The organism is Corynebacterium vitaeruminis DSM 20294 (genome assembly GCF_000550805.1).
Classification (GTDB): domain Bacteria; phylum Actinomycetota; class Actinomycetes; order Mycobacteriales; family Mycobacteriaceae; genus Corynebacterium; species Corynebacterium vitaeruminis.
Genome location: NZ_CP004353.1, coordinates 1823707 through 2054392 on the forward strand (window position 1 = coordinate 1823707; position 230686 = coordinate 2054392).

The following is a 230686-nucleotide window of genomic DNA, read 5'->3' on the forward strand; positions in this document are numbered from 1 at the left end:
AGGCTTGGGTGCAGCGGCCTTCGGCGCTGCGGGCTTCGCCTGAGCGGCCGGGGCCGCTGGCTTGGCGGGCGCGGCCGGCTTGGGGGACGCGGGCTTAGGTGCCGCAGCCTTGGGCGCTGCGGGCTTGGTCGGCGCCGCCTTGGACGGCGCATCCTTCTGCTCGGCCTTGTCCGCCGAGCCGTAGTGCTCCTTCATCTTCTTCACCACCGGGGGTTCGATGGTCGAAGATGCAGTCTTAACGAACTCGCCTTGTTCCTTCAACGTAGCGAGCAGTTCTTTGCTTGTTACACCGAGCTGCTTTGCCAGCTCATGTACACGTAGCTTTCCGGGCACTTCTCTCCTTGTGTTACGGAAGGAAGCAATCGAACCCGGCGAGCCGGGCCTAGAGTGTGCTTCCAACCTTGTTGATGTTGACGTTCATCGCTGATGCTTCATCGTGTGCTCATCAGTGTTCGGTCTTCCTTTATCTGTCGGGTCTTGGGGCGGTGATCGCCTCTAGGTACTTGCGTACATGACCTGCGTCTACCGGGGTAGACACCTTGAGCGCCCGCTGAAAGGCGTGGCGCTTCAATGCAAGCTCCAATGCATCCAGAGTGGGAGTAATCCACGCCCCGCGCCCCGCCGCGCGCCTGCGCGGGTCAGCCACGAGCGTCGACCGATCCGAGGGATCGAGGACGATTCTCAGCAGCTGGGACTGGGGTTTGCGGGTCTTGGTGGCGATGCAGGTGCGAATGGGTTCTTCAGAGGCTGGGGACTGATCAGCGGTGCTGACTGCAGAATCCGACATCTGATTCATCCGACTCCTTTTCCTGCTCGACGCTTTACTCTCCTCATTCCGCGCGCCGCGCCGCTTACGCGGCGAATTTAGGCAGCACGAAACATGCTCTTGGGCCGTGAAACAGTGTACGCCATTGCCCCCGACTGGGGCAATTAATTTTCGCCTCGCGCGCCTTGGCCGTCGACAAGCGAAAACGACCAGGTGAGGTTGCGCACAACGCAACGACACCTGTCCGCGAAGAGGAAACGAAACCGCTAGCTCGCGTCGGAGCGGATGTCGATCTTCCAGCCGGTCAGGCGCGCGGCGAGGCGGGCGTTCTGCCCCTCCTTGCCGATCGCGAGGGAGAGCTGGTAGTCCGGCACCGTGACGCGGGCGGCCTGCGCCTCCGGGTCGATGACCTCGACGTGGACGACCTTGGACGGCGCGAGCGCGTTGCCCACGTAGGTGGCCGGATCCTCGGAGAAGTCGATGATGTCGATCTTTTCCCCGCCGAGCTCGTTCATGATGTTGTTCACGCGCTGGCCGCGGGGGCCGATGCAGGCGCCCTTGGCGTTGAGCCCCTTCTTGTTGGCCTTGACCGCGACCTTCGAGCGGTGACCAGCCTCGCGGGCGATGGAGACGATCTCGACGGAGCCGTCGGCGACCTCGGGGACCTCCAGCTCGAAGAGCTTGCGGACGAGCTCCGGGTGGGTGCGCGAGAGGTTGATCTGCAGGTTGCGCGGGTTGTTGCGGGTAACCCCCACGACGAAGGTCTTCACGCGGTCGCCGTGCTTGAGCTTCTCGCCCGGGATCTGCTCGGCCGGGAGGATGATGCCGTCCTGGCCCTCGAGCTCGGTGCCGAGGTGGACCACGACGATCCCGCGCTCGTTGGCGAATGCGTCGGCCTGAACGATGCCGGAGACGATGGTGCCCTCGTAGCCGGAGTAGGCGCTGTAGGCCTGGGAGGTCTCGGCCTCGCGGAGGCGCTTGACGATGGCGTCGCGGACGGCCTGCGCACCCACGCGGCCGAAGTTGGCCGGGGTGTCATCGTACTCGGACTCGAGGTTGCCCTCCTCGTCGAACTCGGAGACGACCACGCTCACCTCGCCGGTGGCGGCATCAATATCGACTCGCGCCTTGGACTGATCGGTGGCCTTGGTTCCCTTGAACTCTCGGTAGGCGAAAAGCAGCGCCCCCGCGATGGTCTCAAGCAGATCGTCGACCTGAATCCCCGCCTGGGACTCGATGTTCTTCAGCGCTTGAATGTCGATATTCACTTGTTGTTGTCCTCTCGCCGCTCTACGGCTTCCTCGAATGAAAGCGCGACCAGCTCCATCTCGTCGGCCGCGGGTTGTGCAAACTCAATTTCTACCATCGAATCGCCGTGCTGCGCCAATTCCGCCGTCTCCACGACCAGCTTCTTGCCTTGGCGCGCGACGAGCACCACCTGCGCCTCGTCCGGGGCGAGCGCGCCGATGCGCCACACGGACTTCTTGCCGTCCTCGACGAGGGTGACCAGCCGTCCGCGGTTGCGGCGCCAGTGGCGCGGCAAGGTAAGCGCCATGTCGGTGCCCGGGGTGCCCACCTCGAGGGTGTAGCCCGGGCCGAAATTGAGCTCGCCGGAGTCCTCCTTGGCGTCGAAGAGGGCGGACAGCTCGTTGGACAAGACCTCCAAGGTGTCGGAGTTCACCCGCGAGTCGGAGTCGACGGCGACCGCCACGAGCGACTTCTTCCCCGCCCGGGAGACCTTGACCTTTTCCAGGTCCAGGCCGTGGGCCGCGGCCACGGGGGTGATGATCTCGGTCAGCTGTTCAACGCTTGGGAATGCCATGGGGGAAATCATATCGCGATGACGCGTTGCGGCTGCACCGCGGGCGCCGTGGGTGCCGTGGGCAAAGCCCTCGCACCGCGCCTGCCGCACCCCTCGCTTCCCCGCGCGGGAGCCGGGCACGCCTTCCCGGCAGTGCACCCTGGCGGATGGCGTCACCACTTGTCGGCGCCCAACCGCTATGCTTTTCACGTGATCATGCAGCGCCTCAGTCCAGCACCTTTTGTTCGGCCCCTCGCCCTTGCCCTCGTCGGCGCCCTGGGGCTCAGCGCCTGCAGCCTCGTCCCGAAGCCCGAGCCGGACCCCGCGCTCACCGCGCTCTACCAGCGCGCCGCGGCCGATGCCACCGCCGCGGCCGATGCCGCCGACCCGGACACCGAGGCGCTACGATCCGGCGACGCCCAAGAGCTCAAGGGCGAGATCGAGCGTCTCTGCGGCCACTACGACGACGGTTCCGTCCCCTCGTCTTGCGACGTCACCGCCACCGACGCTGGAAGCGTGGACACCTCCACGCCCGCCACCACACAGATCCTCGACACGATCGCGCAGGTTCCGCAGGAATCCCTGCCGGTGGTCGTGCCCGAGTTCGTCGACCTCGCCGCCAGGGGCGCGACGCTGCCCGCGCTGCACAGCGCCGACCTGAGCACCGCCACGAATTCCACCATGAAGAAGGAAGAGCTGAGCCAGGACGTCGAGGCGCTGACGGAGCAGCTCAAGCAGGAGTACGCGCTCATCTACGGGCTCGGGGTGGCGCTCGCATTCGCCGACTCCGACCTGCAACAGCGCGTGACCGACGCCATCGCGCAGCACCGGGAGATCGCCTCCGTTCTCGAGGCCTCCTTCCCCGCCGGGACCACGGCGCCGGCGCCCGAGGCGGGATACTCTCTCGACCAGTACACCGTGCCCGCGGACGCGGCCACCGCGGCCCAGTTCGTCGACGAGGCCCTCGCCGACCGGGCCGAGAGCTGGGCGGCGACCGCGAGCACCGCCCACGCCGAATCCTGGCGCTACCAGTCGCTCATCATCGCGGGCATCGTGGCCCAGGAGCAGGCAGGTTAGGGGCTCCGGGTGCCGCTTGGGTTCACGCGAGCGTAGGCGATCGAAGACATAGCGAAAGGCGGGGCGACCACCGATTTCCGGTTGGTCGCCCCGCCCTCTTTTTGTCGCGGAGCCTAGCCCTTCAGCAGCTCCTGGATCTTCGCCACGGCCTCCTCGGCCGGGACCTCGAAGGTCTCGCCGCCGCGGACGCGGATCTCGATCTTGCCCTCCTTGAAGGAGCGGCCGAGCACCACCACGTACGGCATGCCGAGCAGCTCGGAGTCCTTGAACTTCACGCCGGGGCTCATCTTCGGGCGGTCGTCGAAGAGCACCTCGACGCCGGCCTTGTCGAGCTCCTCGACCAGCTTGTCGCCAGCTTCGAGGGCGGCGGAGTCCTTGTTGGCCACGACCACGTGCACCTGGTACGGGGCGACCTCGAGCGGCCAGTTGAGGCCCTTCTCGTCGTGGCGCTGCTCGGCGAGCACCGCCATGAGGCGGGAAACGCCGATGCCGTAGGAGCCCTGGGTCGGGACGGCGCGCTTGCCGTTCTCATCGAGGATCTGCACGTCGAAAGCCTTGGTGTACTTCCTGCCCAGCTGGAAGATGTGGCCGATCTCGATGCCGCGGGCGAGCGTCAGCACGCCCTGCCCCTCGGGAGCCGGATCGCCTTCCTTGATCTCGGCTGCCTCGATGAAGCCGTCGACCTCGAAGTCGCGTCCCGCGACCAGGCCCACGACGTGGCGCTGCGGGGCGTCGGCACCCGTGATCCACGAGGTGCCCGTGGCCACGCGCGGGTCGGCCAGCACGGTCACGCCGTTGGCGCGCAGCGCCCGGGGGCCCACGTAACCCTTGACCAGGAACGGGTTCTTCTTGAAGTCCTCCTCCACGGCCATCTCGACCTCGGCGGGCTCGACGGCCGCCTCGAGGCGCTTCATGTCCACCTCGCGGTCACCCGGGAGGAGGATGCCGGTGATCTCGGCCTCCTCGGCACCGGGCTGGGTGATCTTGACGATGATGCACTTGAGCGTGTCGGAGGCCTCAACCTCGCGTCCGTCGACGGTGATGCCCTCGCCGCGGGCCCAGTCCACCAGCGCGTCGATGGTCTCGGACGCCGGGGTGTCGTGCTCGACGGCCTCGGGCTGGCCCTCGATCGGGCGCTCGGCACCCGGCTGGGTGACCACGGCCTCGACGTTGGCCGCGTACGAGCCCTCGGTGGCACGGACGAAGGTGTCCTCGCCGTTCTCGGAGACCGCGAGGAACTCCTCGGAGGCCGAGCCGCCCATCGCGCCGGAGGTGGCCGCGCAGATGGCGTACTCGACGCCGAGGCGGTCGAAGATGCGCTGGTAGGCGCCGCGGTGGCGTTGGTAGGACTCCGCCAGCCCCTCGTCGGTCATGTCGAAGGAGTAGGAGTCCTTCATGACGAACTCGCGGCCGCGCAGGATGCCCGCGCGGGGGCGCTCCTCGTCGCGGTACTTGGTCTGGATCTGGTACAGGGTGACCGGGAAGTCCTTGTAGGAGGAGTACATCTCCTTCACGGCCGAGGCGAACATCTCCTCGTGCGTGGGGCCGAGCAGGTAATCGGCGTCCTTGCGGTCCTTGAGGCGGAACAGGGAGTCGCCGTACTCGGTCCAGCGGTTGGTCAGCTCGTAGGGCTCGCGCGGGAGCAGCGCCGGGAACAGCAGCTCCTGCGCGCCGATGCCATCCATCTCCTGACGCACGACGGCCTCGATCTTGCGCAGGGTGCGCAGGCCCAGCGGCAGCCACGTGTAAACACCGGGTGCTACGCGTCGGATGTACCCGGCGCGAACCAGCAGCTTGTGGCTCGGGACTTCGGCGTCTGCGGGATCTTCGCGCAGCGTGCGAAGAAACAGGGTTGAAAGGCGTGTAATCATGTCTGAAGATGTTACCTGGTTACCCTAGAGGGATGCTTATTGTGTTGCCTCCTAGCGAGACCAAGGCTTTCGGCGGGGACGGCGGTCCCCTTGACCTCGAGTCCTTGAGCTTTTCCCCCCTCAACCAGGTGCGCGAAGACATCGCGCGCGACCTCGCGGCGCTCCCGCCCCAGGCGGCGCTCGCGGTCCTTGGCCTTTCGGAGAAGCTGCTCCCGGAGGCGGAGGCCAACACGCAGCTTTTCCGCTCCCCCACGCTTCCCGCTTATCGACGCTACGCCGGGGTCCTCTACGACGCGCTCGAGCCCGAGTCCTTGAGCAAACAGGCCCTCGAGCAGGTGGCCATCGGGTCCGCGCTGTTCGGCGTGGTCGGCGCGGGCAACCTCATCCCCCACTACCGGCTCTCGGGCGGGACGAAGCTCCCCCGGCGCGCGGGCGGCCCGGTGCCCACGATGAAGGCGCGCTGGGGAAAACTCATCACCGAGGAGCTTTCCCGGGTCGCGGATAAGGAGCTGCTCATCGACCTGCGCTCGGGCACCTACCAGCAGCTGGGGAAGGTAGCGGGCGCGCTCACGGTGCGCGTGGAGTCGCTACGCCCGGACGGGAGCCGCAAGGTGATCAGTCACTTCAACAAGCACTACAAGGGGCTGCTCGCCCGGCGGCTGCTCACTGCGGGCGGGGCGCCCGCCAGCTCGATCGACGACGTCGCCCAGGCGGCGGTGGCCGAAGGCTTTGACGTCGAAAAGCAAACGGGCGCGAAGGCCAACGAGCTCGTCGTGATCGTGAAAACGCCGAGCTAGGCCTCGAGCGCCGCGACGTCGCCGATGAGGTAGACCGCTGGCGGCTTGACCTCGTTGTCCGCCATGGTCTGCGCGAGCGTGCCCAGGGTGCAGCGGAACACCCGCTGGGCGTTAGTCGTGCCCTCCTGAATGATCGCGGCCGGGGTGTCCGCGGGCTTGCCGGCGTCCAGCAGCGCCCGGGCGATCTTCGGCGCGTTCTTCACGCCCATGATGACGGCCAAGGTGCCGCCGGTGTGCGCGAGCGCCTCGTAGTTGTTCAGCGAGGTCTCATGCCCCGGCGGGACGTGCCCGGAGATGACCGTAAACGAGTGCACCACCCCGCGCTGGGTGATCGGGATGCCCGCGATGGCGGGGACGGAGATCGCGCTGGTCACGCCGGGAACCACCTCGGCGGCAAAGCCGTGGGCGGCCAGCGCCTGCAGCTCCTCGAAGCCGCGGCCGAAGACGTACGGATCCCCGCCCTTAAGCCGCACCACGCGCTTGCCCTCGCTGGCGAAGGAGACGAGCATCTCGTTGATCTTCTCCTGGGCCACCTGCCTGCCGTAGGGCAGCTTGGAGACGTCGATGATCTCCTTACCCTCGGTGTCGCACAGCTTGTCCAGCTCGGGCGCGGGGCCCAGGTGATCGGCGAGGATGACGTCCGCCTCCTGGAGGCGATGCATGCCGCGGACCGTGATGAGGTCCCACGCGCCGGGGCCGCCGCCCACCAAAGAGACCAAAGGGGTGCTTTCACTCATGGAGAATAAGTCTAGCGGTCGATAGCATGGGTGAATGACTCTCACCCATCGCTTCGCCGAGGCCCTGCCCGAGATGTGCACCCCGTGGTCGCCCGAGTGCTTCCCCGACCTTCAGGTCGCGGTGTTCAACGACGCCCTCGGTCGCCGGCTCGGCATCGACGGCGAGCGGCTCCTGGCGGCGCTTGGCGACGAGGAGCGCAACGCCGGTCACGCGCAGGCCTACGCGGGCCACCAGTTCGGGCAGTTCGTGCCGCTGCTCGGCGACGGACGCGCGCTCCTTCTGGGCGAGGTCGAGGTTGATGGCCAGTCCTACGACATCCACCTCAAGGGCTCCGGCCCCACCCCCTTCGCCCGCGGCGGCGACGGGCAGGCGGCGATCGGCCCCATGCTGCGCGAGTACCTCGTCTCGGAGGCGATGGCGGGCCTTAATATCCCCACCACCCGCAGCCTCGCGGTATTGACCACGGGAAAGCGGATCCAGCGCGAGACCGTCACCGACGGCGCGCTGCTCGTCCGCGTCGCGCGCTCGCACCTGCGCGTGGGCAGCCTCCAGCACGCGGCGCTTCGCGGGGAGGAGACGCTGAGAAAGACCCTAGACTACGCGGTCGCCACGCTCTCCCCCGGCTCGAGCTACAAGGAATTCTACGCGGGCGTCGTCGAAAGCCAGGCGGCCCTCGTGGCCAAGTGGATGCGCGCGGGCTTCGTGCACGGCGTGATGAACACCGACAACACCGCGCTGTCGGGCGAGACCATCGACTACGGGCCGTGCGCCTTCATCGACGAGTTCGACCCCGACGCCTGCTTTAGCTCCATCGACCGGCAGGGCCGCTACGCCTTCCGCAACCAGCCCGCGATCCTAGGCTGGAACCTCGCGCGCCTTGCCGAGGCCATGATCCCACTGCTCTCCCTCGAGGACGCCCATGAGGTCCTCGGCGGCTACGCCAGCGCCTATCGCCGCCGCTGGCTAGAGGAGATGGCCGACGCGGCGGGGCTGGCGGTCACCCCGCCGGTCGAGGAGCTGCTCGACGACCTCGCGGAGCTCCTGCCCGGTACGGGCATCGACTACCACCGCTTCCTGCGCGGGCTGGCGGAAGCGGAAGGCGCGGGGGCCGAGGGTGCATACCCGCCCGAGGTACGCCTGTGGCTGGAGCGCTGGCGCGCGCTGGGCCCCGACACCGCGGCGCTGAGCGAGAAAAACCCGCTCATCGTCCCGCGCAACCACCTCCTGGAGGAGGCCTTGGCGCTCGCCGAGGGCGGGGACCTTTCCCGGGTTGACCTGCTCGCCCGCGCCTTCGCTAACCCCTACGCCTGGCCGTCCGATGCCAGCGAGGAGGAGATCGCGTGGCTGGATCGCCCCGTGCCGCCGCGCAGGGTGCCGTTCGTGACCTACTGCGGCACGTAGGCTACTGCGCGGCCTCCCGCTTGAGGAGCGATTCCTTGACGTCAGGTCCGTAGCGGAAGTTGCCCACCCCGCCCGCGGCCGGCAGCACGCGGTGGCAGGGCACGAACAGCGCCGCGGCGTTGCGGGAGCAGGCGTTGGCGGCGGCGCGGGTGGCCTTCTCGTTCCCGGCGCGCGCAGCGAACTCGGTGTAGCTGACCGGCGCGCCCGGGGTCACCTGGCGCAGCGCGTCCCAGGCCGCCTCGAGGAACTCGCCGGAGCGCTGCCTTACCGGCACCCGCGCAGGCGCGGCGAGGTCGCCCGCGTAGTAGTCGATGACTGCGGCCAGCGCGGCTGCCAGCACGCTTGTCGCATCGAGCGTCTCGACGCCTACGGTAGCTACCTCCTCGGGGCGCAGGTCCGGGTGGATGAGCCCGCGCAGTTCCTCGAGGTCGGCGGTCCAGCCGCTGGCCAGCACCGCCTCCTCGTCGGCGATGATGCTAAACGGCCCGTCGGGCGTGGTGACGGTGGCTGCCAGAGCGGTGCTCATTGGTTCTCCTTGCATGCGTGGACGAAGCGCTCCACGGACTTTGGCACCGACGCGGGGTGCACGTGAAGGTAGCTGGCGTGAATGTGGCCACCAGTGTAAGTGCCGATGAATCCTTCCGCCACCGGCCTGCCGTCCCACGCCTTCCACCCCCAGGCAGGCGCGAAGCCCGCCACCGACTGCTTAGCGAGTGCGGTGTGGTGGAACTCGTGGCCGGTGACCCGCTCGCCCGCGCGGTAGGGCACGGAATCTGCCAAGGCCACTGCCTCGCGGTATCCCAGGGTAAGGCGCCTGGCCATCGCGCCGGTGGTGGGGATGATGCCGAGCATCGGGTGCTCGTCGAGGGCGTCAAGCAGCCACAGCAGGCCCGCGCACTCGGCGTGGACGGGCAGGCCGCCTGAGATCGCGGCGCGGATCTGCTCGCGCAGGTCGGTGCGCCCGGACAGCGCCTCGACGTGCTCCTCTGGGAAGCCGCCGGGGATGATGAGGCCCTCGCAGTCAGGCAGGTCGTCGACCAGCGGGTCGAAGGAGACCACCTCCGCGCCCGCGGCCTCGAGAAGCTCGACGTGCTCGGCGTAGGTGAAGGAGAAGGCCGGGCCGCCGGTCATGGCGATCCGCACCGGCGCGCCCGCTACGGGGCCGACCGCCTTCGAGGGCTCCCACGGGGCCCCCCGCCAGCGGCACGAGGCCAGCGCCACCACGGCGTCGAGGTCGACGTGCTCGGCGACCATCTCCCCCATCCGCGCCACCGCGGCCTCTGCCTCCTCAAGCTCGCCCGCGGTGACCAGCCCCAAGTGGCGCGAGGGCACCTCGATGTGGTCGACGCGCGGGACGGCGCCGAGCACCGGCACTCCAAGCGCCTCGACGGCCGCGCGGCACACGGCGGCGTGGCGCGGGGTCCCGACCTTGTTGAGAATGACCCCGGCGATGTGCACGCTCGGGTCCTGGGTGAGGAAGCCGCGCACGACGGCCCCGACGGACTGGCTCATCCCGCGCACGTCTACCACGAGGATGACCGGCATGCCCAGCTCCGCCGCGACCGCGGCCGTCGAGCCCTCTGCCAGCCGGGCTCCGGCGGCCATGGTCTCCTCCTCGCTGCCGGCGATGCGCCCGTCGAAAAGCCCCATGACGCCCTCGACGACGCCGATGTCAGCGCCGCGCGAACCGTGCGCGTAGAGCGGGCCGATGAGCCCCGGGCACATGACGGCGTCGAGGTTGCGGCCGGGCGTGCCCGTGGCAAGGCCATGGTAGCCGGGGTCGATGTAGTCGGGGCCGACCTTGAACGGGGCGACCTGCATGCGGCGGGACAACGCGCGGAGCAGGCCCGTTGCGATGGTGGTCTTGCCCGAACCCGAACTCGTGGCGGCGATGACGACGCCGGGCGTGGGCGAAGTGGCGGCGGGAGTAGGAATCACCCCTTAAACGTACTTCATGGCGCCGACGCGGACTTGCCCGCAGTTACCACTCGATGCCCTTTTGCCCCTTGCGCCCGACGTCCATCGGGTGCTTGATCTTGGTCATTTCGGTGACGAGGTCGGCGACCTCGATGAGCTTGGGGTCGGCGTTACGACCGGTCATGACGATGTGCTGCTTTCCGGGGCGGTTCTTCAGGGTCTCCACGACGTCGTCGACGTCGATCCACCCCCATTTGATGGGGTAGGTGAACTCGTCGAGGACGTAGAAGTCGTGTGCCTCCGCGTTGATGCGGCGCTTGATCTCCTCCCAGCCCTCGGCGGCGTCGCGGGCGTGGTCCTCGTCGCTGCCCTGCTTCTTGGACCAGCTCCAGCCCTCGCCCATCTTATGCCACTCGACGGCGCCGCCCTCGCCGGTCTCCTCGTGCAGCTGGCCCAGGCGCTTGAAGACGGACTCCTCGCCCACCTTCCACTTCGCCGACTTCACGAACTGGAACACGCCGATGTTCATCCCCTGGTTCCACGCGCGCAGCGCCATGCCGAAAGCGGCGGTGGACTTTCCCTTGCCCTCGCCGGTATGCACGGCGGTGATCGGGAGCATGCGGCGCTGGCGGGTGGTCAGCCCGTCGTCGGGGATGTTGGCTGGGTCGACTTTTCCTTGGGGCACGGAGGCTTCTCCTTTGAATCGAGGCAATGGGCTGGGTGTGCGGGCGGTCACCCCGCCCTGAGTCTTCCACCACCCTACCGGATCGCGCCCGCGTGAACGCTCGGTCCGAACCGCGAGACACGTCCTCCCAGTAGAAGGTCGCACCTGAAGCGTCGTTGCAGCTCATGGGCGGGTCTCTCCTAGTCCTCCCACGGCGAGGGGATGCCGCAGCCTGTTGAAGTCTGGTTGACTGGGGGCAAGCAGTCCACAACTGAGAATGAAGGAGTCCCTTATGACTACATGGCCTGCAGAAACAATCGAAAAGATCGCCGCCAGCGACGACTTCCACATCGCGCCGTACCACGCCGACGGGAAGACGACCGGGACGCTGACGTGGATCTGGTCTGTCGTCGTCGACGGGCGGCTGTTCGTGCGCGCCTACAACGGGACGAGTGGCCGCTGGTACCGCTCCGCCATGGCGCAGCGGGCGGGCAAGATCACCTCCGCGGGCGAAGGGTTCGAGGTGGAGTTCACCCCGATCGACGATGCGGAGCTGTGCGATCGGATCGACGCGGCGTACGAGAAGAAGTACGCCGGCAGCCCCTACCTGCCGCCGATGATCGACTCCGCCCGCCGGGCGGCGACGGTCGAGGTCACCCCGCGCGAGAGCTGATCCACGCCGCACGAGAACTTCGGCGAGGGTCTCGTGCGGCGCTCCTAGATGGTCTCGATGACACCCGTGACCGCGCGGGCGTCGAGCTGGTCGACCTCCACACACACCGCGCCCAGGCCCTTGGCCAGCTCCTTGGCCAGCCCCAGGCGGATGCGCCCGCCGCGCTCGCAGTCGATGACCACGCTGGCGCACAGCTCGCGGGCGGCGATGTCGCTGGCCACCGCGCGCAGGCTGTCGAGCCCACCCCTGCCGGTGGCGCGCCCGTCGCTTAGGACCATGAGGATCGCGCGCCTGCCCGGCTCCTTGAGCGCCTCGCGCTTGATCAGGTCCTCTGCCATCGCCAGGCCCTCGGGAAGCGGGGTCTTCCCGCCGGTGGGCACGTCCTCCAAGCGGCGGTGGGCCACGTCGATGGATGAGGTCGGCGGCAGCACCAGTTCCGGCTTCAAGCCGCGGACGCTGATCACGGCAACCTTGTCGCGGCGCTGGTAGGCATCGGAAAGCATCGAGTGCACCGCGCCGGTCACCGCCGCGAGCCGGTCCTTGGCAGCCATCGAGCCCGAGGTGTCGACGACGAAGACGATGAGGTTGGACTCGCGCCCCTTGCGCAGGCTGCCGCGGAAGTCCTCCGGAGTGAAGGTGATCTTGCCGTTTCTCACCTGCGCGCCGCGGTCGCCCGCGGCGATGAGCGTGCCCATGATGTCGAGGCCGTGCCCGCCCTTGATCGCCCGGACGTGCCCGCCCTGCGGGGTGTAGGCGGGCGAGCGCCGACCTGGCGTGGACTCGAGTCCCGCCTTCTTAGGTGCGAGCCGTTGCAGCTTGCGCACCGCGAAAGGTGGCGCCCTGATCGGCGCGACCTCCTGGGTTTGCGGGCGCTTCGGTGTCCTGGTCTCCTTCAGATTCCGGCGCGGCCGGGGCTTCCGGCTGCTCTTCGGACTCCGGTGCCTGTGGCTCTTGCTCCGGCTCGTCGGGGAACTCCTCGCGGGCCTGATCCATGGCGTCGTCGAGCTGCTCCTCGTCGATGCCCGGCTCGTCGAAGGGGTTACGGCGCTTGCGGTGCGGGAGGGCGAGCTCGGCGGCGACGCGGATGTCCTCGTCCTCGACCTCCTCTCGGCCCTGCCAGGCGGCGTGGGCGCAGGCGGCGCGGGCGATGACGAGGTCGCCGCGCATGCCGTCGACGTCGAAGGCGGCGCACACGGCCGCGATGCGGGCGACGTTGGTGTCGGTGAGCTCCACCGAGGGCAAAAGCGCCGAGGCCGCGGCGAGGCGGCGGGAGACGTCCGCATCCGCCTCGGCCCACTCGGCGATGAAGGTCTGCGGGTCCTCGTCGAAGGCCAGGCGGCGCTTCATGATCTCCGCGCGGACCGGGATGTCGCGGGAGGCCGCCACGTCGAGCGAGAGGCCGAAGCGGTCGAGCAGCTGCGGGCGAAGCTCGCCCTCCTCCGGGTTCATGGTGCCCACCAGCACGAAGTTGGCCGGGGCTGAGTGCGAGATGCTATCACGCTCGATGGTGACCACGCCGGTGGCGGCGGCGTCGAGCAGCGCGTCGACCAAGTGGTCGGCCAGCAGGTTGACCTCGTCGACGTAGAGGATGCCGCCGTCGGCCTCCGCGAGAAGCCCCGGGCGGTAGGTCGCCTTGCCGGTGGTCAGCACCGTCTCCAAGTCCAGCGCGCCGACGACGCGGTCCTCGGTCGCGCCGATTGGCAGGTTGACCAGCGGCGCGCCTCCCATGAGCGAGGCGAAGGCGCGGACCGTGGTGGTCTTGGCGGTTCCCTTCTCCCCCCTGATGACCACGCCGCCGATCTTCGGCGAGATGGCACACAGGATCAGCGCCAGCTTGAGCTGCTCCTGGCCGACGATGGCGGAAAACGGATACTGGTAACGCTTCGGGGATGACACCTGCAACAACCAACCTCTTAATGACTCGTGTTTTCTTCTAACCTACACCGACGTAGCTATAGTAAATCCGCCCCGCGGAGCAACGCTTCGCGGGGCGGATTTCGTCGATAAGCGAAAGGCTTTTAATCCTCCAGCTGCAGGGTCTTCTGGGTGTAGCCCCAGATCTCCTCGAACAGCTTCTTATCGGTTGCCAACTTGATGCCGTAGGACGGGACCATCTCCTTGACCTTGTCGCCCCACTCGATCATCTTCTGGCCGAAGCAACGCTCGAGCAGCTCGAGCATCGCGGCAGGAGCGATGGAGGCTCCCGGGGAAGCGCCGAGGATACCGGCGATCGAGCCGTCGCTGGAGTTGATCAGCGAGGTACCAAACGCGAGGGTGGAGAAGCGCGGGCCGACGACCGGCTGGATGGCCTGGACGCGCTGACCGGCGGTGACCAGCTCCCAGTCCTCGTCCTTGGCGTTCGGCATGTATTCGCGCAGGGACTCCATGCGGGCCTTCTGATCCTTGATGACCTCGGTGATGAGGTACTTGGTCAGACCGAACTCCTGCAGGCCAACGCCCACGTAGGACATGAGGTTGGTCGGGCGGATGGACTTGAACAGGTCGAACCAGGTGCCCTGCTTGAGGAACTTCGGGGTCCAACCGGCGTACGGGCCGAACAGCAGGCCCTTCTCGCCGTCGATGACGCGGGTGTCGAGGTGCGGGACGGACATCGGCGGAGCACCGATGGAAGCCTTGCCGTAGACCTTGGCGGCGTGCTGCTCGATGATGTCGGGGTTGGTGCAGCGCAGCCACTGGCCGGACACCGGGAAGCCACCCCAGCCGCGGATCTCCGGGATGCCGGACTTCTGCAGCAGCGGCAGGGCCATTCCGCCAGCGCCGACGAAGACGAAGTTGGCGCGGATGACGGAGGTCTCGCCGGTGTGGCGGTTCTTGACGTTGATCTTCCACTTCTGGCCGTCGCGGGTCAGGTTGGTGACCTCGTGGCCGTAGCGGATCTCGGTGCCGTTCTCCTTGGCGGAGGCTAGGAACTGCTTGGCCAGGGCGCCGTAGTTGATGTCGGTGCCGGCCTTGGTCCAGGAGATGGCGACCTTGTCGGAGGCGCTGCGGCCGTCGGCCATCAGCGGGAGCATCTCGTCGAACTTCGCGCGGTCGTCGGTGTACTCCATGTTCGGGAACAGCGGGTGGCCGACGAGTGCCTCGTAGCGCTTCTTCAGGTACTCGACCTGCTCCTCGCCGCGGCCGAAGGAAACGTGCGGAACCGGGTTGATCCACTCGCGCGGATCGCCCAGGACGTTGCGGTCCATCTGGTGCGCCCAGAACTGGCGGGAGACCTGGAACTTCTCGTTCACGCCGATCGCCTTGGCGATCTCGATCTTGCCGTTGACCTCAGGGGTGTAGTTCAGCTCGCACAGCGCGGAGTGGCCGGTACCAGCGTTGTTCCAAGGAGAAGAAGACTCCTCGGCGGGGGCATCGAGTCGCTCGAAGAGGATCTGCGACCAGCCCGGCTCAAGCTCGCGAAGCATAGCACCGAGCGTTGCGCTCATGATGCCAGCGCCCACCAGTGCCACGTCCACCTCGTGGCTGATGGCTGCGTTGTTCTTGGAATCTGACATTTCAAACTTCCTTGCGTTCTACGCTTTGTGTTTCCCGTTTAGTTGTGAATCCGCCAAAGCCGCCGCGGCCGCACACGTGCCCCGGATCGGGGCGCCGTTGCGCGCTGGCGGCGGAGTGAGAAGGCGATTCTCGTCCCAATGAACAGCGGTTTTCCGAGCCATGCCGCGGCAACCACAGGCGACATGACCTGCAAAGAACCAGCAGTTCATCCTCGTAAGAGTCTACGCTCTCAACTATTGGGGGTGTTAAAAACAAGGGCTTTTCTCGCAAACGCAAGGTGGCAGGTTGGAGGCCTTACCCCCGATTGGTGCCCCCTCGCGCACGTCCGAATGGATACGTTTGCATAGGAGAAAGTTAAGAGCCTCCTTTTCCCCGCCGCGCTACCCGGGCCGGGGCGCCTTCGCCCTTCAAAGGGCGAGGTGTGTCGAGAATTCCAGCGTGCCGCCTTATCCTTGTCCCTATGAATCAGCACTCCCCCCTCGCCGGTCCCGGCGGCACCGAGCCGTACAACGTGTGGCTGCCCGATCGCCTCGGCGGGGACTACCGCCAGCGCTTTTTCGACGTGGGCCCCGATCCGCTCGGCGAGGGCGAGCTGCGCGCCGCGCTGATCCACTACGCGCCCGCGAGCGAGCCGGGGGCGCGTTCGCCCCAGGATCGCGTCGCCATCCTCCACATCCACGGGGTCACCGACTACTTCTTCCAGACTCACGTCGCCGAGCACTTCCACGACACCGGCCTCGACTTCTACGCCCTCGACCTGCACAAGTGCGGCCGCGCCCACCTTCCCGGGCAGACCTGGCACTTCGACACGGACCTGCGACATTACTTTCCCGAGCTTGTCGACGCTACGCGGCTCATCCTCGAGTCCAACACGGCCGTCGTCCTGCTCGCCCACTCGACCGGCGGCCTCATCGTCGCCAGCTGGCTCGACCACCTGCGGCGCGCGGAAGACCCGCTCTTGGGCAGGATCCGCGGGGCGATCTTCAACAGCCCCTGGCTCGACATGATCGTGCCCGCCCCGGTCGCGCGCGCGGCGGCGCCCGCGCTGAAGGTCATCGGGCGGCGCTGGCCGATGCTCGCCCTGCCGCGGAAGGAGATGACCGCCTACGGCGAGGCCCTGCACGTCTCCCGCCACGGGGTGTGGGACTACGACTTAGGCTTCAAGCCGCTCGGCGGGCACGCCAAGTACGTGGGCTGGCTGCGCACGGTGATCAAGACCCAGGAGCCGCTGCACGCGGGCCACTTCAACTGCGGGGTCCCGGTGCTCACGCTCTGCTCGGACCGCTCGACGGCCGGCAAGCCCTACTCCGAGGCCTCCCACGTCTCCGACTCCGTGCTCAACGTCCACCAGATCAGGCGCTGGGCGCCGTACCTGTCCGACTCGAGCGCGCTCGAGGTGCTCCATGGCGCAGTCCACGACGTGTTCCTGTCGAGCACCGAGGTCACCGATCGCGCGTTCAAGGCCTGCGACGGCTGGCTCGCCCAGCACGCCTTCGCCGAGTAGCGCGGCCTCACTGGTCCGCCCCGCGGCCCCCTTAGCGGGAATACGCGGGGCGGTTTCGCCGTTATGATGGGGGCCATCATTTTCGGCGCGCGGTCTGGGTCGCCCCGGCCGTCCGATCTGCATCGGTCTAGCTAACCCGAACGCACGCGCGCGGCCTTGCGCCCGCTATGCGCCTCACGATACGTCCACCAAGGAGATAACCGCTCTTGAACACCAAGCACTACGATCTGATCATCGTCGGTACCGGCTCCGGCAACTCGATCCCCGGCCCCGAGTTCGACGACAAGTCGATCGCCATCGTGGAAAAGGGCGTGTTCGGCGGCACCTGCCTCAACGTCGGCTGCATCCCCACCAAGATGTTCGTCTACGCTGCCGAGGTGGCGCAGACCATCCGCGACTCGGAGCGCTACGGCATCTCCTCCCACATCGACGGCGTGGACTGGCCGTCGATCGTCTCCCGCGTCTTCGACAAGCGCATCGACCCCATCGCCCAGGGCGGTGAGGAGTACCGCCGCGGGCCGCGCACCCCCAACATCGACGTCTACGACCAGCACGCCACCTTCACCGGCCCCAAGACCCTGAAGACCGGCCAGGGCGACGAGGAGTGGGAGATCACCGGCGACCAGATCGTCATCGCGGCGGGCGCTCGCCCGTTCATCCCGGAATACATCGAAACCTCCGGCGTGAGCTACTACACCAACGAGAACATCATGCGGCTGGAGAAGCTGCCGAAGTCCATGATCGTGCTCGGCGGCGGCTTCATCGCCCTCGAGTTCGCCCACATCTTCGCGGCCCTCGGCGTCGAGGTGTCCATCATCAATCGCTCCGAGCGCCTGCTGCGCGCGGTCGACGTGGACGTCTCCGATCGCATCACCGAGCTGACCGCCAGGAAGATGCACACCTACCTGGGCGTGAACTGCACCGGCGCCACCCAGGACGAGAACTCCACCACCATCGAGTTCGAGGACGGGCGCACCGTCACCGGCGAGATCCTCCTCGTCGCCCTCGGCCGCACCCCGAACGGCGACCTCATGAACCTGGAGGCGGCCGGCATCGAGATGGACGAGGATCGCATTGCCGTCGACGCCTACGGCCGCACCACCGCGGACGGGGTCTGGGCGCTCGGCGACGTCTCCTCCCCCTACCAGCTCAAGCACGTGGCCAACGCGGAGATGCGCGCCGTGCGCCACAACCTGCTCCACCCCGACGACCTGAAGGAGATGCCGCACAAGTTCGTCCCGGCGGGCATCTTCACCCACCCGCAGATCGCCACCGTCGGTATGACCGAGAAGGAGGCCATCGACGCGGGGTACAACGTGACCGTCAAGATCCAGAACTACGGCGACGTCGCCTACGGCTGGGCGATGGAGGACACCTCCGGGTTCGCCAAGATCATCGCCGACAAGGACACCGGCAAGCTGCTCGGCGCGCACATCATCGGCGAGCAGGCGCCGACGCTCATCCAGCAGCTCATCACCGTCATGGCCTTCGACCTCGACGTCCGCGCCGTCGCCACCGACGAATACTGGATCCACCCCGCGCTGCCCGAGGTCATCGAGAACGCGCTGCTCGGCCTCGAGTTCGACTAGGCAACGCCAGCCGCCGAAGTCGCCAAGTCGCCGCGCCGCCTTCCTTTCATGGGAGGCGGCGCGCTCTTGTTTCTGTCTTTCTATGCCCTGAGCTGCTCGAGGAGCGCATCGAGGTCCCAGCACCGCTCGATGGTGTCGGCGAGGACGTCGAGCTGTGCCTCGCGCTCGCTGGCGAAGCTCGTGTCCGGGGAGACGACGAAGCCCTCCTTGCCCACGGCCGCCGCGATCTCGGAGAGGAACCTACGGCGCGAGGGGTCGTCCTCGAGGTAGCCGTGGCGGTGGGTGCCATAAGCGGCGCCCCGGCGCGAGCCCTCGTCGCCGATCCAGGCGGGGTCGCCGGAGTAGTCGACGCGGCCGTGGTGGACCTCGTAGGCGCCGTTGTCGTGGCGGATGAGCGTCTTGTCCGGGTGGAAGACGATGCGGGCGTCGAAGACCCCGAGCCCCGCGACCGGCTCGGTGGAGCCGGACTCGACCGGGTCGTCGATGCTCGCGCACAGCATCTGGTAGCCGCCGCAGATGCCCAGCACCGGGCGGTCGTCAGCCCCCCGCCTCAGCAGGGCGTCGGCGATTCCGTTGGCCCGGATCCAGGCGAGGTCGCTGATCGTCGCCTTGGAGCCGGGCAGCACGGCGAGGTCGGCGTCGAGGACGTCGCGGGGGTCGTCGGTCCACACCACCGTCACGCCCGGCTCGCAGGCCAGGGCCTCGACGTCGGTGGCGTTGGACACCCGCGGGAGCCGCACCGCCGCGACCTTGAGCCGCTGCGTCCCCAGCGGCGGGTTGTTCGGGCCGATCGAGCGGCCGAGCGCCGATTGGAGGGAATCCTCGGCGTCGATCCACAGGCCATGGACGAAGGGCAGGACCGCGAGCGTGGGCACGCCTGTCAGCTCCTCGAGGCGGTCGAGTCCGGGGTCGAGGATCGACTGGTCGCCGCGGAACTTGTTCACGACGAAGCCCTTAATGCGGGCGCGATCGGCCTCGTCGACGATCTGGTGGGTGCCGTAGAAGTGCGCCAGCACTCCCCCGCGGTCGATGTCGCCCACGACGTAGACGGGCAGGTCCGCGGCCTCGGCCAGGCCGAAGTTGGCCACGTCGGTCTCGCGGAGGTTGATCTCCGCGGGCGAGCCCGCGCCCTCGCAGACGACCAACTCGAACTCCTCCTCCAGCTCCCTCAGGCACTGCGCGGCCACCTCCCGCAGGTAGGTGCGGTGCTCGATGTAGCTGCGCGCCGAGACGTTGCCCTGTGCCTTGCCGTGGACCACCAGCTGGGAGCTGCGGTCCGAGCCCGGCTTGAGCAGGATCGGATTGAACGTGGTCGAGGGGGTAAGCCCGCAGGCCGCCGCCTGGAGCGCCTGGGCGCGGCCGATCTCCCCGCCGTCGGGGGTCACCGCGGAGTTGTTGGACATGTTCTGCGCCTTGAACGGCGCCACACGGATGCCGCGGCGGGCAAAGGCTCGGCACAGGCCCGCGACCACGACGGACTTGCCCGCGTCCGAGGTGCAACCGGCGACCAAGAAAGCTGTCATGGTCGCTCATGTTACCGGCCGTTCGCCCGCCGAAGGCGAAGGCGGGGCCCGGCGCGATGCGCGCCGGGCCCCGCTCGTCGACAAGCGAAATGCGCTAAACGGTGGGAAGCGTGAGGATCTCGTTGCCGTCCTCGGTGATCACCAGCGTGTGCTCGAACTGGGCGGTGAAGCGGTGGTCGTTGTTCTGGACGGTCCAGCCGTTGTCCCAGATGGTGTAGTCGAGGGAGCCCAGGTTGATCATCGGCTCGATCGTCAGCGTCATGCCCGGCTCGAGGATGTTGCGGTAGGCGTTGGAGTCGTAGTGCAAGACGACGAGCCCGTTGTGGAAGGTGGGGCCGACGCCGTGGCCGGTGAAGTCGCGCACGACGTTGTAGCCGAAGCGCTTGGCGTAAGACTCGATGACGCGGCCGATGACGTTGATCTCGCGGCCCGGCTTGGCGGCGCGGATGCCGCGCATCATGGCCTCCTTGGTGCGCTCGACGAGCAGGCGGTGCTCCTCGGAGACGTTGCCGGCGAGGAAGGTGGCGTTGGTGTCGCCGTGGACGCCGTTCTTGAAGGCGGTGACGTCGATGTTGACGATGTCGCCATCCTCGATGACGGTGTCGTCCGGGATGCCGTGGCAGATGATCTCGTTGAGCGAGACGCAGCAGGACTTGGGGAAGTCGAGGTAGCCGAGGGTGGACGGGTAGGCGCCGTGGTCGCACATGTACTCGTGCGCGATGCGGTCGATCTCGTCGGTGGTGACCCCGGGTGCCACGGCGGCGCCGGCGACGGCGAGCGCGTTCGCTGCGATCTCCGAGGCCTCGCGCATGGCCTCGATCACCTCGGGCGTCTGGACGAAGGGCTCGCCGTTGTTCTCGTTGACGGTGGGCTTCCAGGCGTACTCCGGGCGGGGAATGGACGCGGGAACCTCACGGATCGGGGTGGGGTTGCCTGGTCGAAGCGGTGCGCGGGTGGAAGCCATGGAAAAAGTCCTAACTACTGACGAGAGATACGAAAAGCAAGGTGGGCGCGCCGAAAACTCTACCGGGAGCTGGCCACGAACGCAGCCCAAGGCTGTGCGGATCCGGCCGCGTCTGCGGCCCGTGGCCGGGCCGATCGGGGCCGAAGTCTGCTTCCAGCTGGGTTGGAGCGCCCGACTTTGTTCGGAACCTCAAAGTCTACTCGCGCGGGTTCGGGCGGCGGCGTCGGGGCGGGCTTGGCATGGACGGCCGAGCGCTGCTGGGCGCGCTTACTTCTTCGCGGCATTGCGCCGGGCGAGGCCCCACCTCGTTGTTGGCCAAGTCGACTACCCGATTTATTTGCCTATTCACTGGGGGCGAGCTGGCTCGCGTCTCCCGCCCCGGAGTTGAGCGCGTCGAGGCCGGTGAGGAACTTGTCCGTCACCGACACGGCCGTCTCCGACCCGCCGCCGAGGACGACGAGGGTGGCGAAGGCAAGGTCGTCGCGGTAGCCGGTGAACCACGCGTGCGAGCCGCCGGTAATCTCGGCCTCACCGGTCTTGCCGTAGATCTTCCCGCCCGCCTTCATGCCGGACGCCGTGCCGTTGGTGACCACCGCCCGCATGAGCGTGCGCAGCTGCTCGAGCGTGGCCGGTGCCGGGGCCGCCGGTTGCTGGTTCGCTGTGGTCTCGTGGCCGGTGATGAGCGTGGGCATCGGGGTCTTGCCCGCCGCCGCCGTTGCAGACACGAGCGCCATGCCGAAGGGGCTGACGAGGTCGTAGCCCTGGCCGTAGCCAGCCTCGGTGCGCTCCAGCTCGGTCTCGCCCTCGGGGATGGAACCGGTGATGGTGGTCAGCCCCGGGATCGTGTAGTCCACGCCGAGGCCGAAGGAGGCGCCCATGTCCTTGAGCTGCCCCTTCTGCAGCTGTTCGGAGATGTTGGCGAAGGTGGTGTTGCAGGACTTGGCGAACGCGGTGGTCATGGGCACGTCCCCGAGGGAGAACTGGTTGTAGTTGTTGACGATGCGGCCGTAAATGTTCATCGAGCCCGGGCAGGGCACGATGCTATCGGGGCTGAGCCCCTCGTCCTGGATGCCCGCCGAGGCGGTGATGATCTTGAAGGTCGATCCGGGCGGGAACTGGCCGTTGAGCGCGAGGTCGCCGTCCTGGTCGGCGAGGTCGGTCTGTGCGACGGCGAGGATCTCGCCCGTGGAGGGGCGGATGGCCACGAGCATGGTCTTCATGTCGGCGCGCAGGTTGACGGCCTCCTCGGCGGCCTTCTGCACGTTGTGGTCGAGGCTGATCTTCACCGCGGGCGCGACCTGCGGCGCGTGGTAGTCGAGCTCGCCGATGACGGCACCCTCGTTGGACACCGCGGCGACCTCCCAGCCGTTGGCGCCCTCGAGGTCGCTTTCCACGAGCGAGGCCACGCGGTTTACGATGTCCGGGGCGAAGGTGGGGTCGGTGGGAACCATCGCCGGTTCCTCGTTGAAGGTGATCTCCTGGTTCGCCGCGAGCGTCTTCTTCAGCGCCTCGCCCTGCTGCGTGCTCACGAGCGCCACGGAGTAGGTGCCGCTGGCGTCGGCCAGCTTCTTTGCTAGGTCCGCGGCGTCGGCCGTGGGCACGGTGTTGTCGGTGGCGTGCGCGGCGTTGAGCGCCGCCGCCAGGGTGCGCGCCGTCGCAGTCTTGTCGTTCGTCTTGTCGAGGTCGACGAGGATTCGGTACTCGGTGCCGGGCGTGAGCACGTCGGCGCCGTCGGAGGAGATCACGCTCGCGCGCTCGGCATTGACCGCGCGCAGCTCGAGGTGCTGGTTCGCGCCCAGCTGCGGGTGCAGCGCCGAGGGCATCCAGCGCACCTTCCACTCGTCGTTGATGCGGTTGAGCGTCATCGTGGCGTCGTAGCTGAGCTCGCGGTCCTTGGGCAGGTCCCACGTCACGTGGTAATTCGCCGTCGCGGTGGTGCCGTTGAGCTTCACATCGGTTACTTGCGTATCGACGCCTTCGGCCTGCAAGCCATCCCAGCTCGCCTGGAGCGTGTCCGAGGCGGAGCTCGGGTTGTCACTGAGATCGCCCGCGCCGTCAAAGTCCTGGGAGGCCCAGTCGCTCAAAAACTGCTTGACCACCGGCTCCGCCGAGGCCGGCTTGGGCGTGCAGGCGGCGAGGCTCGTCGCAGCGAGCGAGGACGCGACAAGTAGTGACAAAAATCTCCGCATGTGCCTTAACCTAGCACCGAAGCACGACACCGGCCGCCTGCCACTCCCCGCCGAATCCTGTGGATATGCGCCGACCCCCGGGGAAGAGTCTCCCGCGGGGGTCGTTGACGATTGGGTCGGTGCTACTTGGTGATGGACACCTTCGCCGCCGGGCCCTCCTTGATCTCCAGGCCCTGCTCCTCGGCCAGGCGCATGGCCTCCTCGATGAGGGTCTGAACGATCTGGGACTCGGGCACGGTCTTGATGACCTCGCCCTTGACGAAGATCTGCCCCTTGCCGTTGCCGGAGGCCACGCCCAGGTCGGCGTCGCGCGCCTCGCCGGGGCCGTTGACGACGCAGCCCATGACGGCCACGCGCAGCGGGATGTTCATGCCGTCGAGCGCGGCGGTGACCTCCTCGGCCAGCTTGTACACGTCGACCTGCGCGCGTCCGCAGGACGGGCAGGAGACGATCTCGAGGCCGCGCTCGCGCAGGTTGAGCGACTGCAGGATCTGGTCGCCGACCTTGATCTCCTGCACCGGGTCGGCGGACAGGGACACGCGGATGGTGTCGCCGATGCCCTGGCTCAGCAGCGCGCCGAAGGCCACGGCCGACTTGATGGTGCCTTGGAAGGCGGGACCCGCCTCGGTCACGCCGAGGTGGAGCGGGTAGTCGGTCTTGGCGGCGAGCTGGCGGTAGGCCTCCACCATGATGACCGGGTCGTTGTGCTTGACGGAGATGGCGATGTCGCCGAAGCCGTGCTCCTCGAACAGGCCGGCCTCCCAGATGGCGGACTCGACGAGCGCCTCCGGGGTGGCCTTGCCGTACTTCTCCATGAGGCGCTTGTCCAGCGAGCCGGCGTTGACGCCGATGCGGATCGGGATGCCCGCGTCGCCGGCGGCCTTGGCGACCTCCTTGACGCGGCCGTCAAACTCCTTGATGTTGCCCGGGTTCACGCGGACGGCGGCGCAGCCGGCGTCGATGGCGGCGAAGATGTACTTGGGCTGGAAGTGGATGTCGGCGATGACCGGGATGGGCGACTTCTTCGCGATCAGGGGCAGCGCCTCGGCGTCGACCGTCTTCGGGCAGGCCACGCGGACGATGTCACAGCCGGTGGCGGTGAGCTTGGCGATCTGCTGGAGGGTGGCGTTCACGTCGTGCGTCTTCGTGGTGGTCATCGACTGGACCGACACGGGGTAATCGGACCCGACGCCGACGTTGCCGACCATGATCTGGCGCGTTTTCCTGCGCGGTGCCAGCACCGGAAGCGGAGCGTCGGGAAGTCCTAGGCCAATGGGGGTAGACACGTGTTCTTGTTCTCCTCGAGCAGCACTCGCGCGTTGAGCGCGCGCGGGCGCGACCCTATTGAAAGTCGGTTGATACTTTTCGACAATTCTAACACCGTGAAGGCCTGCGGCATTCCGGGGCGCTGGGTGCCGACGGCACCTAGCCGAACAGGCGGATCGGGTTGACCACGTCGGCGAGGATCACCGCCGCGCCCACGCCCAGCAGTAGCGCCGCCACGGCAACCGTGACCGGCATGAGCTTCTGGTAGTCGGCCGGGCCCGCGGCGGGCAGCCCGCGCAGGCGGCGGAAGAAGTCGCGGATCTTCTCGTAGAGCACCACCGCGATGTGGCCGCCGTCGAGCGGCGGCAGCGGGATGATGTTGAACACCGCGAGGAAGAGGTTGAGGCTGGCCAGCAGGTTGAAGAAGCTCGCCCACATGGAGTGCTCGACCAGCTCGCCGCCCACGCGGGAGACACCGACCACGCTCATCGGGCTGTCCTCGGCGCGCTGGGCGCCGAAGATGGAGGCCACGACCCCCGGCAGCTTCGCCGGGAAGGACGCGAGCCCCTTGACGGAGGCGTCGAGCATCGCGTTCATGTAATTCCCGGCGACCACGAAGGCCTTGCCCGCGCCGACCGGCTTGATCTCCACCGGGGCGTTGCTCACGCCGATCGCGCCGACGGTGACCTCGTTGCCGTCCTGGTCGAGCCGTTTGGCGGACACCACCGGCACGTCGATCGTGAGGTGCTCGCCGTCGCGGACCACCTCGAGGGCGATCGTCTGGCCTGCGTGCTGCATGACGTAGTCGCGCAGGTCGGTAAAGCTTAGGACCTCCTGCCCGTCGACGGACACGATCTGGTCCCCGGTCTTGACCCCCGCCTCGCCAGCGGGCCCGGTGCCCTGGCAGTCGGCGAGCGTCTGCGCGTCGACCTGGTACGGGGCCACGCAGGTGACCTCGCCAACCGTGGGGACGGTGCTCGCCTTGGGGTCCGGCAGGCCCGAGCTCAGGGCGATGAAGTAGAAGATGAGGAAGGCAACGACGAGGTTGACGATGATGCCGCCCAAGAGCACGATGACGCGCTGCCACCACGGCTTGTTCATCATCGCGAAGGGCTTTTCCTCCTCGGTGACTTCGTCCTGGTTGGTCATGCCCGCGATGTCGCAGAAGCCGCCGACGGGCACCAGCTTGAAGCCGTAGTCGGTGTGCCCGCGCCTAAAGGAGACCAGCGTGGGGCCAAACCCGATGAAGAACCGGCGCACCCGCATCCCGAAAATCCGGGCCGCGGTGAAGTGGCCAGCCTCGTGGACGCCAATGGTGATGGCGATGCCCACGGCGAAGAGGAGAACCCCAAGAAGGTAGGAAAGCACTCAGTACAACCAATCGTAGGTGAATAATCCGCGCCGCGATCCCCGCTAGAGCAGGCTCGCCACCAGGGCGTCCGCGCGCGCACGCGCCTCCCGCTCGACAGCGAGGACGTCGTCGAAGGAAGAGGGTACACCAGCAAACTGAGAGGCCTCGCCCACGACCTTTTCCACGACGTCGACGATCTGCGGGAAGCGGATGCCGCCCTTCAGGAAGGAGGCCGCCGCCTGTTCGTTGGCCGCGTTGTACACGGCCGGGTGCGTGCCGCCGACGGTGGCGACCTCGCGCGCCAGCTCGACCGCGGGGAAGGCCTCGTTGTCGACGGGGAAGAACTCCCACGTCGACGCCGCGGAAAAGTCCAGACTCGGCTGGGCGAAGGGCACACGGTCCGGCCAGTTCATCGCCAGGGAGATCGGCAGCTTCATCGACGGCGGGGAGGCCTGCGCGATGGTGGCGCCGTCGACGAAGGTGATCATCGAGTGCACGATCGACTGCGGGTGCACGGTCACCTCGATGCGCTCGGCGGGGATGCCAAACAACAAGGTCGCCTCGATCAGCTCGAGGCCCTTATTAATGAGGGTGGCGGAGTTGAGCGTATTCATCTGCCCCATCGACCACGTCGGGTGCGCCGCGGCCTGCTCGGGGGTCACGTCCCACATCCGTTCGCGGGTCCAGCCGCGGAAGGGGCCGCCCGAGGCGGTGAGCACGAAGCGGTCCACCTCGAGGTCGGAGCCCGCGCGCAGCGCCTGCGCCATCGCGGAGTGCTCGCTGTCGACGGGGATGATCTGGCCCGGGCGCGCCTGGCCCACCACCCACTGCCCGCCCGCGACGAGCGACTCCTTGTTGGCCAGCGCCAGGTACGCGCCCGACCTAATCACCGCGAGCGTGGCGGCAAGCCCCAGGGAACCCACGAGGCCGTTGAGCACGAGCTCCGCGGGCTGCTCCTCCACCAGGCGGGTGGCGGAATCGGCGCCGGAAAGCACGGTTCCGCCGAGCGCCTCGCTAACGACGCGCGCGGCCTCCTCCCCCGCCACCGCGACCTGATCGGCGCGAAGCCCCAGCGCCTTCGCCTGCGCGATGACCAGCTCGGGCGAGCGCCCGCCGGCGGCGATGCCGACCACCTCGAACTTGTCGGGGTTGTCGGCGATCACCTCGAGCGCCTGGGTGCCGATGGAACCCGTCGACCCGAGGATCAGGACCTTGCGCGGCGCGCCCGGGCGCTCGTGCCGCGGCATGGTCGCCTGCGTCGTCGGCGAGATGATGGGAAAGTCTCCGAGGGGATTGCTCATGGAAGTCACCTTCTCATTATGTCCCACCGCCTCGTCGCGGCCCGCGCCGGTTGGGGTCGTTTTCGCTTTTCGACGGCTTGCCTTCGGCGCCACACCCCTCCCACCCCCTAACGTGTATGTACTTTAGGTTGATGATTGCGGCTTTTCGTGCACTTTGAGGGGGCCGCCGCCGATTTTTGCTCGTCCGCGCGGCGAAGAATGTCGCTTGGAACTGCCAAGTATGCGAAAATAGCCCATGAATCAATAGGAATCGTTGCACGTGTGCGGTCACGACGCTCCATCGCATCCGCAAGGCATACGCTGCATTTGAATAAGAGGAGAAGAACGTGGCTGGTTCCCACCACATCGCCCCTGAGGTCCACAACGGCGTGTCCACGCTGGATGAGCCTTCGGCCGCTTGGGGTTGGCACGACATCGGACGCAATGCAACCCAGATCGCCGGTTGGATTTCCGTGCTGTTCCTGTTGGCCTACAACTTCGGTAACCACAAGGGCCACGTCGAGACCATCTTCCTGTTCACCTTCGCCGCCCTCATCGCGGTCGGCCTCCTCATCCAGCTGTTCCAGCCGAAGGGCTCCCAGGTTCGCACCCTGACCGCCCACAACCAGCCGGTCGGTTACAAGGAGAAGGACTGGGACTATCTGCAGGCCACCTGCACTGGCCCGTACGCGGAGCTTTCCGACTCCCAGCTGCGCGCGCTCAACATCGAGCCGTCCCGCGTCGCTCACCTGCGCTCCCTGCCGCAGAAGTAAGAAACATTCTTGACCAAAAGGCGCCCTGCCTGTGCAGGGCGCCTTTTGCATACCCAGGACAGCGAACATGCGCCGATATCTGATTAGCTCTTCCGCCATGGATTGGCGGATTCGCCCGCTAGGCACGGCGATCCGCCTCGCGCACCCGGCGTTCACGCAGCGAAGCTTCCGCAGCGCGAACGCGCTGCTGGATCGCTTTCTCGCTGGCCGGTGGCTCGGGCGGTCCACCTCCGTCACGCAGGTCTTCGTCACCCGCCCCGACGGCACGCGCCTTCGCCTGCTCGTGTGCCGGAGCAGGCGTCGCCGCCCGGACGCACCCGTCACGGGGCTGCTGTGGCTGCACGGCGGCGGCTTCGCCCTGGGCATTCCCGAGCAGGATTTCATCTTCGGCGATCTCTTCTGCGGCGACGGCTCGTGTGTCGCGGTGTTGCCGGACTACCGCCGCTCCACCGAGGCGCCCTACCCCGCCGCGCTGGAGGACTGCTACCTCGCCCTGGTATGGATGCACGAGCGCGCGGAGGAGCTGGGCATCAGCAGGCGACAGCTGTTCGTCGGCGGCGACAGCGCGGGCGGCGGGCTCACCGCGGCCGTGTGCCTGAGGGCGCGCGACGAAGGCACCATCCCCGTCGCCTTCCAGTTGCCCCTCTACCCCATGCTCGACGACCGCGGGATCACCGCCTCCTCGCGGGGAAACGACGCACCGGTGTGGAACACCGCCTCCAACGAGACGGCGTGGCGGCTCTACCTCCGCGGCGTCGACGAGGTCCCGGCCTACGCCGCGCCCGCGCGCGCCGAGGACCTGCGCGGGCTTCCCCCGGCGTGCACGTTCGTGGGGTCGATCGATCCGTTTAGGGACGAGACCGCCGAGTACGTCCGGCGCCTACGTGCCGCGGGCGTCGAGGCGTGGCTGCGCGAGTTCCCCGGGTGCTTCCACGCCTTCGATCTGCTCGCCTACCCCGCCCAACCGGCGCGGCAGGCGCGACGCTTCCTGCGCGACGCGTTCCGCCACGCGCAGCAGCAGTACTTTTCCGGCTAGCGCTCCTCGGCGGCGAGCTGGCCGCAGGCCGCCGCGATCTCCTGCCCCTTGGTGTCGCGCACGGTGCAGGGCACGCCCTGGGCGATGACGCGGCGCTGGAACTCGTCCTGGCGATCCTTCGGGGAGGCGTCCCACTTCGAGCCCGGCGTGGGGTTGAGCGGGATGAGGTTGACGTGGACCTTGGAGCCCAGCGCCTTGTGCAGCTTCTTTCCCAGCATGTCCGCGCGCCAGCCTTGATCGTTGACGTCGCGGATGAGCGCGTACTCGATGGAGACGCGGCGTCCGGACTTGTCCGCGTAGTAGCGGGCCGCGTCCAGGACCTCCTGGACCGACCATCGGTTGTTGACCGGCACGAGCGTGTCGCGCAGCTCGTCGTCGGGCGTGTGCAGGGACACTGCGAGAGTCACCGAGAGGTCTTCGTCGGCAAGCTTGCGAATGAGCGGCGCGAGCCCCACGGTGGACACGGTGACGTTGCGCTGGGAGATGCCAAACCCCTCCGGGACCGGGCGGGTGATTTGGCGGACGGCCGAGACGACACGCTTGTAGTTGACCAGCGGCTCGCCCATGCCCATGAAGACGATGTTGGACAGGCGCCCACCCTCGGCCTCCATGGTGGCCGCGGCCGCGCGGACCTGGTCGACGATCTCGCCGGTGGAGAGGTTGCGGTCGAGCCCACCCTGGCCGGTGGCGCAGAAGGGGCAGGCCATGCCGCAGCCCGCCTGGGAGGAGATGCACAAGGTGGCGCGGTCCGGGTAGCGCATGAGCACCGACTCGAGCAGGGTGCCGTCGTGCAGGCGCCACAGGGTCTTCTGGGTCTCGCCGTCGTCGGCCTCGACCTTGCGCACCGGCGTCATGAGCGTGGGGAACAGCTTGTCCGCGACCTTCTCGCGCGCCGACTCGGGCAGGTCCGTCATCGTGCGCGGGTCCGCCTCCATGCGGCCGTAGTAGTGCTTGGCCAGCTGATTCGCGCGGAACTTGGGCAGGCCGAGCTCCTTGAGCGCGTCGATACGCTCCTCGGGGCTGAGGTCGGCGAAGTGGGTGGGCGGCATCTTGGCGCGACCGGCGCCGAAGTTCAGGGCAACGGGAGTAGGCATAGTGGTCCTTATTCTCGCACAATTGCCAGCTCAACCGCGAGTTCGTCCACCCAACGCCACGCCGGGTCGCCGGGTGAGAGCCGCGCCACCCCCGACCCACCAAGACACTTAACCCACATTTAGCATTTTCACAGGTAAGGGCGTTTCGGCGCCACAGCGACCCCGCCCGGATTGGTGACCACGAGAGAAAAGATTGGCGAAGTGGCTAACGATGCAGTTGAATGGGGACATGCCTAAGAACGATTCTCACGAGAACGAGGTTCAGCTCCCCGAGACCACCGTTTCCGCCGAGCCGACCCCGGAGACCGAGCTCGTCCCCGCTCCCCTGCCTAGCGAGGCGAGCAACGCTCCCGTGAGCGTACCGGCCACCACCGACGCGCCGACCACGCCTGAGAAGCCGAAGGTGAAGAGTACCTTCGCCGGCGGCGCGTGGCTCGCGCTCATCGTGGGTGCGCTCCTGCTCATCGTGCTTTTGGTGTTCATCCTCCAGAACCAGCAGGCCGTGGCGCTTTCGTTCTTCAACCTCCACATCAGCCTCCCGGCCGGCGTGGGCTTCCTGCTGGCCGCCATCATCGGCGCGCTCATCATGGCGCTGGTCGGCGGCGTGCGCATGTTCCAGCTGCGCCGCCAGATCAAGAAGCGCCGCTAGGCTAGACGCTTTCCCACCCCGCACCGCGCGTGCGGGGTTTTTCATGCCGTTTTTACTCGGGAAAGAGGGAATCCATCACCGCGCGGAGCAGGAAGCTGATCGTCGGCGGCTCAACCTCCGCCGAGCGATCGAGCACGTCGAACGCGCCGAGTAGGCCCGCCACGGTCTCGCCGCTCAGCTCCGCCGTCACTCGCCCCTCGGCGCGCCACGTCTCAAACTGGCGCGAGAGGAAGTCAACCTCCGGGGAGGCCACCTCAGCGCGCAGGCGCGGGCCGAGCGCCCCGTCGCGCCAGGCCGCAAGAATCGGATCGCTCGCTAGCGCCTCGATGTTGCCCTCGAGCCAGGCCACGAGGGCCCGCTTCGGGTCGGACCAGTCGATGCTATTTCTCAGCCGGGTTTTCTGCTCACGGTTGACCGCCGCGTACACCTCGCGGAAGAGCTCGTACTTGGAGGGATACCGCAGGTAGACCGTGCCCACGGCCATCCCGGCCCGCCGCGCGATGGCGGCTACGGACGTCGCCTTGTAGCCCTTGGCCTCGAACTCGCTTCGCGCCGCCTCTAACAATTCGTCTTTTCCCGCTGCCGACATGAAATGAATTCTAGCAAGTACTATTCATTTTTCGTTACGCCCTGTAGACTCATGAATGAACATATTTAATATTCATTCATTTTGGGAGTTCGAGATGCTCAAGACCATCATCATCGCGGTTGTCGTGCTCGTCGCCTGCGCCGCGGCGTTCCTCTTCTTGCAGACCCCGAAAAACGTCGGCGACCCCAGCAAGTTCAACCGCGCCTTCAGCACGTCGGAGCAGGAAACGCTGCGCACCACCCAGATCACCCCGCAGGAGCTTTCCGACGCCAATGGTGAAAACGGCCACTTGGCCTGGATCGCCATCAACGGCGTCGTCTACGACGTCACCGGGGCCAAGGATTGGCAGGCACCGAAGTGGCACCACGGGGTCACACCCGGCGGCGACGTCACCGAGGCCTTCCTCACGTCCGGCCACGGGGTCGAGCACATCGCCGGGCTCACGGTCATTGGCAGCTACGCCCCCTGATCCCGTGCCCGCACGGCGAAGCCCCCGCATCCTACTCGAGGATGACGGGGGCGAAGGTTTTTGCTAGGCCACGGACACGAGGCTGAGCAGCAGCCAGGTGACCATCGCCGAGGGCAGCATGCCGTCGAGGCGATCCATGAGGCCGCCGTGGCCGGGCAGGATGGCCGACATGTCCTTGATGCCCAGCTCGCGCTTGAACTGGGACTCGACCAAGTCGCCAAGGGTCGCGCAGATGACCAGCAGGAAGCCGAGCACCACGCCCCACCACCAGTGGTACTGCAAGAGCAGCGCGACCGTCAGCGCACCCACGAGCATCCCGCCGACGACCGAGCCAGCGAATCCCTCCCAGGACTTCTTCGGGCTCACCGCCGGCGCCATGGGGTGCGAGCCGAACATGACGCCCGCGATGTAGCCGCCGGTGTCGGAGGCGATGACGCAGAGCATGAACGTGACGATGAAGTAGGAGCCCGGCACCGTGTCCGTCTGGAAGAGCGAGAGCATCGCCGCGAAGCTGCCGAACAGCGGGATCCAGGTGAGCACGAAGATCGCCACCGACATGTCCCGCAGGTAGTTCTTCGGCGCGGAGTTTCGGCCGTGGTGGAACAGCCGCCCGAACATGATGAGCAGCACGGAGGCGACGTAGGCGCTCACCAACCCCTTGGGGCCGAACGGCCAGCTCATCCACACCATGAGCTGCCCGCCGATGAGCAGGAAGGAGCGGTGAATGAGGTAGCCGTGCTCGCTGAGCCGCGCGTGCACCTCCCACGTGGCCACCGCCACCGCGACCGCCACCAGCGGGTACCAGCCGTGCGGGATGACGAACACGCACAGCAGCACGAGCGCACCCAGCCCCAGCCCCACCGAGATGGCCGCCTTGAGGTTGCGGCCCGCCGAGTTCTTGGGCTTGGGCAGGTGTTCAAACCCCCGCGCTGACTGATTCATTCCTCACGCGCCTCCTTGCACATGTAAATGGGCAGAAAGGAGAATCTCGCTTTCCGCCCATCTGAATTTCGCATCGGTTAACGAAGGTTCTAGACCTCCATCAACTCGCCTTCCTTCTTGGAAACCAGGTCGTCGATCTGGGAGACGTAGTTGGAGGTGACCTTGTCCAGCTCCTTCTCGGCAGCCTGAACCTCGTCCTCGCCGGCGTCGCCGTCCTTCTGGATCTTCTTCAGGCCGTCCATGCCCTTGCGGCGGACGTTGCGGATGGCGATCTTGCCCTCCTCGCCCTTGGAGCGGGCGAGCTTAACCATGTCCTTGCGGCGCTCCTCGGTCAGCTGCGGGATGGTCACGCGGAGAACCTGGCCGTCGTTGGTGGGGTTCACGCCGAGGTCGGAGTTGCGGATGGCGTTCTCAATGTCGTGCATCGTGGACATCTCGTAGGGCTTGATGAGCAGCATGCGCGCCTCAGGGACCGAGATGGTGGACATCTGCGTGATGGGAGTGGGAACGCCGTAGTAATCGGCTATCACGCCGTTAAACATGGCAGGGTTGGCGCGGCCGGTACGGATGTTGGTGAGCTCATCGCGGGTGCGCTCCACCGTGGTGGCCATGTGCTCTTCCGACTCCAACAGGATGTCATCGATCATGTCTTAAAGGTTCCTTCTTGCGAAATGGTGCGTCGTGCCGCCCGCCTAGGCCTGTGAGCTGGCGGGCTTTTTCACTTTGTTGTTTCTTCTAACCTATCAGGACTTCACCAAAGTGCCGATACGCTCGCCCGCAACGGCGCGGGCAATGTTGCCCTCCTCGAGAAGGTTGAACACGAGGATGGGCATGTTGTTGTCCATGCACAGGCTGAACGCGGTGGCGTCGGCGACCTTGAGCCCCTGCTCGATGACCTCGCGCGGGGTGATCTCGCTGTAGAACTTCGCGTCGGGGTTGGTGCGGGGGTCGTCGGAGTAGACGCCGTCGACGGCCTTGGCCATGAGCAGCACCTCGCAGTCGATCTCGAGGGCGCGCTGGGCGGCGGTGGTGTCCGTGGAGAAGTACGGCATGCCCATGCCGGCGCCGAAGATGACCACGCGGCCCTTCTCGAGGTGGCGCTTGGCGCGCAGCGGCAGGTACGGCTCGGCGACCTGGGCCATGTTGATGGCCGTCTGGACGCGGGAGTCGATGCCCTCCTGCTCGAGGAAGTCCTGCAGGGCGAGGCAGTTCATGACCGTGCCCAGCATGCCCATGTAGTCCGAGCGGTTGCGGTCCAGGCCGCGCTGCTGCAGCTGGGCGCCGCGGAAGAAGTTGCCGCCGCCGATGACCACGGCGATCTCGTACCCCTGGCGGGCCACGCTGGCGATCTGGCGGGCGACGCCCTGCACCACGTCCGGATCGATGCCCACAGCGCCGCCGCCGAACATCTCACCTCCGAGCTTGAGCATCACGCGCTTGTATCCGGAACGTTGAGCAGCCTGCTCCATGGGTTGGTACCTTTCTTCCCGTTTCCAGGTGTGGAATATGCGGACCCTAGTGCGCGGCCAAGACGTGGCGGCCGCGCGGTGTGAAGTTTCGTCGAAGCACGAGCGGGGCGTGCGGGCGGGCGCCGAGCTGGGTTTGGGGCCAGGCTCGGGGTGCGCCGCCTTCCGACATCAAAAAGACAGTTTACCTTTTGATCACTTGCTTGTGCGAGTTCGCCCCGAAAAGGCAAAAGCCCAGCACGACACCGCCGTGAAGGGGTGTTGTGCTGGGCTTAGGGCGCCCCGGTGGGGGCGCGGAAACCACGAGATTAGTGCTGGCCAACCTCGAAGCGAGCGAAACCGGTCAGGGTGATGCCGGCGGCGTCCATGACCTGCTTGACGGACTTCTTGTTGTCGGCAACAGAAGCCTGCTCGAGCAGGACGACGTCCTTGTAGAAGCCGTTCAGGCGGCCCTCGACGATCTTCGGGATAGCCTTCTCCGGCTTGCCCTCCTCGCGGGTGATCTGCTCGGCGATGGAGCGCTCCTTCTCGACGACCTCGGCCGGAACGTCCTCGCGGGTCAGGTAGGCAGCCTTCAGAGCGGCAACCTGCATGGCGGCTGCGTGAGCGGCCTCCTTGGCGGCGTCGCCCTCGCCCTGGTAGGCCACGAGCACGCCCACTGCCGGCGGCAGGTCGGCGGAGCGGTGGTGCAGGTAGACGGAGACGTTCTCGCCCTCGAGGGTGACGGCGCGACGCAGCTCGAGCTTCTCACCGATCTTTGCGGACAGCTCCTGGATGGCCTCGGCGGCGGTCTTGCCGTCGACGTCAGCAGCGGCGAGCTCCTCGGCGGAGTTAGCCTTCACGGCAGCAGCGGCGTCGGCGACCTTCTGAGCGAAGTCCTTGAACTCGGCGTTCTTGGCAACGAAGTCGGTCTCGGAGTTGATCTCGACCATGGTGTTGCCGGACACGGCGATCAGGCCCTCGGTAGCGTTGCGCTCTGCGCGCTTTCCGACGTCCTTGGCGCCCTTGATGCGCAGGACCTCGACAGCCTTCTCGAAATCGCCAGCGGTCTCTTCCAGAGCCTTCTTGCAGTCCAGCATGCCGGAGCCGGTGATCTCGCGGAGCTTCTTAACGTCAGCAGCGGTGTAGTTCGCCATTGTGGGGGCGATCCTCCTCTTGGTAGGAATGATTCGTGAAAGTTTCCCATTCAGGGTAGCGGCCTAGCGCGCATCATGCAGGATGAATGCCCGTGTTTTAGAACCACTTTTCCGCTTCCCGCGAAACCCGCGGGTCAGCGAGGATGGGTTGCCGTCGATAAGCGTACACGGCGTGAGACTGCAACCGCGAGGAAAAAGGAAGGAGAAACTTCAAAAGGACAAAATGCCCTCCAGCTTCGGTTGAACTTGTCGTGCGTTCACCGGAAACCGAAGGGCATTAGTGAGCATCAGCGGATACTCGAAGTCAGGACTGAATTACTCAGCGGACTCGGCCGGAGCCTCAACCTTGGCGGCAACCTCTTCGGTGGCCTCGACCTTGGCTGCAGCCTCGGTCTTGTTGGCGTCACCAGCGGCCTCCTTGGCGGCGGCCAGGGCGCGCTCCTCGCGGGCCTTCTTGCCCTCGATGACGGCGTGGGAGACGACGCGGGTCAGGATCTCGATGGAGCGGATGGAGTCATCGTTGCCCGGGACCGGGTAGTTGACGAGATCGGGATCGCAGTTGGTGTCGAGGATAGCCACAACCGGGATGTTGAGCTTGTGAGCCTCGTTGACGGCGATGTGCTCCTTGTTGGTGTCGACGACCCAGAGAGCGGACGGAGCCTTCTGCATGTCGGCGATGCCGCCGAGGACGCGCTCGAGCTTGGTGCGCTCGCGGGTCAGCATGAGGACTTCCTTCTTGGTGCGGCCCTCGTAGCCGTTCTCGGCTGCGTCCATGGCCTGCAGTTCCTTCATGCGGTGCAGACGCTTGGAGACGGTCTGGAAGTTGGTGAGCATGCCGCCCAGCCAACGGTGGTTCACGTACGGCATGCCGACGCGCTCAGCCTCGGTAGCGACGGCCTCCTGGGCCTGCTTCTTGGTGCCGACGTAGAGGATGGTGCCGCCGTGAGCAACGGTCTCCTTCACGAACTCGTAGGCCTCGTTGATGTAGGTCAGAGTCTGCTGAAGGTCGATGATGTAGATGCCGTTACGATCGGTGAGGATGTAACGACGCATCTTCGGGTTCCAACGGCGGGTCTGGTGGCCGAAGTGGACACCGGAGTCAAGGAGCTCTCGCATGGTTACGACTGCCATGGTGCTTCCTTTCTAAAGTTCAAATCGGTTTCGGTTACTTGATGCTTGCGCGGGTTCTCCCCGCGCCCTGGCCGCCATCACCGCGCTCGCACCCTTACACAATGTGTGAGGGACCAGCGCTTACGCGGTTCGCGATGACTGCGCGAATTAAGCTAGTGCGAACATGGATAAGGCCACCTCCCGGCGTTGCGGGCGGCAGCCAAAGGTCATATTTACACTGCTAACCGAACAGCTTAGCTCACGAGGCAGGAATCACCAAAAAGCTTTTCACAGGCTTGTCGACGCTACGTGGCTGGTGCTGTGGCTGGTGCGACCTGCGAAGACTCAAGTTATGGGTGTTTCTGGTGTTTCTGGTGTTTCGATCCCCTTCGGGCGCATGCCCGCAGCTATCCACAGGGCGGGCCCGCTTCGGTTTACTGGGCTTGCGGTCCCGGCTAGACCTTGGGGCATGGCGACACTTTTTCGAGCTCTTGTCCTGTCAATCTGCACCGCTTCGTCCTTCCTCGTCGTGTCGTGCGTGGCCGTGGCAGGCCCGGCGCGCGCCTACGTCAATCCCGCCACGGGCGGGCCCTCCCCGCGCGGGGTGGTGCGCGGCTTCGACAACCCGCCGCAGAACTGGCTGCCGGGCCATCGCGGGGTGGACCTCGACGCCCGCGTGGGCCAGGCAATCCTGTCGGCCGGCTCGGGGCGCGTGGCCTTCGCCGGGACGGTGGCCGGGGTGCCAGCGGTCTCCGTCGACCACGCGGGCGGGATCCGCACCACCTACCAGCCGGTGGCTGCCCTCGTCCGCGAGGGCGAGGAGGTAGCCGAGGGGCAGCCGATCGGGACACTGCTTCCCACGACCGACGGCTCGCGCGGGCTGCACTGGGGCGCGCGCACGGGACCTAACGAGTACGTCAACCCGCTGGGGCTTCTCGCACCGCCCAAGATCAGGCTCAAGCCGCAGCCGGGCGGCTAGGCGCGGGGGTGAGCCTGGTCGAAGGCGTCTTTGAGCCGCTGCGTGCTCACGTGGGTGTAGATCTGCGTTGTCTGCAGCGAAGAGTGGCCGAGCAGCTCCTGGACGATGCGCAGGTCCGCTCCCCCGTCGAGGACGTGGGTGGCCGAGGAGTGCCTGAGCGCGTGGGGGCCGAGCCCGCTGACGTCGACCTGCCTGCCCGCGCGCTCGACGACGCGGCGCACCTGGCGCGGATCGATGCGCCCGCCGCGAACGCCCACGAAGAGCGCCTGCTGGCCGGGCGCGGCGAGCTGGGGGCGGGACTCGTCGAGCCAGGATCGAAGCGCCTCGTGCGCCTTCTTCCCGAACGGGACGAGCCGCTGCTTGTTTCCCTTGCCCGTCACCCGGATGAGCCGCTTGGGAAGGTCGAGATCCTCGACGTTCGCGCCCGCCAGCTCGGAGACGCGGATGCCGGTGGCGTAGAGGAGCTCCAGGATCGCCTCGTCGCGGCGCACCTCGTGCTCGCTGCCGTGGGTGGCGGCGTGCATGAGTTCCTCGGCCTGGTTCTTGGACAAGACCTTGGGCAGGGGCCGCTCGGCGGCGGGGGCGGCAAGGCGGGCGGCCTCGTCCTTGCCGAGGAGCCCGCGCTTGACCAGCCAGGTCGACAGCCCGCGCGCGGCGGCTGTGCGGCGGGCGATGGTCGCCCGCGACCTGCCCGCCTCGACGGCCTCGGCGAGCCAGAGCCTGAGGTTCCCGAGGGTGAAGTCGGCAAGATCCGGGCTGCCTTCGGCGAAGCTTTGCAGGTCGGAGACGTAGCCGCGCACGGTGGCGGGCGATCGGCCCTTGACGAACAGCAGGTGCTCGCCGTATTCCTCGATCAGCTCCCCCAACTGCGTGAGCGAGGGCGAAGCCGAAGAACCGGAGCTGTGGTCCCGGTCTTCGTGCTTCGCCCTCGCTACTGACTCACCCATAGTGCATAACCTTAGTGCGCGGTCGCGCCGAATTCACCCAGCCGCCTTGCGGCCCGGCGCACCCATCGCACGCGCCCGAGGACCAGCCCGAACCTCAAACGCTGCTAACTTAGGCTTGCCTCACCTACCCTACCGGGCGTTAGAAAGTTATGCAACCCTAACTTTGAATCCCCCTCCGCATCCACCCGCTGCCCTTTCGCTCCACGAGTCCTTGGGACTCCAGCGCCACCAAGAGGTGCAGGCACAGCGCGACCGTCACCCCGGCGTCCGCGGCCGCCTCGGTGGCCGACCGCGGCTTATCGCCCAGCGCGTCGAAGACCCGCAGCTCGTTCCGGCTCAGCGATTGGACGGGGCTCGCCGCAAAGTCCAGCTCGTATTGCTTGTCGACGTCTACCTCCCCCACCGCGGACAAAAGCGACCGAATCTCGTCGGCGCTGCACACGAGCTCCGCCTCGTGGTTGCGGATGCGCTCGTGGCACCCGAGCGAGCCCACCGTGGTGATCGGCCCCGGCACCGCCATCGCGACCCGCCCCAGCCCGCTTGCCCAGCTCAGCGTGTTGAGCGCGCCCGAGCGCCACGCAGCCTCCACCACGACGGTGCCTTGGGACAGCGCCGCCACCAACCGGTTCCGGGTGAGGAAGCGGTGCCGGTGCGGGGTGGCGCCCGGCGGGTATTCGCTCACGATGACGTTGCGGCGCGCGATCTCATCAAAGAGCCGCGAGTTGCGCGAGGGGTAGTCGCGGTCGATGCCGCAGGCCGCGACGCAGACCGTGGGCGTGCCGTTGGCCAGCGCTTCCGTGTGCGCCACCGTGTCCACGCCGAGCGCGCCGCCGGAAACGATGGTCCACTGGTGGGCCGCGAGCCCGCCAACCAGCAGCGAGGTGGCCTGCCTGCCGTAGGAGCTCACAGCCCGGGTGCCCACCATCGCCACCGCCTGGGTACTCAAGCGCGCGAGGTCTCCCTCGCCGCGGACCCACAACGCGTGGGGCGGGACCGCGTCGTCCTGGTAGGAGCGGATGTGGGGGCTCGCCCCGGAGGCGCAGAACCCGAAGGCCCGCTCGAGCTCCTCCCGCGGCCACTCGGGATGGCCGGGGTGGATGATCCGGCCGCCGAGGTCCGCGGCGATGGCTAGGTCGTCGGCCGAGCGATCCCACTCGTGGCGCGCCTGCGTCGCGGGAAGCAGCGGGCCCAGCCAGTCCTCGCGGTTCTTGATGGCAAACGCCAGCTCGTCGGCGGTCTTGCCCTGGCTGAGCAACCCCGTGAGGTGCGCGTTCGGGCCCTCCACCACGCGGGAGAGGTAGGCCCAGGATTCCGGCGCGCTCATGCCGCGCTCACCAGCTCGGTGTCGCTGCGCAGCTCGAGCGCGCGGGAGAGGTAGGCCCAGGATTCCGGCGCGCTCATGCCGCGCTCACCAGCTCGGTGTCGCTGCGCAGCTCGAGCGCGCGGGCGACGTGGCTCAGGTCGGGCCGGGCGGCCTCCTCGAGGTCGCACAGCGTCCAGGCGAGCCTCAGCGAGCGGTCGCAGCCGCGCTGGCTGATCGTGCCGTTGCCCAGATACGCGGCGAGCATGCCCATCCCCTCCTCGTCCGCGGGATAGCGCTTGCGCAGCACGTGGGGGTTCATGGCGGCATTCGGAATCCTGCCGAAGCCCGCCCTCTCCCACCGGTGCGCGGCGCGATCGCGGACCGCCTGCACGCGTTCGGCGATGGCGGCGCTCGACTCTACCTCGGGTTCGGCCAGCATCGCGCCGCGGGAGCGGGTCCGGACGATGATGTCGATGCGGTCTCGCAGCGGGCCCGAGATGTTGGACAGGTAGTTCGCCCGCTCCCGCGAGGTGCACGTGCACAGCGCAGGCTCCTCTGCCGCGCACCGACAGGGATTGGCCGCGAGCACCAGCTGGAAGCTCGCCGGAAAGGTCACGTCCTGGCGCGAACGCACGAGGCGGACGCTCCCCTCCTCGATCGGCGTGCGCAGACAGTCAAGGGTCTGGGCCGGAATCTCGCTCACCTCGTCGAGGAAGAGGACTCCCCGGTGCGCCTGGGTCACCGCCCCCGGCACGGGCGTCCCCGCGCCCCCTCCCAGGAGTGCTGCGCGCGTGATCGAGTGGTGCGGCGCCACGAAGGGCGGCCGCCCCGAAGGGTCCGCGCTCGCGTGCGGGGCGACGGAGCGGATGGTGGCCACCTCCAGCTGCTCGGAGTGGCTAAGCGGCGGCAGGATCGTGGGAAGCCGCTCCGCGATCATCGACTTGCCCGAGCCTGGCGGGCCGATGAGCATGCAGTGGTGCGCGCCGGCCGCGGCCACCTCGGCGGCAAACTTGGCCTCCTTCTCACCCACGACATCGGACATGTCGAGGTGGCGGGTGGCTGCGGCTGTCCTCCGGGCCGGCGCGAGCTTCTCTGCGACCTCCGAGGCCGTCTCGAGGATCGCCTCGTTCCGCGCCCACAACACGGCCTCGCGAAGGCTCGCGGCGGCGAGAACCTCGAGGCCGTCGATGATCTGCGCCTCCTGGGCGTTGGCCAACGGGAGGACCACCGTCGAAAGCCCCGCGGCCTTGGCCGCCAGCAGCGCGGGCAGCACCCCGCGCACCTCCCGCAGCCCGCCGTCGAGCCCGACCTCGCCGAGCAGCATCGTCGAGCGCAGCCGCGCCCGCATGGCGTAGTCCTCGGCCGCGGCCGAGAGGATGGCCAGGCACATGGCCAGATCCAGCTGCGAGCCAGACTTGCGCAGCGACGCCGGGGTGAGCGAGACGATGACCTTCGTCTTCGGCCAACTCAGCCCGGAGTTGAGCGCGGCCGTCTTCATCCGGTCCCGAGACTCGGCGATCGCCGTGTCAGCGAGCCCCACGATAAACGTGCCGGGCAGCCCGGCGCCGACGTTGGCCTCCACCTCGACCACCTGGGAGTCAACGCCCACGACCACCGCGGATAGGGCCTTAGCGAGCGCCACGATCGATCCCCTTCGTGTGGCGGACCTGCGGCGGCATGCCCTCCGCAACCAGCACCCCGATGACGTCGAAGCGGACATCTGCCCAGGGCCGCCCTTCGAGCCAGCGCGCGGCGGCGAGCCTCAGCCTGCGCAGCTTGCGCGGGCTCACGGACTCCTCCACGCCGAAGGCCTGGGTGCGCCGCGTCTTTACCTCAATGAAGCACAGCTCCCCGTCTTTCTCGGCGATGATGTCGATCTCGCCCTCCTTGAACGGGACGTTGCGCTCGACGATCTCGTAGCCGTGCTGCACAAGGAATTCCGCGGCGACGTTTTCCCCCTGTTTTCCTAGCTCTTTTCTCGATGTAACCGCTGCCTGGTGCATGGTTTCCCTCCCCTAGTGTGGTGTCGCGGCGACCCCCGCCGCCGTCACCACGCATTGTGTCGGGCCACGCTGGCTTCAACAACCCCCGTTGCGCAACGCCGCCGTTTTCTGTGGATAACTCCGACCACCGCCGAGTTGTCCACAGAAATCGGGCCCGCGCAAAGGCTCCGGTTGCGCGGGATCGAAAACCTGATATGCTGCTTGGCCCTCCTCGAAACGCAAGAAAGCCCTCCCCGAAAAAGAAGGAAGGGCCAGCGGAAGGGCAGCTAGTCCGGGATGATGAGCTCAGGCTTGTCGAGCTCCTCGATGTTGACGTCCTTGTAGGTGATCACGCGCACGTAGCGCACGAAACGCGCCGAGCGGTACATGTCCCACACCCAGGCGTCCGACATGCGCACCTCGTAGTAGACGTCGCTGCCCTGGGTGTGCGGGATGAGCTGGACCGCATTGGCCAGGTAGAAGCGGCGCTCGGTCTCCACGACGTAGGAGAATTGGCTGACCACGTCGCGGTACTCGCGATACAGCGACAGCTCGACTTCGGCCTCATAGTTGTCGAGTTCTTCTGCACTCATTTCTCCGCCTTCCGGACTTTAGGCTTCCTGTTGCGCGAGCCACTGCCTGTGCGCAGCGCCCACATTGGCATAACTATATCTATGCTCGGGGCATCCGCCGTGTTGACTCACCGCGAGCATGTGCGCCTTCGTGCCGTATCCCTTGTGCCCGGCCAACCCGTACCCCGGGTAGCGCCGGTCCAGCTCGGCCATGAGGGTGTCGCGGTGGTGCTTGGCCAGAACGCTCGCCGCGGCGATGCAGCGGGCGGAGGCGTCGCCGCCGATGACGGGCAGGGTGGGCATCGGGAAGCCCGGCACCCGCATGGCGTCAGTTAGCACGTAGCCGGGCTGGACCGCAAGCCGCGCGACCGCCCGCCGCATCCCGGAGATGTTGGCGTGCTGGATGCCCAGGCGATCGATCGCGGCGGCGGGGATGTCCACGATCGAAAAGGCCACCGCGTACTTCTGGATGAGCGGAAAGAGCTCCTCGCGGGAGCGCTCCGAGAGCTGCTTGGAATCGGTAAGCCCGTCGAGCTGCGGGATCGTGCGATCCGGCATGATGCAGGCCGCGATCGTGATCGGCCCGCAGCACGCGCCGCGGCCGGCCTCGTCCACGCCCGCGACGGGGCCGAGGCCGCACTTGCCCAGGGCGACCTCGTAGGTGCGCAGCTGCTTGAGCGTCCGGATGGTCACTGTCGTGGGATGGCTCCTAGCCCTGGATGTCGATGTGCGGGACGCCGCCGATGCGGTTGAGCGGGAACAGGATGAACTGGACCTTGCCCTTGATGTTCTCGCGCGGGATCGTGCCCTGGTACTGGTCGCCCAGGTGGTAGCGGGAGTCCGCGGAGTTGGTGCGGTTGTCGCCCATCATGAAGTAGTTGCCCTCCGGCACCGTGATCGGGCCGAAGTAGAAGCCGCCGCAGGCGTCGGAGCCGGTGGTCGGGTCCACCGGGTAGGCCGGCGGGTTGAGCGTGTACGAGCTGTCGATCTCCTTGCCGTCGACCATGATGCCTGGGTCGCCTTGGAGGCACTGGACGGTCTGCCCGCCCTTGGCCACGATGCGCTTGACTAGGTCGTTCTCGTCGGGGGCCACGAGACCCACCAGCGAACCCAGGTTCTGCAGGCCGCGGATGACGGTGTTGCTGCTGCGCTGGGAGGTGTAGCGCTCGTTCCAAGAGTCGGGCCCCTTGAACACCACGACGTCGCCCGGCTCCGGGTCGCCGAAGGTGTAGCTCAGCTTGTCCACGAAGATGCGGTCGCCGGTGCAGCCGGTGCAACCGTGCAGCGTCGGCTCCATCGACTGCGACGGGATCATGTAGACGCGGCCGACGAAGGTCTGCAGCACCATGATGATAACGAGCGTCAGCACGATCACCACGGGGATCTCCACGTACCAGGGCGCGGACTTCTCCTGGTTGTCGGTGCGCTTCTCCGGGTTTCCTAGCGGAGAGCCGTGCCGGGGCTGGTAGGGGCCCTGCGGCTGGGCGTCGTCATGGGGTTTCGCATTCACGTCGAACAACTCTAGCATTGAGCGTTCCCGGCGCCGGAAGGCCTGCGCCGAACCAGAAAAGAAAAAATCCCGGCCCGGCACCTCGCATAATGGAGGAAACCGGACCGGGACCTAGCTGGCGCCGTGGGCCAAGGCGAGCGCTTAGCGCTTCTCCTTGATCTTGGCGGCCTTACCACGCAGGTCGCGCAGGTAGTACAGCTTTGCACGACGGACATCGCCGCGGGTTGCAACCTCGATCTTCTCGATGTTCGGGGTGTGCACCGGGAAGGTACGCTCGACACCGATGCCGAAGGACACCTTGCGGACGGTGAAAGTCTCGCGGATGCCGTCGCCCTGGCGGCGAATGACAACGCCCTTGAACAGCTGGGTACGGGTCTTGTTACCCTCGATGACCTTGACGTACACGTTCAGGGTGTCGCCCGGGCGGAAATCAGGGATGTCGTTGCGCAGGGATGCTGCATCAACCTTGTCGAGAATGTTCATTAAGACAATCCTTACATTCAAAGGAAAGAGGACCCTGGCGGCACTTCCCACGACTGGGCGCTCGGCCGGTTCATATCCACTACAAATTCATCGCGACCACCCGGAGCCGCTGGCGGCCGGGTAGACAACCAGAGAATTATTACACGATCGGGGCATAAAAAACAAGTTGAGGTTTGCTTTTTCGCTTGTCGACGCCCACGGTACGCGTCGAAAAGCGAAAAACTGGGCGAAAGGCCTCCTTCGTGGCTACAATGCGAGACTGTCAATCCCCACGGGCACCCAAGGCATGGGCTGAGATCGCGCTGACGCCGCGCGAGCACCGTATGAACCTGTCTGGCTAGCACCAGCGAAGGAAGAGAGGATGCGTTAATGTCGCGTACCCCTGCCACGAATCTGTCCGTTTCCGAGATCCTCGCCCAGGAGGCTCGGGAAATCCACCCCAAGCACTCGTACGCGCCGATCGAGCGCGACGGCCTGGAGGTGCCGCAGACCCGCATCACCCTGGACGACTCCCCCACCGGCCCCAACGAGCCGGTGCACGTCTACCGCACCCGCGGGCCGGTGTGCGACCCGACCAAGGGCCTGCCGGGGCTGCGCTCAGAATGGATCGCCGAGCGCGGCGACGTCGAGTCCTACGCCGGGCGCGAGCGCAACCTGCTCGACGACGGCAAGCGCGCGATCAAGCGCGGCGAGGCCTCCCAGGAGTGGCAGGGCACCAAGCGCCCGGTGCTGCGCGCCAAGGACGGCGAGCGCGTGACCCAGCTGCACTACGCACGCAAGGGTGTGATCACCAAGGAGATGCAGTTCGTCGCGCTGCGCGAGAACATGGACCCGGAGTTCGTGCGCAGCGAGGTCGCCCGCGGCCGCGCCATCATCCCGAACAACATCAACCACCCCGAGTCCGAGCCGATGATCATCGGCCGGAAGTTCCTCACCAAGATCAACGCCAACATCGGCAACTCCGCGATCACCTCGTCCATCCAGGAGGAGGTGAGCAAGCTGCGCTGGGCCACCCGCTGGGGCGCGGACACCGTCATGGACCTGTCCACCGGCAACGACATCCACACCACCCGCGAGTGGATCATCCGCAACTCCCCCGTGCCGATCGGCACCGTTCCCATCTACCAGGCGCTCGAGAAGGTCGACGGCATCGCCGAGGATCTCACCTGGGAGATCTTCCGCGACACCGTCATCGAGCAGTGCGAGCAGGGCGTGGACTACATGACCATCCACGCGGGCGTGCGCCTGCCGTTTATCCCGCTGACCACCAAGCGCGTCACGGGCATCGTCTCCCGCGGCGGCTCGATCATGGCCGGCTGGTGCCTGGCGCACCACAAGGAGAGCTTCCTCTACGAGAACTTCGACGAGCTGTGCGAGATCTTCGCCAAGTACGACGTGGCCTTCTCGCTCGGCGACGGCCTGCGCCCCGGCTCGCTCGCCGACGCCAACGACGCCGCCCAGTTCGCCGAGCTGAAGACCATCGGCGAGCTGACCCGCCGAGCCTGGGAGTACGACGTCCAGGTCATGGTGGAGGGCCCCGGCCACGTGCCGCTGAACATGGTCCAGCACAACAACGAGCTGGAGCAGGACTGGTGCGGCGACGCGCCCTTCTACACGCTGGGGCCGCTGGTCACCGACATCGCGCCCGGCTACGACCACATCACCTCCGCCATCGGCGCAGCCCACATCGCGATGGGCGGCACGGCGATGCTCTGCTACGTCACCCCGAAGGAGCACCTGGGCCTGCCCAACCGCGACGACGTCAAGACCGGCGTGATCACCTACAAGCTCGCCGCCCACGCCGCCGACGTGGCCAAGGGCCACCCCGGCGCGCGCGCCTGGGACGACGCGATGAGCAAGGCGCGCTTCGAGTTCCGCTGGCACGACCAGTTCGCGCTCTCCCTCGACCCGGAGACCGCCGAGGAGTACCACGACGAGACCCTGCCCGCCGAGCCCGCCAAGACCGCGCACTTCTGCTCGATGTGCGGCCCGAAGTTCTGCTCCATGCGCATCAGCCAGGACATCCGCGACACCTTCTCCGACGAGGTCGTGAGCTCCCTAGGCATGCCCACCGTGGGGGTGGCGGACAACGGCGCCGCCGCCGTCGAGGCCGCCGAGGCGGCCATGGCGGTCAAGGCCGAGGAGTTCCGCGCCCAGGGCAGCGAGCTCTACCACTCGGTTCAGAGCTAGGACCGTGAGCCTCATGCCCGTCGATTACCGCTGCTACTTCGTCACCGGCGCGGGAGACCCCCGCGAGGTGGCAGACCGCGCGGCCCAGGCGGCCTCCGGCGGCGCCGGTGTCATCCAGGTCCGCTCGAAGCCGATCAGCGCGCGCTCGCTGCTCGCGCTCGCCCGCTCGGTGTCGGAGGCCGTCGCCGCCGCGAACCCGGCCACCCGGGTGCTCGTCGACGACCGCGTCGACGTGGCCCTGGCCCTGATGCGCGAGGGCGCGAACGTCCACGGCGTGCACGTGGGCCAGGACGACCTCCCGGTGCCGGCGGTGCGCTCGCTGCTCGGGCCACAGGCCATCATCGGGCTGACCACCGGCACCCTCGAGCTCGTGCGCGCGGCCAACAAGGTGGCGGGCGCCCTCGACTACGTCGGCTGCGGGCCCTTCCGCCCCACGCCCACGAAGGACTCCGGGCGCGTCCCGCTCGGTGTCGCTGGCTACGCCCCGATTGTGAAGGAGTCGCTGGTGCCGGTCGTGGCCATCGGCGACGTCACCGCGGATGACGTGGCGGAGCTTGCCGCCACCGGGATCGCGGGCACGGCCATCGTCCGCGGCATCATGAACGCCGACTCCCCCTCCGACTACTGCGCGACGGTCCTCGCCGAGTTCGAGCGCGGCCGCCGCTAACCACCCCATTAAAGAAAGGCACTCCCGTGGCACCTACAGCCACAACTCCCACCGTCTACGTCATCGGCGCGGGCATGGTGGGGCTGGTCACCGCCTTCGAGCTGGCGAACGCCGGCCACGCGGTCACCGTCATCGACCCAGAGCCCGCCTCGGGCGCCACCCACCACGCGGGCGGCATGCTCGCCCCTGCCGCCGAGGTGGTCTACCGCCAGGACCCGCTCTTCCCGCTCATGCTCGCCGCCGCGGGGTGGCACGAGGAGATCTTCCCCGCCGTCGCCGCGCACACCGGGCGCACGCTCGGGCACCGCACGGAGGGCACCCTCGTCGTGGCGGGCGACAAGGCGGACGCCGCCCACCTCGCCGAGCTCACCGACTACCAGGACGCCCACGGCATGAGCGTCGAGCGGCTCACCGTGCGCGAGGCCCGCAGGCTCGAGCCGGCGCTGTCACCGAGGATCGCGGGCGCGGTCTCGCTCCCGGGCGACACCCAGGTCTTCCCGCGCATGTACGCCGAGGCGCTCATCGACGCCTGCCGCGACCTCGGCGTGCGCTTTCACGCGGGGACGGTCGAATCCGTCACCGACGAGGCGATCGCGCTTCGCGGCGGTGAGGCCATCGACCTCGTCGATGGCGACCAGGTGGTCCTCGCCTGCGGGCTCGGCGCCGCGAGAATCGGCGGCTGGTTTACCGGCGCCAACCCGCTGCGGCTGCGCCCGGTCTACGGCGACATCCTGCGGGTCAAGGCCCCGGAGACCGGGGAGATCGTCACCCGCGTCGTGCGCGGCTTCGTCGAGGACCGCCCCGTCTACGTCATCCCGCGGGTCGACGGCACCATCGCCATCGGCGCCACCAGCCGCGAGGACGACCACCCCGGCCCCCTGGTCGGCGGCGTCCACCAGCTGCTTCGCGACGCCATCCGGCTCGTCCCCGCGCTCGAGGAGTGCGAGTTCTTAGAGGCCACCTGCGGCGCGCGCCCCGGCACCCCCGACGACCTGCCCTACCTCGGGCGGATCAGCCCCCGTATCATCGTCTCCACCGGCTACTTCCGGCACGGGATCCTGCTCAGCGCCTTCGGCGCCAGGGTCACCCGCGAGCTCGTGGAGGGCCGCGCCCCGGGCATTGATATCTCCGCCTGCGACCCGCTCCGGCACGGGGCGTAGGCCTGAAACTATAGACGTCGAAAAGCGAAGAAGAAGGACCGAATGAAACTCGTAGTCAACGGCCAGCCCCGCGACGTGTCCGCCACGACCGTCGCCGAGCTCGTGAAGGAAGTGACCGGCTCGGAGACGGGATCCGGCATCGCCGTCGCCATCGGCGAGGACGTGCTCACCCGCGCCGAGTGGGAAAACCCGCTGGTGGAAGGCGCGGTCGTGGAGATCCTCACCGCGGTGCAGGGAGGCTAGAAGTGCTCACCATCGCGGAGAAGACCTTCGACTCCCACCTCATCATGGGGACCGGCGGGGCGACCAGCCAGGACATGCTCGAGCGCGCGCTCGTCGCCTCGGGGACGCAGCTGACGACCGTGGCCATGCGCCGCCACGCCGCGACCGTCGGCTCCGGCGAGAGCGTCTTCGAGATGCTCACCCGGCTCGGCATCGCCCCGCTGCCGAATACCGCCGGGTGCCAGACCGCCCGCGACGCGGTGCTAACCGCCAAGCTCGCCCGCGAGGCGCTCGGCACGAACTGGGTGAAGGTCGAGGTCATCGCCGACGAGCACACCCTGCTGCCCGACACCACCGAGCTGCTGGACGCCTGCGAGCGGCTGGTCGCCGACGGGTTCACGGTGCTCGCCTACACCTCCGACGACCCCATCGTCGCCCGCCACCTGGAGAACGTGGGCGTAGCCGCGGTCATGCCGCTGGGCTCGCCGATCGGCACCGGGCTGGGCATCCTCAACCCGCACAACATCGAGCTCATCTGCGCGAACGCGGGCGTGCCGGTGATCCTCGACGCGGGCGTGGGCACCGCCAGCGACGCCGCGCTCGCCATGGAGCTGGGCTGCTCCGGCGTGCTGCTGGCCAGCGCCGTCAACCGTTGCCAGGATCCCGTGGCGATGGCGGAGGCGATGGCGCACGCGGTGGAGGCCGGCCGGTTGGCGGGCGCGGCGGGGCGGATCCCCAAGCGCGAGCACGCCGTGGCCTCCTCGCCGGTCGAGGGCACCGTGAGCTGGTCGGATCAGGTGCTATAAAGTGACTTCCTCCTTTGAAGAACAGCGCGTGGCGCGCCAGCTGCGGCTCAAGGGATTCGACCAGGAGGCCGTCGCGGCCTCGCACATGGTGGTCGTGGGCGCGGGCGGGCTCGGCTGCCCGGTGCTGCAGGCGCTGGCCGCCGCGGGCGTTTCCCACCTCACGATCGTCGACGACGACGTGGTCAGCGTGAGCAACCTCCAGCGCCAGGTGCTCTTCGGCGCCGCGGACGTGGGCCGGCCCAAGTTGGAGGTGGCCCGCGAGCGGCTGGAGGCGATGCAGCCGGGCATCGTCGTGGACGTGTTCGCCGAGCGCCTCGACGCCCGCAACGCGCTTACCGTCCTCGGCGGGCACGACGTCATCCTCGACTGCACCGACCTGTTTTCCTCCAAGTACCTCATCGCCGACGCCGCGGAGATCCTGGGCATCCCGCTCGTGTGGGGCACGGTGCTGGCCTACGAGGGCTCCGTGGCGGTCTTCCAGACCGAGGTCGCGGGCCTGCGCGACCTCTACCCCACCGCGCCCGACCACCTGCCCACCTGCGCGGAGGCGGGCGTGCTCGGCGCGACGACGGCCGTCATCGGCTCCATCATGGCCACCGAGGCGCTCAAGCTGCGGTCCGGCCTGCCCACGCTGCTCGGGCGCCTGCTCACCTACGACGCCTTGAGCTCGCGCGTTCGCACTTTTGCTTTACGACGCGACGCCTCACGGCTTGCTGCCTCCAGCCTCGAGGCGCACCTCATCCCCGACGTCCTGCTCGACGTGCGCGAGGCCCAAGAGCGCGAGGAGAACGTGAAGTACGCTGGCTCCCTGCACCTGCCGGCCGCCCAGCAGACCCCCGCCAGGGTGGCGGCGCTGTGCGAGGAGCACGCGGGCGAGACCATCGGCGTGTTCTGCGCCTCGGGCGCGCGGGCGGCGCGGTTCGTCTCCGCGTGGGGCGAGCTCGCCATCCAACACGGCGTGGTGCTCAAGGCCCTCTAACCGCAGGTCACCCCCGAATTCGATTCGCCGCCCGGGGCTGCTAGGATGTGCCCCACGCCACTTAGATTTGAAGGATTGATTCAGCTCATCATGTCTGCGCCGACCCCCGGTTACCTCACCCCCTCCCCCAAGAAGATCCGCGTCAGCGACCTAGTCAAGCTCAAGGGGCAGCGCCCGTGGGCGATGCTCACGGCCTACGACTTCGCCAGCGCCAAGGCCTTCGACGACGCGGGCGTGGAGTGCCTGCTGGTGGGCGACTCCGCGGCCAACGTGGTGCTCGGCTACGACTCCACCACCGCCATCACTATGGAGGAGATGTCGGTGCTGGGCGCCGCGGTGGTGCGCGGGGCGGAGCACGCGCTGGTGGTCATCGACATGCCGTTCGGCACCTACGAGGCCTCCGACGAGCAGGCCGTGAAGTCCGCGACGAAGCTGCTGCGGGCCACCGGCGCGCACGTGGTCAAGCTCGAGGGCGGGGTGCGCATGGCCTCCCGGATCGCGGCGCTCAAGCAGGCGGGGCTGGCGGTGTGCGCGCATATCGGGTTCACGCCGCAGTCGGTGAACAACCTGGGCGGGTTCAAGGTCCAGGGACGCGATGCGGGTGCCGACGCCCTGCGCGCCGACCTTGACGCCGTCGTCGCCGCGGGCGCCGACATGGTGGTCTTCGAGATGGTCCCGGCGGCGCTGGCCGCGGAGGTCACCGCGGGCTGCCCGATCCCGACGGTGGGCATCGGCGCGGGCCCTGACACCGACGCCCAGGTGCTGGTTTGGCACGACATGGCCGCGATGTACCCGCAGGGCCACCGCCCCAAGTTCGTGCGCACGTTCGGCGAGGTCGGCGTGGCGCTGCGCGAGGCGGCCCAAGGCTACCGCCTGGCCGTGGAGGCCGGGGAGTTCCCGACCGCGGAGCACTGCTTCTCCTAGCGCTCGATGTCGTCCTCGAGCTCGCGGATGACCTTCGCGGGCACGCCCGCGACGAGGCTGTTGTCGGGGACGTCCTTGGTCACCACCGCGCCCGCGGCCACGACCACGTTGTTGCCGATGGTCACCCCCGGCAGGACGGTGACGTTGCCGCCCATCCACACGTCGTCGCCGATGGTGACCGGCCTGCCCTGGCCCAAGAACTTGCGCCTGCCGGAGGGGACCATCGGGTGGTTGACGGTCGAAATCAGCGTGCCGGGGCCGATCATGACGTGGTCGCCGATTCTGACCGGCATGATGTCGAGGATCGTGACGTTGTAGTTGCACAAGAACCCCTCGCCCACGTGGATGTTCTTGCCGTTGTCGCAGTGGAAGCCCGGCTCGATGAACACCTCCTCGCCGGTGGAGCCGAAAAGCCCCTTGATGGCGGCGGTGCGGCCTTCCGCGTCGTCGGGGGCGAGGGCGTTAAGCGCCGCGCACTTGATCGACGCGGCGTTCTTCCTAGCCGCGACGGCCGGGTCCATGAAGTCGTACTCGAGGCCGGCATCGAGCTTTTCTAGTTCGTTCATGGGCCCAGCCCACCTAGGCGGAGAGCGTCACCGCGCAGTTGTCAATGAGCCGGGTCGCGCCCACCCGCGCCGCGACCAGCAGGCGGTTCTCGCCGACGACGCGCTCGCCCAGGTCCGCGCCGAGCAGCTCGAGGTACTCCAGCTCGATCGCGGGGGCGGCATCGAGGACGGCCCGCGCCGCGGCCAAGACCTCTTCGGCGGTGTGCTCGGCAGCGCCTGCGGCCAGCGCCTTCGACAGCGTGGTGGCCAGCTCCCGTTCCGCCTCGCTCAGGTAGGTGTTGCGCGAGGAGCGGGCGAGCCCGGAGTCCTCGCGCACAATCGGCGCGCCGATGATCTCGAGGTCCATGTTGTTGTCCTCCACCATCTGGCGGATGACCAGCAGCTGCTGGTAGTCCTTCTCCCCGAACACGGCGTGCGTGCACTTGGTGAGGTTGAACAGCTTGTTGACCACGGTGAGCACGCCCGCGAAGTGGGTGGGGCGGGTCTTGCCCTCGAGGATCGTGGCCACGGGACCGGGGTGGATGACCGTGCGCGGGCCCGCCGGGTACATGACCGTCGGCGTGGGCGCGAAGACGAAGTCCGCGCCGACACCCGCGAGCTTCTCCACGTCGGCGTCGAAGGTGCGCGGGTAGGCGTCCAAGTCCTCGCCCGCCGCGAACTGCAGCGGGTTGACGAAGATGCTCACCACGACCACGGCGCCCGGGACCTCCTGGGCGCGCTTGACCAGCGAGAGGTGGCCCTCGTGGAGCGCGCCCATCGTGGGCACGAGCACGACGGGGCGGGCTCCGTTGCCGGAGGCGTCGGCAAGCGCCGAGCGAACCTCGGCGACGGTGGTCAGTACCTGCGGGGAAGTTTCATTCATTCCAGAGATTCTAGGACCTACGCTGCCGAAACCTTCAACGGCGACCGCATGAGGGGGTGGCTAGCGGCGGCCGAAGCCGGCCTTCTTCAGCGCGTCCGCCATCGACCCGCCCGCCTGCGGCTTCGCCCCGCCGCGCTGCTGGCGCTTGCCGGAACGCGGCGCGCGCTGGGCGGGCTTGCCCGGCTCGTCCGAAAGCCGCATCGACAGCCCGATGCGCTGGCGCTCGACGTCGACCTCCATGACCTTGACCTTCACCACCTGGCCGGAGCGGACCACCGCGTGCGGGTCCTTGACGAACTGATCCGACAGCGCCGAGACGTGCACCAGCCCGTCCTGATGGACGCCCACGTCCACGAACGCGCCGAAGGCCGCCACGTTTGTGACCGTGCCCTCCAGGATCATGCCGGGCTTAAGGTCCGAGACCTTCTCCACGCCCTCCTTGAAGGTGGCCGTGGTGAACTCCGGGCGCGGGTCGCGGCCCGGCTTGTCCAGCTCGGCGATGATGTCGGTGACGGTGGGAACGCCGAAGGTGTCGTCGGCGAAGTCGGCCGGGCGCAACCGCGAGAGCACCGCCGTGTTGCCGATGAGCTCGCCCACCGAGCTGCCGGTGGCCGAGGCGATCCGGCGCGCAACGGAGTAGGCCTCCGGGTGCACCGCGGAGGCATCCAGCGGGTCCGAGCCGCCCGTGATGCGCAGGAAGCCCGCGCACTGCTCGAAGGCCTTCGGCCCCAGCCGCGGCACCTTGAGCAGCTCCTTGCGGGTGGTGAAGCTGCCGTGCTCGTCGCGGTAGTCGACGATGTTGGCGGCGATCGCCGGGGTCACGCCCGCCACTCGGGTAAGCAGCGGCACCGAGGCGGTGTTGAGGTCCACGCCCACGGCGTTGACCGCGTCCTCCACCACGGCGTCGAGGGTGCGCGCCAGGTTGGTCTGGTTGACGTCGTGCTGGTACTGGCCCACGCCGATCGACTTCGGATCGATCTTGACCAGCTCCGCCAGCGGGTCCTGGAGGCGGCGCGCGATGGAGACCGCGCCGCGCAGGGAGACGTCCATGTCCGGAAACTCGCGCGCGGCCAGCTCGCTGGCGGAGTAGACGGAGGCGCCGGACTCGGAGACCACCACCGGCGTCGGGCGCTTGCCGCCCGCCTTCACCAACAGGTCGGCGACCTCACGGGCCAGCTTCTCCGTCTCGCGGCTGGCGGTGCCGTTGCCGATCGCCATGAGGTCGACGCCGTGGGTGGCGCACGCCGTGGCGAGCGTCTGCACCGCCTGCGCCCACTGGTTCTGCGGCTGGTGCGGGTGCACGATCACGGTGTCCAGCACCTTGCCGGTGCCGTCGACCACCGCGCACTTGACGCCGTTGCGGTAGCCGGGGTCGAGCCCGATGGTGGCGCGCTGCCCGGCGGGCGCGGCCAGCAGCACGTCCTTGAGGTTGCGGGCGAAGACCTCGAGCGCCCCCTCCTCCGCCCGCTCCTTCAAGCGCATGCGCACGTCCAGGCCGGAGGAGATGGACAGCTTCGTGCGCCAGCCCCACCGGACGGCGTCGGCAAGCCAGGGCGAGGTGCCCACGTCGAGTAAGAAGCGCGAGGCGATCTCGCCGAGGTAGCGGTCCTCGTCGCCGGCGTCGAGGTCGAGGTGCAACACGCCCTCGGACTCGCCGCGCAGGAGCGCCAAGATGCGGTGGCTCGGAAGCTTCGTGAACGGCTCGCTGAACTCGAAGTAGTCCTTGTACTTCGCGCCCTCGCGCTCCTTGCCCGCCACGACGCTCGAGCCCATGGAGCCGGTCTCGAACATGGTCTCGCGCACGCTGCCCACGAGGTCGGCGTCGAGAGCGAAGCGGTCGACGAGGATGGCGCGCGCCCCGTCGAGCACCTTCTTCGCGTCCTCGAAGCCCTCCTTCTCGTACCCGGCCGCCAGCGTTGTGGGGTCGGCGGCGGGATCGCCGATGAGCGCGTCGAGGAGCGGCTCGAGGCCCGCCTCGCGCGCGATGTCGGCCTTCGTCTTGCGGCGCTTCTTGTACGGCAGGTAGAGGTCCTCCAGCCGCGCCTTCGTGTCGCACTCATTGATGAGCGCGCGGAGGGTGTCGGTGAGCTTGCCCTGCTCCTCGATGGCGGCGAGCACCGTCTCCTTGCGCTCGGCGAGCTCGGTGAGGTAGGTCGCGCGCTCCTCGATCGCGCGCAGCTGCGTGTCGTCGAGGCCGCCGGTCGCCTCCTTGCGGTAGCGGGCGATGAACGGCACGGTGTTGCCCTCGTCGAGCAGCTTCAGCGCCGCCGCGACCTGCGATTCCTTAACAGATATTTCCGATGCAATGGTGCGAGCGATCATTTGGAGCATTGTATCGCTTTTCGACGCTCACCTTCGGCGCCGCGCCTCTAGGGGTGTTGCCACGCGCAGGCGGCGGTCACGCCCGGGGTGGTGGGCCCCTCGATCGAGGTGCCGTACCAGTAGCTTCCCTCCGGCAGGGCGTCGACGACGGCCCGCGTAGCGTCGACAAGCGACAGCGAGGAGGAACCGTTGACGACGACGCGGGTGAGCTGCTCGGCCATGGGCGGGCGGCCTTCCGCCTGCTCGTACTGGTTGACCAGCATGTTGTCCGGCTCGCAGGTCAAGTCGATGACGTCGCCGTGGATGCTGGTGGCCTCGTAGCCGGCCGCCTTGAGCGCCTGCGGCAGCGCGGCGCTTGCGGCCTGCCACTCGGCGGGGGTGATGAGCACGTTAATGTCGGTGGAGATCTCACGCATCGCGGCGTCCTTCCAGTAGTTCTCGATCCTTCTTGTCCAGTTCTACCCCTTCGAGCAGCTCCGGGCGCACCTGCTGGGTCTTGAGCAGGGCCTGGTCGCGCCGCCAGCGGTCGACCTTGGCGTGGTTGCCGGAGAATAGCACCTCGGGCACGTCGAGCCCGCGCCAGCTGCGCGGCTTGGTGTAGCTGGGCCCCTCGAGCAGGCCGTCGGAGAAGCTGTCGTCCTCGTGGCTTCTGCGGTTGCCGAGCACGCCGGGGATGAGGCGGACGACGGCCTCCGCGATGACGAGGACGGCCACCTCCCCGCCGATGAGCACGTAGTCGCCGATGGAGACCTCGCGCACGCGGTAGCGGTTCTTGGCGTCCTGGGTGACGCGGTCGTCGATGCCCTCGTAGCGGCCGCAGGCAAACGCGATGTGTTCCTCGTTGGACCAGGCGCGGGCGTCTTCTTGATCGAAGGGCTTGCCCGCCGGGGTGGGCACGATGAGCAGCGGGAGCGCGGGGTCCTCGCCCTCGCGGACGTCGCGGCCTAGGTAGGCCTGCTCCTCGATGCCCTCCACCTCGTCGTGTCGGGGCACGTTGCGGTGGGCCTCGGCGGTTTCCAGCGCGGCGGCCGCGGCGACGGGGCCGGTGTGCGCCGCGACATCGTCGAGCGCCGGGCCCCACACCTCGGGCAGCATGACCATGCCCGGCCCGCCGCCGTAGGGCGAATCGTCGACGGCCTGGTGCACGCCGGTGGCCCACTGGCGCAGGTCGTGGACGCCGACCTCGAGGATGCCCTTCTCGATCGCCTTGCCCAAAAGGGCGTGGCGCAGGGGGTCGAGGTATTCGGGGAAGATGGTGACAACGTCGAGTCTCAGCATGGGGTTACAGCTCCAGCAGCCCGTCGGGCGGGGTGATCGTGCAGGTCCCGGCCTCGAGGTCGACCTCGGGGACGATGTCGTGGACAAACGGCACGAGGGCCTCCTTGCCGCCGTCGAGGGTGACCTCGAGGATCTCGCCGGCGGGGCCGTGCATGACGCCGGTGACCTCGCCGATCCTCGCCCCATCGAGGAGGACGCCCAAGCCCTCTAGCTCATAGTCGTAGAAGCCCTCCTCGTCCTCGTCGTTTTCGAGCGGCGGGGCGAAGAACCTGGTGCCGCGCAGCGAGTCGGCGGCGGTGCGGTCGGGGATCTCCTCGAACTTAACCAGCAGGCGGCCCTGGTGTGCGCGGACGGTGGCGATGGTGAGCTCGTGCTCCTTCTTGCCCTGGGTTCCGTGCAGCACCTCGCCCACCGCGAACCTGATCTCCGGCTCGTCGGTGGTGACCTCCACCGCGACCTCTCCCCTGATGCCGTGGGACTTGACCACGCGACCAATCATTAATTCCATGCCGACTAGCGTACCGTGGGGGTCATGACCGAGTTTCCAATCAACACGCCCGAGGTCTTTGGCAACGCCCACATCACCTCCGCCCCCGGCGTCATGACCGTCATCGACGCCGTCGCCGAGGCCCCCGCGGCCCAGCCCGAGCACGCCCGGCCCACCGCCAAGCGCCACCTGCAGGCCGACGGCGCAAACATCATCCTGTTCACCTTCACCAAGGGCCAGACCCTCAACGAGCACAAGGCCGCCCACCCCATCACCGTCGAGTGCGTCAAGGGCGAGCTGGAGTTCACCTGCCGCGACAACACGGTCACGCTGCGGCCGGGGACGGTCGTGCACCTGACCGACCACCTCGTCCACCGCGTGGACTGCAACGCCGAGGGCGAAAACGTCCTGCTCTTGACCATGCTCACCGGCGAGCGGCACCAGTCCTAGGACTCCCAGGCGGGGTTCGGGCCCGTAGCGGCGCCGGAGGCATCGTAAAGATAAAAGCCGGTGCCGTCGGCGGCGCCGCCGCGGCCTGCGTCCGCCTCCGCCTGCAGCCTGTCCGCGAGCTCCTTTGCGCCGCGCTGGGCGAGCACCCTGGCCGCCACGCGGAAGCCCACGACGTCGAGGATCCCGAAGGGGCCCAGCGGCGCGCCGGTGCCGATCGTCCAGACCGTGTCGATCCCCGCGGGGCTGGCGTGCCCGCCCGTCCACAGCGCAAGGCCCGCGTCGAGGAACGGGATGAGCAGGGCGTTGAGCAGGTAGCCGCGCACCGGCTTCGGGATCACCACCGGCGCCATCCCCATCGCGCGCCCGAGGTCCGCCACGCGCTCGAGGAGCTCGGACGGGGTGCCCTCCTGTCCCATCACCTCCACGACGTTGTGGCGCCAGATCATGTTGGCGAAGTGCATGGCGACCAGCCGGAGCGGCGCGGCCATGCCCTCCGAGATCTCTGCGGGCAGGAGGTTGGAGGAGTTGGTCAAAAGCAGCGCGTCGGGGCGGGCGAGCTTTTCGATCTCGCGAAAGAGCGTCTGCTTGATGCCCAGATCCTCGGCGGCGGCCTCGAGGACGATGTCCGCGTCGCCTATGGCGTCGACAAGCGAACCGGTGCGCGTCAGCGGCCGACCGCGAAGCGACCCCTCCTGCGAGCCGACCCACTCGACGAGCTGGTCGAAGCGGGTGAAATCGCCGCGGTGGTTGTAGACGGTGACGTCGAAGCCGCGGCTGGCCGCTTGGAGTGCGATCTGCGTGGCCAGCAGCCCCGAGCCGATGATCGCCATGCGCATGGGGTACCTCCTAGGTCTGCGGGAGCAGGCGGGGCACCACCTTTCCCGACTCGTTGCGCGGGAGCGCGCCTACCCTCACTATATGGTTGAGCCCGCTGAACTCGTTGACGTTTGTGAGGACCAGCTCATTGATCGCGTCATCCGAGATCTCCGCGTTGAGCACGACGTAGGCGTCGAGGGTGGCCACGATGTCCTCCTGGTGGCCGATGACGAAGGCGTCGCGCACCTCGGGCAGGGTGAGCAGGAACTCCTCGATCGTGCGGGGGTGGACGTTCTCGCCGCCGCGGATGACCATGTCGTCGGCGCGGCCGCAGACGTAGAGGCGCCCCGCTTCATCGATGACGTCCGCGCTGTCCTTGTCAGAGAGGAAGCCGAGCGAGGTCATGGAGTTCGACGAGTAGATGGTGCCGGTCCCGCCCTGGGGGACGGGCGCGCCGTCCTCGCCGATGATGGCCAGGCGCACGCCCATGACCGGGCGGCCAGCCGTAGTGGGATCGTCGAGGAGGTCCTCGATGCGGCCGATGGAGATCTGGCCGTGCTCGGTGGAGCCGTAGAAGTTGCACACCACGCCGCAGCCGTCGCCGAAGCGCTCGTTGAGCGCGTTGACCAGCGTCGGCGGGATCGTGCTGCCCGCGGTGACGACGTAGCGCACCTCGGAGGCGTCGAGGCCGCGCTCGTCGACGGTGGCGAGCAGGTCGCGGAGGAAGACGGCCGCGGAGATGATGCCGTTCACGCCGTAGCGCGCGAGGTCACTGGCCTCGGTGTCGGGGTCGAAGCAGCGGCGGGCGATGAGCGTGGAGCCGGTGGCCAGGGCTAGCTGCAGGTTGCACCAGCCCCAGGCGTGGAAGATGCTCACGTGCAGCTGGATGACGTCGCCCGAGCGCGCGGGCAAGGCGTCGAGGATGCCGCCGAGCGGCTTCGGCGTGCGCGGGACGGGCAGGACGACGGCCTTGGGCACACCGCGGGTGCCCGAGGACATGATGACGGTGGGCTGCTGCACCGGGCGCGCGGGAAGCTCGACGTGGCGGAATGTGGTGCGCCCCTCATCGATGAGGCTGGCGAGGGTTGCGCGGCCGGTCGTGTCTCCGGACCACTCGGCGGTGAGGAAGGTGTGGTCGGCCGGGGCGGCCCCTCCGCGTTCTGGAAGCTCGGCGAGCTCTGCAAGCTCGGCAAACTCGGCGTCCACGAAGAGCGCGTCGCTGGGGTACTCCCCCATCGTGTTGCGCAGCTGCGTGGCCGAGCACCCCGGGTTGAGCAGCTTGACCCCGATGCCGAGATAGGTTGCGGCGATCATGGGCAGGATCAAGCCGCGCCCGTTGCACGCGACGATGGTCAGGGACTCGAGGTCCCGGCCTTCGGCGGTGCGTCGGCCGCGCAGCGACTTCGCCAGTGCGATGGCCTGCTTGCGCAGCATGGCGTAGGACAGGGTGCCTGCGTCGTCGATGAGGGCGACGCGGCCTGGGAAGTCGGCCGCGCCCATCTCCACGAGGGCGGCCAGCGAGATGCCCCAGCGACGCACGGCGCCGAGCCGGTTCATGCTCTCTGTCCAGCCGCCGGTGCGCAGCACCCCGGCTGCCCGGAGCGGGCGCAGGGAGCGGACGAGCTGGTCGATCTGGGTGCGGGTAGAGACGTAGGTTCCGTGGTACTTCATGGTCCCCCTAGAAGGTCTGCGAGATGAGCGTGGCCACCTCGGTCACGCCCGCGTCGGTGAGGTGGACGGGCAGGTTGTAGCTGGTGGCGGAGGTGGTGTCGACGAGGCCCGCCACGAGCCGCTGGTCGCCGGAGGCGCACTGGCCGTTGTTCGTGGTGGCGTCGCGCAGGTCGGCGAAGACGACGTTCTGCCCGGAGCGCTCGGCCGCCAGCGACTGCGCCCAGTCGTGGATGTTGGTCTCCGCGTCGCTCAGCCACGGCATGGGGATGCCGAGGTTGTCGGGCAGCAGCGCCAGGTGGACGATGCACTCGTTGCCGGTGGCGGGGTCGGAGATCGTGGGATAGTCCGCGAGGGTGATCCGGGCGTTGGGCGCCGCGGCCTTGATGCGGTCGATGGCGTCGCCGACGGCCGCGTCCCAGCGGTTCTTCTCGTCGGCGTAGATGGCGGGCAGGTTGCTGCTGGTGGCGTCGAGGCCGTCGGCCTGGGCCTTGCCGAGCAGCCAGCCGTAGGCGTCGTTAAAGCCGATCTGGATGACGAGGTTGCTGGTGTCGCCGTTGAGGGCGCCGTCGCTGAGGGCGTTGTCGCCCTCCTGCGCCAGCGTCTCCGACATGCTGGCGCTGTAGGCGGTGGCCCCGGGGCAGGAGTAGTCGTGCACCTCGAGGCCCGCGATCTGGCCGATCTGGCGCGGGGCGTTGCTGGGCGACTGGCCGCAGCCGTGCGCGCCGGTGACGGTGTCGGCCGAGGAGCCGGAGGAGGTGGACGCGTTCGAAGAACCCGACGAGCCGGAAGAACCCGACGAACCCGAAGATCCAGATGATCCCGACGAGCCGGTCGAGCTCAGCGGGATACCCGCGTTCTGTGCGGCCGCGGCGACGGCGTCGGCGGGCGTGGGGTTGGCCAGCAGGGAGTCGCCGAACGTGACGAGGTTCTTGGTCGCGGCCGAGGCCGTGGCCGTCGTAGTCACCGTCGCCGCGCCGCACGCGAGAGCCGCGCACGCGATGGTCAGGCCCGCTCGCCGCACGACCGCCCTTCTAAAAAAACTCACCATTGGAAATCCTTTGAAGTCGGTTTCGCAGCCGGTGTGGGCCAGCTACATAACACCCGCCGGGTCGCGGGCAACGGGAGACAGTTTAGGAGGTCGGACCAAAGGAAGGCCAGCTAGTTTCGTTCCAGAAACCAGATTGACAGGGAGTTCGGAAGTTCTTGACAGGGGCCCAAAACGCAGAAAAACGGGCCCCGTTCCACGATGGAACGAGACCCGCTTTTGTCGCGAGTTGATTTTTACTCGGCGGCTTCCTCGGCCGGAGCCTCCTCGGACTCGGCGGACTCGGCAGCCTCAGCCTCAGCGGCGGCGGCAGCCTCGGCCTCAGCCTTGGCAGCGGCCTCCTCCTTGGCCTTGCGGCGCTTCTCGGTGATGGCCTCTGCGGTCGGGCCCTCGTTGGCCTCGGCCAGAGCCTGGTTGAACAGCTCGAGCTTGGACGGCTTCGGCTCGGCAACCTTCAGGGTGCCCTCGGCGCCGTCGAGGCCCTTGAACTTCTGCCAGTCGCCGGTCACCTTCAGCAGCGCGAGAACCGGCTCGGTCGGCTGTGCGCCGACGCCCAGCCAGTACTGAGCGCGCTCGGAGTCGATCTTGATGAGGGACGGCTCCTGCTTGGGCTCGTAGATGCCGATGTTCTCGATGACCTTGCCGTCGCGGCGGGTGCGGGAGTCGGCGATGACCACGCGGTAGTGCGGGGTGCGGATCTTGCCGAGGCGCTGGAGCTTGATCTTAACAGCCATGTTAAAAACCTTCTGTGGGTCACTGGGCAGTTCGGACGCCCCCGCAGGGCGCGGAGGCCGGTTCAACCCTTGGATTTCACTGCGTGTGACTCGACCGTTCGACCGTGGTCGATGAGCGGTATGACGCAGCTTGGACTTCGGTGGGCACAGGTGCCCAACCTCGCCAACTATACACACTGTTTCCGCGGGCTCCAAAAAATTTTCGCTTGTCGACGGCTAAAGCAGGCGGCCTGTGGATAACTCGTGGTGACGTGTCAACGAAAAGTGGGGTTATCCACAGGCACACTCGGCTACGGTCGCGCGCGCAGCGGAGTGTTTGTAGCGTGAGGCTCATGGATCCGATCGACGCTTTCGCCGCCGCCTTCACCTACCCCGTCGCCCTCCTGCGCGCCGTGACAGGTGCCAACGTCGCCAGCCTGACAGCCCGCGGAATACCAGCCACCTACGCCCGCGAACTCACAGACCTCGCCCCCATCTACACCCGCGGCCCCCTCGCGGCCGCCCTCGAAGAAAACGGGCACGGCCTAGCCACCATCCAGATCATCGAAAAACTCGCCCGCCGCCTCCCCACCGGCGCACGCCACACCTTCCGGCTCACCCTTGCCCGCATGGCAGGCGACGTCGACCACATTCACGCAGCAGGCCGCGCCCTACTACCAGCCACCCCACCACCGAAAACCGGGGCTAGAATCACCAGACGCAAAAACCAGGTCTGGTCCGTAACATTCACCGGGCCCGCAGCCACCATCGCCCAGTTGTACGACCCGTTCAAACACACGAGAGACCCCGCAACCGCCCTCCGCGACACCATCACCCGTGGTGGGGTGAGCACCGTGCTGCGCCCCATCGTCGTCATCCCCCTTCACCACACCACGAAAGTGCTAGACGGCACCAAGGACGAAACCACCTTCTGCTGCAGCGACGGGGTCATCCGCACCAGCACCCACATAGCCAACATGGAGTTGGACGAAACCTGGAGGTTTGCACTCACCCACCCCGTAGCTGGCCCCGTCGACCTCGTACGCACCCAGCGGTTTGCCAACACCAAGCAGCGCATCCTCGCCACCGTCGACAATCCCACCTGCGCCTGGGACGGATGCACCACCCCCGCCGACGAATGCCATATCCACCACCTCGTTGCCTGGCAGCACGGCGGACACACCACAAGCAGCAACCTAGCCACCTGCTGCAACTACCACAACGGTGTCAACGACGACCATCCCAACGCCCCACCACGCTACGGGCACCTGACCAGACACAACGGAAAAGTCACCCGCGTCTACCACTAAACCCGCAGGCGAATCACGCCCCGCGGGCTACAGGCGCGCGCCTACTTCTTGCCCTGGCCGAAGTCCAGGTTGTTGAGGTCGATGTTCTCAAGCCCCTTCGGCATCTTCATGCCCGGCATGCCGCCCATGCCCTGCATCTGCTCCTGCATCTTCTGCAGCTCGGCCATGTTGGGCATACCGCCCATCCCCGGCATGCCGCCGCGCGCCTGACGGTTCTTCACCGGCTTGCGCTTGCCGTTCTTGCCCTTGCGCCCCTTCGGCTTCTTCTTCGTCGCCGAGCGGCTCATACCACCCATGCCCATCTGGCCGGCCATCTTGCCCATCATCTTCTTCGCCTCGAAGAAGCGCTCGACGAGCTGGTTGACCTCGGCCACCGACACGCCGGAGCCGTTGGCGATGCGCTTGCGGCGCGAGGCGTTGAGGATCTTCGGGTCCTCGCGCTCGGCGGGGGTCATACCGCGGATGATGGCCTGGATGCGGTCGAGCTGCTTCTCGTCGACCATGTCGGCGACCTGGTTCATCTGCTTGCCGCCGGGCAGCATCTTCAAGATGTTGCCGATCGGGCCCATGCGTCGGATCATGAGCATCTGGTTGAGGAAGTCCTCCAAGGTCAGCTCGCCGGTGCCCAGCTTCTGGGCCGTCTCGAGTGCCTGCTCCTGGTCGAGGGTCTTCTCCGCCTGCTCGATGAGCGTGAGCATGTCGCCCATGCCGAGGATGCGGCTGGACATGCGCTCCGGGTGGAAGACGTCGAAGTCCTCCAGCTTCTCGCCCGTGGAGGCGAACATGATCGGCTTGCCGGTCACCTCGCGGATCGACAGCGAGGCACCGCCGCGGGCGTCGCCGTCGAGCTTGGTGAGCACCACGCCCGTGAAGTCCACGCCGTCGCGGAAGGCCTGCGCGGTGTTGACAGCGTCCTGGCCGATCATCGCGTCGATGACGAACAGCACCTCGTCCGGGTTGATGGCGTCGCGGATGTTGCGCGCCTGCGTCATGAGCACCTCGTCGATGCCCAAACGGCCGGCGGTATCCACGATCACCACGTCGCGCTGCTGGCGGCGCGCCTCCTCGATGCCCGCGCGCGCCACGGCCACCGGGTCGCCGTGGGAGCTGCCCATCTCGTGCTCGAGCGAGTCGATGGACGTGCCGGGGTCCGGCGCGAACGTCGGCACGCCCGCGCGCTCGCCGACGATCTGCAGCTGCTGCACCGCGCCCGGGCGCTGCAGGTCGCAGGCCACCAGCATCGGCGTGTGGCCCTGCCCGGCCAGGTGCTTGGCCAGCTTTCCGGCCAGTGTCGTCTTACCGGCGCCCTGGAGGCCGGCGAGCATGATCACGGTCGGCGGGGTCTTCGCCAGGTTGAGGCGGCGGGTCTCCCCGCCCAGGATCTCGGTCAGCTCCTGGTCGACGATCTTGATGATCTGCTCGGCCGGGTTGAGCGCCTTCGACACCTCCGCGCCGAGCGCGCGCTCCTTGATCCGCTTGATAAACCCACGCACCACCGGCAGGGACACGTCGGCCTCGAGCAGCGCCAGACGGATCTCGCGAGCGACCGCGTTGATATCAGCCTCTGTGACCTTGCCCTTGGAACGCAGGCCAGACAGGGCTTGGCCGAGACGATCAGACAATGACTCAAACACGGGTGACTACTCCTTTAAGCGGTACGCGTCGAAAAGCGAAAGAACACATACATGCTACCGGTTGGCTAGTGCTTTGGTCACTTCCCGCTCCACGACGGCCCGGTCGAAGCCCGGCTCGAGCGCGCACTGCACGATCATGGTGGCGCCGGGGTTGGACATCCGCAGCCACCTCAGCGGCGGCAGCGCGCCGATCAGCGTGCCCAGCGCGCCGCGGCGGTCGGTGGTGCGCACCTCGAGCACGTCGCCGTCCCAGAAGGTCGCGGTCAGCGCGCCGGCGATCTCCGGCAGCGCGGAGAACACGCCCGACTTGTAGGTCTGGACGAGCTCGTTTTCGTCGTAGCCGGTGCCGAGCGTGTTGTACACGCGCATCGACAGCTCCACGTTTGCCGTGCTTTCCGACGCCTTGCTGGCGGCCTCGTGGACGACGAGCTCCGCGGAGTCGATGTTCCAGCCCTTGGCGGCCACGAGCGCGAACACGCGCACGCTCTCGCGCAGGTAGTCGCCGCGCCAGCCGAGCGTGGCGGTGGTCTCCGCCTCGGAGGTCATGGCGCGGGACTGGTCGACGTCGAGGGTGAGCGCGCCGCGGGTTTTAACCGTGGGCGGTGCGGGCACGATGCGCGAAAGCCGCTCCCGGGCCCTAGTGCTGAGCGTGCGCAGGCCCGCGCGCAGGGCCGAACTGAACACGCCGGGGCCGGTGCCGGTGGAGTCGGCCTCGACGAGCGCCTCCATGAGGTCGACGGCGAGGTAGTCGTAGCCGAGCGCCTCGAGCACGGCGTGGAGCGCCTCGTCGGAGGTGGGGTCCATCGTGGTGGCGATCTGCGGGATGCGGGTGTGCTGGGCGACCAGCGTCTCCACGACGCGGGCGTCCTGGGGGCTTAACCCCAGCCGGTCTGCGGCGGCGCGGACGAACTCGGCGCCGACCTCCTCGTGGGGGCGGTCGTAGCCCTTGCCGATGTCGTGGTAGAGCGCGGCGAGGTAGAGCAGGTCGGGCCGGGGCACGCTCACGCCCTGGGCGGCGCAGTTGCCCACGACGACGAGCGAGTGGCGGTCGATGGTGTGGACATGGATGGGCTCGCGCGGCATGAGGCCGCGGATGTGCTCCCACTCGGGCACGAGCCCGGTCCACAGGCCGTACTCGTCGAGCTTTTCCACCACCCGGGAGGTGTTCTCCGGGGAGCTGAGCACGGTGAAGAAGTCGCTGGCCACGACCGGCGTGAACCGTTCCGGCAGCGGCGGCACGGTTTGCAGGCGCTGCCAGGTGGCCTCGGTGACGGGCAGGCCGGTGCGCGCGGCGGCGGCCGCGACGCGCAGGACGAGGCCGGGGTCGGTGAGGTCGGGCCTGCGGGAGAGGGTGATCTCGCCGTCGACGTCGACGACGTCGGCGTCGATCGGGCGGCGCACGGTGCGGCGAATGCCGGTGCGCCTGGGCAGCATGTTGCGGGCGAGGTTGAGCGACTCGGTCAGGGCGTCGTCGATCTTCTTCGAAGCCTGCGCCAGCGCGCGGGAGAGCTCGTAGCGGTCCTCGAAGCCGAGGTCGAGCGCGACGTCGACCGCGAACTCGGGGTCGAGCACGTCGCGGGCGCGGCCGGCGTGGACGTGCAGCAGGGTGCGCGCGTCCAGCAGGAGGCGGCGCTCCTCGTCGAGCTGGGCGCGGTTGCAGAGGTTCGCCAGGGCAAGGGCGTTGATGAGGTCGAGGTCGCGCAGGCCGCCGCGGCCGTGCTTCAGGTCGGGCCGGGTCATCGTGACCACGGAGCCGGAGCGGCGCCAGCGGGCGATGGCGGTGTCGACGACGTCGTTGAAGTTCTTCTTCACCTCGCGGCGCCAGGTGTCGAGCACCTTGCGTCGGGCCTCGGCGGTCAGCTCCTCGTTGCCCGCGATGTGGGTGAGGTCGAGGAGCGCCAGGGCCGCGGTGGAGTCGGCGGAGATCATGCCCGCGCATTCGTCGGGGGTGCGCACGGAATAGTCAAGCCGCATCTTGGCGTCCCAGATGGGGTACCAGACCTCGTCGACGTCGCTGGGGGTGTCGCCGGGGGTGTGGATGAGGACCAGGTCGAGGTCGGACTTCGGGGTCATCTCCCCGCGGGCGAGCGAACCGGTCGCGGCGAGCGCGGTGCCGGGCGGTAAGACGAGAGAACCCAGCAGGGACAGGGCCTTTTCGTTGGCTTCCGTCCGCAGCTGGGTGGGGTCGAACGTGGGGTTCACGACTAACTAACTGCCTTAGATGGCGTCTGTGCCGCGCTCGCCGGTGCGTACTCGGATGAGCTCCTCGACGGGGGTGACCCAGACCTTGCCGTCGCCGATCTTGCCGGTGTGGGCGGTGTCGACGATGGCGGTAATGACGTCCTCGACGGTCGCGTCGTCGATGACGATTTCGAGCTTCACCTTGGGCACGAAGTCGACGGCGTACTCGGCGCCGCGGTAGACCTCGGTGTGGCCCTTCTGCTGGCCGAATCCCTGGGTCTCCGTCACGGTCATGCCGTGAACGCCTACCTGCTCGAGTGCATCCTTAATGTCGGTGAGGGTGAAGGGCTTAACGATGGCTGTCACGAGCTTCATGAAAGTCTCCTTTGTTGAAAAAGTGTGCGGCTACGCCGGTGAAACTATTTCACGTTCTTTAGAAATCATACGCACGACTCGGATTTTTTTGAGTTTGGGCTGCTCCCCCCAAAGCGTTGGGATTGGATTGGAAGGGATTCTTCGGGGGGAGCAAGTCTGATTCTGCCTAACGGATTTCCGGTCCGGCGGTGTCGTAGGCGGACTCCCCGTGCTGGTGGAAGTCGATGCCGAAGGCCTCTTCCTCGTCCTCGACCCTCCAGCCGATGGTGGCCTTGATGGCGTAGGCGATGATCGCCGCGACGCATCCCGCGAAGACCATGGCCGCGACCGCGATGACCACCTGGACGATGAACAGCTTGAAGCCGTCCGCGCCGCCGCCGGTGAGCAGGCCGGAGCCGTCCGCTAGGAGGCCGACGCCGATGGTGCCCCACAGGCCCGCGACCAGGTGGACGCCGACCACGTCGAGGGAGTCGTCGAAGCCGAACTTGTACTTCAGGCCGACGCCGAAGGCCGCGAGCACGCCGCCGATGGCGCCCAGGATGATCGAGGTGACCGGGGTCAGGGCGCCCGCCGCGGGGGTGATGGCGACGAGTCCTGCGACGACGCCGGAGGCCGCACCAAGGGAGGTGGCGTGGCCGTCGCGGATGCGCTCCACCGCGAGCCAGCCGAGCATGGCGGCGGCGGTGGCGACGGTGGTGTTCAGCCACGCGACGCCTGCCAGGCCGTCGGCGGCGAAGGCGGAGCCGCCGTTGAACCCGAACCAACCGAACCACAGCAGGGCCGCGCCGAGCATGACGAACGGGAGGTTGTGCGGGCGCTGGGGCACGCGCGGGAAGTTGCGGCGCTTGCCGATGATCAGCGCGAGCACGAGACCGGTGATACCAGCGGAGATGTGGACCACGGTGCCGCCTGCGAAGTCAATCGGGGAAATGTTCGCCTCACCGTCGGTGGTGCCGAACATCCAGGCGGCGAAACCGGTCTCGCCGTGGGAGAGCAGGCCGCCGCCCCAGACCATGTGGGCCAGCGGGAAGTAGACGAAGGTCGCCCACAGACCCGCGAAGACCATCCAGGAGCCGAACTTCACGCGTTCTGCGATCGCGCCGGAGATGAGCGCGGTGGAGATTACCGCGAAGGTCAGCTGGAAGCCGACATCGATAATGTTTGCGTAGCCGTAGGCACCCGCGATGTAGTTGCCGTCCGCGTCGGTGATGGAATCCTTCAGGCCGAAGAACTCGAACGGGTTCGCGAAGATTCCTGCGATATCCTGGGTGCCGTAGGACATCGACCAGCCCCACAGGACGTAGATGATGGACACAAGCCCGAGCGCCCCGAAGGACATCATCATCATGTTCAGCACTGACTTCTGCCGGGACATACCGCCGTAGAAGAAAGCAAGCGCTGGGGTCATGAGCAAAACGAGGGACGCTGAGATCAGCATCCAGCTGGCGTTACCTGAAGCCATTGCGACATCGTCTGGAGTCACGTCGGGCCTCCCCTTCTCTTAACACTCTGTTTTAGGATTTGAGGTCTCGCGATGCGGCGGCCGACTCGGTCGTCCTCCCCAGGCTTGATAGCGGCTGAGCAGGGCCGAGGCGGAGGGTATGCGCCGCATCAGCGCGTCCTCACGGTTTTTAACTATAGACCAATAGGTTCGATTTCTATAACCCGACAGGCACCGTGTTTTCGCTCACCCCCTCCCCGCCCGGCAAACCCCCAGTTCAGAATACCTATCGAGCATTAGGTAAGTGCCACCCCCGGCGGGCACAAAACGCCGCCACCGAATCATTCGGTGGCGGCGCACGTCCGGCGAGGGCTAGTGACCGCCCAGCAAGGCGTCGACAAAGCCCTCGACCTCAAACGGCGCGAGATCGTCGGCACCCTCGCCGAGGCCAACGAGCTTGACCGGAACGCCGAGCTCGTTCTGGACGCGGAAGACGATGCCGCCCTTGGCGGTGCCGTCCAGCTTGGTCAGCGCGACGCCGGTGATCTGCACGACCTTGGAGAATTCCTGGGCCTGGATCATGCCGTTCTGGCCGGTGGTGGCGTCGAGAACGAGGAGAACCTCGTCGACCACTGCCTTCTTCTCCACGACGCGCTTGACCTTGCCCAGCTGGTCCATGAGGTTCGCAGAGTTGTGCAGGCGGCCAGCGGTGTCGATGAGCACGACGTCCGCGCCGCGGTTGACGCCCTCGCTGACGGCGTCGAACGCGACGGACGCGGGGTCCGCTCCCTCCTTGCCACGCACAGTGACGGCTCCGACGCGGCGTCCCCACGTCTCGAGCTGGTCGGCGGCGGCCGCGCGGAAGGTGTCGGCGGCGCCCAGGACCACGCTGTGGCCCATGGACACCAGCACGCGGGCGAGCTTGCCCGTGGTGGTGGTCTTGCCGGTGCCGTTGACACCGACAACCAGGATGACCGCTGGCTTGCCCTCGTAAGGCATCGCCTTGATCGAGCGGTCCATGTCGGGCTGGCCCGCCTTGATCAGCACCTCCCGCAGCATCGCGCGGGCCTCCTCCTCGCTGGACACGCCGCGGGAGGCGATCCTCTCGCGCAGCTCGTCGACGACCTCGGCGGTGGTGCCCGCACCCAGGTCGGCCTGGACGAGCTCGTCCTCGACCTCCTCCCAGGCGTCGTCGTCGAGGTCGCCGGCGGAGATCATGCCGAGGACGGACTTGCCGAACACGCTCTGCGAGCGCGCGAGCCGGCCGCGCAGGCGGCCGATGCGGCCGGTGGCGGGGTCGATCTGGTCGAGCTGCTGCTGGGGCTCAGCCTCAGCCTCCGGCTCCTCCGCAGGGACCGGGGTTTCCTCCTTCGCCTCAGCCGCGGCCTCGGCGACGGTGGCGGCGGCAGCGGCGGCCTCGGCGGCCTCCTCTGCGACCGCCTCTTCCGGCTCCTCGGCCTCTTCAGCCTCTTCAGGCTCTTTGGGCTCCTGCGCCTCCTCGAACTCGTCGAGCTCCTCGAAGCCCTCCGGCTCCTCGGCCTCGATCTTGTCCGCCTCTGCCTCGGCGACGGACTCCTCGGTGGCCTCCGCCTCCGGCGGCACGTCCGCGTCGGTCAGCGGCTCGCCCTCGGGGTGCTCGTTGAGCTTCTCCTCGACCGGCGCTGCCTGCGGGGCGGCCTCCTCCACCACGGGAACGACCGGCACCGGCTCAGCGACAGGCTCAGCCTCAGCCTTCGCCGGGGCGAAGCTGAACCCGCCCTGCGCCTGGTAGTTGCCGGACTTCTCCTCCTGGGTCAGCTCCTTCGGCGCCTCCTCCTTCGGGGCGAAGCTCACGGTCTTGGACTTCTTGCGATTGAGCCCCAGGACCAGCGCCACGATGGCGAGCACGACGATGACGGCGACAATACCGATAATCAGTGTGGTGTTCATGCCCTCCATACTTTCATTTCTTCGCAGTTTTTACACGTCGAGGTGGAAAACCTAGGCCCCGATCCCCTGGTGCTTGACCGCGAGCACCATCGCCTCGGCGGCGACGAGGTCGCTGGTGACAAGATCGGGCACGATGTCGGCGAGCTTCGCCCAGCCCGAGGTCACCGCGTCCAGCGTCTTGGTCGAGGTGATCAGCCCGTGCGCGTGCATGCGGGCGGCCAGCGCCAGCACGAGAGAGACCACCGGCGCCAGCGACCACACGTTCTCCCGGGCGTCGGTGTCCACACCGTCGAGCTTGTCGAAGCGCACGCGCGCCATCGCGTAGAGGGTCCGGTTGGCGCTGCGCAGCGTGCGCAGCAGCGTCACGGCCGGCTGGATGAGGCTCTCGCTCGACAGCAGCTCCCCGAGTTTCTCCCGGTGGTTAAAGGTCTCGAACACCGCCAGCAGGCGCGAGCCGTCGTCCATGATGGCCCCCGGCACGATGTTCGCCCCCGCAAAGAACATGTCGAGCAGGTTCTTCTGCTGGGCTGCGTCCATGCCCGCGATCGCCACGGTGGACTTGTCGATGCACGCCGAGTCCAGCGTCGTGTCCCGCCCGGTGCGCAGGGTGTCGATGAGGTTCTGGCCCGCCAGGTCGGACAGCTGCCCCATGAGCTCCTTGACCTGGGGGTTGAGCGCACGCGCGGCGAACGCCGCCACCACCGAATCCGCCAGCTTGCGCGCGCGACCGGCCTTCTCCGGCACCTCGAACGCGGCCTCCTCCGGCTCCGCCGACAGGATCCGGTCGATCTCGCCCATGAGCTCGAGCGCGCCGATCCACGTCGCGCGGTGGACATCCTCCTGCTCCTCGACCAGGTCGCGCGAGCCGAACACGCAGCGCGCCAGCGAGGTCTCCACGATCCGGCCCGGCTGCTTCTCCGACGGAACCAGGCTCGCGGACAGCCCGGCGAGCGCCTCGTAGGGCTTCGCGCGCAGCACCGCGTGGATCGCCTTCTGGGACGGGCCGGTGGCCTGCCCCATCGTCACCATGTCCCACAGAAGCGGCATGACGTCCGCCGAGGTGGGCACCTCCTCGCTCTCTCCCGACAGGAACGCCGCCAGCTGTGCCAGCGCCGGGTCCGGGTCGGCGAAGTAGCCCGGCTGCGCGATCACGTGCGCGCTCGCGCCCGGCGCGACCGGGGCGTGCAGCGTCATGAAGCGGTCGAGCGTGTGCAGCTGGACCGCCAGCGCGCCCGCGCCCACCAGAGACTCGGGCAGCGCGATCTTCCCGTCGGCGACCTCCAGCGTGCGGGCCGGGGCCCACGGCGCGGTCAGCGGCCACACCCAGGCGCCCACGTTCTCCCCCGCACCCTCCGCGAGCAGCACCGACGGATCCTCCGTAGACGGGGAGACGGTCACCTCGGCGGCGGACTGGATATCCGCCAGCGCCACCGACACGCGCCGGTCGGTGCGCGGGTCGGTCCACTCCAGGTCGATCCGACCCGACGGCATGACCGCCGCGGACGTCGCGATGCCCTTCAGCGGCGCGACGTAGGTGTAGCCCCCGTCGGGGCTGACGAGCTTGTTCGTCTTCACCGGCGCGCCGTGGTGGTTGCGCACGGCGACCTTCGGGTCGATGAGGCGCCCGGCGGCGCGGATGCGCAGCGTGCCCTCCGGGTCGAGCACTCGCGGGCGCAGCGAGAGGCGCGACGCCCGCCACATCAGCGGCTCGATCGTCAGCGGCAGCTCAAACGCCAGGCGCGGCGGGGTAAACCGCAGCGGCAGCTGGTCGCCCTCCTCGGTGGCAACGAGGAAGTCCGCGCCCGCGGACAGCGGCGCCACGTGGACGGTCTCCGGCTGGCACAGGAACTCCTTGTCCCCCGGCTTCACCGTCAGGGTCGCCTCCGACAGCCCGCCGCCCGAGGGGATCCGGAAGGAGCGCGAGCCGCCCGAGATGTCGATGACGGCGCGCGCGCCCTCCACGATCGCGAACTCGTGCCGGAAGGACTCGTTGCGCGGCCCGCGCACCCGCACGAGGTATTCGCCCACCCACGGAGCGTCGTAAAGCTCGGGGTCGAAGACCTGGAAGACGCCGCCCTCGGCGGGGACCTCCAGCGGCTCGGGCTGGGTGATCTCCTCGCCCGCGTTCGACACGCCCGCGTAGGAGGAGATGGCCAGGTACCACGTCTCGGCGTCGCCCGACAGGGTCGGCGGGAACTCCGCCAGCAGCGAGCGGTTGAACACCGGCAGGCCCGAGGAGCTGTTGAGGCAGTCGATCGGCTCGCCCGGGTTGCGGAAGATCACGCGCTGGCGCGGGTCGATGGAGCGCACGCGGTCCATGGAGGCGCTCTGCCCCGGGGCGACTGCCGCCAGCGACGCTGCCTTCTCCACGTTGACCTCCAGGCAGGCCCAGCCGGCCCAGCCCTCCACGCGGTGGATCTCGTCGGCCACGATCTCGGTGCCGGAGACGACGTCCTTGAGCCGGACCTCCTCGGGCACGATCACCTTGAGCGACTGGTGGTGCAGCGAGAGCTTGTCGGTGACGTTCGCGCCTCGGGAGGTGAAGATCAGCGCCGCGTCCTCGGTTCCCACCACCGGCACCGTCCACGTGATCCCGTGAGTCAAGTCCTGAACCGTGACCTCACGCACCGGGTGGTCGAGGGTGACGTCGATCGGCTCGGAGAAGCCCGAGGTGTCGCCCCACAGGCTGCCCGTGCGGTAGACCTTCGTCGTGCCCTCCACGGACACGCGCCAGCTCACCTCGGGGGTCAGCCCCTCCTCGGAGGCGGGGATTCGCTGCTCCGGCAGCCGCAGGCAGATCCGGTTGCGCGCGGAGTCGAAGAGGATGCGCGGGCGCATCTCGCGGCTGGCGACGCCGACCGCGGACTCGCGCCCCAGGGTTCCCACGGGGCGCTCGCGCAGCTCGCCCGCGACGACTTCCTCGATCTGCACCGGGAGCGCGGGCGATAGCTTCGAGCGGTTGCGGTCGAACCAGCTGTCCGGGTGCTCGATGGCGAACTCCCGCAGCGCCCGCACTCCCTCCAGGATGAGGGCAGCGCTCGGCAGCCCCAGCCGCAGCGAGTCGCCGAAGAACCCCTCCAGCGATTCCACGGGAAGGGACTGGTCGATCGCCTCCAACACGCCCGGCAGCTCGTTGCTGAGCAGCCCCGCGTGGATCGCGAGCAGCGTGAGCGCCGACTGCCCCTCCGGGCGCACCAGCCCCAGCTGCTCCAGCGCCTGCGGCACGAACTCCTCGATGAGCTCCGCGGCCTCGGGGAAGCCGGCCGGGTCGAGCCCCAGCCCGCCGAGGAACTCGGCCGCGAACCGCGAGGCGTCGACAAGTTCCTGCGCGCGAGAGACGAGCGCCGTGAGCGTGAGTGCGGGGCTGAGCCCGAAAAGACCCGCGAGCGTGGAGCCGGCCGCGATCTGGCGCGAAAGGAAGATGCCGTAGAGCCGTTCGATGCGTTCGAGCTCGTCGAGGCGCAGCCCCATCTGTGCCACCGTGTCCACCTGCACCAGGCGCTGCGCCAGATCCAGCTCACTGGTCGACGCCCAGCCCAACAGACTGTCCTGCATATCAGCGATCGGATGCACAGGCTCACTCATGAGTTACTACTCCCCTTTTAGTTGTCGCGCGCGTGGCACGCATCGTCGAATCCGGCCGCCAGCGACCTTAGATTCATTTAAAGCACAAAGGAACATTTCTAGCATGTTCGACAATCCGCGACGCCGCGACTCCCTAAAAACGGGTGGGAGCCGCCTCACACCCTGAGAGCAGGCTAAACGTCGCCGGTTTCCTTCGCTGCGGTTTCTTCGCTTTCCGACGCCTTCGGCGCGTGATCCTCCACCGCGCGCATGCGCTGCGAGAGCACGCGCGTGACGCCATCCCCGCGCATCGTCACGCCGTAGAGCACGTTGGCCACGTCCATCGTGGGCTTTTGGTGGGTGATGACGATGAGCTGGGAGTCGCGCCGCAGCTCCTCGAACAAGGCGATGAGCCGGCGCAGGTTGACGTCGTCGAGGGCCGCCTCGACCTCGTCCATGACGTAGAACGGCGAGGGCCGCGCGCGGAAGATGGCCACGAGCATCGCCAGCGCCGTGAGCGACTTCTCGCCGCCCGACAGCAGCGAGAGCCGCTTCACCTTCTTGCCCGGCGGGCGGGCCTCCACCTCGATGCCGGTGGCCAGCATGTCGGAGGGGTCGGTGAGCACGAGCCTGCCCTCGCCGCCCGGAAAGAGCGTGCTAAAGACCTTGGGAAACTCCGCCTCCACGTCCTTCCACGCGTCGGTGAAAAGCTGCAGGATGCGGGCGTCGACGTCGTCGATGACGCCGTTTAAGTCCTTGCGCGCCTGCTCGACGTCGGCCAGCTGCGTGGAGAGGAACTCGTAGCGCTCCTCGAGCGCCTTGAACTCCTCCAGCGCCAGCGGGTTCACCTTGCCGAGCGCGGCCAAGTCCTTCTCCGCCTGCTTGAGCCGCGCCTTCTCGGCGGCCAGATCAAACTCGGGCCCCGGGGTGTAGTCGCGCAGGATGTCGGCGACCGGCACGCCGAGCTGCTCGACCAGCTTTCCCTGGGCCTCCTCCATGCGCACCTGCGCCTGGCTGGTGGCGATCTCCATCGAGTGCGCGTTGTCCGTCAGCCGGGCGAGCTGCGTGCGCAGGGCGCCCACCGCGTCCTTGGCAGCGGCGACCTTCGTGGCGAATGAGCCGCGCTTGGCGATCGCCTGGTCCCGCGCCGAGGTGGCCCGCGCGAGGGCGTCGGCGACGAGCGTGGCCACCTCGGCGGCCTTCTGCGCGACGACCCCGGCCAGCTCGGCCTGCGCGCGGCGGCGCGCCATCGTCTGCTCGTGGCGGGCCTTGGCCTGGCGCTCGTGGCTGGCCTGGCGGCGCAGCCCGTCGCCGCGGCCGCGGACCTGGTCGGCCTTGTCGCGGGCCGACTGCAGCGACAGCCGCGCCTCCATCTCCATCGCGCGGATCTGCGCGAGCGCCGCAGCGGCCTCGTCGCGCTCGGCGGTGGACGGCTCGTAGTCGGGCTCGTCGTCGCTGACCCGCGAGAGCCGGTCACGGGTCTCCTCCAGCTGCTCGCGGGCCCGGGCGAGCCGCACGTCGGCGTCGGTGGCGCGGGCCGCGATGCGCTCGTGCTCGCGCATCTGCGACTCCAGCTGCTTGGCCAGCCGCTGCTGATCGCGCCGCAGGGCGCCCACCTGGGCCTCCTGGTCGCGCAGCGCGGCGGTCGTGCGGGCGGCTGCGACGCGTGCCTCGCGGGCCGCGTCCTGGGCTCCTTCGAAGGTTCCGGCGAGCTCCTCGAGCTGCGCGCGGGCCACCTCCAGCTGCCCGCGGGCGGCGTCGATGTCGGCGGTGATTTCCACCGAGGAGGACCCGCCCTGGCCGACCTGCGCCCAGCCCTGGCCGAGCAGCACCCCGTCGCGGGTCACGGCCCGCAGCCTAGGATCCGACTCCACCACCTCGCGGGCCGCCGCGGCGTCGGGCGCGACCACGACGTCGGCGAGCAGGCGCGTGAGCGCCACCTCGACCTGCGGCCCAAGCGTCAGCGCATCGAGGAGCCAGCTAGCCCCAGCCGGGAGCGTGACGTCCATGCGCCAGCCCTTGCCCGGTACCTCCTCGACGAAGGTCGTGCGCGCGATCCCCAGCGCGGCCACCTCGCCTAGGCGCCCCGACACGGGGCCCGTGAGCGCCTCGGCGAAGCCGCCGAGCGCCGTAGCGGCGGCCAGCTCCAGCCCGCGCTTGACCGTCACGTGTTCCGAGAGCCTGCCCCACGTGCCCAGCGCGCCGAGGCCGTCGCCGGACGGCGCGCGGGGCACCGTCGACTCCAGCGTCTCGATGCGCGACTCCAGGCGCGAGACCTCCCGCTCGCGTTCGCGCTGCTGGGCGCGCAGCTGCTCGAGGCGCTGCTCTGCGGCCTCGGCCTCGGCGGTGGCGCGCACGTGTTCCTCGCGCCGCTGCTCGGTGTCCCCCTCCAGCTCCCCCATGGTCTGCTCGACGCCGCGCAGCTCCTTCTCGATCGCCGCGGTCCGCGTGCGCGACTCCGCCACGACCTCCGACTGCCGCGCGATCTCCTCGGAGATGGCGGCCACCTGCGCGGACTGCGACTCCTCGGCCGCCACGAGGCGCACCACGCCCTCGCGGCGGTCGGCGATGGCGCGGACCTGGGCCAGGTGCTCACGGTCGGCCTCCTCGGCCGCGGCCTGCCGCTCCTCGACCTCCTCGCGGATGCCAGAGAGCCGCTCGCTGGCGATCTCCGCCTTCTCCTCGAGCTCGGCCAACTCGGCGTCGGCGCGGTCGGCGCGCGCCTGCAGCTCATCCGGGTCGGGCCCCTGGTAGGCGACGATGTGCAGCCCGTCGACGCGGTCCGAGGCAATGCGGCGGGTGGCCGACACGCGCTCGGCCAGCGCCGAGAGATCAAACCACAGCTGCTGCGCGGCCTCGGCGGCGGGGGTCGCCTGCGCAAGCGCGTCCTCGGCCTCCAGCTGGATGCCGGTAGCCTCCTCCAGCTGCTCGGTGACCTCCTCGACCTGCTCGGCGAGGATGCGGGCTCGCGACTGGGCGCTGCCCAGCTTCTCCTGCAGCTCCACCAGCTGGTGCCCCGCGAGCTTGAGCCGGGCGTCGCGCAGGTCCGCCTGCACGGTGGCGGCACGCTTGGCCGCCTCGGCCTGGCGTGCCAGCGGCTTGAGCTGGCGGCGCAGCTCCTCGGTGAGGTCGGTCAGGCGGTCGAGGTTGGCCTGCATGTTGACGAGCTTGCGCTGCGCCTTCTCCTTGCGGCGGCGGTGCTTGAGCACGCCCGCGGCCTCCTCAATGTAGGCGCGGCGGTCCTCCGGCCGCGACTCGAGGATCTGCGCGAGCCGCCCCTGGCCGACGATGACGTGCATCTCGCGGCCGATGCCGGAGTCGGACAGAAGCTCCTGGATGTCCATGAGCCGGGCGCGGGAGCCGTTGATCTCGTACTCGCTGGCGCCGTCGCGGAACATGCGGCGGGTGACCGAGACCTCGCGGTACTCGATCGGCAGCGCGCCGTCGGAGTTGTCGATGGTGAGCGTGACCTCCGCGCGCCCCAGCGGCTTGCGCTCGCCCGCGCCGGCGAAGATGACGTCCTCCATCTTGCCGCCGCGCAGCGTCTTCGCCCCTTGCTCGCCCATCACCCAGGCCAGCGCGTCGACGACGTTGGACTTGCCCGAGCCGTTCGGCCCCACGACCGCGCAGATGCCGGGCTCGAATTTCAGGGTCGTCGCAGACGCGAAGGACTTGAACCCCTTGAGCGTCAGCGACTTCAGATACACCCGTGTGAGTCTAGCGCATCCGGAAACCGGATTCGCCCTTCACATCGGACCAGCGCTCCACGACCGAGTCCACGGTTCCCGGGCGCCTCGGCACCTCTTTTTGCGGCGCGCTCAGCCTGCGCAGCAGCTCGCGGAGCGTGTGGTAGTCCCCCTCGGCCACCACGCACACGCGCCCGTCGGAGAGGTTCGTCGCCGAGCCCGAAAGCCCTAGCTCCATCGCCTGGCTGTACACCCACCAGCGAAAGCCCACGCCCTGCACCCATCCGTGCACCCAGGCCGTCAGCCGTTCGTTATCCATCGTTTTCCTCCCGCTTTACGACGCCTACGGTTCCTCCCCATTCTCCCACCAGAATCGCGAGGATTCCGGAAACGAAAACCGGGTCGAACTCAATCAGTCGAGCTCACGGAAAATCATGCCCCTAGGGGGTATACGAAATCCGTGGGCTCGACCGAGTCAGTTCGACCCAGGCTAGGTGCTACTCCTCGACCGCCGTGATGACGTGGCCGCCGCGGTGCGTGACCGGGTCGGAGCCGTCCCAACAGGTGATGTTCTTGACCTCCGGGAGCATGTCGCGGTGGAAGACCGGGTCGTAGCCCTGCGCCTTCTGGATAGAGAAGTTCTTCAGCAGCTTCACCGCCACCCCGCCGAGCGGGACGATGGCGATGAGGTTGATGATGACCATGATCGCGGCGAACGTGTCGCCGAGCGCCCACACGAGCGGAACCGAGCCGATTGCACCACCGAACACGCAGGCCATGACGATGACGCGGAAGATCGTCATCACCGTCTTGGACTGCGTGAAGTACTCGATGTTGGCCTGGGCAAGGTAGTAGTTGCCGATGACCGAGGAGAACGCCAGGAAGAACAGGATGAGCGTGATGAAGTGGATGCCCCAGTGGCCCACCTCGCCAGCGAGCGCCTGCTGGGTCAGCGACGCGCCCTGGACCTCCTTGCCGTACTCGGGCGCCCCGAGCAGGATAATGAAAGCGGTAATCGAGCAAACTAAGAGGGTATCGAAATATACGCCGAGCGTCTGGACCAGGCCCTGCTTGACCGGGTGCGACACCGTGGCGGTGGCCGCCGCGTTCGGCGCGGAGCCCTGACCAGCCTCGTTGGAGAACAGGCCGCGGCGCATGCCGTTCATGAAGGCCGCGCCCACGGTGGCGCCGGCCACCTCGCGGATGCCCACCGCCTGCTCGAAGATGAGCGCGAACATGCCGGGGATCTTCTCCACGTTAAGCGCGAGCACGATGATGCCGATGCCGATGTACAGCAGCGCCATGACCGGCACGATGACCTGCGTGAAGTTGGCGATGCGCTGCACTCCGCCGAAGATGATCGATCCCGTAATGACCGCGAGGATGATTCCCACGCCCGCCTTGAACACGATGGAGTCGGTGTCAAAGGACGTGCCCACTGACTCCGCGATGGAGTTCGCCTGGATGGCGTTGTACACGAAACCGTAGGTCAGCGTGATCGCGATGCCGAACACCACGGCCAGCCCCGGCGCCTTGAGCCCCTTGGTCATGTAGTAGGCCGGGCCGCCGCGGTAGGTTCCGTCGGGTTCCTTCTCCTTCCACAGCTGCGCGAGCGTCGACTCGACGAAGGAGGTCGCGCCGCCTAGGAGCGCGATCATCCACATCCAGAACACGGCACCCGGGCCACCCAAGGTGATCGCCACAGCCACGCCGGCGACGTTGCCGGTGCCCACGCGCGAGGCAGCGGAGATGGTGAACGCCTTGAACGCGGAGATTCCCGGCTCGTCCGTGTCCGGATCGACGACCTCGTTGCGTTCGGACACCGCCCTGAACATCTCCGGGATCATGCGGATCTGCACCACGATCGTGCGGATGGCGAAGTACACACCTGCGAGGATGAGCAGGTAGGGAATCACTTTCCAGAGGTTGTTGTTGATCACCTCTGTTATAAAGTTCTCGAAGCTTGTCATGTGCGGTATGCTACCGGCTCCCGCAATCATTCCCTAAATCACCCAAACGGGCGCTTTTTGCTTTCCGACGCTTCGCTGGTGGCGCGAATCCCCTAGTGAAGCCGCTGGCAATTGGGGCACAGGTGGCTCGAGCGGTTGGTGAACTGCTCGCGCACGATCGGCGTGCCGCACCGCGGGCACGGCAGCCCCTGCTGCCCGTAGGCGTTGAGTTCGACGTCAAAGTAGCCGGACTGGCCGTTGACGTTGACGTAGAGCTCGTCGAAGCTGGTCCCGCCCTTGGCCAGCGCCGCGGTCATGACCTCGATGCCGCCGAGCAACAGCGACTGCAGCGCGGGGATGGCCATGCGGTTGGCCTTCTGCCGCGGGTGGACCTGCGCCTTCCACAGCATCTCGTCGGCGTAGATGTTGCCGATGCCGGAGACCACCTGCTGGTCGAGTAGCAGCTTTTTGATCTCCGTCCTGCGCCGCTTCATCTTCCGGGCCAGCGCGGCGATGTCGAGGTTTCGGTCGAGCAGGTCGGGCGCGATGTGCTCGAGCGCCTCGGGCACCACGCCGTCGAAGGTCTCCACCAAGTCGCTGGGCTGCCAGAAGCCGAAGGTGCGCTGGTCGACGAACCACAGCTCCTGGCCGTCGTCGAGCCGGGCCCGGATGCGCAGGTGGCGGAGGTTCTTATCATCGAGGCCAGCCCCCTCGGGCGAAAGCGGCTCGTCGTATCGGGAAGCGATGTCCTCGGCGTCCTTGATGAGCATCTGGCCGCTCATCCCCAGGTGCACCACCATGGCGGCGCCGTCGTCGAGGACCAGCCACAGGAACTTGCCGCGGCGCCTGATCTCGTGGATCTCGTGGCCGGAAAGGAAGCCTGCCAGCTGGTCGGGGCCGCCCTCGAAGTTGCGGATCGCCCGCGGGTTGAACACCTCGACGGTGGAAAAGCGCGCGCCGCACACGTGGCCTTCCAGGCCACGGCGAACAACCTCAACCTCTGGCAGCTCCGGCATCGCGCTCGCCTCCTAGGAGTCCGTCGCCTGCGGCGTGTGGCCGAAGGTGAGGTCGTCGCGCAGGGCGTTGACGGCGACGTGCGCCGCCGCCTGCTCGGCGAGCTTCTTGTTGGTGCCCTGCCCCTCCCCCAGCTTCTGACCCTGAACGAAGACGACCGCGGTGAAGGTCTGGTCGTGCTCGGGGCCGGTGGAGCTGGCCTCGTAGATGGGCATCTCGAGCTTGCGCTCGGCCAGCCGCTCCTGGAGCGTGGTCTTCCAGTCCTGGTGACGGCCGGTAGCCGAGGCCACGTCGATCTTGTGCTTGAACAGCCGCAGCACCACGTCGCGCGCGACCTCGAAGCCGTGGGTGCGGTAGATCGCGCCCAAGATGGCCTCGGTAGTGTCGGCCAGGATGGAGTCCTTGTCGCGGCCGTCGGTGACGATCTCGCCCTTGCCCAGCAGGATGTACTGGCCGAGCTCGATCTCGCGGGCGATGTCCGCCAGCCCGTAGCGGCTGACGATGGAGGCGCGCATCTTCGAGATGTCGCTCTCCGGGCGGGTCGGGTACTGCTCGTAGAGCTGGCCCGCGACCGACAGCCCGAGCACGGCGTCGCCGAGGAACTCGAGACGCTCGTTGTTCGGCAGGTGACCGTTCTCGTTGGCAAAGGACCGGTGGGTCAGCGCGTGGATGAGCAGGTCGGAGGGGATCTCCACCCCGAGCGAGGCCATGAGCGGGCCGTAGTCGACCTTCTTCGTGGCAGCCTTGAGGGCATCCACCCCGGTCGGGCGCTTGCGCTTGCTCATAGAAACTTCTCCAGTCCGGCCCAGCGGGGGTCAGTTCGCTCTTCCTCGCCGGAGACACCGTCGGGCTCCGGCACGTCGCCGTCGCCCTCGCAGCCGCCCTCGCAGGTCGGGTTGAACGGCAGGGTCAGGCCCGCCTCGTCGATGACGGTCTGCAGCAGGTCGATGTGGTCGTCGACGACCATGGGCAGCTCATCCTCGTCCTCGCCCGCCTCGTCGCCGGTAATGAAGTCCTCGCTGGCGGCGAAGACGGCGTTGACGCTGATCTCCGTCGCGGGGTTGAGACGCTTGAGGCAGCGCACGCACTCGCCCTCGAGGGTGGCGGTGACCTGGGCGTCGACCATAACGGCGTCGCCGAGCGAGGTCAGGGTTGCGTGGACGGTCACGGGCGCGGACTCGGGGATGGCGATCATGGCCGGGCCGATCCGCACGGGGCTGGGCCCCTCCTGGGTCTTGACCTCCGGGATTCCGCTACGCAGGAGCGCGCCGACGTCGAAGACGAACGGCGAAGTTTCTTGAGACAACGCTTCCAGTGTCCTTTTACATCAAGTCGTTGATTAGTTTTCGTAGTCGCCGCGAGACGCCTGGCCGGAGCCGGAGACGCCCGCGCCGCGGCGCAGGGCCGCACGGTCGCGGGTGACCGTGCGCAGCGTGGCCGAGAGGGCCTCCTCGAACTCCGCGAGCTTGTCGTCCACGAACTGGTCACACTCCCCGCGCAGGCGGTTGGAGTCGGCGTGGGCGGCGTCGACCACGCGGTGGGCCTCCTCGTTGGCGCGCCGGACGACCTCGGCCTCGCTGACCAGGCGATGCTGCTCGGCCATGCCCTCGTCGATGCTGCGCTGGTACTGCTCGTTACCGCTGGCCACGAGGCGCTCAGCCTCGGAGCGGGCGCGGTCGACCATGTCGTCGGAGTCGCGGCGGGCGGTGGAGACCAGGCGGTCGGCCTCGTCCTCGGCCTTGGCCACGGTCACGTGCGCGCGGTTCTCGGCGTCGGAGAGCATGTGGTCCGCCTCCTCCTGGGCGCGGCCGACGATGTCGTTGGCCTCTGCCTGCGCGCTGGTGACGATCTCGTGCGCGCGATCCTCGGCGCCGCGGATGATGTCGTCGCGCTTGTCGAGGACGTCCTGGGCGTCATCGACCTCGACTGGCAGCGCGTTGCGCAGGTCGTCCAGCAGCGCGAGCATCTCGTTGCGGGGAACCATGCAGTTGGAGGTCATGGGGACGCCGTACGCCTGCTCCAAGTTCTGGACAAGTTCATCAAGGGCTTCGAAGACTCGGTACATAAACCTATAGCCTACTGGCTTTTCGTCGCGGCCGTTGCTTTGGGACCGACCAATCGTCTAAACGCGGGAAGGCCCCGCCACGGCTAAGCGCGACGGGGCCCACAACGCGTGAGGCGAAATTATTAGATGATGCCCTGAGCCAGCATGGCGTCGGCAACCTTCTTGAAGCCGGCGATGTTAGCGCCGACCACGTAGTCGCCCTCGTGGCCGTACTCGCGAGCGGTGGCCTCACAGGTCTTGAAGATGTTCTTCATGATCTCGTGCAGGCGCTTGTCGGTGTACTCGAAGGACCAGGAGTCGCGGGAGGCGTTCTGCTGCATCTCCAGCGCGGAGGTGGCCACGCCACCCGCGTTGGAGGCCTTGCCCGGCGCGAAGTGGATGCCCTTCTCGCGGAAGACCTCAATGGCCTCGGCGGTAGACGGCATGTTCGCGCCCTCGGCGACGAACTTGCAGCCGTTGTCGGCGAGCGCGCGGGCGTCGTCGCCGTCGAGCTCGTTCTGGGTCGCACACGGCAGGGCGACGTCACACGGCAGGGACCAGATGGAACCCTCGGTGTGCAGCTCGGCACCCTCGACCTCGGCGACGTAGTCGGCGACGCGGCCGCGGCGGACCTCCTTGATGTCCTTCAGCTTCTCCACGTCGACGCCGTTCGGGGTGGAGACCCATCCGGAGGAGTCGGAGAACGCGATGACGGTGGCGCCGAGCTCCTGGGCCTTCTCCATGGCGTAGATGGCCACGTTGCCGGAGCCGGAGACGATGACCTTCGCGCCGTCGAAGGATGCGCCGTGGTGGGCAAGCATCTCGTGGGCGAAGTAGACCAGGCCGTAGCCGGTGGCCTCGGTGCGCACCAGCGAGCCGCCCCAGGTCAGGCCCTTGCCGGTGAGGACGCCGGACTCGTGCTGGTTGGCCAGGCGGCGGTACTGGCCGAACAGGTAGCCGATCTCGCGGCCGCCGACTCCGATGTCACCGGCCGGGACGTCGCGGTACTCGCCGATGTGGCGGTGCAGCTCGGTCATGAAGGACTGGCAGAAGCGCATGATCTCGGCGTCGGACTTGCCCTTCGGGTCGAAGTCGGAGCCGCCCTTGCCGCCGCCGATGGGCAGGCCGGTCAGGGAGTTCTTAAAGATCTGCTCGAAGCCCAGGAACTTGATGATGCCCAGGTTGACAGACGGGTGGAAGCGCAGGCCGCCCTTGTAGGGGCCCAGTGCGGAGTTGAACTGGACGCGGAAACCGCGGTTGACCTGGACGACACCGTTGTCGTCGACCCACGGCACGCGGAAGATCAGCTGGCGCTCCGGCTCGCAGAGGCGCTGGATGAGCCCCTGGTCAGCGTAGTGGCTGTCCTTCTCGAGGACGATCTTCAGGGAATCGAGAACCTCGGCGACGGCCTGGTGGAACTCCGGCTCGCCAGCGTTGCGCTGGAGAACCATGTTGTAGTAGCCAGCGACCTTTTCCTCAATAGAAGACATGTGCACCCTTCCTTTTGCACTTGACGTATTCTGCCGATTTCGCGCGCGTGGGCGTCGATGTCCAATCCTCACCGACGCCGAGGCGAAAACAATTCCTAACTATTACTTAATAGATATGATCGGCAATAGGGAGGTTACTCGTTGGAGCCCCGATGGGAGAACTTCCTTTACGAAATTCACACCAAACCTTCTCAAATCATGAGAATATCCACCCCCGATCTCCCCACTTTGTGAGATTTCGCCGAGAAAGACGTGGCCCGGGCCACACAAAATCGTTCCCGGGCTTCGCTCCGCGGACGGCGAGCACCCGCCGCGAGGCGGGCGTCGATAAGCTCGAGGAAAAAGTTTCCCTTCAGGAAGGCCCCGCCATGCGCATCGTCATCGCCCCCGATTCCTTCAAGTCCACCGCGAGCAGCAGCACAGCGGGCGAGTACCTGCGCGAGGGCGCACGCCAGGCGCTCGCGGAGCTCGGGATCGAGGCCGAGGTCGAGGTGTTCCCCATGGCCGACGGCGGCGAGGGCACCTCGGAGATCTTCGGCGGGCAGCGCATCACCCTGCCCACCACCGACGCCGTCGGCAGGCTCACCGAGGCCACCTACACCTACGATCCCGCCACCACCACCGCTTACATCGACGTCGCCGCCGCCAGCGGACTGCCTCAGGTGGCAGACGCCCTGGCCCCGCTCACCGCCGACACCTACGGCACCGGCGTGCTCATCGCCGACGCCCAGACCCGCGGCGCCACCCGCATTGTGCTATGCCTCGGCGGCTCGGCGACCACCGACGGCGGCACCGGCATCCTCGTCGCCCTCGGCGCGCACGCCGTGGACAAGGCAGGACTCCCCCTGCGCCCGGGCGGCGCGGCACTGGCTAGCATCGACACCATCGACACCGCCCAGCTCAACATCCCGGCCGCCGCGCTCGAGTGGGTGCTGCTCACCGACGTCACCAACCCCGCGACCGGCGAGAACGGCTCGGCGGCCGTCTTCGGCCCTCAGAAGGGCGCCACGCCGGAACAGGTCGAGGCCCTCGACCGCGGCATCGCCGCCCTGTGTGAGGCGCTCGGCGTGGATCCCACCACGCCCGGCATGGGAGCGGCTGGCGCCATCCCCGTGGGCATCACCTGGCTGTCCACCGTCCTGCACGGCACCCCCGAGCACGTGCACATCCTGCCCGGCGCGCCCGTCGTCGCCGACTCCACCGGGCTTACCGAGGCCCTCGAGGGCGCGGACCTGCTCATCACGGGCGAGGGGGCCTTCGATTCCCAGTCGCTCCAGGGCAAGGTCGTGGGCACGCTCCTTGGCATGGCTGGCCAGACGCCCGTCACCATCGTCGCAGGCCGAAGCGACTCGCCCGCCCCCGAAGGCGCCGAGGTGCTCGTCTTAAAGGAATCTACAAGCGTTCGCGAGCAGCTTGTCGACGCCGGTCGGCGGGCAATCCTTCACCGTTACGGGAGCTAAGGCAGGCATCCCAATCCCCCATCAAGCCGTGGTTCTTCGGGCCACGGCTTTCTTGTTGCCCCGCCCTGACCTGGGACGATCCGCTGGAACAAAAGTACTTTTAATACTTACTTTCAGAGAGTCACTTTCTGCAATACAGTATTGGCAACAACGAAGAACAACCTACCGAAGGGATTCAAGAAAATGTCTAACGTCACCGTCATCGGATTCGGCTCCATCGGCTCCGCGGTCGCGGGTATCGCCGTCAAGGCAGGCTCCGCCACCCAGGTGCTGGTCCGCGATCCAGAAAAGGTTGAGGAGCTGGCGGGCGCCACCATCGAAAAGATCGGCGCACCTATTACCGGCGAGGTCGTCGTGCTGGCGCTCCCCTACCCTGCCATCGCGGGCGTCATCGAGGCGTACGGCCCAGCCGCCTTCGCGGGCAAGATCGTGGTCGATCCCTCCAACCCCGTCGACTTCGAGACGCTCGACTCGGTCGTGGCGCCGGGCAGCTCCACGGCAGCAGAGATCGCGGCACAGCTGCCGGGGGCGAAGGTCGTCAAGGCCTTTAACACCAACTTCGCGGCCACGCTGGCCAGCGGCACCGCGGCGGGCCAGACCACCGTCGTCTCCGCCGCCTCCGATTCCGCCGAGGCCAAGGACGCGCTACGCGGCATCGTCGAGGGCGCCGGCCTGAAGTTCTCCGACGCTGGCGAGCTCAAGCGCGCCGCCCGCCTCGAGGCCATCGGCATCCACGGCATCTACCTCGCCGTCACCGAGCAGATCAGCTGGACCGGCGGCCTGCTCATCACGAAGTAGTCTTAGCTCTTAGCGCCCGGCTTCGCCTCGTTGCGGATCCGGGCGCAAAACCGTGGAAGGAAAGGAAGGCAAAACCATGACCTTGGCCTACGACCCCTACCAGCGCGCCTGCCCCTCGCGGCAGTTCCTGAAGTCGCTCGGCGACCTGTGGACCGTGCTCATCCTGGGCGCGCTCCGCGACGCGGGCGAGCCGCTGCGCTTCAAGGACATCTCCCAGCGCGTCGACGGGATCTCCACGAAGATGCTCACCCAGACCCTCCGCGCTTTCGAGCGCGACGGGCTGGTCATCAGGGTGCAGTACGCTGAGGTCCCGCCGCGGGTGACCTATGAGCTCTCCGAGGTCGGGCACGACCTCGCGCTCGCGCTACAGCAGGTAGAGAAGTGGGCGACCTCGCACATGGACGAGGTCCTCGCCGCGCGCGTCGCCCACGAGCAGGGCTAGCGGTAGATCTCCACCGTCCACGGGAAGGTGGCGGGCTGCTCGAAGTCCTCCTCGCGGTGCAGCTGCACGCCGTCCGCCGGGAGGTCCGCCGCGGGGGTGAGCACCCGGGAGAGGATCATGGCGATCTGGTTCACCGATCCCTGCACGCCCTCCACCCCAATTCGGTAGCCGTGGGGCCGCATGCCGCCTGTGATCTCGGCTACCTCGTCCACGTCGTGGTCCCGGTCGGTGGTGTAGGTGAGCCGGAGCTGCGCGTCGACCTCCGGCGCCACCTGCGGGTTTTCGTCGTGGGTGACCGTGAACGAGCTCATCTTGCCGTCGCGGACGAGCAGCTGGGCGACCTGCTCGAAGCGCCCGGCGAGCGGGGCTGCGTGCTCGTCGTCGACGAGGCAGACGAAGTGAATGGTAGGCATAGTAGGCATGGTGCAAGAGTAGCTAATAACCTAAGAAACTATGAGCTCCCCTTTCTTCACCCGCCCCACCCCGATCCAGACCATGGCGGATGGAACCGTCAAGCAGGTCAATCCCTTCTCGGGAACGCAGGTGTGGACGGTCCCGGGCCGCGGCAATCGCCCTATCTCCCGGCCAGCTGTGAGCGTCGAAAAGCTTGAAAAAGGGGACGCCGCTTCTTACTGCGCGTTTTGCGCCGACCGGCACCTAGAAACCCCGCCGGAGAAGGCGCGCGTCATCGCCCGCGACGTCGCCGAGGCGGCAGGGATCGAGGGCGAGGTGCTTACCGACGGCTACGTGCTGGCCACAAAGCAGCTCATCGACCAACAGACCACCCCGGTCGCCTTCCGACGAGTCTCCAACCTCTTCGAGATCGTCACCTTCGACTACTGGGAGGCCAACTACGGCTTCACCCCGGACGCGTCGACCCAGGCGTGGATGGACGCCTACCTCGCCGATCCCGCAGGCCGCGAGCACGTGCTCACCACCGTGCGCACCAAGCGCAAGGCCGCGGGCCTTGAGCCCAACGCACCCGAGGACGAGCTCCTCCACCAGGCCCGCGCCTTCTTCGCGGGCGGCCACGACCTCATCATCGGCGGCAAGCACTTCGTCGACGGCGCCACCACCAACGACCAGCTCGCCTCCTCCGGCATGCTGTCGACCGACGAGCACGGCGCGCTCATGGCGTTCACCGTGGCCTCCATGCACGACCTCTACCAGCGCAATCGCTACGCGCCCTACGTGGCAGTGTTCCAGAACTGGCTCAAGCCCGCGGGCGCGTCCTTCGATCACCTCCACAAGCAGCTGGTCGCCATCGACGAGCGCGGCGTGCAGGCCGAGATGGAGATCGCGCGGCTGCGCAGCAACCCCAACATGTATAACGAGTGGGCCGTGGACTACGCGGCGACCCAAAACCTCATCATCGCCGAGAACGACCACGCCGTCATGTTCGCGGGCTTCGGGCACCGCTACCCCACCCTAGAGATCTTCTCCACGTCCTCCACCGCGGAGCCGTGGAAGCAGACCCCCGAGGAGGTCCGCGGCATGAGCGACATGGTGCACGCGGCCCACGCCGCCACCGGCCCCGACGTGCCCTGCAACGAGGAGTGGCACCACAAGCCCGCGGACCTCGACATGCCGATGCCGTGGCGCATCATGCTCAAATGGCGCGTGTCCAACCTCGCGGGCTTCGAGGGCGGGACCAAGATCTACCTCAACACGCTCTCGCCGTGGAACATCCGCGACCGCATCGTGAGCACCATGTACGCCCTGCGCGACGAGGGCCGGGTCTCCCCCGACCTGCGGATCGCCACCGAGTGCAAGGTTAAGCGCAACAGCCTGCGCTACAACCCGTTCCTGTAGCCTGGTTCGCGCCGACGCGGTCGCAAAAGGCCGCGTTGTTTCTTCATTCAGGTTTACCTAATGTTGAAGCCATGTCCATCGCGAGCTTCCTCAACTCCCTCACCCCTGCCACCTGCGACCTTAGCTGGCAGGAGGCGGCGTACCAGCACATGCACCGGTACCCGGAGCTCTCGGGGCGCGAGGAGAAGACCGCGGCGTTCATCCGCGCGCAGCTGGATCGTTTCGACTGCCGGGTGACCACGGACGTGGGCGGGCACGGCCTCGTCGCGGTCTTCGACAACGGCGAGGGGCCGGTCGCGCTCATGCGCGCCGACTTCGACGGACTACCGGTCAAGGAGGAGACGGGTGCTGAGTTCGCCTCCACCGAGCGGGTGGTCATCGACGACGTCCCCACTCCCGTCATGCACGCCTGCGGCCACGACATGCACACCACCGGCCTGCTCGGCGCCTGCCAGATCCTTGACGGCCACCGCGAGGCGTGGCGCGGCACCTTCGTCGCGGTCTTCCAGCCCAGCGAGGAAAACGGCGCGGGCGCCCAGGCCATGGTCGCGGACGGGCTCTCGGAGATGATCCCCCGCCCCGACGTCTGCTTTGGCCAGCACATCGTCGCGGGCCCCGCGGGCGCGGTCATGAGCATGCCCGGCGCGGCCCTAGCCACCTGCGACTCCATCGAGATCCGCCTGACCGGCAAATCCGCGCACGGTTCGATGCCCCACAACTCGATCGACCCCACCTACGTCGCGGCCATGATCGTGGTGCGCCTGCAGGGCATCGTCGGCCGCGAGATCGCCCCGCACGAGTTCGCCGTGGTCTCCGTCGGCACCCTGCAGTCGGGCCACTCGAACAACACCATCCCGGGCGAGGGGCGCATCGTCCTCAACTGCCGCTCCTACAGCGAGAAGATCCGCACCAAGCTGTACGCGGCCATCGAGCGCGTGGTCCGCGCCGAGTGCGCCGCCAGCGGAATGACGGTCTCGCCAACGATCTCCTACTTCGCCCACGGCCCGCTCACCTACAACAGCCCGCACGTGTTTACCCGCGTGCGCGAGCAGTTCGACGGCGTCTTCGGCCCCGACTCGTTTACCGCGAAGCCGTGGACCGCCTCGGAGGACTTCTCCAATCTTCCCGACGCCTTCGGCGCCCCCTACCTCTTTTGGACGGTGGGCGCCACCCCGCGCGAGCAGTGGGAGGCCGCCGTCGCCGCGGACGCCGTCGAGACCACCGTCCCCGTCAACCACATGAGCACCTTCCTCCCCGATTTCCACCCGACGGTCACCGCCTGCACGAAGGCGGCGGCCACCGCAGTGCTCACCTACCTAGGCAACCCGAACCTCTAGGCCCCGCGAAACGCCGCGCGCCTGTACTCTCGCCGGGGACAAAAGCCCAGGTGGCCAGATCTGCTACCCCGCAGATGCGCGGATTCTGGGCGCAAGCGGCCCTATATCCGGCAGGCACCAAACCCCAGCCGTGCCCCGATGGCGGCGCGATTGTCGGCGACCAGCCGGTAGACACGCGAAAACACCGGCCGTAGCGGTGGGAAGAGCAGCGCCGCACCCACGAGACGCACTGGGGCCCAGCGCCCTCCGAAGCGCAGCGCCGCCCCGATCGACTCGTGTCCGCGGTAGAACCTGCCGCCACGCAGGCAATACGCCTCGGTCCCGATGCCCGAGCGCACCGGCTCCGGCAATTCTTCCTGGCCCAGCGACGCGGGGACTGTGGACACTGCTGAGGCCCGTCGCAGCCAGCCCGCCGCGCGCTCGCACAGCCCGCAGTCGCGGTCGAAGTAGAAGATCACGGCGCTCCTTTCCGGGGTTTCCACGCTTTTGACGTCGACAAGCGAATGCAAAAACTCCTCCCCTCACTCGGAGGGCCCTAACTTGCTCACTTCGGGCTAATTTTTGGGAAAAACATCACAAATCAACGCAAAAATGTGGTTTTTCCTAGCCAGGGGAGGTGTCGCTTGTGGTTTGCCACTATATGCTGAGACGGTACTTATCAACCACACCCCGAGGAGAAAAATAAATATGAGCGAAAACGCACACTCTCCCGCGCTCAGCGAGACCTTGGGCGGACACGTCCGCGCCGTGTCGGGCTCGTCTCCAGAGACCGCAACTGACCGCAAGTTCTGGTTCGGACTGTCCCACAACGTGATGGAAAAGCTCGCCGACAACTGGGAGAAAACCACCGCCGCGTACGAAGCCACGCGCCAGCAGCACTACTTCTCCGCGGAGTTCCTCATGGGCCGCGCGCTGCTTAACAACCTGACCAACCTGGGGCTGGTCGAAGAGGCAGAAGAGGCCGTGCGAGCCAATGGCCACGAGCTCTCCGACATCCTCGAGGCTGAGAACGACGCAGCACTCGGCAACGGCGGCCTGGGCCGACTCGCCGCCTGCTTCCTCGACTCCGCCGTCACCCACGACTACCCCGTCACCGGCTACGGTCTTCTGTACCGATACGGCCTTTTCCGCCAGGAGTTCCGCGACGGCTTCCAGCACGAGTCCCCGGACGCGTGGAAGGAGGACGGCTACCCGTTTACCGTCCGCCGCGAGAACCAGCAGCGCATCGTGCGCTTCGACGACATGGTCGTCCGCGCAGTGCCCTACGACATGCCGATCTCAGGCTACGGCACCGACAACGTGGGCACCCTGCGCCTGTGGAAGGCCGAGCCGCTGGAGGAATTCGACTACGAGGCCTTCAACTCCCAGCGCTTCACCGACGCCATCGTCGAGCGCGAGCGCGTCATGGACCTGTGCCGCGTGCTCTACCCGAACGACACCACCTACGCCGGCAAGGTGCTGCGCGTCCGCCAGCAGTACTTCTTCGTCTCCGCGTCCCTGCAGGCGATGATCGACAACTACATCGCCCACCACGGCGAGGACCTCACCGACTTCGCCAAGTACAACTCGATCCAGCTCAACGACACCCACCCGGTGCTCGCCATCCCGGAGCTCATGCGCCTGCTGCTCGACGAGCACAAGATGGGTTGGGAGGACGCCTGGAAGATCGTCTCCGCGACCTTCGCCTACACCAACCACACGGTGTTGGCCGAGGCGCTCGAGCAGTGGAACTGCTCCATCTTCCAGCAGCTGTTCGGCCGCGTCTTCGAGATCACCGTGGAGATCGACCGCCGCTTCCGCGAGGAGATGCGCGCGCTCGGCCTCGACGAGGGCCGCATCAATTACATGTCCCCGGTCCACGACGGCAACGTCCACATGGCCTGGATCGCCTGCTACGCCGCGTACTCCATCAACGGTGTGGCCGCCCTGCACACCGAGATCATCAAGGCCGAGACCCTCAAGGAGTGGTACGGCGTCTGGCCGGAGAAGTTCAACAACAAGACCAACGGCGTCACCCCGCGCCGCTGGCTGAAGATGTGCAACCCGCGCCTGGCCGACCTGCTCACGAAGCTGTCGGAGTCCGACGCCTGGGTGACCGACCTCGACGAGCTCAAGCAGCTTCGCCCATTCTCTTCCGATGACGAGGTCATGCAGGCCCTGCTGGACATCAAGGAGGCCAACAAGGCCGACTTCGCCGCCTGGATCAAGAACCGCCAGGGCATCGAGGTCGACCCGCACTCCATCTTCGACGTGCAGATCAAGCGCCTCCACGAATACAAGCGCCAGCTGATGAACGCCCTCTACATCCTGGACCTCTACTTCCGCATGAAGGAGGAAGGCGCCGACAGCGTTCCGCCGCGCACCTTCATCTTCGGTGCCAAGGCCGCGCCGGGCTACGTCCGCGCGAAGGCCATCATCAAGCTCATCAACGCGATCGCCGACCTGGTCAACAACGACCCGGAGATCTCCAAGGTCCTGCACGTGGTATTCGTGGAGAACTACAACGTCTCCCCCGCCGAGCACATCATCCCGGCCGCCGACGTCTCGGAGCAGATCTCCACCGCCGGCAAGGAGGCGTCCGGCACCTCGAACATGAAGTTCATGATGAACGGCGCGCTGACCCTGGGCACGCTCGACGGCGCCAACGTCGAGATCCTCGACTCCGTCGGCGACGAGAACGCCTACATCTTCGGCGCGAAGAACGAGGAGCTGCCTGAGCTGCGCGCCCACTACAACCCGCAGCACGCCTACGAGACGGTCCCCGGCCTCAAGCGCGTCCTCGACGCCCTTGTCGACGGCACCCTCTCCGACGGCAACACCGGCATGTTCCACGACCTGCGTTCCTCCCTGCTTGACGGCGGCGGATGGGAGACCCCGGACGTCTACTACGTGCTCGGCGACTTCGCCGACTACCGCGCGACCCGCGACCGCATGGCCGCCGACTACTTCGCCGATCGCCTCGCCTGGGCGCGCATGTGCTGGGTGAACATCTGCGAGTCCGGGCGCTTCTCCTCCGACCGCACCATCGGCGATTACGCCCGTGAGGTGTGGAAGCTGGAGCAGACCCCGATCAAGTAGCTCCACCCCCTTCTAGCCTGAGGCCCAGCGGTTTTCCGCTGGGCTTTTGCTTTTGCTTGTCGACGCCTACGGCACCCAGCCACGATTTCTGGTACAAAATGAACAGATGTTTGCATAAGGACATGATTAATAATGCGGTGGTGAAACGATTCTCTACCCTCGGCGCCCTCCCGCTGGAAAGCGTCAGCATCCGCCGCGAGGAGCAAACCCCGATGACCTATTTCATGACGTTTTCGGAGTCGATGAAGGCAATCCGCCCCACCGACGGCTTCCGCCTGCGCATGCCCACCAAACAAGGAACCGACATCGAAGTACACCTCTACCAAACCAAGTTCCGCGATGGGCCCAGCTGCCTGGTCACAGTCCCCACAACACCAGCCAACCTCACAGCACTCGGACTCGACGCCGACCTCGAGTACCCACACTCCTGGATCATCCCACCCTTTGGCATGCTGAGCGGCGCCTTCAAAAAGGGAGGGCCTTTCATCCGCGACGGCAAACTCGACTCCATCCCCATCGACCTCAACAAAGTCGCGATATTTGACGAGCACGAGGTTTACAGGCCTGACCTAGGCTGCTTCGTCCCAGAACACCTGTCCAACACTCTCCCCTGGGGCACGACGCCAACTCCACTTGATCGAAGCGACTGGAAGATCAAAATGTGGGTAACAACCGTGGTGACCAGACCCGCCACAGAGGAAGAAAGAAACTACCTCCTCGTCCCCTGGACCGATTTCAGCATGGGTTTTCTAGACTTGTGGCTCGAACAATACCGCTGCTGGCACAAGGGTCTCCCCATCCCCACAGAGCTAAGTGATCCAGAAGAAGACCCCGACTACTCCGACAGCACTACACAAGAAACCCCAACCGGGCTCACAGTTGCCACCACCGTCCTTGATGAATCAGCAGGCGACGACGCAGGTAAACACCAGCTCACCCTCGAGTGTGCAGTCGGCAGCACCCTCGACGAGCACGTCAAAACCATCGGATACGAGGCCAACGGCTACTTCTTCGAAGCTCTCGCCACCTACTGGGCGAAACAAAACAACGTCGCCGGACTCTGGATGGACCCCACCGCCGACCGCATCACCATCCTCGGCGCACCAGGACAGATCACCCCGCTCAAAAGCCACATCCTCCGCCTCACCCGCCACCTCCCAAGGCTCGACGAAGCAGTCACGCAAGCAGCAGAAGCAGGCATCGAATTCGACTAGCCCCAAAGAAGGAAAAACTCGTGTCCCTAAGACTCGTCTTCGACAGCCCCAAAGGCTACCGCCCCAAAGCCGGGCAGCTCTACCTCATGAAAACCACCGCCGGATTCATCCCCGTTGGGATTACCTCTACCGAAGCCTTTTTCGGCAACTGCGTCATGATTCATCCCTACCGCGCACTCGTTCGCGACACTAATGACGCCAGCTACTACCCACTGGTGGAAAAGAACGAGCTGCTCATCCCACCGGTGATGATTGCCAAAAGAGACTTCAAGAAGGGCGGCGACTTCACCAAAGTCACCGACAAGAATGCCCCATCGCCTGTGCCCTTCGAGAAGTATTACTACTACCTACACGCGAACGTGTGGAACCCTGAGGAACTAGCCTTCGTACTTGCCTATCCACCCTACCCAGACGATCGGCTACCTAAGTTTCAACCAATGGATGAGCGCACGATCCACTACACCATTCACGACTCCAACCCACCACAGGGAGGCACGGTTGATCAGGCGCCCGAAGGCACTTATTTCATCGTTGGCCAAGGCGTGATGATGGATCTCCATCTCGAGTTCGCGCTTGAAGACGCCCTTTCCTATTACGGTCTCATCGACACCCCACGTCCTCCGCACGCCGACCTTTCCGACGACGAACCCGCCTACAAAGAGGCAACCACGACCCTCACCCCAGAAGAGTTCCTCCACCTCGCGGATCTCGAGAGCACCACCAGCGTCTTCGCCGCCATGGACCAAGTACCCGATGCAGTTGCTGCGGCCATCACCGAGACCGGGCACGAACCCAACGGCTACCTGTTCGACGGTCTCGCCACCTACCTCATCAACCAACAAGGCCTCGACCAAAAGGGCATCGAGTTCGACAGCGAGGCTGGCATGTTCAGCATCCTCGGCAACACAGAAACACTCACCACACTCCACCAACTCCTCACCGAACTCCTCCACAACCCCTCACTCCTCACGGCCACAATCCGAGAGGCAGAAGCCGCAGGCTTCGACTTCGACGACTAGGAGCCAGGTGCCGTAGGCGTCGACAAGCGAGTTCAGGCACGGCGGAAAGGCCCATGGCCTGTTGTTTTCTTACTACTGCGTGACGAGCGGAGAGGTGATCGGTTCCCCTATCGCATCGGATAGAGCACGCGCGAGAGGCTCAGACAAAGAGCGCGCGTAGGTTCGGGACAGGTGATGCTCGTCGAAGAAGACCGGGACCCCGCCGATCACGCCCGAACACTGCCCGGAGGGACAGATGAAAGCGTCCATGGTGACCACGCTCAGGCGGGAGTCGGCAAGTTGCTCCCCGCCCTCAGCGAGGTAATCGGTCTGCTGGATCTCGGAAAGCGGCACCACGCAACCAGCCTCTTGTCCGCCTAGCGCCAGCGTGCACGCGGGGCCGAGGCGCGGGCCATCGGAGGGGATGTCCTTGAGCACGACGAAGCGGGTCTGCGGGTTGGGGACCGTGGTCTCAAAGTCGCGCAGGGCCGAGGCGACCTTATCCTTCAACCCGCTAGCGTCATCGCCGGGAGTAACCGTGGAGGTCTGGCGGGAAGAGAAAAGAACCAGATCGGGGCCTTCCGTCGCCGTGCGTTCAGCTACCTGGCGTGCCCAGTCGATGCACATCTGCTTATGGGGGTCGGTGCCGGGCAATTGCGGGTGATCAATCGGCAGCGCCGAACAGGCGGACCGGATCTCAAAAGTGAACACCCACTTGTTCTCCCGGGCGATGTTGATGAAGGCATGCGCCCAGTGCTCCGCGTGTGAGTCACCGATCAGCTTGATCGACTTGTGCGGCTGCCCGCCGCCGAAGTCGCACCGGTAGATCCGCTCCGCGCCCTCGGCGATGCGGATGTCATTGACTACCGCGCACTCGGCCGGATATCCGTCCCACGGTGCCTCATCAGGAGTCGCGATCGGATACGCGGCCGCGGCGAAGGGGCTGTCTGGGCAGCTCGCGTTTTCCGGCAGCAAGATGGTCGCGCCGAAGCAGTTCGGTCCGCCAGCGTAGACATTAAGGCTATTACGGTTGCTGGTCCCCGCGGTGTGTACCCCAACAGAGGCCATCATCCCGCTGAGCACCGCCACCCCGACCACCGTCGCTAGCGCGATGCCCAGGGTCCTACGTGCTGAGGAGTTGAGGAAGGGCGATCGCTGACCGGGATCCTCAACGAGGATCTTCGTAACATGCGCCAGGCCGATGCCGACCAGGACGATGGCCAGCTTGTGAGCGGTTCCCAGCTGCGTCTTGAGCGCGAAGGGAGCCACGATGATGATGGGCCAATGCCATAGATAAAGAGAATAGGAAAGGTCGCCGATCCGCTGGATGATCCGTTGGTCCGTGATCGCTGACAATACTCTCGGGGATTGTGGACCAGCGGCGATGATCACTGCGGTCGCGAGCGTGGGGACGAGGGCAGACGTACCGGGGAAACTCACCGCCTGGTTGTATGTAAATCCACAGGCAAAGAGAGCCAACCAGCCGATCGCCTGCAACGGGACGCGGGCGCCGTGGCACCATCCCGGCAGACGCCAGGGCGCACGGTGAAAGAGCCCCACGAGGGCGCCCAACCCGAACTCCCACGCGCGGCCGAAAGTGTTGAAGTAGGCGCCGGTGGGATTGTAGGAGAGCTCGGCCTCGGAGTAGCAAAGGGAAGCGACCGCCACCACGAGGACCATGCCGGCCAGCGGTGCCGAGGACTGTTGGCGGTGCCGCCCACGGCCCGCCCGCCGGGGGGCACCGCTACCGCGGTAGGCGGCGACGAACATCCCTCCGAGCAGGACCGGCCACAGCAGATAGAACTGTTCTTCGACGGACAGCGACCAATAGTGCTGGAAGGGAGTGGTAAAAAGCCCCTGAGAGAAATAGTCCGTGGCCGAAGAGAAGGCCGCCCAGTTTTGGAAGTAGGCGGTGGCGGCGAAACCCTCAAAAGCAATCTTCTTCCACAGGGTGCCGGGGAGGAAGAGCACCGTCAAGAGCAGGGTGTTGAGGGTGACGAACAGCGCCGCCGGTAAAAGGCGCCGGGCCCGTCGCGCGTAGAACCGCGGGAGGTTGATTCCCTTTCCAACGCCTAGCTCCTTGTGCAGATGGCTGGTTATGAGAAACCCGGAAATCACAAAGAAGACGTCGACGCCAACGAAGCCGCCGGTGAATCCTTTGGGCCACAAGTGGTTGAACACCACGAACAAGACGGCTAGCGCCCGCAGGGCTTGGATGTCTGTGCGAAGGACGCGTCCTTGTATATTGGTTGTCCGGCGGGTTGACGTCGTCACCGCTGCCACAGCAAAGTCCCCCACTTCCCTCGTTATTTCCCAGCGAAGTATACAGCACCGAGCGAAGCAGATTAGGGGAAATGCTGAGCGCGCCTAGTCCCATACCGAGCGCCAAAGGGCCCTAGTGCGGGTGTGCGACCGGGCGACGCATGGAGGCTGGATATCGAACACGCTGTTTTCGATTTCCAGGCGCGCGCACGTGGTGGTGTTTGTGTTCTGGGAAACGCCCACCTCAACTCTGGATGACCAGACTCGCCGGGCCTTATTCTTGCTGGTCACTACGCCTATTCCCGCTGAGTGGGACGTCGAGGAACCGCGAACGCTCCGCGCCGATAGCGAAAGTCGGCTGCCCTTCTCCGCCAGCGAGGCTCTTCTCCTCTTTTCGCGCCCTCGCCATCACAATGGGCGCCTTCCGGTTAAGGCCATTCGCGGTCGACGTGCCCCTCAATTGAAGGTCACCCGGCCGATCTTTCTACCTCGGCGGCAAGGCGCCGGCATTCAAAAAGGACAAGGTTGCCTGGGGCCCGTGGAGGCAAGGCCGTAGGCGTCGGCAAGCGAATGTAAAACGAAACGCTAGGTCGTGGCCCAGTAGTAGGTGAATACGCCCTAGCCGGTCAAGTCCGAGTAAGTGGTGTATCTGTCCTTCCTGAATCAGTGGACTAGAGCTGTGCTGGTGTCGGGGGCCGGCACGGGCTTGGATTCGGGGCATTAGGCGGCCTCCTCGGCCGTGACGGTGTTCGCGTCGATGGTGTTGGCGGCGATAAGTGCTCGGGTTTGCTCCAGGCTTGCCAGCGACATGTAGCGTTTCTGCTGAATCCAATCATCGTGCTGTTCGGCTAGCACAGCCCCCACTAGGCGCACTACCGCAGCCCTGTTCGGGAGAATTCCGACAACGTCGGTACGCCGGCGGATTTCCCGATTAAGCCGTTCCGTCGGGTTATTCGACCACACCGTCGTCCACACAGCTTTCGGCGTGTTCGTAAACGCCAAAATCTCCTCCAACGACTCTTCCACATAGTCAGCGACCTCAGGGAAACGCTGGTTGCAGAACTCCACTACTTCCCGGGCCTGGTCCCATGTTGACCTAGCATCAGCTTGCTGAAAAATGGAATGAACCATCCCCGACAGTGTTGTCCACCCACGCTTAGAGACCTTTGAGGAAAGGTTCTTGGCAAAATGTGTTCGGCACTGCTGCCAACCAGAGGTAGGAAGAACCTGGCAGACCGCGGCCTGGATACCCAGGTGAGCATCACTGGTAACGAGGTAAACCTCGCCAAGCCCACGGGCTTTCAAATCCTGGAAGAACCCAGTCCAGGATTCCACGGACTCCGATGTTGCTACCTGCATGCATAGCAGTTCCCGGTAGCCGTCGTTGTTGACACCGGTGGCGAGAAGCACGCTGGTTTTCACCACCCGTCCGCCTTCACGAACTTTCATGGTCACCGCGTCACACGACAGGTAGTAGTACGGGCCCTGGTCTAGTGGGCGGGTTCGAAAATCGTCGACCATGGTGTCGAGTTCTTTGGCCATGTCCGAGACTTGGGACTTCGACAGGTTGGTGATCCCGAGGGTGGCGACCAGGTCGTTCATTCTGCAGGTGGAGACTCCTTTGAGGTAGCACGTTGCGATAACTGTGGTTAGGGCCCGTTCGGTGCGAGTGCGTCGCTCAAGAAACCACTCGGGGAAGAAGCAACCACGGCGCAGCTTCGGGACGGCTACATCGCTAGAGCCCACACGGGTATCCAGCTGCCGGTGGCGGTAACCGTTTCGGGAGTTGGTGCGACTATCGGAGACGGTGGCGTAATCAGCACCACAGACGCTATCGGCTTGGGCAAAGAGGATCTGATTGATGAAATCGCCAAGCATCTGGCGCATTAAGTCTGGGGAGGCTTGGGCCAGTAATTCTTCGAGATACTCGGTGGGATCGATATGATGAGGGGCAGCGGCCATCGCGGGTGCATTCCTTTCGAGGATAGGTAGAAGTTGATTCGAAAGGTACCCGCGATGGTCGCCGCATTCGTTCACAACACCTCCATCAGCGGGTCACAGATACACCACGCTAGCGGACGCAACCCTCGTGGGGACGATCGGCGCGGCCACCGTCATCGGGATGCTGCAGTCCAGGTAGCGCTTCGGTGCCGTAGGCGTCGTGAAGCGCAAAAAAGCCGATGCCAGACGGCATCGGCCCTTTGCTTTCCTACGTCCTAGACGTGGGTATCCTCGCCCAGCAGGTGGACGTGGATCATGTTGGTGTTACCTGCAACTCCCGGAGGGGTACCGGCCACGATGACCATCATGTCGTCGCGCGAGTACTGTTCCATGGCGAGCAGCTGCTTGTCGATCTGGGCAAGCATGTCGTCGGTGTCCTTGATCGGCGGGGTCAGGAAGGTCTCCGCGCCCCAGGTCAGAGCCAGCTGGCTGCGCACGGCCTGGGACGGCGTGAACACCAGCAGCGGCAGGTGGGAGTGGAGGCGAGCCACGCGCTTGGCGGTATCACCGGAGGAGGTGAAGGCCACGAGAGCCTTGGCGTTGAGGCGCTCGGCGATGTCGCGTGCGGAGTAGGAGATCACGCCGCGCTTGGTGCGCGGGATGTGAGCCAGATCCGGGACGTGGCCGTCGGTCTCGGCGTAGGCGACGATGCGCGCCATGGTGCGGACCACGTTGTGCGGGTCCACGCCGACGGAGGTCTCGCCGGAGAGCATGACTGCGTCGGCGCCATCGAGGACGGCGTTGGCGACGTCGGAGGCCTCCGCACGGGTCGGGCGGGAGTTCTCGATCATGGAGTCGAGCATCTGGGTGGCCACGATGACCGGCTTGGCGTTCTCGCGGGCGATCTGGATGGCGCGCTTCTGCATGAGCGGCACCTTCTCCAGCGCGACCTCGACGCCCAGGTCGCCGCGGGCAACCATGATGCCGTCGAAGGCGAGCACGATGGACTCGAGCGCGTCGATGGCCTCCGGCTTCTCCAGCTTCGCGATGACCGGGACGCGGCGGCCTTCCTCGTCCATGACGGCGTGGACCAGCTCGACGTCCTGCGGGGAGCGGACGAACGACAGGGCGATGAAGTCGACGCCCAGCTTCAGCGCGAAGCGCAGGTCGTCGATGTCCTTCTCGGACAGGGCGGGCACGGAGATGTCCATGCCCGGAAGGGAAACACCCTTGTTGTTGGAGACGGGGCCGCCCTCGACGACCTCGCAGACGACGTCGTTGCCGTCGACTTCCTTGCAGACGAGGGCAACCTTGCCGTCGTCGACGAGGAGGCGATCACCGGGCTTGGCGTCCTTTGCTAGGCCCTTGTAGGTGGTGGAGACGCGGTCGTGCGTGCCCTCGACATCGTCGATAGTGATGCGGACGATCTCTCCGTTGTTCCAGACGGTAGCACCGTCGGTGAAGCGGCCGAGGCGGATCTTCGGACCCTGCAGGTCAGCGAGGATGCCGACCGCCTTTCCGGTTTGGTCAGTGGCTTGACGTACCCACTTGTAGTTCTGCTCGTGATCGGCGTGCTCGCCGTGCGACATGTTCAGGCGAGCGACATTCATGCCGTCCTGCACGAGTCGCAGGATGGCGTCCTGGCTGGCGACAGCCGGACCGAGTGTACAAACAATCTTTGTGCGACGTTCCATGCGCTCAAGCCTAACCCCCTGCGGCCCGCGGTGCTAGGAGTATCGCTGTCTGTTCACACATTCTTTGCCCGAACGGCGGTTTGCGGACGAGTCCCCCGCCCCCAAAAACAGACATGAGCGGGCACAATCGAAAGCAAGTGGTCGGAATACCTTAGGGGGCGATCTTCGTCACAGTATCGGCGTTTGCGCACGGCAGCGGGCTTTTTGGCCGTCACTGACAGGCGCGGATTTGGCTACGTCTGTGGAAATGTCCGGTTGATGACCGTTTTGCGCAAACTGCGACCCGGATCGCATTTCGGGGCCGAGGTTAAGCTCGTCCCTTCTTTCCCGTTCCCGCCGCTTTCTTCCTCTCGCGGGGCCTGATGCGGCTCGAGGTGGGACGTGATTCTGGGGGTGAGCGATGCCTTCGCGCCGTTGCCTGGCCTCCCCTTGCGGCCCCGGCACCGGGCGCTAGCGGCCCTCCGCCGGGCCGTCCTCGTCGCCAGCACTGGAGGGCTGGGCGGAGGTCGCCGCCGGCGCGCCCTCGCCTGCCTCCCCCTCGACGGACTTCGAAGCCGTTCCGGCCGGGCTGGCCTCCGCCGGGGTCTCGCGGCCCTTCTTCAGGGTGAAGAACACGACCACCGCGATGAGGAACACGACCACGGAGACGATCTCGTTTATGCGGAAGCCGAACACCATCGTCGCCTCGTCCGAGCGCATGGTCTCCACCACGAAGCGCCCCAGCGTGTACCCGGCCACGTAGAGGGCGAACACCCGACCGTGCCCGAGCCGGAAGCGCTTGTCGGCCCAGAGCAGGAACGCGAACACGATGAGGTTCCAGACCAGCTCGTAGAGGAAGGTCGGGTGAACCGTGGCGATGATCTCGCCCGTCGAGTGGCCGGTCAGCGGCGCGTACTTGCCCGCGTCGTCGACACGGTAGAAGATCTCCAGCGCCCACGGCACGTTCGTCTCCGCGCCGTAGAGCTCCTGGTTAAAGTAGTTGCCCAGGCGCCCGATCGCCTGCGCCAGCACGATGCCGGGGGCGATGGCGTCCGCGAACGGCGCGAACGGGACGTTCTTGTGCTGCAGGTAGGCCCACACCGCGAGCGTTCCCAGGATGACCGCGCCCCAGATGCCCAGGCCACCGTTGGTGATGGCGAAGACGTTCAGCGGGTTGCAGTCGGAGCAGAAGTACTTCTGGTTGTCGGTAATAACGTGGTAGAGCCGACCGCCCACGATGCCGGCGGGGATGGCCACGATGGCGGCGTCCCACACCACGTCCGAATTACCGCCGCGGGCGCGGTAGCGGCGCACCCCCACCCACAGCGCGACGACGATGCCGGTGATGATGCACAGCGCGTAGGCGCGGATCGGGATGGGGCCCAGCTGCCACACGCCCTGTGGGGGCGAGGGGAAGGCGGCGAGTGTGCTCACGTTCATGACAAGGGGTCCTTTTGTAGCTTCTCGTGCGGTTTTCTAGGCCGAGGCGAGCCAAGCGCCCACGACGCGCGGCCGCGCTGGCCATGGTTGCCCGGCGCTGGGTGCCATTATTCCCTAGAAGGGCACGAGGGGTGCTGCCCGGCGGCGACCAGCGCCCTCGTGAACGCCCGCGGCGACGCCGCGCGGACCAGTTCCTCGCCGATGACCACGGCATCCGCGCCGGTGGCGGCATACGACAACAGCTCGCGGGCGTTGCGGACGCCGGAGAGCGCGACGCGGATGGTCTCGGTGGGAAGACCCGGCGCGATCTCGGCGAAGGCCTCGCGGTTGAGCGTCATGGTGGTGAAGTCGCGGGCGTTGACCCCCACGACGCGGGCACGCGCCTCAATGGCGCGGTTGGCCTCCTCGACGTTGCGCACCTCCACCAGCGCCGTCATGTCGAGCGACTCGACGCGGTCGATGAGCGACTCCAGCCGCGGCTGATCGAGGGCGGCCACTCGCAGCGGGATCATGTCCGCGCCGTAGCAGCGGGCCTCGTGGATCTGGTAGGGATCGACGATGAAGTCGCGGATCATGATCGGCACGCTCACCGCCCGGCGCACGCGCGCCATGTCCTCCAGCGAGCCGTGGAAGCGGCGGCGCTCGGTCTGGCAGGCGATGAGGTGCGCCCCGCCAGCCTCGAATTCGCGGGCGAGCTCCTCGGGCGAGGAGATGTCGGCGATCATGCGGCCGGGGGTGGCGCGCTTGATCTCGGCGATGATGCCGCAGCCGGGGGCAAGCAGCGCGGCCATGGCGTCGCGCGGCGGGTCGCACTCGCGGGAGCGGGCCTTGATCTCCTTGAAGGAGACCTTCGCCTCCCTCGCCGCGACGTCCTCGATGACGCCCGCAATGATTTGGTCGAAGACCGATTGCATGGCGGCACCTTTCGATCGTGGCGGCGGCGGTGTGCGTCGCGCGCGACCGCCTCGCTCGTGTTCTTGTGCTTCCGAGATTACTGTGTCGCCGCGCCCGAAAAGAAATCACCCTGTGGTTTAGGCCACCCTTGAGCTCGCCTCCTGCCCCACACGGAAGCAGGTGCGCTGGGCTTTTTCGCTTTTCGACGCTAAAGCCTACGGCCGCAGGTCCTCGTCGGTCGGGTCGATGTCGGCGTCGATGGCGTCCCAGAGCACGCGGCCGGAGTCGGGGTCGGTCTCAAGATCCTGGCGAACCCGGTCCTGGCGGGCCTGGGCGCGCTCGTACTGCGAGCGCTTGGCGCCGTCGACACCCGGGCGCAGCGCCAGCACGACGCCGCCGAACAGGGCTACGGCGCAGCCGATGAGCGCCAGCGACAGCGCCGGCACCTGGACCGCCATGTTGGAGATCTCCGCCCAGCCGGACAGGAGCGCGCCCTTGTCGGCGTGGCTAGAGGAGTTGTCGGAGCTCAGCAGCCCGAGCACGCGGGCGGAGTCGGGCTCGCCGAGCAGCAGTTGCATCGGCGCCCACGCGGCCCCCGCTGCGGCAAGGGCGGCGATGACCCCCACCGCGCGGCGGCCGAAGCGCCGCAGCGCAATGCCCGCGACGCAGGCGGCGGCCAGCAGCAGCGACACCGCGGTGGCCTCGGTGGACCACAAAGAGCCGATGAGGTCGACGGTCTTCTCGCCCGACTTGTCGTCGAAGGCCGTCACGGAGATCCACGACAGGCGCGAGGCCCACCACAGGGCGCCCGCCCCGACACCCACGAGGAGGCTCGCTACGACATTCGTTTTTGCCATGATGTTTCTTCTTGCCTTCCGGCGCCGTGCCCGGCGCCACGGGGTTCGTGATCGAGCTTAGGTTCTAGAGCAGCTTGTCGGCGTCGAAGCAGGTGCGGTCGCCGGTGTGGCAGGCCCCGCCGGTCTGGACCACCGTCACGAGCACGGTGTCGCCGTCGCAGTCGAGGCGCACCTCGGTCACGGCCTGCACGTGCCCCGAGGTCAGCCCCTTGATCCAGTACTCCTGGCGCGAGCGGGAGTAGTAGGTGCCGCGTTTCGACGCCAAGGTGTACGCCAAAGCGTGCGAGTCCATCCACGCCATCATGAGCACCTCGCCCTCGACGGACTGCACGATCGCGGGAACGAGCCCCTTCTCGTTGAACTGCACGCGCCGGGCGATCGCGGGGTCCAGGTCGTAGTCGGCCGGGTTTTCGGAAACGTTGGGGGTATCGATCATAGTTGTCCTCCTTTGCTTGGCCGAACTAGCGGCGGACCTCGAAGCCCGCGTCGGCGATGGCCTTTTTCACCTCGGGGATGGAAACCTCGCCGAAGTGGAAGATGGAGGCGGCGAGCACCGCATTGGCGCCCGCCTCGATGGCCGGCGGAAAGTGCTCTGCCTTGCCCGCGCCGCCGGAGGCGATGACGGGGATGCTCACGGCCTCGCGCACCTTCTCGATGAGCTCGAGGTCGAAGCCCTGCTTCGTGCCGTCTCCGTCCATGGAGTTAAGCAGGATCTCCCCCACCCCGAGCTCCTCGCCCTTCTTGGCCCACTCGACGGCGTCGATGCCCGCCGAGCGGCTGCCGCCGTGGGTGGTCACCTCGAAGCCGGACGGCTGCGGCGGGTTGCCCTCGGGAACGCGCCGGGCGTCGACGCTCAAGACGATGCACTGGGCGCCGAAGCGCCGCGACAGCTCGCTAAGCAGCTCGGGGCGGGCGATGGCCGAGGTGTTCACGCTGACCTTGTCCGCGCCCGCGCGCAGCAGCTGGTCGACGTCGTCCTCGCTGCGCACGCCGCCGCCAACGGTGAGCGGGATGAACACCTGCTCGGCCGTTCGGCGCACGACCTCCAGCATGGTGCCGCGGCCGTCCTTGGAGGCGGAGACGTCGAGGAAGGTGAGCTCGTCGGCGCCCTCGGCGTCGTACCTCGCGGCGAGCTCCACCGGGTCGCCCGCGTCCTTTAGGCCTTCGAAGTTCACTCCCTTGACCACGCGGCCCTGGTCCACGTCGAGGCAGGGGATCACTCGAATTGCTACAGCCATGTCTTTCCTTTAGTTGAATTTCTAAAAAGTCTAAAAATAGTCACCTGTGCGGCGGGGAGCTAGTCCTCGGCGCCGTCGTGCTCGTCGTCGTCCGGCTCGACGTGCTTATCCAGATGTACCGGGAAGCGGTACTTCTTGACCAACTCCAGGATCGTGGAGTGCCCCCGCTCCGAGCCGACGACCGCGCCGGTGGATCCCGGCACCCACGGGTCGCCGTTGATGTCGGTGACCACGCCGCCCGCGGCGCGAACGAGCGCCACACCCGCGGCGTTGTCCCAGAGGAAGGGGCTAAAGGACACCGCGCCCTCGAAGATCCCGGCGGCGGTGAACGCGAGGTCGATGCCCACCGACCCGGTGATCCGCGGGCGCAGGTGCGTGGTGGTTAACCCCGCGAGCACGCCCTGGCGCAGCATGGAGGAAAAGCCAGAGTTGGCGGGCGAGGACACGCTGGAAAAGCCCACGTGGGCGGCGACGGCCGGGCGCTCCTTGAGCGGCGGCTGTGCTACCCCATTGACGAACAGCGGAGAACCCTTGAACGCGCCGAAGCGCTGGCGGGTGACCGGGACGCTGGTCAGGCCGATGACCGGCTCGTCGTCGACGATGAGGCTGAGCAGCACCGCGCACATGGGATTGCCCGCGGCGAAGTTGGCGGTGCCGTCGACGGGGTCGACGACCCACTGCGGCGAGCCCTTGTCGCCGCCGAACTCCTCGCCCACGACGGGGATACCGGTCAGCTGCTGCAGGGTCGAGCGCAGATAGCGCTCGATGGAGAGGTCGATCTCTGTGGCGAAGTCTCCACGGTGCTTCATGTGGGCGGGGGCGGCGCCGAGACCCGCGAGGAACATGTCCTCCGCGGTGTCGAGGACCGCCTCGCCGATGTGGTAGAGCTCGCGCAGATCACTCATAGTGCAGCAAGCGCCTCGGTGAGAGTAAAGCGGCCCTCGTAGAGCGCCTTGCCGATGATCGCCGAGTCGATCCCCTCGTCGGCGTACTTCGCGATGGCCAGGATGTCCTCGATGGACGAGATGCCGCCGGAGGCCACGATCTTCGCGTCGGTGGCCGCGGAGACCTCGCGCAAAAGCTCCACGTTCGGGCCCTCCAGGGTGCCGTCCTTGGAGACGTCGGTGACCACGAAGCGGGAACAACCCTGGGAGTCGAGCCGCTCGAGCACCTCCCAGAGGTCGCCGCCGTCGGAGACCCAGCCGTTGCCGCGGGTGCGCCACTCGCCCTCGCTTTGCAGCACGGCGATGTCGACGGCGACCTTGTCGCCGTACTCCCCCAGCACCTTCTCGATCCACTCCGGCTTCTGCAGCGCGGCCGTGCCGATGTTGACGCGGGAGGCACCGGTGGCCAGCGCGCGCTCGAGGGACTCGTCGTCGCGGATGCCGCCAGTCAGCTCCACCTTGATGTCTAGGTTGCCGATCACCTCGGCCATCATCTCGTGGTTGGAGCCGCGCCCGAAGGCGGCATCCAGGTCCACGAAGTGCAGCCACTCAGCGCCCTGGCTCTGCCAGTTGAGCGCGGACTCGAGCGGGCTGCCGTAGGACTTCTCGGTGCCCGCCTCGCCCTTGTTGAGACGCACGGCCTGGCCGCCGACGACGTCGACCGCGGGAAGAAGAGTGAAGGTCATGTTTATCCAGTCTAGTGAAAAGTTACGCGGGTTCTCGTGCTCAAGCCTAGAGCTGGCCCAGCCAGTTCTCGAGGAGCTGGGCGCCGGCGTCGCCGGACTTCTCCGGGTGGAACTGGGTCGCCCACAGCGCGCCGTTTTCCACGGCCGCCACGAAGCGGTCGCTTTCGTGTTGCGCCCAGCTCAGCTTCGGCGCCTCGGTGAGCCCGTCGCCCTCGAACTCCCAGTTGCGCACGCCGTAGGAGTGGACGAAGTAGTAGCGGGTGTCGGCGGGCATGCCCGCGAACAGCTGGCTTCCCTCGGCGGCCTCGACGGTGTTCCACCCCATGTGCGGGAGCACCGAGGCCTGCAGCTTCTCCACCGTGCCCGGCCACTCTCCGCAGCCTGCGGCCTCGATGCCATGCTCGACGCCCTTCTCGAACAACACCTGCATGCCCACGCAGATGCCCATGACCGGTCGTCCCCCGGCCAGGCGCTCGCCGATCATGCGCTCGCCCTTGATGGCCTTGAGCCCCTTCATGCAGGCGGCGAAGGCGCCCACGCCGGGCACGAGGAGCCCGTCCGCGGCGAGCACCACCTTCGGGTCGGAGGTGACGGTGACGTCGGCGCCGACCCTCTCGAGGGCGCGGTGCGCCGAGCGAAGGTTTCCGGAGCCGTAATCGAGCAGAGCGACTGTCTTCATGGTGGCTCATTTTAGAGCAACCGCCCGGCCTTCCCGCACTTCCGGGTGGGCTTAGCCTCGCGGTTGGCTGCGGGGCTGCCCGCCTTGGCGTCGGAAAGCGGCGTGCTCGGCGGAAACGAGCGCGAAACCGGCGGCGACCAGCCCCGCGCCCACAAGGAACGCCCCGCCGAACCCGATGGCGCCTGCCACCGCGCCGAGCAGCAGCGAGCCAACGCCTGTGCCAGCGTCGAAGGCCACGTTCCACGCGGTCGAGGCGCGCGTGATGCCCGCCCGCGGCACCCGGGAAAACAGGACGAGCAGCGCCTCGTTCTGCACGACGCCGAAGCCCGCGCCGAAGGCCAGCATGAGCGGCACCAGCCACCACACGGGCTCGTGCCCCACCAGCACCCACCACGTGCCCGCGATGCCCACGCCCGCGACCACAAGCCCCGGCAGCAGGAGGAATCCCGCGCGCTGGGTGCGGTCGGCCGACACGCCCGCGCCGTAGCGCGACACCATCTGCGCGCCGCCGACCAGCGACAACAGCACGCCCGCGATCGCCGCACCCGCCGCCGGATCGAGGTCCCGCGCGGCCGCCGGCAGGAAGCTCGACACCGCGCCGTACCCCATCGACACGCTCGACAGCGCCAGCGCGGGCACGAGCAGCCTGCCCCATTTCGCGTTGCTTGTCGACGCCTTCGGCGCGGAATCCTCACCCGCGAGCGGGGGCTCCTTTTCTCCGAGCGAGGGCTTGTTTTCTGCGAGCGGGGACTCCTTGTCTGCGAGCGGGGACTCTTTTTCTCCGAGCGGGGGCTCCACGCCCCCGCTCGCGGGATTGGGGATGATCAAGCACAACGCCGCCCCCGCGAGGCCTACCGCCGCGGTGAGCACGTACACCCCGGCGAATCCCGCCCAGGACGAGGCGATGGCAAGGCCGAGCGGGAGCCCCACCATCTGCGCGGCGCCGCCCGCGACCCCGACAGCGCCGGAGACCCGGCCGAGCGCGCTGGCCGGGACGAGCCTGGCCGCCAGCGCGTACTGGGTGACCACCAGCGTGCCGAAGCCCACCCCGCGCACCGCGGAGATCCCTAGGATCACCCAGGGGTTTTCGCTGAGAAGCTGCGCCAACGCGGGCAGCCCCAGGAAGGCGGCGGAGACCATCATCACGACCCGATAGCCCACCGCGTCGATGGCCCGAGAGGTGGCAAGCTGCGTCAGGACGGTCACGCCCATGAACGCGGCCGTCGTCGCGCCAGCCAGCGAGGCGCCGCCGCCCGCGTCCAGCACCGCCAGCGGCGCCACCGGCAGCATGAGCGAGAACGCCGCAAAGCCCGCGGCGACCGCCACGAGCAGGGGGAACACGCCGGGTGTGCGGGTGCTGGTCATGTCCTGGCTCCTTAGGGGGTTTCGCGGTTGGGTGCCGTAGGCGTCGGAAAGCGTGAAAAAGCCGCGAGGAAGCGACTCCCCGCGGCAGAGGCTGCGCGCTCTAGGCGAAGATCCCGACGGCCCACAGGATACCCGCGGCCGCGGCCATCACGGCGCAGGCGCCGAGGACGATGCTCAGCACCTTGTTGTCGTGCTTGTAGGTGGTCCACGCCCCGCCCACGAGCAGGCCCGCGACCAGGAACATGATGTAGACCAGCAGGTAGCTGCCCGCGCTGGCGTTCTGCGCCAGGATTGCCTCGCTCATGGCTTAGAGCGCCCCCTTGGTGGACGGGATGCCCGTCAGGCTCTCGTCGGCGGAGACGGCCTCGCGGATCGCGCGCGCCACGGCCTTGAACTCGGCCTCGGTGATGTGGTGCGGGTCGCGGCCGTAATGGCAGCGCACGTGCAAGGTGGTGCGCGAGTTCATCGCGAGCGTCTCGAAAAAGTGCTCGTTGATGACGGTGGCGTAGTGCCCGCCGATGACCGAGTGGAGCATGTAGTCCGGCTCGCCGGTGATGACGAAGTACGGGCGACCGGAGAAGTCCACGATCGCCTCGGCGAGGGTTTCGTCCATGGGCACCTGGAAGGAGCCGAAGCGCTTGATGCCCTTCTTGTCGCCGACCGCCTGGTCGATGGCCTGGCCGAGCACGATGGCGGTGTCCTCGACCGTGTGGTGCGCGTCGATCGGGGTGTCGCCCTTGGCGTGCACGGTGAGGTCGAAGGCGCCGTGGACGCCGAAGGCGGTGAGCATGTGGTCGAAGAACGGCACACCGGTGTCGATGTCGACCTTGCCGCTGCCGTCCAGGTTGATCTCGACCAGGATGTCGGACTCGCTGGTGGCGCGGTGGATCTTGCCGATGCGATCAGTCACGGGATTCTCCTTGGGGCTTTGTGGAGCTGGCGGCTAGCGCTGGCCAGCGATCTTCTTGGCGGCGGCGAGGAAGGCGTCGTTCTCCTCCGGCAGGCCGATGGTCACGCGAAGGTGGCCCGCGACGCCGACGTCGCGGATGAGCACGCCCTCGTCGAGGAACTGCTGCCAGGTTGCGTGCTGGTCGGCGAAGTTGCCGAAGAAGAGGAAGTTGGACTCGCTGGGGACGACCTCGAAGCCGAGAGCCTTCAGCTCCGCCTGGACGCGCTTGCGCTCGGCGACGAGCGTTGCCACGGTGGCAAGGGTGTCGCCGGAGTGGCGCAGTGCGACCAGCGCCGCGGTCTGCGACAGCGCGGAGAGGTGGTACGGCAGGCGCACGAGCATGACCGCGTCGATAAACGCCGGGTCGGCCACGAAGTAGCCCAGGCGGCCGCCGGCGAAGTCGAAGGCCTTGCTCATGGTGCGGGAGACGACCAGCTTGGCTGGGTACTTCGCGATGAGCTCGACGGCCGAGGGCTCGTCGGAGAACTCCGCGTAGGCCTCGTCGACGATGACGATGCCCGGCGCGGCCTCGACGATGTCCTCGATCACGGCCAGGTCCGTGGTGTCGCCGGTCGGGTTGTTCGGGGTGGTGACGAAGATGATGTCCGGCTTCTCGCTCGCGATGGCCGCGAGCGCGGCGTCGCGGTCGATGCGGAAGTCCTTGCCGCGCGGGCAGGAGACGAACTCTGTCTGGGTGCCAGCGGCGAGGATCGGGTGCATGGAGTAGCTCGGCTGGAAGCCCATCGCCTTGCGGCCCGGGCCGCCGAAGGCCTGCAGCAGCTGCTGGAGAACCTCGTTGGAGCCGTTGGCAGCCCACAGGTTGGACTCCTCGACGGCGATGCCGGTCTTCTTGGTCACGTACTCGGCCAGCGCGGCGCGCAGCTCCACGGAGTCGCGCTCCGGGTAGCGGTTGAGCTCGTGGGCCTGCTCGGCGATGCAGTGGGCGAGCTCCTCGATGAGCGCGTCCGACGGCGGGTAGGGGTTCTCGTTGGTGTTCAGCCTCACGGCGACGTCCAGCTGCGGCGCGCCGTAGGGCTCCTCGCCGCGCAGCTCGTCGCGTAGCGGGAGGTCTGCCAGGGTGATGCGTTCCATGGTGGAAAATGTACCTTTATATCGGTTGTGGTGCGTAGTGTCGGGCGCGGTCGCTGCGCCCCGAGGCGGGGTCTACCCCGCCTCCGCTACTTAGCGGAGAGGTCCTCGAAGCGGGCCTTGATGGCCTCGCCGTGGGCGGGCAGCTGCTCGGCGTCGGCCAGCGCGATGACGGTGCCGGAGATCTCCTTCAGCGCCGCCTCGTCGTACTCGATGAGGTTGACCGCGCGCAGGAAGGTGTGCGTGGACAGCCCCGAGCTGTAGCGGGCCGAGCCCGAGGTGGGCAGCACGTGGTTGGAGCCCGCGGAGTAATCGCCCAGCGGGACCGGGGAGAACCCGCCGACGAAGATGGCTCCCGCGTGGCGGATGCGCTCGGCGACCTCGCGGGCGTTTTCCGTGTGGATCTCCAGGTGCTCGGCGGCATACGCGTCGGCCACGGCGATGCCCATCTCGAGGTCGTCGACCAACACGATGCCGGACTGCTGGCCCTTGAGCGCCTCGGCGACGCGCTCGGAGTTGAGGGTGACGCTGTAGCGCTCCTCAACCTCCTTCTTCACCGCCTCGGCGAGCTCGACGGAGTCGGTGATGAGCACCGAGGCGGCCATGACGTCGTGCTCGGCCTGGCTGATGAGGTCGTAGGCGACCCACACCGGGTTGGCGGTGGCGTCGGCCAGGATGGCGATCTCGGTGGGGCCCGCCTCGGAATCGATGCCGCACACCGAACGCACGAGCCGCTTGGCGGCGGTGACGTAGATGTTGCCGGGGCCGGTGATCATGTCGACCGGCTCGAGCTGGGCGGCGTCGTCGCCGTAGGCCAGAAGCGCGATCGCCTGGCCGCCGCCGACGGCCCACACCTCGTCCACGCCGAGCAGCGAGCAGGCCGCGAGGATGGTCGGGTGCGGCCAGCCGCCGAACTGCTCCTGCGGCGGGGAGGCCACGACCATGGTGGACGCGCCCGCCTCCTGCGCGGGGACGACGTTCATGATCACCGAGGACGGGTACACGGCGTTGCCGCCCGGCACGTAGAGGCCCACGCGGTCGACGGCCATGAACTTCTCGGTCACGGTGCCGCCGGCGGAAAGCTCGGTGGTGTGGCCTACGGGAACCTGCTCGGAGTGGACCTTGCGCACGCGCGAAATCGACTCCTCCAGCGCCTCGCGCACCTGGGGCTCGAGGTTCTCAAGGGCCGCCGCGATGACCTCGGCGGGAACCTTCACGCTGTCCGGGCGGACGCGGTCGAACTTCTCGCCGTACTCGAGCGCCGCCTGCTCGCCGCGGAGGCGGACGTCATCGACGAGCGGCTGCACCACGGGCAAGACCGATTGAATGTCGGTTCCTCCGCGAGGCAGTGCGCGACGCAGTTCGCTTGTCGACGGCCGATGGCCCCGCAGATCGATGACATTCAGCATGTTGTGTGCTTCCTCGTGTTCAAAGCCTTGTGCGTCGACGGTGGTCGACGGCGCGGACAATACAATTCTGCCTCTGCCCCGCCGAAGCCGACGAAGGCAGAGACCAGTACCCGTCCATTATATTTTGAGACGCCGCCCGCGGGTGATTCGACTCCCAAAAATAGGTGTAGAGTGCCTCGGCAGGCACTCGAGGCGGAACGACCAGCCTCGTTGCTCCCTCTTCCCAAAAACCGCCGCGCGGGTGCGTGCGCCCACCTACAATTGCTACGTACAGCGCTTCCTCCACCGAAGGACAGTTCCCATGGCCGACGACGCACATCAGCGAACGCACACGCCCGTCTTCGTTGATCAACGCCTCGTCCTGCGCGCGCTCGAGGACCTGGGGTTCCATTACGACGTCACCAAGGGCACCGTCGAGGATCGCATCGAGCTGCCCTGGCCGAACCACGACCTGCTCATCCGCTTCGAGGACGACTACGCCCGCGTGCTGTGCATCGACGCGACCATGGCCGGGCGCAGCGACCTCAGCTCTGTCAACGCCCTGGCGAAGAAGATCGCCGAGTGGAACGGCCAGCGCGTCAACCCCACCGCCGTGCTGCACATCGACGACGACGGCTCCATCCGGCTCAACTTCCGCTCCACGCTCGCCATCGACCGCGGAGCCACCTTCGAGCAGCTCAAGTCGTTCATCCACATCACCGCCGAGGCAAGCTCCTACGCCGCGGACGCCTTCAGCGAGGCCTTCCCCGAGCTCACGCAGCCGAGCACCGCCCGCGACAACGCCTTCGACGACGTGGATTCGCTCATCGACGCCCAGGAGCCCACGCCCGTCACTTTAGAGCGCACCCGCGCGGCGCTCGACGAGCTGGGGATCTCCAAGACCCAGGGCGACGACATCGCGCTTTTGGCCTGGGTGAACTCCATCCTCATGGGCTTTTTCATCGAGTCCGGGCCAAGCCTTTTGATCAAGGGGCACTGGGACCCCGACCTCAACCCGGAGCGCGACTTCATGCGGTGTTTCCTCGTGTGCAACGAATGGAACGAGAACCACGTGAGCACGAAGGCGTTTTGCACCTTCGACGAGGAGGGACTGCAGATCCGCGTGGAGTTCGTCTGCGACGCGGGCGCGGGGCTCAACGACGAGCAGCTGGTCCACAACCTCTCGCTGGCGGTGCACCACATCCTGAAGTGCATCGACACGCTGTCCATCGAGGTCTCGGGCGCCTCCGCGGTCGACTGGCCGGAGTAGGCCCCTAGGACTTGCCGCCTTGGGCAGCTGCGACCGCCGATGTTTGGGGATCCTGCGCGCCATCGTCGGCGGCCTCCGGCGCGTGCATGGTCGGGTCGCTGACCATGAGGCACCAGTAGATCAGCGCCGCCCAGAACCCGCCGACGACGTTGCCCGCCAGGCCCGCGCTGAAGTAGGGAACGTAGGTGACGGTGTCGCCGACGTTGAGGGACTCCGGCGAGTCCACCCCGTGCACGAGGTTGGTCACCCACTCCCCCACGAAGATGAAGCCCTGGGCGCCGACGAGCACCCACACCACGATCCACAGCAGCATGGCCACCCCGCGGGTGCGCGGCGAGCGCAGGTAGGTCACGAGCGCCACGGCGCCGCCGATCACCGCGCTCGCGAGCACGAACCAGAAAAACGCCGTGAACTCCACGTTCGCCTCGGTGCCCAGCTCCACCCGGCTCTCCTCGATGACCGTCGCCTGGTAGCCCGGGCGCAGCGCGCCCCAGAGGGCGCCGGTGATGAGGAACGACAGCATCGTCACGACAACGACGCCGGCATAACTACCGACGCGCCGGCTCACGGCTAGCTTGACCATGAAGGGAATCCAACTCCTTGGGGTGGGGCGAGCAATAGCTAAAGGCTACCGCGCTGGCGGTAGCCTTCGAAAAACGCGCGCATCGCGGTCGTGCAGGCAAGCACGATCACGACGCGCGGGACAACGCGACTAGCTGCAGAACTTCCAGGTGCCGCCCTCGTTGAGGAAGCGCTGGGTCTCGGTGGTGGTGTTTCCACCGGCGGTGCCGGTGACGCTAGCCGAGGCAGTGTTGCCGCTCACCATGATGTCGGAGACCGAATCGACATGCGCGCCGGACTCAAGACCCGGGATGGAGGTCAGCGGAACATCCTCGATCTGGCTCACGTCGAATGCCTGGCGGCCGCCGTTGGCCTCGATCTGGCTGTCACACAGGTGATCCGGCAGGTAGGACAGGTAGGAGCGCAGGGTGGTTGCCTGGTTGATGCCCATGACCAGGTCGGTGATCGCCTGGGCATCGGCGGCGGATGCCGGGGAGCCGTTGTCGACCGGGGCCTGCGGGGTCGCGTTGGCCAGCGCCTGCTGGGCTGCCGCTGCTGCCGCCGCGGCATCGTCCGCGGCCTGGGTGTCCTCGGCCGCGGATTCGGTGGTGCTCTCGGACGCTGCAGACGAGCTGGCGGCCGCTGAGGAGGTCGCCGCCGAGGTGGTGGCGCTCGCGCTGGTGGCGGCGGTGGAAGAGCTGGAGGAGGAGTCTCCCTCGTCACCGGAGCCGCACGCGCTCATCCCGAGGGCGGCGATCGCGGTCACCGCCACGAGGGAGGCTTTCATTGCGTTCTTGGGGGAACGGATAAGCAAGGGAGTTTCTCCTAACAGAATGTTTACGTCTCGGTGCCGGGGTGTCACCTTCAGTCCTTGGGAAACCGGCTTCCACACCCAGTTGTCTCATCTTCTCATGAGCCACAGTCGTTACAGGTGCACAACTATAGCAAGAACCCGCCCTACGCTTAAGAGCAGTTATCCGAATGCGCACCCGCCTTGGCGTCGACAAGCGAGAAAAGCACCCTGCGCGAGGGCAAACAATATACTGTGTAATTCGTGCAATTAAGTAAGGACATCATCATCGACGCCAGCATCGACATCCTGGATTCCTTCGGGCTTGCGGACATGACGATGCGGCGGCTGGCCACGCAACTCGGCGTCGCCCCGGGCGCGCTGTACTGGCATTTCAAAAACAAGCAGGCGCTTATTGACGCCATCGCGCGCGCGTTCCTCGACCCGTTCCTGAGCGGACCGGTCGAGGCCGACTTCGCCACAGCCTGCCTCGATCTGCGCGCGATCATGCTGCGCCACCGCGACGGAGCCGAGCTGCTGAGCGCCGCGCTGACCGAGGTGTCCCTGCGTGAGGCCGTCGAGGGGCGGCTCGTCGGCTGCCTGGCCGAGTCCGCCCCCGCCACCGCCGGCATCGCCGCCGCCACCGCGCTCCACTTCCTGCTCGGCGCGACCGTCTTGGAGCAGACCCAGCAGCAAAAGCTCATCGCTTCCTTCCCCACCGCCGACGACCCGGAGTGCACCGCGGAGCTTGACTCCTTGTCCTCGCTTTTCGACGATCAGTTCCGGGCCGGCGTCAATCTCATCGAGAAGGGCGCGGCCGCCTAGAGGCGCGGACCTGCCAATTGAATCCTGAGACGCGCTCTCAGTCTGGGGTGCATGTGGGGGCCACCTCACATCGGGGCGCGTGTCTCGGCTTCCTCACAACTTTGCACGCGCTGTGCGGGGAATCGACGCCGCCTGTGCGCGCCGACCACCGAAAACCACGCTCGTGCCCGATCGGGCAAACAGACATAAGCCTTACCTTGCTCACAACTTCGCACTTCTTCACGAATTAGCCGGGTCATGTAGGTAGAATCCCTACTTATGAGCGAAATCTCAGCACAAAAGCACAAAGTCTGGCCCGGTGCAGCCTATCCGCTTGGCTCCACCTACGACGGCGCCGGAACAAATTTTGCGATCTTTTCTGACGTGGCTGAGAAGGTCGAGTTGTGCCTGATCAATCGTGAGGGCGAAGAGGAGCGCATCCCGCTCGACGAGGTCGACCACCACATCTGGCACTGCTACCTCCCGGGGGTCTCCCCCGGCCAGCGCTACGGCTACCGCGTCCACGGCCCCTACGACCCGGCCAACGGCAAGCGGTGCGACCCGAACAAGCTGCTCGTGGACCCGTACGCCCGCGCCTTCGACGGCGACTTCGACGGGCACCCGTCGCTGTTTAGCTACGACATCACCAAGCCCGACGACCTCAACGGCCGCAACACCGAGGACAGCCTGGGCCACACCATGCTGTCCGTCGTGGTCAACCCGTTCTTCGACTGGGGCTCCGACCGCCCGCCGAAGACCCCGTACCACCAGACGGTCATCTACGAGGCCCACGTCAAGGGCATGACCATGACCCACCCGGAGGTCCCGGAGGAACTGCGCGGCACCTACGCGGGCCTCGCCCACCCCGCGATCATCGGCTACCTCAAGGACCTGGGCATCACCGCCATCGAGCTCATGCCGGTGCACCAGTTCCTGCAGGACGACCGCCTGCGCGACCTGGGCCTGCGCAACTACTGGGGCTACAACACCTTCGGGTTCTTCGCGCCTCAGGCCGACTACGCCTCCGCGCGCAAGCCGGGCGGCGCCGTCTCCGAGTTCAAGGGCATGGTCCGCAGCTTCCACGCCGCCGGCATCGAGGTCATCCTCGACGTGGTCTACAACCACACCGCCGAGGGCAACCACATGGGTCCCACCATCGCGTTCCGCGGCATCGACAACGAGGCCTACTACCGCCTCGTCGACGGCAACAAGTTCCACTACATGGACTACACCGGCACCGGCAACTCGCTCAACGTCCGCGACCCGCACCCGCTGCAGATGATCATGGACTCCCTGCGCTACTGGGTCACCGAGATGCACGTCGACGGCTTCCGCTTCGACCTGGCCTCGACGCTTGCCCGCGAGCTCCACGATGTGGACAAGCTGGCCACCTTCTTCGACCTCGTCATGCAGGACCCGGTGGTCTCCCAGGTCAAGCTCATCGCCGAGCCGTGGGACGTCGGCGAGGGCGGCTACCAGGTGGGCAACTTCCCGCCGCTGTGGACCGAGTGGAACGGAAAGTACCGCGACACCGTGCGCGACTTCTGGCGCGGCGAGCCCTCCACCCTGGGCGAGTTCGCCTCCCGCCTGACCGGCTCCTCCGACCTGTACGCGAACAATGGCCGCCGCCCCACCGCATCGATCAACTTCGTCACCGCGCACGACGGCTTCACGCTCAACGACCTGGTCAGCTACAACGAGAAGCACAACTCCGCCAACGGCGAGGACAACCGCGACGGCGAGAGCCACAACCGCTCCTGGAACTGCGGCGAGGAGGGCCCGACCACGGACCCGAAGATCCTCGACCTGCGCGCGCGCCAGCGCCGCAACTTCCTCACCACCCTGCTTCTGAGCCAGGGCACGCCGATGATCGCCCACGGCGACGAGATGGCGCGCACCCAGGGCGGCAACAACAACGTCTACTGCCAGGACAACGAGATCGCCTGGGTGGATTGGAAGCTCGCGGAGGAGCACTCCGAGCTGGTCGACTTCACACGCCGGCTTATCCGGATCCGCGCCAACCACCCGGTGTTCCGCCGGCGCCGATTCCTCGCGGGCGGCCCGCTGGGTAAGGACGCCATGGATCGCGACATCGCGTGGCTGGTGCCCTCCGGCAAGCTCATGACGCAGGACGACTGGGGCTTCGCCTTCGGCAAGTCGCTCATGGTCTACCTCAACGGCCGCGCCATTGCCGAGCCGGACGAGCGCGGTAACCCGATCGTCGACGATTCCTTCCTGCTCATGTTCAACGCCCACTTCGACGACATCGAGTTCACCCTGCCATCGGCGCAGTTCGGCCCGCAGTGGAAGCTCATCGTGGACACCACGGTGTCCACCGGCTACCCGAACGAGGCCAAGGTCATCGACGCCGACGGCACGCTCATCGTGCCCAGCCGCTCCATGATGCTGCTGCGCCAGATGGTCCCGGTCCCCTCGGAGAAGAAGGACGAGAAGGTACCCCCGGCGGCCGCCCCGAAGGTGACGCCGACGACGAGCGCGCTGGACGAGTACTCGACGCCGTCCATCGACTACGCCTAGATCGCCAGGCGCCGAGAAAGGCCCGGAGGCTCCCTGAGCTGGACCCCGGGCCTTTTCCGCGCGCAGCCCAGCCCCGCTTGTAGGGTGGAGGGCATAATAGTTGGAACACCGCCGCACTCCTACGCCTCACCGATGGCGGCACGCTCGCGATCGGGAAAGGACCACACTTCTTCATGACCACGCTTATCCGCGCCCATGGATTCGACGTCGAGCTCACCAGCACCGAGCTGAAGCTGCTCCCCCACCTGCTCGCGGGTGCCCTGGGTAGCGGCGCGACGGTGCTTGCGGTCGACGACATCACGGGCGTCGGCATCGCGCGCGCCGCCACCGACTTCGACCCCGGCGTCGTGGAGGTCGAGCGATCCGCGGGCGGGGCGCTCGCGATTAGCTTCCCGCCCCGCGGCACGGGCGAGCAGCGCAGCCTGGTCGACCAGATCGAGGCGCTCATCACCGGCGACCGCCCGCTGCCGCGGCTCGTGCCGGGGCTGAGCTTCGTGGCCGTGGACGTCGAAACGGCAAACGAGGACTGGGGCTCCATCTGCCAGATCGGCGTGGTGCGATTCAGCGACGGCGACCCGGTGGACAGCCGGGAGTGGCTGTGCAAGCCGCCCGCCGCCCTGAACCGCTTCGACCCGTTCAACATCTCCATCCACGGCATCACCGCCGAGAAGGTCGCGGACGCCCCCGACTACGCGGACGTCTTGCCCGAGATGCTCGCCTTCATCGGCGACCTGCCGGTGGTCGCACACAACGCGCAGTTCGACATGACGGCGTTCTCGCGCGCCTCCCACGCGGCGGGGGTCCAGGTGCCCGAGCTCACCTTCGGCTGCTCGCTCGCGGCCGCGCGCCACGCCGACCTCATGATCAAGAATCACAAGCTGCCCACCGTGGCCACCCACCTCGGCGTGGGAGAGTTCCAGCATCACGACGCGCTTGCCGACGCCAAGGCATGCGGCCGCATCATCGTCGAGCTCGCCCGCCTGGACCACAAGGAGCTCGGATTCGCGGACCTCTTCCAGGACTGGGGCTTTAGCCTCGGCACCCTCGACGGCCAGCGCGTCTTCCCGGTGCTCAAGAAGCCGATGACGCAGGGCCCGGTGCTCACCGGGGCGGCCACCGAGGCCGCGGCCGTCGGAAGCGCCTGGGACTCGCCCGCCGAGCAGCAGGAGGCGCCGAAGAAGTCCGCCCGCAAGCCCGCGCGCTGGGCGAGGGCCGCCGCCCCCGACGTCGTGCCCGAGGCCAACCTCGACGCCGACGCCTCCGGCCCGCTGTTCGGCCAGGTGGTCACGCTCACCGGCGACTTCGAGCCCTTTGACAAGGGCATGCTGTGGAAGATGATGGCCGAGCGCGGCGCGACGATCGGCAAGAACGTCACCAAGAAGACCACCCTGCTCGTCATCGGGCCGTGGGACAGCGTCACCAGCAAGCAAAAGCGCGCTGAGGAGCTCATCGCGAAAGGCCAGGAGATCGCGATGTGGGACGAGAAGCAGCTGTTTAAGGAGCTGGGCCTCGACGCGGACGAGCAACCACCGTTCTAGCCTGTTTTCGGTTCCGCGCAGCGCGGCCAAGCAACGCGGAAAAAGTTCGGAACCGATCGACGAGCTACTGCGTCCAAAGCCTGTGACCGACCCGCCAGCGCTTAAGCGCTGGCGCCGACACCGGACACACGCAAAGGACGCCCCCTCATGCACCTACCCTCCTCCGTCCCCGGTGCGCCCGAGCGCCTGCAGCTGAGCTTGCAGCACGCCCGCTGGCTCGAACGCCCGCGGCTCGGCGAGGAGGAATACACCCACGCCCCGGCCGGGATGGCCCTGTCCGCCGACTTCGTGTGCGGCTTCCTCCTAGACGGCCTGGTGCTCAGCAACGCGGCGCTGTCCTACCTACGGATCCAGCCGCACGCCGCCTGGGAGCTGGGCGTACGTAACCTGCTGGCCAAGGCGCAGGCGCCGCTTGGCTACGCATTTAGGCACCGCCCGCTCGCAGCGCTCACCGGCGCGCGCACCCCCGGCATGCAGGTGCAGGTGGCGGGATCGCTCGCCTCGAGCTGGCTCGCCCACCCGCGCTCGCTCGAGATCCTTGACGCCCACTTCACCGACCTCCTCGGCGAGCCCGTCATCTACTCCTGCCCGGATCCCAGCGTGCTGGCGGCCATCCCGGCCTCCGCACCCCTTGGGGAGTGGGAGGACTTCGTCTCGGCGAACTATGGAGTAGACGGGGGAACCTACATCGTCTGCCGGGAGGGCTTCCCGCGGTACTGGTCCTACGAGGAACGCCTGCCAGCGATGGCCGCGGCGTAGGGCGGCATCGCGGCGGTGGCCGTAGGCGTCGGAACGCTTGGCTAAGATGGACGTGGATCGTAGAAGGAGATAAAGGCGGGCAAGCGAGCGCGCAGAAAGGCTATTTCCTCACCGTGGCAACGAAGAACCTGGCAGTGCTCCACGACCGCTACGTCGCCTTCGAACGGGCGCACCCGAACGCGGCCGAGGACTTCATCGAAGCCATCGAGTCGGTGCTCTCCGATGCCGGTCTCACCTACGACCGCGTGAGCGCGCGCATGAAGCAGTGGCGCTCGCTGCGCACCAAGGCCAGCAAGCGCACCCCGTCGGGCGAGCTGGTCTACCCGCACCCGTGGGAGGACATCCACGACCTCATCGGCGTGCGAATCACCACCCTGCACTCCACCGAGATCCCGGAGATCATCGAGGCGCTGCGCGATCAGTTCATCGTTATCCGCTCGGTGGACAAAGCCGCGCAGACCCGCATCGCGGGCGACTTCGGCTACGGCTCGCACCACCTGATCCTCGAGGTCGACGACCGCGTCGAGGAGCTCGCCAGCTACCAGGGCTTCCAGTTCGAGGTGCAGATCCGCACGGTGCTGCAGCACGCCTGGGCCGAGTTCGAGCACGACATCCGCTACAAGCGCTCCGGCCAGAAGCTCGACCCGCGCGTGGATCGCGCCTTCACGCTGGCGGCCGGCCTCATCGAGCTCGCCGACCAGCAGTTCGACCAGATCGCGGCCATCCAGGAGCCGGACGGCAGCCCCAACCTCGACGTGGAGCTCACCGCCAAGACGTTGCCGGGCATCATCGCGATGATCGTGGGCACGCGCTTTCCGCAGTCGCGCACGGCGGACTACTCCTTCCTCGAGGAGCTTCTCGACGCCCATGGTGTGGAGACCGTCTCCCAGCTGCGCGAGCTCCTTCGTCCCTCGGCCATCGACGAGGTGACCGCGAAGATGAAGTACCGCTTCAAGCCCGGCCAGATCCGCATCATCGACGACCTCCTGCTCAACCGCTTCGGCGAGGAGCACATCGCGAAGACCGGCGAGCTCGGTTCCCGGGCAGCCCAGCGCGCGGGCAAGCTCCGGCACCGCCTGGAGGCGCTGCGCGAGGACAAAGAGTCCGGCGGCGCCGGGCGCGCCTAGGGAAATTGCCTCCCACGCTGCTACAGTTGGAGGCACACTTATTCATCCGCAGCTGTGATCGCCCGCTCGGCGGTCATCGCCCAACTCAGCTAGGAGAAAATCGTGCTTTCCTCCATGCCCTCCCTCGCAGACTACCCCGAGGTCGCCGACTTCCTCCACGTCTGGGCGCTGTCCATCGCCGACTTCTTCCGCCCGATGGGCATCAACTTCCCGCCCGCAGACTGGGGCCTGGGGCTGTAATTTCTTGACGCCTTAAAACGGCGGCGGCACGGTGTCGTGCCGCCGCCCTTTTTGCGTCTGCTCCGGCGAGCTGGCCTCGCCGCTGCGCGTTAGCGCCTCCCCTGGAGCCGGTCGATCTCGCGCCGCTCCTTCTTCGTCGGGCGCCCGGTTCCCCGGTCGCGCCGGGGCATGGAGAGGAGGATCTCCTTCGGGGGCGGCGGGGGCGAGTGGTCGATGTAGCAGGTGGCCGCCACGGCCGCGCCTACGCGCTTGCGGATGGTGCGCACCACCTCGACGTCGTGCTCGCGGTGCTCGACCCACACCCTCACGCGATCGCCCGGCACCACGGTCTGGGAGGGTTTGACCGCCTGGCCGTTGAGCTTGACGTGCCCCGCCTTGCAGGCCTCGCCGGCGAGCGTGCGGGTCTTGACAAGCCGCACCGCCCACACCCAGACGTCGATGCGCACAGGGGCTGAGTCGGCCTCGGCGGGTGCGGTCATGGGGAGCCTTCTTCGGTCTTTTAGTAGTTGTCCTTGTGGTTTACGATCTGCTGGACCTTGTTCCAGTTGTACCAGCCGCCGACCACGGCGATGATGAGGCCGATGATGAGGTAGCCCAAGCCGCCGGTGAGCCCCCAGAGGGCCACGCCGCCGATGACGCCGACGCCGACGGAGACCGCCGCGTTGCGGGAGTAGCGGCGAACATCCGCCTTGCGCTGGGCGATCGGGTTATTGGGACGCTGCTGCATAGTCATGCCGTAGATTCTATTCCACCCAGTCGATTCCGGCATCCACCACCCGGGCGCCGCCGGAGGTCAGCGCCGCGAGGGTGGCCTCCAGCTCCGGCTTGGCGCCGGGGGCGACGGCGATGGTGTAGGTCACCCGGGCGCCGTAGTCGGTGCCGACGATGAGGTAGCCGCGCCCGCGCAGCTCGGCCTCGATGCGGCCGGCGTCGGCGTGGCTGAAGGTGGCCCGGTAGAGCTCGCGCCTGCTGCGCACCACGCTCACGACCTGCTCGAGGCACCGGCTCACGGACTCGGAGTAGGCGTGCACGAGGCCGCCGGCCCCGAGCTTGATCCCGCCGAAGTAGCGGACGGTTACGGCGACGACGTCGAAAAGCCCGCTGCCACGCAGGACGTCGAGCATCGGCGTGCCGGCCGTTCCCGCGGGCTCGCCGTCGTCGGAGGAGCGCTCGATGGCGTTGGCGTCCTCCACCGCAACGATGAAGGCGCTGCAGTGGTGGCGGGCATCGGGATAGCGGTGCTTGAGCTCGCCGATGAACTCCCGGGCCTCCTGCTCGGTGGTGGCGCGGGCGATGAAGGTGAGGAACTTGGAGCGCTTGATCTCCAGCTCGGAGAAGAACTCCTCGTTGGCTGCGGGGCGGCGGTAGCTTAGCTCCACGCGGGCGTCCTCCTCGCAAGACGGTGCCGCCGCGTGGAGGTAGGAGACGCGCTCACGCGGCGGGATGGGGCACTGGGCAAGTGCGCTAGTTGCGCACCAGGTAGCTGTACTCGACGGAATCGGGCTCGAGGCGGCGGCAGTCAATGCGCGACTCCGCCATGCGCTCGAGCAGCCCGTCCAGGTCCTTGGCGTTGCCCAGCTGCAGGCCGACCAGCGCGGTGCCGGTCTCGCGGTTGTTGCGCTTCAGGTACTCGAACAGGGTGATGTCGTCGTCCGGCCCCAGGATCTCGTTGAGGAAGGTGCGCAGCTGGCCCGGCTCCTGCGGGAAGTTCACGAGGAAGTAGTGCTTGAGGCCGCGGTGGACGAGCGAGCGCTCCATCACCTCGGAGTAGCGCAGGACGTCGTTGTTGCCGCCGGAGATGATGCACACGACGACCTCGTCCTTGGCCAGCTTCAGCTCCTTGAGCCCCGCGACCGAGAGCGCACCCGCGGGCTCGGCGATGATGCCCTCGTTCTGGTACAGATCCAGCATCTCGGTGCACACCGCGCCCTCGCTGACGTTCATGGCGTGCAGCCGGCCCTTGTTGGCCTCGATGATCTCGAAGTTGAGGTCGCCTAGGCGCTTGACGGCCGCGCCGTCGACGAAGGAATCCACCGACTCCAGGGTGACCGGCTCGTTGGCCTCCAGCGCCGCCTTCATAGACGGCGCGCCGGTGGGCTCGACGCCGACCACGGCGGTGCGCGGGGACATGTCGGCCAGGTAGCTCAGGTTTCCGGCCAGCAGCCCGCCGCCGCCCACGGGGATGACGATGGTGTCCAGCGACTTGCCCAGGCTGGTCAGCTGGGAGAGGATCTCGGCGGCCACTGTGCCCTGACCGATGATGGTGTCGCGGTTGTCGAAGGGCTCGATCATGGTCGCCCCGGTGCTCGCCGCGTACTCGCGGGCAGCCTGGGCGGCCTCGTCGAAGTTGTCGCCGGTGACCACAAGCTCGACCCACTTGCCGCCGTGGACCATGATGCGGTCGCGCTTCTGCTTCGGGGTGGCGCTGGGCACGTAGATCCGGCCCTTGATGTTCATCGAACGGCAGGCGAACGCCACGCCCTGGGCGTGGTTTCCGGCGGAGGCGGCGACGATGCCGGCCTCGCACTGGGCCTCCGTGAGCTGTGAGATGGCGTTGACCGCGCCGCGGATCTTGTAGGAGCGCACCGACTGCAGGTCCTCGCGCTTGAGGTACACCTGCGCGCCGGTGATCTCCGACAGGCGGGGGCAGTACTGCAGCGGGGTGGGTGCAATGAACGCGGAAATTCGGGCCTGAGCGACCTGAATGTCAGAAGCATGGACTTCGCCTGCTCGAATCTTTTCTGACTGTGCGTTCTGTGCGGTACTCATGGAAGCAAATCTTAGTCACTTCGCCGCGCGTTCGTGCCCTAGGGGGCCGGTTTTCCTCCCTTTCGACCGGCCTTTTCGCTAGCCACCTCGCCACCCGCCGTGTCACCGTGTTCCGCGGTGAGCCCGACATGCCCCGCCCGCCCCAAGACCGCCGTCAGGTGCTCCACGAAGCGCTGCACGATGGGGGTGAACACCTGGTTCTTCTGCCACACGATGAACATCTTGTTACGCAGCGGGGGCGACAGCGGCCGGAAGTACAGGCCCGAGCCCGGGTGGCAGTCGATGAGGTGGCGGAAGGTGAGCAAGACGCCGAGGCCCTCGCGCACGAACACTGCACCGTTGTAGGCGAGGTTGTAGTGGCCGAGGAAACGCAGCTCGCCCAGCCGCGGGCCCGCCCAGCGCGGCAGGTCCTCGGTGAGCGATTGGCGGGAGATGTGCAGCTCGCGGCCGACCAGGTCGTCCACGGTGACCTCGCCGAGTTCCGCCAAGGGGTCGTCGGCGCGGACAACCGCGCCCCACTCGTCGGTACCCGGCACCTCGATGAAGTGGTAGCGGTCGAGGTGGGGCGGCTCGACGATGATCGCCAGGTCGATCTCGTCGCGAGCCAGAAGCCCCAGCACCTGGTCGGTGCCGCCGCTGGTGATGTCAATGCGAACGCGTGGATAATCCTCCCGGAAAGAGGCAAACGCCCGAGCGAAGCGGCCAATGAGGTGCGACTCGGCGCAGCCCGCGCGGATCTCGCCGCCGCCGAGCTCGTCGAGGGCGTGGAACTCCGCGACCGTCTTGTCCATGAGGCCGACGATGGTCTCCGCCCGCTGCTTGAGCAGCTGCCCCTCGTCCGTGAGCGCGAGGTGCCTGCTGTGGCGGACGAACAGCTGCTTCCCCAGCTCTCCCTCGAGGCGCTTGACCTGCATGGACAGCGCCGACTGGGAGATGTGCAGGGCCTCGGCGGCGTGCGTCATGTTGCCGTGCTCGGCGATCGCGAGGAAGTTCCTCAGCACGTAGACGTCCATTTCTGCTCCGTTCCCTTCATGCCCACGAAACTATCTGTTTTCCTTATACTAGACCATCAAAAATAACTGTTGGTAATTTCTTTCCGCGCTTTCTACCGTTGATGGTGAGGCACAAAGCCGCAGACGATTCACTCACAGAAAGTAGGCTCACCATGAGCACCACCGAACTCACCCTCGTTAGCGAGTGGGACAAGGTCTTCCCCCGCTCCGAGAAGGTCAACCACGAAAAGGTCACCTTCCGCACCACCTTCGGCTTCGAACTAGCCGCCGACCTCTACTCCCCCAAGGACGCCACCTCCCCGCTGCCGGCGCTCGCGGTCTCCGGCCCCTTCGGCGCCGTCAAGGAGCAAAGCTCCGGACTCTATGCGCAGACCATGGCCGAGCGAGGCTTCCTCGCCCTCGCTTTCGACCCGAGCTTCACCGGCGAGTCCAGCGGCTTCCCCCGGCGCGTGGCCTCCCCGGACATCAACACCGAGGACTTCCTCGCCGCGGTGGACTACCTCGGCGCCCGCGAGGACGTCGATGCCGAGCGCATCGGCATCATCGGCATCTGCGGCTGGGGTGGCATCGCGCTCAACGCCGCGGCCACCGATCCGCGTATCAAGGCCACCGTGGCCTCCACCATGTACGACATGACCCGGGTGGGCGGTAACGGCTACTTCGACCAGGCCGACAACCCGCAGGCCCGCAACGCCGCTCGCCGTGCGTTCGCCGCGCAGCGCACCGCCGACTACGCCGCCGGGACCTACGCCCGTGCGGGCGGGGTCATCGACCCGCTCCCCGACGACGCGCCGCAGTTCGTCAAGGACTACCACGCCTACTACAAGACCCCGCGCGGCTACCACGAGCGCTCCGGAAACTCCACGGATGGCTGGAACGGCACCGGCATCATGTCCTACGGCAACGCCCGGTTCCTGCACTACATCGGCGAGATCGAGAACGCGGCCATGATCTTGCACGGCGAGCTCGCGCACTCCCGCTACTTCGGGGAGACCGCCTACGAGGCGCTCGCCGCAGGCATCGCGCCCGGCAACAAGGAAAAGGTCATCGTCGACGGAGCCAGCCACTGCGACCTCTACGACGGCGGCGAAACCGGCGCCATCCCGTGGGAGACGATCGAGGAATTCTTCCGCAAGAACTTGAGCAACCGCCCCGCGAAGTAGGCGAAGGCATGAGCGAACACAGCCCCCAGCGCCTCGCCGAGCTGCTCCGGCACCTCAACCAGGGCCTCCCGCTCGCCGCGGAGCACCCGCTGCACGAGGTGATGTCCGCCGTCGCCGCCGACAACCGGATGCTCACCACTAGGCTCAACACCCTTCCGCTCGACGCCGCGGAGATCCGCCGCATCATGGAGCAGATCACCGGCACGCGGCTCGACGAAGGATTTCGCCTCTTGCCGCCGTTTACCACGGACTTCGGCCGCAACATCCGCTTCGGCCGGGGCGTGTTCGTCAACTCCGGCGCCCGCTTCCAGGACCAAGGAGGCATCGAGATCGGCGACGGCTGCTTCCTCGGCCACAACCTCGTCATCGCCACGCTCAATCACGACCTTCGTCCGTCAAAACGCGACGTGCTGCTTCCCGCACCGGTCCGGCTGGGCGAGGGCGTGTGGGTGGGCGCGAACACCACCATCCTGCCCGGGGTAAGCATCGGCGATTACGCCGCCATCGCCGCGGGCTCCGTGGTCACCCGCGACGTTCCCGCCATGACCGTCGCCGCGGGCGTGCCCGCGCGCGTGATCAAGGAGATCCAGCGGTGACGCGCCTCAAGTCGTTCCTCGCGACCGTCGCCCTCGCCGCTCCCCTCGCGGCCGCCTGCAGCGCCACCCCCACGACGGACAACCTCGAAACAGAAACTCCCACCACAGAAAGCACCACCATGATCACCCTTGAGGCCAACGGCCACATACTTACCGCCGCGCTCGAGGACAATTCCTCGGCCGACGCCCTGCGCGACCTGCTCGAGAAGGGCCCGGTCGTCGTCGACGCCCACGACTACGGCAACCAGGAAAAGGTCGGCTCGCTGCCCGCGCAGCTGCCCCGCAACGACGAGCCCACCGACGCCCAGCCCGGCGATCTCATCCTCTACCAGGGCAACCAGTTCGTCATCTACTACGCGCCGAACTCCTGGCCGTTTACCCGCCTCGGCCGCATCGAGGGCGTCGACGCCACCGAGCTCAAGGAGATCCTCGGCCCCGACGGCGTCAGCGTCACCCTGTCTCTTTAAGGCGCGGTGCTATAGGCGTCGACAAGCAAAAGCACGCTTATCGACGCCTACGGTGACCTAGCCGATGATGCCGGGGCCCATCGTCGCCTTGAGGTCGCCCATGAGCGAAGCGGTGCGGGCCACGCGCAGCCCCTCCCCCAGGATCATGACGGTCGACTCCTCCCCGTTGACGAGGTTGAGGTAGACATCCGACTCGCCCGCGTTGGCAAGCAGCACCTCCTTCAGGCGCGCGATGTTCGCCATGGTGCACTGCTCGGTGCGCATGGTCAGGCGCAGCGGCAGGCCGGAGCCGTTGCCCGGGCCCAGGTCGGGGATCTTCATGTCGTCGCAGAACAGCGAGGAGCGGTCGTCGCGGATGGACACATGCGCCTTGGCCAACACGATGTTGTCCTCTACGATCTGCGAGCCGACGATGGCGTAGACCTTGTTGAACACCAGCAGCTCCACGGACGCGCCGTGGTGATCCTCGATGGTGACGATCGCCCACGGCGAGCCGTCCTTCTTGGAGTAGCGGCGGTCGACGGCGGAGATGATGCCGCCGATCTGCACCTCGGTGCCGTGCTTGAGCTCGCCGGAGAGGTAGGTGGTCAGCGCGGTGTCCGTCTGCGCGTCGAGCGCCTCCTCGAAGCCGTCGAGCGGGTGGCCCGAGACGTAGAGGCCGAGCATCTCGCGCTCGAGGGCGAGCTGGTGCTTGCGGTCCCAGTTCTCGTCGGGGACGGAGACCGCGAAGACGTTCTCCGCCACCGATTCCTCGCCGCCGAAGCCCGCGAACAGGTCGAACTGGCCCTTGTCCGCGGCCTTCTTCGTGCTGATCACGGAGTCGACGGCGTCCTCGTGGATCATCATGAGGCCCTTGCGCGGGTGCCCCATCGAGTCGAAGGCGCCCGCCTTGATGAGCGACTCCGTCACGCGCTTGTTGCAGGCCACGGTGTCGATCTTGTCTAGGTAGTCCGAGAAGTCCTTGAATAGCCCCTTCTCCTCGCGGGCCTTGACGATCGAGGCCACGACGTCCTCGCCGACGTTGCGTACCGCGCCCAGGCCGAAGCGGATATCGGTGCCCACCGGGAGGAAGTTGAGGGCGGACTCGTTGACGTCCGGCGAGAGCACCGAGATGCCCAGGTGGCGGCAGTCGGAGAGATAGATGGCGGACTTGTCCTTCTTGTCCGCGACCGAGGTGAGCAGGGCCGCCATGTACTCGGCGGTGTAGTTCGCCTTGAGGTAAGCCGTCCAGTAGGACACCAGACCGTAGCCCGCGGCGTGGGACTTGTTGAACGCGTAGGAGGCGAACGGCTCGATGGTGCCCCACAGGGCGTCCATCGCGTCCTTGGAGAAGCCGTTTTCCTGCATGCCTGCCCAGAACTTGTCGTACTGCTTGGCCAGGACCTCGGGCTTCTTCTTACCCATCGCCTTGCGGAACCCGTCTGCCTCGCCGGCGGTGTAGTTGGCCACCTTCTGCGAGATGCGCATGATCTGCTCCTGGTAGACGATGAGACCGTAGGTCTCCTCCAGGATCTCCTTGAGCGGCTCCTCGAGCTCCGGGTGGATCGGCTCGATCGGCTTGCGGCCGTTCTTGCGGTCCGCGTAGTTCCAGTGCGCCTCAACACCCATCGGGCCCGGACGGTAGAGCGCGAGCGACGCCACGATGTCGTGGAAGCCGGTCGGCTGCATGCGCTTGAGCAGGTCCTGCATGCCGCCGGAGTCGAGCTGGAAGATGCCAAGAGTGTCGCCGCGGGAGAGCAGGTCGTAGACCTTGGGGTCGTCCGTGGTCAGCGACTCGAGGTGGAGCTCCTCGCCGCGGTTGATCTTGATGTTTTCCAGGGCGTCGCCGATGACGGTGAGGTTGCGCAGGCCCAGGAAGTCCATCTTCAGCAGGCCGATGGCCTCGCAGGCGGGGTACGGCCAGCCGGTGATGAGCGCACCGTCGGCGGCGCGCTTCCACATCGGGATGTGATCCATGAGCGGCACGGATGCCATGATCACCGCGCAGGCGTGGACGCCGGCCTGGCGGACCACGCCCTCGAGGCCGCGCGCGGTGTCGTAGATCTTCTTGACATCCGGGTCGGTCTCGATGAGGTTGCGCACCTCGGCGGCCTCGCCGTAGCGCGGGTGCTCCGGGTCCATGATGCCGGACAGCGGGATGTCCTTGGCCATGATGGCCGGCGGGAGCGCCTTCGTGATGCGGTCGGCGATCTGGTAGCCGGGCTGGCCGTACTGCACGCGGGCGGAGTCCTTGAGCGCCTGCTTGGTCTTGACCGTGCCGAAGGTGATCACCTGGGCGATCTTGTCCTCGCCCCAGCGCTCGGAGGCGTAACGGATCATCTCGGAGCGGCGGCGATCGTCGAAGTCAATATCGATATCGGGCGCGGACGGGCGCTCCGGGTTGAGGAATCGCTCGAACAGCAGGCCGTGCTCGATCGGGTCGATGTTGGTGATCGTCAGCGCGTAGGCGACCAGCGCGCCCGCGGCGGAGCCACGGCCAGGCCCGACGCGGATGCCGATGCTGCGGGCGTGTTTGATGAGCTCGGCGACGATGAGGAAGTAGGACGGGTAGCCCTTCATGTCGATGACCGAGATCTCGTACTCGGCGCGCTCGATGTACTCGCGCGGCACCTCCGCGCCCGGGAAGCGGTCCTGGAGCCCCTCCATGACCTGGTGGTGCAGCCAGGTGGTCGGGGTGTGTCCCTCGGGCACGTCCGCGATCGGCATGCGGTCGTGGGGGTGCTCCTCCCACAGGGAGCTGTAGTCCTGGACGCGCTCGGCGATCCACAGGGTGTTGTCGCAGGCGTCGGGGACGAGGTGGTCCCAGGTCTCGCGCATCTGCTCGGCGGTCTTGATGTAGTAGCCGGAGCCGTCGAACTTGAAGCGGTCCGGGTCGGAGAGGGTCTTGCCGGTCTGCACGCAGAGCATGGCCTCGTGCGCGGGCGCCTGGGATTCCAGCACGTAGTGGCAGTCGTTGGTCACCAGCGGCGGCAGGTCCAGCTTGCGGCCGATCTCGAGCAGCTCGGAACGCACGCGGGTCTCGATGTCGAGGCCGTGGTCCATGAGCTCGAGGAAGTAGTTCTCCTTGCCGTAGATGTCCTGCCACATCGCGGCGGCCTCGAGCGCCTCGTCGAACTGTCCGAGGCGAAGTCGGGTTTGCACGTCACCGGACGGGCAGCCGGTGGTGGCGATGATGCCGGTGGCGCGCTCGGCGATGAGCTCGGCGTCCATGCGCGGCCACTTGCCCAGCTGGCCCTCGTAGGAGGCCATCGAGGAAAGATAGAAGAGGTTGCGCAGGCCCTCCGGGGTCTCCGCCAGCATGGTCTGGTGCAGGTAGGCGCCGGACGCGGAGACGTCGTCGGCCTTCTGGTGCGGCTCGCCCCAGCGCACGCGCTGCTTGTTGAAGCGGCTCTCGGGCGCGAGGTAGGCCTCGATGCCGATGATCGGCTTGACGCCCGCGGCGGTCATCGCGCGGTAGAACGCATCGGAGCCGAACATGTTGCCGTGGTCGGTCATGCCGACGGCGGGCATCCCCTGCCTGGTGACTTCCTTCGCGAGCATGTCCACCTTCGCCATTCCGTCGAGCATCGAGTACTCGGTGTGGTTGTGGAGGTGCACAAAGGAAGATTTTTTCGCCATGCCTGAAGAGTTTAGAGGAAGCGTCAAACTCGCGGTTTTCCGTTTTCATTTCGGCCATTTGACGTGGGCTTTTGCTTTCCGACGCCCACCAAAGGCATGTGAACATCATTTTCTTTAGGGCCTTTTGTCCCCTCGGAGCGGTTCCCGGCAGCGGGTTCTTCCTAAGGTACGGCTAACATGTTGTGAATGATCTACGGACTGCTGGCCTACCTGCTCTGGGGACTGTTTCCCGCCTTCTTCCCGCTGCTGGAGCCAGCGGCCCCGGTGGAGATCATCGCCCACCGCATCGTGTGGACCGGCGTGTTCATGGCCATCGTCATCACCGTGACCAAGCAGTGGGGCGAGCTCCGAGCGGCCAGCCTCAAGACGTGGCTGCGGGTCACGGCAGCCTCCGTGCTCATCGCCGCGAACTGGCTTCTGTACGTCATCGCGGTCAATTCCGGGCACGTCGCCGACGCCGCCCTCGGCTACTTCATCAACCCGCTGGTCAGCGTCGTGCTCGGCGTTGTGTTCCTTTCCGAGCGCCTGCGCAAGCTCCAGACTGCATCGGTTCTGATCGCCACCTTCGCGGTGCTGGTGCTCACCGTCGTCGGCGGGCACCCGCCGATCATCGGGCTGGGGCTCGCGTTCAGCTTCGGCTTCTACGGCCTGGTCAAGAAGGGCCTCGATCTCTCCCCCACCGCCTCGCTGGCTGGCGAGACCCTCGTCATCGTCCCGGTGGCGCTGGCCTACCTCGGCTACCTGGAGGCAAAGGGAACCGGCACCTTTTTTGGAAACGGCACCGGTCACATGGCGCTGCTGGTCAGCGCGGGCTTGGTCACCGCCGTGCCGCTGCTGCTGTTCGGCATGGCCACCAAGCTCATCCCGCTATCGACGATCGGCATGATGCAGTACGTGACCCCCACCATCCAGATGCTGTGGGCGGTCTTCGTCAAGTCCGAGCACCTAGAGCCCATCCGCTGGGTCGGCTTCATCATCATCTGGATCTCGGTGGCGGTCTACTTGGCCGACATCGTGCTCAGCTCGCGCGGGCGCAAGAAGGTCATCGAGCAGGCGCCGGAGTAGCCCCCTCCCTATCGCCGCGCACCTGCGCGGTAGCAGATCTGACCACCTGGGGTTTTGGAAAGCGCGGGCGAACAAATGCGCGGATACGGGCGGATTGCACGCCCGCGCCGTCAAACATGCGCTTGTTTGCGCCCGCGAGGCAAGCGCCTACCCGAGCTCCACCGGACGCACCCCGATCCGGCCCCACGCGGCGTCCTCCGGCAAGGACTCGACGGCGAGCACGCCCTCGTGGGCGGCGAGGGACCGCAGCGAGTCCGCGTCCGAGTAGACCACGACGCCGCCCAGCAGGTCCTCGGCGTGGGCCAAGGCAAGCTGCTGCGCCAGCACCTCGGCGCGGCTCTTCCCCGCGGTCGGCTCGGGCAGGGCCACGGGCACGCTGGCCTCCGGGATGGCCGCGTTGACGCGCCGAAGGTTTTCGTCGTCAAGCAACGCGCCCGCCTCCTGCGAGCTCAACGGGCGAGAAAACGTCACCAGCGCGAACTCGGTGCCCGATGCGGCCTCGAGGCTAGTGCGTGCCCGCACAAGGTAATCGGGTAGCGACTCGCCGGACTGCTGGCCGAGCGTGTCACCGTTGAGGTTGGTTGGTTTGGAGACCCAGTCCTTGCCGCCGAGGGCGATGACCACAGCGACCAGCGCAATGACGCTCAGCGCGGCGATCGCCACGCGCACGCGGTCGATGGTGTCGAGGCCGCGCAGCCCCCGCGGGCTCATTCCGCGCGCAGCACGTCGAGCGCGTGCTGCAGGTCGGGCGGATAGGGCGAGGTGATCTCCATCCAGCGCCCGTCGGCCGGGTGATGAAACCCGAGCGAGACCGCGTGCAGCCACTGGCGGTTGAGACCGAGGCGCTCGGACAGGGTGGGGTCGGAGCCGTACATGGGGTCGCCGCAGCAGGGGTGGTGGACGGCCGACATGTGCACGCGAATCTGGTGGGTGCGGCCGGTCTCCAGGTGAACCTTGAGCAGCGAGGCCTCCGCGAAGGCCTCGAGGGTCTCGTAGTGGGTGACCGCGTGCTTGCCCTCGCTGGTCACCGCGAAGCGCCAGCCCGAGGACGGGTGGCGTCCGATCGGCGCCTCTATGGTGCCGGTCAGCGGGTCCATGTGGCCCTGGACCAGCGCGTGGTAGGTCTTGGACACCGTGCGCTCCTTGAAGGCGCGCTTGAGCACCGAGTAGCCGCGCTCGCTGGCGGCGACCACCATGACGCCCGAGGTGCCCACGTCGAGGCGCTGAACGATCCCCTTGCGCTCCGGCGGGCCCGAGGTGGAGATCCGAAAGCCCGCGGCGGCCAGCCCGCCGATGACGGTGGGGCCCTCCCAGCCGACCGTCGGGTGGGCGGCCACGCCCACGGGCTTGTCCACGGCGATGACGTCCTCGTCCGAATAGAGGATCTCCATCCCCTCCACCGGCTCTTCCTTGGGCAGAAGCGGGGCGTCGGGTTCGGGCAGGGTCACCTCCAGCCACGCAGACGGGGTGAGCCGGTCGGACTTGCCCACGACCTTGCCGTCGACCAGCACTTCGCCGGCCTTAGCCAGCTCGGCCGCGACGGTGCGGGAGATGCCGAGGAGCTTGGACAACGCAGCGTCGACCCGCATGCCCTCAAGGCCTTCGGGCACGACGAGGTTCTTGTGTTCACGCACGGGCGGCCTCCTTCCGCTCCTCTAAGAGCACCCCGACGATGAACACGAGGACGCCGCAGGTGATGGAGGCGTCGGCAATGTTGAACACCGCGAAGTTGCCCACGGAAATGAAGTCTACGACGTGACCGAGGAAAAAGCTCGGCGCGCGGAAGAGCCGGTCGATGAGGTTGCCCGCGGCGCCGCCGGCGACCATCGCCAGCCCCACCGCCGTCCAGGGGTCCTTGACCTTGCGGGCGTAGATCGCGATGCCCACCACGAAGGCCAGCTGGATGCAGGTGAACAGCCACGTGGAGCTCTCCCCCATGCTGAACGCCGCGCCCGAGTTGAACAGGAGGCGGAAGCGGAACCAGTCCCCCAAAACGTAGATGGGCCCGTCCGCCAAGAGGTTGATCATCAGCGCCTTGACCAGCTGATCGAGCGCAGCAACGACCACGACGATCACCGCCATGATGCCGACAAAACTCTTTGACTTTCTCCCATCAGATAGATTCACATCCCCCATCTTCCCAAATGGACGCTCCCAAGCCCAAAAACACACGCCGATTGGCGGCACTTAAGGGCCACACCCACGGGTGGTGCCGGTAGGGTGTTGAGGGTGACTAAGCCCGCAAAGATCCGAATCATCGCCCTCGCCGTGGCCTCCGCGCTGGCGCTCGGCGCGTGCACCAGCCAGAGCGGCACGAAGGTGGAAAAGCCTGTCGGCGCCGCCGTCGATGCCCCGCGCGTGGCGCTCGTCAGCGCGGGCGAGAACCCGCAGGTCCTCGAGTACAAGGACCTGGCCAGCGACGACCAGTCGAAGGACGATTCGCCGCAGCAGATCACCGTCGCCATCGCCGACGGCTTCGACCAGCAGATCGTCGCCGCCGACCAGGTCGATCCCACCGCCCCCGCGGGCGGCACCGTGACCACGTTCACTTCCCCGCTGTCGGTGGAGACCGTCGCCGCGGACAACACCGACGACCAGGGCGCCAACCGCTCGGTGAACATCACGCTGGGTGACTCGAGCATCGACAACCTCGACCAGGCCCAGGACGTCAAATCCGACACCGGCTTCGTCGTCGGCTGGTTCGCCAAGAAGTCCGGCCAGATCACCTCCGCCAACTTCCAAGCCCCCACCGAGGCCACCGACACCGGCCGCGCGCTCGTCGAACGCTACTTCACCCGGCTCGTGCCCGAGACCGTGGTCTTCCCCGGCGACGCAGTCGGCGTGGGCGGCTCGTGGACGGTCGACGCGCGCGTCACCGACGACTCCACCATGCTGCAGACCACCACGTACACGATCACCGGCATCGACGGCGACAAGGTCTCGCTCGACGTGAAGGTCGCCCAGCGCCCGGCCGTCGGCGCGATCACGACGGATCTCACCGACGGCACGCACACCCTCAACGTGCTCAACTCCAACACCACCACCGACGGTCACATCGTCGTCGACCTCAACCAGCCGCTGCCGGTCAGCGGACAGATCGCATTCACCACGCGCGTCGTCTACGGCGAGGACTCCGGCCAGACCCGCGTCGTGCAAGACACCACCACGTCCGTCAAGTACGGTGTCTAGCGTTTGCTTGTCGACGCCTAGCGGCCGCGGGCCTTCGGCCGTCGACAAGCAAAGACCCCGGCCACGTGACGTGACCGGGGTTGACCTCTGTGCGCGACTACTGCGCGGGGGTCTCCGCGGGTGCCTGCTCGACTGGGGCGTCGGCGGCCGGGGACTCGGCCGGGGCGACGGCGCTATCGCTCACCGACGGCGCGGTGGGGATGTCGGAGCACATCGCCGGGACCTGCTCGGGCGCCACGGTGTTGGTGATCAGGGTGCACGCCCAGGACTGGGAAAGCTTCCAGGTGCCGTTCTCGTAGATGAACTCGACGTTCTCGGCCGGCTGCGGGTCCTTGCCCGGTAGGGTGAAGTTCACGGTGGCCAGCACGGAGTTCGGGGTGTAGCCCGGCAGGATCGGCTGGACGACCTGGAAGTCGGCGCCGGACTCCTGCTTGGACAGGGTCATGGTCTCGAACAGCTCGGGCGCGGTCTCGCCGCCCTGAACGGTGGCGATCTTCTGATCGATGGTCGCGTTCGGGTCGGTCGCGACGGCCAAGATCGCGTTGAGCTCCTCAACAGTAGGGGTCGGCGCCGGAGCCTCCTGCTGGGAAGCGGACGAGGACGCGGCGGACGAGGAAGCGGACGATGCCGACGAGGATCCATTGTCGCTGGAGCAGGCCGCGAGGGACACGGCGGCTGCGGCGGCCAGGCCGGCGACGGCGATCTTGGAAAGCTTCACAGGGGTACTCCTTGTTTCGTTTTAGCGACAGGCCTTCGAGAGGACCCCAAGCAACTTACCGGCCGCCCGCACAAAAGTGAAACGGCGCGACCCGCCCGGTGGGCCCGAGGCCTTTGACCAAAGGTGTAGCGTTCTTCCACGCATACTAGCGCGTTTTTTCAGCTAGGCGTACCTAAGACACCCCGTATTTCGACCAATTTCACAAGGTCACGACCGTGGCACGCGGCGCGCTCATCCCCGGGCGCGGGGGCTCGGCCGCGCAAGAACACCTTTGTGGGGCTTGTCGGCCCGCAGCTGGTTGTGGTGTGGCACTCTTATACGCATGACTTCACCTACTGAGACCGGCAAGAAAGTCGTCGTGTTGACCACCGGCGGCACCATCTCGTGCACCGCCGACGACAATGGCGCCCTCATCCCCACCGTCTCCGGCGAGGAACTCATCGCGCCCATCGCCGAGCGCTTCGCGGGCAACCTCGACATCGAGGTCCGCGAGCTGCACCGGCTCGATTCCTCCTCGATGACCTTCGCCGACGTCGACGTCGTCACCGAGGCCGCCTTCGCCGCGCTCGAGGATCCCGAGGTCGTGGGGGTCGTGGTCACCCACGGCACCGACTCCATGGAGGAGACCGCCATCGCGGTGGACACCTTCCACACCGACGAGCGCCCGATCGTGTTCACCGGCGCCCAAAAGCCCCACGGCCACTCGGAGTCCGACGGCCCCACCAACCTCTTCGAGGCAGTCATGATCGCCTCCGACACCTCCGCCCGCGGCATCGGCGTGCTCGTCGTCTTCGGCCACGCCGTCATCCCGGCGCGCGGCTGCGTCAAGTGGCACACCAGCGACGACCTCGCGTTCGCCACCAACGGTCCCGAGGAGCCGCTGCGCGCCGACCCGGTGAAGTATCACCCGCTGGCAGGTACCCGCGTGGACATCATCCCCGGCTACCCCGGAGCCCCGCGCACCTTCGTCGACGCCGCCATCGCGGCGGGAACCCAGGGAATCGTGGTCGAGGGCATGGGCTCCGGCAACGTCGGCACCGAGCTGGGCGCGGCGCTCGGCGAGGCGATCGAGAAGGGCATCCCGGTGGTCATGAGCACCCGCGTACCCCGCGGCGAGGTCGCGGGCGTCTACGGCGGCGCGGGCGGGGGCGCGACGCTGGCCTCCAAGGGGGTCATCGGATCGACCTACTTCCGCTCAGGTCAGGCCCGCGTGCTGCTGGCCATCGCCGTGTCCACGGGTGTGCACCCGGCGACACTGTTCTAGAGGCCGCACGAAACTAGCGCTCCTTCGGGGGCGCTTTTCGCTTTTCGACGCCTACGGCGTGGTCACCTCGCCCGTTTCACGCTGTTCGTCGCCACCCTCCGGATCCCTCTCAAGCGCCCAGTCAAGGCTCACGAGCGGATTCGCGGGCACAAGCTCGGGGTCGTCGGCGGCGAAGGTGCGCACCTTCGAGGCGGCAGGGTCGGTGGTGCGGGTCTCGAAGCGCACGGTCACCTTCCCATGCCCGATCCCCTGGATCCAGCCGTGGCCAAACTCGGGGTGGAAGACGTCTTGGGTCTGCCAGAACGCCGAGGTGGCGTCGCCGGGCGGCTCCTCCTCGGCGGCCCCGGTTTCCTCAATGATCGAGGAGCGCACACCCGACTCGTAGTCGCTGTCGGCGACCTGGCGGCGGACCTGCTTGTCCAGCTCCGGGAACAGCACGTCCTGGCGGGCGTCGTCGAGGCCGGAGTAGCCCACGCCCACCAGCCGGATGGGCCCGACCTCGTCCGGGTAGCGCGCGAGCGATAAGGCGGTGGCCGCCAGCGTCTCGGCGTCGTTGGTCGCGTACGGCAGGGTCATCGAGCGGGTCTCGCTGTGTAAGTCCTTCAGCCGCAGCTTGAGGGTGACGGTGCGCACCCCTCGGCCGTCGTGAAGCAACCGCTTCATGGCGCCTTCCGCCGCGCGCCTGATCGCTTGGTCCACCTCGGCGACGGTGCGCAGGTCCTCGGGGTAGGTGTGCTCGGCGCTGATCTGCTTGGCAATCGCGCGCGGCGCCACCGGCTTGGTGTCGATGCCCTGGGCGATGAGCCACAACGAGCGGCCGACGGCGTTGCCGAGCGAGATGGACATCTCCTTCTCCGAAAGCCTGGCGAGGTCGCCGATCGTCTCCACGCCGAGCTGCTTGAGCTTCGCGTGCGTGACCGGCCCCACGCCCCACAACTTGTTCACGCCCAGAGGGTGGAGGAGCTCCTCGTGTTTGCCGGCGGGGATCACGTAGGTCCCGTCGGGCTTGGCCAGCCCCGAGCCGATCTTGGCGAACTGCCTTCCCGACCCCGCCCCTACCGAGCTGGGCAAGCCGGTCTCCTTGAGGATCCGCGCTCGCAGAGCATCGGCGAAGGCGCGCACCTCCTCCGCGCCCGCGCCGACGAGCTCGGGCGGCTCGAGGAAGCCCTCGTCGACGGAGATCTTCTCCACCACGGGGCTTGCGTCTTCCAGGATCGAAAACACCCGCCGCGAAGCCGCCTGGTACACCGCGAAGCGCGGCTGGACCACCACTCCTCTAAACCCGATGAGGTTTTTCGCCTGATACATCGGCATCGCCGAGTGCGCACCGAGCGCACGCGCCTCGTAGCTGGCGCCGGCCACCACAGACCGCCCGCCGAGCCCGCCCACCACGACGGGCCGCCCGCGCAGCGTCGGGCGCGTGAGCTGCTCGCAGGACGCAAAAAACGCGTCCATGTCGATGTGTAAGACCCAGCGCTGCATGTATTCAAGGTTAAGGCATGCGCGCTTCTTGCTTGTCGACGGCTACGCCTCGGCGGCCTGCAGTTCGCTCGCGGCGCGACGCCGCGAGCTGGTGGTCGCAAACCAGCCGATGACGAAGGCCGGGACGAACACGCACACGGCGGTGATCGTGGTGTAGGTGCCGTTGGGATAGTCCATGGTCATGAGCACGAGGACGCCGAGCATGAAGGCCAGCACGATGAGGTCCGCCACCGCCCCGCCCGGCGCGCGGTAGGCGTGGCGCCGAACCGAGCCGCGCCGGGCTGCGCGCAGGTAGCCCAGGTGTGAGAGGGAGATCATGGCCCACATGCACAGGATGCCGATGGCGCCCAGGTTGAGCACGATCTCGAAGGCGTGGCCGGGGACGATGTAGTTGAGCACCACGCCGAGCACGAAGCAGGCGGTGGTCAGCCAGATCCCGCCGGTGGGCACGCCCTGGGCGGACATGCGGCCCAAGAACTTCGGAGCGGAACCGCCCACCGCGAGCGGCTTGAGGATGCGGGCGGTGGCGTACAGGCCCGCGTTGACGGAGGACAGCGCGGCGGTGAGCACCACGAGGTTCATGATGTCGGCGGCGCCGGGGACACCCAGGGCGTTGAGGAAGGTGACGAACGGGCTCTCGTCGCCGGAGTACGCCGAGGCGGGCAGCACGAGGGCGAGCAGGAACACTGAGCCGACGTAGAAGAAGATGATGAGCCACACGGTGGTGTTGATCGCCTTGGGGATCTCCTTTTCCGGATCGGCGGTCTCGCCCGCGGTCACGCCGATCATGTCGATGCCGGCGTAGGCGAACACCACACCCTGGGTCATGACGATGAGCGGCAAGACCCCGTTGGGGAACCAGCCGCCACCCTCGGACAGGGTGGAAAGTCCCGGCACGTGGCCCTGAATCGGGTCGCCCTTGACGATGACGATCACCGCGATGACCATGAACACGATGATCGCGGCGACCTTGATGAAGGCGAACCAGAACTCGGCCTCGCCGAACAGCCGCACGCCGAAGAGGTTGACGCCGACGACCACCACGAGGGCGGCGGCGACCAGCACCCACTGCGGCACCGACTGGAACACGTGCCAGAACCGCAGGTACACGGCGATGGCGGTGAGCTCGGCGATGCCGACGGTCACCCACGCGACGAAGTAGATCCACCCCGCGAAGAACGCCGCCTTCTCGCCCAGGAACTCCCGGCTATACGACGTAAAGGATCCCGACGTCGGGCGATGGACCACCATCTCCCCCAGCGCGCGCAGCATCATGTAGCCGATGAGACCGCACACTGCGTACACGATCGCAAGCCCCGGACCGCCCGCGTGCAGGCGCCCGCCCGCCCCGAGGAACAGGCCGGTGCCGAGCGCCCCGCCGAGGGCGATCATCTGGATGTGGCGGTGCTTGAGGTCTTTGCGGTAGCCCGCGACCTCCTGCTCGTGGAGGGCGCCTTGCGTGTCGGGGGTTGCGGTCTTGCTCATGAGGCTCAGCTTAGACAGCTTGGTCTAGCAACTTGAAATCCGTGATCGGTTTTATTCATCGGAAGGGACGAGATTGCCGATGCGGTTTTCTTTGCCAGAACGGACAGAAGAACGGATCAGTACCTTGGCGATCCTTGCGGTGGGCAATTGATCGACTTCACCCGATAAGTTGGCGGTTATCGGCGCGATAAATCGGCGGTTAACTGCCCGATAAATCGGCGGTTAGTGGGGCGATAAATAGACGGTTAGGATGCTAAAGTCTAAGTCATGACCCTAAAATATCCTGCTTCCAACGAACACTACCTTCCTCGATACATCGACTTTGAATTAGATGAACTCACTTCCGCGCCCGCCATCGCCATCGACGGCCCCAAAGCCGTGGGAAAGTCAGAGACCGCTACTAGGCGGGCCGACCGCACATATTTCCTCGACCGCGATAATGAGCGGGAACTGCTACAAGCTGACATGGATGCGCTGCTGTTAAGTGAGGAAATCCTCTGCATCGATGAATGGCAGCACCTGCCGTCTGTATGGGATGCGATTAGAAGGAATGTGGATAAGCACGTCAATTCCCGCTATTTACTAACCGGAAGCGCTACCCCACTTGAAGGAGTGGACACCCATTCTGGTGCCGGACGGGTGATTAGCCTGAGGATGCGACCGCTGGCGCTTTCGGAGCGCGCAGGTATCGAACCCACTGTAAGGATCGAGGATCTTTTCACCGGCAAAGCCACCATCACAGGAGCTACCAGCTACTCTTTATCCGATTACTCTCACGCACTATGCGCAACCGGCCTGCCCGGTGTGTACGAGCAGCCCGCGCGACTACGTCGCCAACTTATCGATGCCTATATCCAAAGGGTCATTGATCGTGACGTACCAGATCAAGGCCTCATGGTCCGCAAGCCCGAGTCTCTTCGGGCGTGGTGGGCTGCGTATGCAGCCGCATCATCGACGACAACGTCATACATAAAAATCTTGAATGCTGCTTCACCCGGAGACTCAGCCAAAATTTCAAAGGATGCGGCCCTAGGCTACAGAGATATTCTCACCAAACTGTGGTTGCTAGAACCTGTCCCGGCATGGTTTCCGAACCGCACCCCTTTCAAGAGACTCACCGCGGCGCCGAAGCACCAGATTTTTGACCCAGGCATCGCCGCGGCACTTCTCGGACTAACACCGGAAATGCTCGTTTCCCAAGAATCGGGTTCATGGGAGCTATTTGGACAGCTCTTTGAATCATTGGTCACGCTGACCGTCCGCGCCGCCGGGCAGGCTGCCGAGGCTAAGGTTTCCCATTTGCGCACGCAAGGCGGGGCTCAAGAAGTCGACCTGATCCTTGAGCGTTACGACGGAAAAGTCGTGGCCTTTGAGGTGAAATTGAAGCCCACCCCCACAGACAAAGACGTCCGCCACCTCCATTGGTTAGCCGATCAAATAGGCCCACGCCTCGTAGACAAGGTCGTGGTCACCACAGGCACCCACGCTTATCGACGCCCTGACGGCGTCGCCGTCGTTCCCTTAGCGTTGCTGGGATAGCAAGCCAATCATCAAACGAGCACGGCCGACCACTTCTGCGAACGGGAACCAAGGGTTCCGGTGTACACCGATCTACTCTGTTGGAGAAAGCGAGAGCGACGGTCTTGTTCTTGCGCCGATAAGACTGCGTGCGTAGCCCGCGTTTTTCTCGGGTGTTGGCCACTTGTCAAGAGAGGAACGGCCAGATTGGACCTTGCTAGCGTCTTGGTTGACAACATGATTCCAAGAATGCACCAGCTAAATGAAAGGATCAGTCGAAGTGAATCCGATGTGAGAAGACCCCCGAGTTTCGATAACCTGCGGAGATACCATGGCGTGGAGGTTGTGGGTGGATCTATTCGTCCTCAGGTCGAGCTGCCTCGTTCTTCCGACCGGTGAAGTCGTCCATCGTGGAATTGATCCCGAAGAAATCGGCGACTGCATCAATAATCGGGACCGGCATGGGCCTCATGATCTGCGCGAGGCGAACAAAGCCCGGCATGACCCTCATCTGCGTGCCCTTCTCGATGGCGTCGATGACGCTGAGCGCAGCAGATTGTGGCTCCAGGATCGGGAGAAGGAAGGGAAAGCGGGTCTTTACCCCCTCGAACAGCCCGGTGGAGATGTAATACGGGCAAAAGACCAGCGTGTGAACCTTCGAACCGCGGTGGCGCAATTCTGCGCGCAAGGACTCCGCGAACCCGACGGAGGCAAACTTCGACGCCGAGTAGTCGGTCTGGCGGGCCACACCGATCAGGCCCGCCGCCGAAGCAACGGTGACCACCGAGCCGTAGTCGCGCTCCAGCATCTGGGGCAAGAATTGACGGGTCACCCGATAGTGAGCGATGGTGTTCACCTCAAATGTCCGGCTCACATCCTCATCGGAGAGATCGAGGAAGTCCTTGCCGGTCACGATTCCAGCGTTGTTGATGAGGATGTCCACTCGCCCGAATTCCTTAAGCACATCTGCGGCGCTGGTCTCTACCTCATCGGACTTGGTCACGTCCACGCCGTATCCGTGCGAAGATGCTCCGAGGGCTTCAACCTCACTCGCTGTAACCTTGGCGGCCTTTTCGTTGAGGTCCCAGATTAGGACTGCGGTGGCGCCGCGGCGCGCAGCCTCGAGTGCCATGAGTCGGCCAATTCCAGAGCCCGCGCCGGTGATAAGGACCACCGAGTCTCGCGTCGTCACTGTGTTGGGCCGCTTGAGTACTTTGTTAAGAAGGTTCACGATTTTCACTCTGTTTCTTGTTTGAATGACGGAGGAGGTCCTGCCCGGGATTGCTCGTTCGATCCCTACTTCTCACCGAAGAGGATGCCGGGGAGAGCCCGTTGCACTCGGACGAAGCCCGTGAGAAGGCGGCTCCAGGCCTTCTCGCTCATGAACCTTGGTGCCATCACCGGCATGATCCGCTGGGTGGCCGTCACCTGGATATCGGTGTACTTCCTAATACCTTCTATTCCATGGCGGTGCGACAAGCCCGATTGCTTCACCCCACCCGACGGGGCCTTGATCGAGCCCCAGAGGGCGGCGTAGCCGTCGTTGACATTGACCATGCCGGATCGGATCTGCTTGGCAACGCGCTCCCCCTCCCGCAGATCGGAGGTCCACACCGATGCGTTGAGACCATAGGGCGTGGCGTTAGCCGCGGCGATGGCTTCTGCATCGGATTCCACGCGGTAAAGGCTGACCACTGGGCCGAAGGTTTCGTTCCCGAATACTTCCATTTCCTCGGTGACATCCGTGAGCAGGGTGGGGCTAAATCCAAACGGCCCAGCCTCCGGGACTGGTTTCCCACCGGCGAGGATGCGCGCGCCCTTGGACACGGCTTCATCGACGTGCTCGGACACCTTCTTGAACTGGCTCTCACCGATGAGCGGTCCCATGTCCGCTTCCCAGTCCATTGACGCCCGAACCTTCAGCTTTTCTACCCTTCGAACGAGTTCTGGCACGAAGGCATCCCAGATGTCGGTGTGAACGTAGATCCGCTCAATGGAAATACACAGTTGCCCGCTATTGGAGAAGCACGCCTTCACGGCCCCTGCCGCAGTCTTGGCAATCGGGGCGTCGGCACGGACAATCATGGGGTTCTTTCCGCCGAGTTCTGCCGAGACGCCGATGAGATTTCGTCCCGCTCGTTCGGCGATCGCGGCGCCGGTGGCCGAGGACCCGGTGAACATCACGTAGTCGGATGCATCGATCATGGGATTTCCCAGGGTGGATCCGGCCCCAAGGACGATCTGGAACAGGTCACGTGGGAAGCCAGCGCGCTCAAGAAGAACCTTCACCGCCAGCGCGGTGTAGGGAGTAAGGGAATCCGGCTTGATCACTATGGCGTTTCCGGCCATGATCGCTGCCAGCGCGTCCGAGGCGGTGAGCGTGAGCGGATAGTTCCACGGAGAGATCACGGCTATCACCCCCTTGGGGTGATAGCTCACCGTCGCGGTGGTCAGCAACGGGACGGCACCGGGTACCCTGCGATCGCCTAGCGCAGAGCGTGCGGTGCGGGCATAGAAGCGGGCGTTGATGGCCACATCCGCTACTTCCTCGAAGGCGCTCGCTCGAGACTTGGCCGTCTCCCACTGAATGAGGTCCAGCATGGCCTCGCGCTCTTCCAAGAGCAGATCGTGAAACCTCAGCATGAGGTCACGGCGGGTGGCAAAAGACGTCTCCTCCCAACGGCGTTGGATGTCTCGTGCGTGATCGAAGACCTCAGCGATCTGTTCCGCCGGCGTTAGCGGAAGGGTTCCCATCTCCGTGCCGGTGAGCGCCGCGGCGTGCGACCGTCGTTCCCGTGAATCCGCCTTCGCCACGAGCTCCTCAGGACGCGGTACCAAATGGGCGAGTGCGGCTCGTCCTCGATCATTCAGCGCGGATGCATTGTCTACTCGTGCCATGGGAGCTCCTTTTGCCAATTGCCCTTCGTTTATTCGAGGGTACCCGTGACTCGTAATCTCTTATTGGCAAACGAGCAATGCGCGTCCGACGTTCGCCGAGTGGTTCCGTGCGGGTTCTCCCATGAGGAAAGCCCGTTCCCCGCAGCGCTGCGGGGAACGGGCTCAAGGTCAGCCACCATTGGCCGTCGACAAGCGGCGAAAGCCTAGGCCTTCTTCACGTCGGCGGTAACGTCGTCGACGATCTTGTGCGCGCCCTCGCCCTCGGTGAGGATCTCGAAGCTGGTGGCGAGCACCTCGCCAGCAATGAAGTCCTTGTGGCGGGTGGCCCACTCGAGCTTGTCGGCCGGCACGTAGAGCGTGGCCTCGATGCGGTCGGAGACCTCGAAGTCGGAGGCCTTGCGGGCGTCCTGCAGGCCGCGGACCACGTCGGCGGCCCAGCCCTCTGCCTCGAGCTCCTCGGTGAGCGTCATGTCGAGGACGACGAGGCCGTCCACGCCGTCGATCTGCGCGGTGGACTCGGGGTTGGCGGCAACGAGGCGCTCGGTGAACTCGCCCGGCTGCAACTCCACGCCGTCGGCGACCACGCCGTCGCCCACGCGCTCGTAGTTGCCGGACTTGACGGCCTTGATCACCTTCTGGACGTCACGGCCCAGGCGCGGGCCCGCGACCTTGGCGTTGACGACCACCTCAAAGCGGCCGACGGAGTCGACGTCATCGGTGAGGGTGACCTCCTTGACGTTGACCTCGTCCTTGATGATGGCGGCGAAGTCGGCAAGGCGCGCGGACTCCGGCAGGGCGATCGTGAGCCCCGGCAGCGGCAGGCGGTTGCGCAGCTTGTGGGACTTGCGGATCGAGCTGGTCGCCGAGCACACGCCGCGAATCTCGTCCATGGTGCGCACGAGCTCCGGGTCGGCCGGGAAGTCCTCTGCCTTCGGGAAGTCGGTCAGGTGCACCGAGCGCTCGCCGGTCAGCCCGCGCCAGATCACCTCGGAGGCCATCGGCAGCAGCGGCGCGGTGACGCGGGTGAGGGTCTCCAGGACGGTGTAGAGGGTGTTGAAGGCCTCCGGGAACTGCTCGTCGCCCGCCCAGAAGCGGTCGCGGGAGCGGCGCACGTACCAGTTGGTCAGCGCGTCGCAGAACCAGCGCACCTCGTCGCAGGCGGCGGCGATGTCGGTGGCCTCGAGCGAGGCGTTCACGCCAGCGACCAGGTCGTGCAGCTTGGCCAGGATGTAGCGGTCGAGCACATCCGTGGAGTCTACGGACCACTCGGCCGGCTTAGAGGAGTACAGCTGCAGGAAGCTGTAGGCGTTCCACATCGGCAGCAGCGCCTGGCGCACGCCCTCGCGGATGCCCTGCTCGGTGACGATGAGGTTGCCGCCGCGCAGGATCGGGCTGGACATGAGGAACCAGCGCATAGCGTCCGAGCCGTCGCGGTCGAAGACCTCGTTGACGTTCGGGTAGTTGCCCTTGGACTTACTCATCTTCAGCCCGTCGTCGCCCAGCACGATGCCGTGGGCGACGACCTTCTTGAAGGCCGGGCGGTCGAACAGAGCAACCGAGAGCACGTGGAGCAGGTAGAACCAGCCGCGAGTCTGGCCGATGTACTCGACGATGAAGTCGGCCGGGTTGTGGTTCTCGAAGAACTCCTTGTTCTCGAACGGGTAGTGGAACTGCGCGAACGGCATGGAGCCGGAGTCGAACCAGACGTCGAGGACGTCCGGCACGCGGCGCATGGTGGACTTGCCCGTCGGGTCGTCCGGGTTCGGGCGAGTCAGCTCGTCGATGTCCGGGCGGTGCAGGCTCTTCGGCTTGCGGCCGAAGTCGCGCTCGAGCTCCTCGAGCGAGCCGTAGACGTCCACGCGCGGGTAGTTCTCGTCGTCGGACATCCACACCGGGATCGGGGAACCCCAGTAGCGGGAGCGGGAGATGTTCCAGTCGCGGGCGTTTTCCAGCCACTTGCCGAACTGGCCGTCGCGGATGTGCGAGGGCATCCACTCGATCTCCTGGTTGACCTCGACCATGCGGTCGCGGAACTTGGTCACCGAGACGAACCACGAGGGCAGCGCCATGTAGATGAGCGGCTCGCCCGAACGCCAGGAGTGCGGGTAGGAGTGCTCGATGGTTTGGTGGCGCACGACGCGGCCGGCGGCCTTCAGGTCACGGATGATGTCCTTGTTGGCGTCGAAGACCAGCTGGCCCTGGTACTCCGGGACGAGCGAGGTGAACTTGCCGTCCATGTCGACCGGGACGACGGTCGGGATGTCGTACTCCTTGCAGGTGTTCATATCGTCCTCACCGAATGCCGGGGCCTGGTGGACGATGCCGGTGCCGTCCTCGGTGGTGACGTACTCGGCGGATAGGATCTTGAAGGCGTTCTCGTGGCCGAGGAAGTAGTCGAAGATCGGCTGGTAGTTAAGCCCCACGAGCTTCGCACCCGGCAGGGTCTTCTCCACCTCGTAGTCGCCCAGCTCCTTGGCGTAGGCGCCGACGAGCGGCTCGGCCATGATGACGCGCTGGCCCGCGACGGCCGCGGTGGCGTTCTCGCCAGCCTTGACCACGGCGTAAGTCACGCCCGGGTTGACGGCGAGAGCGAGGTTGGACGGCAGGGTCCACGGCGTGGTGGTCCAGGCGATGGCCACAGCGCCCACGAGCGAGGCGTCCGCGTCGAAGCCCTCCTCCACGCCGGTGATCGGGAAGGTCACCGTGAGCGTCGGGTCCTGGCGCATCTTGTAGGAGTCGTCCAGGCGGGTCTCCTGGTTGGACAGCGGGGTGTGCTCGGCCCAGGAGTACGGCAGGACGCGGAAACCCTGGTAGATGAGGCCCTTGTCGTAGAGCTGCTTGAACGCCCAGATGACGGACTCCATGTAGCCGGGGTCCATCGTCTTGTAGCCGTTGTCGAAGTCGACCCAGCGTGCCTGGCGGGTGACGTATTCCTTCCACTCCTGCGTGTAGCGCAGGACGCTGGAGGCGCAGTACTCGTTGAACTTGGCCAGGCCCATGGCCTCGATCTCGCCCTTGTCCTTGATGCCCAGCTGCTTCTCCGCCTCGAGCTCGGCGGGCAGGCCGTGGGTGTCCCAGCCGAACACGCGCGGGACGTGGTGGCCGGTCATCGTCTGGAAGCGCGGGATGATGTCCTTGACGTAGCCGGTGAGCAGGTGGCCGTAGTGCGGCAGGCCGTTGGCGAAGGGCGGGCCGTCGTAGAAGACGTACTCCGGGGAACCCTCTCGGTTCTTCAGCGAGGCCTGGAAGGTGTCGTCGTCCTTCCAGTACTTGAGCACCTGCTGCTCCATATCGGGGAACCGGCTCGATCCGCCCGTCATATCAACGCGGGGGTAGACGCCACCGACGTTAGCCATAAAAATAGCTCCTTCACTCGAAACTGCCATAAGGTGCAGGGACGCTCGCGCGCGGTACCACCCTGCTTGGGCCCGCTTGTGGCGAACCCCACTTCGTTAGTGAAGGAGATGACGGTCTTACCCGTCCGGTTCTACTGACACGCGTTGGCGTGCGTTCTTCCGGAGGCTCCCCGGTGATGGCCGGATCGGTGCCTTTGGTGTGTCTGGTTTATCTCGGATGACGCAGCCCCGGCGCAACCCGCCGTGCAACGCAACCCGCAACGGTTAAAAAGTATAGCCCATCTCCCCCGCGCTTTCCCAACGAGTTCGGGGTCGACGAGCCGAAGGCGTCGAAAAGCACGAACCCCGCCGCGGGAAGCGACGGGGAACTATGCGGAAAGGCTACTTAGTTGTTGCCCTCGTTGTTGGTCGACGGTGCAGAGGTACCGCGGGACTCCAGTTCCTCGAGCTGGGACTGCAGCAGGGACTTCAGGCGGGTACGGTACTCGCGCTCGAAGCTGCGCAGCTCGGAGATGCGGTTCTCCAGAACCTTCTGCTGCTGGGTGACCGAAGCCATGATCTGGGTGTGCTTGCGCTCTGCGTCCTCCTGCAGGGCGTTGGCCTTGTCGGTGGCCTGCTTGATCTGGGCCTCGGCGCGGGAGTTGGCGTCGGAGATGGTCAGCTGGGACTTCTTGGTGGCCTCGTCGACCATGGTCTTGGAGCGGTTCTCCGCGTCGGCGACCAGGGACTTGGAACGTGCGTCTGCCTCGGCCAGCTGCTTCTCGGCGCGCTGGCGGGCGTCCTCGAGGGTTGCCTTGGAGCGGGAATCTGCCTCGTTGATCTGCTTCTCGGCGGCGGCGCGGGCCTCGTCCAGCATGGACTGGGACTCGTTGCGGGCCTCGGCGGTGAGGCGGTCGGCCATCTCCTGGGCCATGCCCAGGACCTTCGCTGCCTGCATGTGGGTCTCGGCGGTGGCGATGCCAGCGCCCGCGGCGGCTGCCGGTGCGGCGACGGCCGCGGCCTTCTGGGTGGCTGCGGGAGCAGCCGCAGCGGCCTTCTTCGCATCCGCCTTCGCTGCCTCCGCCTCGGCCTTGGCGGCCTTGGCCTCGGACTCCGCCTTCTCCTGTGCCTTCTTCGCGTCCGCGAGCTTGGACTCGTACTCAGCCTTGACCTTGGCCTCGACCTCCGCGCGCAGGGCCTTCTCGTCCACCTTCGGGGCGGCGGCCGCGGTGGCGGTGGTGCCGGCACCCTTGGCCTTCGCCTGCTCGAGCTCAGCCTTCAGCTCCTCGACCTGCTGGCGCAGGTTGTCGTTGTCATCCTGGAGCTCTTCGAGGCTCTCCTCGATCAGGTCAAGGAACTGGTCAACCTCGTCCTCGGCATAGCCGCGCTTGCCGATTGGTGGCTTGTTGAAAGCGATGTTGCGCACATCGGCCTGAGTCAAAGGCATGGAGCTATATCCCTTCAAGATTCATCGACTCGCAGACGGGGTGCCTACGAACGCTTTTATCTGAACACATTAACTCACAGTATGGCACGTTTGCCACACGTGGACAGTGACAAACGCTGCATTCGGGCGACAAAATCCCCGTATTTTGCGTTCAAAGGGGAGATTAAGCCTCCGAATTTTACTGAGAGCACGATGAGCATTTTACCCCCTGCACCTGCCCCCTTTCCGGGTTTCCGGCAGCATTTTCGGGCGGCGCCAGACCGTTTCTGAGAAAAGAACATCAACCCGATAGCCCCTTGACGGGGAGGGGAATCGGGGTTGTTATTTTTCCGTTATTGCGGTTTATTTCGGATTCGAAATTAATCTGCAAAGTTCGGTTAAGCCAGCGCCACCCGCAGGCCAATCTGCAGCACCTGGAGCAGGAAGAAGAGCACGAGCACGGACACGTCGAGTGCGACGTTGCCCATCTTCAGCGGCGGGATGATCTTGCGCAGCGCCTTCACCGGCGGGTCGGTGATGACGAAGAGGAACTCGGCGATGACGACGAACCAGCGCGGCGCGCGGAAGTTGCGGGAAAAGGAGTGGATCATTTCCACGAGGATCCTGCCGATGAGGGCGAGTACGTAGAGCTCAACCACCCAAAACAGGATCTCATAAATGGCGGACATGTTTTCCTTTCGCTTGTCGACGCCTATCGGCCCCCACGTTAATACTGCGGGGCGCCGAGCGGTTCATTCTCCTACCCCAACGCGGGCACCGTTTCCAAAGTTCCCTGCCCGCCTCCCCGACTTCACCCGCACGACCTCACCCGGTTTCGATGCCGGGCTAGGGCATTTCTTGGCGCGAGGTGAGCAACCTTGGCCGTCGGAAAGCGAAAAAGCCGCGCCGAGGACAACCCGGCGCGGCCTTGACAAGCAGTGAACTAGCGAACGCCCGCGGTGCGCTCCAGCTCGGCGGTGGTGACGTCGGCGTCCTTGGGCACGATCGCGAACACGCCGGTGTCGATCTTCTTCATTTGGCCGTACACGGCGAAGCAGAGGCCGGCGGCGAAGTCGACGATGCGCTTGGCCTCGACGGCGCCGAGGTTGCGGATGTCGAAGACCACGGCGTCGCCATCACGGAAGGGCTTGCCGATGGCGGCGGCGTCGGAGTAGGAGTTGATGGTCACCGGCACGATGGTGGCCGGGAAGCTGCGGTCGAGGTGCGTCTCGCGCGGCTCGCGGACCTCGCGCTCGTAGGAGGGGCGCTCGTCGTAGCGCGGCTGGTAGGCCACGGATCCCTCGTAGCGCGGCTCCTCGTAGTAAGCGTCGTCGCCCTCGAGCTCGTACGGAGTGAGGCCGAAGAACTCCTTGGTCTTCTTCACAAATGACATGGTGTGTCCTCCCAATTTTTGTGTTCGCCTCTAGACCGTTTTCGCCTAAAGCGCGAGGTTGTCGGTGTGTGCTTCCCCGTGTTTCAACGTTGGTTTCAACTTAACTGCCAGCGCATGATGCCGTTTGTTTCGACACGGGCTTTTTGTTTTTTAGTTAATTCTTAAAACACTTCGGGTCCGCTTAAGGCGGACCGCCGAGATCCAGGGGCTATTGCAGCCAGACCAGACCGGCCTGTCGCCCCGTGACCCCCTCGCGACGATAAGAGAACAGATCCTTGTCCTCGATCGTGCAGCGCGGATCGGCGTCGATGGATCGCACCCCGAGCGAGAGCAGCTGGCGGACCAGCCCCACCCGGATGTCCACCCCGGTGGTGCCCTTGGCCGTCGTGGTGGTCGAACCCGGCAGGTGACGCTCGACATCGGCGGCCATCTCCGCTGGAACCTCGTAGTTCTTCCCCGAGGCGGCGGGCCCGAGCAGCGCGTGGATGTTGGCCGGGGTGGCGCCGAGGCCCACCATGGTCTCCACGGTCTTGGCCACGATGCCGTTGCGCGCGCCCAGGCGGCCCGCGTGCACGGCCGCGACCACGCCCGCCTCCGTGTCGGAGAGGAGCACCGGCACGCAGTCGGCGACGAGCACCGCCAAAGCCAGACCCTTCTCGGTGGTCACGAGGGCGTCGGTGACCTCCACCGGCGACTGCTGCGGGCCGTCGACGACGGTCACGGTGTTGGAGTGCACCTGCTCCATCCAGACGATGCGATCCGGGTCGAGCCCCACCGCCTTGGCCAGGCGGAGCCGGTTGGCGTTCACGGCCGCGGGCTCGTCGCCCACGTGATCGCCCAGGTTGAAGGAGCCGTAGGGCTCCTTGGAGACCCCGCCCTTGCGGGTGGTGAATACCTTGCGCACCGGGCGGGTGCCGAGGTCGATCTCTGCCACTGCGTTTCCTCTCAACCTAGTGGGCGATGCTTGGGGTGGGCGTGCCTAGCGCAGGAAGTCCGGGACGTCGATGTCGTCGACGCCCGCGTCGCGATCCTCGCGCGGCTGGAACTGCTGGCTGTCCTCGCGGTTGGTGAACAGGCCGTTGCGCGACTGGTGACCCGGCTGCGCCGGGGCCTGGCGCTGCTCCTGCTCGCGGCGGTGGCGGGCGTTGTCCTCGCCGAACAGGGAGGCACCCTCCTGCGCCGGTGCCGGGGTCGGGTTCGGCACGGCCGCCGGGGCCTGCTGCTCGGGGGCGGCCGCAGGTGCGACGTTGTTGCGGGCGCCGTCGAAGCCGGTGGCGATGACCGTGACGCGGACCTCATCGCCCAGGTTGTCGTCGAAGATGGTACCGAAGATGAGGTTGACGTCCTCGTCGGACTTCTCCTGAACCATGGAGGCCGCGTCGTTGACCTCCTGGATGCCCAGGTCGGAGCCGCCAGCGATGGACAGCAGCACGCCGGTGGCGCCCTCCATGGTGGACTCCAAAAGCGGGGAGTTGATGGCCTCGGTGGCGGCCACCATCACGCGGTTGTCGCCACGGGCGGAGCCCACGCCCATGAGGGCGGAGCCAGCGTCGGCCATGACGGAGCGGACGTCCGCGAAGTCGACGTTGATGAGGCCCGGGATGGTGATGAGGTCGGTGATGCCCTGGACACCGTTGTGGAGCACCTGGTCCGCGGCGCGGAAGGCGTTCATCATGGTGAGGCTGGCGTCGCCGAGCTGCAGGAGGCGATCGTTAGGAATGACGATGAGGGTGTCACAGACCTCTTTCAGCGCCGCGATGCCGTCCATGGCCTGGCGGGTGCGGCGCTGGCCCTCGAACTTGAACGGGCGGGTGACCACGCCGACGGTCAGCGCGCCCATCTTCTTCGCGATGGAGGCGACCACGGGCGCAGCACCGGTGCCGGTTCCGCCGCCCTCGCCAGCGGTGACGAAGACCATGTCGGCGCCCTTGAGGGCCTCCTCGATCTCCGACTTGTGGTCCTCAGCGGACTGGCGGCCGACCTCCGGGTTGGCACCGGCGCCGAGGCCGCGGGTGGCCTCGCGTCCGATGTCGAGCTTGACGTCGGCCTCGGAGAAGATGAGCGCCTGGGAATCGGTGTTCACCGCGATGAACTCGACGCCCTTGAGGCCCTCCTCGATCATGCGGTTGACGGCGTTGACGCCGCCGCCGCCGACGCCGACCACCTTGATGACGGCGAGGTAGTTATCTGGGGAAGTCATGTAAGAGACTCGCCTTTCCTTTTAAGAATTAACTGCTTGTCGCTGGGCACCGCGGAAACGACGAAAACCGCGGAACCGCACTTCATCCATCATGGGTGAAACTTCCCCAAAATGCTGGCACATTTTCGGCGGCGTGTCGGTACCCTCAACCATTACTTTAGGGTTTTGACGTGCGCTTTTGAGCTGCCTCTCAGGTGACCCGCGGCGGTCACCGCCGCGTTTGCGCAGGTGCGGCGGCGTCGTGGAAAAGGCTTCCCGCGAGGGCGGGGCCGGTGCCTTCGCGACCGCGCCCCGCGGAAGAATTGCAAAAATTTTCTCCCGAAATATTCGTGCCTTGATCCGCCCCAACGAAAGTTCTCCCCCGCTTCCCCACTTGGGCACGCCGCGATAAACCCCCGCGATACGTGCGGTATCCGCGGGGGTTCTCGTTTCCTAGCGCTTGATCGCGATGGTGGGCGCGCCGGAGACGTCTAGGGAGGCCTCGGGGCGCGTGAGCGCGACCTTCGTGGCCACCGCTTTATCGGCCGCGTTGTCTACCGAGCCCCAGTAGACCTTCTTGTCTGGGCCGATCTGGAGGGTGATCTCGTATTGGCTGGGCGCCTGCACCGCGGTGACCTGCGCGCGGGTGGCGTCGTCCAGGGCGCCGAGCGCGCTGGCCACGGCCGCGAAGACCTCCTGGTTGTCGTCGTTTTGGCCGGTCACCTCGGGCGTTCCCGCGGGCGGATCGGCGATGAGGAACGCCTGCCCGGTCGAGTCGATGAGGTGGGAGCCGTCCGAGCGCTTGGCGTACATGGCCGCCGTGCGCTCGTGGACCTCCACATGCAGCGTGGAGGGATAGGACTTGGACACGGAGACGGACTCGACCCAGGGCAGCGCGCTCACGCCGCGGGCGGCCGACTGGGCGTTGACGCGCAGCAGGTTGTCCCCCACCGCCACGCCGGTCGCGGCCTCGATGTCCTCGACCGCGGTGTTGACCTGGCCCTCCACCTTGAAGCCGCCCACCTTGAACACCGGCACGAACCACGCCGCCGCGGCGAGCGCCACGAGCAGGATGACGATGGCCGCCGCGATGAGCGGCTTCTTCCGTGCGCGCATGGGGTGATGCGTCCTTTCCCTGATAGTGGTGGCGGTGGCTTTAGTCGTCGGCACGCTCGGGGTCGAGCGCGCGGAGGATTTCGTCGGCGAGCATGGTCACCGAGCCCGCGCCCATGGTGAGCACGAGGTCGCCCGGCTTGGCCACCTCGGCAATGCGCGCGGGCACGGCGGAGAAGTTGGGCTCGAAGATGACCGGCTTGGTCACGTGCTCGGTGATGATGCGGGAGTCGACGCCCTCGACGGGGTTCTCGCGCGCGCCGTAGATGTCGAGGACGATGACCTCGTCGGCGAGCGAGAGGGCCTCGGCAAATTCCGTGGCGAACTCCATCGTGCGCGAGTACAGGTGCGGCTGGAAGGCGACGACGATGCGCCCGAAGCCGCGCGCGGCGAGCTTCTCGCGCGCCGCCTTCATCACCGCGGTGACCTCGGTCGGGTGGTGGGCGTAGTCGTCGTAGACCTCCACGCCGCGGTAGTCGCCGGTATCCACCCGGCCGTGGAACTCGAAGCGGCGGCGCACGCCGCTGAACCCGCTGATGCCCTCGGCGAGCTTGACCAGGTCGCCGCCCGCGAGCACGCCCGCGGTAAGAGCCGCGGCCGCGTTCTTGACCATGTGCTCGCCGGGGATCTTCAGGTCCACGGCGATGGCGGTGCCGAGCACGGTGATCACGGCATGGGTGCCGCCCTGCGGGGTGACCTCGATGCTCTCGATGACGGTGCCCACGATGTCGGGGTGAGCCTCGGCCGCGGCGCGCGTTCCGTAGCCGGAGACGGTGACGCGGTCTTTCACCCGCTCCCCCAGCGCCGCCGCGTGCGGGTCGTCGAGGCAGACGACGAGGCGGCCGGTCTCGGTGAGCCGGTCGGCGAAGTCCTCGAACACCTGGAAGTAGGCCTCCGGGGTCTTGAAAAAGTCGAGGTGATCCGGCTCGATGTTGGTGACCACGGCGATGTCCGGCTTGTAGCGCAAGAGCGAGGCGTCGGACTCGTCGGCCTCGGCGACGAAGCACGCGCCGGTGCCCTGGTGGGCATTGGTGCCCGCCTTGTTGAGCTGGCCGCCGATGGCGAAGCTCGGGTCCATGCCCGCGGCCTGCATCGCCACCACCGTCATGGAGGTGGTCGAGGTCTTGCCGTGGGTGCCCGCGATGAGCACCTGCGTGGAGCCCTCGAGCAGCTCGCCCAGCAGGTCGGAGCGGCGGATGACCGGGATGCCCTCCTCGCGGGCGCGCACCAGCTCCGGGTTGTCCTGCGGGATGGCGGCGAACGAGGTGACCACCACGGTGGGCAGCTGGCCTGAGATCTCGAGGTTCTCCGCGGCGTGCCCCACGGCAACCTTTGCCCCCATCGCACGCAGCGCCATGACCGGGCGGGAGTCCTTGACGTCGGAACCGGACACGGTCGAGCCGCGGGAGAGGAGGATGCGCGCGACGCCGGACATGCCCGCGCCGCCGATGCCGATCATGTGCACCCGGGAGAGGTCGATTGCTTCTGGTGCGGTCACTGGTTGTACTTCCTTCTTAAGAATGAAACAGGTCTCGTTCTTTTTGCGCTTGTCGACGCTACGCTGGCTATCCCTGGTGTTCCGCCGCCGCGAGGATCTTCCCTGCGATGACGGCGGAGGCGTTGCCCAGCCCGGAGCCGCGCACGACCGCGCGCATCTTCTCCAACGTCTCCTGGTTCCCGAGGATCTCGGTGACCTGGGTGGCAAAGGCGTCGCCGTCGAAGTCGGCGTCCTGGATGATCCGGGCGCCGCCCGCCTCGACGATGGCGGTGGCGTTGCGGCCCTGCTCGCCGTTGCCGTGCGGCAGCGGGATGTACACCGCCGGCACGCCCGCCTGGGTGTTCTCGGCGACGGTCATAGCGCCCGCGCGGCAGACGATGAGGTCGGCCACCGCGTAGGCCGCGGCCATGTCGTTGATGTAGGAAAGCGGGACATAGCCCGCCTTGGCGTCGGGAAGCGAATTCTTTTTGCCGACCGAATGCAGCACCTGGATGCCCGCGGCGAGCACGCGATCGATGCCGCCGGCCACCGCCCTGTTGAGCGACGCCGCGCCCTGCGAGCCGCCGGTGACTAGGACCGTGGGCTTGTTCGCGTCGAGCCCCCAGGTGTTGAGGGCGCGCTGACGGGCGATGACCGGGTCCTCCTTGAGCGACTGGCGCAGCGGGATGCCGACGACCTCGCCGGGAATGCCGGAGTCCGCCACCGCGTTGAGCCCGGTGCCGCCGAGGCGAATGCCCAGCTTGTTGGCCATGCCCGCGCTGGCGTTGGCCTCGTGAACGAAGAAGGGGATCTTCAGCGAGCGGGCCGCGATGTAGGCAGGGGCGGAGACGTAGCCGCCGAAGCCGATGACGGCGTCGGCATGGTACGCCTTGAGGATGTTGCGCGTCTGCCGGATCGTCTTAATGAGCCGCCCCGGAAGCTTGAACAGGTCCACGCTTGGCTTGCGCGGTACGGGGACCGGGTCGATGAGCTCGAGCTGGAAGCCGCGCTGCGGGACCAGGGTGGTCTCCAGCCCGCGGGTGGTGCCCAACGCCGCCACTGTTGCGCCGCGCTCCTTCAACGCCTCCGCCACGGCCAGGGCCGGCTCGATGTGGCCAGCCGTGCCGCCGCCAGCGACGATGATGTGTGGGCTCATATTATCTTCTTCCTTCGTAGCGTCCCCGACCGAAGTCATCGGGATGATTCCTGTCTCTACTGTAGCGATCGTCCGCGACACCGCGGCGCCCGCCCTGGGGGCCGCGCTGCGGGGTGGTGCCTCGCGAGTCGCCGCCCCGAGGATAGGCTCCGCGGGGGTTACCTGCGCGCTGATTCTCTGCACGCTGGCCGCGCTGGCTTCCTTGCGCGGTCCCCTGCCCACCGCGCTGGTTCCGGCCGCGCGGGTCGGCGGCACGGTGGCGCTGGTCCACGGCGCGCTCGTCGCGGAGGGCCGGGCGCGAGGCGCCGGCGTTCGGGCGCGGCGCCGGGCGCGGCGAGCGGTCGGGGACGGCCAGGCGCCAGGCGGGCACGTCGCGGTCGAGGTCGCGGTTATCCGGCTCGCGCAGGAGGAGGATCTGGTCGATCGCCGGGCGCCCGTAGGAGGCCATCGCGGAGATGGCCTCCGGCTCATGGCGGGCGCAGTTGGCGAGGATGCCCATCGCGCCCAGGGTGATCACGGCCGAGGTACCACCCGCGGAGATGAGCGGCAGCTGGATGCCGGTGACCGGCAGCACGCCGATGACATAGCCGATGTTGATGAACGCCTGGATGACCACGCCGAGCGTCAGCGTCGCCGACAGCAGCGAGAGGAACTGGTTGTTGGACCGGCGGGCGGTGCGCAGGCCGATCACCCCGAGCAGGCCGAACAGGAAGATGATGATGCCAGCGCCGAGGAGCCCGAGCTCCTCACCGACGATGGCGAAGATGAAGTCGTTCTTCGCCTCGGGAAGGTAGAACCACTTCGCCCGCGACTGGCCGAGCCCGACGCCTAGGAGCGAGCCGTCGGCGAGCGAGAGGAAGCCCTGGTAGCTCTGAAATGCGATGCCCTTGGTGTCCTCGAAGTGCCCGATGAGCGCGTCGAAGAAGACGGTGAAGCGGTCTGAGCGGTAGCCGCCGCTGAACAGCAGGTACAGCACGGCGAGCAGGCCCATCACCGCGATGATCGCGAGGAAGCGCAGCTCGAGCCCCGCGAAGACGAGGAGCACTGCGACCACGAGTAGGAAGGACATCGACATGCCGGTGTCGCCCTCGGCGAAGATCAGCGCCGTGATGAGCATGGACACCAAACCGAAGTGGACCAGCTTGTTCTCCCGCCACGGGGCGTGCGGGTCGCTGTCTGCCAGATAGTGCGCGCCCCACAGCGCGATGACCACGCGGGCGAGCTCCGAGGGCTGCAGGCGAAGCGGTCCGATCACGATCCACGACTGCGATCCCCACTCGAGGCGGCCGGTGCCCACGCCTGGGATGAGCACGGCCACCAGCAGAAGGATCGAGACGATCAGCGCGGCGGTGGCGAACTTCCGCAGAGTGCCGGGTCTCGTGCGCAGGGCGAGCCACATGACCACGAGGCCGAGCACCACCATGAACGACTGCTTCAGCGCCGTGGAGAAGACGTTCTGGTTGTCGATGACCGACCAGGTCATCGAGCTCGACAGCACCATGATGACGCCGACCACCGTCAGCGCCCCCACGATCGTGAGGATGAGGTAATAGTCGGTCAGCGGGCGCGTGCGCCACTCGGCGAGCTGTTCGCCCAGTATCTGCAGGAAGCTGCGCTTGGGTTTCGCCGCCTTGCCCTGGCGCGCCGACGCCTGCCGGGGCGCAGGAGAACCGGATGAGGGAGACCGCAGTGGTTCGCGTGGGGTGGTCAAGTTCTCTCCCAAGGTGGTCGGAGTCGGTGAGCTGCTTCAAGCATAGGGGTCTAGGCTGCCACAGTGGTTTTCAAACGCCACAGTACCAACGTCTGAAACGGGTTCTAGGTGTTGTCCACCATCGAGGCGATCGCCTCGGCGAACATGGTGCCGCGCTGCCCCATGCCGGAGAACATGTCCAGGCTCGCCGCCGCCGGGGCGAGGATGACGGCGTCGCCGCCGCTGGCCTGGGCCACCGACCACGCCACGACCTCGTCGATCGCCGACTGCGGGTCGGTGGACTCGGTGGACATGATGACGGCGTCGGGGGCGAACCGGCGGACCGAGCTAGCGATGAGCTCGCGGTCGACGCCGAGGAGCGCCACGGCCTTGAGCCGGTGGGCGTGCGCCTGGATGAGCGGGTCGATCTCGGCCCCCTTGAGCTGGCCTCCGGCCACCCAGACCACGCTGTCGTAGCCCGCGAGCGCGCTGTCGGCCGCGTGGGGGTTGGTGGCCTTCGAGTTATCGATGGCCACGATCTCCTCGCCCGAGGCGTCGCGCCAGCGGCCCACGATCTGCCCGCGGTGGCCCGCCACGTGAAAGTCCTGCAGCGCCTGGGCGATCGATTCCGGGCTCGCGCCCTCCGCGCGGGCCGCCGCCGCGGCGGCCAGGGCGTCGTACACTCCCGCCGGGCCGGGAGGCTCGATGCCCTCGACCGGGGCGATGACCACCGAGTCGCCGTCGCCGGCCACGCCGCTGCGGTCCACCAGCTGGCCGTCCTTCACGCCGACCTGCCCCGGCTCGGGCTCGCCGAGAGTGAAGCCGACCGGCGTGATGCCCAGCCGGGCCACCTGCTCGCGGACGTGCTCGTCGTCGATGCCCGCGATGGCCACCTTACCGCGCAGGACCTTGGCCTTGGCCTCGGCGTAGGCGGCGAAGCTGCCGTGCCAGTCGATGTGATCGTCGGCCAGGTTGAGAAGGACGCCGACGTCCGGGGTGAGCTCGCTCGACCAGTGCAGCTGGAAGCTGGACAGCTCGGCGACGAGCACGTCGACGCGCTCAGGGGCAAGCAGCGCCTCGGAGATGGACACGCCGATGTTGCCTACGGCGAGCGCCGAGAACCCGGCCTGCTTCATCATCGCGGCGAGCATGCTCGTGGTGGTGGTCTTTCCGTTGGTGCCGGTCACCACCATCCAGGTGCGCGGCGCGCCGAACACGCCCGCCCGATCGAGGCGGTAGAACAGCTCCACGTCGCCCACGACCTCGAGCCCGGCCTCCGCGGCCTGGACCAGCAGCGGCGAGTCCGGGCGCCAGCCCGGGGAGGTGACCACGCCGGAAAACTCGCCCATCGCACCGGCGGCCTCCTCGACGCTCATCGTGCGGGCACCGGTGGCCTCGCTGGCGCGGTTGAGCGCCGTGGGATCGGAGTCGACGAGGACAGCGTCCACGCCCAGGTCGATGAGCAGGCGCGCCGCCCCCACCCCGGAGACGCCAGCGCCGGTGACCATTACCGGCCCGCGGAGAAGAGCGATGTCGGATAGTCCTGCGGTGTTGATGCTGTGGCTCATGGGAAGTCCTCGGTCGAAGTAGAAGTGGTGGGTAGGAACGGGAATGAAGTTGTAGGAAGTGAGCGAAAAGGCGGGGCCGCAAGGCCCCGCCAGTACGGGAGTGGTCGGCGGCTAGAAGCCCGCCAGCCCCAGCCACTCGCTGTAGAAGATGGAGGCGCCGATGAGCGCGGCGACCGCCGTGACCAGCCAGAAGCGGATCACCACGGTGGTCTCGGCCCAGCCGCCGTTCTCGAAGTGGTGGTGGAAGGGCGCCATGCGGAAGATGCGGATGCCGCGGGTCTTGAACCCGAAGACCTGGATCACCACGGAGGCGGCCTCCATGACGAACAGCGCGCCGATGATGATCATGAGCAGCTCGGTGCGCGAGGTCACGGACAGGCCTGCGACGAGGCCGCCGAGGGCGAGCGAGCCGGTGTCCCCCATGAAGATCTTCGCCGGGGCGGCGTTCCACCAGAGGAAGCCGAGGCAGGCGCCGAGGCCCGCGGCGGCGAGCACCGCGAGGTCGAGCGGGTCGCGGACGTCGTAGCAGCCGGGCGCCGCACCCTCCGCGCAGCCGTTGCGGAACTGCCAGAAGGTGATCAGCGTATACGCGCCCATGACGATCGCGGTGCTGCCCGCGGCCAGGCCGTCGAGGCCGTCGGTGAGGTTGACCGCGTTCGACCACGCCGAGATGAGGATGTACATGAAGATGAGGAAGATGATCGTGCCCACGATCGTGCCGCCGACGGCGAGGTCGATGGTGTCTAGATCGCGCAGGTAGGACAGGTGGGTCGAGCCCGGGGTAAGCCCGTCCTCGTCGGGGAACTGCAGCACGAGGAGGCCGAAGATGAGCGCGATGGCCAGCTGGCCGATGAGCTTGGCCTTTTTGTTCAGTCCCAGGTTGCGGCCCATGTAGAGCTTGATGAAGTCGTCGGCGAAGCCGAGCCCGCCCAGCGCCAGCGTCAGCCCCAGCACAAGCACGCCGGAGACGGTAAAGCCCTGGGTGCCGTTGAGCTCGCCGTAGATGCCCGCGACGATGTATGCGACCGTGATGCCGATGAGGATGGCGATGCCGCCCATCGTGGGCGTGCCCCTCTTGCGCAGGTGCGACTTCGGACCTTCCTCGCGGATCTCCTGGCCGAGCCCCTCCGCACTGAAGCGACGAATGAGGATTGGCGTGACGAAGATCGACACCAAAAGTCCAATCGCTCCCGCCAGAATAATCTGGGTCACTGTCTGCTCACCTACTGTTTCTCGTGTTCACTAATGATTCGTTGCCGCGCCGAGGCCTTTTATTCAACCTTATTAGAGCACCCGGCCGTTTTCCCGATAGCCGTCGCAGTTGGGAATTCCCAACCCGCGTTCGGCTCCTTCCCGGGAATTAGTTTAACTTCTGCTCATGAGTTTCTTAACTTGAGGCGCCCGGGGCCTCGGCGAGGGCCTCGGCGACCTGCCAGAGCTTGAACGCATTCGACGCCTTGACCAGGACCACGTCGCCGGGCCGCAGGCGTTCGCGCAGCTCAGCGGCGGCGGCATCGTTGTCCGCGACCAGCCGCGCCTCAACGCCCGCTCGTTGCGCGGCGTCCTTCATCGCGGCGCTCAGCGGGTTGTCGCCTACCGCGACAAGCTTGTCGACGCCAAGGCTTGCGAGCTCCCGACCCAGGTCGGCGTGCGAGCCGACCTCGTCCTCGCCCAGCTCGCCCATCGGCCCGAGCACCGCCCAGCTGGCAGCACCCTTTCGGCCAGCGGCCATGGAGACCAGCGCCTTGAGCCCCGCCCGCATGCTCTCCGGGTTGGCATTGTAGGAGTCGTTGATGACGGTCACCCCGTCGGCGCGGGTGCGCACGTCCATGCGGTGCGCGGAGGCGTTGTGGTGAGAGGCCACGGCGCCCAGGATGAGCGCGGAGTCGAGGCCCGCCGCCACGGCCGCGCCGATGGCGGCCAGGCAATTGGCCACCTGGTGCTCGCCGAACACGCCTAGCTGCACGCGGCCCTGTTCCTCGCCACGGATGGTGAGGTCGAAGCTCGGGCGCGCAAGCTCGTCGAGGCTGACGTTGGTGGCGACGATGTCCACCGAAGTGTTCACGCGCTCCCCGGTGGCATCGGCGTAGGACGCCTCCTTCTTTCCCAGCGCCGAGTACAGGAGGATTCCTGCCTTCGTGCGCGGGCTCATGGACATGACGAAGTCGTCGTTGGCGTTGAGCACCGCGACGCCGCCCTCGGCGGCGTCGGGCAGGGCTTCCACGAGCTCGCCCTTGGCCTGCGCGATCGTCTCGCGGCTGCCGAACTCGCCCAGGTGCGCGGAGCCGACGTTGAGCTCCACGCCGATCTTCGGCGGCGCGATCCGCGCGAGGTTGGCCACGTGCCCGAGGCCGCGCGCCGACATCTCGGCGACGAGGTAGCGGGTGACCGGCTCACACTTGAGCGCGGTGTAGGGGTGCCCGATCTCGTTATTGAAGGAGCCGGGCGGGGCCACCGTGGCGCCCGCGGCGCGGAAGATGGTGGCCATGAAGTCTTTGGTGGAGGTCTTACCGGCCGAGCCGGTCACTCCGATGACGGTGAGGGCGACGGTCTCCTCCCCCGCCTGGTGCGGGGTGGCGAGCGTGTCCACCACGTGGCGGGCGAGCTTCCCCAGCGCCGCCAGCACCGCCGCCACCGAGCCGTCGGCGTCGTTTTCGAGGGCGTAGCTGTCGTGCTTACGCTCCTCCTCCGGCACTGGCGGGACGATCACCGCGGGCACGCCGACCTCGCGGAAGGCGAGCGTTCCCACCGCGCCCTGCTCGGTGGCCTTGACGGCGAAGTCGTGCCCGTCGACGCGGGCGCCCGCCAGCGCGAGGAAGAGGTCGCCGGGGCCGATCTTGCGGGAGTCGAACTCGACGTTTCCGGTCACTAGCGCGTTCTCGTCGGGCGCGTCGGCGACGCGGCCGCCCACGATGCGGGCGATGTCTGCGAGGCTTAGGTTAATCATCTTTTCTTCGATTCGGGGTGGTTGCCAGAGGGTGAGAGGGTGGGATCGGTCAGCGCGGCGCGGACCTCCTCGCGGTCGTCGAAGTGGTGGTTGACGCCGGCGATGAGCTGGCCGACCTCGTGGCCCTTGCCCGCGACGACGACGCCGTCGCCGGTCCCCGCGCTGCGGATCGCCTCACGGATGGCCTCCCGGCGGTCGCCGATCTCCATGACGCGGGTGCCGCGGGCTGCGGGGGCTTCCTCCTTCAGCGCCGAGTTCGCGCCCTCGAGCACGGCCGCGCGGATGGTGGCCGGGTCCTCGGAGCGCGGGTTGTCGTCGGTGATGATGACGAGGTCCGCGCGGCGCACCGCCTCGGCCCCCATGATGGGGCGCTTGCCCGCGTCGCGGTCGCCACCCGCGCCCACCACGACGATGAGCTTGCCGTCGACCTGCGCGCGAACGGTGTCGAGCACGGCGGCGACGGCCGCAGGCTTGTGGGCGTAGTCGACCACCGCGAGGAAGTCCTGCCCCTCGTCGATCTTCTCCATGCGGCCGGGCACGCCCACCCCGGCGATTCCCTTCGCGGCGGCCGCGGTGTCCCCGCCAACGGCGTCGATAAGCGAGAGCGCGAGCGTGGCGTTGGCGACGTTAAAGCGGCCCGGCAGCGGGAGCTCGACGTCGAGGGAGCGATCGGCGAAGGTGAGCGTGAAGCGCTGGGCGCCGCTGGGCTCGGCTTTGATGTCTACCGCGGCGATGTCCGCCTGCTTACCCACCGTGGTGCAGGTCGTGGGGTCTTGCGCGCGGGCGGCCATCTTCTCGCCCCATTCGTCGTCGATACAGATGACGGCCTTCTTGGCGCACATCGGGGAGGCGGGGTCGAAGAACAGCGCCTTGGCCTCGAAGTACTCCTCCATCGTGGCGTGGAAGTCGAGGTGGTCCTGGGAGAGGTTGGTAAAGCCCGCAACGTCGAAGTCTGTGCCGCGCACGCGGCCGAGCGAGAGCGCGTGGGAGGAAACCTCCATGACCACGTGCGTGACGCCGCGGTCGCGCATGCGGCTAAACAGCGCCTGCAGCGTCGTCGCCTCCGGCGTGGTGAGCTTGGTGGGGACCGGCTCGCCGTTGATGCGGGTGCCCGTGGTGCCGATGAGCCCCACGTTCGCGCCCGCGGCGATGAGCCCTGACTCAATGAGGTAGCTGGTGGTGGTCTTGCCGGAGGTGCCGGTCACGCCGATGATGGTCATGTCCCTCGACGGGTGCCCGTAGATCTCGGCGGCGACGAAGCCCAGAACGTCGCGGACGTTGTCCACCACGATGACCGGCTTAGCGTAGCCCTCGCCCTGAAGGATGGACAGGCCCGCCTCGTCGGTGAGCACGGCCGCCGCCGGGGTGCTCGCCGCGAAGCTCGCGCCGTGGCTGCGGGTGCCGGGCAGCGCCGCGAAGAGCCCGCCGGAAGGAAGCTGCGTGGAGTCGAGCCCGATCTCGGCGATCGCGAGGTCCTCGTGGGATGCTCCCTCCGGGGCTTCCAAGCGGCCTCCTGCGACCTCCACCAGCGACGATAGTGTTGCTGTCACGGCGTGTTCCTTTCTCGAGCGTTGCGCTCCTCGGTTTTCGCTTGTCGACGCCTATCGGCTGGCAGCCCGGTGGTGGCCAGCGGCGCGAGAAGAATGAGGTCCCGCCGGCAAAGCTTAGGGGTGCAAGCTCCACCGGCGGCACAGTGTCCTTTTTAGGGTATTCAATTGTTCGGGTGGGTGTCTGCGCGGCCCGCCGTTACTGGGCCTGCAGGATGAGCTGTCCCTCCATCGGCTTCGACAGGGGCACGTTGTCCCGGTTCAGCAGCCAGGTCGCGATGTCGCGGAACAGCGGGGCCGCGGACTGCCCGCCCTCGCCGTGGACGCCGCGCTGCGGCCGGTCCAGCTGGATCGCCACCACGAAGCGGGGGTCGTCCGCGGGCGCCATGCCCGCGAAGGTGATCCAGTAGGCGGAGTTCGAGTAGGCACCCGTGTTGGGATCGACCTGCTGGGCGGTGCCGGTCTTGCCCGAGGTCTGGTATCCCTCGACGGCGCCGCTCGCGCCGGTGCCCTGCTGGACGCCGGTCGGGTCGGACTGCATGACCGCGCGGAACATGTCGATGACGGTGCGCGCCGTCTGCGCCGAGACCACCTGGGTCTGCTTCGGGGCCGGCTGCTCGATGACGTTGCCCTCGGCGTCCTTCATCTCCGCAATGATGCGCGGCTCGACCCGGACACCGCCGTTGGCGATGGTCTGGTAGACGCTGGCCATCTGCAGCAGGGTCCAGCTCATGCCCTGGCCGATCGGGAGGTTAGCAAAGGTACCGCCCGACCACTGCGAGCGGTCCGCCAGGATGCCGGAGGACTCCGAGGGCAGCTCGATGCCCGTGGACTGGCCGATGCCGAACTTCTGCAGCAGGTCGGCGTACTTGTCCTCGCCGAGGCGCTTGGCCAGGATCAGGGTGCCCACGTTGGAGGACTTACCGAAGATGCCGGTCGTGGTATACCCCACGGTCCCGTGCTCCCACGCGTCCTTGACGGTGACGCCGGACATGTCGATGCTGCCCGGCACCTGGATGACCTCGTCGGGCGTGCTCAGCCCGTTCTCGATCACTCCCGCGGCGGTGATGATCTTGGCCACCGAACCGGGCTCGAACGGGTTGGAGATGGTCTCGTTGCCGAAATTCTTGCCCTTGTCCAGCTGCGCCTGGATGTCACCGATCGGGTCGATGGTGCCGGAGTTGGCCATGGCGAGCACCTGCCCGGTCTTGGAGTCGAGGACGACGGCCTCGCCACCTTGGGCGCCGGAGTTGGCCACGGCTTGCTCGATCTGCTGCTGGACGTAGGTCTGAAGATCCAGGTCGATGGTGAGCGTGGCGGTTGCGCCGTCGGTCGCGGGAATCTCGTCGCGGGTCGTGCCGGGGATGACCTGGCCGTTGGCGGAGACGTCCACGGTGGAACGTCCGTCCACACCGGCCAGCAGTGCATCGCTCGAGGCCTCGAACCCGAACTGCCCCTGGCCGTCCTGGGAGATCTTGCCCACGATGTTCTCGCCGATCGCTCCGTTCGGGTACTGGCGGATGCTCTGCAGATCCGCGGCGACCCCGTGGAAGGAATCGGCGATCTGCTGGGCGACGTCGGGGTCGACGTTGCGCACGAGCACCTCGTAGCTGCTGTCGGACTTGAGCTTGTTGAGGATGTCCTCGCTCTTGAGGTCGTCGGTGGAGGCTCCCGCGTCCTTGATGGTCTGTGGGATCTCCTCCGAGTAGCGCTTGAGCTCGTCGTCGACCTTCTGGTTGAGAAGCTCGGCGCGGGCGTCGCCCTGGTACTGCGAGTTCTGGTCGGACTGCTGGAGATCGAGCTCCGCCTGCTGCTTGAGCTCGGAGCGCAGCGTGTTCGGCGACACCGTCAGCGAGCGGGCCTGCATGGTGTAGGCGATCTCCTTGCCGGAGCGATCAAGGATCTCGCCGCGGCGCGCGGACTCGACGTAGACGCGGGTGCGCTGCTCCTGCGCGAGGCTGGACAGCCCCGGGCCCCACACGAGCTGGACCACCGCGAGCCGCAGGATCAAGACCGCGGCCACGGCGACGGCGATCCACGTCGCCCACCTGATCCGCTGGAACATAGAGTTCTGCTGGGCGGCAGGGGACGCGGAGTTCACCTTGCGCTTGAGCCCGAGCTCACGCTCGCGCTCGTACTTTCGGCTGCTCTCCCGCCCGTGGCCGCGCGGGTCGAAGCCCTGCGGATCGCGGTCACGCGGCGGGAGTCCACGCCCTTCGTGTGAACCAGTCACTTAATGAGTCCGCCTTAATGCGCTGCATAGGGCGCAATCGTCGTGCCGTTGTGGGCAGGGGCGCTATTCGTCTGAGGAAGCGCGTTGAGGTTGTTGGTCACCTCGTTGGTCTTCGCCGGGTCGCTCGACGCCGTCGTAGCCTTCACCTGCTGTCCGTTCACATCAACTATAGGGCGGGTGAGGTCGGAAGCCGGACGCTGCTCGCTCGTGTCTCCGTTTTCGTTCACCGCGAGCACGCCGGGCTGGTCGGGCACGACCATGCCCATCTCGTTGGCCTTGCGCGCGAGCTCGGCGGACGAAGAGGCGTTCTGGAGGTCGCGGTTGAGCGTCTCGATCTGGTTGTTGAGCGTGGACTCCTGCGACTTCAGGTTCTGGATCTGGAAGGTCTGGGAGGTGGTCCAGCCGGACACCGTCATGGCCATGAACACGCCCAGCGCGATGAACACCAACAGCCCGGCGAGCATCTTGACCAGCCGCGGCTCGACGGCCTTCTTGTTGTCAGCGATCCGGCGCCCGCGCTGCGAAAAGCGCTGCTGGGAGCCCGGGGTGTGCTGGAAGGCGCGGCGGCGCCCCGGCGGCACGAGAGCGCGCTCGGGGGCGGCGGGGTTCGTGCGCGGGATGCGGCGCGCGCCGTCAAGGGTCGCGGTCGACTGGCGAGAATAGTCCCTCGATACATGCGAGCGACGCAGTGAATCGCGGCCAGATCCTTGCGTCATGGTCATTGTGTGTGCTCCAACCTGTGTCGTTTGCGTGTCGAAAGTGGGGTCTCGGGTAGGGGGTTTAAGTTAAGGCCTCGATGGCCCTGACTCGGACGGGCGCCGATCTCGGGTTGTCCGCGATCTCCTGCTCGTTGGCCTTCTCCGCACCGCGGGTCACCAGCCGGTACTTGGCGGCGAACTCGGGCAGGTCCATCGGCAGCCCCGGCGGGGTCTTGCTCGTCGTGTACTCCTTGAACAGGCGCTTGACGATCTTGTCCTCCAGCGACTGGTACGACATGAACACCGCCCTTCCGCCGGGCGCTAGCTTGTCGACGACCACGGGGATCACGTTCTCGATCGCCTCGAGCTCACGGTTGACCTCCACGCGCAGTGCCTGGAAGGTGCGTTTAGCGGGATGCCCGCCGGTGCGGCGGCTGGCTGCGGGGATGGTGGCGTAGAGGAGCTCGACAAGCCGCCCGGAGGTGCTAAACGGCTCCTTCTCCCGCTCGCGGAGGATCGCCGAGGCGATCTTGCCCGCGAACCGCTCGTCGCCGTAGTTCTTGAGGATCCGGGCGAGGTCGCCGTGCGAATAGGTGTTGAGCACGTCCGCGGCGGTGATCCCGGTGCTGTCGTCCATGCGCATGTCGAGCGGAGCGTCCACTCGGTAGGCGAAGCCGCGCTCGACCTGGTCGAGCTGCATCGAGGAGACGCCGAGATCGAACAACGCCCCGGCGAAGCCCGCTTCCTGCACCACCTGCGCCGGGCGGGCACCCGCGGCCGCCGCCTCGGCTAGCGGCTCCTCGAACTGGTCGAAGCGGCAGTGCAGGCCCAGAAACCTCTCGCCGAAGGGCTCGAGACGCTTGCGCGCGTCGGCAAGCGAATGCTCATCACGGTCGAGCCCGATGACCATGGCCTGCGGAAACTGCGAAAGGAAGTACTCGGTGTGACCGCCTGCGCCGAGGGTGCCGTCGAGGATGACCGCGCGATCGCCCAGCGCTGCGACGGGCGACTCGATGAGGGCGGCCATGCGCTCGCGCATGACGGGGACGTGCCCGTGGTTGTCCGTGATGTCGTAGGAAAGTTCCTCGGAACCTAGCGCCTTTTCCACTAGCCACCCCCTCGTTCGTGTTCTCGGCAGTTGCGCTGCGGGGCAAACACAGAGCCCCGTCCGGGGAGGAGGGATCTGATATCGGGGAAGTACACCAGATCCCACTCACTCCGAACGGAGTTCTTACGCCAACCTCCGCTGTGCTTTACAGAAGGTCTCCCAGCACGTCGCCGTCAGCCGCGGAGAAGGCGGCCTCGGTCTCCTGCTGGTATGCGTTCCAGGACTCTGCGTCCCAGATCTCGAGGAAATCCACCGAGCCGATCACGACGCACTCCTTGGTCAGGCCCGCGTAGGCGCGGTGCGCGGCCGACAGAGTGATACGACCCTGCCCGTCCGGGCGCTGCTCATCGGCGCTGGCCGCCAAGTTACGAATGAACGCGCGGGCCTCCGGGTTCGTCCGGGACACCGCCGCCGCCTTGCGTGCCCTCGCTGCGAATTCCTCGCGCGGGTACACGGCCAGGGAGTGGTCCTGCCCCTTGGTCACCATCAGCCCACCGGCGAGATCCTCGCGGAACTTCGCCGGCAGCGTCAGCCGCCCTTTGTCGTCCAGCTTGGGGGTATAGGTACCGAGGAACATCGGGGCCTTACCTCCACACGCCGTATCGATCGGATGTTTTTCCTCATGGTGCGAGTTGAGAATTTCTTAGGTTCTCCGCTCTACCATCGCCCACCACACTACCCCACTTTCCCCCACTTAAGGAAGCAATGACGCCGAAACCCGACCCAGACGACGCGATTTCTAGCCTTTGAACAGCAGGTATAAAAGTGGGGAGGTTTTTCCTGCCCACCCGCGCCCCAATTCACTCCAGTAACATCAGTAACTTTCGCATCATTTACGCCTTTTTATTCACTTTTCCATCACTACACGACACAAGTGATCTGACACATCGACAAGCTGGTAATTTCTCTCAGGTGGTGCAGGGTACCCCAAGGGGCCCCTGCACCAGCAAGGAGAAAGGTGGGGGAAAGTGGGGGGGCAGTGTGGGGGCCTCAATAGAAGGGAAAACTCTCCCCGCCGGGCGACTTATAGTAATCTCCACCATAATTCGACCGGTTTTATAACTCAGATCACATAGAAGGAGAGCGCATGAGCAACTCCCGCCCCCTCAAAGGAATCAACGTGCTCACCCTCGGCGGCATCGGGCCCGTCCCGTTCGCCGGGATGGTGCTCGCCGACCTCGGCGCCACGGTCACCCGGGTTGAGCGACCGGGCGCGGGAGCCGGACCCGGCAGCGTCCCCCACGACGTTCTCTTCCGCGACCAGATCCTCTGGGAGCGAAACCTCAAGGACCCCGCGCACGTGAGCGAGATCCTCGACCGGCTTCCCTCCACCCACATCCTGCTCGAGGGGTTTCGGCCCGGCGTGGCCGAGCGGCTCGGGCTCGGCCCAGAGGAAGCCATGCGGGCGAACCCGGCCCTCGTCTACGGCCGGATGACCGGCTGGGGTCAGAGCGGACCGCTCGCCCAGCGCGCGGGGCACGACATTAATTACGTGGCCATCTCCGGTGCGCTCGAGCCCATCGCGGGCGCGGACGGCACCCCGGTCCCGCCCATGAACCTGCTCGGCGACTTCGGCGGCGGCTCCATGTACCTCATCGCCGGGGCGCTGGCGGCGCTCATACGCGCGAACCTCACCGGCCAAGGCAGCGTCATCGATGCCGCGATCGTCGACGGCTGCGCCTCCATGACGGCCATGCTCCACTCCCTACGCGCGGCCGGGCAGTGGTCCGGCGGCCGCGCCGGAAACCTGCTCGACGGCGGCGCGCCCTTCTATAGCGTCTACCGCACGGCCGACGACCGCTACATGACAGTCGGCGCCATCGAGCCCCAGTTCTACGCCGAGCTCGTGGAGAAGCTTGGCCTTGAAGGCGAGCTCGATCCCGCGAAGCAATACGACGAGTCGACCTGGCCCGCCATGCGCGAGGCCTTCGCACGAACGTTCGCCGCCAAGACGCAGCGGGAGTGGACCCAGGTCTTCGAGGGCTCGGACGCCTGCGCCTTCGAGGTCGTCGCGCCCGACGAGGTTCTTTCCCACCCGCACCTAGCCGCCAGGCAGTCGTACGTGGAACGCGACGGCGTCACCCACCCCTCCCCCGCGCCGCGGTTCTTGGCCTAGATCACGAGCAAAGGCGGGCGCCCCGGTCCCATGACCGAGGCGCCCGCCTATGACTTATCTATTAGCTTTCGAAGCGACGACGGAAGTTATCCTCCATCCGGCCGCCGAACCCACCGCTGGGCTTCGGCGCCGACTTCTTCTTGGGCGAGCCGAACCCGCCGCCCGGGCCGCGCTTGCCCTTCAGCATCCACACCCCGCCGGCGAGCATGACGATGAACCCAAGGATGCTCAAGGTCACAAACCACAGCGAGTGCTGGCTGAGTGCCACACCACCCACGAGCATGACGAGGCCGATGACGATCACCGCGATGCCGCGGATGCTCAAGGAGCCGCCCTGGCCAAACCCCGCATCAGTAACTGACGCTCCAAACGTGGGATCATCAGCCATCAGTGACTGCTCAATCTCACGCAACGCACGTTGCTCTTGTTCTGAGAGAGCCACCCTTACCTCCTTGGGGTTAACAATGGGTTTTATTCGAGTTCATTTGTAACAACTACAAGGATAGTAAGAAAGTTCCCGCCCTCCAGAATTAGTGCCCAAACAGGCAAACCCGCCACTTTTGGGGTAATCCGAACACCCCAACGGCGGGAGCCTATTTCCCCCTCAGGGGTAGGCGTTAGGCGGCGGCGGGCAGCTGGCCGTCTACCGACTCAACGTCAAAGATGAAGCCCTCCACCTGCTCGACGAGGCGACGCACCACGCCCTCGTCCACGTTGAACTCGAGCCCGCTGGCCACGCGCGAGCGCAGCCTAGAGTAGGCGGAGAACTGCGCGGCCTGAGCCGCACCCTCCTCGTCCACAAGGCGCAGCTGCTCCCACGCGCTCTGGGGCTTGCGTGCGCGGGTGGCAACCTTGGAGTCCGCGACGCGCGCGCCAGCGGTGCGCAGCGCCGCCTGGTAGGCGAACTCCAGCGCCGACTCCTTGTCCCCCGCCGCCAGCGAACGCTTGGCATCTGCGAGGAGGTAGCGCGCCTTCCCCAGAAACTCCTCCCGCTTGAACGAGGACCGCCTGAACTTTGCCGTTGCGGAGATAACCTGTGACATGGTGACCAACACTCCTTTCAGTGAATGCTGTTGCGTTGTGTTCTGTTGCGAAGCGAATTTAGGGAGGCTCGCCCGACCGGCTTCCCGGCCCCTCGGCGGTACGTGACTGAATGTATGCTCCAGCCACGACCTTCACCCACGATTTTAGTACACGTGTTCGAATTTGGGAAGAGGGTGTTCGAACATTTCGCCGCCGCACAATTAACCCAATCCCATGACGGGAACGGGGAACTACCGTAAGTTTGAGGGCGTGACCGTGACGTATATGCCCATCAGTCGGCTGGAGTTTGCCCAGTTAGCACCGCAGTTGGTGGACATCTATCTGCAGGCCATGAACTACTCCCGTGACATGCGCGACCAACGCATCACGGTGTGGCAGCGCGACAGCACCGAGCCCGGCTTCCAGGCCGTCATCGCTCATGACGGGACGCACGTCTTGGGCGTCACCTACGGGCACCCCGGGAGCCACTCGCACTGGTGGACGCAGCAGATCATGCGCGGGGTGTTCGAGACCGGCGGTCCGAGCGCGGCTCAGCGCGAGGTTCTCGCCTCCTTCTTCGAGCTCACCGAGATCCACGTCGCCCCGCAGTGCCAGGGCATGGGCATCGGCACGCGGCTGATCCAGGAGCTGCTTTCGCTTGCCGGGCAGCGCTTCGTCGTGCTGTCCACGCCCGAGGTTCCGGGAGAGGAGAACTCCGCGTTCCGGCTCTACCGCGCCTTCGGGTTTGAGGATCTCCTGCGCAACTTCGTCTTCCGCGGGGATCCCCGCCCGTTCGCCATTCTCTATGCGGCCCTGCCCCTGTCGGCGCGGCTGCCAGCGGCGGAGCGATAGGCGTCGACAAGCAAGAAGCGACTAACGCACGGCGTCGTGGCCGAGCTCCGGACCCCACGCGGGCGCCATGCCCAAGTTGTGGAGGACCTCCTGAGTGGCGCGCGCAAAGTTCATGGTCATGAAGTGCAGGTCCGGCACGCCCTCGGCGATGAGGCGCTCGGCCATCGCCGTGGACACCTCGATGCCCACCTTGCGAATGTCGTCGCGGTGCGCCTCCTCATCCCCACGCGCGGCGGCGACGAGCCGCTCCTCAAGCTGCGCGGGCAGGTGCGCGCCGGACAGCTCGATCTGTCGGCGCACGCTGCGCAGCGAGGTGATCGGCATGATGCCCGGGATGATCGGCTTCGCGCCCTGCTCGGAGTCGGCCTTCACCAGGCGGTCGCGCAGGCGCAGGTAGTAGTCGACGTCGAAGAACATCTGGGTGATGGAAAACTCCGCCCCGGCGCGCAGCTTGGCCAGGGTGAACTCGGTGTCCGCCTCCAGCGAGGGCGCGCGGAAGTGCCCCTCGGGGAAGGTGGCGATGCCCACCTGGAAGTGCGAGGTCTCCGGCAGGCGCTTGGTCAGCTCGATGAGCTCGCTGGCGAAGTGGTAGCCGCCCGGCGTCGGGGTCCACTCCCCCAGCGGGTCGCCCCCCGGCGGATCGCCGCGCAGCGCGAGCAGGTTGGACAGACCCGCGCCAGCGTAGTCCTTGAGGATGCTGATGAGCTCCTCCTCGGTGTGGTTGACCAAGGTCAGGTGCACGAGCGTGGTCAAGGGATGGCGGGCCAGCTGGCGGGCAACCCTGGTGGTGCGCTCGCGCGAGGACCCGCCCGCGCCGTAGGTCACAGACACAAACGCCGCGCCGAGGTCGTGGAAGGTCTCCGCGGCCTTCCACAGGCGCGCCTCAGCCGCGTCGTCGCGCGGGGGCATGAACTCAACCGAAAAGGGGATCCGCCCGGGGCTCGGCATGCTGATGACGTCAGTGATGGAGCGTTGGTACGAGGCGGGAATCGGTTGCTGGGCCATGCCGGGTATCTTATTGAAGTAAGACGAGGAATGAAAAAGGAAGACGGGGCTATCCCCCGCCGTCCTCGCAGCTTCATTCCACCACCCGGGAGCACCCGGGATCGTTTGTTGTCCGCCCCGAGGAACACCCTCGTCGTCAAAGAAAGCTGAACATAGAAGGATCATGCCCACCGCCGCCCCAGATTTCAGCTCCGCCCCCATCGGGCTTTCGGACATCCCCGGCCACGTCGAGGCCTGCTTGGAGGGCTTCTTCGACGAGCAGGCCGCCGCGGTCGCGGAGATCGGCGCTCCCGTCGCCGAGTCTGTCGATCTCCTGCGTGCCTACGTCCTAGGCGGCGGCAAGCGCATCCGCCCCACCTACGCGTGGGCGGGCTTCGGGGCCGTGGGCGGATGGAAAGACGGTGAATATAATCCCGATGCCGTGCTGCGGGCCGTCAGCAGCCTCGAGTTCATCCAGGCCTGCGCGCTCATCCACGACGACTACATCGACTCCTCCGACACCCGCCGCGGCAACCCCACGATCCACCGCATCGCCGAGGGCCAGCACCGTGCCGACGGCTGGGCGGGCTCCTCCGAGCACTTCGGCGCCTCCCTGTCCATCCTCATCGGCGACCTCGCCATGGTCTGGGCCGATGACATGTTCCACGGCTCAGGCGTCCCCGAAGAGGCCCGCGCCCGCGCGTTTTCTCCGTGGCGAGGCATGCGCACCGAGGTGATCGGCGGGCAGATCCTCGACATCACCAACGAGGCCTCCGGCAGCGAGTCGCTGGAGCGCGCGCAGAAGGTCAACCGTTTCAAGACCGCCGCCTACACCATCGAGCGCCCCTTGCACATCGGCGCCGCCCTCGCTGGCGGTAGCGAGGAGCAGATCGACGCCCTGCGCGCCTATGGTCACGACATCGGCATCGCCTTCCAGCTGCGCGACGACCTGCTCGGCGTCTTCGGCGACCCGGCGGTCACGGGCAAACCCGCTGGCGACGACCTCCGCGAGGGCAAACGAACGGTGCTCGTGGCCAAGGCGCTCGAGCGCGCCGACGCCGCGGGAGACACCGCGACCGCGCTGTTCATCCGCCAGGGCGTGGGTACAGTGACCGCCCCCGACGACATCGCCCGGCTCGCCGAGGCAATCCGCTCCACCGGCGCCGAGGACGACGTGGAGGCGCTCATCGGGGAGCTGACGAAGCAGGGCCTCGACCGCCTAGGCCAGGCCTCCTTCGTCCCCGGCGCGGTCGAGGCGCTCGAAGCCCTCGCGCTCAAGGCCACCGCCCGCCGCGTCTAGCGCCGAAGGCGGCCCCGCTGCCGACCCCGACTAGCGCAGTTACCAACAAGCAAGGAGAACCGCCATGACCACGCACCCAGCGGGCACGCTGCCAGCGGCGAGCGCGGGCGCCGACGCTGCCTCCCCCGCGCGCAGCTGGATCGACGACTTCTGGTTCGCCCGCCCGCTGCGGAGGGTCGCAGCCATCCCGCTGGGCACCTTCGGCATGCTCGCCAGCATCATCATGACGCTGGCCTCCTTCGGCGGCGGCGCCACCCGCAGCCACGGCGGCGTGCTCGTGGCCCTGCGCCTGGCCTTCTTCCAGTACGGGCACGGCGCGGCGATCGCGAACGTCAGCCTGCTCATCGGCACCATCTTGTTCGTCCTCGCCTGGGTCCGCCTCGGGCAGAGGGTGATCAGGGGCGGCATCGGCGACGACGCCGCCAGCATGTCCGCGCTCAACCGAATCTGCCTGAAGTGGGTGGGCCCGCTGCTTTTCGCTGGGCCGTTCATGAGCCGGGACATCTACTCCTACCTCATGCAGGGCGCGCTGCTCGGCAAGGGCTTCGACCCCTACACCCAGGGCGCGGCGTTCAACCCCGGCCCCTACCTGGTGGAGGTCTCCCCGGACTGGCGCAACACCACCACCCCCTACGGCCCGCTGCACCTGTGGATCGGGAAGATCATCACCTCCATCGTCGGCGACAACATCACCGCCGGGCTGTTCCTTTATAAGCTGGTCTCCCTGGCCGGATTCGCGGTGCTCGTCTACGCGGTGCCGAGGATCGCCTCCCACCTCGGCGCGAGCCCCAGCTTCGCGCTGTGGATCGGCGTGCTCAACCCGCTCATGGTCTTCCACCTGGTCGGCGGCATGCACAACGAGGCGGTCATGGTGAGCCTCACCTGCCTGGGAATCCTCTTGGCGCTGCGCGGCCGGATCCTGGGCGGCATCGCGGTCATCGCGGTGGCCATGTCGCTCAAAGCCACCGCCGCCTTCGTGCTCCCCTTCGTGGTCTGGTACGCCGTCGCCCGGCGCGAGGGCTCCAAGAACAAGGCGCTCGCCTTCCTCGGCTACGGCGCGGCGGGGGCCGTGATCACCGTGGCCATCCTGTGGGCGATCACGTGGGCGTCCGGGTCGAACTTCGGCTGGATCGCGGCGCTGACCGGCAACACCAAGGTCATCAACCCGCTCGCCTTCCCGTCTTTCGTCACCAGCTCCATCGGGCTCGTGGCCAGCGTGTGGACCGACACCTTCCCGTACAACTCGCTGCTCGGCGTCGTCCGCGAGGCCTCCATGGTGATCATGGGGCTGGGCATGATCGGCTGCTGGTGGTACTTCCGCAAGAGCGAGCTGGCCGCCACCCGCGGCATGATCGGCGCCTACATCTTCGCCTTCGTGTTCAACTCCGTGACCCTGCCGTGGTACTACGCGAGCATCATCTCGCTCATCGGCACCGTGCGCCCGCGCCCGTGGATGCAGAAGCTGGCCACCGGGTTCTCCATCATCGTGGCCATGGCGTTTACCGGCGGAGGCAACCACCAGCTCTACAACATCGTGTGGATGACCATCGCGATCCTCGGGGCGTGGTGGGCCGTCCAGTGGATCTTCCACGGTAGCGTCGACAAGCGAAAGCAGGCGGAAGCAGAAACCGCAACGGGCGTTGAATAAGTAGAACGGACCGCCTCGGCGTCGATCGGGGCGGTCCGTTTTTCTAGAAGGCCGAGGCCTGGGCGCGGCGCATGACCTCGCGCGCGAGGTGCCCGTGGAGGGCGTCGATGGGGCGGCCGGGCAGGCTATCATCCTCGGTGAACAAGTAGTGCAGGATCTCCTCGTCGGAGTAGCCGCCGTCCGAGAGCAGCGCGATGACGCCGGGCACGAACTTGTTGGTCGTGTTCTTCGCGGACAGGAACGCCTCGGGAATCTTCTTCACCCCGTCCTCGACCACGGCGATGAGCTTGTGGTCGCCGAGCGCGTCGAACACGCGGGTGACGGGCACTCCCAGGCGATCGGCGTAATCGGGGACGCTCAGCAGCGGCTCGCCGGAGGGAAGAACGGTATGCGGAACTGGTTGATTACTCACAGTAGTTAATGTAGCGGTTTCCCAAAGCTTGCGCCCGTTGCCCCTGCATTCGCTTTCCGACGCCTACGGCACGGCGGCCATCCGGGCCTTTTGCACCCGGATTTTGCTCTCAGCGAACCTTCATAACGATACGAGCACGGGTTAGCGAAAAGCGCAACGGTTCGTCCATACTATTAGCCATGACGATGTTGACGGTCGGAGACGTACTAGAGGGACGCTACAAAATCGAGGCACCCATTGCCCGTGGCGGAATGTCCACCGTCTACCGCTGCATCGATCTGCGCCTGGGGCGCAACGTCGCCGCCAAGGTGATGGACGACCGCTACGTCGACGACCCCATCTTCCGCCAGCGCTTCAAGCGCGAGGCGCGCTCCATGGCCCAGCTCAGCCACCCGCAGCTGGTCGGCGTCTACGACTTCTCCTCCACCGGCGAGCACATCTTCCTCATCATGGAGCTGATCACCGGCGGCACCCTGCGCGAGCTGCTCGCCGAGCGCGGCCCCATGCCCCCGCATGCCGCCGCGGCCGTCTTGTCGTCTGTGCTCACCGGCCTCGACGTGGCCCACCGCGCGGGCATGGTCCACCGCGACATCAAGCCGGACAACGTGCTCATCAACGGCGACCACCAGGTCAAGCTCGCCGACTTCGGCCTCGTGCGCGCCGCCTCGGCGTCGCCCGCTACGAGCAACCAGATCGTGGGCACCGTCTCCTACCTGTCGCCGGAGCAGGTCTCGGGCGCCGACATCACCCCGGCTTCCGACGTCTACTCCGCGGGCATCCTCCTGTTCGAGCTGCTCACGGGCACGACCCCGTTTAGCGGCGACTCCCAGCTGGCGCACGCCTACGCCCGCCTCGACAGCACGGTGCCCGCGCCGTCGAGCCGCATCGACGGGGTGCCCAAGCTCTTCGACGAGCTGGTCGCCACCGCCACCGCGCTCGACCCCGCCGAGCGCTTCGCGGACGCTGGCGAGTTCCTCAGCGCGCTCACGGACGTCTCCCGAGAGCTTCAGCTGCCGCCGTTCCAGGTGCCGGTGCCGATGAACTCCGCCGCGCATCGCGCCTCGGAGGGGCTAAGCCCCGCGACCTCGCAGACGGATCTGCTCACCACCGACATCCCGCGCTCGCCCGAGGAGGGGGTCTCCCCCACCGCCCGCACGGAGCTCTTCCAGGAGACCCCGCCCGCGAGCGAGACCCGCCAGTTCACGCCGCCGACCTCGCTCTTCCCCGAGGCCGCGGCGCCGCTCCCGCAGCCGCCGGTGACACAGCCGCCGGAGGCCCGGGTCCCGGAGCCGGTCGAGCCCGAGCGCGGCGCGCCGAAGGTGAGCAACCGCGGCAAGGCGGGGTTTGCCGTCTGGCTAGTCACCGTGCTCGTCTTCACGGTCGCCGTCGCGATCGGCGCCTGGTGGTTCGGCTCCGGTCGCTACGGCGAGATCCCGCAGGTACTCGGCATGGACCAGATCCAGGCCGTCGCCGCCGTCGAGGAGGCGGGATTTAGCACGCAGACCTCGAGCGTCTACAGCGACGACGTCAAGGAGAACCTCACCGTCGGCACCGACCCCGCCTACGGCGACCGTGCTGTGAAGGGCGACCCGGTCACCGTCCTCGTGTCGCTGGGCAAGCCCACCGTCCCGGATGTCCCCTCCGACCGCTCGCTCGACACCTATCAGCAGCTGCTAGACGAGCGCACCCTGACGCTCAGCACAGGCGAGCAGCAATACTCCGACACCGTCCCCACCGGCGGCATTGTCAGCGTCAGCCCGTCCGCGGGGCAGACCGTCTCGACGGGCTCGGCCGTCACCGTGCACACCTCCAAGGGCGCGGCACCGGTCACCGTCCCCGACGTCGAGGGGCTGTCGCAGGCGCAGGCCACCTCGCAGCTGGAGAAGCTGGGGCTGAAGGTCACCACCTCCGAGCAGTTCTCGAACAAGGCGGCCAAGGGCGACGCGTTTGGCACCGACCCGGTCGCGGGCACGAGCCTGCCCAAGGGGTCCTCGGTGACGCTCAACATCTCCACCGCCGTGGAGATCCCCGATCTCACCGGCAAGACCCAGAAGGAGGCGACGGCCGCGCTGGCCGCGGCGGGGCTAAAGGTCGGCGACGTGAGCACCTCCACCACCGCCACCGGTTCGAAGGCCGACCAGGTCGCCTCCACCTCCCCGGAAGCGGGCTCGCTGGTCGATTCGGCGCAGACCTCGGTCAACCTGGTGCTGGTGGGCAAGGTGGAGGTCCCCAACGTCATCGGCAAGACCGTCAAGGACGCCAAGGCGGCGCTGACCGCGGCCGGGTTCACCGTCAAGGTCTCCGGTTCTGCCAGCGCGAACGCCCGAGTATACTGGCAAAGCCCTATGAGCATCGGGGCGACCAACGCGAACGAAGGAACTGAGGTAACCATCCGTGCCCGCTCTTAAGACCCCACCGGCCAGCGCCAAGCCCTCCGGGCTCGGCACGATCGGGGCCATCATCGGCGGCGTCGCCTCCGTGCTCTTCATCCTCTGGCTGCTGCGCGGCGACAACTCCTTCCTCACCTACCTCCTCGACGTCGACGTCTACCGCCTCGGCGCCAAGGAGTTCCTGGGTGGCGGAAACCTCTACGATCAGTCCTTCCACACCCGGCTGATCGACCTGCCGTTCACCTATCCGCCGTTCGGCGCGCTGTTCTTCGCCCCGCTGGCGTTGCTGCCCCAGACGGCGGTGCAGGTGATCATCATCGCCTTGTCCGCGCTGTGCCTGTGGGCCTCGGTCGCCGCGGTGCTCTCCCACTACGGCCAGGCCCGCCCCTGGGTGGAGGCGCTGTGGGTGGTCCCCTTCGCCCTGGTCAGCGAGCCGGTGCGCGCCACCTTCGAGTTCGGACAGATCAACCTGGTGCTCATGGCGCTGGTCATCGCCGACGTCACGGGCGTCTTCCGCCGGCTTCCCCGCGGCGTGCTGGTCGGCATCGCCGCAGCCATCAAGCTCACCCCCGCCTACTACGGCCTCTACTACCTCGCACGCCGGGATTGGAAGGGCGTGGCCGGCGTGATCGGCGGCTTCCTCGGCGCCACCTTCTTGGCCTTCCTCATCCACCCGCACACGACGATCCAGTACTTCACCGCGGTGCTCTTCGACAACGGGCGCATCGGCAACCTCGAGTACGCCATGAACGTCTCGCTCTCCGGCCTCAACGCCCGCATCAGCGCCGACACCCGGCTCATCTGGCTGGTGGCCACGGTCATCGTCACCGTGCTCGTGTACTTCTCGGCGCGCTCCGCGCACAAGGCCGGGCAGGACTTCCTCGCCTTCATCGTCGTGGCGCTGGGCTGCCTGTGCGTCTCCCCGGTGAGCTGGTCCCACCACTGGGTGTGGCTGGTTCCCGCCGCGATCGCGCTCTACTTCACCCGCCACTACGTGCTCGCCGCGTGGGCGATACTCATGACCTACTTCCTTGACTTCCACGCGCTGCTGCCGCGCGACCACCAGGTCGAGATGAGCTGGAACTGGTTCGAGCAGCTGCTCGGCCTGCACTACGTGCTCTACGCGCTTGTGGTCATCGTCGTGGTCATGGTCCGTCCCGTGGGCGCTGGCCGTAGGCGTCGATAAGCACAAAGCAAACGAGCCTCCGTTCCTGTGAAAGGATGGAGGCTCGTTTTTTATGCGTCTAGTTGCGCAGCATCTCCGCGACGAGGAAGGCCAGCTCCAACGACTGCTGGGTGTTCAGGCGCGGGTCGCAGGCGGACTCGTAGCGGCCCGGCAGGTCGACGTCGGTGATGTCCTCGGCGCCGCCCAGGCACTCGGTGACGTTCTCGCCGGTCAGCTCGATGTGGATGCCGCCCGGGTGGGTGCCCAGCGCGCGGTGGACTTCGAAGAAGCCCTGCACCTCGTCGATGACCTTGTCGAAGTGGCGGGTCTTGTAGCCGTTCGACGCGGTGAAGGTGTTGCCGTGCATCGGGTCGGACTGCCAGATGACCTTGTGGCCGGACGCCTCGACGGCCTGGACGATGCCCGGCAGCACGGTGCGGATCTTATCGTGGCCCATGCGTGCGACCAAGGTCAGGCGGCCCGGCTCGAAGTTGGGGTCGAGCTTCTCGGCGTAGGCGACGGCCTCCTCCGGGGTGACCGTCGGGCCGATCTTGAGGCCGATCGGGTTGGCGATCATCGCCGCGAAGCTGACGTGGAAGTCGTCGATGCCGCGGGTGCGCTCGCCGATCCACAGCTGGTGCGCGGACAGGTCGTAGAGCTCGGTGTTGCCCTCCTCGTCCTGGGCGAGGCGCAGCATGGCGCGCTCGTAGTCGACCAGCAGCGCCTCGTGGGAGGCGAAGATGTCGGCGGAGCGCAGGGTCTCGTCGGAGACGCCGCAGGCGTTCATGAACTGCAGGCCGCGCTCGATCTCCTTGGCCAGCGCCTCGTAGCGCGCGCCCGCCGGGGAGTTGGAGACGAACTCGCGGTTCCACTCGTTGAGCCGGCTGAGGTCGGCGGTGCCCGAGGTGGTCAGCGCGCGGACCAGGTTCATGGCGGCGGACGCGTTGGCGTAGGCGCGGATCATGCGGGCTGGGTCGTGCTTGCGGGCCTCCGGGGTGGCCTCGACGCCGTTGACGATGTCGCCGCGGTAGTTCGGCAGGCCGTTGGCATCCAGATCCTGGGAGCGCGGCTTGGCGTACTGGCCGGCGATGCGAGCCATCTTAACCACCGGGGTGGACGCGCCGTAGGTGAGCACGACGGCCATCTGCAGCAGCGTCTTGATGTTGGCGCGGATGTGCGGCTCGGTGTTGGACTCGAAGGTCTCGGCGCAGTCGCCGCCCTGCAGCAGGAACGCCTTGCCGTTGGCCACGTCCGCCAGCTGCTTCTTCAGCACGCGGATCTCGGGCGCGACCACGATCGGCGGGACCGACTCGAGGATCTTGCGGACGTTTTCTGCCGCCGCAGTATCCCAAGAAGGCTGCTGCTTTGCGTCGCGCGAAATGACATCTTCAAACTGCTTCTGCAGATCACCTGGCAGCGGTGGAAGATCTGGAAGTGCTTCTTTAGGGATATCTACTGTCCAACTCACACCCTTATATTTAGCATGAGTTATTGACCCCGCAATAATTTATAAGGGGAAAATACCGCTAGCGGCGCGCCCGATTGTTCCTATCCAGGGGCAGGTGTTGCATGCAGACGCGGAATTTCTGCAGGTTGTGCCGGGCGTCCACGAGCGCGTCGTGGTTGCCGTCGGGCACCTCCGGAAGGGAGGGGCGCCCGGCCATCTCCCAGTATTGCTTGAGCTCGCGGGTGTAGCGGGGAAGCTTTTTCGGTAGCCCCGCCATGTCTCCCCACAGCTGCGCGAGCACCACGTGGTCGTAGGCGCCGACCCAGGCCCACAGCTCGGGGCGGGCGTGCCCGTGGCTGACGAACTCGAGCACCTCCCCGCGGATGGCGTCGAGCGACTTCCACGCGCGGTCGGAGGGGTTGGGCAGCTTGCTCAGCACGTTCTCGCGCACCCAGCGGCTGGCGCGCGCATGGTCGGCGTCGGTGGACACTGCGTAGTACTCGCGCCCGTCCTCGGCGACGATGCCGATGGATACGAGCTCGATGGTCTCGCCATCTTCTATGAACTCGGTGTCATAGAAATACCGCATGCGTCCCGTCTTTCTTGCTTTTGCTTGTCGACGCCCACCGCCATCTCGCGTGATCGCGCCGAGGGGAGGGAACGCGGGCTGCGGCTTCGGCCGCCCGCCTGTCGACCCCCCATGTTACGCAGCGGGCCTATGGGCTGGCCCCATGAGGTCACTCTAAGTCGGTCTCGCGCGAGGGGATGCGGGCCGGGCGCATGGCGGCGCGAAGGTTGTATTGCGCGGACTCGACGAGCGGAGCGATCGCCGGCGGCTTCATGGTCCAGCCCAGCACCGGGGTCTTCTGGACCGCGTGCATGACCAGTCCCCCGGCGAAGGCGATGGGGATGCACACCATGACCCAGTAGCCGGTGGTGTCCACGAGCCGGTCGGCGGTCAGCGCAAAGCCCTCGTCGCGGTAGCGGAAGAAGAACCCGAACACGGCGGTCAGCGCGAGCTGGTGGCCGATGTAGATCTGCAGGGTGTGGCGGCCGATGAACCCGATGCCCTTACCCAGCAGCGGGACGTAACCGAGGAACACGGCAACCGAGACCGCCAGCGGCAGGAACAGCAGCGAGGAGACGATGTTGGTCGTGTCCTTCCACGGGCCCTCGGGCGCGTGCAGCAGCGAGTAGCCCATCCACAGCCCAGCGGCGGCGATGAACATGGCGAAGGGGTGAAACGCGTTCTGGGCGAAGTTCGCGATGTGCGGGCGCAGGAGCGCGCCGAGCAGGAACGGCGGCAGGTAGCAGAGGTACTTGATGAGGAAGGGCAGGTAGGGGTGCCCCACGAGCCCCGCGAGCGCCGGCAGGTGCTCCTGCGTCCACGGCGAGAGCAGCAGGCCGGGGCCGAGAACGGAGACGGCGACGATAACGTAGCTCACCCACACCGGCGCGAACTTGGTCGCCCACAGGATCACGGTGAACGCGATGAGCGCGTGGAGGAACCAGTAGATGCCCTGGCCGGTGAGGACGGCCTCGACGTAGTCCTTGCGGATCGGGAAGGCCTTCTCGTAGGCGTAGTGCAGCTCTGCGGCCTTCAGCCAGCGCTCGATGGGGGTCCAGAAGACGAAGGGCACGGCGAGAAGCCACAGCCGCTTGGTGCACAGCTCCACGAAGCTCATGCGCAGCACCTTCACCGCGAAGAACCCGGAGACGAGGAAGAACAGCGGCATGCGCAGCGGGGCGAACTCGTCGTTCATCTTGTGCAGGGCGGTCTCGGTGCCGTAGGGCACGGCCATTCCCACGTGGAGGATGAGGACACCGATGATGGAAAGCCCCCGGGAGACGTCGGGCCACGACAGCCTTTCCTTCACCGCGACCCCTCTCCTGCGCCATCAATCGAACCAACTTAGCGTATACAAACTTAAGGGTTCTTAAAAGTAAGGCAACGCTAAATAGTACCCCTGCGCTGGTGTTTTCCGGTAGGGAAAGTGAATCCCTCTACAGACTCTTCCTTTTCTCTCAGAAAGCGCCGGGCCTAGGCCTCCGGCAGCCCCTCGCCGGCCTCCAGCGCCTTCTTCACATCGGAGGCGTAGAGGTCGACGTAGTCCTGTCCGGTGAGCCGGGCCAGCTCGTGCATGACGTAATCGGTCAGCGCGCGCGGCGCCTCGCGCCCCTCGGGGTCGAGCCCCTTCTCCTTCACGAAGGCGAGCGGATCAATCGCTTCCCCGATGCGGATGCGCACCTTGGCCGGGCGCGGCACGACGGTCCCGATGGGGTTGGCGTCGCGGGAGCCGATCATCGCGACCGGCACGACCGGGACGCCCGTCTTCAGCGCGAGGCGAGCCATGCCGGTGCGACCGCGGTAGATGCGGCCGTCCGGCGAGCGGGTTCCCTCCGGGTAGATGCCGAACAGGTCCCCCTTGTCGAGCACGCCCGTGCCGGCGTTCATGAGGACCTGGCCCGCGTCCCCGGAGGTGCGGTCGAGCGGGATCTGGCCCACGGAGGTGACAAAGAACCTCTGGATAGCGCCCGTGAGGCCGGTCCCCGTGAAGTACTCCTGCTTGGCGGGGAAGGTGATCTGGCGCGGGCACAGCAGCGGCAGGTAGAAGGAGTCCATGACCGCCTGGTGATTGGAGGCGAGGATCGCTGGCCCCTGGGTAGGTATGTTCTCCAGCCCCTCGATCTCCGGCCGGTTGTACACGCGAAGCGCCGGGCCGATCAGGATGGACTTGAAGAACCAATACCATTTGTTATTCATCAGAAGCGATCCACTTTCGGCTGTGTCCGGGTGAGGGGTGGGGATTTAGCACACTGCCACGCGCTGGCGGGCCAAATCGGCTACGCCAATCATACCCGCATCGGCCCCCAGTTCCGCGCAGGCGACGCGAGGAAGCGGGCGATAACCAGACCCCACGATGTTTTCCGCCATGTGGGCTACGGCGGCGTCGAGGTAGAGGTCTGCCGACTTGGACACTCCCCCACCTAGGAGGATGAGCCCGGGGTCTAGCACGTCGGCGACGATGGCGAGCCCACGGCCCAGCCACATGGCGAAGTCGTCGACGACCTTGAGCGCCAGCTCGTCGCCGCAGCGCGCGGCCTCCATGATGTTCTTGCCCGTAAGTTCCCCGCGCTTTTCGAGCTCGCGCAGGGCGCTCGGTCCGGCCCACTCCGCGAGCATCTCGCGGCCGGTTTCCTCGACCGCCGTGCCGGAGCAGTAGCGCTCGAGGCAGCCGCGCTTGCCGCAGGCACACTCCCGCCCGCCGGGGACCATGGTGAGATGCCCGAACTCCGGGGCGGTGCCGAACGCGCCGCGGTAGATGGCCCCCTCGTTCATCAGGGTGGCTCCGATGCCCGTGCCGAGCGCGAAGAGCACCCAGTTGTCGTTGCCGCGGGCGGCGCCAAAGCGGTACTCGCCCCACGCCGCGGCGTTGGCGTCGTGCTCCACCTTCACCGGCAGCCCGAGCGCCTGCTCGAGCTCCGCGCGCACCCGCCGGTCGCGCCACGGCAGGTGCGGGGCGAAGCGGACGATTTCACACTCGGGATCGAGAAAGCCAGCGACGGCGAGTCCCACCGCCTCCACGCGGTGCTTGGCCGCGAGGGCGTCGACAAGCGATGCAATGCCAGACTCGAGCGCCTCGGCCGTGCGCGGGGTGGGAACCGACTGGGAATCGACGATGTCGCCCGTGCTGGTCACCGCGGCAGCGCGCATGTTGGTACCGCCGATATCGAAACCGACGGTCACCGACTTGGGGCCTTCCAGCATGCGAGTCCTGCCTTTTCTACCGATTTTCACGCCGTGCACTTCAACGCGGCAGGCGCTGAGAAATTCCCAGCATTAACCCATAAAGTCTAGCAAGGCAATGACCGAATACTTACTTTCGGGTTAATTCACGGATAACACATCGCGCAGACGCTTGCCCATGATCTCCCACGTCCAGCGCTTTTCGACGTTCCTACGGCCGGCCATGCCCATCTGCCGCGCGGCGGCTGGGTCCGACAGTATCCTCTTGAGCGCGTCTGCGATGGCCTCGACGTCGTTGCCGCGAACGACGACGCCGCTTTCCGGCGTGACCGTCTCCGGCGCCCCGCCCGAGTCACCCGCGAGCACGGGGATGCCGCACGCCTGCGCCTCGAGGTAGACGATGCCGAGCCCCTCGACGTCGAGCCCCTTCCCGCGGGTGCGCGCGGGCATGGCGAAGACGGTGGCGGCTTGCATGGCCTTCTTCATGACGTCGTCGTCGACGCGCCCGAGGAAGCTCACAGGATCCTCTAGCCCTTGGGCCAGCTCCCTCAGACGCTTCTCGTAGCTTCCGCCGCCGACGAGGACCAGCTGGGCGTTGGGGAAGGCCCGGAGGACCTCCGGGAGGGCCTCTATGAGCCGATCCTGGCCCTTGCGGGGCACCAGCCGGGAGATGCAGACGATGAAGGGCCCCTCCCCTTCCCAGCCGAGCTCCGAGCGCAGCCGCTCCCGCTCTTCCTCGGCGACGGGCACGAAGTCGGTGACGGAGACGCCAGACGGCAGGTGCACGAATTTGCGGCGCCCGCCGAATGCCCTGGCGAAGCGTCCGAGCGTGTACTCGGCGATGTAGGTGATGGCGTCGCAGTCGCGGCCGATGATCTTCAGGGCCTGACGGGCGCCGGGGAGCATCGACCATCCCACCTCGTGCCCGTGGGTGGAGGCCACCACGCGCTTGGCGCCGGCCTTCTTGGCCCAGGACGCCATGAGGGCGAGCGGCGCCGAGGCGCCGAACCAGACGGTGTCGATCTTTTCCTCGCGGATAATCTCCTGCATCCGCCGCGCGGTGGCGAGGGTGGGAAGCATCATCTTTACCGGCCAACGGATCACCTTGTAGGGCTGGCGGGCGTCCCACGCCCTGGCTGCCTCCGCGTCTTGCACCGAGGCGAAGACCACGAGGTCCTCGGCGGGCAGGGTGTCGACGAAGTCGCGCAGATACGACTGAATTCCACCCAGTGTGGGCGGAAAGTCATTGGTTACGAGCAGAACGCGGGTCATACGAAGAATGTACCAAGGAAAAACCCGCCACCTGAGGACAGGCGACGGGTTGAGCGCGTTGCGTTCTTAAAAGCGAACCGCGTTGTAGATGGGCATGCTGCTCATCGGGGCCTCAGACAGCGGGGTGCCCTCGGTGACGGCGTGGATGACGTTGCCGTTGCCAGCGTAGATGCCCACGTGGGACGCGCCGGAGTAGAAGGAGACGATGTCACCCGGCTGGAGCTGATCCAGCGGAACCGGGGTGCCCTGCGCGGCCTGCGCGTAGGAGGTGCGCGGGATGGCCTTGCCAACCTGCGCGTAGGCCCAAGAGGTCAGGCCGGAGCAGTCGAAGGCGTTGGGGCCGGTAGCGCCCCACACGTACGGGGAGCCGATCTTCGAGCGTGCTGCATCCACGATGGCCTGGCCGGTGGAGTTGTTGGAGGACGGGTTGACGACTGCATTAAAGTTGTCAACGATGCCCTGCCCGGAGAGGGAAGGAATGAACTGCGAAGCATTGGGGACGTTCTCGATGCCTGGAACGTCAACGCTGACGTTGGTGCCCGGAACTACAACCTCTGCAGCCTGAGCCGGGGTAGCCAGGGCGGCCGCGGAACCAACCAGGACTGCGGAAGCAGCGGCGGTCTTGCGGGCGGTGAACTGACTACGGCGACGGTGCTTAGCCACGAATGAATCTCCAAACTGTGTTGCGCCTCCGCCCCGGCGATCCGGAGCGTCCAAGGTCAGTATCTGGAAACTGCACCAGACTTGGCCTCGACTAGGCTTTTCGATTTTCTTCTTGACGTAACGACTGCGGTTGGTCGCTTTTGAATGTCTCGATTAGGTTACGAAACAATCCCCCGGGCTGTCCACTTTTCGGTTCCGTAATCATGTCGTTATGAAGTCGTTACTTAAAGAAGATGAACTTTCCTGAGAAGTTCTCATTTTGTGACCAAACCGCAATCATTCGCAGCCATTTCCCATAATTCCCCAAGCTACCTGCGGAAATAATTGAACTCTAATGTCGATATTTTCGCGCCTGAGGTTTATCTTTGACGTCACCAAACACGTTATCTGAGTACCGTGTGATTCGTGTTACTTTTTAGAATTGGTGGGATTCACACAGCGAACGGCGGCCCGCGAACATCATGAAACGTGAAAGGTGTTAATTCCTGTGGTTTCCTGCTTTCGGTTGTCTCGCGGAGCTTAAGAATGGAACTTGGGACGTTCCGAATACTTGAGTAGGCCCGTCGGGTGCGCGGCTATTCCTATATATAAGGGTGTCTCGCCTTTGGCGTCGACAAGCAGAAAACCCGCTACGGTCCCTTGCGGGCGTAGCGGGCTTCGCGAGCGCTAATTGGGGTCTTTACAGACCGTTCTCCTCGTCCTTGGCGCGGTTAGCGCGGTTGAGGTTGTCGAGCATCTCCGCTTCCTCGCGGTGATTCTCGTGCTCGATCTCTGCAGCCTTGGCTGCGATCTCCGGGGAATCCGGCGTGAAGGCGGATCCACGACCCGGGGAACCGGAGAAGCCGAGCTGGTTCATCTGCTTCGGGACAGCGGCGCCAGCGTACGGCAGCGGCACTGCGTGTCCGTGCTCGTCAACCGGGCCGAGCGGCTGGTGAACCTCGATGAAGGCACCGTTCGGCATGATCTTGATGATACCGGTCTCGATACCGTGCTCGAGGACCTCGCGGTCGGAGCGCTGGAGGCCGATGCAGATGCGGTAGGTGATGAAGTAGGCCAGCGGCGGCAGGATGATGAGTCCGATGCGGCCGACCCAGGTCATGGCGTTCAGGGAGACCTGGAAGTGGTAGGCGAACAGGTCGTTACCACCGGAGAGGGTCAGCAGGTTGAAGAACACCAGACCCATGACACCCAGCGAGGTACGAACCGGCACGTCGCGCGGGCGCTGCAGAATGTTGTGGTGAGCATCGTCGCCGGTGATCTTCTTCTCGATGAACGGGTAGGAGATCAGCAGGACGACCATGACGATGGCCAGCAGGGCAACCCAGAACACGCCCGGGATGGTGTAGTGGCCGAGGTAGAGCTCCCACGCCGGCATGACACGGGCGGCACCGTCAGTCCACAGCATGTAGATATCCGGCTGGGAACCAGCGGAGACCTGAGCCGGGTTGTACGGGCCAAGCATCCAGATGGCGTTGATGGTGGTGAGACCAGCCATGAGCGCCAAGACACCAGCGGTGACCAGACCGAAGGCGGCGGCCTTCAGACCGAACAGCGGCAGAATGCGAACGCCGATGACGTTGTTCTCGGTGCGGCCCGGTCCAGGCAGCTGGGTGTGCTTCTGGTACCAGACCAGAGCGAGGTGAGCTGCGATGAGGCCCAGGATGATGCCCGGGATGATCAGCACGTGCGCGATGTAGAAGCGGTCCAGCATGAGGTCGGACGGAAAGTCGCCGCCGAACATCAGCCAGTGCAGCCAGGTGCCGATGATCGGCAGGCCGACCACGATGGCGGACATGATGCGGAGGCCGACGCCGGAGAGCAGGTCGTCCGGCAGCGAGTAACCCATGAAGCCCTCGGCCATGCCCAGGAACAGCAGCACGCAGCCGATGATCCAGTTGGCCTCACGCGGGCGGCGGAACGCGCCGGTGAAGAAGATGCGCAGCATGTGCACGGTCATGGAGACCATGAACATCAGCGCTGCCCAGTGGTGCATCTGGCGGATGAACAGTCCGCCGCGAACCTCGAAGGAGAGGTTCAGCGCGGTCTCGTAGGCGCGAGACATCTCCATGCCGTTGAGCGGCAGGTAGGCGCCATCGTAGATGACCTTGGTGATGGACGGGTCGAAGAACAGGGTCAGGTAGACACCGGTCAGCAGCAGGATGATGAAGCTGTACAGTGCGATCTCACCGAGCATGAAGGACCAGTGAGTCGGGAAGACCTTGTTGATCTGGCGGCGAATACCCGCGGCGGCGGTGTATCGCGAATCAATGTTGTTGCCGATTTCGGCGAGTTTAGTGCTCATTAGGACTTACGCTCCCAGAATGCCGGGCCGACAGGCTCAATGAAGTCGCCTGCAGCAACGAGGTAACCCTCTTCGTCAACGGTGATCGGCAGCTGTGGCAGAGCACGGGCAGCCGGACCGAAGACTGGCTTGCCCCAACGCAGAGCATCGAACTGCGACTGGTGGCACGGGCACAGGATGCGGTTGGTCTGGGCCTCGTAGAGGGAGGTCGGGCAACCGATGTGCGTGCAGATCTTTGAGTAGGCGTAGTAGTCGCCGTAGTGGAAGTCCTCCTGGCCCTCGCGCGCGACGGCCTTGGCGGCGTCCTCGGAGCGCAGGCGGATCAGCATGACAGCATTACGAGGTCCGTGGATGGAGTGCATGTGCTCCTCGTAGACGTCTGCTTCCTTGTTGTACTTGTCTCCGTCGTTGACCAGATCCTCGGGCAGCGGGAAGACCGTCTCCATGGCGGCGGCGGACAGATCCTCGGGGCGCATGCGCACGAGGCGGGTCACGCCCTGGGTGGTGTAGTGCTCGCCGGTGGAGTTCTCTTCCTTCTCAGCAAGCGTGCCGGTGTCGCGACCGAGGTAGAGCTTCACACCCTTGCGGGAGCTCAGCGCCCAGCCGGAGGTCCACAGGGTGCCGTCACCCTGGATGCCCAGAGCGCCAGCCTTCCACGGGTTCTTGATCATGCCGCCGAGCGGGGCGATGACCACGAGGCCCGCGAGGACACCACCGACGCCGAGCAGGGACTTCAGGACCTTACGGCGGCCGAGGGTGGAGGTCTCCCAGGAGTCGTTCAGCAGGGCGACGATGGTGCGGCGGTCGACCTCGTCGGACGGGCCGTCGTGGCGGCGCTGAACCGCGATCTCCTCGGGCATGATCGTCTTGATGTAGATGATCACGGCGAAGGCGAGGCTCAGAATGGCCAGGCCGGCGGTGATGCCGAGGAACGGGGTGTACAGGGTGTAGGTCCACAGGCCTTCGTCGCCGAGGCCCTTGTACTTCCACGGCCAGAACAGGTAGATGGCCAGGAAGGCGACCGCGGCGACAATGCCGATGGCCAGCCAGACGCCAACCTTGCGGGCGGCGCGCTTCTCAGCCGGATCGTTGTCGATCGGGAAGCGCTCCTTGCGGTAGGCAACCGTCACGTCGTCGAGCTCGGTGCCCAGGCGGGCCAGCTCGTCGTTGCTCATCGCAGCAAGCTGCTTATCGGTGTACTTCATTTCGTTTGAATTGCTCATGAACGGGATCCAATCCAGAGTGCAGCGGCCACGAGGACCACGATGCCGACCAACCAAGCGAACATACCCTCAGCCACGGGGCCGAGGCCGCCGAGGCTCCAACCGCTCGGGCTGGGGGTTTCCTTTGCCGACTTGATGTAGGCGATGATGTCCTTCTTCTCGTCAGCGGACAGCTGGCGATCGGAGAACTTCGGCATGTTCTGCGGGCCGGTGAGCATGGCCTGGTAGATCTCCTGTTCGTTGGCAGGATCCAGGACAGGGGCGTACTTACCACTGGAAAGCGCGCCGCCACGACCGGTGAAGTTGTGGCAGGAAGCGCAGTTCAGGCGGAAGAGGTCGGAACCACGGGCAACGTCGGCCGGGTCGATGTTGCCGTCGTAGTTGGCGCCGCGGAGGGAGTCCATCGCGACCGTGCCGTCGGCGTTGGTGACGATCTCTGGTCCGCCACCGTTTGCCTGGACGTACGCTGCCAGAGCGAGGGTCTGAGCCTCGGAGTAGCGCGCAGTCTTACGCTTTGCCTGTGCCTCGTTGCGCAGCATCGGCATGCGGCCGGAGTGAACCTGGAAGTACACTGCGCCCGAGCCCACGCCAATCAGGGAAGGACCACGGTCCTGCACGCCCTGCAGGTTTGCACCGTGGCAGGTGATACAAGCGACGTCGTAGAGATCCTTACCTTCTTGGACAAGAGCCTGCTCGTCTTTCTGAGCGGTTGCGACCTGTGCGTCAGGGGTAACCGCATTGACGATGATGCCCGCGCCGGTCAAGCCGAACGCGAGGGCCATGGCGCCGGCGACGGTACGACGCACCTTGCGGCGGTTTCGCACCTTCTTCGCCTGCTTGGCCGACACGGTCTCCTCGACCATTGCGGGGGTTTGAGGGTTGTTATCCATCATTTTCCTTATGTCTCGTTGCGGAAAGTGAAGGGCTGTAGGCCGGAGCATGTGCCCAGGCCGCTACGGCCTACTGAATGAAGTAAATGGTGATGAAGAGTCCGATCCAGACAACGTCAACGAAGTGCCAGTAGTAGGACACAACCATTGCCGCGGTCGCCTGTGCCGGGGTGAACTTCGATTTGCTGATTCGCAGGATGACCACCACGAAGGCCAGAACGCCGGCAAGAACGTGTGCCGCGTGGAAGCCGGTGGTGATGAAGAACGTCGAGCCGTACACGCTGCTCGGGATGGTCATTCCCTCGCGGATCAGGTTTGCATACTCGTATGCCTGACCGACAAGGAAGGTCGCACCCAAGAGAACGGTGAGGCTGAACCAGCGACGCAGTCCGAATACGTCGCCGCGCTCTGCTGCGAAAACGCCAAGCTGTGCGGTAAAGGAAGAGGACACCAGGATGATGGTGACCACGAGGGCGTATGGAACGTTGAGGTGCTCAGCACCTTCCTTCCACGAGCCGTTTCCAATGCCATTCGCACGCGAAGTGAAGTACATCGCGAACAAGCCGGCGAAGAACATCAATTCCTGAGACAGGAACACAATCGTGCCGACACTGACCATATTCGGACGGTTCAGTGCCGCAACACGTTGTGGTGCTGCCATATCTTTGTTTCCAATTGCGCTCGTCACGCTATCTAGTATGACGGTTCGACCTGCGTAAGTCACCTCATGCCCCCCTTGCTATCAAAGGTTGGATTTGCCAATTTCACAACGTTGACCTTCGGAAATTCGCCCCAGATTCCTTCGCCACCCTAGGGAACTAATGGCCTCGTTCATCCGACGAGGCGTTTACGCAGGTCATTCCACCCCCATGGCAACCCCATTTCAAAAAACGGGTCACGGCCCCTAAATCGCTCGATTCAATAGGTCAGCCCACGCCGAAAATTGCACGCTGTTTGATGAGAGTTATCTCACAATCGCGCATCCGCAATTTTCGCCCTATCAAACTTTAGTTTGACCTAGCCTTACCTGCGGTTTTGGCCTTTCACAGCCACTTCCACCCCCAAGGAAAAGTTTTCGGCATTTTCCGCATCGGCGGGAACTTTTTTATAGCCCCCTCCGACGCACAGCCTTGGCCGTCGAAAAGCAACCGTCACAGTGACGCCAGCGCCACCCCTATTAGGGGACGCGAAAAACCCAGGCGCAACACCGCTGGGGTGCCGCACCTGGGTTATCAGACGCGCTGTGAAGCCTAGGGAATGTCTCCCCGACTATGAAACTAGTGCTTTTCCTTCGGGAGGCCGTACTGCAGGTTCAGCATGGTGGTCGACCAGATGAGCAGGATTGCGCCCATGGCGATCAGCCAGTAGTGCAGGTAGATGATGCCCAGCCCCAGAACGAGGACGGACATGCTCATCGCGAACGGCCAGATGGAGCTCGGGCTGAAGAAGCCCAGGGTGCCCGCGCCGTCCTGAATCTCCGCCTCTTCCCAGTCCTCGGGAAGAACGTCGATGCGCTTGTCGGTGAAGTGCAGGTAGCCGCCGAGCATCAGAGCCAGCAGGGTGGCCAGGATCATCGAGACGCCGCCGGCCCACTCGAAGTTGTAGGAACCGCCGCCCGCGCGGTGCAGGTTTCCGGAGTCCTGGACGTACATGGTGCCGAAGAAGTAGATCGCAGTCACGATAGCCAGGAACACGGCCATCGAGTACATGATCTTGGAAGTTGCTCTCATTGTATGTAAACCTCTTCCCTTATCTCTTAAGCGGCTGCGCCGTTGTTGTCGACCGAGTTAGCACCATCGCGGGTGTTGGTACGGTCGGAGTTGAATGGGCTGGTGGAGGTCGCGTACGGAGCCTCGCCGATCTGCTTCAGTGCGTCGGAGTTCGGAAGCTCCGGGTTGGCGTTGCGGATCTCCATGTACTGCTTGAACTTCTCCGGGCTCACGACGCGGATCTCGAAGTTCATCATCGCGTGGTAGGTACCACACATCTCAGCACAGCGGCCGACGAAGGCGCCTTCCTTTTCGATCTTCTCGATCTGGAAGCTGCGCTGCTGCTTGTTGGCCTCCGGGTGGTTGTAAGCGTCGCGCTTGAACAGGAACTCCGGGACCCAGAAGGCGTGGGAGACGTCAGCGGAAGCGAGGTCGAACTGGATCGGGGTGTTCGACGGGAGGACGAGGACCGGAACCTCCTCGGTGGTGCCGAGGGTCTCGATCTTGTCGAAGCGAAGGTAGGAGACATCCGACTTGGAGTAGCCGTTGATCGGGTTCTCGCCGTTCGGATCCTCCTTGGTGGCCTCTGCGTCCGCCTGGCGCTCCTCGTCGATGCCCTTGTACTCCGAGCCGGTGGGGCTCAGATCGGCGGCGACGTTCTGGTAACCGAACTTCCAGTTCCACTGGTAGGCGGTCACGTCGACGGTCACCTTCGGGTTCTTGTCCATCGCGGTGACCTTGTCCTGGGTCTGAACCGTGAAGAAGAACAGGGTCATGACGATGATGATCGGGACGATGGTCAGGACCAGCTCGAGCGGAATGTTGTACTGGGTCTGGCGCGGGAACTCGCCCTTGCCGGCCTTCTCGGCGCGCTTGGCGCTCCAAGCAAACATGCCGTAGATGAACAGGCCCCACATGATGAAGCCGATGATCCAGGCGGTAACCCAGACCCACACCCAGAAGTTGTACATGGCGGTCGCCTCGGGCGTAATGCCCTCCGGCCAACCAAATGCCAAGGCCTTGCCCAGCACGCCACCCGGTGCTTCGACGTCACATCCTGCAAGGGCGAGGCCACCGAAACCAAGGACACTGCCGAGCAGTGCCTTACGGCCCAAGCCACGCTTCTGCTGCTGTTTCACGCGCGTCTGCCTTCCTTTAAACACTAGATTCTTCAAGACTTTCTGAAATATCCATGGCGTCGCATGAGACATTCTCAAATAGCCACGTCTAAATAGGGAGAATAGCGCATGAACGGCCCGTTTCCTTAACTATTTCTCCCCCTCCATCCACCCATTAACGCCCCTAGAACTGCTAAAACATGACCGTTTGGGGCACTACTAGGGTGTTTAGCCCACATCGCTGCGCGGCCGTGTAACCCATCTCACAGTAGAATCGTCCTGTATCAACCTTATGGATACCCACAGCACCAACCAAGGTCACCCCCTTACCTAAAAGGGCAGCTCACGGTGGTTTTTTTCGCTTTTCGACGCTCCGAAGGCGGGCTGCCCCTTCCCCGAGGGGCTAAGCGCCGGGCTTGCGTCTCATCGCACATATGCGTCGGGCGTGGCCGTTTCCTGCACCCACGTGTCGGGCGAGTAGCCTAGTAGCAATGCGCCACCGCGCACCCTTATTAGTATTCACTCGCCAGTATGAAAGAGAGAAGGCCTCACCACATGTGCGGACTCCTTGGATTCCTTAGCGCTGACGGCAACGCCTCGCAGTTCACCGCTTCCATCGAAAAGGCTTTGCCATGCATGCGCCACCGCGGACCGGACGAGGCCGGAACCTGGCACGACGACGACGCCGTTTTCGGCTTCAATCGACTCTCCATCATTGACCTGGAGCATTCGCACCAGCCGTTGCGCTGGGGTCCCGAGGGCGAGCCCGACCGCTACGCCATGACCTTCAACGGCGAGATCTACAACTACGTCGAGCTGCGCAAGGAGCTGCAGGAGGCTGGGTACACCTTCAACACCTCCGGCGACGGCGAGACCATCGTCGTGGGCTACCACCACTGGGGTGCCGACGTCGTGCGCCACCTGCGCGGCATGTTCGGCTTCGCCATCTGGGACACCACGGAGCGCCAGCTCTTCCTGGCCCGCGACCCCTTCGGCATCAAGCCGCTCTTCTTCGCCACCACCGAGGCCGGCACCGCGTTTGCCTCCGAGAAGAAGTGCATCCTCGAGATGGCCGAGGACATGGGTATCGACCTCAGCCTTGACCGCCGCGCCATCGAGCACTACGTCGACCTCCAGTACGTGCCCGAGCCGGAAAGCCTCCACGCCGGCATCCGCCGCCTCGAGTCCGGCTGCACCGCCACCGTCACCCCCGGCGGCGAGCTCAAGCAGACCCGCTACTTCCGCCCCCAGTTCCCCGCGCAGAAGGTGGCCAAGGGCACCGAGCAGGAGCTGTTCGACCGCATCGCCCGCGCGCTCGAGGACTCCGTCGAGAAGCACATGCGCGCCGACGTCACCGTCGGTTCATTCCTCTCCGGCGGCATCGACTCGACCGCGATCGCCACCCTGGCCAAGCGCCACAACCCGAACCTGCTCACATTCACCACCGGCTTCGAGCGCGAGGGCTACTCCGAGGTCGACGTCGCCGCCGAGTCGGCCGCCGCGATCGGGGTCGAGCACATCGTCAAGATTGTCTCCCCCGAGGAGTACGCCGACGCCATCCCGAAGATCATGTGGTACCTGGACGACCCGGTGGCCGACCCCTCGCTGGTCCCGCTGTTCTTCGTTGCCCAGGAGGCGCGCAAGCACGTCAAGGTGGTGCTCTCCGGCGAGGGCGCCGACGAGCTGTTCGGCGGCTACACCATCTATAAGGAGCCGCTGTCACTGGCGCCGTTCGAGAAGATCCCGACCCCGCTGCGCCGCGGGCTAGGCCAGCTGTCCAAGGTGCTCCCCGAAGGCATGAAGGGCAAGTCGCTGCTCAACCGCGGCTCGATGACCATGGAGGAGCGCTACTACGGCAACGCCCGTTCCTTCAACTTCGACCAGATGAAGCGGGTCATCCCGTGGGCCAAGCAGGAGTGGGATCACCGCGACGTGACCGCCCCCATCTACGCGCAGTCGAAGAACATGGACCCGGTCGCGCGCATGCAGCACCTAGACCTGTTCACCTGGATGCGCGGCGACATCCTGGTCAAGGCCGACAAGATCAACATGGCGCACTCGCTCGAGCTGCGCGTGCCCTTCCTCGACCGCGAGGTGTTCAAGGTCGCCGAGACGATCCCGCATGATCTCAAGATCAGCCACGGCACCACCAAGTACGCCCTGCGCAAGGCCATGGAACAGATCGTCCCCGCCCACGTCCTCCACCGCAAGAAGCTGGGCTTCCCGGTGCCGATGCGCCACTGGCTCGCTGGCGACGAGCTCTTCGGCTGGGCCCAGGATCAGATCAACGCCTCCCAGACCGACGACATCTTCAAAAAGACCGCCGTCATGGAGATGCTCAACGAGCACCGCAACGGTGTCAGCGACCACTCCCGCCGCCTGTGGACCGTGCTCGCCTTCATGGTCTGGCACGGCATCTTCGTGGAAAAGCGCATCGATCCGGGCATCGAGCAGCGCGACTACCCGGTCTACCTCTAAGGCCATGCCCGCCGCACGATCGGCGCGCGGGGACGCCCTCTTCCACGCCACCGCGGCGGTTGTGGTCGCGGTGGCCGTGGGTATCGCGACCTGCCTGGTCAAGAAGTGGCTGGTCGCGCCCGCGGTCGGTTATTCGGCCGGCGCGCTCGTCTATCTGATCGCCGTGTGGCGGTCGGTCGACGGCATGGACGCCGACACCACCCGCGAGCATGCCGGCGGCGAGGTCCCCTCGACCGCGTTCCGGCAGGCGGTGGTCATCGTCTCCACGGTTTTGGCCATCGCCTCGGTGGTCCTGCTCATCATCGACAGCCACGGCGGGGACCTCTACCGCACCGCCACCCGCGCGCTGCTGGGGCTGGCCGTGGTCGCCATCGCTTGGGCGCTCGTGCACACCATCTTCATGCTGCGCTACGCGTGGTGCTACTACGACGAAAACCCTGGGCTCGACTTTAACCAGAAGGATCCCCCGAGCTACCGCGACTTCGCCTACGTCTCCTTCTCCATCGGCACCACGGCGGGCATTACCGACGTCGTGGTCACCGACCCCGAGATGCGGCGCATCGTCTTCGTCCACAGCCTCTACAGTTTCCTGTACAACACCGTCATCACGGCCAGCCTCATCAACGTGTTGGTCTCCCTGTTCTAGGCACGCGCAAAGCCCCAGTGAAAACACTGGGGCTTTTAGGCCTTGGTCGTCGAAAAGCGGCAGCGACCTAGTTGAAGGAATCGCCGCAGGCGCACGACGAGCTGGCGTTCGGGTTATCGATGGTAAAGCCCTGCGACTCGATGGTGTCCGCGAAGTCGATGCGGGCGCCTGCCAGGTAGGGCACGCTCATCTTGTCGACGACCAGGCGCACGCCGCCGACCTCATCGACCTTGTCGCCGTCCAGGTCGCGATCGTCGAAGTAAAGCTGGTAGCGCAGGCCAGCGCAGCCACCCGGCTGAACGGCGATGCGCAGGGACAGGTCATCGCGGCCTTCCTGCTCCAGCAGAGCCTTCGCCTTGGCTGCAGCGGCCTCGCTCAGGATCACGCCGGTGTTGGTTGAAGGTGCGGTCATTATCGCTTCTCCTCAGGAAAATAAGGGTGTATCGAACTCAATTTGTGCCACCACTCTAGCAGCATCCGGGCAGCTGGCCCATTTACCGATTCAACTATGCCTGCCCTAAATCTATTCCCACCCGATTCCGGTCACGCCATTGTCCCCGCCCACCTTACGCCTTGGTAGCCTTGAGGGCGTGAATGATGCCAATCAGAAAGACAACGTAGACAACGCTTCTGCCTCGGAGAAGCACTCGAAGGCCTACACCCCGAAGAAGGGCCACGCGACCCCCAGCCGCAAGCAGGCGCAGGCCGCCAGCGGTGCGTTCGAGGCACGCTTCTCCACCGCCGAGTCCTACGGCGAGAGCCGCAAGAAGCGCAAGGAGCTCAAGGCCTCCATGAGCGACGAGGAGTGGAAGCAGTACAAGGCGGACCAGAAGGAGGCCCGCCGCAAGCAGCAGCAGGCCGCGCAGGCCGCGATGGACCGCGGCGAGGAGAAGTACCTGCTACCGCGCGACAAGGGGCAGGAGAAGCGCTTCATCCGCGACTTCGTCGACGCGCGCCGCTACCTCAACAACCTGGTGATGCCGTTCGCGATCATCCTGCTGGTGCTGCTGTTTATCGGGCAGAAGCAGCAGACGCTGGGTGCTGCGGTCTCCATGGTCGCGATGGTCATCATGATCGTGCTGTTCATCGAGGGCGTCTACCTCGGCCGCAAGGCGTCTCGCGCCGCGAAGGCGAAGTACCCCCACACCACCGAGTCCGGCTTCAGCCTGGGCTTCTACGCCTACGGGCGCGCGACCCAGCCGCGCCGCTGGCGCACGCCGAAGCCGCGCGTGGAAATCGGCGACAAGGTCGAATAAGGTGCGCACGCTCGTCCTCGGCGGGGCTAGGTCCGGCAAGTCCTGCTTCGCCGAGGAACTCGTGGGAGATGCCTCGTGCGTGTACGTGGCGACGGCCAGGCCGTATTCCGGCGAGTTCGACGCGGACTTCGCCGAGCGCATCCGCCACCACGTGCAGCGCCGCCCCGCGCGCTGGGTAACCGAGGACGCCCGCGACGTCACCGAGGTGCTTTCCTCGCTGCGCGGGCGCACGGAGCCGCTCACGGTCTTGGTCGACGACCTGGGCACGTGGGTGACCCACCTGATCGACCGCCGCGGCGGCTGGGCAGGTCCCCGGGGGCAGCTCGCGGGCGCGTTCGACGCCCTGCTCGAGGCCATCGCCGCGCTGCCCTCCTGCGTTGACCTCATCGTGGTCTCCCCCGAGGTGGGGATGGGCATCATCCCCGAGCACCACGCGGGCAGGCTGTTTCGCGACGAGATCGGCACCCTCAACCAGCAGGTTGCGGGGGTGTGCGAGCGCGTCGAGCTCGTCGTCGCGGGGCAGGCACTATCGTTGAAGCGTTGAGGCGTACCCGCCCCGTTAATTGAATCACTAGTCGTAAATAAGGAAGCCCGTTCATCGCCATGCAGCCATCTGATTTCTTCCCCAAGGTCGACGCACCCAGCGCCGAGTACGCCGACAAGGCCCGAGAGTTCCAGCTCACGCTGACCAAGCCGACCGGCTCGCTGGCACGGCTGGAGAACCTGGGCGTGTGGCTGTCCTCGTGCCAGTCGTGCGTGCCGCCGAAGAAGATCGAGCGGCCGCGGCTGGTGGTGTTCGCGGGCGACCACGGCATCGCCACCAAGGGGGTCTCCCCCTACCCCATCGAGGTCTCCATCCAGATGGCGGAGAACATCCGCCTGGGCGGCGCGGGCGTGAACGCGATCGCGAGCCAGTCGGGCACCGGCGTGCGCGTAGCCGACATCTCGCTCTTCCACGACGCCTGGGGCGAGGAGCGCGTGAGCAAGTCCTGCGGCTCTATCGACTACGAGGACGCCATGACGGGCGAGCAGCTGGAGCGGGCGATCGAGATCGGCAAGCGCATCGCCGACCAGGAGGTCGACGCTGGCGCGGACCTGCTCATGGCCGGCGACCTGGGCATCGGCAACACGACCCCGTCCGCGGTCATCATCGGGCTGCTCACCAACAATGAGCCGGTCGTGGTCACCGGCCGCGGCTCCGGCGTCGACGACGAGGGATGGAAGCGCAAGGTCGCCGCCGTGCGCGACGCGATGTTCCGCGCCCGCAAGGACCGCAACGACATCCTCACCATGATGCGCAAGGTCACCTCGCCCGAGCTGGCCGCCATGGCCGCGTTCATCGCCCAGGCCGCCGTGCGCCGCACCCCGGTGCTGCTCGACGGCGTCGTGGTCACCGCCGCCGCGATGCTCGCCGACAAGATGGCCCCCGGCGCTCGCTTCTGGATGCAGGCCGGGCACCAGTCCGCCGAGCCCGCGCACATGTTCGCCCTGCGCTACCTGGGGCTTGATCCGCTGCTCAAGCTGGGCATGCGGCTCGGCGAAGGCTCTGGCGCCGCTGCCGCCGTCCCGCTGGTCATGATGGCCTGCAACATCATGAACGACATGGCCACCTTCGAGTCCGCGGGTGTCTCCGGCAAGGGGACCGTGCCCACCAACCGCTTCGACGACAAGATCCAGGAGTAGGGGCCCTGTCCGGAAAAGTTGACTTCGTCGACGGCGAACACGGCCCAGCTATCCTCGAGGGCCCGGCCACGGCGCTGAGCTGGCTGACCATCCTGCCGATCAAGGGCACAAGCGCCTTCGACCGCACCACCGGCGCGCGCGTGATGGCCTCGCTACCGGTGGTCGGGATCGTGCTCGGGGCGCTGGGGGCTGGCATCGTCGCTGTACTCTCGGCGCTGGGCGCCTACCCCCTGCTCATCGGCGCGCTGGTTGTTACCGCCTGGGCGCTGTTTACCCGCTTCATGCACCTCGACGGGCTCGCGGACGTCGCGGACGCGCTGGGTTCCTACGCCCCGCCCGAGCGCGCCCGCGAGATCCTCGCCGACCCCCACGCGGGGCTCATCGGGATGGGCTCGGCGCTTCTAGTCATGCTCGTCGAGGTCGCGTCCATTGCCGCGCTTGTCGACGCCTCGCGGCTGGCGTGGGCGATCGTCTTTCTGATACCGCTTTTTGCTCGCACCACCGGCCCCGTCGGCGCGAACGAGCACTTCCGCCCCATGAAGCCCACGGGCTTCGGCGCGATGATGATCGGCACCGCGAAGACCTGGTGGACGGTCCTGTGGGCGGTGGCCTGCGTGGCCGCGTCGGCTGGCGTGGGCGCAATGATGGGCGCACCGGTCGCCTTCACGCTGCTGGCCGCGGCGACACTCGCCGCGGCCCTAGGGCTCGCGTTCTTCCTCGCCGCCCACTGCACGAAGCGCTTCGGCGGGCTCAACGGGGATACCACCGGGTTCATCATGGAGACCAACGCCGCCGCGGTTGCGGCGGTGCTGGCCGTAGGCGTCGTAACGCTCTAAAAACCCTTAGACGAGGGTGTACATCCAGCCGTGGGTGTCCTCCTCGGTGCCGCGCTGGATGCCGGTGAGCTTCTCGCGCAGCTGCATGGTGATCGGGCCAGCCTGGTTGCCGTTGACCTCGTAGTCGCCGTGCTTGGACTTCACGGAGCCGACCGGGGTGATCACGGCGGCGGTGCCGCAGGCAAAGGCCTCGCTCATCTCGCCCGACAGCGCCGCGTCGTGCCACTCCTGGGTGGACACGAGGCGCTCCTCGGTGGTGTAGCCCAGGTCGGCCGCGACCTGGAGCAGGGAGTCACGGGTGACACCCGGCAGCAGGGAGCCGGACAGCTGCGGGGTGACCACGTGCGCGTCCTTGCCCTCGCCGAAGACGAACATGAGGTTCATACCGCCCATCTCCTCGATGTAGGTGCGCTTGATAGCGTCCAGCCACACGACCTGATCGCAGCCCTTCTCGGAGGCCTGCGCCTGAGCGAGCAGCGAGGCCGCGTAGTTGCCCGCGAACTTCGCCGCACCGGTTCCTCCCGGGCAGGCGCGGACGTAGTCCTCGCTCAGCCAGACGGAGACCGGCTTGACGCCGCCGGAGAAGTACGCGCCCGCCGGGGAGGCGATGACGATGAACTTGTAAGAGGTGGACGGGTGAACGCCCAGAGTGGCCTCGGTGGAGATCATGAACGGGCGAAGGTAGAGGGACTCCTCGCCGCCGGCGGCCGGAACCCAGTCCTGATCGATGGCGACCAGCTGCTGGAGCGCCTCGATGAAGACCTCCTGGGGCAGCTCGGGCATGGCCATGCGGTGCGCGGAGCGCTGGAAGCGGGCGGCGTTGGCCTGAGGGCGGAAGGTCTTGATGGTGCCGTCGGCGTGGCGGTAGGCCTTGATTCCCTCGAAGATGGCCTGGCCGTAATGGAAGACGCTGGTCGCGGGGTCGAGGGTGAGCGGCGCGTAGGCGGTGACCTTCGCGTCGTGCCAGCCCTTATCCTCGCTCCAGTCGATGGTGACCATGTGGTCGGTCCGGTACTTACCGAACCCCGGGTTCGCCAAAATCTCCTTGAGCTTTTCCGGCGAGGTGGGGTGATCGGTCTTTTCTACTGCAAACTTAAGGTCCGTCATGCCTTTTAAAGGTACACCTCCCACCTGCGCCGTCCTAGATTCGGGCATTCGTTTACTCTGGATCTGTCGGTCACACATGACCACCTCAGCGTTGCAGAAGGCAGGAGAATTCACCGTGGGCAACAAGACTTCCACTCGCAAGGCAATTGGGCTTCCCGATAAGGGGCTTCGCACGAAGCTGAGCCTGTCAAACAAGCTGCCGGAGGAATACGACGCGCTCGTCGTGCCCGTGTTCAAGGGCGAGTCGGGCCTCGAGCTCGCGGCGACGGGGCTGTTCGACGAGAGCGTCGACACCGCCATCTGGGAACTGCTCGCCGCCGTGGGGGCCACAGGCAAGGCCGAGGAGCTCACCCGCGTCCCCGCCATCGAGGGGATGGAAGCCGACTTCGTCCTCGCCGTGGGGCTGGGCAACCCCGATGCGCTCGACGAGGAGAAGCTGCGCCGCGCCGCCGGCGTCGCCGCCCGCAGCCTCAAGGGGGTGGGCACCGTCGCGACCACCCTGGGCTCGTTCGGCCTAGGCCCTGCGGTGGAGGGCTTCGCGCTCGGCGCCTACGACTACCCCGGCCTGCGCTCGAAGCCGAGCTCAAGCGAGCCGCTCGGACGCGCGGTGTTCGTCGACTCCCGCGAAAACGCCAAGAAGGAGATGCGCCGGGCCAAGATCATCGCAGGCTCGGTCTGCGTGGCCCGCGACCTAGTCAACGCCCCCTCCTCGCACCTCTACCCCGCCACCTATGCCTCTATCATCGAGGAGCTGGCCACCGAGCAGGGCATCGCGGTGGAGATCCTCGACGAGAAGCGCCTGGCCAAGGAGGGCTTCGGCGGCATCCTCGCCGTAGGCATGGGCTCGTCGCGCCCGCCGCGGCTGGTGAGGCTGACGTGGGAGCCGAAGGACTGCTACCACCACGTGGCGCTGGTGGGCAAGGGCATCACCTTCGACACCGGCGGCATCTCGCTCAAGCCCCCGGCATCCATGGACAACATGATCTCCGACATGGGCGGCTCCGCGGCCGTGGTCGCCACCGTCCTCGCGGCCGCGCGACTTGATCTGAATATCAAGGTCACCGCGACGATCCCGCTCGCGGAGAACATGCCGGGCGGCAACTCCTACCGCCCGGGCGACGTCATCACCCACTACGGCGGAACGACATCCGAGATCCTCAACACCGACGCCGAGGGCAGATTGGTGCTTGCCGACGCCATGGCGCGCGCCTGCGAGGACGAGCCGGATTATCTCATCGACACGGCGACCTTGACCGGCGCGCAGCTGGTGGCCCTCGGGGAGCGCACCTCCGGCGTCATGGGCAACGGTCCCCTGCGCGACCAGATCGCCGCCGCTGGCGTGGCGATGGGCGAGAACGCCTGGGCGATGCCGCTGCCGGAGGAGATCGCCGAGGCCGTCAAGTCGCCCGTGGCCGACATCCGAAACGTCACCGGCAACCGCAACGGCGGCATGCTCGCGGCGGCCTGCTACCTGCGGCACTTTGTTACCGAAGGGATCGAGTGGGCGCACGTGGACATCGCGGGTCCCGCGTACAACACGAGCAGCGCGTACGGCTACACCCCCAAGCGCGCGACCGGCGTGCCGGTGCGCACCTTCATCGAGGTGCTGAGCGAGATCGAGCATATGTAGCTGTGGGCAAGGGGCGAATTCTTTCGTAGGTTCCCCCTGAAAGCCACATTCACAGCGACAAACCGGTAATCTTTTAAGGTACTAACATTTCAACGGCACTACTTTCGAGGAGTCAATAAACAATGGCGCACTCCGTTGTCATGCCCGAGCTGGGCGAATCCGTAACCGAGGGCACAATTACCCAGTGGCTGAAGTCCGTCGGCGACACCGTTGCCGTCGACGAGCCGCTGCTCGAGGTCTCCACCGACAAGGTCGACACCGAGGTGCCCTCTCCTGTTGCTGGCGTTCTGCTCGAGATCCGCGCTAACGAGGACGACACCGTCGACGTCGGCGAGGTTATCGCCGTCATCGGCGAGGCAGGCGAGGCGCCGGCCGAGGAGGCCGCACCGCAAGCTCCCGCTGCACCGGCCGAGGAGCCGGCGGCCAAGGTGGAAGCACCCGCCGCAGCGGCACCGGCCGCCTCCGGTGAGTCCACCGACGTCGTCATGCCCGAACTCGGCGAGTCCGTCACCGAGGGCACCATTACCCAGTGGCTGAAGTCCGTCGGCGACACCGTTGCCGTCGATGAGCCGCTGCTCGAGGTCTCCACCGACAAGGTCGACACCGAGGTCCCGTCCCCCGTCGCAGGCGTCATCCTCGAGATCCTCGCCAACGAAGACGACACCGTCGACGTCGGCGACGTCATCGTCCGCATCGGCCAGCCCGGCGCAGCACCCGCAGCCCCGGCTGAGCCAGCCGCACCGGCTGAGGAGCCGGTGGCCAAGGTGGAAGCACCTGCCGCGGCGGCACCGGCCGCCTCCGGTGAGTCCACCGACGTCGTCATGCCCGAGCTCGGCGAATCCGTCACCGAGGGCACCATTACCCAGTGGCTGAAGTCCGTCGGCGACACCGTCGCCGTCGACGAGCCGCTGCTCGAGGTCTCCACCGACAAGGTCGACACCGAGGTCCCCTCCCCCGTCGCAGGCGTCATCCTCGAGATCCTCGCCAACGAAGACGACACCGTCGACGTCGGCGACGTCATCGTCCGCATCGGCCAGCCCGGCGCAGCCCCGGCTGAGCCAGCTGCACCGGCGGTTCCGGCCGAGCCGGCGGCCAAGGTTGAGACCCCAGCCGAAAAGCCTGCTCCCGCAGCCGAGCCGGCCGCAAAGGTCGAGGCTCCGGCCGCGAAGGTGAACAACGACAAGGTCCCGTACGTCACCCCGCTGGTGCGCAAGCTGGCCGACAAGCACGGCATTGACCTCAACACCGTGACCGGCACCGGCGTCGGCGGCCGCATCCGCAAGCAGGACGTGCTCGCAGCCGCTGGTCAGGGCGAAGCCCCGGCCGCCCCGGCGGCGGCACCTGCCGCAGCCGACCCGCGCGCCAACTGGTCCACCAAGTCGGTCGACCCGGCGAAGGCCGAGCTCATCGGCACCACCCAGAAGGTCAACCGCATCCGCGAGATCACCGCCGCAAAGATGGTCGAGGCGCTGCAGATCTCCGCCCAGCTGACCCATCTGCAGGAGGTCGACGTCACCACGATCGCCGACCTGCGCAAGGCGAACAAGCCCGCCTTCCAGGCAAAGCACGGCATCAACCTCACCTACCTGCCGTTCTTCGTCAAGGCCACAGTCGAGGCGCTCGTCTCCCACCCGAACGTCAACGCCTCCTACAACGCCGAGACCAAGGAGATGACCTACCACGCGGACGTCAACGTGGCCATCGCCGTGGACACCCCACGCGGCCTTCTGACCCCGGTCATCCACAAGGCCCAGGAGCTAAGCTTCGTGGAGATCGCGAAGGCCATCGTCGACCTGGCCGACAAGGCTCGCAACAACAAGCTGAAGCCGAACGACCTGACCGGCGCCACCTTCACCATCACCAACATTGGTTCGGAGGGCGCCCTGTCCGACACCCCGATTCTGGTTCCGCCGCAGGCTGGCATCCTCGGCACCGCAGCGATCCAGAAGCGTCCGGTCGTCGTGACCGAGAACGGTGCTGACGCGATCGCCATCCGCCAGATGTGCTACATCCCGTTCACCTACGACCACCAGGTCGTCGACGGCGCCGACGCTGGCCGCTTCACCGCGACCATCAAGGACCGCCTCGAGACCGGCAACTTCGAGTCCGAGCTCGAGCTCTAGCCGGAAAGCACGAAGGCACGCCTTCTAGGCCGCAGGGAGACCCTCCCTGCGGCTTTTTGCGTGCGCTAGGCGCGCTAGCTACGGAATACCCGGCGTACCTTCCCGTCGACGCGTTCCAGCCGCCCGCGCACCGACGGACCCGCCGGATCATCGTCGTTGACACCGTTGTGATACGCGCAGCACGTGGCCAGGTTCGAACTTCTCGTGTGCCCACCGAACTGCCACGGAACCAAGTGATGCACCTGGCACTCATCGGCTGGCTTATGGCACCCATCCCACGCACAGGTGGGATTCTCCACCGCCGCCAACACCCGCTGCTTGCCGTTGGCAAACCGCTCCGAGCGAACCAAGTCCACCGGCCCTTCAACCGGATGAATCAGCGCAAACCCCCACTTCTCATCCAGCTTCATGCGGGCGACCTGCGTGCTGGTGCGCTCCACCCCATCCGAGCACCGCAACACCGTCTCATCCCCGGTGCCATCCAGCACCGCATCGAGAGCGTCCAGCGGGATCGTCACGATCGGCCGCAGCACCGTTGCTACGGCCCCGCCACCGGTGATCGCCTCCTGCAACGCCGCCACCGGGTCATCGGCGTCCTTGACCGGGTCGTAAAGCGTAGCGATCACCTCCGCTGGGGCGTTGACCCGCATCGACCACGTATTGTCCGCATACCTGCGCACCGACACCCCCAACGTCAACGCGCGGGGTGCAACGAGCTTCTTTAGCAAAGCCAGTCCGCGGCGTTTAAGCTCCGCAGGCGCCGCCTTCATCCGGCACAGCTCGCGGCGCAGGCGCCACTTCTTACGCTTGTCCGCCACCCGGCGGGCAACCGCCTCGATCGCCACAAGCGCATCCAGGCAGTGCCCGTTGGCGCGGATCGCGGACACGCACTCTGCCTGCACCCGCGACATCGGCGAGGGCGCGGCATAGATCGCCGCAAGCCCTGCGACGGTAGCCGCCGTGGACTCCGGCAACAACCGCTCCAGCTCACCCTCACCCAGCCCACTGGCTTCCTCGATGAGCGTCATCGGGTCGTGCAGCAGCGCGCCCAAGGTCTCCAACACGTTCATGCCCCGCACGCTAAACGCCCTCGCAACCCCGCGCAAGAGCACATGAAAAAAGGACCCAAAATCTGTGGATAACTTCCCACCCCACCCGATCTATCCACAGTTTTCCGGGCCTGCGCGGACCCCGCCCTGCGAATCCCTCCGACCTCGGCTAAAATGCGCGATTTCGTGTCCTCCACCTCCCCTGCCGCTATATAATGACTTCGTTCACACCCCCGTGCAGCAAGGAGAAGAACCGCCACCATGACCTTCGCACGCCGTCACGTCGGCCCCGACAGCCACGAGCAACAGCTCATGCTCGAGGCCGTGGGCTACGCCAGCATCGACGACCTCCTCGACGCCGCCATCCCCTCCGGCATCCGCACCACCGACGACCTCGGCCTCGGCCCCGGCCTCAGCGAGGCGCAGGCGGCCGAAAGGCTCCGCGCCTACGCCAAGCAGAACACCGTCCTCAAGGCCTTCTACGGCCAGGGCTTCTACGACACCATCACCCCGCCCGTCATCCGGCGCAACGTCGTCGAGGACCCGGGCTGGTATACCGCCTACACCCCCTACCAGCCGGAGATCTCGCAGGGCAGGCTCGAGGCGCTGCTCAACTTCCAAACCATGGTCGAGGAGCTCACCGGCCTGCCCGTGGCCAACGCGTCGCTTCTCGACGAGGCCTCCGCTGTCGCGGAGGCCGTGGGGCTGATGGGCCGCGTCCATCGCAAGGGCAACCGCGTGGTCCTAGACGAGGCGCTGCACCCGCAGGTACTCGCCGTGGCCACGGCCCGCGCCCGCACGATCGGCATCGAGGTCGAGGTCGCAGACCTAGCCCAGGGGCTGGTCGGCGAGGGCGTCATCGGCATCGTCGCCGCCTACCCGGGCACCGAGGGCGAGGTCACCGACATCCGCCAGGCTATCAATGACGTCCACTCCCGCGGCGGGCTCGCGGCCGTCGCCTGCGACCTGCTGGCCCTCCAGCTTTTGGAAAGCCCCGGCGCGCTCGGCGCCGACATCGCCGTGGGCAGCTCCCAGCGCTTCGGCGTCCCGCTGTTCTACGGTGGCCCGCACGCGGCGTTCATGGCGGTCACCGACGCCATCAAGCGCCAGATGCCCGGCCGCATCGTCGGCGTGTCCGTCGACGCCGACGAGCGACCCGCCTACCGGCTCGCGCTGCAGACCCGCGAGCAGCACATCCGCCGCGAGAAAGCCACGAGCAACATCTGCACCGCCCAGGCGCTCCTCGCCGTGTGCGCCTCCATGTACGCCGTCTGGCACGGGCCGGAGGGCCTGAAGGCCATCGCCGAGCGCGTCCACGGGCTCGCCTGCGCGTTCGCGGAGGCGCTCGAGGACGGCGGGGTGGACCTCGCCCACCAGCGCTTCTTCGACACCGTCACCGTGGTCGTCCCAGGCCGCGCCGAGGAGATCGTCGCGGGTCTGGCAGCAAAGGGCTACCTCGTGCGCGCCATCGGCGCCGACAAGGTCTCCGTCGCCTTTGGCGAGTCCGCGAACGAGGCCGACGTTCGGATGCTGGCGGACGCCTTTGGCGTAGTCGTCGACAAGCACGATGCAGCCCCGCGCCTCCCGAAAGCGCTCGCGCGAACGACGCCGACGTTAACGCACCCCGTGTTCAGCTCGATCCACTCGGAGACGCAGATGCTGCGCTACCTGCGCGGGCTCAAGGACAAGGACCTGGCGCTGGATCGCACGATGATCCCGCTGGGCTCGTGCACGATGAAGCTCAACCCGACCACCGGCATGGAGCCGATCACCTGGCCGGAGTTCGCGAACATGCACCCGTACGCGCCGAAGGAGCAGGCCGCCGGCTGGCTCGGGCTCATCGCCGACCTCGAGGGATGGCTGGCCGAGATCACCGGCTACGCCAAGGTCTCCCTACAGCCCAACGCAGGCTCCCAGGGCGAGCTCGCGGGCCTCAACGCCATCCGCCGCTACCACCTCTCGCGCGGCGACGACCAGCGCGACATCATCCTGATCCCGCAGTCCGCCCACGGCACGAACGCGGCCTCGGCGACGCTGGCGAACCTGCGCGTGGCGGTCGTGGCCACGGCCGCGGACGGCTCGATCGACTTGGGCGACCTCGATGAGAAGCTGGCCAAGCACGAGCACCACGTGGCGGGCATCATGATCACCTACCCCTCCACGCACGGCGTGTTCGAGGAGTCGGTACGCAAGGTGTGCGCGAAGGTGCACGCCGCGGGTGGGCAGGTCTACATCGACGGCGCGAACCTCAACGCGCTGGCGGGCTACGCGCGCCCCGGCGAGTTCGGCGGCGACGTCTCCCACCTGAACTTGCACAAGACCTTTACCATCCCGCACGGCGGCGGCGGTCCGGGCGTGGGGCCTGTGGCCGTGGCCGAGCATCTCGTGCCGTTCCTGCCTACCGACCCCACCTTGCCGCAGCGCGGCCCCGGGGTGCCGGTCGCCTCCACGTTCTACGGCTCGGCGGGCGTGCTGCCGATCTCGTGGGCGTACATCGCGATGATGGGCGACGAGGGGCTGCGCCAGGCCACCGCGAACGCGATCCTCAACGCCAACTACGTCGCGGCCAGCCTGCGCGAATCCTTCCCTGTGCTCTACACCGGCGAGTCGGGGCTCGTCGCGCACGAGTGCATCTTCGATTTGCGTTCGCTTACCGACGCCACAGGTGCGACCGCCACGGACGTCGCGAAGCGGCTGGTCGACTACGGCTTCCACGCCCCGACGCTGTCCTTCCCCGTCGCGGGAACGCTCATGGTGGAGCCTACCGAGAGCGAGGACAAGGGCGAGCTCGACCGGTTCATCGCGGCCATGCGCTCGATCCGGGCGGAGATCGAGGAGGTCGCCCGCGGCGACTACGCCTACGAGGACTCCGTGCTCCACCACGCCCCGTTCACGGCTGAGTCGGTGATCGCCGACTCCTGGACGCACCCGTTTAGCCGCGAGAAGGCGGCCTATCCGCTGCGCTCGCTGCGCGGCGGGGACAAGTACTTCCCGCCGGTGCGCCGCCTCAACGAGGCCTACGGCGACCGCAACTTCGCCTGCTCCTGCCCGCCGCCGTCCGCCTTCGACTTCGGCAACTGACCCGGAAGGATCCTTACATGACTGAACTGCTCCAGTCCCCGCTGCACGCGGAGCACGTGGCGCTCGGCGCGAGCTTCACCGCGTTCGGCCCGTGGGAGATGCCGCTGAAGTACGGCTCCGAGCTCGCCGAGCACCGCGCCGTGCGCGAGGCCGCGGGGCTCTTCGACCTCTCCCACATGGGCGAGGTGCGCGTGCGCGGCGCCCAGGCCGGGGAATTCCTCGACTACGCGCTCATCTCGACGCTGTCGCAGGTAAAGGTGGGCAAGGCGAAGTACTCGATGATTGTCAACAAGTCAGGCGGCATCATCGACGACCTCATCACCTACCGGCTTGCCGAGGACGAGTACCTCGTGGTACCGAACGCGGGCAACGCGAAGGTCGTCGCCGCCGAGCTCGCCTCCCGGGCGGAGGGCTTCGACGTGACCGTCACCGACGAATCGCTAGATACCGCGCTCGTCGCGGTCCAGGGCCCTCGCGCCCAGGAGCTGTTGCTCTCGCTGGTCCCCGACGACCTCGCCGCGCGGGTGACCGGGATGCCCTACTACGCGGCGGCACCTGTCACCGTGGCGGGCGTCGACGCGCTCGTCGCCCGCACCGGCTACACCGGCGAGGACGGCTTCGAGGTGTTCGTGCCGGGCGGCAAGGCTGCCGCGGTATGGGGCGCGCTGCTTCACGCCGGCGCCGTGCCGGCGGGGCTGGCCGCCCGCGACTCCCTTCGGTTGGAGGCGGGCATGCCGCTCTACGGCAACGAGCTCACGCTCGAGCTCACCCCGGTCGCCGCCGGGATGCCCGTCGCGGCCAAGGACTGCGAGTTTGTGGGCAAGGAGGCGCTGGCCAGCGCTCCCGCGCCGGAGCGGGTGCTGGTGGGGCTTTCGAGCTCCCAGCGCCGCGCCGCCCGCGCCCACGACCTGCTCTTCGACGGCGAGACCCTAGTCGGCGAGGTGACCTCGGGTCAGCACTCGCCGACGCTTTCGCGGCCAGTCGCCTTGGCTTACGTCGACAAGCGAAAAGCAACGCCGGGAACGGCTCTTGAGGCCGAGATTCGCGGCAAGCGCTACCCCTTCGAGGTAGTCTCCCTCCCGTTCTACACCCGCCAGAAAGGATAAAACCATGTCCCTGCCAGCTGATTTCTCCTACTCCGAGGAGCACGAGTGGATCAACGCGCCCGCCGATAAGGCCGCGGGTGAGACAGTCAAGGTGGGCATCACCTCGGTTGCCGCCGACCGCCTGGGCGAGGTCGTCTTCGCCGAGCTGCCGCAGGTGGGCGACGCCGTCACCGCGGGCGACCCGTGCGGCGAGGTCGAGTCGACCAAGTCCGTCTCCGACATCTACTCGCCCGTCACCGGCACCGTCACCGCGGTCAACGACGCGGTCCACGACGACTACTCGGTGGTCAACTCCGACCCGTTCGGTGCGGGCTGGCTGTTCGAGGTCGCGGTCGACGAGGTCGGCCCGCTCATGACCGCCTCCGAGTACGCGGCGGCCAACGGAGTATCCTAAGGCCTCATGACTGCTCCGCGTAAGCCCTTCTTCCCCGCCGACCAATCCATCCGCGACTCCGACGCACCCGTGACGGTGCGCGAGCTGGGGCTGGTGGACTACCAGGAGGCCTGGGACCTGCAGGCGGACCTAGCGGCGAGGCGGGCGGCAGACGAGATCGAGGACACGATCCTCGTGCTCGAGCACCCGAGCATCTACACCGCGGGCAAGCGCACGCAGCCGGAGGACCGGCCCACCAACGGGCTGCCGGTCATCGACGTCGACCGCGGCGGGCGGATCACGTGGCACGGTCCCGGCCAGCTGGTGATGTATCCCATCATCAAGCTGGCCGACCCGATCGACGTGGTCGACTACGTCCGCCGGCTCGAGGAGGCGCTCATCCAGGTGGTGCGCCAGGCGGGAGTGACCACCGCCGGGCGCATCGACGGCCGCTCGGGCGTGTGGGTGCCGGGTGCTTCGCCCGCCGAGCACGCGAAGGTCGCGGCGCTGGGCATCCGGATCACCCGCGGGGTGACCATGCACGGGCTGGCCCTCAACTGCGACAACACCCTCGAGTTCTACGACTACGTCGTCCCCTGCGGGATCGCCGACGCCGGGGTGACCACCATGAGCGCGCAGCTTCGCCGCGACGTGACGGTCGCGGAGATGACCGCGCCGCTGCTTGGGGCGCTCGACGACGCGCTGGCCGGGCGCCTTGTTGTCGCGGATCACACCTTCGCCTCCGCCCCCGACCCCACCAAGGGGCTTCCTCGCAGGTCGTAGGCGCTTTTCGACGCTACGCGTGGGGGCGGAGTACTGTCTAGTGATGTGACTCAAGCAGAAGGACGAAAGCTACTCCGCGTCGAGGTACGCAACTCCGAGACGCCCATCGAAGCCAAGCCACGCTGGATCCGCACCGCCGTGAAAACCGGCCCGGAATACCAGGACATGAAAAAGAAGGTCTCGGGTGCCAGCCTGCACACCGTGTGCCAGGAGGCGGGCTGCCCGAACATCCACGAGTGCTGGGAGTCCCGCGAGGCCACCTTCCTTATCGGCGGGGCCAATTGCTCGCGCCGCTGCGACTTCTGCCAGATCAACTCCGCCAAGCCGGACCCTCTCGACCGAGACGAGCCGCGGCGTGTGGCCGAGTCCGTGCGCGAGATGCAGCTGAACTACTCCACCATCACCGGCGTGACCCGCGACGACCTAGACGACGAGGGCGCGTGGCTGTACGCCGAGGTGGTCCGCCAGATCCACGCGCTCAACCCGCACACGGGCGTGGAGAACCTCACGCCGGACTTCTCCGGCAAGCCGGACCTGCTCCAGGAGGTCTTCGAGGCCCGCCCGGAGGTGTTCGCGCACAACCTGGAGACGGTGCCGCGCATCTTCCGCCGCATCCGCCCCGCCTTCCGCTACGAGCGCTCGCTCGACGTGATCCGCCAGGCGCGCGACTTCGGGCTGGTGACCAAGTCCAACCTCATCCTGGGCATGGGCGAGACCGTCGACGAGATCCGCGAGGCGCTGACCGACCTGCACTCCGCCGGTTGCGACATCGTGACCATTACCCAGTACCTTCGCCCCGGCCCCAAGTACCACCCGATCGACCGCTGGGTGAAGCCGGAGGAGTTCCTCGAGCACGCGGACTTCGCCAAGGAGCTGGGCTTCGGGGCCGTCATGAGCGGACCCCTGGTGCGCTCCTCCTACCGGGCCGGCCGCCTCTACGCGCAGGCTCTGGCCGCGCGCGGCGAGCAGCTACCCGCAAACCTCTCGCACCTCGCGGAGACCGCGGGCGCCTCGACCGCCCAGGAGGCCTCGACGCTTTTGCAGAAGTACGGCCCCTCGGAGGACACCCCGGTGGTGTCGGGTTTGTTGCCCCGAAAGTAGCCCGTCGTTTCTTCCAGCGCGGCCGCGGGCGCTAATGTAGGTGCCATGGCAGACGCGAACAAGAAGGAAGAGCGCGCGGCGAAGCGCGCACAGCGCCGCCAGACCTGGTCGCAGGTCTGGCAGGCTTTCAACATACAGCGCAAGCAGGACAAGGCGCTCATCCCGATCATGCTGGGCTCCTTCCTGGGCCTGGGACTGCTCTTTTTCCTCCTTGGCCTGCTGTGGGGCAACGAGTGGTTCATGCTCATCGTGGGCCTGCTGCTCGGCGCGACGCTCGCCATGTGGCTGTTTAGCCGCCGCCTGCAAAACTCCGTCTACGACCGCGCCTCCGGTCAGGCCGGCGCCGCCGGCTGGGCGCTGGAGAACATGCGCTCGAACTTCGCCGTGGTCTGGCGCACCAAGACCGCGGTGGCCATGAACACTCACATGGACGTCGTCCACCGCGTCGCCGGCGTGTGTGGGTTCGTGCTGGTCGGCGAGGGCGAGCCGCACCGCCTCAAGCCGATGATGGACCAGCAGAAGAAGCGCCTCAACCGGCTCGCCCCGGGCGTGCCGGTCAACGAGATCATCGTCGGCGAGGGCGAGGGCCAGGTGCCGCTGAAGAAGCTGCAGTCGACGCTCATGAAGCTGCCGCGCCACTACAAGAAGGACGAGGTCTACCAGATCGCCTCCCGCGTCGAGGCCATGGACGCCGTCGCCGAGCGCCAAGCCAGCGGACTGCCCAAGGGTCCGCTTCCGAAGGGCGGCAAGGTCTCCGGCATGAACCGCCGCGCCCGCCGCAACGCGGAGCGCAACAACAAGGGATAACCGTCAACCGGCTCGCACCCGCGAGCCGGTTCTTTTTTATCCCAGGATGACCGCGGTGCCCGTGGCACGGTCGTGCATCCCGCGGCCATCGGCGTCGACAAGCGCCGCCGGAAGGATGAAAACCGTAAACAGCGTGCGGGCGATGGCGCGAACGACGCCGACGCGGGCGGTGGGGTCGTCGATGCGGGCTACTCCCATGCCGAGAACGGCCTGGCCCGGCGTGCGTGCGAAGAAAATCACACTCACAATGCCCAGGATCACGAACAGGATGAGCGTCAGCGTGGAAGTCCCGCCCAGCTGGGTGGTGAACATGTGGATGAACGCCGCCACGATCCAGCAGATGATCCAATCGATGAAAACCCCGCCTGACCTGCGGGCAACCGAGGCCAGCGCGCCCGGGCCCTCCTTGGGGAGGCCCAGCTTCTCGCCTGGCCATTTCTGTGGGGTGTCGGCGCCTGCCTCGGATGGAATCTGCGGGCCGTCGAGCCAGCTTCGTTTGCGTTCAGACATGGCTTCTAATCTAGCGAACCCGCCCGAAAACGACATGTTCGCACCCCGCCCGACCTTATTTTTTGGTCAGCCTATAGAAAATGATGTAAGGTTCTTCCCAGAGGAATTTCTATCACCGTATAGTGTAGAATCGCCCTAGTTGGTTTCGGTAGGAATTCCGGTCGAGATTTCCTATCTCCGTCAAACTACAACACCCATGTTCACTCGCACGAGGAGTCACTGTGGCACTTAAGACCGCTGAAGACGTACTGAAGTACATCAAGGACGAAGAAGTCCAGTTCGTTGACATTCGCTTCACGGACGTTCCAGGTATCGAGCAGCACTTCACCATCCCGGCCAGCGTCCTAGACGAGGACGCGATCAAGGAAGGCCTCGCGTTCGACGGCTCCTCCGTCCGCGGCTTCACCACCATCGACGAGTCCGACATGAACCTCATCCCGGACCTGGCCACTGCGAAGCTCGACCCGTTCCGCGCCGCCAAGACCCTGAACATCAAGTTCTTCGTCTCCGACCCGTTCACCCACGAGCCGTTCTCCCGCGACCCGCGCACCGTGGCGCTCAAGGCCGAGGAGTACCTGGCCTCCACCGGCATCGCCGACACCTGTAACTTCGGCGCCGAGGCCGAGTTCTTCGTCTTCGACAAGGTCCGCTACTCCGCCGAGATGAACTCTGCCTTCTACGAGGTCGACTCCGACGAGGGTTGGTGGAACCGCGGCAAGGAGTACAACCTCGACGGCACCTACAACCTGGGCTCCAAGACCCGCGTCAAGGGCGGCTACTTCCCGGTTACCCCGTACGACGGCACCCAGGACGTCCGCGACGACATGACCAAGTACCTGCTCGACGCCGGCTTCGACATCGAGCGCTACCACCACGAGGTCGGCGGCGGCCAGCAGGAGATCAACTACAAGTTCAACACCCTGCTGCACGCGGCTGACGACCTGCAGACCTTCAAGTACATCATCAAGAACGTCGCCCGCATGCACGGCAAGGCCGCGACCTTCATGCCGAAGCCGCTCGCAGGCGACAACGGCTCCGGCATGCACGCCCACCAGTCCCTGTGGAAGGACGGCAAGCCGCTGTTCCACGACGAGTCCGGCTACGCTGGCCTGTCCGACATCGCCCGTTACTACATCGGCGGCATCCTCCACCACGCAGGCGCCGTGCTGGCCTTCACCAACGCGACCCTGAACTCCTACCACCGCCTGGTGCCGGGCTTCGAGGCCCCGATCAACTTGGTGTACTCGCAGCGTAACCGTTCCGCCGCGATCCGCATCCCGATCACCGGCTCCAACCCGAAGGCAAAGCGCATCGAGTTCCGCGCTCCGGACCCGTCGGGCAACCCGTACTTCGGCTTCGCCGCGATGATGCTTGCTGGCCTCGACGGCATCAAGAACCGCATCGAGCCGCACGCACCGGTGGACAAGGACCTCTACGAGCTCCCGCCGGAGGAGGCAGCCGCGATCCCGCAGGCTCCGACCTCGCTCGAGGCTTCCCTGAAGGCCCTAGAGGAGGACCACGAGTTCCTCTCCGACGGTGGCGTGTTCACCGAGGACCTGCTGGATACCTACATCAAGCTCAAGTACGACAACGAGATCGCTCCGGTTCGCCTGCGCCCGACCCCGCAGGAGTTCGAGATGTACTTCGACTGCTAAGTCGTTGATCTCACTTTGGCCCACCGTTTTCGGTGGGCCATTTTCTTTACCCGAGTAACGTGGGCGTTATGCCAAGCGTTCTCGATCGCGCCCGCGGCGCCCTGTACGGCCAGCTCATCGGCGACAACCTAGGCCAGCTGGTCGAGGGGTTGCCCGAGCACGAGATCGACCGCGCAGGCCTTTGCGACATGCGCGACGGCGGCGTGCACGGGCTCATCGCAGGCCAGCCCACCGACGACTCCGAGATGGCGCTCGCGCTTGCCCGCAGCCTGGTCGCCCGCGGCGGCTTCGACCGCGCAGACGTGCTTTCCGCCTACCGTTCCTGGGCGCGCAGCGAGCCATTTTCGCTCGGGGCCACCTGCCGCAAGGCGTTGCTTTCCGACGTCTATAGCCCCGAAAGCCAGGCCAATGGGGCGCTCATGAGGGTCTCCCCCATCGGCATCGCCTACGCCTTCGACCCAAGTCTCGCCGGCTCGTTCGCCGAGGACGACGCGCGCCTGACGCACATCCACCCGCGCTGCGTGCTGCTGAACGGGGTCTACGCCCGGGCGCTGGCCACCCAAATCCGCGACGGAATCGGCCGGGACGGGCTCGTGCGCCTCCTTGCTGGCGAGCCCGACCCAGTGCTCCCCTCCGACTTCTCCACCCACATGGGCTGGGTGGAGATCGCCTTCGCCGTCTCCGCCTGGGAGGTTGGCAACGCGGAGAGCTTCGAGTCTGGGCTCATCGACGTCATCGCCCGCGGCGGCGATACCGACACCAACGCGGCGATCGCGGGGGCGATGCTCGGCGCATTGTTCGGGGAGGCCGCCATCCCCGCCCGCTGGCGCGCGGCGATCGACGCCTGCCGCCCGAGCCCCGGGACGCTGCGGCCTCGACCCGAGCGTTACTGGCCGTGCGACGCCCGGTCGCTGGCGGCTGAGCTGCTCAATTGCGCGCAATGATTCCCACACGATCCCACACGTCACCTTTCCGGCCGTGTCCGCTTGAATCGATGTTGCGGTAATGAAACCCACTAATCGCCGAAATTGGAGTGGAATTTGTCACACAGTACCTGTTGAGCACTAGATTTTAGGCTGCCCTAACTTTACATATGAATATTAAAACTGTTGATTAATAGATAGATTCATAGCACTAGTGAAAGCGTGAGGGGATTTATGAAAAGACAGGGATTGTACAACCCCAGTTTCGAACACGACGCCTGCGGCGTCGCTTTCGTCGCTGATATGTACGGCCGCGCCACGCGCGGCATGGTAGACAAGGCCCTCCAAGCGCTGGTCAACCTGGACCACCGCGGCGCCGCGGGTGCGGAGAAGAACACCGGCGACGGCGCCGGCATCCTCATCCAGATCCCGGACAAGTTCTACCGCGAGGTTGTCGACTTCGACCTGCCCGAGGCTGGCTCCTACGCCACCGGCATCGCGTTCCTGCCGCGCGCCCGCATGTCCATGCTCGACGCCAAGCGCGAGATCCAAGCCATCGCCGCAGAAGAGGGCGCTACCGTCCTCGGCTGGCGCAAGGTCCCGTGCCACGCCTCCATGCTCGGCGAGATGGCCAAGGAGGCCATGCCGCACTTCGAGCAGATTTTCCTGTCCGTCGAGCGCGACGGCAAGGCACTGACGGGTATCGACCTTGACCGCGTCATGTTCTTCATCCGCAAGCGCTGCGAGCGCGAGCTGGGCACCAAGAACGGCGAAGACACCGTCTACTTCCCGTCTCTGTCCGCCCGGACGATCGTCTACAAGGGCATGCTCACCACCCCTCAGCTGCCCCAGTTCTACGACGACCTCAACGATCCGCGCATGGAAACCGCCATCGCGCTGGTGCACTCCCGGTTCTCCACCAACACCTTCCCGTCCTGGCCGCTGGCACACCCCTACCGCCTCGTGGCCCACAACGGCGAGATCAACACCGTCCGCGGTAACGAGAACTGGATGCACGCCCGCGAGGCGCTCATCCAGTCCGAGAAGCTGGGCCCGCTCGACCGCGTCCTGCCGATCTGCACGCCGACCGGCTCCGACACCGCCCGCTTCGACGAGGCGCTCGAGCTGCTCCACCTCGGCGGCCGCAGCCTGCCGCATGCCGTCATGATGACGATCCCGCAGGCCTGGGAGCACGCCGACAACGTCGACCCCGAGCTGCGCGACTTCTACGAGTACCACTCCTGCCTCATGGAGCCCTGGGACGGCCCGGCGGCCGTCGCCTTCACCGACGGCAGCGTAGTCGGCGCCACCCTCGACCGCAACGGCCTGCGCCCGGGGCGCATCTGGATCACCGACGACGGCCTCGTCGTCATGGCTTCCGAAGCCGGCGTGCTCGACATCGACCCCGCCCACGTGGTCAAGCGCACCCGCGTCCAGCCGGGCCGGATGTTCCTGGTGGACACCAAGGCCGGCCGGATCATCGAGGACGAGGAGATCAAGAAGGAGCTGGCCACCGCCGAGCCGTACGGCGAGTGGATCAAGGACAACTTCGTCCACATCTCGGACCTGCCGCAGACCAAGTACGACTACATGCCGCACAATCGCGCCGTGCTTCGCCAGCGCGTGTTCGGCATCACCGAGGAAGACGTCGACCTCATCATTCAGCCGATGGCGCTCAACGCTGCCGAGGCGATCGGCTCCATGGGCTCCGACACCCCGATCGCGGCGCTGTCCTCGCGCTCGCGCATGCTGTTCGACTTCTTCGCCCAGCGCTTCGCCCAGGTGACCAACCCGCCGCTGGACTCCATCCGCGAGAAGCCGGTGACCTCCATGTTCACCCTGCTGGGTGCGCAGTCCGACGTCCTCAACCCCGACGCCGAGGCGGCCCGTCGCATCCACCTGGACGGCCCGGTCATCGACAACCACGAGCTGGCCACCCTCATCCACGCCAACGACGACAAGGACTGGGAGGCCTTTGGCGCCACCGTCATCTACGGCCTGTACCCGGTTGCCCACCACGGCAAGGGCATGCGCGAGGCCATCGCGCGCGTTCGCCGCGAGGTCTCCGACGCCATCCGCGCGGGCAAGACGCTCATCGTCTTGTCCGACCGCGAGTCCGACGAGCGCTACGCGCCGATCCCGTCGCTGCTTTTGACCTCCGCCATCCACCAGCACCTGGTGGAGGAGCGGACCCGCACCCGCGCCTCGCTCGTCATCGAGTCCGGCGACGCCCGCGAGGTCCACCACCTCGCCATGCTCGTCGCCTTCGGCGCCGACGCGATCAACCCATACATGGCGTTCGAGACGATCGACGAGCTGCGCATGAAGGGCCAGCTGGGCGACCTCACCCTCGACGAGGCCTGCTCCAACTACATCAAGGCCGCCACCTCGGGCATTCTTAAGGTCATGGCCAAGATGGGCATCGCCACCGTCGCCTCCTACCGCGGCGCGCAGCTTGCCGACGTCACCGGCCTGCACCAGGACCTGCTCGACGAGTACTTCGGCGAGATCCCGTCCCCGATCTCCGGCATCGGACTCGAGGACATCGCGGCCGACGTCGAGGCCCGCCACCGCGAGGCCTTCCTGCCCCGCCCGGAGGAGAACGCCCACCGCGAGCTCGATCTCGGCGGCGAGTACAAGTGGCGCCGCGAGGGCGAATACCACCTGTTCAACCCGGAGACCATCTTCAAGCTCCAGCACGCCACCCGCACCGGCCAGTACGCGATCTTCAAGGACTACACCCGCAAGGTCGACGACCAGTCCAAGCGCCTGGCCACCATTCGCGGCCTGTTCGAGTTCGAATCCGACCGCGCCCCGATCTCCATCGACGAGGTCGAGTCCGTGGCGGACATCGTCCAGCGCTTTAGCACCGGCGCCATGTCCTACGGTTCCATCTCCGCCGAGGCCCACGAGACCCTCGCGATTGCTATGAACCGTCTGCACGGCATGTCCAACTCCGGCGAGGGCGGCGAGGACGAGAAGCGTTTCGACGTCGACGCCAACGGTGACTGGCGCAGGTCTGCCATCAAGCAGGTGGCCTCGGGACGTTTCGGCGTGACCAGCAACTACCTCACCAACTGCACCGACATCCAGATCAAGATGGCCCAGGGTGCCAAGCCCGGCGAGGGCGGACAGCTCCCGCCGAACAAGGTCTACCCGTGGATCGCCGAGGTGCGCATCACCACCCCGGGCGTGGGGCTCATCTCCCCGCCGCCGCACCACGACATCTACTCGATCGAGGACCTGGCCCAGCTCATCCACGATCTAAAGAACGCGAACCCGGATGCCCGCATCCACGTCAAGCTCGTCGCCGAGCAGGGCGTGGGCACGGTCGCTGCCGGTGTGTCCAAGGCCCACGCCGACGTCGTGCTCATCTCCGGCCACGACGGCGGCACCGGCGCCTCGCCGCTGACCTCGCTCAAGCACGCCGGTGGCCCGTGGGAGCTCGGCCTGGCCGAGACCCAGCAGACGCTCATCCTCAACGGCCTGCGCGACCGCATCCGCGTCCAGTGCGACGGCCAGCTCAAGACCGGCCGCGACGTGGTCATCGCCGCCCTCTTGGGCGCCGAGGAGTTCGGCTTCGCCACCGCGCCGCTGGTGGTCGAGGGCTGCATCATGATGCGCGTGTGCCACCTGGACACCTGCCCGGTGGGTGTCGCTACCCAGAACCCGGAGCTGCGCAAGAAGTTCACCGGACGCGCCGAGCACGTCGTCAACTTCTTCACGTTCATCGCCCAGGAGGTGCGCGAGTACCTGGCCGAGCTCGGCTTCCGCTCCATCGACGAGGCCGTCGGCCAGTCCCAGGTGCTGAAGATGACCGACGCCGCCGCCACCGAGCGCGCGGGCAAGCTCGACCTCTCCCCGATCTTCGAGCGCGTCGAGTCGAAGTTCTTCCGTAACCAGAATCTGCGCTGCACGAAGAAGCAGGAGCACGGCCTGGAGGGCGCGCTCGACAACCAGATCATCCGCGACACCCAGCTGACCATCGACGCCGCCGCGGCGAAGAACTCCGCGAACGCGCCGAGTTGGATGGCGCAGGGCGAGAACCCGTCCGTCAAGCTCAGCTACCCGATCACCAACGTCAACCGCTCCGTGGGCACCATGACCGGCTCCCGGGTCACCCGCGCCGCGGGCGGCCAGGGCCTGCCGAGCGACACCCTGCACCTGACGTTTACCGGTTCGGCAGGCAACTCGTTTGGTGCCTTCGTCCCGGCGGGTATGACCCTCGATCTTGTGGGCGACGCCAACGACTTCGTCGGCAAGGGCCTGTCCGGCGGCCGCATCGTGGTCCGCCCGTCCGAAAAGACCCCGGCGCAGCTCAAGACCAACCCGGACATCATCGCCGGCAACGTCGTCGCGTTCGGCGCGACCAGCGGCGAGATGTTCATCCGCGGCTCCGTGGGAGAGCGCTTCTGCGTGCGTAACTCCGGCGCCACCGTGGTCGTCGAGGGCATCGGCAACCACGGCTGCGAGTACATGACCGGCGGCACCGTCGTCATCCTCGGCGAGATCGGCGACAACTTCGGCGCCGGCATGTCCGGCGGCGTGGCCTACATCGCGCCGCAGGAGGGCTTGGAAAGCAAGCTCAACCACGACGTGTCCAATGGCATTGAGGAACTCACACCGGAGGACGTCGATAAGCTGAAAAAGCTCATTGGCGACTACGAGGAGCGCACTGGTGCCACCGTCACCATCGACCCGACCACAATGGTCAAGATCCTTCCGGCCCCGTACCGCAAGGTGCTCGACGTCATCGAGGTCGCTACCCGCGAGGGCCGCGACGTCAACGAAGCAATCATGGAGGCAGTGAACTAATGGCAGATCCACACGGTTTTCAGAAGTTCAACCGCGCAGAGCCTGCGCACCGCCCGGTGCCGCTGCGCCTGCTGGACTGGCACGAGGTCTACGAGAAGGCCCCGGAGGGACAGATCCAGCAGCAGGCGACCCGCTGCATGGACTGCGGCGTCCCCTTCTGCCACGAGGGATGCCCGCTGGGCAACATCATCCCCGAGTGGAACGACCTGGTTCGCCAGGATCGCTGGCGCGAGGCGTTCGACCGCCTGCACGCGACCAACAACTTCCCCGAGTTCACCGGCCGGTTGTGCCCGGCCCCGTGCGAGGGCGCGTGCGTGCTCGGCATCTCCGATGACGCGGTGACGATCAAGAACGTCGAGCTGGCGATCGCCGAGCGCGGCTTCGCCGAGGGGTGGGTCACCCCGATCAAGCCGAGCTTCGACACCGGAATGAAAGTCGCCGTGGTCGGCTCCGGCCCGGCGGGCATGGCCGCTGCCCAGCAGCTGACGCGCGCTGGCCACAAGGTGACGGTCTTCGAGCGCGACGACCGCGTGGGAGGGCTCATGCGCTACGGCGTGCCGGAGTACAAGATGGAGAACAAGTGGATTGACCGCCGCCTGGAGCAGATGAAGGCCGAGGGTACGGAGTTCCGCGTGGGCGTATCGCCGACGGCTGCGGACCTGAACAACTTCGACGCGGTCGTTCTCGCCACCGGTACCCCGGTCCCGCGCGAGCTGCCCGTGGAGGGCCGCGAGCTCGAGGGCATCTACCCGGCGATGGAGTACCTCAACCTCCAAAACCGCGTGTGCGAGGGTGACACCGACGAGGCAGCCATCAACGCGAAGGGCAAGAACGTCATCATCATCGGCGGCGGCGACACGGGCACCGACTGCTTCGGCACGGCCCTTCGCCAGGGCGCGGCAAAGGTGACGCAGTTCGATATTCGTGCGCGAGCGCCGAAGAACCGCGCCGCGTCGACCCCGTGGCCGATGTACCCGCTCATCTACCGCACCGCAACCGCCCACGAAGAGGGCGAGTACGTGGTCACCGGTGACGAGTCGGCCGCGGAGATCGAGGCGCTGGGCCTGGCCAAGCGCGCCAAGGGCGAGGAGCTGGGCAGCCGCACCTACTCCGTCAACACCGTTTCCTTCCACGGCGAGAACGGGCACGTTTCGACCCTGCGTGGCAACGAGGTCAAGGTCGTCGACGGCCGCCGCGTTCCGATCGAAGACACCGACTTCGAGATGGACGCCGACCTGGTGCTCCTGGCGCTCGGTTTCGCCGGCGCCGAGCGCGGTGGTGTGATCCGCGAGCTGGGCGTCGCGTTTGACGAGCGCGGCCGCATGGTCCGTGATGAGAACTACCGCGCGGAGACCAAGCCGCTGTTCCCGAACTTCCGCCCGAAGGTCTACGTCGCGGGCGATAACGGCCGCGGCCAGTCGCTCATCGTGTGGGCCATCGCCGAAGGCCGCGCCTGCGCGGCGGCGGTGGACGCCGACCTCATGGGCGAGACCTCCCTGCCGGTGGCGGTCTCGCCGGCGACGAAGCCGCTCAGCGTCTAGCAGGCGTTTTTGGGCGTGCGTGTGGGGCGCGTTGGCGTGTGCCAGCGCGCCTTTTCGGCGTTGTTGGGGGTGTTAGTGATACACGCGGCGGACTGTGCCGTCGACGCGTTCTAACCGGCCGCGGGTGCCAGGTGCTGCCGGGTCATCGTCGTTGACCGCGTTGTGGTACGCGCAGCAGGTTGTCAGGTTCGAGCTGGTGGTGTGCCCACCGTACTGCCACGGCAGGAGGTGATGAACCTGGCACTCATCAGCAGGCTTGTTGCACCCTTCCCACGCACAGGTCGGGTTTTCCACCGCCGCCAACACCCGCTGCTTGGTGTTGGCAAACCGCTTCGACCGCACCAAGTCCACTGGTCCTTCGACCGGGTGGATCAGCGCGAACCCCCAGTTGTCATCCAGCCTGGCGCCGACGATCTCACAACTAGTACGTGTCACCCCGTCGGAGCAGGAAAACACGGTCTCGTCCCCGGTACCGTCTAACACCGTGTCGGCCTTGTCTAGGGGGATGGTGACAATCGGACGCAGGATCGTCTCCACCGATCTTCCACCGGTGACTGCTTGATGCAATGCATCGACGGGGTCGTCGGCGTTTTTGACCGGGTCGTACAAGCTGGCGATGATGGCGGCGGGTCCGGTGATCCGCATGGACCAGAGTTGGTCACTGTACCGGCTCACCGACACCCCTAGTTTCCTGGTGCGGGGTGTGGCAAGTTCTACGAGCAGGGTAAGGCCGCGTTTTTTGATCTGCTTCGGATTACCCTTTGTGTGGCATAGAAGGCGGCGCAGCTGCCATTTCTTGCGGCTGCTTTTGACCCTTTTGGCTAGTTTCTCGATGACGATAAGCGTGTCGAGGCTGTGGTGGTTGTCCTCGATGGCCTTCGCGCAGATGACTGCCGCTGGGTCGGTGGTGGACCCGTAGACCGCGGTGAGGGCATACAAGGTGGCGGCGGTGTCGTGGGGGAGGAGGTGAAAAAGTTCTGCGCGGCTTTTCCCGGTGGCTGCGCGGATGGAGAGTGTCTGATGGTTTGTGTGTGGGTGCCCGACCCGCATAAGGAGATAGACCAGAATGATGACTGTGGCACGACGAGACCCAGCCGATAAGGCCAAGATTGACGCAATCGAGCAGAAGCTGCTTGCTAACCCAGAAATCGCGAAGTTGATTGATGAGCTCGGTACCTCTACCACTGATGCGAACGACCTAGTTCGAGGCATGTTACAGGCCTCGATTACAAGGGGTTTGAACGCTGAAATGGATGCCCACCTGGGGTATCAGGCTGGTGATCGAGACGGTAAAGCCGCTGTCGGTACGGATAATCACCGAAACGGCAGCTACCCGAAGACCATTGACTCGAACTACGGGCCGGTCACCGTGGACGTCCCAAGAGACAGAGCTGGCACGTTTGTCCCCACGATGGTGCCGAAAGGCTCGAGGCGTTTAACCGATATCGATGATCTGATCATCAGCTTGTACGCAGGTGGCATGACAATCCGTGATATCCAGCATCATCTCGCCACCACGATGGGTGTGGATATCTCCCACGAGACAATCTCGGCGATTACCGACGCCGTACTTGATGAAGTCATGGTGTGGCAAAACCGCCAGCTGGATGAGTTCTACCCAGTCATCTTCCTTGACGCGTTGCGAATCAAGGTCCGTGATGGGGGCCGTGTGATCAACAAGTCTGCGTACATGGCCATCGGAGTGGATCTCGAAGGAATCAAGCACATCCTGGGCTTGTGGATCGCCAAAGAGGAAGGAGCATCGTTGTGGGCCCAGGTGTGTTCCAACCTCGCTAACCGCGGTGTCAAAGATGTCTTCATCGTCTGCTGCGACGGGCTCAAAGGCCTACCAGAAGCCGTGGAATCCACCTGGCCTGGGTCCATGGTCCAAACCTGTATCGTGCACCTGATCAGGGCGGCAAATAGGTGGGTTTCCTACGGGGATCGTAGGGCCGTATCTGCAGCGTTGAAAAAGGTCTACACCGCACCGGATGAGCCAACCGCTGCCGCAGCCTTGGATGAGTTCGAGGCGTCTGAACTAGGTGAGAAGTACCCGAGGTCGGTGAAGGTGTGGCGGGATGCGTGGGAGAGGTTTACCCCGTTTCTGCAGTTCCCACCGGCTGCGAGGAAGGTGATCTATACGACGAACTCGATTGAATCTTTCAATAATGAGCTGCGGAAGGCCACCCGGAACAGGGTGCAGTTCACTAATGATGAGTCAGCGATGAAGACGCTGTGGCTGATGATCTGCCATATCGAAGACAAACGAGCAGTCAAGCGGGCTAGGGAAGGCAAACGCGTCTCCGCCTCTGCTGGCCGGCTCGTGGAAGGTGGACGGGTTGCCGGATGGAAACACGCCATCAACCAGATGGCTGTGGCCTACCCCGACCGATTCGACAAGTACATGTAAAAATCAGCCCCACACACAAACAACTTGACACCCTCCGCGGATGAGCCCCATGGGGGCTTTCAAAAGCGCGGCGAGGGTGTCAAGCGGATTCATGCCCCGAAACCTAACAACCCACCGAACACCCGGCAACCCCCAAGACCCAAACACCCCGATTCCTGTGGATAAACCCACCCCATGAAACGTTATCCACAGAAATCGGCGCCTTTCTAGCGCCCGCCGTGCACACCGTCCACCGATGTGCTAGAGCACCATCGCCGCGATCCAGCCCGATACCAGAAGCGGCAGGTTGTAGTGGAGGAAGGTCGGGATCACCGAGTCGCGGATGTGGTCGTGTTGGCCGTCGGCGTTGAGGCCCGAGGTGGGGCCCAGCGTGGAGTCGGAGGCGGGCGAGCCCGCGTCGCCGAGCGCGCCCGCGGCGCCGATGATGGCCACCGTGGCCGCCGGGCTAAAGCCCAGGGCTAGGCAAAGGGGCACGTAGATGGTGGTGATGATCGGGAGCGTCGAGAAGCTCGAGCCGATGCCCATGGTCACCACGAGGCCCACGATGAGCATCGCGGCGGCACCGGCGGCCTTGTTGGATCCGAACATCTGGGCGCTAGCGTCGACAAGCGTTTCAACCTCGCCGGTTGCGGTCATGACGGACGCGAAACCCTGCGCTGTGATCATGATGAAGCCGATCAGCGCCATCATCCGCATACCGGAGCTGAACACGTCGTCGGCCTCGTGCCAGTTGACGGCGCCGGTGAGGATGAACACGGCAAGTCCTGCGAGCGCGCCGATGAGCAGCGGGTCGGCGTCGGTCTCCTTCGCCTGCATGAACACCTGGACGACGAAGGTCACCACGATCGCGACCACGGCCACCCAGATCTTGTACTTGGAGATGACCTCGTTGTTGTGGTCGGAGATGACGATGTCGTCGTAGTCGCGACGCTTGCGGTAGGAGAAGAACACCGCGATGAGCAGGCCCGCGACCATGCCGAGCGCCGGGATGGCCATAACCTTCATGATGTTGATGCCCGCGGTATCCAGGCCCGCCTTGTTGATGTTCCCCAGCAGGATCTCGTTCAGGAAGATCGAACCGAAGCCGACCGGCACCCACATGTACGTGGTGACCAGACCGAAGGTGAGCACGCAGGCCACGAGCCGGCGGTCGAGGCGCAGCTTGTTCATGATCGTCAGAAGCGGCGGGATGATGAGCGGAATGAACGCGATGTGCACGGGGATCAGGTTCTGCGACATGATCGCCATGGCGAGCAGGCCGGCGATCATGAGCCACTTCGTCGCGTACTCGGCGCGGCGGTTGGCGGATTCGGACTCCTGCCCGATGCGTTTCATGATCGATCGCGCGAGCAGCGTCGGCAGGCCGGAACTAGCGACGGCCATGGCGAAGGCGCCCAAGAGCGCATAGCTGAGCGCGATCTTGGCGCCGCCGGATAGCCCCTCCTGGAAGGCCACCATGGTGGCATCGAGGCCGATGCCCGACAGCAGTCCGCCCACGAGCGCACCGATGAACAACGAGAGCACCACGTGCACCCTCAGGACGGAGAGCACGAGCATGACGAGCACGGCTATCAACACAGCATTCATGCTGCATAATTTACGGGAATGTGAATCGACAAAGTCCCATCGCCCCCGGCCAAATCCGCCGCTGTTGACGCCGCGACCAGCGCTTTTGCCGATCCTCGCGGCGATGCGACCCAAACCCGCCGTGAACGGAGATGAACTTCACACATCAAACTCACAGGAAACTCCCTTGCCGCTCCCAGCAAGTCCCGGTAGTTTTGCGGACATGAACGCAGACTTGACCCCTACCGCCACTTCCGCGGCCAGACCCGCGAGGCGCTCGAGGCCTACGCAAAGATCTTAGACGCCGAGGTGCAGACCATGACCTTCGGCCAGATGCCGGGCATGCCCGCCGAGATGGCGGACAACGTCATGCACGCCGAGCTTCGCAAGGACGGCAAGAAGCTGCTCTTCGCCTCTGACGTCTCCGACGAGTACCCCATCGACGGCAACGGCGGCACTCCCCTATCGCTGACCGGCGACATGTCCACCGAGGAGGAGATCCGCGGGTACTGGGACGCCCTCGCCGAGGGAGCGACCATCACCCAGCAGCTCGAGGCTGCTCCGTGGGGCGCCGTGTTTGGCGCGCTCATCGACCGCTTCGGCACCCACTGGATGTTCAACATCGGCGGATAGCCCCCGCTACGTCACAATCACGGCAGCTCCGAGCTTGGGGCTGCCGTTTCTTTTTCGCCCGTCACAGTTGACGCCCCGCTCAATTGTCGCCTAGCTCACCCGAACCAAACACACCCCAATTATTCACATTCCGGCCTTTCCGTTTCGCAGGCCCCCGACTTAGATGCATGATAGATACATGTTGCATGCATTGCCCGCCGCCGAACGCGCCTACGAACACGTCAAGGCACGCATCATCTCCGGGCAGCTGCCCGGCGGGGAGATGATCTCCGAGGGCGAGATCGCCGCCGCGCTCGAGATGAGCCGCACCCCCGTCCGCGAGGCCTTCCTGCGCCTCGAGGTCGAGGGCTTTCTCACGCTCTACCCCAAGCGCGGCGCCGTGGTCACCCCCATCAGCGCCGACGAGGTGCGCGAGGTCTACGAGGCACGCCTTGTCATCGACCGCCACGCCGCCGCCTTCCTCTGCGAGCAGCCTAAGGCCACGCGCAGGAACGTGACCAACCAGCTTCAGCACATCGTCGACAAGCAAAATGCAGCATTAGACGCAGGCGACCTCGCAGGCTATGCGGGCCTCGACGCCGAGTTCCATCAAACGATCATGGACCACGGCGGCAACTCGATCCTCGCGCAGCTCGGCCACAGCCTCCGCGAGCGCCAGCAGCGCTTCACCGCGACCGCGCTGCGCCGCAACATCGCCACCGCGCGCGAGTTCGTCTCAAGCCACGCCCGGCTCATCGACGCGCTCGCCAGGGGCGACAGATCCGCCTACGACCGCGAAATCACCACCCACCTCAACCTTTCAAGGAACCAGCTGTGAGCATCCAGACCGCTCAAAAACCATCAGCTCCCACCACCTACACCACCCGCTCCTGGCTCGCCGTGGCCGCGACCATGGTCGCCGTCGCGTGGGGCGGCAACGAGTTCACCCCGTTGCTGGTCATGTACCGCGAGACCAGCCACTTCTCGCAGGTGACCGTCAACGGCCTGCTCGGCGCCTACGTGCTCGGCATCATCCCCGCGCTGCTCATCGGCGGGCCGCTGTCCGACCGCATCGGCCGCAAGCCCACCCTTATTCCCGCGGCACCCCTCTCGCTCATCGGTTCCTTCCTGCTGTCCATCGCCCCGAACGAGCCGCTGGTTATCGCCTGGGGGCGCGTGTTCTGCGGCATGGCGCTGGGCTTGGTCATGGCCGTCGGCTCGACGTGGGTCGCGGAGCTGACCGCGCGCGCCGGCGGCGATCCCGCCAAGGGCGCCCGCCGCGCCGCCCTGTGCCTCACGGCCGGATTCTTGATCGGCGCAGGGCTTGCCTCCGTGCTCGCGCAGT

201 protein-coding genes and 1 pseudogene (2 of these 202 running past the window's edge) are annotated in these 230686 nt (G+C 66.6%); 70 read left to right on the plus strand and 132 right to left on the minus strand.

The annotated features are described in order from the left end of the window. The 4 genes from infB to rimP all read right to left on the minus strand — a co-directional run. On the minus strand, positions 1-333 hold the 5' end (the start) of the coding sequence (infB, locus tag B843_RS08340; RefSeq protein WP_025253053.1) for a translation initiation factor IF-2. The gene continues 2469 nt to the left of window position 1, outside the view; the window shows 333 of its 2802 coding nt (coding positions 1-333); it begins with the start codon at positions 331-333; its stop codon lies beyond the left edge, outside the window. 130 nt (positions 334-463) lie between these two features. Next, positions 464-796, minus strand: coding sequence for a YlxR family protein (locus B843_RS08345; protein ID WP_081751537.1), 333 nt, complete (start codon positions 794-796; stop codon positions 464-466). Positions 797-1032: 236 nt separating this feature from the next. Continuing rightward, positions 1033-2034: a transcription termination factor NusA gene (nusA, locus tag B843_RS08350; RefSeq protein ID WP_025253054.1), complete on the minus strand. Its 1002-nt coding sequence runs from the start codon at positions 2032-2034 to the stop codon at positions 1033-1035. Further along, entirely contained in the window at positions 2031-2588 is a 558-nt protein-coding gene (gene rimP, locus B843_RS08355; protein ID WP_025253055.1) for a ribosome maturation factor RimP, read from the minus strand. Before rimP ends, nusA begins: the two co-directional genes overlap by 4 nt. A gap of 195 nt (positions 2589-2783) precedes the next feature. On the opposite strand from rimP, the gene B843_RS08360 reads away from it, so the two are divergent. Next, complete coding sequence (locus tag B843_RS08360; protein ID WP_244877369.1) at positions 2784-3644, plus strand: DUF4439 domain-containing protein; 861 nt, start codon at positions 2784-2786, stop codon at positions 3642-3644. A gap of 113 nt (positions 3645-3757) precedes the next feature. Here the strand turns inward: B843_RS08360 and B843_RS08365 are convergent, their stop codons facing one another. After that, a complete protein-coding gene (locus B843_RS08365; protein WP_025253057.1) occupies positions 3758-5515 on the minus strand; it encodes a proline--tRNA ligase in 1758 nt (585 codons plus the stop codon). A 32-nt stretch (positions 5516-5547) separates the two neighbouring features. Here B843_RS08365 and yaaA point away from each other — a divergent pair, with 32 nt between their 5' ends. Further along, a complete protein-coding gene (gene yaaA / locus B843_RS08370) occupies positions 5548-6312 on the plus strand; it encodes a peroxide stress protein YaaA (protein ID WP_025253058.1) in 765 nt (254 codons plus the stop codon). Here yaaA and cobA read toward each other — a convergent pair. Next, a complete protein-coding gene (cobA, locus tag B843_RS08375) occupies positions 6309-7049 on the minus strand; it encodes a uroporphyrinogen-III C-methyltransferase (protein ID WP_081751539.1) in 741 nt (246 codons plus the stop codon). The genes yaaA and cobA overlap by 4 nt on opposite strands. Before the next feature lie 34 nt (positions 7050-7083). Here cobA and B843_RS08380 point away from each other — a divergent pair, with 34 nt between their 5' ends. Beyond that, entirely contained in the window at positions 7084-8451 is a 1368-nt protein-coding gene (locus B843_RS08380; RefSeq protein ID WP_025253060.1) for a protein adenylyltransferase SelO family protein, read from the plus strand. A gap of 1 nt (position 8452) precedes the next feature. Here B843_RS08380 and B843_RS08385 read toward each other — a convergent pair whose 3' ends face one another. The 3 genes from B843_RS08385 to cobO are packed head-to-tail and all read right to left on the minus strand — an operon-like array spanning position 8453 to position 11053. Then, on the minus strand, positions 8453-8977 hold the full coding sequence (locus B843_RS08385; RefSeq protein ID WP_197020772.1) for a methylated-DNA--[protein]-cysteine S-methyltransferase: 525 nt from the start codon (positions 8975-8977) through the stop codon (positions 8453-8455). After that, on the minus strand, positions 8974-10386 hold the full coding sequence (locus tag B843_RS08390) for a cobyrinate a,c-diamide synthase (protein WP_038596069.1): 1413 nt from the start codon (positions 10384-10386) through the stop codon (positions 8974-8976). The genes B843_RS08385 and B843_RS08390 overlap by 4 nt, the downstream gene beginning before the upstream one ends. A gap of 46 nt (positions 10387-10432) precedes the next feature. After that, positions 10433-11053: a cob(I)yrinic acid a,c-diamide adenosyltransferase gene (cobO, locus tag B843_RS08395; RefSeq protein ID WP_025253063.1), complete on the minus strand. Its 621-nt coding sequence runs from the start codon at positions 11051-11053 to the stop codon at positions 10433-10435. A 271-nt stretch (positions 11054-11324) separates the two neighbouring features. Here cobO and B843_RS08400 point away from each other — a divergent pair, with 271 nt between their 5' ends. Continuing rightward, positions 11325-11705: a DUF2255 family protein gene (locus B843_RS08400; protein WP_025253064.1), complete on the plus strand. Its 381-nt coding sequence runs from the start codon at positions 11325-11327 to the stop codon at positions 11703-11705. Between the two features lie 44 nt (positions 11706-11749). Here the strand turns inward: B843_RS08400 and B843_RS13935 are convergent, their stop codons facing one another. From B843_RS13935 to mqo, 3 genes are all read right to left on the minus strand, one after another. Next, positions 11750-12529 carry a vWA domain-containing protein gene (locus B843_RS13935; RefSeq protein WP_025253065.1) on the minus strand — a complete coding sequence of 260 codons (780 nt, stop codon included), beginning with the start codon at positions 12527-12529 and terminating at the stop codon, positions 11750-11752. Further along, the gene (locus B843_RS08410) at positions 12501-13601 is read right to left on the minus strand and encodes an ATP-binding protein (protein WP_025253066.1); all 1101 of its coding nucleotides are present in this window, start codon (positions 13599-13601) and stop codon (positions 12501-12503) included. The genes B843_RS13935 and B843_RS08410 overlap by 29 nt, the downstream gene beginning before the upstream one ends. A 122-nt stretch (positions 13602-13723) precedes the next feature. Continuing rightward, entirely contained in the window at positions 13724-15220 is a 1497-nt protein-coding gene (gene mqo / locus B843_RS08415) for a malate dehydrogenase (quinone) (protein ID WP_025253067.1), read from the minus strand. A 461-nt stretch (positions 15221-15681) separates the two neighbouring features. Here mqo and B843_RS08420 point away from each other — a divergent pair, with 461 nt between their 5' ends. Both B843_RS08420 and mtr read left to right on the plus strand, forming a co-directional pair. After that, a complete protein-coding gene (locus B843_RS08420) occupies positions 15682-16725 on the plus strand; it encodes an alpha/beta hydrolase (RefSeq protein WP_025253068.1) in 1044 nt (347 codons plus the stop codon). 206 nt (positions 16726-16931) lie between these two features. Next, positions 16932-18314: a mycothione reductase gene (mtr, locus tag B843_RS08425; RefSeq protein ID WP_025253069.1), complete on the plus strand. Its 1383-nt coding sequence runs from the start codon at positions 16932-16934 to the stop codon at positions 18312-18314. 80 nt (positions 18315-18394) lie between these two features. Here the strand turns inward: mtr and B843_RS08430 are convergent, their stop codons facing one another. The 6 genes from B843_RS08430 to dxr form a co-directional block, all read right to left on the minus strand. Continuing rightward, the gene (locus B843_RS08430; protein WP_025253070.1) at positions 18395-19837 is read right to left on the minus strand and encodes a cobyric acid synthase; all 1443 of its coding nucleotides are present in this window, start codon (positions 19835-19837) and stop codon (positions 18395-18397) included. A gap of 94 nt (positions 19838-19931) precedes the next feature. After that, complete coding sequence (gene map, locus B843_RS08435) at positions 19932-20801, minus strand: type I methionyl aminopeptidase (protein WP_025253071.1); 870 nt, start codon at positions 20799-20801, stop codon at positions 19932-19934. 341 nt (positions 20802-21142) lie between these two features. Beyond that, positions 21143-22990, minus strand: a complete 1848-nt coding sequence (locus B843_RS08440) for a penicillin-binding transpeptidase domain-containing protein (protein WP_034648351.1) — start codon at positions 22988-22990, stop codon at positions 21143-21145. 122 nt (positions 22991-23112) lie between these two features. Next, entirely contained in the window at positions 23113-24276 is a 1164-nt protein-coding gene (gene ispG, locus B843_RS08445) for a flavodoxin-dependent (E)-4-hydroxy-3-methylbut-2-enyl-diphosphate synthase (RefSeq protein WP_025253073.1), read from the minus strand. A gap of 139 nt (positions 24277-24415) precedes the next feature. Next, positions 24416-25624: a M50 family metallopeptidase gene (locus B843_RS08450; protein WP_025253074.1), complete on the minus strand. Its 1209-nt coding sequence runs from the start codon at positions 25622-25624 to the stop codon at positions 24416-24418. Positions 25625-25669: 45 nt separating this feature from the next. Continuing rightward, positions 25670-26854 (minus strand): 1-deoxy-D-xylulose-5-phosphate reductoisomerase, encoded by a 1185-nt coding sequence (dxr, locus tag B843_RS08455; protein ID WP_034648548.1) that lies wholly within the window; start codon positions 26852-26854, stop codon positions 25670-25672. Between the two features lie 380 nt (positions 26855-27234). On the opposite strand from dxr, the gene B843_RS08460 reads away from it, so the two are divergent. Both B843_RS08460 and B843_RS08465 read left to right on the plus strand, forming a co-directional pair. Further along, positions 27235-27660: a DUF2631 domain-containing protein gene (locus B843_RS08460; protein ID WP_025253076.1), complete on the plus strand. Its 426-nt coding sequence runs from the start codon at positions 27235-27237 to the stop codon at positions 27658-27660. A gap of 97 nt (positions 27661-27757) precedes the next feature. Beyond that, entirely contained in the window at positions 27758-28696 is a 939-nt protein-coding gene (locus B843_RS08465) for an alpha/beta hydrolase (protein WP_025253077.1), read from the plus strand. Here B843_RS08465 and rlmN read toward each other — a convergent pair. Continuing rightward, on the minus strand, positions 28693-29790 hold the full coding sequence (gene rlmN, locus B843_RS08470) for a 23S rRNA (adenine(2503)-C(2))-methyltransferase RlmN (RefSeq protein ID WP_025253078.1): 1098 nt from the start codon (positions 29788-29790) through the stop codon (positions 28693-28695). The two genes, B843_RS08465 and rlmN, sit on opposite strands and share 4 nt — an antisense overlap. A 229-nt stretch (positions 29791-30019) precedes the next feature. On the opposite strand from rlmN, the gene B843_RS08475 reads away from it, so the two are divergent. Continuing rightward, positions 30020-30439: a LapA family protein gene (locus B843_RS08475; protein ID WP_025253079.1), complete on the plus strand. Its 420-nt coding sequence runs from the start codon at positions 30020-30022 to the stop codon at positions 30437-30439. A 52-nt stretch (positions 30440-30491) separates the two neighbouring features. Here B843_RS08475 and B843_RS13270 read toward each other — a convergent pair whose 3' ends face one another. Next, positions 30492-31028 (minus strand): TetR/AcrR family transcriptional regulator, encoded by a 537-nt coding sequence (locus tag B843_RS13270; protein WP_025253080.1) that lies wholly within the window; start codon positions 31026-31028, stop codon positions 30492-30494. A 55-nt stretch (positions 31029-31083) separates the two neighbouring features. Between B843_RS13270 and B843_RS13515 the strand changes: the two genes are divergently transcribed. Next, complete coding sequence (locus B843_RS13515) at positions 31084-31497, plus strand: cytochrome b5 domain-containing protein (RefSeq protein ID WP_197020773.1); 414 nt, start codon at positions 31084-31086, stop codon at positions 31495-31497. 63 nt (positions 31498-31560) lie between these two features. Here B843_RS13515 and B843_RS08490 read toward each other — a convergent pair whose 3' ends face one another. From B843_RS08490 to rpsB, 5 genes are all read right to left on the minus strand, one after another. Next, on the minus strand, positions 31561-32439 hold the full coding sequence (locus tag B843_RS08490; RefSeq protein WP_025253082.1) for a phosphatidate cytidylyltransferase: 879 nt from the start codon (positions 32437-32439) through the stop codon (positions 31561-31563). 89 nt (positions 32440-32528) lie between these two features. Beyond that, positions 32529-33086 (minus strand): ribosome recycling factor, encoded by a 558-nt coding sequence (gene frr, locus B843_RS08495; RefSeq protein ID WP_025253083.1) that lies wholly within the window; start codon positions 33084-33086, stop codon positions 32529-32531. A 96-nt stretch (positions 33087-33182) separates the two neighbouring features. Next, a complete protein-coding gene (pyrH, locus tag B843_RS08500) occupies positions 33183-33908 on the minus strand; it encodes a UMP kinase (protein WP_025253084.1) in 726 nt (241 codons plus the stop codon). A 305-nt stretch (positions 33909-34213) separates the two neighbouring features. Then, positions 34214-35041, minus strand: a complete 828-nt coding sequence (tsf, locus tag B843_RS08505) for a translation elongation factor Ts (RefSeq protein WP_025253085.1) — start codon at positions 35039-35041, stop codon at positions 34214-34216. A gap of 315 nt (positions 35042-35356) precedes the next feature. Next, positions 35357-36172, minus strand: coding sequence for a 30S ribosomal protein S2 (gene rpsB, locus B843_RS08510; RefSeq protein ID WP_025253086.1), 816 nt, complete (start codon positions 36170-36172; stop codon positions 35357-35359). 448 nt (positions 36173-36620) lie between these two features. On the opposite strand from rpsB, the gene B843_RS08515 reads away from it, so the two are divergent. Further along, positions 36621-37130 (plus strand): murein hydrolase activator EnvC family protein, encoded by a 510-nt coding sequence (locus tag B843_RS08515; protein WP_025253087.1) that lies wholly within the window; start codon positions 36621-36623, stop codon positions 37128-37130. Here B843_RS08515 and B843_RS08520 read toward each other — a convergent pair. The 8 genes from B843_RS08520 to rplS all read right to left on the minus strand — a co-directional run bounded on the left by B843_RS08520 (position 37127) and on the right by rplS (position 43927). After that, positions 37127-38077: a tyrosine recombinase XerC gene (locus tag B843_RS08520; RefSeq protein ID WP_081751541.1), complete on the minus strand. Its 951-nt coding sequence runs from the start codon at positions 38075-38077 to the stop codon at positions 37127-37129. The two genes, B843_RS08515 and B843_RS08520, sit on opposite strands and share 4 nt — an antisense overlap. A gap of 157 nt (positions 38078-38234) precedes the next feature. Next, positions 38235-39401: a DNA-processing protein DprA gene (gene dprA, locus B843_RS08525; protein ID WP_025253089.1), complete on the minus strand. Its 1167-nt coding sequence runs from the start codon at positions 39399-39401 to the stop codon at positions 38235-38237. A gap of 73 nt (positions 39402-39474) precedes the next feature. Then, positions 39475-41022 (minus strand): YifB family Mg chelatase-like AAA ATPase, encoded by a 1548-nt coding sequence (locus tag B843_RS08530; RefSeq protein WP_025253090.1) that lies wholly within the window; start codon positions 41020-41022, stop codon positions 39475-39477. After that, a complete protein-coding gene (locus B843_RS08535) occupies positions 41009-41311 on the minus strand; it encodes a YraN family protein (protein ID WP_244877318.1) in 303 nt (100 codons plus the stop codon). Before B843_RS08535 ends, B843_RS08530 begins: the two co-directional genes overlap by 14 nt. Before the next feature lie 338 nt (positions 41312-41649). Further along, positions 41650-41955: a DUF2469 domain-containing protein gene (locus B843_RS08540; RefSeq protein WP_025253092.1), complete on the minus strand. Its 306-nt coding sequence runs from the start codon at positions 41953-41955 to the stop codon at positions 41650-41652. 18 nt (positions 41956-41973) lie between these two features. Further along, on the minus strand, positions 41974-42627 hold the full coding sequence (locus B843_RS08545; RefSeq protein WP_051483481.1) for a ribonuclease HII: 654 nt from the start codon (positions 42625-42627) through the stop codon (positions 41974-41976). Between the two features lie 16 nt (positions 42628-42643). Continuing rightward, a complete protein-coding gene (lepB, locus tag B843_RS08550) occupies positions 42644-43453 on the minus strand; it encodes a signal peptidase I (RefSeq protein ID WP_376780257.1) in 810 nt (269 codons plus the stop codon). 132 nt (positions 43454-43585) lie between these two features. Further along, positions 43586-43927 carry a 50S ribosomal protein L19 gene (gene rplS, locus B843_RS08555; protein ID WP_025253095.1) on the minus strand — a complete coding sequence of 114 codons (342 nt, stop codon included), beginning with the start codon at positions 43925-43927 and terminating at the stop codon, positions 43586-43588. 369 nt (positions 43928-44296) lie between these two features. Between rplS and thiC the strand changes: the two genes are divergently transcribed. From thiC to panB, 7 genes are all read left to right on the plus strand, one after another. Beyond that, entirely contained in the window at positions 44297-46117 is a 1821-nt protein-coding gene (gene thiC / locus B843_RS08560) for a phosphomethylpyrimidine synthase ThiC (RefSeq protein WP_025253096.1), read from the plus strand. Positions 46118-46130: 13 nt separating this feature from the next. Next, positions 46131-46784, plus strand: a complete 654-nt coding sequence (locus B843_RS08565) for a thiamine phosphate synthase (RefSeq protein WP_038595415.1) — start codon at positions 46131-46133, stop codon at positions 46782-46784. A gap of 74 nt (positions 46785-46858) precedes the next feature. After that, positions 46859-47944, plus strand: coding sequence for a glycine oxidase ThiO (gene thiO / locus B843_RS08570; protein WP_051483572.1), 1086 nt, complete (start codon positions 46859-46861; stop codon positions 47942-47944). Positions 47945-47986: 42 nt separating this feature from the next. Beyond that, on the plus strand, positions 47987-48187 hold the full coding sequence (gene thiS, locus B843_RS08575; RefSeq protein WP_025253099.1) for a sulfur carrier protein ThiS: 201 nt from the start codon (positions 47987-47989) through the stop codon (positions 48185-48187). Positions 48188-48189: 2 nt separating this feature from the next. Further along, positions 48190-48972, plus strand: a complete 783-nt coding sequence (locus B843_RS08580; protein WP_025253100.1) for a thiazole synthase — start codon at positions 48190-48192, stop codon at positions 48970-48972. A gap of 1 nt (position 48973) precedes the next feature. Next, positions 48974-49951: a ThiF family adenylyltransferase gene (locus B843_RS08585; protein ID WP_025253101.1), complete on the plus strand. Its 978-nt coding sequence runs from the start codon at positions 48974-48976 to the stop codon at positions 49949-49951. Positions 49952-50041: 90 nt separating this feature from the next. Continuing rightward, entirely contained in the window at positions 50042-50875 is an 834-nt protein-coding gene (gene panB / locus B843_RS08590) for a 3-methyl-2-oxobutanoate hydroxymethyltransferase (RefSeq protein ID WP_025253102.1), read from the plus strand. On the opposite strand, the gene B843_RS08595 is transcribed toward panB, so the two are convergent. The 6 genes from B843_RS08595 to rimM are packed head-to-tail and all read right to left on the minus strand — an operon-like array spanning position 50872 to position 56411. Beyond that, positions 50872-51441 (minus strand): sugar O-acetyltransferase, encoded by a 570-nt coding sequence (locus B843_RS08595; RefSeq protein WP_025253103.1) that lies wholly within the window; start codon positions 51439-51441, stop codon positions 50872-50874. The genes panB and B843_RS08595 overlap by 4 nt on opposite strands. Positions 51442-51454: 13 nt before the next feature. Further along, positions 51455-52303, minus strand: a complete 849-nt coding sequence (gene panC, locus B843_RS08600; protein ID WP_025253104.1) for a pantoate--beta-alanine ligase — start codon at positions 52301-52303, stop codon at positions 51455-51457. Positions 52304-52363: 60 nt separating this feature from the next. Next, entirely contained in the window at positions 52364-54625 is a 2262-nt protein-coding gene (locus B843_RS08605; RefSeq protein ID WP_025253105.1) for a Tex family protein, read from the minus strand. A gap of 47 nt (positions 54626-54672) precedes the next feature. Then, positions 54673-55041 carry a hypothetical protein gene (locus B843_RS08610; RefSeq protein WP_025253106.1) on the minus strand — a complete coding sequence of 123 codons (369 nt, stop codon included), beginning with the start codon at positions 55039-55041 and terminating at the stop codon, positions 54673-54675. After that, a complete protein-coding gene (gene trmD / locus B843_RS08615) occupies positions 55034-55903 on the minus strand; it encodes a tRNA (guanosine(37)-N1)-methyltransferase TrmD (RefSeq protein ID WP_034648385.1) in 870 nt (289 codons plus the stop codon). The genes B843_RS08610 and trmD overlap by 8 nt, the downstream gene beginning before the upstream one ends. Before the next feature lie 4 nt (positions 55904-55907). Continuing rightward, positions 55908-56411 (minus strand): ribosome maturation factor RimM, encoded by a 504-nt coding sequence (gene rimM / locus B843_RS08620; protein ID WP_025253108.1) that lies wholly within the window; start codon positions 56409-56411, stop codon positions 55908-55910. Between the two features lie 24 nt (positions 56412-56435). Between rimM and B843_RS08625 the strand changes: the two genes are divergently transcribed. Next, complete coding sequence (locus B843_RS08625; RefSeq protein ID WP_025253109.1) at positions 56436-56840, plus strand: cupin domain-containing protein; 405 nt, start codon at positions 56436-56438, stop codon at positions 56838-56840. On the opposite strand, the gene B843_RS08630 is transcribed toward B843_RS08625, so the two are convergent. From B843_RS08630 to rpsP, 4 genes are all read right to left on the minus strand, one after another. Then, complete coding sequence (locus B843_RS08630; RefSeq protein ID WP_025253110.1) at positions 56837-57676, minus strand: 3-hydroxyacyl-CoA dehydrogenase NAD-binding domain-containing protein; 840 nt, start codon at positions 57674-57676, stop codon at positions 56837-56839. The genes B843_RS08625 and B843_RS08630 overlap by 4 nt on opposite strands. 10 nt (positions 57677-57686) lie before the next feature. Further along, complete coding sequence (locus B843_RS08635) at positions 57687-59327, minus strand: AMP-binding protein (protein WP_025253111.1); 1641 nt, start codon at positions 59325-59327, stop codon at positions 57687-57689. Positions 59328-59334: 7 nt separating this feature from the next. After that, positions 59335-60348: a GDSL-type esterase/lipase family protein gene (locus B843_RS08640; protein ID WP_025253112.1), complete on the minus strand. Its 1014-nt coding sequence runs from the start codon at positions 60346-60348 to the stop codon at positions 59335-59337. Positions 60349-60608: 260 nt separating this feature from the next. Then, the gene (gene rpsP / locus B843_RS08645; protein WP_025253113.1) at positions 60609-61106 is read right to left on the minus strand and encodes a 30S ribosomal protein S16; all 498 of its coding nucleotides are present in this window, start codon (positions 61104-61106) and stop codon (positions 60609-60611) included. Between the two features lie 332 nt (positions 61107-61438). Here rpsP and B843_RS13275 point away from each other — a divergent pair, with 332 nt between their 5' ends. After that, on the plus strand, positions 61439-62395 hold the full coding sequence (locus B843_RS13275; RefSeq protein ID WP_025253114.1) for an HNH endonuclease: 957 nt from the start codon (positions 61439-61441) through the stop codon (positions 62393-62395). A 41-nt stretch (positions 62396-62436) separates the two neighbouring features. On the opposite strand, the gene ffh is transcribed toward B843_RS13275, so the two are convergent. From ffh to gdhA, 14 genes are all read right to left on the minus strand, one after another. Beyond that, positions 62437-64029 carry a signal recognition particle protein gene (gene ffh / locus B843_RS08655; protein ID WP_025253115.1) on the minus strand — a complete coding sequence of 531 codons (1593 nt, stop codon included), beginning with the start codon at positions 64027-64029 and terminating at the stop codon, positions 62437-62439. A gap of 54 nt (positions 64030-64083) precedes the next feature. Further along, a complete protein-coding gene (locus tag B843_RS08660) occupies positions 64084-66231 on the minus strand; it encodes a [protein-PII] uridylyltransferase (protein WP_025253116.1) in 2148 nt (715 codons plus the stop codon). 15 nt (positions 66232-66246) lie between these two features. Next, on the minus strand, positions 66247-66585 hold the full coding sequence (gene glnK / locus B843_RS08665) for a P-II family nitrogen regulator GlnK (RefSeq protein WP_025253117.1): 339 nt from the start codon (positions 66583-66585) through the stop codon (positions 66247-66249). 166 nt (positions 66586-66751) lie between these two features. Then, positions 66752-68047, minus strand: coding sequence for an ammonium transporter (locus B843_RS08670; protein ID WP_155895131.1), 1296 nt, complete (start codon positions 68045-68047; stop codon positions 66752-66754). A gap of 351 nt (positions 68048-68398) precedes the next feature. Further along, positions 68399-69955, minus strand: a complete 1557-nt coding sequence (ftsY, locus tag B843_RS08675) for a signal recognition particle-docking protein FtsY (RefSeq protein WP_038596076.1) — start codon at positions 69953-69955, stop codon at positions 68399-68401. Between the two features lie 51 nt (positions 69956-70006). After that, positions 70007-73540, minus strand: coding sequence for a hypothetical protein (locus tag B843_RS08680; RefSeq protein ID WP_025253120.1), 3534 nt, complete (start codon positions 73538-73540; stop codon positions 70007-70009). Between the two features lie 173 nt (positions 73541-73713). Beyond that, entirely contained in the window at positions 73714-77226 is a 3513-nt protein-coding gene (smc, locus tag B843_RS08685) for a chromosome segregation protein SMC (protein WP_025253121.1), read from the minus strand. 10 nt (positions 77227-77236) lie between these two features. After that, complete coding sequence (locus B843_RS08690) at positions 77237-77524, minus strand: acylphosphatase (protein WP_025253122.1); 288 nt, start codon at positions 77522-77524, stop codon at positions 77237-77239. Between the two features lie 178 nt (positions 77525-77702). Next, positions 77703-79175 carry an alanine/glycine:cation symporter family protein gene (locus B843_RS08695; protein ID WP_025253123.1) on the minus strand — a complete coding sequence of 491 codons (1473 nt, stop codon included), beginning with the start codon at positions 79173-79175 and terminating at the stop codon, positions 77703-77705. Between the two features lie 92 nt (positions 79176-79267). Then, positions 79268-80170 (minus strand): bifunctional DNA-formamidopyrimidine glycosylase/DNA-(apurinic or apyrimidinic site) lyase, encoded by a 903-nt coding sequence (gene mutM / locus B843_RS08700; protein ID WP_025253124.1) that lies wholly within the window; start codon positions 80168-80170, stop codon positions 79268-79270. Between the two features lie 12 nt (positions 80171-80182). After that, a complete protein-coding gene (gene rnc / locus B843_RS08705; protein WP_025253125.1) occupies positions 80183-80953 on the minus strand; it encodes a ribonuclease III in 771 nt (256 codons plus the stop codon). Further along, positions 80950-81474, minus strand: coding sequence for a YceD family protein (locus tag B843_RS08710; protein WP_025253126.1), 525 nt, complete (start codon positions 81472-81474; stop codon positions 80950-80952). Before B843_RS08710 ends, rnc begins: the two co-directional genes overlap by 4 nt. 33 nt (positions 81475-81507) lie before the next feature. Further along, positions 81508-82233 carry a DivIVA domain-containing protein gene (locus B843_RS08715; protein ID WP_025253127.1) on the minus strand — a complete coding sequence of 242 codons (726 nt, stop codon included), beginning with the start codon at positions 82231-82233 and terminating at the stop codon, positions 81508-81510. Between the two features lie 122 nt (positions 82234-82355). Further along, a complete protein-coding gene (gene gdhA, locus B843_RS08720) occupies positions 82356-83702 on the minus strand; it encodes an NADP-specific glutamate dehydrogenase (RefSeq protein ID WP_025253128.1) in 1347 nt (448 codons plus the stop codon). A 368-nt stretch (positions 83703-84070) separates the two neighbouring features. Here gdhA and B843_RS08725 point away from each other — a divergent pair, with 368 nt between their 5' ends. From B843_RS08725 to B843_RS08735, 3 genes are all read left to right on the plus strand, one after another. Beyond that, positions 84071-85162: a glycerate kinase gene (locus tag B843_RS08725; protein ID WP_025253129.1), complete on the plus strand. Its 1092-nt coding sequence runs from the start codon at positions 84071-84073 to the stop codon at positions 85160-85162. Positions 85163-85345: 183 nt separating this feature from the next. Further along, entirely contained in the window at positions 85346-85960 is a 615-nt protein-coding gene (locus B843_RS08730) for an NADPH-dependent F420 reductase (protein ID WP_025253130.1), read from the plus strand. Between the two features lie 76 nt (positions 85961-86036). Continuing rightward, positions 86037-86402, plus strand: a complete 366-nt coding sequence (locus B843_RS08735) for a winged helix-turn-helix transcriptional regulator (RefSeq protein WP_025253131.1) — start codon at positions 86037-86039, stop codon at positions 86400-86402. Here B843_RS08735 and B843_RS08740 read toward each other — a convergent pair. Continuing rightward, on the minus strand, positions 86399-86815 hold the full coding sequence (locus B843_RS08740; RefSeq protein WP_025253132.1) for a hypothetical protein: 417 nt from the start codon (positions 86813-86815) through the stop codon (positions 86399-86401). The two genes, B843_RS08735 and B843_RS08740, sit on opposite strands and share 4 nt — an antisense overlap. Before the next feature lie 40 nt (positions 86816-86855). On the opposite strand from B843_RS08740, the gene B843_RS08745 reads away from it, so the two are divergent. Both B843_RS08745 and B843_RS08750 read left to right on the plus strand, forming a co-directional pair. Then, positions 86856-88214, plus strand: a complete 1359-nt coding sequence (locus B843_RS08745; protein ID WP_025253133.1) for a DUF4921 family protein — start codon at positions 86856-86858, stop codon at positions 88212-88214. A gap of 71 nt (positions 88215-88285) precedes the next feature. Continuing rightward, a complete protein-coding gene (locus B843_RS08750; RefSeq protein ID WP_025253134.1) occupies positions 88286-89551 on the plus strand; it encodes an amidohydrolase in 1266 nt (421 codons plus the stop codon). A gap of 101 nt (positions 89552-89652) precedes the next feature. Here the strand turns inward: B843_RS08750 and B843_RS08755 are convergent, their stop codons facing one another. After that, a complete protein-coding gene (locus B843_RS08755) occupies positions 89653-90060 on the minus strand; it encodes a thiol-disulfide oxidoreductase DCC family protein (RefSeq protein WP_025253135.1) in 408 nt (135 codons plus the stop codon). A 178-nt stretch (positions 90061-90238) separates the two neighbouring features. Here B843_RS08755 and B843_RS08760 point away from each other — a divergent pair, with 178 nt between their 5' ends. From B843_RS08760 to B843_RS08770, 3 genes are all read left to right on the plus strand, one after another. Further along, positions 90239-92629, plus strand: coding sequence for a glycogen/starch/alpha-glucan phosphorylase (locus B843_RS08760; protein ID WP_025253136.1), 2391 nt, complete (start codon positions 90239-90241; stop codon positions 92627-92629). 122 nt (positions 92630-92751) lie between these two features. Then, positions 92752-93843, plus strand: a complete 1092-nt coding sequence (locus tag B843_RS08765) for a hypothetical protein (RefSeq protein ID WP_038595421.1) — start codon at positions 92752-92754, stop codon at positions 93841-93843. A gap of 20 nt (positions 93844-93863) precedes the next feature. Then, on the plus strand, positions 93864-94862 hold the full coding sequence (locus B843_RS08770) for an Imm51 family immunity protein (RefSeq protein WP_025253138.1): 999 nt from the start codon (positions 93864-93866) through the stop codon (positions 94860-94862). Between the two features lie 72 nt (positions 94863-94934). Here B843_RS08770 and B843_RS08775 read toward each other — a convergent pair whose 3' ends face one another. From B843_RS08775 to hisD, 16 genes are all read right to left on the minus strand, one after another. Further along, on the minus strand, positions 94935-97139 hold the full coding sequence (locus B843_RS08775; RefSeq protein WP_025253139.1) for an acyltransferase family protein: 2205 nt from the start codon (positions 97137-97139) through the stop codon (positions 94935-94937). Between the two features lie 684 nt (positions 97140-97823). Then, positions 97824-99065, minus strand: coding sequence for an IS256 family transposase (locus tag B843_RS08785; protein ID WP_025253141.1), 1242 nt, complete (start codon positions 99063-99065; stop codon positions 97824-97826). Between the two features lie 254 nt (positions 99066-99319). Beyond that, a complete protein-coding gene (gene pyk / locus B843_RS08790) occupies positions 99320-100738 on the minus strand; it encodes a pyruvate kinase (protein ID WP_025253142.1) in 1419 nt (472 codons plus the stop codon). A gap of 450 nt (positions 100739-101188) precedes the next feature. Next, the gene (gene lgt / locus B843_RS08795; RefSeq protein ID WP_025253143.1) at positions 101189-102157 is read right to left on the minus strand and encodes a prolipoprotein diacylglyceryl transferase; all 969 of its coding nucleotides are present in this window, start codon (positions 102155-102157) and stop codon (positions 101189-101191) included. A gap of 107 nt (positions 102158-102264) precedes the next feature. Next, positions 102265-103071, minus strand: coding sequence for an indole-3-glycerol phosphate synthase TrpC (trpC, locus tag B843_RS08800; RefSeq protein ID WP_025253144.1), 807 nt, complete (start codon positions 103069-103071; stop codon positions 102265-102267). A 195-nt stretch (positions 103072-103266) separates the two neighbouring features. Then, positions 103267-103908 carry a TIGR02234 family membrane protein gene (locus B843_RS08805; RefSeq protein WP_025253145.1) on the minus strand — a complete coding sequence of 214 codons (642 nt, stop codon included), beginning with the start codon at positions 103906-103908 and terminating at the stop codon, positions 103267-103269. Positions 103909-103972: 64 nt separating this feature from the next. Then, positions 103973-104344 carry a phosphoribosyl-AMP cyclohydrolase gene (gene hisI, locus B843_RS08810; RefSeq protein ID WP_025253146.1) on the minus strand — a complete coding sequence of 124 codons (372 nt, stop codon included), beginning with the start codon at positions 104342-104344 and terminating at the stop codon, positions 103973-103975. A gap of 25 nt (positions 104345-104369) precedes the next feature. After that, positions 104370-105146, minus strand: coding sequence for an imidazole glycerol phosphate synthase subunit HisF (gene hisF, locus B843_RS08815; RefSeq protein ID WP_025253147.1), 777 nt, complete (start codon positions 105144-105146; stop codon positions 104370-104372). Positions 105147-105205: 59 nt separating this feature from the next. Continuing rightward, positions 105206-106051, minus strand: coding sequence for an inositol monophosphatase family protein (locus B843_RS08820; protein ID WP_025253148.1), 846 nt, complete (start codon positions 106049-106051; stop codon positions 105206-105208). Further along, positions 106048-106776, minus strand: coding sequence for a bifunctional 1-(5-phosphoribosyl)-5-((5-phosphoribosylamino)methylideneamino)imidazole-4-carboxamide isomerase/phosphoribosylanthranilate isomerase PriA (priA, locus tag B843_RS08825; RefSeq protein ID WP_025253149.1), 729 nt, complete (start codon positions 106774-106776; stop codon positions 106048-106050). Before priA ends, B843_RS08820 begins: the two co-directional genes overlap by 4 nt. A gap of 46 nt (positions 106777-106822) precedes the next feature. Next, positions 106823-107455 carry an imidazole glycerol phosphate synthase subunit HisH gene (hisH, locus tag B843_RS08830; protein ID WP_025253150.1) on the minus strand — a complete coding sequence of 211 codons (633 nt, stop codon included), beginning with the start codon at positions 107453-107455 and terminating at the stop codon, positions 106823-106825. Positions 107456-107506: 51 nt separating this feature from the next. After that, on the minus strand, positions 107507-108820 hold the full coding sequence (locus tag B843_RS08835; protein WP_025253151.1) for an MFS transporter: 1314 nt from the start codon (positions 108818-108820) through the stop codon (positions 107507-107509). A gap of 100 nt (positions 108821-108920) precedes the next feature. Then, entirely contained in the window at positions 108921-109124 is a 204-nt protein-coding gene (locus B843_RS08840; protein WP_025253152.1) for a hypothetical protein, read from the minus strand. Positions 109125-109127: 3 nt separating this feature from the next. Beyond that, a complete protein-coding gene (gene hisB, locus B843_RS08845; RefSeq protein ID WP_025253153.1) occupies positions 109128-109730 on the minus strand; it encodes an imidazoleglycerol-phosphate dehydratase HisB in 603 nt (200 codons plus the stop codon). Between the two features lie 33 nt (positions 109731-109763). After that, positions 109764-110861 (minus strand): histidinol-phosphate transaminase, encoded by a 1098-nt coding sequence (locus B843_RS08850; RefSeq protein ID WP_025253154.1) that lies wholly within the window; start codon positions 110859-110861, stop codon positions 109764-109766. 86 nt (positions 110862-110947) lie between these two features. Next, positions 110948-112267 carry a histidinol dehydrogenase gene (gene hisD, locus B843_RS08855; protein ID WP_025253155.1) on the minus strand — a complete coding sequence of 440 codons (1320 nt, stop codon included), beginning with the start codon at positions 112265-112267 and terminating at the stop codon, positions 110948-110950. 301 nt (positions 112268-112568) lie between these two features. Here hisD and B843_RS13830 point away from each other — a divergent pair, with 301 nt between their 5' ends. Further along, a complete protein-coding gene (locus B843_RS13830; RefSeq protein WP_025253156.1) occupies positions 112569-113516 on the plus strand; it encodes a YbjN domain-containing protein in 948 nt (315 codons plus the stop codon). Between the two features lie 4 nt (positions 113517-113520). On the opposite strand, the gene B843_RS08865 is transcribed toward B843_RS13830, so the two are convergent. Together B843_RS08865 and B843_RS08870 are read right to left on the minus strand one after the other, a co-directional pair. Beyond that, positions 113521-114099, minus strand: coding sequence for a DUF2567 domain-containing protein (locus B843_RS08865; protein ID WP_025253157.1), 579 nt, complete (start codon positions 114097-114099; stop codon positions 113521-113523). A gap of 129 nt (positions 114100-114228) precedes the next feature. Then, on the minus strand, positions 114229-114891 hold the full coding sequence (locus B843_RS08870; protein ID WP_155895133.1) for a hypothetical protein: 663 nt from the start codon (positions 114889-114891) through the stop codon (positions 114229-114231). A 240-nt stretch (positions 114892-115131) separates the two neighbouring features. On the opposite strand from B843_RS08870, the gene B843_RS08875 reads away from it, so the two are divergent. The 6 genes from B843_RS08875 to B843_RS14025 all read left to right on the plus strand — a co-directional run bounded on the left by B843_RS08875 (position 115132) and on the right by B843_RS14025 (position 121873). After that, positions 115132-115692 (plus strand): TetR family transcriptional regulator, encoded by a 561-nt coding sequence (locus B843_RS08875; RefSeq protein ID WP_025253159.1) that lies wholly within the window; start codon positions 115132-115134, stop codon positions 115690-115692. A gap of 258 nt (positions 115693-115950) precedes the next feature. Continuing rightward, positions 115951-118209 (plus strand): glycogen debranching protein GlgX, encoded by a 2259-nt coding sequence (gene glgX / locus B843_RS08880; protein WP_025253160.1) that lies wholly within the window; start codon positions 115951-115953, stop codon positions 118207-118209. Between the two features lie 173 nt (positions 118210-118382). Next, positions 118383-119747 carry an exonuclease domain-containing protein gene (locus tag B843_RS08885; protein WP_025253161.1) on the plus strand — a complete coding sequence of 455 codons (1365 nt, stop codon included), beginning with the start codon at positions 118383-118385 and terminating at the stop codon, positions 119745-119747. Positions 119748-119894: 147 nt separating this feature from the next. Beyond that, a complete protein-coding gene (locus B843_RS08890) occupies positions 119895-120506 on the plus strand; it encodes a hypothetical protein (protein WP_025253162.1) in 612 nt (203 codons plus the stop codon). 113 nt (positions 120507-120619) lie between these two features. Further along, the gene (locus B843_RS08895) at positions 120620-121633 is read left to right on the plus strand and encodes a GTP pyrophosphokinase (RefSeq protein WP_025253163.1); all 1014 of its coding nucleotides are present in this window, start codon (positions 120620-120622) and stop codon (positions 121631-121633) included. A 102-nt stretch (positions 121634-121735) separates the two neighbouring features. Beyond that, a complete protein-coding gene (locus B843_RS14025) occupies positions 121736-121873 on the plus strand; it encodes a hypothetical protein (RefSeq protein ID WP_155994023.1) in 138 nt (45 codons plus the stop codon). An 89-nt stretch (positions 121874-121962) separates the two neighbouring features. On the opposite strand, the gene B843_RS08900 is transcribed toward B843_RS14025, so the two are convergent. The 5 genes from B843_RS08900 to B843_RS08920 all read right to left on the minus strand — a co-directional run bounded on the left by B843_RS08900 (position 121963) and on the right by B843_RS08920 (position 125655). Continuing rightward, positions 121963-122352 carry an RNA-binding S4 domain-containing protein gene (locus B843_RS08900; RefSeq protein WP_025253164.1) on the minus strand — a complete coding sequence of 130 codons (390 nt, stop codon included), beginning with the start codon at positions 122350-122352 and terminating at the stop codon, positions 121963-121965. A 20-nt stretch (positions 122353-122372) separates the two neighbouring features. Further along, entirely contained in the window at positions 122373-122606 is a 234-nt protein-coding gene (locus tag B843_RS08905; RefSeq protein WP_025253165.1) for a hypothetical protein, read from the minus strand. A gap of 10 nt (positions 122607-122616) precedes the next feature. Then, entirely contained in the window at positions 122617-123252 is a 636-nt protein-coding gene (locus B843_RS08910) for a YigZ family protein (RefSeq protein WP_025253166.1), read from the minus strand. An 85-nt stretch (positions 123253-123337) separates the two neighbouring features. Further along, the gene (ilvA, locus tag B843_RS08915; RefSeq protein ID WP_025253167.1) at positions 123338-124642 is read right to left on the minus strand and encodes a threonine ammonia-lyase IlvA; all 1305 of its coding nucleotides are present in this window, start codon (positions 124640-124642) and stop codon (positions 123338-123340) included. Between the two features lie 38 nt (positions 124643-124680). Then, the gene (locus tag B843_RS08920) at positions 124681-125655 is read right to left on the minus strand and encodes a LysR family transcriptional regulator (protein ID WP_025253168.1); all 975 of its coding nucleotides are present in this window, start codon (positions 125653-125655) and stop codon (positions 124681-124683) included. A gap of 152 nt (positions 125656-125807) precedes the next feature. On the opposite strand from B843_RS08920, the gene B843_RS08925 reads away from it, so the two are divergent. The 3 genes from B843_RS08925 to B843_RS08935 are packed head-to-tail and all read left to right on the plus strand — an operon-like array spanning position 125808 to position 127881. Beyond that, complete coding sequence (locus B843_RS08925) at positions 125808-126818, plus strand: alpha/beta hydrolase (RefSeq protein ID WP_025253169.1); 1011 nt, start codon at positions 125808-125810, stop codon at positions 126816-126818. Positions 126819-126826: 8 nt separating this feature from the next. Beyond that, the gene (locus tag B843_RS14200) at positions 126827-127414 is read left to right on the plus strand and encodes a DapH/DapD/GlmU-related protein (RefSeq protein ID WP_025253170.1); all 588 of its coding nucleotides are present in this window, start codon (positions 126827-126829) and stop codon (positions 127412-127414) included. Beyond that, positions 127411-127881 (plus strand): cyclophilin-like fold protein, encoded by a 471-nt coding sequence (locus B843_RS08935; protein WP_025253171.1) that lies wholly within the window; start codon positions 127411-127413, stop codon positions 127879-127881. Before B843_RS14200 ends, B843_RS08935 begins: the two co-directional genes overlap by 4 nt. 57 nt (positions 127882-127938) lie before the next feature. On the opposite strand, the gene dnaE is transcribed toward B843_RS08935, so the two are convergent. Then, a complete protein-coding gene (gene dnaE / locus B843_RS08940; RefSeq protein WP_025253172.1) occupies positions 127939-131499 on the minus strand; it encodes a DNA polymerase III subunit alpha in 3561 nt (1186 codons plus the stop codon). A gap of 186 nt (positions 131500-131685) precedes the next feature. Here dnaE and rarD point away from each other — a divergent pair, with 186 nt between their 5' ends. Further along, a complete protein-coding gene (gene rarD, locus B843_RS08945; protein WP_025253173.1) occupies positions 131686-132564 on the plus strand; it encodes an EamA family transporter RarD in 879 nt (292 codons plus the stop codon). Between the two features lie 147 nt (positions 132565-132711). Here rarD and B843_RS08950 read toward each other — a convergent pair whose 3' ends face one another. The 3 genes from B843_RS08950 to lspA are packed head-to-tail and all read right to left on the minus strand — an operon-like array spanning position 132712 to position 134646. After that, positions 132712-133275, minus strand: coding sequence for a hypothetical protein (locus B843_RS08950; RefSeq protein ID WP_025253174.1), 564 nt, complete (start codon positions 133273-133275; stop codon positions 132712-132714). Further along, the gene (locus tag B843_RS08955) at positions 133272-134153 is read right to left on the minus strand and encodes an RluA family pseudouridine synthase (protein ID WP_051483573.1); all 882 of its coding nucleotides are present in this window, start codon (positions 134151-134153) and stop codon (positions 133272-133274) included. Before B843_RS08955 ends, B843_RS08950 begins: the two co-directional genes overlap by 4 nt. A gap of 37 nt (positions 134154-134190) precedes the next feature. After that, a complete protein-coding gene (gene lspA / locus B843_RS08960; RefSeq protein WP_025253176.1) occupies positions 134191-134646 on the minus strand; it encodes a signal peptidase II in 456 nt (151 codons plus the stop codon). Positions 134647-134793: 147 nt separating this feature from the next. On the opposite strand from lspA, the gene B843_RS08965 reads away from it, so the two are divergent. Further along, a complete protein-coding gene (locus tag B843_RS08965) occupies positions 134794-135753 on the plus strand; it encodes a DUF6263 family protein (RefSeq protein ID WP_025253177.1) in 960 nt (319 codons plus the stop codon). A gap of 97 nt (positions 135754-135850) precedes the next feature. Here the strand turns inward: B843_RS08965 and B843_RS08970 are convergent, their stop codons facing one another. Then, entirely contained in the window at positions 135851-136471 is a 621-nt protein-coding gene (locus B843_RS08970; RefSeq protein ID WP_025253178.1) for a hypothetical protein, read from the minus strand. A 322-nt stretch (positions 136472-136793) separates the two neighbouring features. Between B843_RS08970 and B843_RS08975 the strand changes: the two genes are divergently transcribed. After that, positions 136794-137735 carry an asparaginase gene (locus tag B843_RS08975; protein WP_025253179.1) on the plus strand — a complete coding sequence of 314 codons (942 nt, stop codon included), beginning with the start codon at positions 136794-136796 and terminating at the stop codon, positions 137733-137735. Between the two features lie 51 nt (positions 137736-137786). Here the strand turns inward: B843_RS08975 and B843_RS08980 are convergent, their stop codons facing one another. Continuing rightward, positions 137787-139217: a DNA polymerase IV gene (locus tag B843_RS08980; RefSeq protein WP_025253180.1), complete on the minus strand. Its 1431-nt coding sequence runs from the start codon at positions 139215-139217 to the stop codon at positions 137787-137789. Between the two features lie 42 nt (positions 139218-139259). Further along, a complete protein-coding gene (locus B843_RS08985; RefSeq protein WP_025253181.1) occupies positions 139260-140702 on the minus strand; it encodes an amino acid permease in 1443 nt (480 codons plus the stop codon). A gap of 267 nt (positions 140703-140969) precedes the next feature. On the opposite strand from B843_RS08985, the gene B843_RS08990 reads away from it, so the two are divergent. Next, a complete protein-coding gene (locus B843_RS08990; RefSeq protein ID WP_025253182.1) occupies positions 140970-142241 on the plus strand; it encodes an ATP-binding protein in 1272 nt (423 codons plus the stop codon). Positions 142242-142575: 334 nt separating this feature from the next. Here the strand turns inward: B843_RS08990 and B843_RS08995 are convergent, their stop codons facing one another. From B843_RS08995 to mraZ, 20 genes are all read right to left on the minus strand, one after another. Beyond that, a complete protein-coding gene (locus B843_RS08995) occupies positions 142576-143451 on the minus strand; it encodes an SDR family oxidoreductase (RefSeq protein ID WP_081751647.1) in 876 nt (291 codons plus the stop codon). Positions 143452-143516: 65 nt separating this feature from the next. After that, complete coding sequence (locus B843_RS09000; RefSeq protein ID WP_051483482.1) at positions 143517-145118, minus strand: succinic semialdehyde dehydrogenase; 1602 nt, start codon at positions 145116-145118, stop codon at positions 143517-143519. 203 nt (positions 145119-145321) lie between these two features. Beyond that, a complete protein-coding gene (ileS, locus tag B843_RS09005; protein WP_025253185.1) occupies positions 145322-148474 on the minus strand; it encodes an isoleucine--tRNA ligase in 3153 nt (1050 codons plus the stop codon). Positions 148475-148859: 385 nt separating this feature from the next. After that, positions 148860-149900: a DivIVA domain-containing protein gene (locus tag B843_RS09010; RefSeq protein WP_025253186.1), complete on the minus strand. Its 1041-nt coding sequence runs from the start codon at positions 149898-149900 to the stop codon at positions 148860-148862. Between the two features lie 377 nt (positions 149901-150277). Further along, the gene (locus B843_RS09015) at positions 150278-150568 is read right to left on the minus strand and encodes a YggT family protein (protein WP_025253187.1); all 291 of its coding nucleotides are present in this window, start codon (positions 150566-150568) and stop codon (positions 150278-150280) included. A 254-nt stretch (positions 150569-150822) separates the two neighbouring features. Continuing rightward, positions 150823-151272, minus strand: coding sequence for a cell division protein SepF (locus tag B843_RS09020; protein WP_025253188.1), 450 nt, complete (start codon positions 151270-151272; stop codon positions 150823-150825). Between the two features lie 208 nt (positions 151273-151480). Then, on the minus strand, positions 151481-152206 hold the full coding sequence (gene pgeF / locus B843_RS09025; RefSeq protein WP_155895134.1) for a peptidoglycan editing factor PgeF: 726 nt from the start codon (positions 152204-152206) through the stop codon (positions 151481-151483). 45 nt (positions 152207-152251) lie between these two features. Beyond that, entirely contained in the window at positions 152252-153472 is a 1221-nt protein-coding gene (gene ftsZ, locus B843_RS09030; protein ID WP_025253189.1) for a cell division protein FtsZ, read from the minus strand. Between the two features lie 432 nt (positions 153473-153904). Next, positions 153905-154567, minus strand: coding sequence for a cell division protein FtsQ/DivIB (locus B843_RS09035; protein WP_025253190.1), 663 nt, complete (start codon positions 154565-154567; stop codon positions 153905-153907). Between the two features lie 40 nt (positions 154568-154607). Further along, positions 154608-156023, minus strand: coding sequence for a UDP-N-acetylmuramate--L-alanine ligase (gene murC / locus B843_RS09040; protein ID WP_051483574.1), 1416 nt, complete (start codon positions 156021-156023; stop codon positions 154608-154610). Positions 156024-156129: 106 nt separating this feature from the next. Beyond that, complete coding sequence (gene murG / locus B843_RS09045) at positions 156130-157197, minus strand: undecaprenyldiphospho-muramoylpentapeptide beta-N-acetylglucosaminyltransferase (protein WP_025253192.1); 1068 nt, start codon at positions 157195-157197, stop codon at positions 156130-156132. A gap of 1 nt (position 157198) precedes the next feature. Continuing rightward, a complete protein-coding gene (locus B843_RS09050) occupies positions 157199-158797 on the minus strand; it encodes an FtsW/RodA/SpoVE family cell cycle protein (RefSeq protein WP_025253193.1) in 1599 nt (532 codons plus the stop codon). Between the two features lie 215 nt (positions 158798-159012). Next, complete coding sequence (gene murD, locus B843_RS09055; RefSeq protein ID WP_025253194.1) at positions 159013-160455, minus strand: UDP-N-acetylmuramoyl-L-alanine--D-glutamate ligase; 1443 nt, start codon at positions 160453-160455, stop codon at positions 159013-159015. Positions 160456-160566: 111 nt separating this feature from the next. Then, positions 160567-161667 carry a phospho-N-acetylmuramoyl-pentapeptide-transferase gene (gene mraY / locus B843_RS09060; RefSeq protein WP_025253195.1) on the minus strand — a complete coding sequence of 367 codons (1101 nt, stop codon included), beginning with the start codon at positions 161665-161667 and terminating at the stop codon, positions 160567-160569. A 175-nt stretch (positions 161668-161842) separates the two neighbouring features. After that, positions 161843-163402 (minus strand): UDP-N-acetylmuramoyl-tripeptide--D-alanyl-D-alanine ligase, encoded by a 1560-nt coding sequence (locus B843_RS09065; protein WP_025253196.1) that lies wholly within the window; start codon positions 163400-163402, stop codon positions 161843-161845. Beyond that, the gene (locus B843_RS09070; RefSeq protein WP_051483485.1) at positions 163399-164952 is read right to left on the minus strand and encodes a UDP-N-acetylmuramoyl-L-alanyl-D-glutamate--2,6-diaminopimelate ligase; all 1554 of its coding nucleotides are present in this window, start codon (positions 164950-164952) and stop codon (positions 163399-163401) included. Before B843_RS09070 ends, B843_RS09065 begins: the two co-directional genes overlap by 4 nt. Before the next feature lie 196 nt (positions 164953-165148). Then, on the minus strand, positions 165149-167014 hold the full coding sequence (locus tag B843_RS09075) for a peptidoglycan D,D-transpeptidase FtsI family protein (protein ID WP_025253198.1): 1866 nt from the start codon (positions 167012-167014) through the stop codon (positions 165149-165151). 182 nt (positions 167015-167196) lie between these two features. Further along, entirely contained in the window at positions 167197-167904 is a 708-nt protein-coding gene (locus B843_RS09080; RefSeq protein WP_025253199.1) for a hypothetical protein, read from the minus strand. Between the two features lie 58 nt (positions 167905-167962). After that, on the minus strand, positions 167963-168919 hold the full coding sequence (gene rsmH, locus B843_RS09085) for a 16S rRNA (cytosine(1402)-N(4))-methyltransferase RsmH (RefSeq protein WP_051483575.1): 957 nt from the start codon (positions 168917-168919) through the stop codon (positions 167963-167965). A 214-nt stretch (positions 168920-169133) separates the two neighbouring features. Then, positions 169134-169565 (minus strand): division/cell wall cluster transcriptional repressor MraZ, encoded by a 432-nt coding sequence (gene mraZ, locus B843_RS09090; RefSeq protein ID WP_025253201.1) that lies wholly within the window; start codon positions 169563-169565, stop codon positions 169134-169136. Between the two features lie 510 nt (positions 169566-170075). On the opposite strand from mraZ, the gene B843_RS09095 reads away from it, so the two are divergent. Beyond that, positions 170076-171104: a CaiB/BaiF CoA transferase family protein gene (locus tag B843_RS09095; RefSeq protein ID WP_025253202.1), complete on the plus strand. Its 1029-nt coding sequence runs from the start codon at positions 170076-170078 to the stop codon at positions 171102-171104. A gap of 61 nt (positions 171105-171165) precedes the next feature. Here B843_RS09095 and B843_RS09100 read toward each other — a convergent pair whose 3' ends face one another. Together B843_RS09100 and B843_RS09105 are read right to left on the minus strand one after the other, a co-directional pair. Next, complete coding sequence (locus tag B843_RS09100; RefSeq protein WP_025253203.1) at positions 171166-171546, minus strand: DUF3040 domain-containing protein; 381 nt, start codon at positions 171544-171546, stop codon at positions 171166-171168. Positions 171547-171721: 175 nt separating this feature from the next. Then, positions 171722-172147, minus strand: a complete 426-nt coding sequence (locus B843_RS09105) for an SAV_6107 family HEPN domain-containing protein (RefSeq protein ID WP_025253204.1) — start codon at positions 172145-172147, stop codon at positions 171722-171724. A 250-nt stretch (positions 172148-172397) separates the two neighbouring features. On the opposite strand from B843_RS09105, the gene B843_RS09110 reads away from it, so the two are divergent. Continuing rightward, complete coding sequence (locus B843_RS09110; RefSeq protein WP_025253205.1) at positions 172398-172979, plus strand: GNAT family N-acetyltransferase; 582 nt, start codon at positions 172398-172400, stop codon at positions 172977-172979. Between the two features lie 21 nt (positions 172980-173000). Here the strand turns inward: B843_RS09110 and metF are convergent, their stop codons facing one another. Next, positions 173001-173984, minus strand: coding sequence for a methylenetetrahydrofolate reductase [NAD(P)H] (gene metF / locus B843_RS09115; protein WP_025253206.1), 984 nt, complete (start codon positions 173982-173984; stop codon positions 173001-173003). A gap of 163 nt (positions 173985-174147) precedes the next feature. On the opposite strand from metF, the gene B843_RS09120 reads away from it, so the two are divergent. Together B843_RS09120 and B843_RS09125 are read left to right on the plus strand one after the other, a co-directional pair. Next, positions 174148-175263 (plus strand): polyprenyl synthetase family protein, encoded by a 1116-nt coding sequence (locus B843_RS09120; protein WP_025253207.1) that lies wholly within the window; start codon positions 174148-174150, stop codon positions 175261-175263. 205 nt (positions 175264-175468) lie between these two features. Then, positions 175469-176911 carry an alpha-(1->6)-mannopyranosyltransferase A gene (locus B843_RS09125; protein WP_051483576.1) on the plus strand — a complete coding sequence of 481 codons (1443 nt, stop codon included), beginning with the start codon at positions 175469-175471 and terminating at the stop codon, positions 176909-176911. Between the two features lie 43 nt (positions 176912-176954). On the opposite strand, the gene B843_RS09130 is transcribed toward B843_RS09125, so the two are convergent. Further along, positions 176955-177323: an Rv2175c family DNA-binding protein gene (locus B843_RS09130; RefSeq protein WP_025253209.1), complete on the minus strand. Its 369-nt coding sequence runs from the start codon at positions 177321-177323 to the stop codon at positions 176955-176957. A gap of 179 nt (positions 177324-177502) precedes the next feature. Between B843_RS09130 and pknB the strand changes: the two genes are divergently transcribed. Together pknB and B843_RS09140 are read left to right on the plus strand one after the other, a co-directional pair. Continuing rightward, positions 177503-179731: a Stk1 family PASTA domain-containing Ser/Thr kinase gene (gene pknB / locus B843_RS09135; protein WP_025253210.1), complete on the plus strand. Its 2229-nt coding sequence runs from the start codon at positions 177503-177505 to the stop codon at positions 179729-179731. After that, entirely contained in the window at positions 179718-180899 is a 1182-nt protein-coding gene (locus tag B843_RS09140) for a glycosyltransferase 87 family protein (protein WP_025253211.1), read from the plus strand. The genes pknB and B843_RS09140 overlap by 14 nt, the downstream gene beginning before the upstream one ends. Positions 180900-180957: 58 nt before the next feature. On the opposite strand, the gene B843_RS09145 is transcribed toward B843_RS09140, so the two are convergent. The 13 genes from B843_RS09145 to ctaC all read right to left on the minus strand — a co-directional run bounded on the left by B843_RS09145 (position 180958) and on the right by ctaC (position 195271). After that, positions 180958-182346, minus strand: coding sequence for a class II 3-deoxy-7-phosphoheptulonate synthase (locus B843_RS09145; protein ID WP_025253212.1), 1389 nt, complete (start codon positions 182344-182346; stop codon positions 180958-180960). 58 nt (positions 182347-182404) lie between these two features. After that, positions 182405-182914 carry a polyadenylate-specific 3'-exoribonuclease AS gene (locus B843_RS09150; protein WP_025253213.1) on the minus strand — a complete coding sequence of 170 codons (510 nt, stop codon included), beginning with the start codon at positions 182912-182914 and terminating at the stop codon, positions 182405-182407. Between the two features lie 148 nt (positions 182915-183062). After that, a complete protein-coding gene (locus B843_RS09155; protein WP_025253214.1) occupies positions 183063-184202 on the minus strand; it encodes an acyltransferase family protein in 1140 nt (379 codons plus the stop codon). A 164-nt stretch (positions 184203-184366) separates the two neighbouring features. Continuing rightward, on the minus strand, positions 184367-185089 hold the full coding sequence (locus tag B843_RS09160) for a lysophospholipid acyltransferase family protein (RefSeq protein ID WP_025253215.1): 723 nt from the start codon (positions 185087-185089) through the stop codon (positions 184367-184369). Positions 185090-185134: 45 nt separating this feature from the next. Continuing rightward, positions 185135-186094, minus strand: coding sequence for an ROK family glucokinase (locus B843_RS09165; protein ID WP_025253216.1), 960 nt, complete (start codon positions 186092-186094; stop codon positions 185135-185137). Positions 186095-186214: 120 nt separating this feature from the next. Further along, positions 186215-187345 (minus strand): glycosyltransferase family 4 protein, encoded by a 1131-nt coding sequence (locus tag B843_RS09170; protein ID WP_025253217.1) that lies wholly within the window; start codon positions 187343-187345, stop codon positions 186215-186217. 66 nt (positions 187346-187411) lie between these two features. Next, entirely contained in the window at positions 187412-188008 is a 597-nt protein-coding gene (locus tag B843_RS09175; RefSeq protein WP_025253218.1) for a C40 family peptidase, read from the minus strand. 679 nt (positions 188009-188687) lie between these two features. Beyond that, positions 188688-190310, minus strand: coding sequence for a cytochrome bc1 complex cytochrome b subunit (gene qcrB / locus B843_RS09180; RefSeq protein ID WP_025253219.1), 1623 nt, complete (start codon positions 190308-190310; stop codon positions 188688-188690). Further along, the gene (gene qcrA, locus B843_RS09185; protein WP_025253220.1) at positions 190310-191533 is read right to left on the minus strand and encodes a cytochrome bc1 complex Rieske iron-sulfur subunit; all 1224 of its coding nucleotides are present in this window, start codon (positions 191531-191533) and stop codon (positions 190310-190312) included. Before qcrA ends, qcrB begins: the two co-directional genes overlap by 1 nt. After that, a complete protein-coding gene (qcrC, locus tag B843_RS09190) occupies positions 191530-192426 on the minus strand; it encodes a cytochrome bc1 complex diheme cytochrome c subunit (RefSeq protein ID WP_025253221.1) in 897 nt (298 codons plus the stop codon). Before qcrC ends, qcrA begins: the two co-directional genes overlap by 4 nt. Before the next feature lie 67 nt (positions 192427-192493). Continuing rightward, the gene (gene ctaE / locus B843_RS09195) at positions 192494-193111 is read right to left on the minus strand and encodes an aa3-type cytochrome oxidase subunit III (RefSeq protein ID WP_155895135.1); all 618 of its coding nucleotides are present in this window, start codon (positions 193109-193111) and stop codon (positions 192494-192496) included. 589 nt (positions 193112-193700) lie between these two features. Beyond that, positions 193701-194153 (minus strand): aa3-type cytochrome oxidase subunit IV, encoded by a 453-nt coding sequence (ctaF, locus tag B843_RS09200; RefSeq protein ID WP_025253223.1) that lies wholly within the window; start codon positions 194151-194153, stop codon positions 193701-193703. A gap of 26 nt (positions 194154-194179) precedes the next feature. Then, positions 194180-195271, minus strand: coding sequence for an aa3-type cytochrome oxidase subunit II (gene ctaC / locus B843_RS09205; RefSeq protein WP_025253224.1), 1092 nt, complete (start codon positions 195269-195271; stop codon positions 194180-194182). A 534-nt stretch (positions 195272-195805) separates the two neighbouring features. Between ctaC and asnB the strand changes: the two genes are divergently transcribed. Together asnB and B843_RS09215 are read left to right on the plus strand one after the other, a co-directional pair. Next, on the plus strand, positions 195806-197728 hold the full coding sequence (gene asnB, locus B843_RS09210; protein ID WP_025253225.1) for an asparagine synthase (glutamine-hydrolyzing): 1923 nt from the start codon (positions 195806-195808) through the stop codon (positions 197726-197728). Between the two features lie 4 nt (positions 197729-197732). Next, positions 197733-198374, plus strand: coding sequence for a DUF1345 domain-containing protein (locus B843_RS09215; RefSeq protein WP_025253226.1), 642 nt, complete (start codon positions 197733-197735; stop codon positions 198372-198374). A 67-nt stretch (positions 198375-198441) separates the two neighbouring features. On the opposite strand, the gene B843_RS09220 is transcribed toward B843_RS09215, so the two are convergent. Then, complete coding sequence (locus tag B843_RS09220; RefSeq protein ID WP_025253227.1) at positions 198442-198786, minus strand: HesB/IscA family protein; 345 nt, start codon at positions 198784-198786, stop codon at positions 198442-198444. 178 nt (positions 198787-198964) lie between these two features. Between B843_RS09220 and B843_RS09225 the strand changes: the two genes are divergently transcribed. The 4 genes from B843_RS09225 to B843_RS09240 are packed head-to-tail and all read left to right on the plus strand — an operon-like array spanning position 198965 to position 202149. Continuing rightward, positions 198965-199630 carry a DUF3043 domain-containing protein gene (locus B843_RS09225; protein ID WP_025253228.1) on the plus strand — a complete coding sequence of 222 codons (666 nt, stop codon included), beginning with the start codon at positions 198965-198967 and terminating at the stop codon, positions 199628-199630. 1 nt (position 199631) lies between these two features. After that, on the plus strand, positions 199632-200174 hold the full coding sequence (locus B843_RS09230) for a bifunctional adenosylcobinamide kinase/adenosylcobinamide-phosphate guanylyltransferase (protein ID WP_025253229.1): 543 nt from the start codon (positions 199632-199634) through the stop codon (positions 200172-200174). A gap of 59 nt (positions 200175-200233) precedes the next feature. Further along, positions 200234-201313, plus strand: a complete 1080-nt coding sequence (gene cobT, locus B843_RS09235) for a nicotinate-nucleotide--dimethylbenzimidazole phosphoribosyltransferase (RefSeq protein WP_025253230.1) — start codon at positions 200234-200236, stop codon at positions 201311-201313. 5 nt (positions 201314-201318) lie between these two features. Continuing rightward, positions 201319-202149 (plus strand): adenosylcobinamide-GDP ribazoletransferase, encoded by an 831-nt coding sequence (locus tag B843_RS09240; protein WP_025253231.1) that lies wholly within the window; start codon positions 201319-201321, stop codon positions 202147-202149. Positions 202150-202155: 6 nt separating this feature from the next. On the opposite strand, the gene B843_RS09245 is transcribed toward B843_RS09240, so the two are convergent. Continuing rightward, positions 202156-203256, minus strand: coding sequence for a branched-chain amino acid aminotransferase (locus tag B843_RS09245; RefSeq protein ID WP_025253232.1), 1101 nt, complete (start codon positions 203254-203256; stop codon positions 202156-202158). Between the two features lie 76 nt (positions 203257-203332). On the opposite strand from B843_RS09245, the gene B843_RS09250 reads away from it, so the two are divergent. Both B843_RS09250 and sucB read left to right on the plus strand, forming a co-directional pair. Further along, positions 203333-204886: a leucyl aminopeptidase gene (locus B843_RS09250; RefSeq protein WP_025253233.1), complete on the plus strand. Its 1554-nt coding sequence runs from the start codon at positions 203333-203335 to the stop codon at positions 204884-204886. Positions 204887-205008: 122 nt separating this feature from the next. After that, the gene (gene sucB, locus B843_RS09255) at positions 205009-207009 is read left to right on the plus strand and encodes a 2-oxoglutarate dehydrogenase, E2 component, dihydrolipoamide succinyltransferase (RefSeq protein ID WP_025253234.1); all 2001 of its coding nucleotides are present in this window, start codon (positions 205009-205011) and stop codon (positions 207007-207009) included. Between the two features lie 74 nt (positions 207010-207083). On the opposite strand, the gene B843_RS09260 is transcribed toward sucB, so the two are convergent. After that, positions 207084-208079 carry an HNH endonuclease signature motif containing protein gene (locus B843_RS09260; RefSeq protein WP_025253235.1) on the minus strand — a complete coding sequence of 332 codons (996 nt, stop codon included), beginning with the start codon at positions 208077-208079 and terminating at the stop codon, positions 207084-207086. Positions 208080-208319: 240 nt separating this feature from the next. Between B843_RS09260 and gcvP the strand changes: the two genes are divergently transcribed. From gcvP to B843_RS09290, 6 genes are read left to right on the plus strand one after another with little or no spacing between them, the layout of a single operon-like run. Further along, positions 208320-211139 (plus strand): aminomethyl-transferring glycine dehydrogenase, encoded by a 2820-nt coding sequence (gene gcvP / locus B843_RS09265; protein ID WP_051483487.1) that lies wholly within the window; start codon positions 208320-208322, stop codon positions 211137-211139. A gap of 17 nt (positions 211140-211156) precedes the next feature. Further along, positions 211157-212245 (plus strand): glycine cleavage system aminomethyltransferase GcvT, encoded by a 1089-nt coding sequence (gene gcvT / locus B843_RS09270; RefSeq protein ID WP_025253236.1) that lies wholly within the window; start codon positions 211157-211159, stop codon positions 212243-212245. A 4-nt stretch (positions 212246-212249) separates the two neighbouring features. Then, positions 212250-212639, plus strand: coding sequence for a glycine cleavage system protein GcvH (gene gcvH, locus B843_RS09275; protein ID WP_025253237.1), 390 nt, complete (start codon positions 212250-212252; stop codon positions 212637-212639). Positions 212640-212645: 6 nt separating this feature from the next. After that, a complete protein-coding gene (lipB, locus tag B843_RS09280; protein WP_025253238.1) occupies positions 212646-213401 on the plus strand; it encodes a lipoyl(octanoyl) transferase LipB in 756 nt (251 codons plus the stop codon). A 45-nt stretch (positions 213402-213446) separates the two neighbouring features. Then, a complete protein-coding gene (locus B843_RS09285) occupies positions 213447-214502 on the plus strand; it encodes a lipoyl synthase (protein WP_025253239.1) in 1056 nt (351 codons plus the stop codon). A 45-nt stretch (positions 214503-214547) separates the two neighbouring features. After that, on the plus strand, positions 214548-215309 hold the full coding sequence (locus B843_RS09290; RefSeq protein ID WP_025253240.1) for a DUF4191 domain-containing protein: 762 nt from the start codon (positions 214548-214550) through the stop codon (positions 215307-215309). Positions 215310-215345: 36 nt separating this feature from the next. Here the strand turns inward: B843_RS09290 and B843_RS09295 are convergent, their stop codons facing one another. Next, positions 215346-215819: an RDD family protein gene (locus tag B843_RS09295; RefSeq protein ID WP_025253241.1), complete on the minus strand. Its 474-nt coding sequence runs from the start codon at positions 215817-215819 to the stop codon at positions 215346-215348. A gap of 221 nt (positions 215820-216040) precedes the next feature. Here B843_RS09295 and glnA point away from each other — a divergent pair, with 221 nt between their 5' ends. From glnA to B843_RS09315, 4 genes are all read left to right on the plus strand, one after another. Then, positions 216041-217474, plus strand: a complete 1434-nt coding sequence (gene glnA / locus B843_RS09300; protein WP_025253242.1) for a type I glutamate--ammonia ligase — start codon at positions 216041-216043, stop codon at positions 217472-217474. Positions 217475-217542: 68 nt separating this feature from the next. Next, the gene (locus B843_RS09305) at positions 217543-218418 is read left to right on the plus strand and encodes an ADP-ribosylglycohydrolase family protein (protein WP_038595435.1); all 876 of its coding nucleotides are present in this window, start codon (positions 217543-217545) and stop codon (positions 218416-218418) included. A gap of 213 nt (positions 218419-218631) precedes the next feature. Further along, a complete protein-coding gene (gene gltB, locus B843_RS09310; RefSeq protein ID WP_025253244.1) occupies positions 218632-223212 on the plus strand; it encodes a glutamate synthase large subunit in 4581 nt (1526 codons plus the stop codon). Continuing rightward, positions 223212-224753 (plus strand): glutamate synthase subunit beta, encoded by a 1542-nt coding sequence (locus B843_RS09315; protein WP_025253245.1) that lies wholly within the window; start codon positions 223212-223214, stop codon positions 224751-224753. The genes gltB and B843_RS09315 overlap by 1 nt, the downstream gene beginning before the upstream one ends. A 72-nt stretch (positions 224754-224825) precedes the next feature. On the opposite strand, the gene B843_RS09320 is transcribed toward B843_RS09315, so the two are convergent. After that, positions 224826-225692 carry an HNH endonuclease gene (locus B843_RS09320; RefSeq protein ID WP_025253246.1) on the minus strand — a complete coding sequence of 289 codons (867 nt, stop codon included), beginning with the start codon at positions 225690-225692 and terminating at the stop codon, positions 224826-224828. Between the two features lie 130 nt (positions 225693-225822). On the opposite strand from B843_RS09320, the gene B843_RS09325 reads away from it, so the two are divergent. Beyond that, on the plus strand, positions 225823-227163 hold the full coding sequence (locus tag B843_RS09325) for an IS256 family transposase (RefSeq protein ID WP_210766213.1): 1341 nt from the start codon (positions 225823-225825) through the stop codon (positions 227161-227163). 240 nt (positions 227164-227403) lie between these two features. On the opposite strand, the gene B843_RS09330 is transcribed toward B843_RS09325, so the two are convergent. Next, positions 227404-228750, minus strand: a complete 1347-nt coding sequence (locus B843_RS09330) for a Na+/H+ antiporter family protein (protein WP_025253247.1) — start codon at positions 228748-228750, stop codon at positions 227404-227406. Positions 228751-228990: 240 nt separating this feature from the next. Between B843_RS09330 and B843_RS09335 the strand changes: the two are divergent. From B843_RS09335 to B843_RS09345, 3 genes and pseudogenes are all read left to right on the plus strand, one after another. After that, positions 228991-229362, plus strand: a pseudogene (locus tag B843_RS09335) (VOC family protein); the annotation flags it as partial. 178 nt (positions 229363-229540) lie between these two features. Further along, entirely contained in the window at positions 229541-230179 is a 639-nt protein-coding gene (locus B843_RS09340; protein ID WP_244877319.1) for a GntR family transcriptional regulator, read from the plus strand. 74 nt (positions 230180-230253) lie between these two features. After that, positions 230254-230686 carry the 5' portion of an MFS transporter gene (locus tag B843_RS09345; protein WP_051483577.1) on the plus strand. 755 nt of this gene lie beyond the right edge of the window, so only the first 433 of its 1188 coding nucleotides appear in the window; it begins with the start codon at positions 230254-230256; its stop codon lies beyond the right edge, outside the window.

What these genes read in the sequence shown, in the direction of transcription:
- rsmH (WP_051483575.1), bottom strand. Translation starts at nt 168,919, where the DNA reads ATGCGCGAGCGCATGGCCGCCCTCATCGAGTCGCCCGTCGCAGCGCTG.
- B843_RS08345 (WP_081751537.1), bottom strand. Translation starts at nt 796, where the DNA reads ATGAATCAGATGTCGGATTCTGCAGTCAGCACCGCTGATCAGTCCCCA.
- B843_RS08785 (WP_025253141.1), bottom strand. Translation starts at nt 99,065, where the DNA reads ATGGCCGCTGCCCCTCATCATATCGATCCCACCGAGTATCTCGAAGAA.
- ctaF (WP_025253223.1), bottom strand. Translation starts at nt 194,153, where the DNA reads ATGAGAGCAACTTCCAAGATCATGTACTCGATGGCCGTGTTCCTGGCT.
- gdhA (WP_025253128.1), bottom strand. Translation starts at nt 83,702, where the DNA reads ATGTCTTCTATTGAGGAAAAGGTCGCTGGCTACTACAACATGGTTCTC.
- qcrC (WP_025253221.1), bottom strand. Translation starts at nt 192,426, where the DNA reads ATGATGGATAACAACCCTCAAACCCCCGCAATGGTCGAGGAGACCGTG.
- pyrH (WP_025253084.1), bottom strand. Translation starts at nt 33,908, where the DNA reads ATGGAGCAGGCTGCTCAACGTTCCGGATACAAGCGCGTGATGCTCAAG.
- B843_RS09125 (WP_051483576.1), top strand. Translation starts at nt 175,469, where the DNA reads ATGCTCGCCAGCATCATCATGACGCTGGCCTCCTTCGGCGGCGGCGCC.
- tsf (WP_025253085.1), bottom strand. Translation starts at nt 35,041, where the DNA reads ATGGCGAACTACACCGCTGCTGACGTTAAGAAGCTCCGCGAGATCACC.
- gcvT (WP_025253236.1), top strand. Translation starts at nt 211,157, where the DNA reads ATGACTGAACTGCTCCAGTCCCCGCTGCACGCGGAGCACGTGGCGCTC.
- B843_RS08750 (WP_025253134.1), top strand. Translation starts at nt 88,286, where the DNA reads ATGTCCATCGCGAGCTTCCTCAACTCCCTCACCCCTGCCACCTGCGAC.
- frr (WP_025253083.1), bottom strand. Translation starts at nt 33,086, where the DNA reads ATGATCGATGACATCCTGTTGGAGTCGGAAGAGCACATGGCCACCACG.
- B843_RS08900 (WP_025253164.1), bottom strand. Translation starts at nt 122,352, where the DNA reads ATGACCGCACCCGCCGAGGCCGACTCAGCCCCTGTGCGCATCGACGTC.
- mutM (WP_025253124.1), bottom strand. Translation starts at nt 80,170, where the DNA reads ATGCCGGAGCTGCCAGAGGTTGAGGTTGTTCGCCGTGGCCTGGAAGGC.
- B843_RS09315 (WP_025253245.1), top strand. Translation starts at nt 223,212, where the DNA reads ATGGCAGATCCACACGGTTTTCAGAAGTTCAACCGCGCAGAGCCTGCG.
- B843_RS09095 (WP_025253202.1), top strand. Translation starts at nt 170,076, where the DNA reads ATGAGCAACTCCCGCCCCCTCAAAGGAATCAACGTGCTCACCCTCGGC.
- hisH (WP_025253150.1), bottom strand. Translation starts at nt 107,455, where the DNA reads ATGAAGACAGTCGCTCTGCTCGATTACGGCTCCGGAAACCTTCGCTCG.
- B843_RS09330 (WP_025253247.1), bottom strand. Translation starts at nt 228,750, where the DNA reads ATGAATGCTGTGTTGATAGCCGTGCTCGTCATGCTCGTGCTCTCCGTC.
- B843_RS08400 (WP_025253064.1), top strand. Translation starts at nt 11,325, where the DNA reads ATGACTACATGGCCTGCAGAAACAATCGAAAAGATCGCCGCCAGCGAC.
- thiC (WP_025253096.1), top strand. Translation starts at nt 44,297, where the DNA reads ATGTCGCGTACCCCTGCCACGAATCTGTCCGTTTCCGAGATCCTCGCC.
- dprA (WP_025253089.1), bottom strand. Translation starts at nt 39,401, where the DNA reads ATGAGCGCGCCGGAATCCTGGGCCTACCTCTCCCGCGTGGTGGAGGGC.
- mqo (WP_025253067.1), bottom strand. Translation starts at nt 15,220, where the DNA reads ATGTCAGATTCCAAGAACAACGCAGCCATCAGCCACGAGGTGGACGTG.
- gcvH (WP_025253237.1), top strand. Translation starts at nt 212,250, where the DNA reads ATGTCCCTGCCAGCTGATTTCTCCTACTCCGAGGAGCACGAGTGGATC.
- B843_RS08850 (WP_025253154.1), bottom strand. Translation starts at nt 110,861, where the DNA reads ATGGAACGCATCACCCTGGCAGACCTCCCGCTACGCGACGAGCTGCGC.
- B843_RS08925 (WP_025253169.1), top strand. Translation starts at nt 125,808, where the DNA reads ATGAGCACCACCGAACTCACCCTCGTTAGCGAGTGGGACAAGGTCTTC.
- B843_RS08835 (WP_025253151.1), bottom strand. Translation starts at nt 108,820, where the DNA reads ATGACCAGCACCCGCACACCCGGCGTGTTCCCCCTGCTCGTGGCGGTC.
- B843_RS09160 (WP_025253215.1), bottom strand. Translation starts at nt 185,089, where the DNA reads ATGAATAACAAATGGTATTGGTTCTTCAAGTCCATCCTGATCGGCCCG.
- cobT (WP_025253230.1), top strand. Translation starts at nt 200,234, where the DNA reads ATGCAGCCATCTGATTTCTTCCCCAAGGTCGACGCACCCAGCGCCGAG.
- B843_RS08670 (WP_155895131.1), bottom strand. Translation starts at nt 68,047, where the DNA reads ATGGCTTCAGGTAACGCCAGCTGGATGCTGATCTCAGCGTCCCTCGTT.
- B843_RS08745 (WP_025253133.1), top strand. Translation starts at nt 86,856, where the DNA reads ATGAGCTCCCCTTTCTTCACCCGCCCCACCCCGATCCAGACCATGGCG.
- panC (WP_025253104.1), bottom strand. Translation starts at nt 52,303, where the DNA reads ATGAATGAAACTTCCCCGCAGGTACTGACCACCGTCGCCGAGGTTCGC.
- B843_RS08985 (WP_025253181.1), bottom strand. Translation starts at nt 140,702, where the DNA reads ATGAGCAAGACCGCAACCCCCGACACGCAAGGCGCCCTCCACGAGCAG.
- panB (WP_025253102.1), top strand. Translation starts at nt 50,042, where the DNA reads ATGTCTGCGCCGACCCCCGGTTACCTCACCCCCTCCCCCAAGAAGATC.
- B843_RS08465 (WP_025253077.1), top strand. Translation starts at nt 27,758, where the DNA reads ATGGATTGGCGGATTCGCCCGCTAGGCACGGCGATCCGCCTCGCGCAC.
- B843_RS08955 (WP_051483573.1), bottom strand. Translation starts at nt 134,153, where the DNA reads ATGCGGGTCGACGCTGCGTTGTCCAAGCTCCTCGGCATCTCCCGCACC.
- B843_RS09035 (WP_025253190.1), bottom strand. Translation starts at nt 154,567, where the DNA reads ATGCGCGCACGGAAGAAGCCGCTCATCGCGGCGGCCATCGTCATCCTG.
- B843_RS08610 (WP_025253106.1), bottom strand. Translation starts at nt 55,041, where the DNA reads ATGCGTGAGATCTCCACCGACATTAACGTGCTCATCACCCCCGCCGAG.
- B843_RS08630 (WP_025253110.1), bottom strand. Translation starts at nt 57,676, where the DNA reads ATGCGCATGGCGATCATCGGCTCGGGGCTGCTGGCCACGCAGATCGCA.
- B843_RS09020 (WP_025253188.1), bottom strand. Translation starts at nt 151,272, where the DNA reads ATGTCATTTGTGAAGAAGACCAAGGAGTTCTTCGGCCTCACTCCGTAC.
- B843_RS08360 (WP_244877369.1), top strand. Translation starts at nt 2,784, where the DNA reads ATGCAGCGCCTCAGTCCAGCACCTTTTGTTCGGCCCCTCGCCCTTGCC.
- B843_RS09260 (WP_025253235.1), bottom strand. Translation starts at nt 208,079, where the DNA reads ATGAACGTGTTGGAGACCTTGGGCGCGCTGCTGCACGACCCGATGACG.
- B843_RS08760 (WP_025253136.1), top strand. Translation starts at nt 90,239, where the DNA reads ATGAGCGAAAACGCACACTCTCCCGCGCTCAGCGAGACCTTGGGCGGA.
- B843_RS09000 (WP_051483482.1), bottom strand. Translation starts at nt 145,118, where the DNA reads ATGGCACGAGTAGACAATGCATCCGCGCTGAATGATCGAGGACGAGCC.
- map (WP_025253071.1), bottom strand. Translation starts at nt 20,801, where the DNA reads ATGGCTTCCACCCGCGCACCGCTTCGACCAGGCAACCCCACCCCGATC.
- B843_RS08890 (WP_025253162.1), top strand. Translation starts at nt 119,895, where the DNA reads ATGCACCTACCCTCCTCCGTCCCCGGTGCGCCCGAGCGCCTGCAGCTG.
- rimM (WP_025253108.1), bottom strand. Translation starts at nt 56,411, where the DNA reads ATGGAATTAATGATTGGTCGCGTGGTCAAGTCCCACGGCATCAGGGGA.
- B843_RS08905 (WP_025253165.1), bottom strand. Translation starts at nt 122,606, where the DNA reads ATGACTATGCAGCAGCGTCCCAATAACCCGATCGCCCAGCGCAAGGCG.
- ilvA (WP_025253167.1), bottom strand. Translation starts at nt 124,642, where the DNA reads ATGAGTACCGCACAGAACGCACAGTCAGAAAAGATTCGAGCAGGCGAA.
- dnaE (WP_025253172.1), bottom strand. Translation starts at nt 131,499, where the DNA reads ATGGCGAAAAAATCTTCCTTTGTGCACCTCCACAACCACACCGAGTAC.
- B843_RS08380 (WP_025253060.1), top strand. Translation starts at nt 7,084, where the DNA reads ATGACTCTCACCCATCGCTTCGCCGAGGCCCTGCCCGAGATGTGCACC.
- ftsZ (WP_025253189.1), bottom strand. Translation starts at nt 153,472, where the DNA reads ATGACTTCCCCAGATAACTACCTCGCCGTCATCAAGGTGGTCGGCGTC.
- B843_RS09010 (WP_025253186.1), bottom strand. Translation starts at nt 149,900, where the DNA reads ATGCCTTTGACTCAGGCCGATGTGCGCAACATCGCTTTCAACAAGCCA.
- priA (WP_025253149.1), bottom strand. Translation starts at nt 106,776, where the DNA reads ATGACCTTCACTCTTCTTCCCGCGGTCGACGTCGTCGGCGGCCAGGCC.
- B843_RS13270 (WP_025253080.1), bottom strand. Translation starts at nt 31,028, where the DNA reads ATGTCGGCAGCGGGAAAAGACGAATTGTTAGAGGCGGCGCGAAGCGAG.
- B843_RS09165 (WP_025253216.1), bottom strand. Translation starts at nt 186,094, where the DNA reads ATGCTGGAAGGCCCCAAGTCGGTGACCGTCGGTTTCGATATCGGCGGT.
- B843_RS09215 (WP_025253226.1), top strand. Translation starts at nt 197,733, where the DNA reads ATGCCCGCCGCACGATCGGCGCGCGGGGACGCCCTCTTCCACGCCACC.
- mraZ (WP_025253201.1), bottom strand. Translation starts at nt 169,565, where the DNA reads ATGTTCCTCGGTACCTATACCCCCAAGCTGGACGACAAAGGGCGGCTG.
- B843_RS08440 (WP_034648351.1), bottom strand. Translation starts at nt 22,990, where the DNA reads ATGCGGAGATTTTTGTCACTACTTGTCGCGTCCTCGCTCGCTGCGACG.
- rimP (WP_025253055.1), bottom strand. Translation starts at nt 2,588, where the DNA reads ATGGCATTCCCAAGCGTTGAACAGCTGACCGAGATCATCACCCCCGTG.
- B843_RS08365 (WP_025253057.1), bottom strand. Translation starts at nt 5,515, where the DNA reads ATGATTACACGCCTTTCAACCCTGTTTCTTCGCACGCTGCGCGAAGAT.
- B843_RS09220 (WP_025253227.1), bottom strand. Translation starts at nt 198,786, where the DNA reads ATGACCGCACCTTCAACCAACACCGGCGTGATCCTGAGCGAGGCCGCT.
- B843_RS08515 (WP_025253087.1), top strand. Translation starts at nt 36,621, where the DNA reads ATGGCGACACTTTTTCGAGCTCTTGTCCTGTCAATCTGCACCGCTTCG.
- B843_RS08690 (WP_025253122.1), bottom strand. Translation starts at nt 77,524, where the DNA reads ATGGATAACGAACGGCTGACGGCCTGGGTGCACGGATGGGTGCAGGGC.
- B843_RS09250 (WP_025253233.1), top strand. Translation starts at nt 203,333, where the DNA reads ATGACCACCTCAGCGTTGCAGAAGGCAGGAGAATTCACCGTGGGCAAC.
- B843_RS08490 (WP_025253082.1), bottom strand. Translation starts at nt 32,439, where the DNA reads ATGAATCAGTCAGCGCGGGGGTTTGAACACCTGCCCAAGCCCAAGAAC.
- B843_RS13830 (WP_025253156.1), top strand. Translation starts at nt 112,569, where the DNA reads ATGGCCGACGACGCACATCAGCGAACGCACACGCCCGTCTTCGTTGAT.
- B843_RS08950 (WP_025253174.1), bottom strand. Translation starts at nt 133,275, where the DNA reads ATGAGCCCGCGGGGGCTGCGCGGCCTCGACACCATCGACCGCGTGCGC.
- B843_RS09150 (WP_025253213.1), bottom strand. Translation starts at nt 182,914, where the DNA reads ATGCGGTATTTCTATGACACCGAGTTCATAGAAGATGGCGAGACCATC.
- B843_RS08865 (WP_025253157.1), bottom strand. Translation starts at nt 114,099, where the DNA reads ATGGTCAAGCTAGCCGTGAGCCGGCGCGTCGGTAGTTATGCCGGCGTC.
- B843_RS14200 (WP_025253170.1), top strand. Translation starts at nt 126,827, where the DNA reads ATGAGCGAACACAGCCCCCAGCGCCTCGCCGAGCTGCTCCGGCACCTC.
- B843_RS13515 (WP_197020773.1), top strand. Translation starts at nt 31,084, where the DNA reads ATGAACATATTTAATATTCATTCATTTTGGGAGTTCGAGATGCTCAAG.
- gltB (WP_025253244.1), top strand. Translation starts at nt 218,632, where the DNA reads ATGAAAAGACAGGGATTGTACAACCCCAGTTTCGAACACGACGCCTGC.
- lipB (WP_025253238.1), top strand. Translation starts at nt 212,646, where the DNA reads ATGACTGCTCCGCGTAAGCCCTTCTTCCCCGCCGACCAATCCATCCGC.
- murC (WP_051483574.1), bottom strand. Translation starts at nt 156,023, where the DNA reads ATGATCGGCATCGGCGGCGCGGGCATGTCCGGCGTCGCGCGCATCCTC.
- B843_RS09305 (WP_038595435.1), top strand. Translation starts at nt 217,543, where the DNA reads ATGCCAAGCGTTCTCGATCGCGCCCGCGGCGCCCTGTACGGCCAGCTC.
- lspA (WP_025253176.1), bottom strand. Translation starts at nt 134,646, where the DNA reads ATGGCGGTGATCGTCGTGGTCGTTGCTGCGCTCGATCAGCTGGTCAAG.
- lgt (WP_025253143.1), bottom strand. Translation starts at nt 102,157, where the DNA reads ATGAACGTGAGCACACTCGCCGCCTTCCCCTCGCCCCCACAGGGCGTG.
- asnB (WP_025253225.1), top strand. Translation starts at nt 195,806, where the DNA reads ATGTGCGGACTCCTTGGATTCCTTAGCGCTGACGGCAACGCCTCGCAG.
- hisF (WP_025253147.1), bottom strand. Translation starts at nt 105,146, where the DNA reads ATGGCTGTAGCAATTCGAGTGATCCCCTGCCTCGACGTGGACCAGGGC.
- B843_RS08730 (WP_025253130.1), top strand. Translation starts at nt 85,346, where the DNA reads ATGTCTAACGTCACCGTCATCGGATTCGGCTCCATCGGCTCCGCGGTC.
- B843_RS09290 (WP_025253240.1), top strand. Translation starts at nt 214,548, where the DNA reads ATGGCAGACGCGAACAAGAAGGAAGAGCGCGCGGCGAAGCGCGCACAG.
- B843_RS09065 (WP_025253196.1), bottom strand. Translation starts at nt 163,402, where the DNA reads ATGATTAACCTAAGCCTCGCAGACATCGCCCGCATCGTGGGCGGCCGC.
- pknB (WP_025253210.1), top strand. Translation starts at nt 177,503, where the DNA reads ATGACGATGTTGACGGTCGGAGACGTACTAGAGGGACGCTACAAAATC.
- B843_RS09295 (WP_025253241.1), bottom strand. Translation starts at nt 215,819, where the DNA reads ATGTCTGAACGCAAACGAAGCTGGCTCGACGGCCCGCAGATTCCATCC.
- hisI (WP_025253146.1), bottom strand. Translation starts at nt 104,344, where the DNA reads ATGATCGATACCCCCAACGTTTCCGAAAACCCGGCCGACTACGACCTG.
- B843_RS08725 (WP_025253129.1), top strand. Translation starts at nt 84,071, where the DNA reads ATGCGCATCGTCATCGCCCCCGATTCCTTCAAGTCCACCGCGAGCAGC.
- B843_RS09075 (WP_025253198.1), bottom strand. Translation starts at nt 167,014, where the DNA reads ATGTTCCAGCGGATCAGGTGGGCGACGTGGATCGCCGTCGCCGTGGCC.
- murD (WP_025253194.1), bottom strand. Translation starts at nt 160,455, where the DNA reads ATGAGCCACAGCATCAACACCGCAGGACTATCCGACATCGCTCTTCTC.
- rpsB (WP_025253086.1), bottom strand. Translation starts at nt 36,172, where the DNA reads ATGGCAGTCGTAACCATGCGAGAGCTCCTTGACTCCGGTGTCCACTTC.
- B843_RS08975 (WP_025253179.1), top strand. Translation starts at nt 136,794, where the DNA reads ATGACTTCACCTACTGAGACCGGCAAGAAAGTCGTCGTGTTGACCACC.
- B843_RS08635 (WP_025253111.1), bottom strand. Translation starts at nt 59,327, where the DNA reads ATGAAGTACCACGGAACCTACGTCTCTACCCGCACCCAGATCGACCAG.
- qcrB (WP_025253219.1), bottom strand. Translation starts at nt 190,310, where the DNA reads ATGAGCACTAAACTCGCCGAAATCGGCAACAACATTGATTCGCGATAC.
- B843_RS08885 (WP_025253161.1), top strand. Translation starts at nt 118,383, where the DNA reads ATGACCACGCTTATCCGCGCCCATGGATTCGACGTCGAGCTCACCAGC.
- thiO (WP_051483572.1), top strand. Translation starts at nt 46,859, where the DNA reads ATGGTGGGGCTGGTCACCGCCTTCGAGCTGGCGAACGCCGGCCACGCG.
- yaaA (WP_025253058.1), top strand. Translation starts at nt 5,548, where the DNA reads ATGCTTATTGTGTTGCCTCCTAGCGAGACCAAGGCTTTCGGCGGGGAC.
- rpsP (WP_025253113.1), bottom strand. Translation starts at nt 61,106, where the DNA reads ATGGCTGTTAAGATCAAGCTCCAGCGCCTCGGCAAGATCCGCACCCCG.
- qcrA (WP_025253220.1), bottom strand. Translation starts at nt 191,533, where the DNA reads ATGAGCAATTCAAACGAAATGAAGTACACCGATAAGCAGCTTGCTGCG.
- B843_RS08420 (WP_025253068.1), top strand. Translation starts at nt 15,682, where the DNA reads ATGAATCAGCACTCCCCCCTCGCCGGTCCCGGCGGCACCGAGCCGTAC.
- B843_RS08520 (WP_081751541.1), bottom strand. Translation starts at nt 38,077, where the DNA reads ATGGGTGAGTCAGTAGCGAGGGCGAAGCACGAAGACCGGGACCACAGC.
- B843_RS08840 (WP_025253152.1), bottom strand. Translation starts at nt 109,124, where the DNA reads ATGAGCGAGGCAATCCTGGCGCAGAACGCCAGCGCGGGCAGCTACCTG.
- ftsY (WP_038596076.1), bottom strand. Translation starts at nt 69,955, where the DNA reads ATGAACACCACACTGATTATCGGTATTGTCGCCGTCATCGTCGTGCTC.
- B843_RS09105 (WP_025253204.1), bottom strand. Translation starts at nt 172,147, where the DNA reads ATGTCACAGGTTATCTCCGCAACGGCAAAGTTCAGGCGGTCCTCGTTC.
- glnK (WP_025253117.1), bottom strand. Translation starts at nt 66,585, where the DNA reads ATGAAGCTCGTGACAGCCATCGTTAAGCCCTTCACCCTCACCGACATT.
- metF (WP_025253206.1), bottom strand. Translation starts at nt 173,984, where the DNA reads ATGGCCCAGCAACCGATTCCCGCCTCGTACCAACGCTCCATCACTGAC.
- B843_RS09340 (WP_244877319.1), top strand. Translation starts at nt 229,541, where the DNA reads ATGTTGCATGCATTGCCCGCCGCCGAACGCGCCTACGAACACGTCAAG.
- glgX (WP_025253160.1), top strand. Translation starts at nt 115,951, where the DNA reads ATGAGCGAAATCTCAGCACAAAAGCACAAAGTCTGGCCCGGTGCAGCC.
- dxr (WP_034648548.1), bottom strand. Translation starts at nt 26,854, where the DNA reads ATGCCGCGGCACGAGCGCCCGGGCGCGCCGCGCAAGGTCCTGATCCTC.
- B843_RS09015 (WP_025253187.1), bottom strand. Translation starts at nt 150,568, where the DNA reads ATGTCCGCCATTTATGAGATCCTGTTTTGGGTGGTTGAGCTCTACGTA.
- trmD (WP_034648385.1), bottom strand. Translation starts at nt 55,903, where the DNA reads ATGCTGAGACTCGACGTTGTCACCATCTTCCCCGAATACCTCGACCCC.
- ileS (WP_025253185.1), bottom strand. Translation starts at nt 148,474, where the DNA reads ATGGCTAACGTCGGTGGCGTCTACCCCCGCGTTGATATGACGGGCGGA.
- B843_RS08680 (WP_025253120.1), bottom strand. Translation starts at nt 73,540, where the DNA reads ATGAGTGAGCCTGTGCATCCGATCGCTGATATGCAGGACAGTCTGTTG.
- trpC (WP_025253144.1), bottom strand. Translation starts at nt 103,071, where the DNA reads ATGCAATCGGTCTTCGACCAAATCATTGCGGGCGTCATCGAGGACGTC.
- B843_RS09245 (WP_025253232.1), bottom strand. Translation starts at nt 203,256, where the DNA reads ATGACGGACCTTAAGTTTGCAGTAGAAAAGACCGATCACCCCACCTCG.
- B843_RS08990 (WP_025253182.1), top strand. Translation starts at nt 140,970, where the DNA reads ATGACCCTAAAATATCCTGCTTCCAACGAACACTACCTTCCTCGATAC.
- thiS (WP_025253099.1), top strand. Translation starts at nt 47,987, where the DNA reads ATGAAACTCGTAGTCAACGGCCAGCCCCGCGACGTGTCCGCCACGACC.
- pyk (WP_025253142.1), bottom strand. Translation starts at nt 100,738, where the DNA reads ATGGAACGTCGCACAAAGATTGTTTGTACACTCGGTCCGGCTGTCGCC.
- rnc (WP_025253125.1), bottom strand. Translation starts at nt 80,953, where the DNA reads ATGAGCAAGCGCAAGCGCCCGACCGGGGTGGATGCCCTCAAGGCTGCC.
- B843_RS09120 (WP_025253207.1), top strand. Translation starts at nt 174,148, where the DNA reads ATGCCCACCGCCGCCCCAGATTTCAGCTCCGCCCCCATCGGGCTTTCG.
- rarD (WP_025253173.1), top strand. Translation starts at nt 131,686, where the DNA reads ATGATCTACGGACTGCTGGCCTACCTGCTCTGGGGACTGTTTCCCGCC.
- B843_RS08385 (WP_197020772.1), bottom strand. Translation starts at nt 8,977, where the DNA reads ATGAGCACCGCTCTGGCAGCCACCGTCACCACGCCCGACGGGCCGTTT.
- B843_RS08605 (WP_025253105.1), bottom strand. Translation starts at nt 54,625, where the DNA reads ATGATCGCTCGCACCATTGCATCGGAAATATCTGTTAAGGAATCGCAG.
- B843_RS08595 (WP_025253103.1), bottom strand. Translation starts at nt 51,441, where the DNA reads ATGAACGAACTAGAAAAGCTCGATGCCGGCCTCGAGTACGACTTCATG.
- B843_RS08475 (WP_025253079.1), top strand. Translation starts at nt 30,020, where the DNA reads ATGCCTAAGAACGATTCTCACGAGAACGAGGTTCAGCTCCCCGAGACC.
- B843_RS08625 (WP_025253109.1), top strand. Translation starts at nt 56,436, where the DNA reads ATGACCGAGTTTCCAATCAACACGCCCGAGGTCTTTGGCAACGCCCAC.
- B843_RS08805 (WP_025253145.1), bottom strand. Translation starts at nt 103,908, where the DNA reads ATGGCAAAAACGAATGTCGTAGCGAGCCTCCTCGTGGGTGTCGGGGCG.
- B843_RS13275 (WP_025253114.1), top strand. Translation starts at nt 61,439, where the DNA reads ATGGATCCGATCGACGCTTTCGCCGCCGCCTTCACCTACCCCGTCGCC.
- B843_RS09080 (WP_025253199.1), bottom strand. Translation starts at nt 167,904, where the DNA reads ATGACCATGACGCAAGGATCTGGCCGCGATTCACTGCGTCGCTCGCAT.
- rlmN (WP_025253078.1), bottom strand. Translation starts at nt 29,790, where the DNA reads ATGCCTACTCCCGTTGCCCTGAACTTCGGCGCCGGTCGCGCCAAGATG.
- B843_RS08920 (WP_025253168.1), bottom strand. Translation starts at nt 125,655, where the DNA reads ATGGACGTCTACGTGCTGAGGAACTTCCTCGCGATCGCCGAGCACGGC.
- sucB (WP_025253234.1), top strand. Translation starts at nt 205,009, where the DNA reads ATGGCGCACTCCGTTGTCATGCCCGAGCTGGGCGAATCCGTAACCGAG.
- B843_RS08565 (WP_038595415.1), top strand. Translation starts at nt 46,131, where the DNA reads ATGCCCGTCGATTACCGCTGCTACTTCGTCACCGGCGCGGGAGACCCC.
- B843_RS08740 (WP_025253132.1), bottom strand. Translation starts at nt 86,815, where the DNA reads ATGCCTACCATTCACTTCGTCTGCCTCGTCGACGACGAGCACGCAGCC.
- murG (WP_025253192.1), bottom strand. Translation starts at nt 157,197, where the DNA reads ATGAGCCCACACATCATCGTCGCTGGCGGCGGCACGGCTGGCCACATC.
- B843_RS08980 (WP_025253180.1), bottom strand. Translation starts at nt 139,217, where the DNA reads ATGCAGCGCTGGGTCTTACACATCGACATGGACGCGTTTTTTGCGTCC.
- B843_RS08695 (WP_025253123.1), bottom strand. Translation starts at nt 79,175, where the DNA reads ATGACAAGCTTCGAGAACTTTATAACAGAGGTGATCAACAACAACCTC.
- B843_RS08765 (WP_038595421.1), top strand. Translation starts at nt 92,752, where the DNA reads ATGATTAATAATGCGGTGGTGAAACGATTCTCTACCCTCGGCGCCCTC.
- gcvP (WP_051483487.1), top strand. Translation starts at nt 208,320, where the DNA reads ATGACCTTCGCACGCCGTCACGTCGGCCCCGACAGCCACGAGCAACAG.
- cobA (WP_081751539.1), bottom strand. Translation starts at nt 7,049, where the DNA reads ATGAGTGAAAGCACCCCTTTGGTCTCTTTGGTGGGCGGCGGCCCCGGC.
- B843_RS08430 (WP_025253070.1), bottom strand. Translation starts at nt 19,837, where the DNA reads ATGACAGCTTTCTTGGTCGCCGGTTGCACCTCGGACGCGGGCAAGTCC.
- B843_RS09170 (WP_025253217.1), bottom strand. Translation starts at nt 187,345, where the DNA reads ATGACCCGCGTTCTGCTCGTAACCAATGACTTTCCGCCCACACTGGGT.
- B843_RS08735 (WP_025253131.1), top strand. Translation starts at nt 86,037, where the DNA reads ATGACCTTGGCCTACGACCCCTACCAGCGCGCCTGCCCCTCGCGGCAG.
- B843_RS08715 (WP_025253127.1), bottom strand. Translation starts at nt 82,233, where the DNA reads ATGTACCGAGTCTTCGAAGCCCTTGATGAACTTGTCCAGAACTTGGAG.
- B843_RS08540 (WP_025253092.1), bottom strand. Translation starts at nt 41,955, where the DNA reads ATGAGTGCAGAAGAACTCGACAACTATGAGGCCGAAGTCGAGCTGTCG.
- rplS (WP_025253095.1), bottom strand. Translation starts at nt 43,927, where the DNA reads ATGAACATTCTCGACAAGGTTGATGCAGCATCCCTGCGCAACGACATC.
- B843_RS09325 (WP_210766213.1), top strand. Translation starts at nt 225,823, where the DNA reads ATGACTGTGGCACGACGAGACCCAGCCGATAAGGCCAAGATTGACGCA.
- hisD (WP_025253155.1), bottom strand. Translation starts at nt 112,267, where the DNA reads ATGCTGAATGTCATCGATCTGCGGGGCCATCGGCCGTCGACAAGCGAA.
- B843_RS08820 (WP_025253148.1), bottom strand. Translation starts at nt 106,051, where the DNA reads ATGAGTGATCTGCGCGAGCTCTACCACATCGGCGAGGCGGTCCTCGAC.